Origin of the sequence: Streptomyces sp. NPDC058246, assembly GCF_042881985.1 — a bacterium.
Classification (GTDB): Bacteria; Actinomycetota; Actinomycetes; order Streptomycetales; family Streptomycetaceae; genus Streptomyces.
This window is the reverse complement of the sequence record NZ_JBHVWZ010000014.1, coordinates 1-221,958: the sequence shown is the minus strand read 5'-3', so window position 1 is coordinate 221,958 and position 221,958 is coordinate 1. Positions and strand designations below refer to the sequence as shown.

Sequence of the window (221,958 nt, the reverse complement as noted above, 5' to 3'; positions counted from 1 at the left end):
CACCCGCTCCCCCGGCCGCTCCCCCCCCCGCACCTGATGCGGGGGTGGGTCGGACACAGTCAGCCCCTCCGGCGCCGGGGACGGAGTTGCTCAGCTCCCCTCGTAGAACGCCCGCACGTGGGCGTGGACCTGCTCGGGGGCCCGTACGTGGTCCAGGCCCAGGAGGGCGGCGCCCAGGACGGGGGGTGCGGTGACCACCTGGGGGACTGCCTTCGGGGCGCGGACCGTGAGGAGTTCGCGGATACGGTCGTCGAGTTGGGGATGGCGCGCGGCGAGAATGCTGCCGCCGAGGAGGACCGGGGTCTCCTCGGTGAGGAGGTCGAGGCGGGTCAGTGCGACGGTGGCCATGGCGACCACCTCGTCCGCGAGCCGGTCGACGAGGGCGCGCGCCACCGGGTCGCCGTCCACCGCCGTGGCGAAGAGGACGGGCGTCAGCTCGTGGCGCCGGGCGTTGCCGATGTGTTCGAGGTGCAACGCCTCGATCAGCGCGTACATGGAGTCCAGGCCGAAGTGGGCGGGCAGGGTCCGGGCCAAGGCCGTGGGGCCGCCCCGGCCGTCCTCGGCCCGCGCCGCGTGCCACAGCGCCTCCTCCGCCATGCCCCAACCACCGCCCCAGTCCCCGGAGATACGCCCTATCGCCGGGAAACGGGCGGTCCGGCCGTCGGGCCGCATACCGACGCAGTTGATGCCGGCGCCGCAGACGACGGCGACCCCGCGCGGCTCGGCGATCCCGGCCCGCAGGATCGCGAAGGTGTCGTTGCGCACCTCCACACTCGCGCCCCACGCGCGCGCGTGCAGCGCGGCCGCCAACTGTTCCTCCTCGACCGGGAGATCGGCGTTGGCCAGGCACGCCGAGACATGCGCGACGGACGTCGTGCCCGCCTCGGCGAAGGCCCGCCCCACCGCGTCGGCGACCGCGTCCACGGCGGTCTCCACCCCCACGGCCGGCGGCCGGAAGCCGCCGCCGCGCGCGGTACCCACGACCCCGCCGTCGGCGGCGATCACCGCGACGTCGGTCTTGCTGTTCCCCGCGTCGACGGCGAGCACCAGGCCCGCGGGGCCGGACCCGGCGGCCGTCCCGGCGCCGGATCCCGATGACGTCATGCCCACGCGAGGTGCTCCCGGTTGTGCGCGATCAGCTGGTCGGTGAGGGCGTCGGCGTACGCGTGCTGGCCTACCAAGGGGTGCGCGAGCAACGCACGGAAGACACGGTCCCGGCCGCCGCGCAGGGCGGCTTCCAGGGCCAGGTCCTCGTACGCGGTCACGTTCGCCATCAGGCCCGCGTACAGCGGGTCCACGGGCGGCACCGGAAGAGGGGCCGGTCCCTTGGAGCCGATCGCCGCCTGTACCTCGATCACCGCGTCGTCCGGCAGGAAGGGCAGCGTCCCCTTGTTGTAGGTGTTGACCACCTGGTACGGGCTGCCGCCTCCGCCCAGTAGCGAGGCCGCGAGGTCGACCGCCGCCTCCGAGTAGTACGCGCCGCCCCGCTTGGCGAGCAGCTCCGGCTTCTCGTCGAGTGCCGGATCGGCGTAGAGCGCCAGCAACTGCCTTTCCATGTGCGCCACTTCGGCGGCCCGGGACGGCTTCGTATGCAGCTCTCGTACGACCTCGTCGTGCGCGTAGTAGTAGCGCAGGTAGTAGGAGGGGACGACGCCGAGGCGGTCGACGATGCTGCGCGGCAGGTGCAGGTCGTCGGCGATGGCCTCGCCGTGCTCGGCGAGGAGCTTGGGGAGGACGTTCTCGCCCTCGGGACCGCCGAGGCGCACACCTGTTTCCCAGGTGAGGTGGTTGAGGCCCACATGGTCGAGGTGCACATCGGCGGCTGAGACACCGAGCAGGCCGGCGAACTTGCGCTGGAAGCCGATCGCCACGTTGCACAGGCCGACCGTCCTGTGGCCCGCCTGGAGCAGGGCGCGTGTCACGATCCCGACCGGGTTGGTGAAGTCGATGATCCAGGCGTCCGGGTTCGTGCGGCGCACGCGCTCCGCGATGTCCAGGACGACCGGCACGGTGCGCAGCGCCTTGGCGAGCCCGCCCGCGCCCGTCGTCTCCTGTCCGATGCAGCCGCACTCCAGCGGCCAGGTCTCGTCCTGTTGGCGGGCCGCCTGGCCGCCGACGCGGAGCTGGAGCAGGACGGCGTCGGCGCCTTCGACTCCCGCGTCCAGGTCGGAGGTGGTGACGATCCGGCCGGGGTGGCCCTGCCGGGCGAAGATGCGCCGGGCGAGCCCGCCCACCAGCTCCAGCCGGTCGGCCGCCGGGTCGAGAAGGACCAGTTCCTCGATGGGCAGGGTGTCCCTGAGCCGCGCGAATCCGTCGATGAGTTCGGGGGTGTAGGTCGACCCTCCGCCGACCACGGTGAGTTTCATCTGTGTCAACCCTTCACTCCGGTGAGCGTGACACCCTCGACGAACGCCTTCTGCGCGAAGAAGAACACGAGGATCACGGGGGCCATGACCAGCACGGTCGCGGCCATGGTGAGATTCCAGTCGGTGTGGTGCGCGCCCTTGAACGACTCCAGGCCGTAGGACAGCGTCCAGGCGCCGGGGTTCTCCGACGCGTAGATCTGGGGCCCAAAATAGTCGTTCCAGGCGTAAAAGAACTGGAACAGCGCGACTGCGGCGATACCGGGCCTGGCCATCGGCAGGACGACCTTCAGCAGGGTCCTCAGGTCCCCGCAGCCGTCCACCTTCGCCGCGTCGAGGTACTCGTTCGGGATGGTCATCAGGAACTGGCGCAGGAGGAAGATGGAGAACGCGTCTCCGAACGCCATCGGGACGATCAGCGGCCAGAGGGTTCCCGACAGGTCCAGCTGCTTCGCCCAGAACAGGTACATCGGGATGATCACGACCTGCGGCGGCAGCATCATCATCGAGATGACCAGCATCAGCGACAGGTTCCGGCCCCGGAAGCGGAACTTGGCGAGCGCGTAGGCGACCGGGATCGACGACACGACGGTGAGGACGGTGCCGGCACCTGCGTACAGCAGCGTGTTCTTCCACCAGGTCAGGAACCCCGGGGTGTCGAAGACCTTCCGGTAGTTGCCCCACTCCCAGGTGTGCGGGATCAGATCGCGGCTGAGCGCCTGGGTGTCGCTCATCAGCGAGGTCAGGAACACGAACACGAAGGGCAGGACGAAGAAGAGGGCCGCCGCGACACCGAGCGCGTGGATCGCCACCCACTCCAGGAGCGCCTTGCGCCGGGCGGTGCGCTCGGCGGGCGAGACGGGCGCCGTCAACTCCACGGGCTTGTCCAGTACTTGAGTCATACGTCAGTCACCTGCCTGGATGAGACCGCCCCGGCGCCGCATCAGGAACGCGGTGAACACCATGGACAGGGCGAACAGCACGAGCGCGACCACACAGGCGGAGCCGTAGTCGAAGCGCTGGAAGCCGAGGTTGTAGACGAGCTGCGGCAGGGTGAGCGTCGACTTGTCCGGGTAGCCGGGCTCGAACTGCGTACCGGCGCCCTGGATGACGCCCGAGGCGACCTTCCCGGCGATCAGTGGCTGCGTGTAGTACTGCATGGTCTGGATCACGCCGGTGACCACGGCGAACATCACGATCGGCGAGATGTTCGGCAGCGTCACGTACCGGAACCGCTGCCACGCCGAGGCGCCGTCCAGCTCAGCGGCCTCGTACTGCTCGGTCGGTACGTCGAGCAGCGCGGCCATGAAGATGACCATCAGGTCGCCGATGCCCCACAGGGCGAGCAGGGTCAGGGCCGGCTTCGACCAGGTGGGGTCGTTGAACCAGCCCGGAGCCGGGATGCCGACCTTCTCCAGGATCGAGTTGACCGGGCCCGTACCCGGGTTGAGGAGGAAGGCGAAGGCCATCGTGGCCGCGACCGGCGGGGCGAGGTAGGGGAGGTAGAAGAGGGTGCGGAAGACGCCCGTGCCCGTCTTGATCTTCGTGATCAGCAGTCCGACGCCGAGTCCGAACACCACCCGCAGACCGACCATGACGACGACGAGCCACAGGGTGTTCCGCAGCGCGGGCCAGAACAGCGGGTAGTTCTCGAAGACGTACGTCCAGTTCTTCGTGCCGCTCCACGTCGGCGGTTTGAAGCCGTCGTAGTGCATGAAGGAGAAATAGACGGTCGAGATCAGCGGGTACGCGAAGAAGACCGCGAATCCGATCAGCCAGGGCGACATGAAGGCGGCGGTTCTCAGCGTCGCCCGTCGGCGCTTGGCGCGCAGTGTGTACGTGGTGCTCATGGCCGTACTACTTCGCCTGCGCGATGTCCGTGTCGATCTGCTTGGCGGTGCTTTCCAGACCCGCCTTCAGATCCTTGGCCTTGCCGCTCTCGTAGTCGTATCCGAACTGCTGGATCGTCACGAGGTAGGTGCCGCCGTTGATGGACGCGGGCGTCGTCGTCGAGTTCGGGTTCGACGCGATGTCCAGGAACGTCTTGAACCGCGGGTCGTACTTCAGCTTCGGCGACTTGAGCGCGGCGAGCGTGGACGGCACGTTGTGGATGGCGTTGGCGAAACCGACCACCGCGTCCGTGTTCGTGGTCATGTATTTGACCAGTTCCCAGGCCGCGTTCTGCTTCTTGCTGGTGGCGGCGACACCCGCGATGGTGCCGGTGATGTAGCCCTTGCCGTACTGGTCCGCCTGGTCGTCGGGGACGGGCAGCGGGGCGACGCCGATCTCGAAGTCCGGCTTGGCGTCCTCGGCCATGCCCAGCCGCCATTCGCCGTCCAGCTGCATCGCGACCTGACCGGTGTGGAAGGGGTGCTTGGGTCCCCATTCGTCACCGAGCTTGGAGCGGTACTTCTCCAGTTTCTGGTAGCCGCCGAGTTCGTCGACCAGCTTCTTCTGGAGGGTGAAACCGGCTGTGAAAGCGGGGTCCTTGGCGATGTTCGACTTGCCGTTGCTGTCGAAGTAGGTCGGCGAGAACTGGCCGAAGTAGTGCTCGGTGGTGGACTCCCAGCCGTGGTAGTTGGGCATGAAGCCGAGCTGCGAGTAGGAGTCGCCCTTGGCGATGGTGAGCTTCTTGGCGTCCGTCTCGAATTCGGACCAGGTCTTCGGGGGGCTCTTGATGCCCGCCTTCGCGAAGGCGGTCTTGTTGTAGTAGAGCCCGTACGCGTCACCGAGCAGCGGAACCGTGCAGCGGTTGCCGTCGAACTGGGTGTACTCGTTCATCGCCTTCGGGAACGTCGTCTCCGGGTCGATGCCCGCCTTCTTGAAGAACGGGTTGAGATCGACGAAGGCACCGGACGAGCAGAACTTGCCCACATTGTTCGTGGTGAAGGAGGAGACGACGTCGGGTGCCTTGTCGCCGCCCGCGCGCAGCGCCTGGTTGATCTTGTCGTCCGTCATGTTGCCGACGATGTTCACGTGGATGTTGGGGTGCGCCTTCTCGAAGCCCGCGACCAGGGCCTTCACGCCCTTGACCTCGCCGGGCGCGCTCCAGGCGTGCCAGAAGTTGATCGTCTGTTCCTTGGACGCGTCGTCGCTCGGGCCGGAGGAGGACTGGCCGGTACAGGCGGTGGCGAGGAGGGCTATCGAGGCGGAGGCGGCGAGCGCGGCGACCGCTTTCCGGGACATTCCGGGCATGGCGAGGTCTCCCTAGGGCAGGGCGGGGTTGATGGTGTTAGCGGAACGGACTAGCGGGAGGTGTCGAAGACCTCGTCGCGGGTGGCCGCCAGGGCGCTTTCCAACGCGCCGCGCAGCACGGGGTGTTCGTGGACGTCGCCGACGACGAGGCGCGGCCGGGACGCGGCCAGCTCCTCCAGCTCGGCCTGGACCAGGGCGCGCAGCGGTTCGCCGCCCGCGGTGAGCGACGCGCCGCTGAGCACGACGAGTTCGGGGTCGAGCACGGAGACCAGTGAGGCGAGACCGGTGGCGAGCCCGGTCGCGTACGTCTCCAGGAGCCGCCGGTACGGCCCTTCGTCGAGGGCGGCGGCCCGCTCGACGAGGGTGGCGGCGGCCTCGGTGTACGGACCGGTGGGGACGTCCTTGATGCCGAGCTCGCGGGCCAGCTCGGGGAGGGCCTGTGAACCGGCCAGCTCCTGGTAGCCGCCGCTGTTGGCCTTGGTCACCTGTCGCACCAGGGGTGCGCCCGGCACCGGCAGGAAGCCGACCTCACCCGCGCCGCCGGTCCAGCCGCGGTGCAGCCGTCCGCCGAGGACCAGCGCGGCGCCGAGACCGCCCTCGTTCCACAGGAGGACGAAGTCCTCGTGGCCCTGGGCGGCACCGAGCCGTTGCTCGGCGATGGCGACCAGGTTGACGTCGTTCTCGTACTCGACGGGCATCGGCAGCGCGGCGGCGAGTTCGTCGAGGAGGCTGGGGGAGTGCCAGCCGGGCAGGTGCGAGGCGTAGCGCAGCCGCCCGGTGTTCGGGTCGAAGGCGCCGGGTGTGCCGATGACGAGGCGGCGGACGTCGTCCCGGGCGAGCCCGGCCGCCTTCACCGCGCCGTCGAGGGCGTCGGTGACCTGGCGTACGACGGGCCGGCCGGAGCGCCGGCCGGGAGTGGGCAGCTCGTACTCGCCCACGGTCCGGCCCGTGATGTCCGCGACGGCGGCGAGGATGCGCTCGGGGGTGACGTCCAGGCCGGCCGCGTACCCGGCGCCCGGATTGACGACGTACAACTGGGCGTTGGGGCCGGGGCGGCCCTCGCTGGTGCCGGTGGCGAGCACCAGGCCCGCCGCCTCCAGACGGGCGAGCAGCTGCGAGGCGGTGGGCTTGGACAGCCCGGTGAGCTTCCCGATCCGGGTGCGTGACAGCGGTCCGTGCGCGAGCAGCAGGTCGAGGGCGGCGCGGTCGTTCATGGCGCGCAGGACGCGCGGAGTGCCCGGCGTACCGGCGGATCCTGCCATGTGTGTCGACACCTGCCTTTCCACTGCCCACCTTCCCAGTGACCTGGGAGGGAAGTCCATCCGGTGATCACTGTTAGGAAAGTTTCCTATTGGGTGGAAGGAACGTAAGCCCGGGGCGAAGGAGGCGTCAAGAGAAACCGCCCCCGGGGCAACAGACTCGTTACCCGCGGGGGCCGGTGCGGGGGCGGTGCGGGGATGGTGTGGTGTGGCGCGGGTGGAGGTGATGTGAGGGGGATTGATTCCGGCCAGGGGTGAGCGAAGCGTTCGAGCCGGGCCGACGCGCTTCCGTGGCCGTTACAACTTGATCACGATCCCTTATGTGTGCAGGTGGGCGCGTGAGGAGTGCGGATTCGCGGCCATCTGTCCGATGTGGCGGGAAAGCGTCGATGGCGTGCGCACAGTCGCGGCACAGCCGGGCAGCGGCCGAGTTCCCTCTCCCCGGGTCCGTCAAGGGTGTTGACGTGGTCCGAGGTCACCGTGTGGTGACGGTGGCCCGGCTGCGCGGCCCCTTCCACAGGTGCCGGTTTTCTTGATGACGTACGGTGCCCGGCCAGGGCCTCGGCCCGAACGTCCCCAACTCGGGCGGAACCCTCCGGAAGTGACTGTATGAAGGCGAGCTCATGAGGCTGTTGATGGCGTGCTGGGGCACGGCCGCGGGCAGGTGCGTTCCGCTGGCGGGTGCTCAGTTGGCCATCGCTCTCTGGCAGGACGGCTTCACCTGGGGAGCTCTGCGCGAGCAGACGGCCTCCGCCCTTCTGGCGTGGGGCGCCGTTGCCCTCGCCGTGGCCGTCATAGGGTCTCTGTCGCTGCGGAAGCGGGCCCGCCGGGCCGGTGTCCCGCTCTCCGTCGAGGCGCTGGACGAGCGCCAGACCCATCTCCTGCGCGCGGCACCCGTGGCGGACGGCTGGCAGCAGCGCGTCCGCGACGAACTGACGGCGTCGGAGAGGGTCTTCCTCGTCGCCGAGAAGGGCCGCGAGGAGCTCCATTTCCGGTGGCGCCCCGGGCGCGGGGGCCAGTCCGTCTGGGGGACGATGGCCTTCGACGCGACCTCGGGGGACGTGTGCCTCGACGTCCGCGACGAGGAGGGCCTCCTGGGCGTGGCGGGCCTGGGGAAGGGAGCGTCCTTCGCCGCGGTGTGCCAGATCGCGCGGGCCACGGGACTGTCCCCGGCGCCGGGAGGCGGTCTTACGGGGCCTTAGGGGCGGCTGGTGCGGCAGGTCCGGTGGTCCGCATGGTCCGGTGATCCGGCTGGTCCGCCTGGTCCGGTGGTCCGGCTGGGCAGGATGTCGGCGTCCATCGGGGTGGTTCCCGTGCGGTCGGCGGGCTCGGTGGCCTCGGTGGCGCCGTGGGGTCTCGGTCGCCGGAGTGGCGTACGAGGGGCGTGCACCTGGATACGTACATACGAGGGGTAGATACGTACGTACGAGGGGGCGTGCCCGGATCGCCCGGCCACCGCCCCCTCGTACGCGATGCCGCCGCTACTTCCGTACGCGATGCCGCCGCTACTTCGGCGTGGTCGGCGCCACGATCGGCGAGGCCGCCGCGGCCTGCGGGGAGGCCGGGTTCGCGAGGGCGGACGGGGCGGCCACGTTCGCCGACGGGTCGGGCGCGGGCTCCTCCTCCGGTTCCGCCGTCGAGCCGCCCACGATGTGGATGTCCGCCGCGTCGAAGGCGCGCTTGATGCGCCAGCGCAGCTCGCGTTCCACCGAGAGGGCCTTGCCGGGCATCGTCTTGGCGGAGACGCGGACGACCATGGAGTCGAGCAGGACGCTGTCGAGGCCGAGGACCTCGATGGGACCCCACAGGCGCTCGTTCCAGGGCTCCTCCTTGCTCATGGCCTCGGCGACCTCGTTCAGGACGGACTGGACGCGGTCCAGGTCCTCCGAGGCGCGGACGGTGACGTCGACGCCGGCCGTGGCCCAGCCCTGGGAGAGGTTGCCGATGCGCTTGACCTCGCCGTTGCGGACGTACCAGATCTCGCCGTTGTCGCCGCGCAGCTTGGTCACGCGCAGGCCGACCTCGATGACCTCGCCGGAGGCGACGCCCGCGTCGATCGTGTCGCCGACGCCGTACTGGTCCTCGAGGATCATGAAGACGCCGGAGAGGAAGTCGGTGACCAGGTTGCGTGCGCCGAAACCGATCGCCACACCGGCCACACCCGCGGAGGCGAGCAGCGGGGCAAGGTTGATCTCGAATGTGGCGAGGATCATCAGGGCGGCCGTGCCCATGATCAGGAACGAGGCGACCGAGCGGAGCACCGAGCCGATGGCGTGTGAGCGCTGGCGGCGGCGCTCGACGTTCACCAGGAGGCCGCCGAGGGCCGTGCCGTCGACCGCCTGGGCCGTGCGGTTCATGCGTTCTATGAGCTTGGTGATGGCCCGCCGGACCATCACCCTCAGCACCGCCGCGATCACCAGGATCAGCAGCACCCGTAGACCGATGGCGAGCCATGTGGACCAGTTCTGCTCGATCCAGCTCGCGGCGTTGGTCGCGCTCTGCTGGGCGTCCTGGAGCGTGGCGGTCGTCGGATCCGTCGACGTCGAGGGGGACGGCGACGGCGTCGTACCGGCGGCCAGTAGGACGGGCAGGGACACGGCAGGTACCTCCAGGCGTAGCGGTCTGCCCGCGGCTGGGGACATGTGGGACACCGCTCGGGCAGAACCACCACACTAACGGGGCATCGTGTGTGGATCGTTGCCATCTTCGGGGGAGAGACTGTGCTCACCTGGGGATGAAGAGGGTGTGGTCGAGGTGTGGTCGAAAACACTCCCAGCCCGTTACCGGGACATGGTGGCGCTTCCACCAGGCATGAGGGGAGACTGACTACAGATCGTCCCGGCGCGAGCCACGCGCCGCCGGCGTACAAGGAGGCATCCGTGCCGCATGTCCTGGTCCTGAACGCGTCGTACGAGCCGCTCGGCGTCGTACCGCTCCGCCGCGCGCTCGTCCTCGTCCTTGAGAACAAGGCCGTCTGCCTCGAGGAATCCGGCGCCTTTATGCATAGCGCAACCGTTACTGTCCCCGCACCCAGCGTGGTCCGGCTGAAGAGGTTCGTGCGGGTCCCTTACCGGGGGCCCGTTCCGCTGACCAGGCGGGCGCTGTTCGCCCGCGACGGCGGCCGGTGCATGTACTGCGGTGGCGTCGCAACCAGCGTCGACCACGTCATCCCGCGCTCCCGCGGAGGTCAGCACGCCTGGGACAACGTGGTGGCGTCCTGCCGCCGCTGCAACCACGTCAAGGCCGACCGTCACCTGGTCGAGATCGGCTGGCGCCTGCGCCATAAACCCGCCCCGCCGACGGGGCTCGCGTGGCGCATCATCGGAACAGGGCATAGGGACCCGCGCTGGCTGCCCTACCTGCAGCCGTACGGCGCGGATGACGCGATGGCCCGGATCGACGGCATTTCCGCCTGACGATCCGGGCCTTTGTGTTCCCCGGCGGCGTCGGCCGCCGCCTCGTTCCGGCTCCCCAGGAGGACCCCCGCGCCTCCCGGGGAGCCGGCCGTGCCTGTACGTCGCGTGTCGTGCCGTGCGTCGCGTGCCGCAGGTCCGGTGTCCGCAGGCTGTCCGCCGTACGTCGCGTTCCCGCAGGTCAGACGTAGCGCAGCTCCGCCGGATTGACCGAGCGGCGCAGCAGCGGCAGGGACGTGGCGGCGGCCAGCAGACACGCGGCGTAGACGATCACGGGGACGATCGCAGGCAGCAGCGGAATCGATCCGCCGGCCGCGAGCTGCCCGTACCAGGCGCCGATCCCCATGCCGCCGACGCCGGCCAGCGCGACCGCGGGAGCGAGCGGCAGGGCGGTCTCCAGGAGCAGCGCCCGGCCGAGGACGGCCTGCGGCACCCCGGCGGCGACCTGCGCGGCCAGTCCGCGGCGGCGGGTGGCCAGCGACTCGGCGGTGCCCACGGCGAGGCTGGAGAGGGTGATGGCCAGGGCGACCAGGATCGCGGCGCCGGTCAGATCGATGCCGGTGGTGTAGAAGGACATGTTCTCGGCGAACATGTCGTGATCGCGTCCGTTCAGGTCGTCGAGCAGGACCTGCCGGATCCCCATGAAGCCGGTGCCCACGACGGTCACCAACAGCACGGCCGCGTGGGTGCGGGCCGCGGCCCACGGGTCGTCGCGCAGCCGCTCCGCCGCGATCAGGGTCGCCGGGTTTCCGGTGCGCGCCGCGAGGTACCGGCCCGTGAACCGGGCGCCGGCGCCGGACAGCCATACCGCCCCCACGCCCGTGAGAATCACCACGGTGAAAACGAGCAGCGGGGCCGTGGCGAACCCGCCGAAGCTGCGCGGTGCCAGCGCTACCCCCGTGATCAGGATCACCAGCGTGGCCAGCAGGAAGGCGAGGCCCGGTCCCCGTACGCCGGTCGGGCGCACCCGCCGCACCCAGCCCAGCGGCGAGGCGATCACGCGGCGCAGCGCGAGCGCGCTCACCAGCGCACCCAGCACGGGCACGGCCACCGCGATCAGCGCGAACCCCACCCACACGGCGGCCGGTGGCCGCCGCCAGGCGTCCAGCAGGAACAGCGCGCAGAAGACGGTGACGACCGCCGATCCCACGAGGCACGCGAGCCCCGTCTCCAGCGCGGCGATCCGCCGCACCTGGGCCGGGGAGGCACCCGCCAGCCGCAGCCCGGCCAGCCGCCGGTCGCGGTGCACGGCGCCGATACGGGCGCTCTGCCCCAGGAAGCCCAGCACCGGGACCAGCAGGAGCAGGAGTGCGAGGACCACTCCCGAGCGCTCGCCGGGCTGATCGAGCAGACCGTTGGCGAAGGACAGGTCGTACTGGCCGTCGAGGGAGGCCACCGCGACGGCCGCGAGCCCGAATCCCGTGGCCAGCCCCGCGCCCACCACCGTCAGAGTGACCCGCCACCACTCCCGCCGGTCGGAACCACGGGTCAGCAGCAGCGCGAGCCGCAGGTCCGTCCTCACTTCGACACCTCCGGCGAGATCGACGACGACGAGGCAGAGGAAGGAGAAGAGGGCGACGCGGCGGTCGAGGAAGAGGAAGCGGCGGTCGAGGATGAGGAAGGGGAAGGGGACGACGAAGGGGAAGAGGGCGAGGCGGCGGACGAGGTCCAGGCCGAGGCGGCGGGTACGGAGTCGGGGTCGACGACCGCTCCGTCCCGCAGGGACACCTCCCGGTCCGCGTACGCCGCCACCTGGGCGTCGTGGGTGATCAGCAGGACCGTCGTACCGGACTCGCGTGCCGTGTGGATCAAGGCGGTCATCACCTGTTCCCCGGCAAGGGAGTCGAGCGCACCGGTCGGTTCGTCCGCGAAGACGATCTTCGGGCCGGTCACCAGCGCCCGCGCGAGCGAGACCCGCTGGGCCTGGCCGCCGCTCATCTCACCGGGCCGCAGTCCCTCCTGCCCCCGTACGCCGAACCGCTCCAGCCACTCACCGGCTCGCTCCTGGGCCTGACGACGCGACGTCCCGGCGAGCAGCAGCGGCAGCGCCACGTTGTCGACGGCGGTGAGCTCCGGGATCAACTGCCCGAACTGGAACACCACCCCGAAGTCGGTGCGCCGCAGCTCGCCGAGCCGCTTCTCGGGAAGCGTGTCGAGGCGCTCACCGGCGTACTCCACCGTGCCGGTGTCGGGCCGGACGATGCCCGCCAGGCAGTGCAGCAGCGTGGACTTGCCGCTGCCGCTGGCCCCGGTGACGGCCAGGATCTCGCCCGCGCGCAGGTCCACCGAGGCGCCGCGCAGCGCCGGGGTGGAACCGTGCGCCTTGGCCAGGCCCCTGGCAGCCAGAAGTGGTGGGTTGCTCATGCTGCGTCGACCTCCGCGGTCAGGGTGGTGAGCCGGGCCGCTGTGGTGTTCATCCAGCGGAGGTCGGCGTCGAGGTGGTTGAGGGCGTAGTCGGCCGAGAGCACGGTCGCGAGATCGGCGCCGGGCGCCGTCTTCACCGCCGTCAGCTCACGCATCCGCGCCATGTGCGCGGCGCGCTGCGCCCGCAGATAGCCGGCCGGGTCCGCCGAGGCGAGGATCGAGACGACGACCTTGGCGAAGATCTCGTTCGTCACGAAGGGGGCGGCCGGGGCGATTTCGGCGGTCCATTTGGCCAGGTCACGCGCGCCGTCGTCGGTGGAGCGGTACAGCGTCCGCTCCGGGCCGCCGTCGGAGTCGGTGCCGTCGACCTCGGCGAGACCGTCGCGGACCAGCCGTTGCAAGGTCGTGTACACCTGCCCGTAGGCCAACGGGCGGGCCTGCGGGAAGCGTTCGTCGTGCCGTCGCTTGAGGTCGTACCCATGACTGGGTCCTCCGGCGAGCAGCCCCAACAGGATGTGACGGGTGCTCATGGCGACCATTATGCACTCGATATATGTATCGAGTGAATAGTGATCGCCGAAAGGTCTCGGTGGACACGGAATCCGAGGCAGACAAGCCGCGGACGGGGCGCGGGTCGGCCGGTGATGGGTGGCGGGATGGGGCGCGGGTCGGCCAGGGATGGGGCGCGGGTGGGTCAGGGATGGGGCGCGGGTTGCCCGGTGATCGGTCAGCGAGCCACCGCGTACGCCTCCACCGACCACAGCGAATAGCCGTACCGCGTCGCCCGCTTGATCCCCTGGAGCCGCACGTAGCGGACGTCGCGTTCGTCGAAGCGGACGGATTCACGGCCGCCGCGGCCGGCCGTGACGGTCGTCGCGGTGCGCCAGGTGCGGCCGTCGGCGGAGACCTGGACGCGGTACGCGGAGGGGTACGCGTCCTGCCAGCGCAGGACCAGCCGGCCGAGGTGGACCGGTTCGGCGAGCCGCACCTGCCACCAGGCGCCGTTCTGGACGGGGGAGGACCAACGGGTGTCCGGGGCACCGTCGTTGGCCGCGGCCGCCGGGAAGTCGGGGGTCTCGTCGCCCGACGAGGACGCGACGCCGGCGCGGGCCAGGTCGGGGCCCGTCGTGCGCGGGAAGGCGCGGACCGTCAGGGTGCGGGTCTCCGGGCCGAAGGCGACGGCGACTTCGTACGTTCCCGAGGGCGTCCCGGGCGGGACGGCGACCTCGACGGGGAGGTCGACGGCGGTTCCACGGGGGAGGGTCGAGGCACTGCCGGGGACCCTGACCTCGATGCCCTTCGGCGCCCGCGCCGTCAGTGCGCCGCGGACGTCCGCGGGGCGCAGCGGCGTCAGGCGGGCCGTCACCCGCTCCGTGCCGCCGATCTCCACGTCGGTCACGGTGCGGCCCAACTCCAGTGCGGCGGCGGGGGAGTCGGCGAACCACGGCACGAGATGGCGTACGCGTGAGGGTGCGGGACCGGTGACGCGGAGCGCGTCGGCCCGCACGCCCGCCGCCGTGACCTCCGTCGCACCCCCGGTGGCGAGCGAGCCGAGGGGCCGCCAGCCCTCGCCCGGGACGTGGGCCTCGACGGAACCGCTGGTGCCGGGTTCGGCTAGGACGCTCACGGAGGTGATCACGCGGGCGCGCGGGAGGCGGACGGTGCGGCCGTCCGCCGTCGCGCCGCGGTCCGTCGTCGCGCCGCGGTCCGCGGCCGGCTCGTGGGCGAGACCCGCCCAGCTCTCGTACGCCGTCCGGGCCTTCGCGAGAAACGGGTCCAGCACGCCCTTGCCGACCGTGACCCGGCTCGCCGCGAGCTCGCCACGCAGCCGGTCGAGTGTGCGGTACGCCGTCCAGGCCGCCGTGGCGTCGCCGCTCGTCTGCGCGCGCAGCATGGCGACCGCCGTCTCACCGGCCTCGCCGTAGCGCGCCAACTGCTGGGTCCAGGGCGCCACTTCAGCCGCGAGCGAGCCGCCGGCCAGTCGCTTCGGGGTCTCGCGCATGACAGTGAACGCGGCGCGCAGCCGCTCGGCCGCGGCCTCGTTCGCGGTTCGGTCGGTGGTCGTACGGGCCTGCCAGAACGCCTTGATGAGCGGGCGCAGGTACGCCGACTCCTCGCCGCCGAGGACGGAGGAGGCGTCGTTGCCGGCCAGGGCGCGCAGCGCGTCCTCGCGGCCCGGGTCGCCGCCCGCGAGGTCGGCGACTGCCGCCCTCCAGGACTCCTGGGGGCGGTAGGCGCGCGGGTTCCATGCGTAGTCGGCGACCGTGAAGAGGGGGATGCGGGAGGCCTCTGCCTGTGGCATCGCGTTCGCCAGCAGGGCCGCCGAGCCGGTCGCGACAGCCGGTTCGCGGCCTTGGTAGGGGCCCAGGAAGACCCGGTCCTGCGCGTAGTCGTTGACCGGGTAGTTGTCCATGGTGACGAGCCGGTGACCGCCGAACACGGCCCGGGTGCGGGCCAGTTCGCGCCCCGTGATCGTCCTCGGTACGACGCCGACGCCCGTCCACGCGACCTCGACGCCCTCGTCCAGGGCGTTCGCCAGTTCCTCGCGGTAGGTCGTCGAGCCGTCCTCGTAGTACTCCGTCGGCATCAGGGAGAAGGCGGGGGCGCTCGGGTGGCGGTCGGCGAGGCGCCGGGCCACCGCGTTGGCCACCCGAGCCTGCGCCCGCGCGGCCGCCTCGGGGCCGGAGCCGAAGGTGTCGGCGTCCGCGCCGCAGTGCCACTCGCTGTAACTGACGTCCTGGAACTGGAGCTGGAAGGCCCGGAACCCGAGCGCCCACATGGCGTCCAGCTTGCGTGCCAGCGCCTTCACGTCGGCGTCCGAGGAGAAGCACATCGCCTGGCCCGGGGCCACCGTCCAGGCCAGGGTGACGTGGTTGCGGCGCGCGCGGTCCGCCAGCTCCCGGAATTCCGCGCGCTGGTCGGCGGGGTACGGCTCACGCCAACGCGCCTGGCGGTAGAGGTCGTCCCCAGGAGCGTACGCGTAGCGGTTCTGCTTGGTGCGGCCCATGAAGTCCAGCTGGGCGAGGCGCTGTTCGCGGGTCCAGGGCGTGCCGTAGAAGCCCTCGGTGGTGCCACGGACGGCGGTGCCGGGCCAGTCGCGGACCGTGGCACCCGCGATCCGTCCGTCGGCGCCGATCAGCTGCCGCAGTGTCTGCACCGCGTGGAAGAGGCCGTCTTCGCCGATTCCGGCCAGGGCGACGGTGTCTTGGCCGTCGGTGCGGCCGACGGCCAGGCGGTAGCCGCCGGTGGGGAGGTCGGCGCGGGGCGTGGCGCCGAGCGCCGTGAGCGCCCGCTCCAAGGCGCTCGTGGTGGCTCGCGGGCCGAGCGCGTGCGCCCCCTCGCCGGCCGCGCTCCCGGCGTGCCCGCCGAAGGCGTAGGGGGAGTACTGGGAGTGCGCGGGCTGAGGGGAGTGCGGGGGCTGAGGGGAGTGCGAGGGCTGAGGGGAGTGCGAGGGCTGAGGGGAGCGCGAGGGCTGAGGGGAGCGCGAGGAGCGCGGGGACTGCGGGGAGTACGAGGAGTGCGCGGAGGGCGCGCCGTTCGCGCCCCCTTGGTTCCCGGGCGCCGTCTCCCCGCCGGGGCCCACTGTCTCCTGGCCCGCGCGCACAATCAGCGCGTGCGCCGGCGTGGCGGAGCACCGCACGGAGCGCGTCGAGCGCGTACGGATCGGTCGGCGTGTCGGTGACCAGGACGACCTCGCGCGTGACCGCGACCGGAGCGCCGCCCGCGCGCAGGGACTGCGGGCGGGGCCAGACCGCGGGAGGGTCGAGAGCGACGGGCTCACGGTCGCCCGCGGAGGCGGTCGGCGCGGGTGGGGAGGCGACGGCGGCGGGAGCCGTACTCAGTGCGCCGGCGACGACGGCGGACGCGAGGGCGACCGCCCCTTTTCCACGCCGGAGCCGCACGGTCCCCCTCCTCTTCGCCCGAGTCCCCGACGGCCGTGTCGGGGAGGCGTCGAGCCCACCATCCGCGCGGTGAGGGTGTCAACGAGAGTGGCCGAAGTGCCTGGATTGCCCCAACCTGGAGTTGCCGCGGAGGCACGTAAAGTGACCACCTACTGTGACCAGGAGCACGTTGTTCGTCCGGGAACGTCTGCCGTCGCGCCCGCTGGGTAGGGCTGCTGTAACCCAGGTGGACCAGGTGCCGACCAGGTACCCCTGGGTCGCCGTACTCGACGTACACGACAAGGAGGCCCCCGTGGCCGCATCGGCACACCTGCTCCTCTCGGCCCTCTCCAAACGCGAGGCGGAGTCGTCCGTCCAGCCCGAAGGCGCCCTTCTGTTCGAGCGCGCCCATCTGTGCCTGCTCGGCGCGGAAGGCGCCTGCGCGGAGGTGCCGCTGACCAGCGAGCCCCCGCTGCCCGACGCCGAACCGCTCACCAGCGAGCCGCCGCTGGCCGACGCCGCGCACCTGACCAGCGAGCCCACCTCCACCGGCGCCGCATCGGGGGTCTAGATGGCACCTCCTCGGCCCGCCGACCCCCCGGACGCGACGCCCCCTGACGCGACCCCGCTGCCGGCGGCGTCTTCGCCCGCGGCATCTTCGCCTGAGACATCGTTGCCCGCGGCGCCTCCGCCCGCGGAGCCCGCGCAGGCGACGGCCACGCAGGCCACCCGAGCGACGTCCTCGGAGGCCACCCAAGCGGCGTCCTCGGAGGCCATCCGAGCGGCGTCCTCGCAGGCCACCCAGGCGACGTCCTCGCAGCCGACGCCCCTGTGCCGGCTCGCCGAGGCTCACGGCGTCGCCACCTCCTACAGCCCCAACCCGGACCGTACGGTCGCGGCCTCGGACACCGCGCTCGTCGCGGCCCTGGCGGCACTCGGCGTCGACGCGAGCACCCCCGGCGCCGTGAGCGCCGCCCTCGCGGCACGGGAGGCCGAGACGCGGGAGAGGCTGCTGCCGCCGACGGTGGTGTGCTGGGGCGATCGCGCCCCCGCCGCGCTGGCCGGCCTGCCGAACGGCACCCGGCTGCGTATCGCGACCGAACAGGGCGAGACCCGCGCCTCGGCCGAACAACTCCCGCCCGGCGTCCACGCGTTGCACGCCACCGCGCCCGACGGCCGCACCGCCGAGGCGCACGTCGTCGTCGCGCCCGCCCGGCTGCCCACGCCGCCCGGACGCGCGTACGGCCTCCTCGTCCAGCTGTACTCGCTGCTGTCCCACCGTTCCTGGGGCATGGGCGACCTGGGTGATCTGGCCGAGCTGACCGCTTGGGCGGGCCGGGCGCTCGGCGCCGGATTCGTGCAGGTCAACCCGTTGCACGCGGCCGTACCCGGCGACCCCACCGACCCCTCCCCGTACCGGCCCTCCTCCCGCCGCTTCCCCGACCCGGTGCATCTGCGTGTCGAGGACGTCCCCGAGTTCGCATACGTCGACGACCGTGACCGCGGCCGCGTCCGTACGCTGCTGGAGCGTGCCGAACGGCTGCGCGCATCCGTGCTGCACAAGGGCGCCTTGATCGACCGCGACGCCGTGTGGGAGCTCAAGCGCGAGGCGCTAGAACTCGTCCGCGCGGTGCCGCTCGGCCCCGGCAGGCGGGCCGCGTACGCCGACTTCCTCGCCGAGGAGGGCGAGGCGCTGGAGGACCACGCCACCTGGTGCGCGCTCGCCGAGGTGCACGGCTCGGACTGGCGGCGCTGGCCCGTCGGCCTGCGCGACCCCCGTTCCTCCGAAACTGCCCGCGCCCGCGCCGAGTTGATGGACCGGGTCGACTTCCACACCCGCCTCGCCTGGCTCACCGACGCCCAACTCGCCACCGCCCAGCGGTCCGCGCGCGATGCGGGGATGGCGGTCGGACTGGTGCACGACCTCGCCGTCGGGGTGCATCCGGACGGCGCCGACGCCTGGGCCCAGCAGGAGTACTTCGCGGCCGGCATGTCCGTCGGCGCACCCCCGGACGCCTTCAACGCGCGCGGCCAGGACTGGGGCCTGCCCCCTTGGCGACCTGACCGGCTCGCCGCGTCGGGCTACGCCCCGTACCGCCGTCTCCTGCGCGCCCTCTTCCGGCACGCCGGCGCCCTGCGCATCGACCACGTCATGGGCCTGTTCCGGCTCTGGTGGATCCCGCAGGGCCGGCCGCCCACGGAAGGCACGTACGTCCGTTACGACGCCGAGGCGATGCTCGCGGTCCTGGTCCTCGAGGCGTCGCGCGCCGGGGCGCTGGTCATCGGCGAGGACCTCGGCACCGTCGAGCCGGGCGTGCGCGAGACCCTCCAGGGGCGCGGGGTGCTCGGCACCTCGGTGCTGTGGTTCGAGCGGGACTGGGACGGCGACGGGCTGCCCCTGCCCCCCGAGCGCTGGCGCGCCGACTGTCTGGCCACCGCCACCACCCACGACCTGCCGCCCACCGCGTCCCGGCTCACCGGCGACCACGTCGAACTCCGCGAACGGCTCGGCCTGTTGACCGGTTCCCTGGCGGCGGAGCGGGCCGCGGCCGCCGCGGACATCGGGGAGTGGCTGACGCTGCTCACCCGGCTGGGGCTGCTGCGCGGCGCGAGCGGTGCGGGCGGAGCGGTCTCGGAGAAGGCCGAGATCCAGGCGGTGCACCGGTTCCTGTTGCGCACCCCGGCCCGCCTGGTCGGCGTCTGGCTCCCGGATGCGGTCGGCGACCGCCGCCCGCAGAACCTGCCCGGCACCTGGGACCAGTACCCCAACTGGCGCCTGCCCATCGCCGACGCCGAGGGCCGCCCGGTGACACTGGAGGACCTGGCCGCCTCGCCACGGCTGCACGCGCTGATGGACGTGGTGCGGGTGGGGCCGGGGGCCGGTGCGGGGCGTGTGGACGGCAGGGGGCGCGCAGGTGGTCACGCGGAGCGGTGAGGGATCCGTACCGGGCTCCTTACGGCACCCCGGACGCGCGGCTCATTCAGGTGTTCGCTACGTTTGCATGGTGGACAAGAAGAACGCCCTGCGCGCCGGCGCCCTGGCCGCCGGTACGACGCTGATGATGCTGCTCATGTCGTCCCCCGCGCTCGCTGTGAACCCCGACGACGGTGACGACCCTGGCAAGGGCCTGAGCGTGATCGACACGCTGGGTCTCTACGTCGTGGCGCCCATCGTGCTGTTCCTGGTCATCGCCGGCCTCGTGATGGCCCTGGACAAGTCCCACAAGCAGCAGAAGCAGAGCTGAACCCCTGCCGGTTCCCACCGGCTCACAGCAGCTCTCACCGGCTCTTTCCGTCGAGGGAGTCCACGCATCGTCGGGTCGCACCGTCGGGTGCGCGGACTCCCTCGACGCGTTTTCGGCGCGCGGTAGCGGGTGCCCGGGCTCTCCAGGGGCGCCGTGCCGTCCAGGGAAGCGGTGCCGCCCAGGGACGTCGTGCCGTCTAGGGAAGTGGTGCCGCCTACGGATGGGGTGCGGTCAGGTACCGCTGCACCGTGGGGCCCAGCCAGGCCACGATCTCCTCGCGGTGCAGCGCGACGGCCGGCTCGAACCGCAGGATGTAACGGGCGAGCGCGAACCCGAGCAGCTGCGAGGCGCAGAGGGCGGCCCGTGCCGGGGCCTGCTCGGGATCGGGGCAGGCCCGCTGGGCGACCGGGGCGAGCTGATCCTTGAAAATGCGCTGCATCCGCTCGGCGCCCGCTTCATTGGTGACGCCGACCCGGAGTATCGCGGTGAGCACCTCGTTCTCCTCCCACAGATGGAGGAAGTGGCTCACCAGGGTGCGGCCCACGTCGTTCGGGTCGAGGCCCGACGGATCGGGTAGCCGCAGATCGACGTTGAGCACGGCGGCGAACAGCCCCTCCTTCGAGCCGTAGTAACGCATCACCATCGACGGATCGATCCGCGCGTCCTTGGCGATGGCGCGGATGGTGGCCCGCTCGTAGCCGTCGGCCGCGAAGCGCTCGCGCGCGGCGGTGAGGATCGCGGTGCGGGTGGCGTCGGAGCGGCGGGGCGCGGGAGCGTCCGCCGAGGCCGCTGTGGACGCGTCCGCCGAGGCCGCCGCGGACAGGGACGCGAGCTGTTCCTTGACTGACATGCCAACAACCGTAGGCCAACATGTGTTGACAGTCCAGTGCTGCCCACCTATGTTGGCAAACAAGCGTTGGCAAACGAACGTTGGCAAGCAGGCGTTGACCAACAAGCGTTGACCAACAAGCGTTGACCCGCGAGCGTTGGCATCAGGAGGCCGCCATGAACGGCAACATGCGGAACGAGCGCACCAGCACGACAACCCCCACCCCCACCCCCACCTCCCACGACGTCATCGTCGTAGGCTCCGGTCCCACCGGGCTGCTGCTGGCCGGCGACCTCGCCACCGCCGGTATCCCGGTCACCCTCGTCGAGAAGCGCCCGCACAAGATCAGCAACCTCTCCCGCGCCTTCGTCCTGCACGCCCGCACGCTGGAGCAGCTCGACGCCCGCGGCCTCGCCGACGAAGTGGAGGCCAAGGGGCAAGCCCTCGACCGCCTGCGTCTCTTCGGCGGCCTCAGCCTCGCGCTCGACACGCTTCCCTCCCGCTTCAACCACGTCCTCGTGATCCCGCAGTACGAGGTGGAGAAGGCGCTGCTGCGGCGGGCGGAGGAGGCCGGGGTGCGGTTCGCGTACGAGACCGAGGTGACCGGGCTCAGCCAGGACGCGGACGGCGTGACGCTCGAAGTCCGGGGTCCGGACGGGGAGTCGGGGCGGCTGACGGCCGCGTACGTCGTCGGGGCGGACGGGATGCGCAGTGTGGTGCGGGAGGCGATCGGGCTGCCGTTCCCGGGCAGGTCGGTCATCCGCTCCGTCGTCCTCGCGGACGTCCTGCTCGACGAGGAGCCGGAGTCGGTGCTGAGCGCCAACGCCGTCGGCGACGCCTTCGCCTTCCTCGCACCCTTCGGCGACGGCTACTACCGGGTGATCGGCTGGCACCGCGGCCGTGACGTCCGCGACGACGAGCCGCTCGGACTCGACGAGGTCAAGGAGATCGCCCGGCTCGCCCTCGGCCGCGACTACGGCATGCGCGACGCCCGTTGGATGTCCCGCTTCCACAGTGACGAGCGCCAGGCGCCCGCCTACCGCGTGGGCCGCGTCTTCCTCGCGGGGGACGCCGCGCACGTGCACACACCGGCCGGCGGCCAGGGCATGAACACCGGCCTCCAGGACGCGGCGAACCTCAGCTGGAAGCTGGCGGCCGTCCTCGACGGGCATGCGGACACCGCCCTGTTGGACACCTACCAGGCCGAGCGGCACCCCGTCGGCAAGTCCGTGCTGCGCAGCAGCGGCGGCATCGTGCGGCTCGCGATGGCCAAGCGCCCCTGGACGCTGGCCCTGCGTGCCGGACTCGCCGCGTTCCTCGACCACGTCGGCCCCGCCCGCCGCAAGGCAGTCGGCCGGATCACGGGCATCGGGTACGCGTACGCGGCGCCGCGCGGCGCCCACCCGCTGGTCGGCACGCGCGCCCCGGACGTCGCCCTGAAGAGCGGACGCCTCTACGAGGCTCTGCGCGGCGGCAGGTTCGTCCTGGTCACCCCGCGACCCGTCGAGGCCGGGGCCCGCGCGGACCGCCTCGCCGTGGAGAGGTGGTCGAGTGACCGGCGTACGACCGTGCTCGTACGGCCCGACGGATACGTGGCCTGGGCAGCTGAGTCCCCGGACCCGGCGGCGGTGGAGGCGGCGCTCGCCGCGCACCTGGGCGCCGCGGGTCAGGGCGGCCTAGGCGGTGGTGCCCGCCAGCAACTGACGGAGCAGTTCGGCGAGTTGACCGGCCCGATTGTCGTCGAGGACTGAGAGGGCCTCCGTCTGGACGGCGAGCCCAGCCCCGACGGCCTCGTCGATCAGCCGCAGTCCCTCGTCCGTCAGCGTGACCTGGAGCCCGCGCCGGTCGTGCGGATCGGGGGAGCGGCGCAGCAGTCCGGCGCGCTCCAGCTTGTCCAGGCGTCCGGTCATCCCGCCGGTGGTGAGCATGAGCGTGGCCGAGAGCTGCCGGGGCGAGAGGGTGTACGGGGCGTCCGAGCGGCGCAGCGTCGCCAGCACGTCGAACTCCCCGCGCGCGATGCCGTAGCGCGCGTACGCCTTCTCCATCCGGTCGCCCATCGCGCGCGAGAGCCGGAAGATCCGCCCGAAGACCTCCATCGCGGCCGTGTCGAGGTCCGGCCGGACGCCCGCCCACTGCTCGATGATCGCGTCGACCGGGTCCTTGGGGGTGCTCATGGGGCCGAGTATCCGCCGAAGGTCGGTTGCCCGCAAGAAAGTGGATCAGTGAAAAGCTGCTTGACGAAAAGTATCTTAGGACTAAGCTACTTCCTGCTGACCTACCTACCTTTCGCCGACCGCTTTCGTCGACCTACCTCTCGTCGACCTACCTCTCGTCGACCTACCTCTCGTCGACCCGCCTTTCGCCGACCTGTTTCGCTGATCTGCCTTTCCCCGACCTCCTTCCACGGACCTGCTCCGGAAACGGGTGCCCCATGGCCGCCAACCGCCCCGCCCTCATAGCCCTCACCGCGCTCGCCCCCATCTCCTGGGGTAGCACCTACGCCGTCACCACCGAGTTCCTGCCGGCCGACCGCCCCCTGTTCACCGCCATGACGCGTGCCCTGCCTGCGGGCTTACTGCTGCTCGCGCTGGCCCGGGTGCTGCCGCGTGGCGTCTGGTGGGGGAAGGCGTTGGTGCTGGGCGCGCTGAACATCGGAGCCTTCTTCCCGCTGCTGTTCCTCTCCGCGTACCGGCTGCCGGGCGGGATGGCGGCGGTCGTCGGCTCGATCGGACCGCTGTTCGTCGCGGGCCTGTCGGTGCTGCTGCTCGGCGACCGGCCGACACTCCGTACGCTCCTCACCGGCGTCGCGGCGGCCCTCGGTGTCAGCCTCGTCGTCCTGAAGGCGGCGGGCGCCCTCGACCTCGTGGGTGTTCTCGCGGCGCTCGCGTCGACCGCGTCGATGTCCACCGGGACCGTGCTCACCAAGCGGTGGGGGCGCCCGGACGGAGTCGGCCCACTGGCGCTCACCGCCTGGCAGCTGACGGCCGGCGGGCTGCTGATCGCGCCGGTCGCCCTGCTCGTCGAGGGGGCGCCGCCCGCGCTGGACGCACGCGCGGTGGGCGGTTACCTGTACCTGGCACTGGCGAACACGGCGGTCGCGTACTGGCTCTGGTTCCGCGGTATCGGCCGTCTGACCGCCACGCAGGTCACCTTCCTCGGCCCGCTCTCGCCGCTGACCGCCGCCGTCATCGGATGGGCGGCCCTGGGGCAGGCGCTCACCCCGGTGCAACTGGCGGGCATGACGCTGGCGTTCGGGGCGACGGTCTTCGGTCAGCTGAAGTCGCGTACGACCAAGGGCGCCGCACCCTCCGCCGGATCTTTCAGTTCAACTGAAAGGAATGCTCGAAAAGATTCGATAGACGTGACAGTTCCTGTCTTGCGACGGTAGTCGGAAAGCTCCCCCGACCACCGAGAGGCAAGGGATATCCGTGGCAGTCCTGGACCGGACGACACCTCCGCACGGCGCAACCAGCGCGGCGGCGAGGGCGAGTACGAGGGCGAGTACGAGTACGAGGGCGAGGTCCCGGACGAGGAGGGGGACCACGCGTCTCAGCGGGGCCACCGGTCTTGGCCTCGCCCTCGCCGCCGTCGCCACGGTCGTCTGGTCCGGCAGCTTCGTCGCCGCGCGCGCCCTGCACGACAGCGTGCCGCCCGTCCAACAGGCCTTCTGGCGTTGGGTCGTCGCGCTCCTGGCGGTCGCCCCGTTCGCGGCGCGCGAGGCATGGCGGCAGCGGGCGCTGGTACGCCGTCACCTGGGCCACGTCCTCCTCGCCGCCCTCCTCGGCGTCACCGTCTACAACACGCTGGTCAACCAGGCGGGCGTCTCCACCTCCGCGGGCAACATGGGCATGATCATGGCCGCGTCGCCGGTCCTGATGGCGGTCTACGAGCGGCTCGGTGGGGTACGCCTCGGGGCGCGCCGGGTCACCGGGATGCTGATCGCCTGCGCCGGCGTGGTGCTCCTGGTGGGCAAGGGCTCACTGGCGTCGACGGACTTCACCGCGGGCGACCTCTGGATGATCGCGGCGGCGACCTGTTTCGCGTCGTACAGCGCGCTCCTGCGCAGACGGCCCGCCGAACTCACCGGCCGCACCTTCCTGTTCACCACCTTCGCCCTCGGTACGGCGATGCTGCTTCCGGCGTTCGCCCTGAGTGTGATGGCCGAGGGGCCCTTCACCCCCACCACCGCGACCGTCGGCCCGCTCCTCTACGTCGGGACCGCCTCCTCCGCGGTCGCCTTCTTCGCCTGGAACAAGGCCATCTCCCTCATCGGAGCGGCCCGCGCCGGAACCGTCTACTACCTCCAGCCGGTCTGTGTGGCCGCCCTGTCCTACGCGCTCCTGGGCGAGCGGACGACGTGGACCCAACTCCTGTGCATGGCCCTGATCCTGGGCGGAGTCGTCCTCGGCGCGGCAGCCAAGGGCCGCTGAGCCGCCGCTGAGCCGTCGCTGACCCGCCGCTGAGCCGTCGTCGCGCCCTCGCCGCGCCGTCGCCAACGTTCGTGCGGCTCGGACCGTTGGTGCCGGAGCTGGATCTGGTGCTGGATCTGGTGCTGGATCTGGTGCTGGATCAGTGCCGCGACCGGCGGGATAGGTTGCCGCCATGGCTGAGTACGACAAGTGGGACATCCGGAAGCTGGAGATTCTGCGGACGTTGCGCGAGCGCGGGACCGTCACCGCGACCGCCCAGGCGCTGCTGATGACCCCCTCGGCCGTGTCGCAGCAGCTGACCAATCTCGCGAAGCAGCTCGGGGTGACCCTGCTGGAGGCGCAGGGGCGGCGGGTGCGGCTCACCGACGCGGCGGAGCTCGTGCTGCGGCACGCCGAGGCCGTCTTCGAGCAACTGGAAAGGGCCGACGCCGAGTTGGCCGCGTACGCGCACGGGGAGGTGGGTGAGGTGCGGGTCGGGGCCTTCTCCACCGCCGTGCCCGCCCTCGTCGTACCCGCCGTGCGGGCGCTGCGGGCGACGCGGCCCGGCATCTCCGTACAGGTGCGGGAGGCCGAGGCGGCGGAGGCGTACGAGTTGCTCGGCGCCGGAGTGGTGGACCTCGCGCTGTCGCTGGCCGCGCAGGCGCCGTCCGCCGCCGATCCCCGCTTCACCCGGGTGCCGCTGCTCGCCGATCCGCTCGACCTCGCGCTCCCTCGCGGTCACGCGCTCGCCGACGCGCCGGTCGTACGGCTCGCCGACTTCGCCGCCGAGTCGTGGATCTTCGGGGGGAGCGGGCCCTGGTCGGACATCACGCGCGGGGCGTGCGAGGCGGCCGGGTTCAGTCCGCACCAGGGGCACTCGGCTGCCGGGTGGACCGCGATTCTGGCCATGGTGGAGGCGGGGATGGGGGTGGCGCTGGTGCCGCGCATGGCCGCGGTGCGGCGGGAGGTGAGTGTGACGGGGGAAGGGGTGGTGATGCGGGAGCTAGCGGGAGAGCGTCCGCATCGGCATGTCGTGGCCGCGGTGCGGAGAGGGGCCGAGGAGGGGGCCGCGGTGGGGTTTGTGCTGGGGGCGCTGCGGAAGGTGGCCGAAGGGCTGGGGCGGTAGCGGTTCTCGCCTCCTCCGCCCCTGACCTCGCCCAAACTCTCGGCGCCGCTCGGGCACGGCTCCCATCGTCCCTGGAGGCTGCCGCCCCAGACCCCGCCTCGGCCTGAACGGCCATGTCCGCGGACCCGCACTCCGCCCTGAAGGGGCATGTCCGCGGACCCGCACTCCGCCCTGCACGGGCATGTCCGCGGACCCGCACTCCGCCCTGAACGGCCATGCCCGCGAAACGCCGGACGGGCTGACAGAACACCGGCGATATCGCGGGCGCGTTCGTCGACGTCACACGTCACACGTCACCGGCGGGATGTTCCCCGGCTGACCTCACTGACCTTGCGCGCGCGTCGGTTGCGCCACCAGGTGCGGGCCCAGAGCAGGTGGATGCCGCCCAGCGCGACGACGACGGCAGCGGAGTCGAGGCGCTGTGCCGCCGAGTGGCCGGGGCCCAGCCGCGTCACCGCGCGGGCGAAGAGCGTGACGTCCGCGGGCAGCGTGACGGTGGCGAGGAACGCGAGACACAGCGTGGTGCCCACGACGAGCACCACGCTGTACGCCCGCACGGCGCGCCGCTCATGGGCGGGGAGTTCGCGGCTCGGGTCCACGGCCCGGGCGCGGTGTCGGCCCGGGAGACGCCGGACCGCGTACTTCGCGTACGCCACCCCGTCCCCGTACAAGTCGCGGCAGCGCGTCACGTCCTGGAGCACGAAGTACAGGTCCGTGCGCATGAAGACCATGAGCTGGAAGGGGAGAGGGAGGAGAGCGAGGAGGGCGACGGCGGCGAGGATCCGCCGGGGCGTGCCGTGCGTGGCGCCCGCGCTCAGGGCGGCCACGGACGCGACCGTCAGGTTGGTCGCGATACCGGCGAGGTAGGCGGTCAGGCGGTGGCGGCGCGGGGCGAGTTCGATGCCGCTGATGTCCGTCTGCATGACCAGAAACTGGAGTCGTGTGCCCAGGCGCATCCGGCCGGGGACGCCGGTGGCGCGGGCGGCCAGCAGATGCGCGCACTCGTGGAGCAGCAGCAGCGTCCAGCCCACTCCCGCGCCGAGCGCGATCACCGCGCTGCCGTGCGGGCTCCAGAGGAGGGTGTGGTAACTGAGCGGTACGGGTGGGCGGGTGAGCAGGGCCACCGCGATCAGCAGGCCGATGAGGAACGGGACGGCGGGGCTGAGCACCCACCGCACATGCCGGGGCCGTATCCGGGCGAGTGTCGGCCTCGGCGGGGCGGGTGCCGGAACCTCCCGGCCGTCCACCTCCGCGACGAACCCGAGCCCTACCAGGGCCTCCACGAAATCCGGTACGTCGATGTCGTCGCCGGTCGCCTCCCGCAACCGTTCTTCGACCTCGGCCGCGCTCAGCCCCTGCGCCAGCAGATCCAGCGCCTGCTTGCCGACCTCGGGCAGCGCGACGAACCGGCCCGTCGCCATCCGCCCGACGATCCATTCGCCCCCGTCGGGGCGGGAGTCGAGGGCGTGCAGGCGTACCCGGGTCACGGGTGCACCTGGCTCGCCCGTTCGCCGCCCGTCCGTTCGCCGCCCGCTAGTTTGCCGCTCGCCCGCTCGCCGCCCGCTCGTTTGCCGCCTGCCCCTTCGCCGCCTGCCCGTTCGCCGCAGGCCGGGCAGTCCGGATGCCGCGGGGTCCTCTGGAGGATCGGATCGCCGGGCAGCATCAGGTTGATGCCGAAGCGGAAGCCCGGGTCCAGCGCGGGGACTCCGGTCAGCAGGGCGAGGGCCGCGTGGGCGAGCAGGCCACCGGAGAGCCCGGCGGTGACGGAGGTCGCAGGGTTCCACGGCATACGCGGGGAGGCGACCTCCGGGTCCTGGCCGGGCCCTAGGCGCAGATCGCGGCGGGCGGCCTCGCCGGCCCGCAGGCACTCCCAGCAGGCGCCCCGGCCGGGCACGTACACGCCCGCCGTCACCAGGGGCCCGCGGTAGCCGGCGTCGGCCCACGGAAGGCCCGCGGCCAGGCAGACCCGGTTCGCCCAGCGGCGGATGTCGTCGGGCCGGTCGGCGGCGAGGACGAGCAGATCGTAGGCGGGGGTGAGGCGGTCGTGGCCGGGGGCGAGGCGATCGTGGCCGGGCGTACGCGACGACGCCCCCTCGGGGGCTGCTCCCTTGGACCCCGGTCCCTTGGACGCCGCCCCTTCGGCCCCCGCCCCTTCGGCCCCCGCCCCCTCCGAAGCCACCCCCTCGGAGGCAGTCCCCTCGGCCCCCACCCCCTCGGCGGCCGCCCCCTCGAAGCCCGCCCCCACGGCCGTCGCCCCCGCCGCCCCGCCCACCAGCTCCGCCAAGTCCTCCGGCCCCCGTACCTCGCGTCGCTCCCCGGTGACCGTCACGTCCGAGTTCAGGGCCCGCAGGGTGGCCACCGCCGCGTCCACCTTGGGGCGGCCGAGGTCGGACTCGCGGTACAGGGGCTGGCGGTTGAGGTTCGACAGCTCCACGACGTCCGGGTCCACACAGTGCACGTGCCCGACGCCCGAGGCGACCAGGCTCTGCGCGGCGAAGCCTCCCGTGCCGCCGACTCCGATCAGCAGGACCCGGGCCCGGCGCAGCCGGAGCTGGGCCTCCCACGGGCTGCTACGGGGGCCGAGGTCCATCCAGCGCAGCAGCGGCACCCCGCGGCTGTAGCGCACCCGCTCCCGCTCGGGCACCGGCACGGGCGCCCCCGCGTCGTCCACGAACCCGGCGGCGAGCAGGTCCGCCATCGCCTGGCGGGCGTCCGCGCCGGGGAGGTCCGGGTGCGCCCGCACCACCTCCTCGACCACCGCGGACGGCTCCCGAGTCCCGTCCATCGCCTCGACCAGCGTCCACACCCAGCCCTGCGGATCGGCGATCTCCGCGCCGATGCCGTGGATGACGCTGCCGATACGGACATTGCCGTCGACCGTGCGGTACGCCCGGTGCTCGGGCTTGATCCGGGGCCGGCTGAACGCTTCGACGGTCACCGCCACCAGGACCCCCTCCCTATTGCAGGACCATGCCTTGACACTCTGGTCCCACGAGTCGAGCCTTGACAAGAGCGGTCGACGATCGCTCTGAAATGGTCAACATCCGTAAATATGTGAGGAGTTGGCGTGCCCACCAAGATTGTGATCCGCCCGTTGGACAAGAAGGAGACCACGGGCGACAGCAGCGGCGGCAACGGCGGCTGACCACGCTCGACCAGCGCGAGATACGGAAGATCCGCGAGAGAGGGGAGTCGGCATGGCCACCAAGATCGTGATCCGCCCGCTGGACAAGAAAGAGACCACCGGCGACAGCAACGCGAACGGCACCTGACCGGAAGCCGGCATGCGGGGAACCCTGTATCCCACCCTCGACGAGCTGGTGCGGCATGCTCGCGCGATGGTGGCGGCGCGGCCCGGCCTCCTGCGGCTGCGCGACATCGGGACCTCGCGTGCCGGCCGGCCGCTCTGGCTCCTGTCGGCCGGACACGGCTCCCGGCATCTGCTCACCGTCGCCGGAGCGCACGCCAACGAGCCCATCGGCGGGGCCACTTCGCTCCGGCTGGCCGAGGAGTTCGCCCGCGATCCGCGCGTCCTCGGCGCGGGCGTCCTGGACTGCACCTGGCACTTCCTGCTCTGCCTCGACCCGGACGGGGCGACGCTCGGGCAACGGTGGCTGAGCGGGCAGCCGTGGCCGGGCGGCGAGCGGCGCCACGGCCCCACCGTCGAGCGGTACTACCGCGACTTCTACCGCCCCGCCTTCGCGGCTCAGCCGGAATTCCCGCCCGTCGTGAGCGACCCGCGCGCCCCGATGCCGGAGTCCGGGGCCCTGCTGCGGCTCATCGACGAACTCCGCCCGGTCGCCCACTTCTCGCTGCACGGCGTCGAAGTCGGCGGATCGTTCCTGCAGTTGACCCGCACCGTGCCCGGCGCGGCGACCGGCTACCGCGAGATCGTGGCCGGCCTCGGGATCCCCCTGGAGCACCGGCCGTTCGACGGCATGGGATGGCTCCTGGACAGCCCCGGTGTGCTCGTCCTGCCGGACGGAAGCCCGACCGAGGAACGCGACCCGTCGGGCTACACCTCGCAGGCGACCTGGCTGTACGCGATGCGGCACGGGACCGTGTCGGCCGTCATCGAGGCGCCCTTCTGGAGCGTGGCGGGCGTCGGCGACGGACGGCCCGTGGCCGACCCGCCGCGCGAAGTCGCGAAGGCGAGTGAGATCCTGCTCGGCCGTTCCAAGGAACTGGAGTCGGTCATCGGCGAGTCGGGCCACCGGCCACCGAAGGAGCGGGAGCGGCTCGCCCACTTCACCGCGGCCCGGGAACTGATGGACATCGGCCCCGGGGTCGTGGACACCTGGACCACGGACGAACTCGCCGGCACCGTGGGCAACGCGGTCTCGCTCGGCATCGCCGCCCGCCGCATCCCGCTGCGCGCGGCGGCGATGATGCGCCAGGCCCTCGGGGACGAAGTCCCCGCACTGGACGGCCTCGTCCGCGCCTGGTCCCGCGACACGGCGCACACCTTCGACGCCCGCTGGGTGCCCGTCGACGCCCAGACCCGCCTGCAGACCCGCACCATGCTCGCGCTCGCCCACGCGCTGATGCGATGCGCCCCCTGATGTGAAAGGGGCGCCCGGCACATCGCCGGGCGCCCCCTGTCACGTGGACAGGACCGCTATGCGGCCGCGTCCGCCGTCTGCGCCTTCAGCGCGCGCTCGACCCCGGAGCGGGACTCCGAGATCAGGCGCCGCAGGGCCGCGTTGGGCTCGGCGGAGGCCAGCCACGTGTCCGTCTTGGCGAGGGTCTCCTCGGAGACCTGGAGGGACGGGTAGAGGCCGACGGCGATCTGCTGGGCCATCTCGTGCGAGCGGGCGTGCCAGACGTCCTTGACCACGGCGAAGAACCTGTCCGCGTACGGGGCGAGCAGCTCGCGCTGGTCGGTCTGGACGAAGCCCGCGATCACCGCCTCCTGCACGGCGTTCGGCAGCTTGTCGGACTCGACGACCGACGCCCAGGCCTCCGCCTTCGCCTCCTCGGTGGGCCGGGCGGCCCGGGCGGTGGCCGCGTGCCGCTCGCCGGCCGCCGTCTTGTCGCGCTCGTACTCGGCGGTGATCTCCGCCTCGTCGAAGCGGCCGACCGCCGCGAGCCGCTCCACGAACGCCCAGCGCAGCTCGGTGTCGACGGCCAGGCCCTCGATGGTCTCCCGGCCTTCGAGCAGCGCCTCCAGGAGGTCCAGCTGCTCCGGCGTACGGGCGGTCGCCGCGAAGGCGCGCGCCCAGGCCAGCTGGTGGTCGCTGCCGGGCGCGGCCGCGCGCAGGTGGGCGAGGGTCGCCTCCGTCCAGCGGGTCAGCAGGGCCTCGCGGGTGGCCGGGTCGGCGTACAGCTCGATCGCCAGCTTCACCTGGCGGTGCAGGGACTGCACCACGCCGATGTCGGACTCCTTGCCGATGCCGGACAGGACGAGCGACAGGTAGTCGCGGGTCGCGAGCTCCGCGTCGCGGGTCATGTCCCAGGCCGAGGCCCAGCACAGCGCACGCGGCAGGGACGACTCGAAGTCGCCCAGGTGCTCGGTGACGAAGGCCAGCGAGGCCTCGTCCAGACGGACCTTCGCGTACGACAGGTCGTCGTCGTTGAGCAGGACGACCGCCGGGCGGCGCTTGCCGACCAGCTGCGGTACGGCGGTCAGCTCGCCGTCGACGTCCAGCTCGATGCGCTCGGCGCGCACCAGCTTGCCGCTCGCGTCGTCCAGCTCGTACAGGCCGATGGCGATGCGGTGCGGACGCAGCGTCGGCTCGCCCTTGGCGCCGGCGGGCAGCGCCGGGGCCTCCTGGCGGATGGCGAAGGACGTGAAGACGCCGTCCGCGTCCGTCTCGACCTCCGGGCGCAGGATGTTGATGCCGGCGGTCTGCAGCCACTTCTGCGACCAGGTCTTCAGGTCCCGGCCGGAGGTCTCCTCCAGGGCGCCCAGCAGATCGCTGAGCCGCGTGTTGCCGTACGCGTGCGCCTTGAAGTACGCCTGCACGCCCCGGAAGAACTCGTCCATGCCGACGTACGCGACGAGCTGCTTGAGGACCGAGGCGCCCTTGGCGTACGTGATGCCGTCGAAGTTGACGAGGACGTCGTCCAGGTCGCGGATCTCGGCCATGATCGGGTGGGTGGAGGGCAGCTGGTCCTGCCGGTAGGCCCACGTCTTCATGGAGTTGGCGAACGTGGTCCACGAGTGCGGCCATCTGCTGTCCGGCGCGTACGCCTGGCAGGCGATGGACGTGTACGTGGCGAACGACTCGTTCAGCCAGAGGTCGTTCCACCACTCCATGGTCACGAGGTCGCCGAACCACATGTGCGCGAGCTCGTGCAGGATCGTCTCGGCACGCACCTCGTACGCGGCGTCCGTCACCTTGGACCGGAAGACGTACTGGTCGCGGATCGTCACCGCCCCCGCGTTCTCCATCGCGCCCGCGTTGAACTCCGGTACGAACAGCTGGTCGTACTTCTTGAACGGGTACGCGTAGTCGAACTTCTCCTGGAACCAGTCGAAGCCCTGCCGGGTGACCTCGAAGATCGCGTCCGAGTCGAGGAACTCCGCGAGCGAGGGCCGACAGTAGATGCCGAGCGGGACGGACTGTCCGTCCTTCTCGTAGACACTGTGCACGGAGTGGTACGGGCCCACGATCAGCGCGGTGATGTACGTCGAGATCCGCGGCGTCGGCTCGAAGACCCAGACGTCGTCCTTGGGCTCCGGCGTCGGCGAGTTGGAGATGACGGTCCAGCCCGAGGGCGCCTTCACGGTGAACTGGAAGGTGGCCTTCAGGTCGGGCTGCTCGAAGGACGCGAAGACGCGGCGGGCGTCCGGGACCTCGAACTGGGTGTACAGGTAGGCCTGCTGGTCGACCGGGTCGACGAACCGGTGCAGACCCTCGCCGGTGTTGGTGTACGCGCAGTCCGCGACGACGCGGAGCACGTTGCGGCCCGCCAGCAGCCCAGGGAGGGCGATGCGTGAATCCTGGAAGACGGCCGCGGGGTCGAGCGCGTCTCCGTTCAGGGTGACCTCGTGGAGGGTCGGAGCGACCAGGTCGATGAAGGACTCCGCGCCGTTCTCGTCGACATCGAAGCGCACCGTGGTCACGGACCGGTAGGTGCCGCCCTCCTGCGCGCCGGAGAGGTCGAGATCGATCTCGTACGAGTCAACGGTGAGCAGCTTCGCCCGCTGCTGCGCCTCTTCGCGGGTCAGGTTTGTGCCAGGCACGCGGTCATCTCCTCGTTATGGGTGGGTTGCGCCATCCTTCCACGGGAGCCGCAGGGAATGCGATGTCCGTTTCCCGCCGGTGAGCGGCCCGCGCGGGCGGGAGCCTGGACCCATGACGACGTACACCGCACGCCCCATCGAACCGGCCGTCCTGAAGGAACTCCGCGACACCGACGACGCGGGCCGCCCCCGCGTTCCGCTGACCGACGAGGAGGGCGGCGCTCCGCTCCGCTGCTGCCTGCGCCGCAGCGAGCCCGGCGAGCGCATCGCCCTCGTCTCCTACGCCCCGCTGCGCCGCTGGGCGGCGGAAACGGGCGCCGAGCCGGGCGCGTACGACGAGCAGGGCCCCGTCTTCATCCACGCTGAGGAGTGCCCGGGGCCCGAGGGGGAGGGGTACGCGTTCGCGGGGGCGCGTCGCACGGTGCGCCGGTACTCGGCCGACGGGCACATCCTCGGCGGGCGGCTGGTGGAGGATCCCGCGGGTCCCGAGGGATTCGACGCGGCTTTCGAGGAGGCCTTCGACGACCCGGCCGTGGCGCTGGTGCACGTCCGGGCCGTCGAGTACGGGTGCTTTCTGTACGAGGTGCGAAGGCCCCGCTAGAGCTGCCTCGGCAGTGGCCGCGGTGGAGGGCCGCGTCCTAGAAGGGATACGCGGCCTGGGTCGAGCGGGCCGTGATCCAGCGGGTCTCCGTGAACGCCTCGATGTTGGCGGCGCCGCCGAAGCGGGCTCCCGTGCCGGAGGCGGCGACACCGCCGAAGGGGGCGACGGCCTCGTCGTTGACCGTCTGGTCGTTGATGTGGACCAGGCCGGTGGGGATGCGCTCGGCGAGGTCGAGGCCGCGCAGCACGTCGCCGGTGAGGATGCCGAGCGACAGCCCGTACGGCGTGGCCGTGGCCAGGGCCACCGCCTCGTCCAGGTCCGAGAAGGCCCGGACCGGCGCGACCGGGCCGAAGACCTCCTCGGCGTACGCGGGTGAGGCGTCGGTCAGGCCGGTGAGAACGGTCGGCCGGTAGAAGAGGTCCTGGTAGGTGCCGCCGGCCAGCACCCGGGCGCCGCCGTCGACGCTGGAGCGGACCAGCTGATGGATCTTGTCGCGCTGGCCCGCGTCGATGATCGGGCCGAGCGCCACCTCCTCCTTCGCCGGGTTGCCGACCGGCAGGTGATCGGCCTTCTCCGCGAGCCGTTCGACGTACTCGTCGGCGATCGACGCGTGGACCAGGTGACGTCCGGTGGACATGCAGACCTGACCCTGGTGGAAGAAGGAGCCCCAGGCGGCGGTGGACACCGCGCGGTCCAGATCCGCGTCGGGCAGCACGATCAGCGCGGAGTTGCCGCCCAGTTCGAGATGGGCGCGCTTGAGGTGCTCGGCCGCGGTGGCGCCGACCCTGCGGCCCGCCGCGGTGGACCCGGTGAAGGAGATCACCCGCACTTGCGGGGCTGACACCAGCGCGGCCCCGGTGTCGGCGCCGCCCGGCAGCAGATGCAGCACGTCCGCGGGCAGCCCGGCCTCCTCGAACACCCGCATGAGCGCCACGCCGCCGGACACGGCGGTGCGCAGATCGGGCTTGAGCAGGACCGCGTTGCCGAGGGCGAGGGCCGGGGCCACCGAGCGGATCGCCAGCACGAGCGGCACGTTGAACGGGGCGATGACCCCGACGACCCCGGCGGGCACCCGGCGGGCCAGGCTGAGCCGGGGCTCGGCGGAGGGCAGCACCTCGCCGAGGGGGCGTGAGACGAGCGCGGCGGCCTCGTAGCACTCCTGGGCGGCGGTCCCCGTCTCGAAGGCCGCCTTGCCGGGGATGCTCCCGGCCTCCCGGACCAGCCACTGCTGGATCTCCTCGGCGTGCCGGGTGAACAGGTCGCCGGCCCGGCGCAGCACGGCGGCGCGCTCGGTGTACGGGGTGCGCGCCCAGGCGGTCTGGGCCCGTGCGGCGCGTTCGGCCGCGGCCGAGACGTCCTCCGCGGTGGCGACGCCTATGACGTCCAGGACTTCACCGGTGGCGGGTTCGACCACGGGGGCAGTACCGCCTGCCATGGCCGTCCAGCCGCCGATGTGGGCCTTGCCGGACCAGAGGGTGGGATCGAGCAGGGGCATCACGGCCTCCTGAGGTGCGGGTCGGGGAGGAGAAGGGAAGGGGAGGTGGGGCGGGTGGGGGGAGGTCAGGGGCGGAAGTCGTCGCCGACGGCGACGGAGACCTCGAGGACGAGGGGTTCGGTGCGGTCGGGCAGACCGGGGACGAGCGTGTCGAGCGCCTCGCACAGGTCGCCGTACTCGGTGATCCGGCGCACGGGGCAGCCGAGGGACTCCGCGAGTCCGGCCACGCTCACCTCGTCGAAGGCGGGCCACGGCGGCTTGCCGCCCTGCTGCTCGGCGAGCTTGTCCATGACGGCGTAGCGGCCGTTGGCGAGGACGACGAAGACGGCGCCGACGCCGTAGTGGACGGCGGTCCACAGGGACTGGATCTGGTACAGGGAGGAGCCGTCACCGACGACGGCGACCACCGGGCGGCGCGGCTGTCCCATGCGGACCCCGATCGCGGCGGGCAGGGCGAAGCCGAGGCCGCCCATGGCGGCGCTGAGGAAGCCGAGCGGTGCCCGGGCGGGCAGCAGGGCATGCAGGTCGGGGCGGGACGACGGGGTCTCCTCCACGACCACGGTGTCCGCCGGGAGCCGTCGCGCGAGGGCCGCGAGGACGTGCGCGGGGCTCAACCGCTCTCCGGGAGCCGGGGGTTCGGCGTGCGCCACGCGCCGTACCGGCTCGGCCGCGGCCGGCCGGGGCGGGGTGCGGCGGGCGAGCCGGTCGCAGAAGTCGGGCAGCGCGGTGACGACGGCCAGTTCGGCCGGGGCGCGCTGGGCCTCGGCCGGGTCGTCGGTGACCACGACGACCCGCGCGTCCGTCAACCGGCCGGGTGCGTAAGGGTATTGGCGCAGGAAGGGGGCGCCGACGCAGAGCACCAGGTCGTACGGCGCGAGCGTGGTCCGCAGCCGGGGCCGGTCGGCGGGCAGATGGCCGGCGAACAGCCGGTGGTCCTGCGGGAACCCGGCCCGCGCGCCGAAGGGTTCCTGCCACACCGGGCAGTTCAGCCGCTCGGCGAGTGCGGTGAGCGCGCTCCAGGTGCCGGCGCTGTCCGCGCCCGCGCCCACCACGAGGGCCGGCGCCGTCGCCTCGGCCAGCAGGTCCGCGACCTCGGCGACCGCTGCCGGGTCGGCGGCGGCGGACCGGCGCAGCAGCGTGGGCGCGGGGACGGGCAGCTCCTCGGCCGGCTCCGCCCAGTCGTTCATCGGGACCAGGACCAGGGCCGGACCGCGTCCCTCGCGGGCGGCGTGCACGGCCCGTCCGAGCGCTCCGGGCACGTCCTGGGCGCGGGCCGGGGTCTCCACCCGGACCGGGTAGTCCCCGGCCAGCCCCGCCAACCGCCCGGCGAGGAACGGTTCCTGGGCGAGGTGGCGGCGGTCCTGCTGGCCCACCAGGACCACGAGTGGCGCCCGGTTGACGCGGGCGGTGGCCAGTGCGCCCACGGCGTTGCCGAGCCCGGCCGTGGTGTGCAGCAGGACCAGCGCGGGCTGCTCGCGGGCCAGCGCCCAGCCGGTCGCCGCGCCCACGACGGACCCCTCGTGCAGGGCCAGTACGAACTCCAGGTCCTCGGGCAGATCGGTCAGCAGGGACACCTCCGTCGAGCCCGGGTTGGCGAAGAGGGTGGTCAGACCGTGCAGCCGGAGCACGTCGAAGGCGGCGTCGCGGACGGTTCGGGGAGCGTGGGGCGGGTGGGGAGCGCGGGGGGTGCGGAGGGTGGTGGCGGTACGCACGTCGGTGGTGTCGGTGGTGTCGGTGGTGTCAGCGCTGGCGCTGGTGCCGGTACCTGCTGTGGCAGTACCGGCAGTACCGGCAGTACCGGCAGTACCGGCAGTACCGGTGGTACCGGCAGTACCGGTGGTACCGGCAGTACCGGCCCTGGGGGTGGGAGGGGCGTTGCCGTCGGCGGTGGGGGGCCGCGTCATGACAGGGTGCTCCAGCGGTTCGGGACCTGGCCGCCCAGGCCCACGTTCGCCCGCAGCCAGGCGCCGAGGGCCTCGGTGAGCCCGGCGTCGGAGGCGGCGGGGGCGTCGCCGGCCTTGCGGACGGAGACGACTCGCTTGACGGCCTCCTGGTGGTAGGCGAGGACCACCGAGGCCGCGTGCGCCGCGTCGCGGGAGGCGACCGCGTCCACGATCCGCATGCGCCCCGGCTGAAGGGTGTCGGCGACCCGGCCCCAGTCGCCGTCCTCGCCGCCGGACAGCTTGACCGCGAGGCCGATCTGGACCTCGGAGATGAACCGGCACAGCGCGGCGAGCAGCGGGTTGTGGGAGATCTCGGAGAGGGTGACGAAGAACTGGTGCAGCGCCGTGGCGGACGCCTCGACGCCCTCGGCTTCGGGGATCCGCTCGGCCGCCCCGCGCAGCCCCGCGATCTCCTCGTCCAAGGCGTGCTCGGCGGCGAGTTCGGCGGCGTAGGCGTTGAGGACGCCGAGCAGTCCGAACACCTCCTTGGCGCCGACCTTCTCGACCTGCACGACGGACGCGATGGACATGGCGAGCAGGGTGTCGGCCTGCGCGTTGACCGTCGTACGGCTGCCGTTGCGGGCGGTGACCAGGCCCATCGCGGTCAGCACACGGATCGCCTCGCGGATGGTGGGGGCGCTGACCTCGTAGGAGGCGGCCAGCTCCCGTTCGGACGGCAGGCGCGCACCGTCGGGCAGCTCGCCGCTGAGGATCTGTGCGCGGAGGTCCTCGACGATCTGGTCGGCCACCCGGCCGCGGTAGATCTTCGCGGGGGTGTGAGGCACGGACATGTCACTCCCAAGGTGTTCCTGGACCGCCACGGGCCCATGGGACCTGGATGGTCCATCGTCTAGGAACGTAACCTACTTGGTAGGTTGATTCAACCCTCTTGCCGCCTCGGTCGGTGGCCCGTCTCCTTCGGGGGCGTCGTCTTCGGGTCTTCGAGGGCGCTCCGGGTCTCCGAGGGCATTGGGTTTCCTGAGAACCTCGCTACCTACCTTGACATAAACCTACTAGGAAGGTTTGGTGGTTGCACGGAGCGACGACCGGACGTCATCCAGAGCGAGCCTCGGCGCGAGCCGCCGGGACGCGGGACCCGGTCGATCGCCCTCAGTCATCAGGCCCGTTCGTGCGACGCCCCCGCGGGACGCACCGATCGCACACGGGCGAGCACCCGGACACCGGAGGACAGCGGTGAAGATCGCACCGTTCGACGAGAACGCGTTCAAGATGGACCACCCCAGGGGGACGGTCTCGTTCAACTACCTGCTCATGGGCGACCGGAGCAAGCCCCTGGAGAACTACCGCTACATCCTGGGTCGCCAGGAGGCCGACTTCCTCATGCCCCGGCACGCCCACACCTTCGAGCAGATCCGTCTGCCGCTGGTGGGCGACATGAACCTGGGCGAGCAGGGGATCCTGCATGAGGGCGAGGTCGGCTACTTCCCCGAGGGCCAGACCTACGGCCCGCAGGACGACCCCCTGGGCGACCCGAAGCAGCTTCAGCTCGTGCTGCAGTTCGGCGGCGCCTCGGCGCTCGGCATGGGCGCCGGCCGCGGCCGCGGCCCGGACAACAAGGAGGCGCAGGCCGAGCGCCGCGCACGCCGGGAGATCAAGTTCCCCCGGCCGCGCTACAACGGCGTCGTCATCAGCAACCCGACGCACTTCAACTACCTGCCCGTGCCCGGCTGGCCCGGCGTCGAGCGCAAGCACATCGGCACCTACACCGAGCGGCGGTTCTGGATCGAGTACATCCGGATCGCGGCCGGCGCCGAGTGGATCGCCGGCAGTGACGACGCGCGCCGGCTGACGGTGGTGCTGTCGGGCGCCGGCACGGTCGAGGACACCGCGATCGGCAGGCTCGCCGCGGTCGAGGTCGACCCCGGCGAGAAGGCACGGTACGTCGCCACCGACGAGCTGGTGCTGTTCAATGTCGGGCTGCCCCCGATCCAGGAACCCGCCGTGCCCTCGGACCAGTTCGACGTCATCACGACCGACGGCGGCATCCGCTTCGAGAACCCCAAGGAAGCCGACAACGGCTGAGCCCCGCCCGCCCCGACCGGCGCGGACCCGGGCCGGCGTGCCCTTCCCGGGCCGGCGCCGGCCCCTGACCACCCGCACCCGCACGGAAGCACTCACCGACCCTGGCAGCACTCACCGACCCTGGCAGCACTCACCGACCCTGGCAGCGCTCACCGGCCCAGGCGGCGGTCACCTGCCCGCACAACACCCCATAGCTGCACGGCGGCCCCCGCAAGCCGCACGCGGCTTCCCGCACTTGCATGCGCAGCTCCCCGCTCTCGCATGCGCAGAGCTCGGCCGCACTCGCATGCGCGGCCTCCCCGCACTCACCTGCGGGCGCGAACTCACCCGCAAGCGCGGCCCCTTCATCCGCCCTCACGGAAAGCTCAGTACCCCGTGAAAATCGCCTCTCGGCGGACCCCCTTCGGCGACCGGCTCTGCTTCGCCGAAGTCGTTCCGCACCATCTCCTCGACATCCAGGCCGCCTTCGTACGACGGCTGGAGACCCAAGGCGTCCACCGGGACGACGCCCTCGCCCGCTCCCGGCTCGACATCCCCGGGGACCTGCCCGCGCTGCTCCAGGCCGACCCGCAACTCACCGCCGTACGGTGGGTGTTCGACTGGGCCGTCGAGCAGGCGGACTCCGGTGACCTGCGGGACTGCCTGTGGTCCGACGACCCGGAGCGGCTCGGCCCGCCGGTCGGCCGCCCGCAGACCATCTGGTGCATGCTGGCGAACTATCCCCGGCGGCCGTCCGACCCCGACCAGCGGCAACAGCCCCAGCCGCAACGCGGACTCCAGGGCTGCCTCAAGCCGCCCGGCTCGCTCGCCGGCCCGCACGACGCGCTCCGCCACCCGGTGATCAGCGAGCGGGTGGATCCGGAGATGGAGCTGGCGGTGGTCATCGGCCACCGTTCCCGCTTCCTCACCCCCGATACCGCGCTGCGGGCGGTCGCCGGTTATGTCGGCTTCTGCGACGTCGGCTCGCGGGACGTGTCCGAGCGGGACAACAACCGCATGGACCGCGGCAAGGGCTTCGACACCTACGGGATCACCGGCCCCTGGTTCGTCACGGCCGACGAGATACCCGACCCGCACCGGCTGCGCATCCGCGGCTGGGTCAACGGCGAGCTGCGCCAGGACGGCAGCACCGCCCAGATGTTCCACTCCGTTCCCGAGCAGCTGGCCTGGCTCACCGAGGCGCTCACCCTGGCGCCCGGCGACGTGCTGTCGACCGGAACCCCGCCCGGCCACGGCGTCGTGCGGCCCGGCGACGTGGTCCGCGGCGAGATCGAGGGGCTCGGGGTCATCGAGAACAAAGTCGTCCTCGACGACTGAGCGACCGGAGGTCAGCCATGTCCGCATCCGCACCCAAGCTGCACATCATCGTCGGCAGCACCCGCCCCGGCCGGCGCGGCCCCGCCGTCGCCGCCTGGTTCCACGGCCTGGCGCTCAAGCACGCCGGCTTCGACGCCGGCCTCGTCGACCTCGCCGAGGTCGGCCTGCCACTGCTGGACGAACCGCGCCCGCCGCAGCGCGGCCGGTACGACCATGAGCACACCCGCCGGTGGAGCGAGATCGTGCGCACCGCCGACGCGTATGTCTTCGTGGTCCCCGAGTACAACCACAGCTACAACGCGGCCACCAAGAACGCCCTGGACTTCCTCGCGAAGGAGTGGGCCGGCAAGCCCGTCGCCTTCGTCGGGTACGGCGGGGTCGCCGCCGGGGCCAGAGCCGTCCACGCGCTGCTGCCCGTCGTGACCGCGCTCGGCATGGTGCCGCTCGCCGGGTCCGTGCACATCCCCTTCATCCGGCAGTCGATCACCTCCGACGGACGGTTCGAACCCGCCCCCGGCCTCGACGAGAACGCGACCGGCGTGATCGACGGACTGCACCGGCTGGCCGTCGGACTCCCGACGGTCCGGCCGGGCGCCCGGGTCGGGTGAGCGGCGACCCGGTCGCGGTGTCCGCCGGTGACGTGCCGGACGGGCGGCGCGGTCCACGGATCGTCATCAGCCAGCAGGTGGCCGTCTGCGTCGTCTATGTGTCCGGGCTGTTCCTGAGCACGCTGGACATGACCATCGTCAACGTCGCCCTGCCGACCATCGGCCACGCCTTCGACGTGCCGCCCACGTCCGTCGACACCGTCTCGATCTTCTATCTGGTGAGCCTGGCGGTCTCCGTGCCCGCCTCCGGCTGGCTCGGCGACCGGTTCGGCGGCAAGCGCACCCTGCTCACCGCCGTCGCGGTCTTCACGATCGGCTCGGCACTGTGCGGGACGGCGACGAGCCTTGGCGAACTGGTCGCGTTCCGGGTGCTGCAAGGCGCGGGCGGCGGCATGCTGGCCTCGGTCGGCATGGCGATGCTCCTGCGCGCCTTCGCCCCCTCGGAGCGGGTGCGGGCCTCGGCCGTCCTCAGCATCGCCAACGGCCTCGCCCCCACCCTCGGCCCCGTCCTCGGCGGCCTGCTGGTCACCCACGTCTCCTGGCGGGCGATCTTCTATGTGAACGTGCCGGTCGGCGTCTTCGCGACCGTCTTCGGGCTGCTGTGCCTGCGCGACGACCCCGCGCGGCCCACGGAACGGTTCGACCTGGCCGGCTTCGCGCTCGCCGCGTCCGGGTTCGGCCTGGTGATGTACGGCATCTCCGAGGGGCCTGAGCGGGGCTGGACCACGCCCTCCGTGGCCGCGGGCCTGGCCTGCGGCGCCGTGCTGGTGGCCGCGCTGGTCGTGGTCGAACTGCGCGGGCGGTCCCCGATGATCGACGTACGGCTGCTGACGGACCGGCTGTTCGCCTCCGGCTCCGCGGTCATGACCGTGCAGTCGGCGACCTTCCTCGGCACCCTGTTCACCCTCACGCTCTACTTCCAGGACGAGCGGGGCATGAGCCCGCAGGCCGCGGGACTGAGCACCTTCCCCGAGGCGCTGGGCGTGGTCGTCGGCTCGCAGCTCGCCAGCCGGCTGCTCTATCGAAGGCTTCGCCCCCGCCGGCATCTGATGCTCGGCGCGGGCGGGACCAGTGTGACCGTCGCCCTGATGGGCCTGCTGCGCGAGGACACCGCCCTGTGGGTGGTCGTACTGCTGCTCTTCTGCATGGGGCTCTGCGTCGGCCAGGTGTTCGTGGGCACCCAGTCCGCTTCGTTCGCCACCGTCTCGGCGTCCTCCTCCGGGCGGGCCTCGACCCTGTTCAACGTCGGCCGCAGGCTCGGCGGCGCCGTCGGGGTCGCGGTGGCCACCAGCGTCCTCGTCTCCGCCGGCCCGTCCGGCCAGGCCGCCTCCGGCGGTACCCCCGGCATCTCCGGTTACCGGGCTGCCTTCCTGACCGTCGCCGCCCTCAACCTGCTGGGCCTGTACGCGGCCACCCGGGTCAGCGACACCGAGGCGGCGAGCACCATCCCCCAACCCGCCGGGCGATCCGTGCCCGGGACACCCGAGAAATCACCCCGGCGACCCGAGAAGGCACCCGGGAAACCCCAGAAAGAAAAAGAAGAGGAGCCACAGCCATGAGTGGACTGACCCTGGACCAGGCGTCGGAGATCGTGGACGCCGCGCTGAGCCACGCGCGCGAACGGGGGCTGCGTCCCCTGACCGTCACGGTGCTCGACCCGGGCGGCCACCCGGTGGTCGTCAAGCGGGAGGACGGCGCGGGCATTCTGCGCCCGCAGATCGCCCACGCCAAGGCCTGGGGCTGCCTGGGCACCGGCGCGGGCGGCGCGGCCGGAGCCCGGCACGCGACCCGCGACCCCGCGTTCTTCGCCGCCCTCGCCGCCATCTCCGAGGGCCGCATCGCCTCCTCCCGGGGCGGCGTGCTGATCCGGGACGAGAGCGGAGAACTGCTCGGCTCGGTGGGCGTCAGCGGAGACCGCCCCGAGAACGACGAGGCCGTCGCCGTCTTCGGCGTGGAGAAGGCCGGCCTCGTCGCCGACGCGGGCTGACCGCGGCCCCGACAGACGGCCGGGACCAACGGGACGGTCCCGGCCGGCACCGGAAACGGATGTAGCTCCACCGTTCGGCCCCGCCGAGCCCGGTGAACCCGCCGAGCCAGGCGGCCCTGCCGAGCCCGGCGACTCCGCCGAGCCCGGCGGCCCTGCTGAGTCCGGCGATTCTGCCGAGCCCGACGGCCCTGCCGAGCCCGGCGGCCCTGCCGCGCCCGGCGAATCCCCCGAGCCGGCGAACCCGAACGAGCCGCATTCCCCAGCGGGGGCGCGCCCGCGCCGCCCCCACGGCATCGAACACCCCGTACAGATAGCCGATGGGAACCAGAGGATCACCATGGCAAAGACGCCTGAAGACCTCGCAACACCTGACACCCCCGACACACCTGACACCCCGGACACACCCGCAGCCTCCGACCCCTCCGAACCCTCCTCCCTCTCGGAACCCTCCTCCCTCTCCGAACGCCAACGCCGACGAGCCCTGGTCATCTGCATCGCCGCCGCGTTCCTGACCCTCCTCGACGTCAGCATCGTCACCTTCGCGCTGCCGTCGATGGAGGAACATCTGCGCATGTCGCCCGCCGACGTCTCGCTGGCGATCGCCGGATACACCCTGACCTTCGGTCTGACCCTCGTCCCGGCCGGCCGCCTCGGGGACGAGTTCGGCCGCCGACGGATCTTCCTCCTGGGACTGTTGCTGTTCACCGTCACCGGCGTGCTCTGCGGAGCCGCCCCCAGCGCCGGCTGGCTGGACTTCGCCCGGCTGGCCCGGGGGATCACGGCCGGCCTGATCGCCCCCCAGGTCGTCGGACTGATGCAGCAGATGTATCCGAACCGGGAACGCGGCCGGGTCTTCGGCTACTACGGCGCCACGGTCGCCCTCTCCACGGCCATCGGCCCGCTCCTGGGCGGCGTGATCCTCCAGATCTTCGGCACGGCCGACGGCTGGCGCTACACCTTCTACCTGTTCGTCCCGTTCGCCGCGCTCGCCTTCGCCCTCGCCCTGCGGGCGTTGCCGCAGGACCGGCGGACCGGGGTGAGGCACAGCCTCGACCTGATCGGCGCCCTGGCGCTCGGACTCGCCGTCTCGGCCGTCATGCTGCCGCTGCTCCAGACCGGACAGAACGTGAACCGCCACTGGTGGCTGATGGGGGCCGGGGCCGTCCTGCTGGTCGTCTTCGTGGTGCGGGAGCGTGGTCTGGCACGGCGCGGCCGGCAGCCGCTCGTCGACCTGAACCTGTTCCGGGTCCGCGCCTACTGGATCGGTGTCCTGGTCGCGGCAGCCCTGTACGGCGGGTTCACGGGCATCTTCCTCGTCCTCGCCCAGTACCTCCAGCGGGGGCTGCACTACACGCCGTTGCAGTCGGCCCTGGCCACGGTGGCCTTCACCGCCGGTTCCGTGGCCTGCGGGATCGTCGCCGGCCGCCAGGTGCAGCGCTTCGGCCGCCTGCTGGTGATCGGCGGGACCGCCGTGACCACGCTCGGGCTGGCCTCCGCCGCCCTGGTGATCCGCTTCTCGTCCGCCGCGCACATGGGTCTGGTGCTGGCCCTGCCGCTGCTGGTGGCCGGCTGCGGCGCCGGCTGTGTCATCTCGGCCAACCAGACGCTCGCCCTGCAGCGCGTACCGCGCAGGGAGGGCAGCACGTCGGCCGGCGTCTACCAGACCGGCATGAAGATCGGCACCTCACTCGGGGTCACCCTGGCCACCTCCCTGTTCTTCCAGGAGATGACCGCCACCCGGGGCGACTACGCCGCCGCCGCGGCCCTCGGCCTCACCGGCTGTGCCGCCATGGCCGGCGCCGCCTTCCTCGTGGCGCTGCCGGGCCTCACGCTCCGCGTGCGCGGGCAGAGTCCGGCGGCCGTCGTGGCGGCGGACGAGGTGGGCAGCCTGGCGAGGTGACGCACGAGGGGGTGCCCACCGGTCGCGGTGGGCACCCCCTCGACGTATCCGTTCAGGCGCTGAGCTCGGCCGCCACCAGCTCCGCGATCTGCACCGCGTTCAGCGCGGCGCCCTTGCGGAGGTTGTCGTTGGAGACGAAGAGGGCGAGCCCGTGCTCGGCGGTCTCGTCGGCGCGGATGCGGCCGACGAACGAGGCGTCCTGACCGGCGGCCTGGAGCGGGGTCGGGATGTCGGAGAGGACGACGCCCGGGGCGCCGGCCAGCAGCTCCGTGGCCCGCTCGACCGTGATCGGACGCGCGAAACGGGCGTTCACCTGGAGCGAGTGACCCGAGAAGACGGGAACGCGGACACAGGTGCCGGAGACCTTGAGCGCCGGGATCTCCAGGATCTTGCGGGACTCGTTGCGGAGCTTCTGCTCCTCGTCCGTCTCGTGCAGGCCGTCGTCGACGATGGAACCGGCGAGCGGGAGCACGTTGAAGGCGATGGGCCGCTTGTAGACCTGCGGCTCGGGGAAGTCGACCGCCGCACCGTCGTGGGTGAGCTTGTCGGCGTCGGCGACGACCTTCAGCGCCTGCCCGTGCAGCTCGGCCACACCGGCGACACCGGAGCCGGAGACCGCCTGGTAGGTGGCGACGACCAGCGCCTCCAGGCCCGCCTCCTCGTGCAGCGGCTTCAGGACCGGCATCGCGGCCATCGTCGTGCAGTTCGGGTTGGCGATGATGCCCTTGGGCCGGTCGGCGATCGCGTGCGGGTTCACCTCGGAGACCACCAGGGGGACCTCGGGGTCCTTGCGCCACGCCGACGAGTTGTCGATCACGACCGCGCCCTGCGAGGCGACCTTCTCGGCCAGCGCCTTCGAGGTGGCGCCGCCCGCCGAGAACAGGACGATGTCGAGGCCGGAGTAGTCGGCCGTCGCGGCGTCCTCCACGGTCACGCCGTCGAGCACCGTCCCGGCCGAACGGGCCGAGGCGAACAGGCGCAGCTCGGTGACCGGGAAGTCCCGCTCGACCAGGATCCTGCGCATGACTGTGCCGACCTGACCGGTGGCTCCGACGATTCCGACCCTCACGGCGACTCCCTTTGCGTGCGTTTTACGTGGTCCAGCGCTTCCATCATGCGTCTCACCCCGGCCCGCGTGTCCAATCCTTTCCCCGACGAGCCCACCCAGTGGGACGGATCACGGTGTGCCCGGCGAGGCCGCAGGTCCGGGAAACTCCTCCGGCGTGCGGCGAACGTTTTCGCGCGCACCGGCGTCGTAGAGGAAACGCGGGAGGGGAGGGGTGGCTGTGCTGCGCAGAAAGGCCCGCCGCGTCCAGGGGGCGGACGACCCCCTCGACGCGGCCCAGGAACGCCGGGTGCGGGCGGTGCTCGCGCTCGGCGGCGTGCCGCAGGCGGACCTGCCGGACGGGGTGCAGCAGGTCCGCCTGCGGTTGCTGGAGCGCGCGGCGAAGGGGGACGAGGCGCCGCGTGACGTGTCGGCGTGGGCGGCGGTCGTCGCCTCGAACCTGGCGATGGACTGGCACCGGGCCAAGCGCCGCCAGGAGCGGCTCGGGGAGCGCCTCGCCTCGCTGCGGCAGCTGGAGCACCCCTCGGACGAGGACTCCAACGTGCTCTCGCTGGCCGTGGCGCAGGGCCTGGACGAGCTGCCCGACGCCCAGCGTCAGGTCCTCGTCCTGCGCTTCTACGCCGATCTTTCCGTGCGCGGGATCGCCGAGGAGCTCGGTATCCCGGAGGGCACGGTCAAGAGCAGGCTGCACACGGCGGTCCGCGCGCTGCGCGGCCGCCTGCACGAGGACGAGGTGGTGTGACGTGGCCGAGTACGCAGGCAATGCAGCCGCCGACGCGCTGCTGGCCGCGATCACGGACGAACCGCTGCCCGAAGGGGCCCACGAGGACGCCGCGTTCATGGCCGAGCACCGGTCGGCGATGGCGGACGTCGCGCTGCTGCGCCGGCAGCTGACAGCCATCGGGAACACGCTCGCGGACGGCGAGGTCCGTCAGGACATCACGGACCGTCAGGACACCAGGGACCGTCAGGACGCCAGAGACCGTGACGACACCAGGGACCGTCAGCACGACGGCGAGCGTCAGCAGGACAGTGAGCGTCACGACGGCAGCGAGCACCAGGGGAGCAGGAAGCCCGCAGCGGTGGCGAAGCCGCAGCTGGAGCCGCAGCTGGAGCCGAAGCCGAAGCTGGAGCCGAAGCCGCCGCGGCCACCGTCCCGGCGAAGGCGCCGTCCCTTCGCGATCGCCCTGGGCGGCCTCGCGGCCACCGCGGCCCTCTCCACGGTCGTCGGTCTGGGCTGGCTCGTGTCGCACAACGGGGGAGGGGCGGACAGCGCGTCCAAGAGTTCCGGCGGGAGTGCCGCCGACAGCGCGACCGGAGCGGGAGGCGCACCCTCCGACCCGGCGGGCGAGTTGGCCTGCTCCCGCCTCGTGGTCGAGGGCACGGTCGCCCGGGTGCGGGTGGACAAGGCGACCGCGCCCCGGTTCACCGTCGTGCTGACCGTCACGCGGTACTTCGTCCCGGACCACGGCCCGTCCCAGGTCACGTTCCTGCTGAGCGGCGGGGCCGAACCGAGTCCGCACCCGGGCGACCACGTGCTGATCCGCATTCCGCGGGGCGCGGACGGGCCGACGCTGTGGGCCGTGGGCGACCCCCTCGTCGCCACGAACCGCGCGTGGATCACGAAGGCACTGCCGCAGGCGCGCACCACCCAGTGCGAGCAGCAGTGAGCATCACGCGGTGCGAGCGGCAATGAGCATCACGCGGTGCGAGCAGCAGTGAGCCCCACCCGGTGCCGGCAGCTATGAGAAGGGGCGGGCGCCCGTCGTGACAACGGACGCCCGCCCCGGATCCACCTCAGCCGAGTGCTACGGCGTGACCTTCTCGATCTTCACGCTGCCGAGGCCCGCGACCGTGCCGCGCGCGTTCACCAGCTGGACCTGACCGAAGAACTCGCGCCCCGCGGGCGCCGCGGCCGCGGCGGTGACCGTGCCGGACACCGTCGCCGAGTCGCCCGTGCCGAGCTTCACCGGCGTGGACCCGTCGACCGCGACCGTGCCGAGCGCGGACGAGAAGAACACGTCCTGGTAGTCGTACGCGGTCGAGCCCGACGGGACCGAGTAGCCCGCGACCTCGATGGTGTACGTCCCGGCGGCGGGCGAGGCGATGGAGACGGCCTCCTCGGAGTCGCCGTCCGCGGACGACCCGACGACGGTCCCGGCGGCGTTCTTCACCGTCAGGTCGAGGTCGGCGGCCGTGTCGGAGACGTTGCCGATGGAGACGTTGAGGGCCGTGGCGCCCGCGGGCACCTCGACCGTGGTCGTCTGCGTCGCGCCGTCCGCGATGGTCGGCCGCGCGTTCAGCGAGGAGCCGAGCGGGCCGCCCTTCAGGGTGCCCTCCAGCGCGGCGTAGTTGTTCGTGACCTTCCAGGAGGCGGTGGCCGGGGTGCCGACCTTGGCCTCGGGGACGGTCACGACGGCCGGGTCGAAGGCCGCGCCGAGCACGGAGACGTCCAGCTTGTACGGGTTGTCGAGCAGCGGAGACGTACGGCGCGACTCGACCTCGATCTCCCAGACGCCGGCCTGCGGGTCCGCGTACGAGCGCACGTCGGGCTTGCAGCCGTTGCCGTCGAGGTAGTTCGGGTAGCAGTACGGCGTGCCGGTGTTGTCGACCGGAACGCCGTACGGGTGGATCGCGATGAAGCGGGTCTGGCTCTTGTCCTTCAGCCCGCCGATCGCGACCTCCAGGGACTTGGCGCCCTCGGGGACCGTGACGAAGTACGAGGTGCTGCTGTTGCGCTGCACCGAACCCGACGCGGAGTAGGTGTACTTGACCGGGGCCGAGACGACCACCGTCGACAGGATCTGCTTGTCGACGCCCTCGGTCTTCGGGTCGTCGACCTCGAGGATCGCGCTCTTGAGACCGGCGGACTTCGGGGCGGCCTGGACCTTGACGGTCACCGGCTGGTTCAGCGGGAGCTTGACCTCGTCCGAGCCGACGATCTCGAAGGTGCCGGCCGCGTTGTTCTCGAAGTAAAGCTCGTGGCGGATCGCCCGGTCGGCGCCGGACGTACGCGTGATCGTGATGTCGTACGTCTTCTTGCCGCCGGCCTTGAGGCCGCCCTCGCGGTCGTACAGGCCCGTGCCGAAGCCCGGCGTCTTCAGGGCGTAGTCGATCGCGGTGTCCACCGGAGCCTTGACGGTGTAGTCGTGGGCGGTGGCGCCGTCCTTGATGGAGTCCCAGGCGTCCACGATGTTGATGAGGCCCGCGCCCTCCTCGTACGCCTGCACACCCTTGATGTGGTCGGCGGTCGAGGTCAGTGCCGTGCGCAGGGTCGCCGGGGTGAGGTCGATGCCCTTCTGCTTGGCGGCGGACAGGAGCAGCGCGGAGGCGCCCGCGGCCTGCGGGGACGCCATCGACGTGCCCTGGAGCATCGAGTAACCGGCGGGCAGCGAGTAGCCCGCCTCGGCGACCGGGGAGCCCGGCAGCCAGGTCTGCGTGGAGTTGATGGAGGCGCCGGGCGCGGTCAGCGTCGGCGTGAAGCCGCCGTCCTCACGCGGGCCGCGCGAGGAGAAGGGCAGCAGCGCGTACTTCTTCTCCACCTGCGAGCCGTAGTTGGCGGCCCAGGTCTCCTTGGAGATGGACGCGCCGACCGAGATGACCTTGTCGGCAAGACCGGGGTCGCCGATGGTGTTGGCGCCGGGACCGGAGTTGCCCGCGGAGATCACCAACTGGACACCGTAGGTGTCGATGAGACGCGTGTAGAGCTCGGAGCGCGCGTTGTTGCCGTCGTTGAGCGCGGGCAGACCGCCGATGGACATGTTGACGATGTCGACGCCACGGTTGGCGACGAGGTCGATCATGCCCTCGGTGAGCGCGACGTTGGTGCAGCCGCCGGTCCAGGTGCAGGCGCGGGACGAGACGATCTTCGCGCCGGGGGCCGCGCCGTTCATCTTGCCGCCGAACAGGCCGTTCGCCGAGGTGATGCCCGCGACGTGGGTGCCGTGCTCGGACTCGATGACGCCGATGTTGACGAAGTCGGCCTTCTTGCCGACCCAGGACCCGCCGTAGGGGTCCATCGGGACGTCCTTGCGGATCTCCACGACGAACGGCTGCCGCTCGACGACGTCGGTCGAGGGGTTGTCGGTACCGAAGTAGCCGATCTGGTAGCCGTCCTTGTACGGCTTCATCGGCGTGTCGTCGGTGAAGTCGTTGTTGTTGTTCAGGTCGACCGTGACCGTGCCCGCCGCGGCGTCGTAGAGCACGCCCCACGCGTCGGTGGTGTCACCGTCCCGGTTCGCGTCGCCCTTGGCGTCGCCGCCCGTGGTCGCGGACTCCCGGAAGGTGCTGATCTCGTAAGAGCCCGCCTTCGCCGTCCACGTCTTGCCGCTGTAGGTGAAGGTGGGGCCGGACACCGGGGTGATCATCGGGCGCCAGGTGGCGTCGCCGTCCACGATCGGGTCGGTGGACGTGACCCAGTCGACGATCTTGCGCTCGCCGGTGGTGGTCTTCTGCAGCGCGGGGTGGCCCAGGTCGACACCGGAGTCGAGGATGCCGATGGTGACGCCCCGGCCGTCCGCCTTCGGGTGGTCCTTCACGAAGTCGACGGCGCCCGTCTCGAAGGACGGGTTGTACGGGTTCTCGGCGGGGGTGCTCTTGGACGGGGCGGAGTACGTGGCCGTCGAAGTGGCCTGCTCCTTGGCGCCCTTGGCGGTGTCGGCGCTCGGCGTCGGGTCGTCGAGCGCGATCTCCTGGCGCAGGTCGATCCCGTGCACCGAGGACAGCTTCGCGGCGGCGGCGATGGCCGAGTCGGCCCGGCCGGTGGGGACGGTGGCCCGGACGTAACCGAGCTTGTCGTAGGTGCGGCCCACGGAGCCGCCCTTGACCGCGTCCAGCTCCTTGGCGACCTGCTCGGTCTGGCCCGGAGCGGTGGCGATCATCATCGTGACGTTCTTGTCGCCGTTGGCCTTGGCCTCGGCGAGAAGGTCGGCGTCGGACGAGCCGAGCTTGGCGGCGGCGGACTTGGTGCCGGGGTCGGCCGCCGGGGCGTCCGTGCCGGCGTTCGCGGAGAAGGCCATGGGTATCGGCCCGGCCGCGGAGAGCGCGGCCACCAGGCCCGCGGCCACGGCTATGCGGGCCACGCGTCTCGCGCCCGATATCGGGGCGCGCTGAGGGTCGGAGGTCATCTGCATCCCTTGTAGGTAAAGGAACGAGCGCGGAGCGACCGGGCCCCGACGGTCGTACGGGGTCTGGTCGCATCAGTCCGGTATGTGAACCCGGATGACCGCTCAGCTTTACCTAAGGGGCAGTTGTTTGGGGAGAGTTGACCGAGGCGGGATGGAGTCATGGCGTACTTCCGCCATGCGTCACGCCGGTGATAGCGCGCTATGGAGGGAGATGTCAGACGGTAGGGGTATCCCTTTTTGTCGACTTAACTCTCTTTCGTGCGCGCGTAGTGGCGGGACGCCTTCGCCCGGTTACCGCATGCCGCCATCGAGCACCAGCGGCGGGTGCCGTTCCGCGAGGTGTCGAAGAAGTGCAGGATGCAGGAGCCGTGGGCGCAGCGGCGGATGCGGTCCGGAGCGGTGTCCAGCAGCTGCAGGAAGTCGCGCGCGGCAAGCCAGGCCGGCCCCCAGCTCGGGTCGTCGAACTCGACGCTCTCACCGGGTCCTTGGGCGGTGAGCGTCATGCGGACCCGCCCGTGCGCGAGGACGGCGTCGACGCGGCCCGCCCCCTCCTCCAGAGACCCGTCGACGACGGCGCGCAGTGCGTCACGGGCCTGCAGCGCGTGCCGCAGGGTCGCGTCGTCGGCCGGAAGGCCGAGTCCGTTCGCGGCAAGCCACACCGCCAGCCCCTCGGTGTCCGTGAGGAGGTCCTGCACCACTCCCTCGCGGTTCCAGCGGGTGTTGAGCAGGTCGAGCGAGACCGGCTCACCGGTGAGCGGACGCGGGTCGAGGGCGGTGGGCATGGTGGGGCTCCCTTCACGACTAACCGCTCAAGATTACGTGACCGGTTGCACTCGTCCACTCTAACCTTTAATGTCGGCTACAAGGGTTAGCCCTCCTGGGGCGCCACCGACAGAGGGGACTGCCATGCCACCGCGTACCGGCCACATCGGTCTGAACGTCACGGACCTCGACCGCTCGCTCGCCTTCTATCGAGACGCCCTCGGCTTCGGGGTCATCGGCGAGGGCAAGGAGGAGGAGCGCCGGTACGCGTTCCTGGGGGAGGGCGGCACCCCGGTGCTCACGCTCTGGCAGCAGGCGCGGGGGGCGTACGACAGCGGCCGTGCCGGCCTGCACCACCTCGCCCTGGAAGTGGACTCGATCGACCGGGTCAGGGAGTACGAGAGGGCCCTGCGCGCCTACGGTGTCGACTTCGCGTACGAGGGTGTGGTCGCCCACCGCGAGGGCTCGGCGTCCGGCGGCATCTTCTTCCACGACCCGGACGGCACGCGCCTGGAGATCTACACGCGGAGCGGCGCCGAGGACGCGCCGGTGCCGTCCGCCTCGGCGCCGACCTGCGGCTTCTTCTAGGGAGCGGTCATGACGTATCACTCGGGTTCGCGCGCCGTGCAGGACCGGGTCGGCGTCCGCGACCTCGCCGATCACGTGGGGCAGGCCATCGGACAGGGCATCCGACCGGTGGCCGCCGCCTTCCTCGAACTTCAGCCGATGCTGGTCGTCGGCGCCGCCGACCCGGACAGCGGCGCGGTCTGGGCCTCGCTGCTCACCGGGAAACCCGGCTTCGTACGGGCCACGGGGCCGCGCCAGATCTCGGTCACGGGCGGGGCCGCGCCCGGCGACCCCCTCGTGCCCGCGCTCGCCGCCGCCGGTACCCCCGTCGGCACCCTCGCGCTCGACCCGCGCACCCGCCGCCGTATGCGCCTCAACGGGCGGGCCCGCCCCACACCCCGCGGATTCGCGGTCGACGCCGACCAGGTCTTCTCCAACTGTCCGAAGTACCTGCAGAAGAGGGAGTCGTACGAGACGGCCGAGCGCACGCCGGGCACCGCGCGGCGCGGCGTCGAACTCTCCGGAGCGCAAGGGAAATTCATCGAGTCGGCCGACACGTTCTTCCTCGCCACCGTGCACGCGCACGGGGCCGACGCGAGTCATCGGGGCGGCAACCCCGGCTTCGTACGCGTCGATTCGCCGCGCGAGCTGAGCTGGCGGGACTATCCGGGCAACTCCATGTTCCTGACCCTCGGCAACCTGGCGGCCGACCCACGGACCGGGCTGCTCTTCCCGGACTGGGAATCCGGTGCGGTGCTCCAGCTCACGGGCACGGCTCGCACGGAGTTCACCGAGGACGGGGAGCGGACCGTCCGCTTCGCCCTCACGGAGGTCATCGAGACGCCCGCGGCCAGTCCGCTGCGCTGGTCGGCGCCCGAGTACTCGCCGGCCAACCCGTCACCGGACGCCGGGGAACAGGTTCACTACCCCGGAAAATGAACAGGGAGTGACCGCCTCCCGGCCGTTCGGGGAGGGGCCGGGGACGCGCAGGGTGGTCCAAGATCGACGTACGGTGATCGGCGCTGCCCGTTGCTGCTCAGTTAACGCGCAGGTCATTCCCGGTGCCAACGATCCAGTGTGAGCGGGGAGTTCGCGACGCGAGCGCCCCGTGACCACTGCCGACGCGTTCGCACTCGGGGAGACCGCGCCATGTCGCGCATACGCTCTGTCGCCACTGCCGCTGCCATGAACCGCCGTACGCTGCTCGCCGCCACCGGGGCGGTGTCCCTCTCCGCGGGGATCGGTCTGGCCCTGCGGCCCGGTACGGCCGCACACGCCGCGGCCGGTCACGCCGGCCAGGCGCCGGTCGCCGATTCCCTCGCGCACGCCAAGGCCCAGTCGGGCGCGCCGGCCCCCGCCAGGCCGGCTCCGTACACCCGTGGCACCACTCTGAGCGGCGTCGCCACCCCGCGCTCCGGCTCCACCGGGTACCGGCGGCTCGGCGACGGCCCCGGCTGGAAGCGGGTCGTCCGCAGCGAGCTGGCCTCGGCCAAGTCCGGCCGGGCGGAGCGGCGTACCGCGCTCGCCGCCTTCGTGCAGCTCACCGACCTGCACCTGATCGACGCCCAGCACCCGCTGCGGCTGGAGTTCCTGCGCGCCCAGAACAAGAGCGCCTGGCGTCCGCAGGAGACCCTGACCGTCGCGGGCGCCGTCTCGCTCGTCGAGCGGGTCAACTCACTGCGGGGAGCCCCCGTCACCGGCTCCCCGCTGCACTTCGTCATGACCACCGGGGACAACACGGACAACAACTCCAAGACGGAGCTGGACTGGTTCCTGAAGGTCATGAGCGGCGGCCGGATCAGCCCCAACAGCGGGGACCCGCGCCACTACGAGGGCGTGCAGGCGAGCGGCCTCAAGGCGTACTGGCAGCCCGACGCGGCCCTGCGCGACGCCGACAAACAGCTTGGCTTCCCGCGGATCGAGGGCTTCCTCGCGGCGGCGATCCGCGAGCTGCGCAGCCCCGGCCTGAACCTGCCCTGGTACTCCACGGTCGGCAACCACGACGCGCTGCCGCTCGGCTGCTACGGCTCGCGCGGCGACTCCTACCTCACCGACTTCGCGGTCGGCGGCAAGAAGCTGATGTCCCTGCCGTCGGCGGAGTGCACCGCCCTGGCCAAGAGCATCAAGGACGGCAGCAGCCCGAAGGGCACGGAGTTCCGCGACCTGCTCAAGGCGCACGCCCGCCAGATGCGCTCGGTCACGCCCGACGAGAACCGCGCCCCCTTCACCCCCGCCGACTACCTCCGCGCGCATCTCGACCCGGCGCACACGGGACCGGGTCCCATCGGCCACGGTTACTCCTCCGCGAACCTCGCCGCGGGCACCCAGTACTACACGTTCCGGATCGCCGAGGACGTCATCGGTGTCAGCCTCGACACCACCGATCCCGGCGGTCACTACGAGGGCTCCATCGGCACGGCCCAGCTGCGCTGGCTGGAGAAGACGGTGCGCGAGAACAAGGACTCGTACATCGTCGTCTTCAGCCATCACACCAGCAAGACGATGCGCAACACCCACGCCGACCCGGGCCACCCCTCCGAGAAGCGGCACGGCGGGGGCGAGGTCGTCGCCCTCCTCGCGAGCTTCAGCAACGTGCTGGCCTGGGTGAACGGCCACACCCACAAGAACGAGATCATCCCGCACGCCGCCCCCGGCAACCGCTCCTTCTGGGAGATCTGCACCGCCTCGCACGTCGACTTCCCCCAGCTGGCCCGCGTGATCGAGCTGGTGGACAACAAGGACGGCACGCTCTCCCTCTTCACCACCCTCATCGAGTCCTCGGCCCCGCACGCGACGGACTTCTCCGACCTCACCCAGACCGGCCTCGCGGCCCTCTACCGCGAACTCTCCTTCAACGCCCCCGGCGCCCGCACGGACCTCTCGGGCGCGACCCGGGACCGCAACACGGAGCTCCTCCTCAAGAAGGGCTGAAACCCGCTCAACCGGCACCTGGGCAGGCAACCTTCCCGTGCGCCCGCCGAGTCCCTCCACCCGACCAGGTTGGTTCGGTGAAGGGGGAAGACATGTCAGTGCGTACGGGACGGGTGGGTCGTACGGGACTGGTGGCGGCGACCGCGGTGGCGGTGACCGCGGCTCTGGCGGGTCCCGCGATGGCGGCGCCCGCCAGGGGCGACCACAGCGGGACCCGGGCGGCGATGGACGCCGCCGTGCGGGACGGCGTGCCGGGCGTGACGGCCACGGCGAAGGACGGGCACGGCACCTGGTCCGCCACGTCGGGAGTGGGCGATCTGCGGACGAAGGCGCCCCGCTCCACGGCGGACCGCTACCGCGTCGGCAGCACCACCAAGACCTTCGTCTCCACGGTGCTGCTCCAACTGGAGGCGGAGGGACGGCTCTCCCTGGACGACACGGTGGACGAGTGGCTCCCGGGCGTGGTCCGGGGCCACGGCAACGACGGCCGCCGGATCACCGTCCGCCAACTCCTCAACCACACCAGCGGTATCTACAACTACACGGCGGACGAGGACTTCGGCCGTACGTACTTCCTGAAGGACGGCTTCCTCCAGCACCGCTACGACACGAAGACCCCGGAGCAGCTGGTCCAGATCGCCATGTCCCACACACCGGACTTCGCCCCGGGCACCTCGTGGAACTACTCGAACACGAACTACGTCCTCGCCGGCATGGTGATCGCCAAGGTCACGGGCCACTCGTACGCGGCGGAGATCCGTGATCGCATCATCGAGCCCCTGGGCCTGCGCGGCACGTCGGTCCCCGGTACGAAGGTCACCGTCCCGCAGCCCAGCAGCCGCGCGTACTCGAAGCTGGCCGAGACGGCGACCGGTCCGTCGTACGACGTCACGAAACTCAACCCGTCCCTGGCGTCCTCGGCGGGCGAGATGATCTCCGACTCCCGTGACCTGAACCGCTTCTACACGGCGCTGCTGACCGGCGAGCTGCTCCCGCGCAAGCAGCTCAAGGAGATGAAGACCACCGTCAAGGTCGACGTCGCCCCGAACATCGGCTACGGCCTCGGCCTGATCGACAGCAAGCTGAGCTGCGGGGTCCACGTCTGGGGCCACGACGGCGGCATTCACGGCTCCACGTCGTCCGCCGTCACCACGGCCGACGGCCGCCACTCCCTCGCCTTCAACTTCAACGCTGACTGGTCGGGGGCCGGCGACGCGGTGATCGAGGCGGAGTTCTGCGGCAAGTAGGCCCGGACTCCAGGCGGCAGCCTCCGACGGGCCAGCCCCCGACGGGTCAGTCCCCGACGGGTCAGTCCGTGTCGGCCGTCGCGAACGTGACGTCCTCCGTGTCGACGGTGCCCCCGCGGCGCCCGGGGGCGCTCTGCCACTTCCAGTAGAGGTTGGTGTGGGCGATCACCTGGGCCGGAGTCGGGGCGCCGTACGCGGTGAGGTCCTCCGTGGTGTGGGCGTCGCCGACCAGGGTCACGTCATAGCCCCGGGTGAGGGCCCCGTGGAGGGTGGAGCGGATGCACGCGTCGGTCTGGGCGCCGGTGACGACGAGCCGGCCCACGCCGCGCTCGGCGAGCAGCGTCTCCAGCTCGGTGTCCTCGAACGAGTCGCCGTAGAGCTTGTGGACGAGGGGCTCGGTGTCACGGCGGACCAGCTCCGGCACGTACTGCCAGCTGTGGCTGCCCCGCTTCAGGCCGTCGTCGGAGTGCTGCACCCAGATCACGGGCACGTCTTCGGCGCGGGCCTTGTCGGCGAGGGTGTTGATGTTCGCGATCACGCCGTCGCGGTTGTGGGAGCCGTCCACCACCCCGTTCTGCACGTCGATGACGAGCAGCGCGGTGTTCGGCCGGTCGGGCAGGGTCGTCATGGGCCCCTCCTGTCGTCGAGGATCTCCGGGAATTCCGTCTCGGGCCCACAGTAGAGCGGGGCACTGACAACGCTCCTTCGAAGCGGCCCGGCGCATGGGAAGGGGCCCGCGCGGCGTGCTCGCGGACCCCTTCCCTCCCCTCCTGATACCGACCCGGTCCGTCACTACCGGGGCAGCACCACGACATACGCCGCCGGATCGCGGTCGTTCGAGGCCATCAGCGCGGTGCGGACCACCGTGGCCTGCTGCCCCATCGCCTCGCGGAGCTTCTTCGGGGTGATGTGGACGACGGTGATGCCCAGGCGTTCCAGGTGTTCGCGCTTGCGGGCGTACTCCGACCAGAGGGCGTCCTCGTCCTGGCGGGGAGCCCGGGTGTCCAGCTCGACCGCCACTGCCTGCTCCGGCCAGTACGCGTCCAGGCCGCCCAGGTGGGGGCCGCCCGGCAGGCGCAGGTCCACGTTCCAGACCGGGTCGGGCAGGCCGTGTTCGCGGACCATCCGGTAGAGGCGGTCCTCGGCGATGGCCCGGCCCTCGGCGAGCAGCGAGTCCACCGCGTCCACCACATGGGGTCGGCTCAGCAGCCGTGCCTGCGTCAACTCCCTGACGACCGCGGCCGGTTCGCAGTGGCCGCCCCGTACCGCCTCCGTCAGCAGCCGGCGTACGGCGCCCGCGTCGGCCAGCTCCGCGACCGCGTCGGCGAGGGCGCGGGGGACGGGGGCGACCGGGACACCGGTGACGTACGCGGGGTCCGGCAGGGACGACGTGCGGACGATGCGGGCACAGCCGGTCGAGCGGAGGCGGCGCAGGCGCGGTACCAAGACGTCGATCTTGTCCAGGGAGAGCAGGGGCGGCGCCGAGGAGAAGCCGTGCAGGGTCAGCGCCGCCAGGCCGGTGAGCAGGGCGTCCGCGTACGGCTGGGGAGCGTGCGGTTCCTCGGCGCCCGGCTGGGTCGGGATGGCGGTCGCCGGGCCGGCCACGGGGGAGCGGGCGGCGTACAGCAGGACCGCGTGCAGGCGTTCCTCGGAGGTGGGCGGGCCGGGGTGCAGCAGGAAGACGCCCGGGAGGATCTGCTGCCAGGGGCCGCCCGGCCGGCACTGCTCGTTCGTGTCGGCGGCGGTCACGCCGTGGGCGCGCAGCTGGGCGGTGGTCAGAACGCGCCGCTGCACGTCGGACAGGTGGCGGAGGGGGCGGGGGGAGAGCGGGGTGTTGTGGTTCATGAACCGGGGTTTCCCGCGCCCGGTCCGCCCTCTAACCGCTGTTACACGCCCGTCGACAAATCCGGACAAGCCCGTCCTAAAGTACGGGCGTTCGACTGCCGAAAGGCCCTGGTCCGGACGGGGAGTAATAGGGGTTACGGCTCTGAATACCTGTATTTCGTAACCACCCCGTGCATCGGATTACCCGTCACACCGAAGAGGGCGCCGGTTCGTCGCACCGACGGGGGCGCCGGTTCGTCGCACCGAAGAGGGCGCTGGTTCGGCACGGCGAAGGGGGCGCCGCTTCCGGCCGGCGCCCCCTTGGTCACTTGGTCACTTGGTCACGTGGTCACGTGGTCACGATCAGGCCGTGCGCTCAGCCCGCCGCCACGTCGCAGGCCTGCCCCCGCAGCGCCCGGGCCAGGTCGTCGCGCGCCTCCAGCACCAGGCGGCGCAGCGCCGGGGCCGCGTCCTCGTGCGCCGTCAGCCACTCGTCCGTCGCGTCCAGGGTCTCCTGCGAGTCCTGGAGAGACGGGAACAGCCCCTTCACCACGTCCATGCCGATCTGGATGGACCGCTCCGCCCAGATCCGCTCGATCGCGGCGAAGTACTTCGCGGCGTACGGCGTGAGCAGCTCGCGCTGGGACGGCTGCGTGAACCCGGCGATCGTCGCCTCGACCAGCGCGTTGGACAGCGCGTCGGACTCGACCACGGACGCCCAGGCCTGCGCCTTGACCGCCGCCGAGGGGCGGGCGGCGAGGCAGCGGACCTGGTGGCGCTTGCCGGACGCCGTGTCGTCGCGGGCGAGTTCGGCCGCGAGCGTGGACTCGTCGGCGACGCCGTGCGCGGCGAGCGGCTCCAGGAACGCCCAGCGCAGTTCCTGGTCGACCTCCAGGCCGTCGATCTTCGCCGTACCCTCCAACAGGCCCTGCAACAGCTGGAGATCGGCCTCGCTCGACGCGACGGCGGCGAGGAAGCGGGCCCAGGTGAGCTGGTGCTGGCTGCCCGGCTCGGCGAGCCGCAGCTCCCGCAGCGCGCCCTCGGCGAGCAGCCGGCCGCCCTCCGCGCGCCAGTCGGGCGCCGCGTAGTGCGTGAGCGCCGAGGTGGCCCAGGCGTGCAGCATCTGGAGCACACCGATGTCGGACTCGCGCCCGGCGAAACGCAGCACCAGGCCGATGAAGTCACGGGCCGGCATGAGCGCGTCCCGCGTGAGGTTCCACAGCGCGGACCAGCACAGGGCGCGCGCCAGCGGGTCGGTGATCTCGCCGAGTCGCTCCCGCAGCGTGGCCAGCGAGCCCTCGTCGAAACGGATCTTGCAGTACGTCAGATCGTCGTCGTTGACGAGGACGAGCTCGGGGGCGTCCGCGCCGACCAGCTCGGCGACGATCGTACGGGGGCCGTCGACGTCGACCTCGGCGCGCGCGTACCGCTCCACGGTGCCTTCGGGCGAGCGTCGGTACAGACCCACCGCCACCCGGTGCGGGCGCAGTTCGGGGTGCGACTCCGGGGCATCCTGGAGGATCGCCAGCTCGGTGACGCGCCCCTCGGGGCTGAGAATCACCTGCGGGGTGAGGGAGTTGACCCCGGCGGTCTGCAGCCAGGACCGCGCCCAGGCGGCCATGTCCCGCCCGCTGGTCTCCTCGAGGACCGACAGGAGATCCCCGAGGCGCGTGTTCCCGTAGGCGTTCCGCTTGAAGTAGCGGCGGGCGCCCTCCAGGAACGCGTCCTGCCCGACGTACGCCACCAGCTGCTTCAGTACGGAAGCGCCCTTGGCGTAGGTGATGCCGTCGAAGTTGAGCTTGGCGTCCTGGAGGTCACGGATGTCGGCCGTGACCGGATGGGTGGAGGGCAGCTGGTCCGCGCGGTACGCCCACGCCTTGCGGCGGTTGGCGAAGGTGATCCAGCCGTCCTCGAAGCGGGTCGCGCCGACCAGCGAGAACGCGCCCATGAAGTCGGCGAACGACTCCTTGAGCCACAGGTCGTCCCACCACTCCATGGTGACCAGGTCGCCGAACCACATGTGCGCCATCTCGTGCAGGACGACGTTCGCCCGGCCCTCGTACGACGCCTGGGTCACCTTGCCGCGGAAGATGAACTCCTCGCGGAAGGTGACGAGTCCCGGGTTCTCCATCGCGCCGAGGTTGTACTCGGGCACGAACGCCTGGTCGTACTTGCCGAACGGGTACGGGTAGTCGAAGTGGTCGTGGAAGAAGTCCAGCCCCTGCTTGGTCACCAGGAACACGTCGTCGGAGTCGAAGTGGGGTGCCAGGCCCTTGCGGCACATCGCGCCGAGGGGGATCTCCAGCGTCGTACCGTCGTCGAAGGTGCGGGAGTAGGAGTCGGTCACGTAGTGGTACGGGCCCGCCGCGACCGCCGTGATGTACGTCGAGATCGGCTTCGTCTCGGCGAACCGCCACACCCCGTCGCTGAGCTCACCGGCGCCGTTGCTCCAGACGGTCCAGCCCTCCGGCGCGCGCACCTCGAAGCGGAAAGGTGCCTTGAGATCCGGCTGCTCGAAGTTGGCGAAGACGCGCCGGGAGTCCGCGGGCTCGTACTGCGTGTACAGGTACACCTCGCCGTCCTCGGGGTCGACGAAGCGGTGCATGCCCTCGCCGGTACGGGAGTAGGCGCACTGGGCGTCGACCACGAGCTCGTTCTCGGCGGCCAGGTCCTCGAGGCGGATCCGGGATCCGTCGAACACCTCGCCCGGGTCGAGGTCCTTTCCGTTCAGCGAGACGGCGGTCACGCTCGGCGCGATCAGGTCGGCGAAGCTGGTGGCGCCGGGCTCGGCGCAGCGGAAGCGGAGGGTGGTGACCGAGCGGAAGGTGCGCGGCGCGTCGACGGACCCCTCGGGCTCCGTGTCCCCGACGGCGGAGCGCAGGTCGAGGGAGACCTCGTAGCTGTCGACGGAGAGCAGGGCGGCCCGCTCCCGGGCCTCGTCGCGGGACAGATTCTCACCGGGCACGGACGGCACTCCCTCTGCTGGTGTTCGGCATGCGGACAGGGCCGATCCTGCCATGTGCCCCTGACACCGGGCACCCGGGAATGGGGTGCGGGGCGGTCGGTGTTGCCTGAGGAAACGGCCGTATTCCTAGGAGAGCCATGTCCGAGACCGCGACCCCCTCCGCCAAGACCCCCGTCGACTTCTGGTTCGACCCGCTGTGCCCCTGGGCCTGGATGACCTCGCGCTGGGTCCTTGAGGTGGAGAAGGTCCGGGACATCGAGGTCCGCTGGCACATCATGAGCCTCGCCGTGCTGAACGAGCCGAAGCTGGACGAGCTGCCCGAGGAGTACCGGGAGCTGCTGTCCACCAAGGCCTGGGCCCCGGTCCGCGTGGTCACCGCCGCCTGGCAGAAGCACGGCGACGACGTCCTCGGCCCCCTCTACACCGCGCTCGGCACCCGCGTGCACAACCAGGGCGAGGGCCCGACCCGCGAGGCGATCGTCGGCGCGCTCGCCGACGTCGGCCTCCCCGCCGACCTGATCGACTACGCCGACCAGGAGGACTTCGAGTTCGACGCCGAACTGCGCGCCTCCCACAAGGAGGGCATCGAGAAGGTCGGCCAGGACGTCGGCACCCCGGTCATCGCCGTCCCCGGCGCCGACGGCGAGCAGATCGCCTTCTTCGGCCCGGTCGTCACCCCGGCCCCCAAGGGCGAGGAGGCCGCCAGGCTCTGGGACGGCACGCTGCTCGTCGCGTCGGTACCGGGCTTCTACGAGATCAAGCGGTCGCGGACGGCGGGGCCGGACTTCAGCAACCTGTAGGTCTCACTTCTCGGCGGCCTCCTCATCGCGGAATTTCTCGGGGAGGCGGTCGCTGTCGCTCTTGTTGAGGTGGCGGTAGTAGGAGAGGCAGCCTTTGGCGGTGCAGCGCCAGAGGTTGTCCACCTGGTGGCGGTCCCCCTTCTCGGAACGGATCGCCGCCTTCTCCTCGTCGGTGAGAAGCCGGAAGACCTGCATGGTGCCGCAGGTCGGGCAGTCCAGAGTGCGCGTCCTCATCAGTACCTCCTCGCGAGCGCCGCCAGGTCCGGGAAGTCGGTCACCACCGCGTCGACCCCCAGCCTGTAGTACAGCGCGTACTCCGCGAACGCGTCCCCGAAATCATTGGCTCCGCTACCGCGCCGGAAGTCCGCGGGCAGGAACTGGTTCTCCGCGCGGAAGGTGTACGGGCCGATGCGCAGGCCGGCCCGGTGGGCGTCCCGCACGAGCGTGGTCGGGGTGCCCAGGCGGCCGTCCGTGCCGACCGGCACGACCGACGTCTTGTCGGGGCCGATCCAGTCGGCGTACTCCGCGATCTTCGCCAGCCCCGTCGGCGTCATCATGTCCTGGTACGTCGTCGGGTCCCCGGCCGAGACCAGGTCGTACGGGCCGCCCGTCGTACCCAGCGCCTGCCACAGCGGGACGCCGAGTTCCTCCGAGGCGACGCGCCGCAGGCTCGTCGGCTCGAAGGACTGGACGACGCACTCGCGGGGGCCGAGGTGGTTGCGACGGATGGCGGCGGCCAGCTTCGGCTCCAGTTCCAGGCCGATCGAGCGGAAGTACGTCGGGTGCTTGGTCTCCGGGAAGACGGCGATCGTCCGGCCGTGCTCCCTGGACAGGCGGCGGGCGAGGTCCACCACCTCCTGGAAGGCGAGCACCTCGTGGCGGCCGTCGAAGACGGTGTTGCGGTTGCGGACCAGGGGGAGGCGCTCCACCGCCCGTAACGTCTTCAGTTCGGCGAGCGTGAAGTCCTCCGTGAACCAGCCCGTCACGCTGCGGCCGTCCACCGTCTTCGTCGTACGGCGGTCGGCGAACTCCGGGTGCGCGGCCACGTCCGTCGTCTGGGAGATCTCGTTCTCGTGCCGGACGACCAGGACGTGGTCCTTGGTCGGGACCAGGTCGGGCTCGATCCAGTCGGCGCCGGTCTGGACGCCGTAGGTGTACGCCGCCGCGGTGTGCTCCGGCCTCCAGCCGGCGGCGCCGCGGTGGCCGACGACCAGGGGGCCGCCTCCCTGGGGGCGGGGTGGCTCGGCTGCCGCCGGGGTGGGCGTGACGGTGACCGCGGCGCAGGCCGCGCCCGCGAGGAGAACGGAGCGGCGTCCGGGGTACGGGGTCATGCAACTTCCCTTCTGCGGTGGGTGGTTGCCGTGGTTCCTTCGCGGAGGTGCTGCTCGTCGGCCCGTCCGGCGTTCGAGGACGAGGCCGTCCAGACCGAAGCGGGGGGCTGGGGGCGGCAACCCCCGGATACGGGACGGGTAGGGGCGAAGGGGGCGGCAACCCCCGGACACGGGACGGGTAGGGGCGGAGGGGGCGAACAACTCAGTGGCGCGCTCGGCGTCGGGCCTCCGCCAGGTGGGCCAAGTGGTCCTCGTACGCCTTGGCGTAGTAGGCCGCCCGGGCCGGATCGGGGGTCACGATCGCCGTCGGCTGCGTCCACGCGGCCGTGTCGAGCGCGACCCCGTGCCGCGCGGCGGCGGCGAGAACGGCGCCCCGCGCCCCCACCTCCCCCTCCACCACCCGCAACGGCCGCCCCAGCACATCCGCCAGCAGCCGCATCCACGCGGGACTGCGCGTGCCGCCCCCGCAGACGGCCAGCGACCCCGTCAGCCCCGCGGCCTCCAGACAGTGGCGGGCCGCGTAGCCGATGCCCTCGCAGGTGGCGCGGACGAGGTCGGCGCGGGTCGACTCCAGGCAGACGCCGGTGAGTTCCGCGCGCAGGCGGGGCTCGACGAAGGGGGCACGCTCGCCGGAGGGGGCGAAGTAGGGGAGTACGCGGACACCGTTCGCGCCGGGCGGAGTCGCGGCCAGCAGCGCGTCCACCTCGTCGTGGTGGACGCCGGTCGTCGACAGGACCCAGTCGAGCGCCGCCGTGCCGACCATCGCGGGCATGGCGCGCAGCCAGTACCCGGCCCGGTCGGTCGAGATATGGAGACCTGCCGGTTCGCCGGTCAGGTCGAGGTCCGTCGTCCCCACCAGGCTGGCCAGGCAGGTGCCGACGATCAGCAGGCCGTCCCCCGGGGCCGTGACGCCCGCGCCGAGCGCGCAGGAGGGGAGGTCGTACGGGCCGTTGGCGATCGGCGTACCGGCAGGCAGCCCTTCGCCGCGCGCCCGCCCCGTCGCCGACGGGTCGCTCACCGGTGCCAGCAGCCCGCGCCGGTGGGCCAGACCGAGCAGCTCGACGACCCGGTTGTCATAGGTGCGGGTGCGCGGGTCGAGGAACGGCATCGACGCGTCCGACACATCCGTCGCCCGCACCCCTGTCAGCCGCTGGAAGACCATGTCCTTGCAGTACAGGGCGGTCGTCGCCGAGTCCAGCGCAGCGGGCTCGTAGCGGTCGAGCCAGGCCAGCAGCGGGCCCGGGCAGCCCGGGAACATGGCGCTTCCGGTACGTCGGAACACCGCCTCGAAGGTGCCGTCCGCCAGCCACTGGTCGACCAGTTCGTGTGCCCGGCCGTCCATCCAGGACGCGGCGGCCCGCACCGGCCGGCCCTCGCCGTCGACGAGCCACACCCCGTCGCCCTGCCCGGTGAGCCCGGCCAGCTGCACGGGGCCCGGCACGGCGGCCGTGAGCGCGGAGAGTACGGCGACCACCGCGCCGTACACCTCCTCCATGTCCTGCTCGACGAAGCCGCCGCGCAGGGTGAGGTCCACCGGCCTTGCCTGCACGGCCAGTTCGCGGCCCGTGTCGTCGAAGGCGGCGGCCTTCACCATGGACGTGCCCACATCGATACCGACGTACATGCCCCTCGGCCTCCTTCGGATCGGTCGTCTCACACCGGTGGGCCTCAGTCGAGGCAGTGTGCGGGCGGTTCCCCGCGGGTCCAGCGGCCCACCTCCGCCGCCGCGATCCGGGCGGCCTTCTCGGCCACCGCGCGGCTGGCGCCGCCCAGATGCGGTGTCATCAGCAGCCGTTCGGCCGCGGCGAGGTCGAAGAGGGGGGAGTCCGGCGGCACCGGTTCCCGCTCGTAGGTGTCGAGGGCCGCCGTCGACAGCTGCCCGCTCTTCAACGCGTCGCACAGCGCGCCCTCGTCGACCAGCGGACCGCGCGCCACGTTCACCAGGACCGCGCCGGGCGGCAGCAGCGCCAGCTCGCGGAAGCCGATCAGCCCGCGCGTCTCGGGGGTGAGCCGGGCGTGCAGGCTGATCACCCGGGAACGGCCGAGGAGTTCGTCCAGCGAGCCGACCCGCAGGCCGTGCACCTCGCCGCGTACATAGGGGTCGTACACCATGACCCGGGCCCCGAACGCGCCGAGTATCCGCGCGACCCGGCTGCCGACGGCCCCGTAGCCGACGAGTCCGACGGGAAGGTCCTCCAGTTCCAGACCGCTCCGCTCATACGTGTAGTAGGTCGCACCGCCGCCCCAACTGCCCTGCCGGGCCAGGAGATCGTGCGCCTGCGGGATACGGCGCAGCGCGGCGAGGAGCAGGCCGACGGTGAACTCGGCGGTGGCGGCGGCGTTGCGGCCCGGCGCGAAGCAGACCCGTACGCCGTGGGCGCGGGCCGCCTCCCGGTTCACGTTCACCGGGCCGCCCCGGCAGACGACCACGAGACGCAGCCGGGGCGAGGCGGCCAGCACCCGTTCGGTCACCGGTCCCATTTGGGTGACCAGGACGTCCGCGTCGGCGAGCGCCTCGATCAGCTCGTCCTCGGCGTCACTCGCCTCCTCGACCTCGGCGACGGCGCCGAAGGGTTCGAGCGGCCAGCCGAGTGTCAGTTCCCGTACGGACAGAGGATGTTCGCCGAGCTCGGCGCGGACCGCCGCCGTGATCAGCGACGGCAGGACGAAGTGGTCGCCGGCGGCCACCACACATACAGGCGCTGTCATCGCAGGGAGTCTCCCGTCTCGGCGTCGAAGACATGGGTGAGCGCGGGATCGGCGGCCACCCGGACCCGCTCGTCCCGCGCGAGCCGCACCTCGGGGTCGGTGACGACGACCAGCGGTCGTACGACCCCTTCGAGCGAGAGGGTGGCGATGCCCGACTCCAGGAGCGGCTCATGGGCGCTCACCCGGGCCGGAACCCCGCCCTCGCCCGGCATCCGGTTGCCCGGGACCCGGCCCTCGCCCGGCACTCCGTTGCCCGGGACCCCGCCCTCACCGGGCGCCCGTACCCCGCCCTCGCCAGGCCCCCCGCTCCCACCGGACAGGCGCAGGTCCTCCGGGCGGATGCCGATCACCACCTCGCGGCCCGCCGCCACCTCGACCGGAAGCGCGAAGCTCACCGTCTCCGAGAGCCGTGCGTGGCCGTCCCCCGTAGCGATCCCCGGCAGCAGATTGATCGCGGGCTCCCCGACGAAGTCGGCGACGAAGACATTGGCCGGGCTGTCGTAGATCTCGTAGGGCGTGCCGAGCTGCTGGATGACGCCGTCCTTCATCACGGCGATCCGGTCGGCGAGCGAGAGGGCCTCCTCCTGGTCGTGCGTGACCAGGATCGTGGTGTGCCCCAAGTCCCGCTGGATGCGCTTGAGTTCACGGCGGGTCGTGTCGCGTTGGGCCGCGTCCAGGTGGGACAGCGGCTCGTCGAGCAGCAGGACGTCGGGCTCGCGGATCAGCGCGCGGGCGAGGGCGACGCGCTGCTTCTGGCCGCTGGACAGTCCGGCGGGCCGGGCCTCCAGCAGATCGGTGAGCGCGACCCGTTCCGCGATCTCGGCGACCTTGCGGGCGATCTCCGCACGTGAGCCGCGCGCTCCGCGCCCGCGGGCCCTGAGCCCGAACGCCAGGTTCTCGGCGACGCTCAGCGGCGGATACAGCGCGTAGTTCTCGAAGGCCACCCCGATGTTGCGCGCCTGCGCGGGCCGCCCCACCACCGAGGCCCCGCCCACCAGGATGTCGCCGCCCGTCACCGTCTCCAGGCCCGCGATCATCCGCAGGGTGGTGGACTTACCGCACCCCGACGGGCCGAGCAGCCCGAGGAGTTCGCCGGAGCGCAGCTCCAGGTCGATGCCGCGCACCGCGTCCACCGCCGGGCGGCCCCTGGACCGGAATGTCTTGCGCAGCCCGCGCAGCACCAATGCGGCCATCCGCCAACCTCTCTGATGGAACGTCAGCCACCGGCTCCGGTGGCGCACACTTCGTACGGGACCTTGTGCTCGTCGAGATCGCGCAGCGCCTCCGCCGACGCCCCGTCGTCCACGAGGACCAGGTCGAAACGGGACAGCGGGACGACCCGGTGCAGCGCGACCCGGCCGAGCTTGGTGTGGTCGAGCAGCAGGACGGAGCGGGCGGCCGAGTCGAGCATGGCCCGCTTCACGGAGACGATGTGCTGCTCCTGGTGGTAGGCGTAGCCGCCGAAGACCGCCGACGTCGACGCGAAACAGAGATCGACGCGCAGCGACTGCACCGCCTCCACGCAGGACACCCCGAGGAACGAGGAGTGCAGCGGGTCGTAGTCGCCGCCCAGCGCCATCAGATGGATGCCGCGCCGGGCCGAGAGCAGATTGATCGCCTCCAGGAAGTTGGTGACGACCGTCAGCGGCGTGATCTCGCCCAGCCTGCGCGCTATCTCCAGCGCGGACGTCGAGTCGTCGAGCAGCACCGCCATGCCGGGCTCGATCATCTCCAGCGCGCGCTCGGCCACGGCCGCCTTCTGCGGGCGCATCGTCTTCAGCCGGTACTGCACGTTGGACTCGAAGACCCCGGACGGCTGCGCGGTCACACCACCCCTGAACTTCCGTACTATTCCCTGCCGTTCGAGCTCGTCGAGGTCCCTGTGTATGGTCATCAGGCTCACCCCGAAGCGCTCGGCCAGCTCGGCCGCCGTCGCCGACCCGTCCGCCAGCACCTGCTCGGCCATGGCCGCCTGCCGGACCGCGGGCCCTTGCTGTGCCCCACTGGTGTTACCGCTGCTGCTCATCGCGTGCTCGTCTCGATCCTTCGTCCCGGACGCTCCGGCCGGTCGGCCTCGAACAGCAGCAGGTTCTCAGGCCGTACGGTCAGCCGTACCGGATCGTCGGGACGCAGGTGTGTCGCGTCGCCGCGCGCCGCGACGAGCGAGACATGCTGCCCGCCCAGCCGCACGGTGACCTCGACGGCCCGGCCGAGCACCTCGGTGACGTAGACGGTGCCGGTGAGCTCGTGGCCGTCGCCATGAAGCGCGAGATCCCGGGGCCGGACCCCGACCAGCACCTCGGTGCCGGCGGACGCCCGCGCGCCGACCGGCAGCTCGACGGCCCCGTCCGCCGACCGGAAGCCACCCCCCTCGGTGATCGTCCCCGGCAGCAGATTGATCCGCGGCCGGCCGAACGCCTGGGCCACCTCCGTGTCGTGGGGCCGGTACCAGATCTCCTCCCGCGTCCCGGTCTGCACGATCCGGCCGTCCCGGATCACGCCGATCCGGTCGCCGAGGGCGAGTGCCTCGACGGAGTCATGGGTGACGTAGAGCGTGGTGGTGTGCCGCACGGCGCCGATCGCCTTGAGTTCGGCGCGCATCGACTGGCGGAGTTTGGCGTCGAGGTGGGACAGCGGTTCGTCGAGCAGGAAGGCGCGGGCCGGGCGTACGAGGACCCGGCCGAGCGCGATCCGCTGCCGCTGCCCGTTCGACAGCGCGCCCACCGGGCGGTCCAACAGCCCGCTGATGCCGAGGAGTTCGGCGATCGCACCGATGCGCTCGCGGGCCTCGGCGGCGGGCACCTTGTGCCGGGGCGAGCGCAGCGGGGAGGCGAGGTTGTCGTACGCGGAGCGGTGCGGGTAGAGGGCGTAGCTCTCGAAGCACATGGCCACGCCCCGGTCGTACGGCTCCACGCCGGTCATGTCGGCGCCGTCGAGCTCGACCGTGCCGGAGTCGGGTTCCTCGAGCCCCGCCACCGTCTTCAGGGTCGTCGTCTTGCCCGCGCCGGACGGTCCGAGCAGACAGAAGAACTCCCCTTCCGCCACCTCCAGTTCGAGCCCGTCGAGGGCCGGCCGCTTCCCGTACGCCTTGTGGATCCCGCGCAGAGCGATCGCCGGGGTGCTCATGACTTCACCGCCCCGAACGACAGCCCGCGCACCAGATACCGCTGGATCGTCAGCGCGAGCAGCAGCGGCGGTACGACGGACACCAGCGCCGCCGCGGCCGTCAGGTTGTACTTGGGCCGGTCGCCGCCGAGGAAGGACAGCGCGCCCACGGTCACGGTCTGGGCCTGCGAGGAGGTGAGGATGAGGGGGAAGACGAAGTTGTTCCAGGCGAAGATGAAGGCCAGCAGCGACACGGCCGCGATCCCGGGCCTGACCAGCGGCAGCGCGACCTTGAAGAAGGCCTGCTTACGGGTGTAGCCGTCGAGGAGCGCCGCCTGCTCCAGCTCCGGGGTCAGATCGGCGAAGTACGACCGCATGATCCACACGATCAGCGGCAGGGTGACGAGTTGCAGCACCCACACCATGCCGACGTAACTGTCGAAGAGGCCCAGCTTCTGGTAGAGCACGAACAGCGGGATGATCACGGTGAGTTCGGGCGCGAAGCGGAACGACAGCAGCGTGAACATCAGGTTCTCGGAGCCCTTGAAACGCCAGCGCGCGGACGCGTACGCCGCCGGGAGGCCGACCACGAGCGAGAGCGCCACCGCACCCACGGACACGACCAGGCTGTTGACGAAGAAGCGCACGAAGGGGATGCCCTCGCTGTCGCCGAGGACCGTCCGGTACGCGCCGAGGGTGGGCGTGAAGGAGAAGTAGGTGCTGAAGAGCTGGTTCGCGGGTTTCAGGGACAGGATCACCATCCAGGCGATCGGGAAGAGCGCGAAGACGAAGTAGAGGATGAGAGCGGCATCGGCCGACCAGCCCAGCAGGCGTTTCTTCAGGCCGGCTCGGGCACTTCGCCCGGGGCGCGCCCGGGTACCTCGCAGGGGGTTCACCTGGGTACCTCCGCGGCCCGGTTCTGGAGCTTGCCCAGATAGCGCACCAGCACCATCGCGGCCAGATAGACCACGGCCCAGAGCACGATCGTGTAGCTGATCCCGAACGAGTAGCGCTGGAAACGGATCGCCTCCAGATAGGCGCGGATCTGGAGCACCACCGTGGAGTCACCGGGCCCGCCCTCGGTGAGGGCGTAGATGATGTCGAACACCTTCAGCGAGTCCATGAACCGGAAGATCACCGCGACCAGGACGTACGGCCACAGCATCGGCAGCGTGAGCCGCCGGAAGGTGTACCACCAGCCGGCCCCGTCCACCGCCGCCGCCTCGAACGGGGAGGTGGGCAGCGAGCGCAGCCCGGCCAGGGCCAGGATCGCCACGAACGGCGTGTACACCCACACGTCCACCGCGATCGAGGACAGCAGCGCACCGGTCGGGGTGTCCGTCCACTGGACTCCGCCCAGACCGAAGGGTTTCAGCAGATGGTTGATCACGCCCACGGACGGCTGGAGCATCAGCTTCCAGATGATCGCGGCGATCACCGGCGCGATCATCAGCGGCAGGATGAGGATCTTCTCCAGCACCCGGCCGACGGCCGACGACCGGTGCAGCAGCAGGGCCACCGCCACCCCGAGCACGGTCTCGACGGCGGCGGCGCCGACCGCGTACAACACGGTCACCCAGGCGGAGTCCCAGAAGGCGCGCTGGGTGAAGACGGCCCGGTAGTTGTCGATGCCGATCATGTCGGGCTGCGGCTTGCTCGCCGAGAAGTCGAACAGCGTGTAGTAGAGACCGAGCCCGAAGGGATACAGGATTCCGCCGGTGAGCAGCAGGGCGGGCACGATCAGCAGGTACGGGCGCAGTCCGCGCCGCCAGCGCGGAACGGCCCGTACCTGCCGTGCCCCCTCCTCGCGAGAGGCCGCCCCGTGGTCGGTCTCCGTCAACGAGGTCATGGGGCTCAACCCACCTTGGCGGCGAGGTCGCTCGCGAGGCCGTTGAGCACCGACTTGGCGTTCTTTCCGCCGTAGATCTCCTGGAGCGAGGCCGCCCAGCTCGTCGTCGCGTCGAAGAACTGCTCCTGTGGAGTGAACTGGATCTTCGTCTGGTCGACGACCGTCTCGAAGGTGTCGATGAACCCTTCGAGGTGCCGCATCTTGTCCTTGTAGGCGCCGTCCTGGCTGATCGACTTCCGGACCGGGTCGATGTGGTTGTGGGTGATCGCGCCCTTGCGCAGATGCTCCTTGCCGGTCGCCCACTGGAGGAACAGCCAGGCGGCGCTCTTCTTCTTGCTCTTGGCGTTCATGCCGAGCGACCAGATCCACATGTTGGTGGCGAGCGACCCGTCGGGCCCCTTCGGCCCCGGATGGAAGGCGATCTTCCCGGACGCCGGACTGGCCCCCCGCACCGCCTGGAAGTAGGCGGCCGTGTCCGCGTCGAAGAGCATCCCGGCCTTCTTCGCGCCGAGGTCGCTGGAGCACTGGTACCAGGTGTACGACGTCCACGACGGCGGGCCGCCCTGCTTGACCATGCCCGCCCAGTCCTGGGTGAAGGCGATGGCCTCCGGGGTGTTCATGGCGGGCTTGAGCCTGCCGCCGGTCACCGTGAAGTCCTTGAGCCCGTTGCGGGCGTACATCGTCATGAAGCCGGGGTGGATGGTCGCCCAGCTCCGCGAGCCGCGCACCGCGATCCCGTACATCCCGTCGAATCCGGCGCCGGGCGCCTTCCTCTTGATGACGGAGGCCAGTTCCCGTAACTCGTCGAAGCTCTCGGCCGGTTGGAGGCCGAGCTTCTTGAAGACCTCCGTGTTGTACGCGACGACGTTCGTCTCCCAGCCCCACGGCAGCGCGTACTGCCCGCCCTGGCCGAGCGGCGCGCCCGCCTTCAGGGACCACTGGTCGGCCTGCAGGAGGTTCGGGAAGAAGTCGGCCTGGTCCCATTCGTCGCCGGTGGCCGAGGAGTTGTGCATCCAGGGGCCGAGGTCCTCCAGCCAGCCCGGCGGCCCGTACTGCCACACCATGTAGGCGCCGAGCATGAAGACGTCGTACGACGCGCGCCCGCTGGACAGGTCCACGGTGAGCTTGTCGAAGTAGTTGTCCTCGGGGAAGACGTCGTACTCGACCTTGATGCCGGTCTTCGCCGTGAACGCCTTGAGGTCGGCGATCAGCGCGTCCGTGTACGGGTGCTTGTTGAGCAGCGCCTTGACGGTCTTGCCCTTCTCCCGCTTCCAGTCGAAGGAGCCGGTGACGTCGGCGGCGGCCGACCCGTCGTTCTTCTTGTCGTCCCCGCCGAACCCGGCGCCGCAGGCGGTCAGCAGCGGGGCCGAGGCGGCCGCGGCGGTCAGCGCGAGGAAGCGCCGGCGGTCGTGCGCGTGCATGTCCATCCGTGACCTCCACGTCGGTTCGGTCCGGTCCGGTTAACACGTCGAGTCGACTCGTTAACAGAGGGTGTAACGGGAGGGGTTGACCGTCAATCCCTCGTGCAGCGGAAAATATCGGGGCAGAGTGAGAACTTCACATTCTGGGTCGCGACGTGGGAGGTCCGGATGGCGTACGACGCGTACGAGGGCGACGCGTGGCTGGGGGTCGACCTGGGCACGCAGAGCGTCCGCGTCCTGCTCGTCACGGCCGAGGGCAGGGTCCTCGGCGCCGGTGCGGCAGCGCTCACCGGGCGGCGCGACGGCCTCCGGCACGAGCAGGATCCGGGGGAGTGGTGGGACGCGGTGGGTACGGCGTCCCGCGCCGCCCTCGCCTCCCGCCCGCCCGGCGTGCGGATCGGCGGCCTCGCGGTGTGCGGCACGTCCGGCACCGTGCTCCTCACCGACGCCGAGGGGCGGGCGCTCACACCCGCGCTGATGTACGACGACGGCCGCGCGGCCGAGGACGCGGCGCGGGCCCGGCAGGCGGGGCTCCTGGTGCAGAACGGATGGGGGCTGCCGAAGGCGTTGTGGCTGCTGCGGGAGCACGAAAGCGCCCGCCCGACCCCCCGCCCGGACGCTCCGCCGACCCACGGGGCGGTTGCTTCCCTGGCTCAGGGGGTGGACGTTGGCCCGGCTCATCGGGCGGATGCTTCCCTGGGCCACGGGGCGGACGTTGGGCCGGCTCATCGGGCGGATGCTTCCCCGGGCCACGGGGCGGATGCCGGCCCGGCTCATCGGGCGGATGCCAGCCCGGCCCACGGGGCGGATGCTTCCATGGCCCACGGGGCGGACATTGGCCCGGCCCACAGGGCGGACGTTCCCCCGGCCCACCGGGCGGACGCTTCCCCGGCCCACGGGGCGGACATTGGCCCGGCCCACAGGGCGGACGTTCCCCCGGCCCAGCGGGCGGATGTTCCCCCGGCTCATCGGGCGGATGCTCCCCTGGCCCATCGGGCGGACGCCGGCCCGGCCCACCGGGCGGACGTTCCCCCGGCCCAGCGGGCGGATGTTCGCCTGGCGCACCAGGCCGATGTCATCACCGCACGCCTCACCGGCCACCCGACCCCCAGCGACTCCAGCCACGCCCTCAAGACCGCCTATGACCTGGAGGCCGACAGCTGGCCGCACGTGGTCTTCGCTGAACTCGGTCTGCCTGAGCAGCTGTTGCCCCCGGTCGTACGGCCCGGCAGCCGCCTCGGCGAGGTGTGCGCGGCCGCCGCCGAGCGCACCGGCATTCCGGCCGGCACCCCCGTGATCGCCGGGATGACCGACGGCTGCGCGGCCCAGATCGCCTCGGGTGCCCTGCGCGAGGGCTCCTGGAACGCGGTGCTCGGGACGACGCTCGTGCTCAAGGGGGTGTCGTCGGTCCCGGTGCGGGACGGCACCGGGGTGGTCTACAACCACCGGGCCCCCGACGGGAGCTGGTGGCCGGGAGGTGCCTCGAGCGTCGGTGCGGGCGCGTTGACGGCACGCTTCCCGGACGCCTCACCCGCCGCCATGGACAGGGCCGCCTCCGCCCACGAGCCCGCGTCCGTCCTCGCCTATCCCCTCACCTCACCCGGCGAACGTTTCCCCTTCCTCGCCCCGGACGCCACCCCCTTCGTCCTCGGCTCCCCCGGTTCCGACACCGACCTGTGGGCCGCGCTCCTCCAGGGCGTCGCCCTCACCGAGCGGCTCTGTCTGGACTATCTGCACCACCTGGGCGCCCCGCTGGACGGCCCGCTCACCTTCACGGGGGGCGCCGCCCGCAGCCCGTACTGGAACCAGCTGCGCGCCGACATCCTCGGCCGCCCCGCCCGCGTCCCCGAACAGACCGAACCCGCCCTGGGCATGGCCGCGCTGGCGGCCTACGGCACGGGCGCCGCCCCGACCCTCGCCGACGCCGCCGACCGCATGGTCCGCATCCGCGGGGTCCTGGAACCCCGCCCCGCCCGCACGGCACTCTTCGCGGACCCGTACGCGCGCTGGGTGGCTGAGCTGGAGCGGCGCGGCTGGCTGCCCGCTCCCGTCGCGGCGCACGCGCGAGCGCGCCTGAACCTGGATACTGCCGGGTCATGAGTACCACGAGCACCCGCGGTGCGACCCTGCTGCTGGCCCGGCACGGGCAGACCGTCTGGCATGCCGAGAACCGCTACGCCGGTGTGAGCGACGTCGCCCTCACCGACGAGGGACGCGCCCAGGCGGAGGCCCTCGGCCGCTGGGCCGCCGCGCACCCGGTCGACGCGATCTGGACGTCGACCCTCTCCCGGGCCGTCGCCACGGCCGACCCCGCCTGCCGCGCTCTCGGCCTCACCCCGCACCGTGAACCGGCCCTGCGTGAATGCGACTTCGGGGTGGTGGAGGGCCGTACGCTCGCCGAGTTCGAGGCGGAGAACCCGGCCCGCGCGAAGGCGTTCCGGGCCGACCCGGTGTCGTACCCCTTCCCGGAGGCGGAGGACCCGCGCACCGCCGCGGCCCGGGGCGCGGGCGCCCTGCGCCGCATCGCCGCGGCCCACCCCGGCGACCGTGTCCTGGTCGTCGCCCACAACACCCTCCTCCGGCTGGTCCTCTGCTCCCTCCTGTCCATCCCGCTGAGCGAGTACCGCCGCGTCTTCCCGCGGCTGGGCAACGCGGCGGTCAGCGAGATCCGCGTGACGGAGGGAGCGGCGGCCCTGCTGTCGCTCAATGTGCCCTGCGGGTGAGGAGGCCTCACCGATCGGTGGACCCCGGGAAGGGGGAGAGCCCCCGCGAGTCACGTCCTCGCGGGGGCTCTCCTTCCATCCGCCTGCCACGTGAAGGGTGAGAAGACGATCACGAGCAGGACGCTTTCCGCAGGGCTCAGGGGGTCAGCAGCAGCACGTCCGCTCGGGACGTGGCCGCCTCGTAACGCCGGGCCACGTCCTGCCAGTTGACGACCTGCCACATGGCCTCGATGAAGTCGACCTTCTGGTTCTTGTACTGGAGGTAGAAGGCGTGCTCCCAGGCGTCGAAGACGAGGATCGGCACCGAGCCCTGGCCCACATTGCCCTGGTGGTCATAGATCTGTTCGACGACGAGGCGTCCGCTCAGCGGCTCGTACGCGAGGACGCCCCACCCGGAGCCCTGCGTGGTCGCGGACGCCTTGGTCAACTGGGCCTTGAAGGCGCCGAACGAGCCGAAGGACTCCGTGATCGCGTCCGCGAGGCCGCCGACGCCGTCCGCGGCCAGCGGCTCGCCGCCGCCCTCGCCGGTCATGTTGTGCCAGTAGATCGAGTGCAGGATGTGGCCGGAGAGATGAAAGGCCAGGTTCTTCTCCAGGCCGTTGATCGAGCCCCACGACTCCTTGTCGCGCGCCTCCGCGAGCTGCTCGAGCGTGTCGTTGGCGCCCTTCACATAGGCCGCGTGGTGCTTGTCGTGGTGCAGCTCGATGATCTCGGGGCTGATCACGGGCGCGAGCGCGGAGTAGTCGTACGGCAGTTCAGGAAGTGTGTAGACGGGCATGGCGGGGTCCCCTCCGACCTCTTATTGCAAAGTACTTGCAAGTGCACGCTAGCAGCAAGAGAGTGGGGGTGTGCGCGGGGGCGCGCGAAGGGGCCGGCGGTGCCGGGGCGCTGAGGCCCCGCCGGCGCCGGGGGAACCGCACCCGGGCGCACGCAAAAAGGGGCCCTCGCACGAAACCTCCTCCGTGCGAGGGCCCCTCCACCATCCGGATCAGGCGTGAGCGCGTGCTCGTTGCCAGGCGTAGCCGACGGCCGCCAGGAACAGCGTCATGCCGCCCGTCGAGTAGAGCTGCACGCGTGTGTCCGGCTCCCGGGCCATCAGGACGAAGATTGCTGCCATGCCCGCCAGGGCGACCCACGTCAGCACCGGGAACGCCCACATCCGTACGACCAGTTTCTCCGGCGCCTCCCGCTCCACCCGGCGCCGCAGCCGCAGCTGGGAGACCGCGATGAAGATCCAGACGACCAGGATGACCGCGCCGATCATGTTCAGCAGCCAGGGGAAGACGTCGTCGGGACGCCAGTAGCTGAGCACGACGCACACGAAGCCGAAGACCGACGACGCGAGGACGGCCACGCGCGGGACGCCGGACGAGACCCGGCCCAGCCTCGTCGGGCCCTGACCGCGCTCCACCAGCGAGTACGCGATGCGCGAGGCCCCGTAGATGTTCGCGTTCATCGCCGAGAGCAGCGCCACCAGCACGACCACGTTCATCAGCTGCGCGGCGCCCGGGATGCCCAGGTGGTCCAGGGCGGCGACGTACGGGCCCTTCGCGACGACCTCCTCGGAGTCCCACGGGACGAGGGTGACGATGACCGCCATCGAGCCGACGTAGAAGAGCGCGATACGCCACATGGCGGTGCGGACGGCGCGCGCGACGCCCTGGACCGGGTTCTCCGACTCGGCCGCCGCGATCGTCACCGTCTCCAGACCGCCGTACGCGAAGACGGACGCGAGCAGGCCGATGACGAGCCCCTCGCCGCCGTTCGGCAGGAAGCCGCCTTCACCGGTGAGGTTCGAGGCGCCGGGGGAGTCCGTGCCCGGCAGCAAGCCCGCGACGGCCAGCACGCCGAGCACCAGGAACAGGCTGATCGCGCCGACCTTCAGCGCCGCGAACCAGAACTCGAACTCGCCGAAGTTCTTCACGGCGGCGAGGTTCGCGGTGCAGAAGACCAGCATGAACAGGGCCACCCACGCCCACTCGGGCGTGCCCGGCAGCCAGCCGGTGACGATCTTCGCGGCCGCGATGCCCTCCAGGCCCACGGCCGTGCACAGCAGCACCCAGAACGACCAGCCCGAGGTGAACCCCGCCCACGGCCCGATCGCCCGCTCCGCGTGCGCGGAGAAGGAACCGGACGAGGGATACGCGGCCGACATCTCGCCGAGCATCCGCATCACCAGCATGACGAGCAGTCCGGAGACGGCGTACGCGATGACGATCGAGGGACCGGCGGCGGCGATGCCCGCGCCGGAGCCGACGAACAGGCCCGCGCCGATCACACCGCCGAGGGCGATCATCGAGAGGTGGCGCTGCTTGAGGCCGTGGGAGAGCGGGACGTCCCCATCCGGTGTGCCGGGCGGGGCGTCGAGGGTGGTGCGGGACATGAGAGCGGGTGGTCCCTTACGTGCGAGTGGGCAAAACCCCCACAGTCTGGGCAGCCTCTCCGGTCAGGAGGAGAGGCTGCCCACTATGCGGACGCACACGATGCGGTGAGTGATGCCCGTGTCACCTGTCGACCGATGTGCACGGTGCGTTTCCGCGTCAGGTGTCGACCGACGTGCACCGCGCGGTCTCGCGGTCTCGCGTTCTCGCGTTCTCGCGTTCTCGCGTTACGCGGCGACCGGCGTGTAGTGCGCGGCGTCGCCGGCGATCGAGTAGCTCTCCTTGCCCTCGACGCCGACCGGCACGTCACCGGCGACGGTCACGCGGTGCAGCCGGCGCGGCAGACCGTCGTAGTTGTCGATGGCGTAGTGCTGGGTGATGCGGTTGTCGAACAGGACCAGCTGGTTCGGGGACCAGCGCCAGCGCAGGATGTTCTCCGGCCGGGTGACGTACGCCTGGAGCAGATCGAGGATCTTGCGGGACTCGCCCACCGACAGGCCGACGATCCGCTGCGCGAACCCGCCGATGAACAGCCCGCGCTCCCCGGTCAGCGGGTGGACGCGGACGACCGGGTGTGCGGTGCGGTACTTGATGGAGGTGAACTGGGCGCGCTGCGCGGCCTGTTCCTCGTCGATCTGCTCGTCCGGCACCGCGTAGTCGTAGTCGTTGGTGTGCTCGGCCCACAGGGTGTCGGCGAGCGCGCGGAGGGGTTCGGGCAGATCGCGGTAGGCGGCGGCCGAGTTGGCGATGAGCGTCTCGCCGCCGTACGGCGGGATCGTGATGGAGCGCAGGGTGCTGGCCTGCGGCGGGTTGAGGACGAAGGTGACGTCGGTGTGCCAGTGGTTGGCACGGCCGCGCTCGCTGTCGACGGGCAGCACGTTCGGGGCGCCCTCGACGGCGGGCACGGTCGGGTGGGCGGTGGTGAGGTCGCCGAAGTGGCGGGCGAAGGCCTGCTGGCCCTCGTCGTCCAGGTCGACCTCGTCGAAGACCAGCGCCTTGTGCGCGTTGAGGGCGGCGCGCAGGGCGGCGACGGTCTCGTCGTCGAGGGGCTTGGCGATGTCGACGCCGGATATCCGGGCGCCGATGTTTCCGGTGACCTTGTGGATCTCGATCTCAGCCATGTGCGGCGGTTCCTTTCGGATCAGACGAGGGTGCTGGCGTACTGATTGGCGGGGCGCGGGAGGCCGTACCTCTCCCGCAGGGTCCGGCGGGGCCCGTACTCGGTCCGGAGCAGGCCCCGGGCGCGCAGGATCGGCACGACGTGGTCGACGAAGAGGTCGAGGCCGGACGGCAGCACGGCGGGCATGATGTTGAAGCCGTCGGCCGCGCCCAGCCGGAACCACTCCTCGATCGCGTCGGCGACCTGCTCCGGTGTGCCGGCGAAGGTCAGGTGGCCGCGTCCGCCGCCGAGGCGGCCGATCAGCTCACGGACGGTGAGCCGCTCGCGCCGGGCGAGCTCCACGACGAGGGTGTAGCGGCTCTTGGCGCCCTCGATGGCGGTCTCCGGCGGCAGGTCGGCGGGGAGCTCCGCGTCCAGGTCGAGGGTGCCCGGCTCCACGTGCAGCAGGCGTTCGAGCCGGTACAGCCCGTGCTCGTAGACGATGTGGTCCTCCAGGACCTGCTCGTGCCGCCGCGCCTCGGCCTCGGTCGAGCCGATGACCGGGACGATGCCGGGCAGGATCTTGATGTGGTCGGGGTCCCGGCCGGCCGCGCTGGTACGGGACTTGAGGTCGGCGTAGAAGTCCTGGGCGTCCTTGAGCGTCTGCTGGGCGGTGAAGACCGCCTCCGCGTACCGGGCCGCGAACCGCTTGCCGTCCTCCGAGGAACCCGCCTGCACGAGGAGCGGGTAACCCTGGGGCGTGCGAGGCACGTTGAGGGCGCCCTCGACGCTGAAGTACGTCCCCTTGTGACGTGGCGGATGGATCTTGCGGTCGTCGCCCCAGACGCCCGCCGCCTTGTCCGCGACGACCAGGTCGTCCTCCCAGCTGTCCCAGAGCTTGAGCGCCACGTCCAGGAACTCGGCGGCGCGCTCGTAGCGGGTGGCGTGCGCGGGCTCGTCGTCGAGACCGAAGTTGCGGGCGGCCTCCGCGCCGGCCGTGGTGACGATGTTCCAGCCCGCGCGGCCGCCGCTGATGTGGTCCAGCGAGGCGAATCTGCGGGCCAGGTTGTAGGGGGAGTTGTACGAGGTGGACGCGGTGGCGATCAGGCCGATGTGCTCGGTGGCGGTGGCCAGCGCCGTGAGCAGGGTGATGGGTTCGAGGGCGCCGGACGGGCGCTGCCCGACGCTGTTGAACAGGACCGGCCCGTCGGCGAGGAAGAGCGAGTCGAAGGTGCCGCGTTCGGCGATGCGGGCGAGATGGACGTAGTGGGCCAGCTCGACATGGACGTGCGGGTCGCTCTCCGGCAGGCGCCAGGAGGCCTCGTGGTGGCCGGTGTTCATGAGGAAGGCGTTGAGGTGGAGCCGGCGCGGGGTGGTCACTGGTGTGCCTCCTGGTGTCCTGTCACGTCCTCGGTCACGCCGAGGGCGGTGAGCAGGCGCTCGCGGTACTCGCCGAGCAGCGGATCGCGGTACGAGCGCGGATGCGGGCGGTCGATGGTCAGGTCGAGGCCGATACGGCCCTGGTCGAGCACGAGGACCCGGTCGGCGAGCACGATCGCCTCGTCCACGTCGTGCGTGACGAGCAGCACGGAGGGCCGGTGCCGCTCCCACAGCTCGCGCAGCAGGACGTGCATCCGGATCCGGGTGAGCGCGTCCAGTGCGCCGAACGGCTCGTCGGCGAGGAGCAGTTCGGGCTCCCGTACGAGCGAACGGGCCAGGGCGGCGCGCTGGGCCTCCCCGCCGGACAGCTCGTTGGGCCAGGCCCGTTCACGGCCCGCGAGGCCCACCTCGGCGAGCGCGGAGCGGCCCTTGTGCTCCGCTTCCTTGCCGTCCGTGCCGAGCAGGACGTTGTCGAGGACGCGACGCCAGGGGAGCAGCCGGGAGTCCTGGAAGACCACGGACACCCGTTGCGGGGCGGTGAGCCGGCCGCTTCCGGTGACGTTGTGGTCGAGCCCGGCGATGGCGCGCAGCAGGGTGCTCTTGCCGGAGCCGCTGTGTCCGAGCAGGGCCGTGAACTGCCCGGCGGGGAGGTCGAGATCGATGTCGTCGAGGACCGTACGGCCGTCGAAGGAGCGGGTCAGGCCGCGGAGCTGGACCGTCGGCCTGGTCAGTTGCTCAGTGTGCGTCGCCACGACAGCACCTTCCGTTCGATGAGACGAACCGCGCTGTCGGAGACGAGCCCGAAGATCCCGTAGATCAGCAGGCCGACGAGGATGATGTCCGTACGGCCGTAGTTCTGGGCCTGGAACATCATGTAGCCGAGGCCGCTGGTGGCGTTGATCTGCTCAAGGACGACCAGGGAGAGCCAGGATCCGGTCACCCCGAGCCGCAGGCCGACGAAGAAGCCGGGCAGTGCGCCGGGGATCACGATCTCCCGGACGAACCGGAGCCTCGACAGCCCCTGGACCTCGGCGAGTTCGACATAGCGGTGGTCGATGCCGGACAGCGCGGAGTGCAGGTTCAGATAGATGGGGATGTAGACGACGATGGCGATGATCGCGATCTTGAAGGTCTCGCCGATGCCGAGCCACAGGATGAACAACGGGATCAGGCCGAGGGTCGGGATCGCCCGGTTGAGCTGCACCGTTCCGTCGATCAGCGCTTCGCCGACCCGGCTGAGTCCGGCGGCCAGGGCGAGGAGCACCCCGGCGGTCAGACCGAGGGCGAACCCGTACCCGGCGCGTTCCAGGGAGGTCAGCACATCGGTGGGGAGCGTCCCGTCGGTCCACAGGTGTCCCGCGGTCCGCAGGACCGTCCAGGGCGCCGGAATCGCGCCCGGGTCCAGCTGACCTGCCGCGGAGGCGGCGGCCCAGAGGGCGAGGAAGAGCACCGGACCGATGAGCCGGGAGGCGGGCAGGCGCTTGCCGGGGGCGAGACCGCGGTGCCGCGTACGACGGGGGCGAGAGCCGTCCTGGGCGGTGTCCTCGGTGACCTCGGTGACCTCGGTGACCGCGGCGGCCGCGGCGGCCGTGGCGGTGCCGGCGGTGGTGGCGGTGCCGGTGGTACCGGCGGTGGTGGGTCCGGTGGCGGTGTCGGTGGCTGTTTCGGTGGTGGTCATGGCCGTCAACTCCGATACTCGGCGGGCACGGCCTTCGCGGCGATGCCCTCGAAACGGCGGTCGAAGAGCGAGCCGACCTTGACCGACTTCACGAAGCCGCCCTCCGCCAGCAGATCGGCGGTCTCCTGCTCCCACTTCACGGCCTCGTCCCAACTCGGCGGGAAGAGCGGCTTGTTGGCCAGCTTGGTGATCGACTGAGCCTGCGCGAGAGTGAGGTTCTGCGTCTTGACGTAGAACTCCTGGTTCCAGGCGTCGGGGTGCTCGTACACCCACACCTGGCCCTTCGCCCAGCGCGGGATGTACGCGGCGACGGCCGCCGCCTTCGCGGCGTCGGCCAGCACGGAGGTGGGCGCCCACAGCAGGTTGAGGAGGTCGACCACGTCGGTGGTGATGGAGTGGGCGCCCTTGGGCCCGTACTGCTTGAGGTAGGCAGGCGCCTGCTGGTTGGCGAGCGGGGCGATGTCCACCTGGCCCGCCTGGAGCGCGGTGAGGAACTGGTTGCTGGTCAGCGGCACCAGGTCGACGTCGTCGTACTTGATCCCGGCCTTCTTCAGGGCGCGCAGCAGGACGACCCCCTGGGCCTGCCCCTGCGAGAAGGCCAGCTTCTTGCCCCTGAAGCCCTGGACGTCCTGGATGTCGCTGCCGGGCTTGGTGGCGAAGAGGTAGTTGGGCTTGCGGGTGATGTTGATCGCGACGATCTTCGCGTCGAACCCCTGGTAGTGCGCCTGGATCGGCGGGATACCAGCGTTGTTGCCGACATCCAGGGACTTGGCGCGGAAGGCGTTGATGACATCGGGCCCCGCGCCGATGTTCACCCAGCTGGACACGGTGAACGGCAGCTCGCTCAGGCCCGCCAGCTTGAGCTGGAGCTCCTGGGACCCTTGGTACGAGGCGATCTTGAGCTTGGTGCCCGCCGGAACCTTGGCCGCCAGCGGGGCGGACGCGGCTCCCTTGGACCGGGTGTCGGCGGCGCTGGCGCCCGCGCAGCCGCTCAGCCCGGCAGCGGCGGCCACGCCGAGCAGGGACGACAGGAAGAGCCGCCGGTCGACACCGGGCGCGGAGGGGGACAGAGGTGGCATGGAGGACTCCGGGGTTCCAAGGGGCAGGCAAGTGGCAGACAAGTGGCAGGAAGGCGCGCGCCGTTCCGGGCAGGGCGAAGCAGGCGGAAGCCGGGAAGAAGGAGAAGGGCACGCGTGAGGAGGCGCACGCCGAGGGCGTGGCAGCGAGAACGCGGGTGATCGTCGGCGCGCCGGCAGGGCGACGACGCCTCAGTGGCTGAGCGTCAGCGACTGACCTCGGTCACTGAGGGGGCGTCAGCAACAACGCGTGCGGGCGACCCGCATCAGGTCGACGACACGGCATTTGGTGAGCGGAACCTGCCGCGACGGTGACAGCGACGACGGCGAGGGCGAAGGCGACAGCGGCCTCGACGGCGACGGTGATGCCGACAGTGGCCGCGAGGGCGACGGCGACGGTGATGCCGACAGGGGCCGGGACGGCGACGGCGACGGTGATGCCGACAGGGGCCGGGACGGCGACAGCGACAGGGAGGTCGACAGTGGCCGGGACGGCGACAGCGCGGCGCCGGCCGTCCGGTCGCGGTACTGCCGCGACCGGACCACCGGCGAAGAGTTCTGCGCGCTGCTCATGCAGAGGATGCTCCTGGCCGGATACGACCCCTGTCAATATTCCGACTTTCTGAATTAATTCGACCCCGGTCGGACGCCCAGCGGATCCCGGTACAGCACGTCGAGAGCCACCGATCCGCCCGCCACGGCGAGCACGGAATCCGGGAAACTGGTCGGCAGAACGGACGCCGCCCGCTGCGGACCCACCTCCTCGCGCAGCGCGCCGAGGCAGTCCTCCCGGTGTATCGCACCGACCTCGGTGACCACGACGGTGTCCGGATTGAGCACGTCGAGCAGCAGCCCGGCCGCCCGCCCCACCATCCGGGCCCGTTCCATCAGCAGCCGTACGGCGACGGGGTCACCGCCGGCCGCCGCGGCGACCACGTGCATCGGGTTCACGCCCCCGATGACCCCCTCCTCCCGTGCCCGGCGGCACAGCGTCCGTTCGCTCAACTCGGCCTGGAGGCACCCGGTCCGGCCGCAGCCGCACCGCTCCGTCCCGCCCGCCAGCGGCAGATGGGCGATCGCGCCGGCCTGCGAGCGGGGGCCGTAGTGCACCTCGTCGTGGGTGGCGAAGGCGGCGTCCACCACGTTGCCGACGAAGAGGTGCAGCACGCTGCGGCTGCCGCGCGCCCGCCCGAACAGCCGCTCCCCGTTGACCAACGCCCTGGCGTGCCCGTCCACGTGGACCGGCAGACCGGTGCGCGCGCCGATCACCTCCCGCACGGCCACGTCCCGCCAGCCGAGGAGCGCGTGCTCCACGATGGTCCCGGAGTCCCGGTCGACCCAGCCTCCGGTGGCGAGCCCCACGCTCAGGGGCGTACGGCCCGGGACGTCGGCCAGCAGCGCGCCGAGCCCGTCGGCGGCGTTGGCCAGGACGCGGGCGGCGGGCTCGGTGCCGTGATGCTTGAGGCGCTTCTCGGCCACCACCCGGCCGCGCAGGTCGAGCACTGCGACCGTGGTGTACGGCACCGCGATGTGCACCCCGCCGACCACGAACCGGGAGCCGTCGAGATCGACCGGCACGTGCGGCCGTCCGACCCCGTTCGACCGCCGGGGCACGGAGGCCTCCCGGATCAGGCCGAGTTCGGCGAACCGGCCGCAGTAGTCGGTCACCGACGCCGGGGAGAGCCCGGTCAGCCGGGCGATGGTGCTGCGGGCGACCGGTCCGTGCTCCAGCACGGACCGGAGGATGACGCTGGCGCTGGTCCGACGGCGGTCGCTGTCGGCGGCGCGGTAGGCGTCCACGGGTGGGGAAGGGGCGGGGGCCAAAGAGGGGGAAGGGGAGCGGGGCACGGGGTACTTCCTCGGGAGCTCGTCCGACACTGCACCGTCACGTCTCGGCGAGCCGGATCCGCTCCGGCCGCCTCAGCTGCGGCGACAGGTGGCCGTGCCCTGGCGTCGCAGGTCGACGTATCGACGCGACGCGAAGTTCTCGGCCTGAGCAACCATGGGGTGAAGGGTAGGGCTTACCCGGAGGATTCGGCCAGGGTGGGTTCTTCGCCCCCTCGAAGGCCGGAGGGGCTGGTGGTCAGCCTGTCCGGCGTTCGAGGACGCGGCTGTTGAGGCCGAAGGGGGGTCCGGGGGCGACAGCCCCCAGGTTCGGGATGGGTAAGGGTGGAGGGGGCGAAACAAGCCTTTGGCGGGAACCTACAGTCCCCGCCCGCTCCGCCCCCGTGGACACAATGACCCCTACCTCAGTGATCAGCATCACGCCGCCACGGGTGTACCCGACACTCTTTGTCGAGAGGCCACCAAGGTCCGGTTCCCCCCTTTGTCGAGCGCTGACGGTGATCGGCCGTGTACCCCTGAGATAGCGTCACCGTGTCCCAAGCTGCCTGCACCCGCCGGAGTCCCCATGAGCACCGCTGTCGCCACGCCCCACACAGGCATCCGCCCCGGCGAAGTCCTCGCCGACCTGCTCCCCGCCTCCCGTGTCAGGGACACCGCGCTCGTGCTCGGCGGCGCCGCCCTCACCGGCCTCGCGGCCCAGATCTCCCTGCCCGTCCCGGGCTCCCCGGTCCCGGTGACCGGCCAGACCTTCGCGGCGCTCCTCGTCGGCACGGCGCTCGGCGCCGGCCGGGGCCTGTTCTCCCTCGCCCTGTACGCGCTGCTCGGCCTGGCCGGCGTTCCGTGGTTCGCCGGCGGCGGCTCCGGTGCCGGCGTGTCCTTCGGCTACATCCTCGGCATGCTCCTCGCCTCCACCGTCGTGGGCGCCCTCGCCCGCCGCGGCGCCGACCGCTCCGTGCCGCGCATGGCGGCCACGATGCTGCTCGGCGAGGCGATCATCTACGCGATCGGCGTCCCGTACCTCGCCCTGGCCGCCGACATGTCGGCGAGCGCGGCCATCGCGGCGGGCCTCACCCCGTTCGTGATCGGCGACGCCCTCAAGGCCGCCCTGGCGATGGGCGTGCTGCCCACGGCCTGGAAGTTCATCAACAAGTGAGCCTCGACCGATGATGCTCGACCGGTGACGTGCAGCCGGCGATGCCCAACCGGTGACGTGCAGCCGGCGAAGTGCAATCGGCGACGCGCAACCGGAGATGTTCAGCCGGTGACGTTGTAGTTCCTGCGGAAGAGGTTCGCCGGGTCGTACTCCGACTTCAGCCCGGCGAGCCTCTTCCGCGTTCCGGTGTCGTACAGCCCCTCCGTACGATCGCCCGCCCCGAACGCGAAGGTGAGCGCCCGCCCGATCGTCCACGGCGCGAGCCCCTCGAACGCGGGGTCCAGCACCGCGCGCGCCGCCCCGCGCTCGGCCATGGCCAACAGCCGTACGAGAAAACGCCCTTCGCGATGCGGGACGGAGTTCGGCGCCTCCCGCGTCAGCGCCCCGCCCAGGTGGTTGATCTGCACGACGCACATCGCGGGCGCGGCCGGACCGGTGCGGGCGAGGAGTTCGGTCGCCGCGGCCACGTCCAGGTCCCTCAGCACCGCACTGTCGCCGTAGTACGTGTGCGGGAAGTCCGGGTCGCTGTGGATGGTGTGGCTCTCGGCGTACGGCATCTCGCGCAGCGAGTCCGTGAGCACCGGCCCGATCTCCCGCAGCGGGGCCACTAGTCGCTCCCCTTCGGCGGCCGTGCCCGTGTAAGCGACCCGTACGGAGATCACATACCGCCCGCGCAGATGCGGCGGCGTCCCCGGCACGTCCGGGTACGGCACGGCCGCGAACGACGAGGTCAGCCCGTCCGGCACGGTCCGCGTCCAGCGCTCGTACGCCCGCAGCACCGCCCCGGGACCGACCTCGCCCCCGTCGAAGGCGAGCGAGCCGCCGTACAGCCGTGCCACCGGTACGAGGTCGATCTCCAGCTCGGTGACGACGCCGAAGTTGTGGCCGGCGCCGAGGAGCGCCCAGTACAGGCCGGGGTCCGACTCCCGTGTCACATGGCGCAGCCGTCCGTCCGCCGTGACCACGTCGAGCGAGCGCACATGGTCGGCCGCGTACCCGAACTCCCGGGCCAGGATGCCGAGTCCACCGCTCAGGGTGTACGAGACGGCGCCCACGCCCGGCGCCGATCCGTTCAGCGGGGCCAGCCCGTAGGGCCCGGCCGCCGCGACGACCTGGCTCCAGCGGACCCCCGCCCGCACGCGGACGGTGCGCGCCTGCGGATCGACGCTCACCTGATCCATCCGCCGCGTCGTGATCAGGACGCCGCCATCCACCGCGCCCGGCATCCCGTGCCCGGTGGCCTGCACGCCGACCGGCAGGCCGGCGGCGGCCGCGTAGCGCACCGCGGCGACGACGTCATCGGCTGAGGAGGCGGCGAAGACCACGGCGGGCCGCTGCGCGAATCCGGTCTGGAACCCGGCGAGTTCCTCGTCGTACCCGGCGTCCCCGGGTCGGAGGACGAGCGGGTCTCGGCCGTGGCCATGGCCTTGGTTTTGGCTTTGGTCCCGGTCCCGGTCCTGTCCTTGACCTTGGCCTTGGTCTGCGGTGGTGGTGTCGACGGTGTTCATGAGGCTCATCCTGGCCGCATTACCTGACAGTCTCCGTCAGGTTTTCCCGGCATCCCCATCACGAGGTGGGCCGGAACGCGCAGCGCCGCGTCCCGGCCCGTTCCAGTGGGTTGTCGACCGCTGTTCAGAACTGCTGCTGCCGCCGCGGGCGCCGATGGGCCCACCACAGGCCCGCCGCCCCCGCCGAGATCAGCGCCGCGCCCGCCGCGCCGAGCGGCAGGACGTCGCTCCCCGCGCCGGTCTTCGGCAGCTGGTCACCGCCGGGTGCCACCGGCTTGTTGTCGGTACCGAGCAGCAGCGGAGTGGCCGGGGCGTTCGGTGACGGGTTCGTCGTACCGAACGGCACCGGGCCCTGCTGCCAGTACGTCTTCTTCCCGTCGCTCGTCTGCACCGGCAGACAGATCTTCCCGGTCTTGCTCAGATCGAACGTCGCGTCGACGGTGTACGACTTCGACTTGCCGGCCGCGAGATTGCCGACCGAGCAGACGAAACCACTGTTCGAACCCTTGGGCAGATCCTTGTCGGCCAGTGCGTCGCAGCCCTTGACCCCCTTGACCGTGAGGCCGTCGAAACCGACCACCAAAAGCCTGATGTCGCCGCTGTCTTTGGTCCCTTCGTTCTTTACCGTGGCGGTAATCGCCGTCTTCTGAGTGCTGTTGTCGACCGAGATCTTCGCCGGCAGCAGCGTGGTCGGCTTTACACCCGCCGGTGCCTCGTCAATTACCTTTCCCCCCTTGCCACTCCCCGGTCCCTGGTCGTCCGCGACGGCGGTGAAGGAAAGGATCATCACGGCCGAGAAAGATGCCGTGAGCAGCGATCCCGCGATGGTCGTCGTGTGACGAGAACTCATGTTCGTCCCCCTTGGCTGCGCCTGAATTCGCAGTACTTGAAGAGGTACCACAAGATTTCTCCGCACTATGCTGGTACGGCATGAAGTGTGACCATTGTGTTTCTGTTGTGACGGGCGAATGTGGCGGGTGTTGAGGGGGGTGCGGGGATTGTCGGGGAATGTGCAGGACGGTGTTCCGGGACTATTGGTGACGAGGCGTTATCGACTGGTCGAGAGTATTGGCCAGGGGGGAATGGGGCGGGTGTGGCGAGCCGCCGACGAAATGCTCGACCGGCAGGTCGCCGTCAAGGAAATGCGTATCGACGGACTCGACCCCGAGGACACGCGGACGCGCCGCGAACGCACCCTGCGCGAAGCCAGGGCCACGGCCCGGATCGACCACCCCAACGTCGTCCGCATCTATGACGTCGTGGACGAGGGCGAGCGGCTGTGGATCGTCATGGAGCTCGTCGCCGGGCGCTCCCTCGAACAGATCGTCGTGGAGGACGGACCGCTCGACCCGCGCGAGGCGGCCCGGATCGGGCTCGAACTCGTGGCGGCGCTGCGCCAGGTGCACGCCGGGGGAGTGCTGCACCGCGACATCAAGCCGGGCAACGTGCTGGTCGAGCGGCACGGCCGGCGCGTCGTCCTCACCGACTTCGGCATCGCCGCGTTGCAGGACGCGGAGGCCCTCACCATGGTCGGGATGCTGGTCGGCTCCCCCGACTACATGGCACCCGAACGGATCTCCGGCCGCCCGCAGGGCCCGCCCTCCGACGTCTGGTCCCTGGGCGCGACGCTCTGCGCGGCCCTCGGCGGACGCTCACCCTTCTCCCGCTCCACCACCCTCGCGACCCTGCACGCCGTCCTCTACGAGGAGCCCGAACTCCCCGCCTCCGCAGGCGACTTGCGCGACATCCTGGCCGCCCTCCTGGAGAAGGACCCGTCGACACGCCCCGGCCTGGAGGAACTTGAGGCGGAGCTGGGTGCGAGGGTGTACGGGCCGGTGCCGGAGGCACCTCCGACCCCGGACACGCAACTCGTACCGGAACCAGCACCGGAACCCGTACGGGAACGAGAAACGGCACCACTACGAGAACGAGAAACGGCCCCAGAGCCGACGCGGGCGGAGTCACCCACACCGGCGCTCCTGGACGCGGAACTCATACGGGCGGCACGGGAATCCGAACCTGACCCCGAACCTGCCCGCGAACCCGGACCCGGACAGGGGCCCGCACGGGGACTCGGCCCCGGACCCGGACAGGGGCCCGCGCCGGGACCCGCACCCGGCGCCGTACAGGAGTCGGCACCCGAACCCGTACACGAGCCCGGCCTCGTACATGAACCAGCGCCCGGGCCCGCTCCCGTACGCGCACCCGCCCCCCTACGCGAGCCCGAGCCCGAACCCGCAGCCGCCGAACCGGAGCCCGTGCACGACGCCATCCCGATCCAGCGCACCTCCACGCGAAAGAGCCCCCCGGACACCCCGGACTTCGAGAAGCGCCCAGCGCATCCACCGCGCCCAGCACGGCAACCGTCCGCGTCCGCCTCAGCCTCCGCCTCCGAAGCCGTGGCTCCACTCCCCGAAGCCCCCCAGGTCGCCAACGCCTCCACCGAAGTCCCCTCCACACTGCGCGCGGAGGTCGGTTCACCGATCCCCTCCACCGGAGCGCCCGAGGGGTCGGCGCAGGCGGTGAGGGAGGCGACCCGGGAGCGGGTGACGGAGGCGCGGCTGCCGACGGTGCCCGCGCCTGTGGGGACGCCTCCGGGCGAACTCCCCGGTCCCGCCGTGGCGCCCGGCCCGCGAGGGAGCAGGCGTCGCATGGGCCTCGCGGCCGCCGGGGCGATGGCCGTGGCGGGGGCTGTAGCCGGGATCGTGATCGCCACGTCCGGCGGCTCACCCGACGCCAGGACCGGCGCTTCGTCCGGCTCGCCCGCGCCGACCGCCTCTTCGGGCAGCACGACCTCGGATGGTACGACCTCGGGCAGCACGACCTCGGGCAGTACGAGCCCGGCCAGTACGTCGCCCACCGTCGAGGGCACCTCCCGCCCGCCCAGCCTGCCCCCGGGAGCGCACCAGGAGGCCGGCGGATACGCGTGGGTGACACCCAAGGGCTGGCGCCGTGACGTGAAGACGGGCTCCGAGGTGCACTACACCTCGCCCGACGCCAAACAGGAGCTCGCGGCCAAGTCCGCCCTCGCCAAGGGGGACTTGATGCAGACCTGGCAGACCTCGGAACAGAACGCCCGCCAGGGACGGGACTACCGGAAGATCCGCCTGGACCGGACGACGTTCCAGGGCCGGCCCGCGGTCGTCTGGGAGTACACCTTCACCCTCAAGGGCGAGCAGTGGCACGCCCTGCTGCTCGGGTTCGACGCCGACGGCACGTCGTACCAGATCAACACCTGGTACCGGCCGGACATCGAGAACGAGGCGCTCCAGGTCTACCAACAGGTCAAGAACAGCTTCACCGTGCTGTGAGCGAGGGACTCGGACATACGGAAAGGCTCGGCGGCCACGGCGTACTTCACCGGGGAGGCGCCTGCCCCGACCTTCTGACGGATGACGGCGACGACCAGGACCACGGCCGCGACCAGCAGCGACAGCAGCACGGTCTCGCGGCCGTCGTGTTCGGTGTCGGTCAGCATGTAGCCGAGGACGAAGACGATCAGCGCGGCCGTCGCCCAGGTCAGGTACGGGTACAGCCACATCCGCACGACCAGCTTCTCCGGCGCCTCGCGCTCGATGATCTTCCGCATCCGCAGCTGCGAGAAGCAGATGACGAGCCAGACGAACAGGGCGACCGCACCGGAGGAGTTGACCAGGAAGAGGAAGACCGAGTCCGGGAACTTGTAGTTGAAGAAGACGGCGACGAAGCCGAAGACGACCGAGACGATGATCGCGGCCATCGGCACACCGCGCGAGGTGGTCTTCGCGAAGGCCTTCGGCGCGTCCCCGCGCTGACCGAGCGAGAAGGCCATCCGGGAGGCGGTGTAGAGCCCGGAGTTGAGGCAGGACAGCACCGAGGTCAGCACGATGAAGTTCATGATCTGACCGGCGTGCGCGATGCCGAGGGAGTCGAGGGCGGCGACGTACGAGCCCTTGTCCTTGATCGACGGGTCGTTCCACGGCAGCAGCGCCATGATGACGAGGATCGAGCCGAGGTAGAAGACCGCGATCCGCCAGATGATGCTGTTGGTGGACTTGGTCACGGCCCGCTGCGGGTCCTCGGACTCGCCGGCCGCGAGGGTCGCGATCTCGCTGCCCATGAAGGAGAAGACGACCAGGAGCACACCGGTGAGAATCGCGCCGGGCCCGTGCGGCAGGAAGCCGCCGTGGTCGGTCAGATTGCCCAGCCCGGCCTTGTCGCTGTGGGCGCCCGGCAGCACACCGAAGATGGCGAGCCCGCCGACGATGATGAACGCGCCGATCGCGACGACCTTGATCCCGGCGAACCAGAACTCGAACTCGCCGTACGACCCCACGGACACCAGGTTGGTGGCGGTGAGGACCACCATCACGATGAGCGCCCAGCCCCACTGGGGCACGCCGGGCATCCATCCTTCGAGGATCTTGGCCCCGGCGGTGGCCTCCACGGCGAGGACGACCACCCAGAAGAACCAGTACAGCCAGCCGATCGAGAACCCGGCCCAGCGGCCGAGCGCCCGGTCGGCGTGGGCCGAGAACGAACCCGACGTCGGGTTGGCGGCGGACATCTCGCCGAGCATCCGCATCACGAGCACGACGAGCGTGCCGACGAGGGCGTAGGAGAGAAGGATGCCGGGGCCCGCGGTGGCGATACCGGAGCTGGAGCCGACGAACAGCCCCGCTCCGATCACACCGCCGATGGCGATCATGGACAGATGACGGTTCTTCAGTCCGGCCTGGAGGCCGCCACCGGGCTCTCCGGGTTCTCCGGGGCCGCTTGCGGCCTTGGTGGGGGTCGGCTGCGAGGTCATGAGGGGGATTCCTTTGCGCCGGGTGAGCGGATTCCGTACATCGCACGCATCGCGCACTTTCCGTACGCGGGTGGTGTACGGATCCGTACGAGCTCTCGTACGAGCGGTGTACGAGCCGGACCAGTGAATCGGAGGCTAAGGGATTCGTGAACCTTTGAATCCAGATCGTTACTTGAGGTTTGCTTGAGGTTCTGTAGTGTTGCTCACACTTTTCGCCCGCGGCACCCGGCGAGGCCGATTCGAAACGGCCGTGTCACACTCGGACCATGCGCGTGTATCTCGGCTCCGATCATGCCGGTTTCGAACTCAAGAACCACCTCGTCGAGTGGCTCAAGGCCGCCGGCCACGAGCCCGTCGACTGCGGGCCCCACATCTACGACGCCCAGGACGACTATCCGCCGTTCTGCCTCCGCGCCGCGGAGCGCACGGCGGCCGATCCCGAGTCCCTCGGCATCGTGATCGGCGGCTCGGGCAACGGGGAGCAGATCGCCGCGAACAAGGTGGCCGGCGTGCGGGCCGCGCTCGCCTGGAGCGAGGAGACGGCGTCGCTGGGCCGTCAGCACAACAACGCCAACGTCGTCGCGGTCGGCTCTCGGATGCACTCGCAGGACGAGGCGACGAAGTTCGTCGAGACCTTCCTCGACACCCCCTTCTCCGGTGACGAGCGCCACATCCGCCGCATCGACATGCTGTCGGCCTACGAGACCACCCGCGAACTCCCCCCGATCCCGTCCCATCACCCACAGCACCCGTAACCCGTACCAGCCCGTCCGGCGTTTGAGGACGAGGCCGTCCAGGCCGAAAGTGGGGGTCCGGGGGCGGAGCCCCCGGATACGGGACGGGCAGGGGCGGAGGGGGCGAACACCGCTCGGCCGTCGGACGACAGGCACGACAGGCACGACAGGCAACAGGCACGACAGGCAACAGGCACGACAGACAGCGGGAGGACCCGTGCCCGAAGGGCACACGATCCACCGGCTCGCCGAGGACTACGAGGCGAGCTTCGGGGGCGGAAAGACCCGCGTCAGCAGCCCGCAGGGCAAGTTCACCGACGCCGCCGCCCTCCTGGACGGCACGGAACTCCGCACCGCCGAAGCCCACGGCAAACACCTCTTCCTCGGCTTCCGCGCAGCGGACTGGGTCCACATCCACCTCGGCCTCTTCGGCAAGGTCACCTTCGGCGACGCCCCCGCCCCACCCCCCACGGACACCGTCCGCCTCCGCCTCGCGAACGCCACGTCGTACGTGGATCTCCGCGGCCCCACCACCTGCACCCTGATCACGGACACGGAAAAGCGGGCGATACACGACCGCCTGGGCCCGGACCCGCTCCGCCCGGACGCCGACCCGTCGACGGCGTACCACCGCATCTCCCGCAGCCGTACGACGATCGCCGCCCTCCTCATGGACCAGAAGGTCATCGCGGGCGTGGGCAACGTCTACCGCGCGGAGGTGCTCTTCCGGCACGGCATCGACCCGTACCGCACCGGCAAGGACCTCGGGCCCGCCGAGTGGGACGCGATCTGGTCCGACCTCGTGGACCTGATGCGCGAGGGCGTCCGCAACAATCGCATCGACACGGTCCGCCCGGAACACACCCCCGAGGCGATGGGCCGCCCGCCGCGCGTGGACGACCACGGCGGCGAGGTCTACGTGTACCGCAGGGCCGGCCTGCCCTGCCACATCTGTGGCGGCGAGATCCGCACCGCCGATCTCGCCGCCCGCAACCTCTTCTGGTGCCCGACCTGCCAAAAGGCCTAGCCGGTCGAAGGGTCCGGCCGGTCGAAAGGCCCAGCCGGTCGAAGGGCCCAGCCGGTCAAGAGACCCCGCCGGTCGAAGGGCCCAGCCGGTCGAGAGCCCTAGCCGGACAAAACCCCTGCACCGGTCAAACCCCCCGCACCGGTCAAAACCCCCGCACGGGCAGCGCAGCCGTCAGAACCCGTGCGGCAGCCAGGGCGCGATCACTGACGAGAAGGCCACCGACGCCTCCGCCAGCGCCCCCTGCCGCAGCTCCCGCACCCGCCCGGCCGTCGCGAGCGAGGCCAGCGACAACCCGCCGAGATAGGCCGCCCCCAACTCCCGTACGGACAGGGCGAGATCGGCCGAGTCCCCGGTGCGCACGCAGCAGGCGCCCTTCGCGTCGCCGGTGAGCCGCCACCGCCCCTCGTTCCAGGGGCAGAACGCGTCCTCGACCTCGAACACCACGTCCACCGGCGCCTGATACGTGCGCGCCTCCAGCGCGGCCCCCACGTCGACGAGCCGTACGTGCAGCGAGTCCTTCAACCGCAGCTTGCAGCGCCGGATGTCGGAGACCAGATGCAGCAGGTCCTCGTCGACGGGCCGGGCGTGAGAGCGCAGCGTTGACGTCAGGTCGATGTCGAAGAGGAACCGCCACAGCGCGGCCCGTGCCGCCGGGTCGAGCCCCTCCAGGGCGCTGAGGGCCACCGAGCCGTCGTGCCCGGCCGCGCCCCACTCCGGCTTGACCCGGAAGCGCGTGTAGCCGACGACCTCGCCGTCCCGCTCGGCGACCACGCACTGCAACGGCGAAGCACCGTCCCGGTGGTCCTCCGGGTCGAGCAACCCCACCCGCTCCCAGCCGGGCCGCCGCGCCAGCATCCCGGGCCGGCCGGGCACGAGTCGGGCGTACACCGCCTCGCACGCGTCGAGCACCTCGGCCGGCGCCGCGTACCGCAGACGTACGTCGTCGGTACCGGGCGGCACGGACAGGCGTACGCGGCTGGTGTCGATCTCGGCGTTGAGCTGCAGCGTCCCGATGCCGTAGCCGAACCGGCCGTAGATCGCCGGTTCCGACGCGGTCAGGACGGCGAGCGGCTCGCCCCAGGCGTAGATGTCGTCCAGCTGGCGACGCATCATCGAGGTCAGCACCCCGCGGCGGCGGTGCGTGGCGGCGACGCTGACCATGGTGACGCCCGCGGCCGGTACGCAGGCGCCGCCCGGGACGGTGAGCAGGAAGGTGAACGCGCCGGCCGTGCCGACGACCTGGTCGCCGTCCCACACGCCCAGAGAACGGTCGTACTCTGTCAGCGCGTTGTACAGCTCCCGCTCCTCGGCCGGCTCCGGGACGCCACCGAACGCGCGAATCAGGTTGTCATACCAGACATTCCACTCAGTCTGCCGCAGCGCCCGCACGTCAGTCGTCATAGCCCATGCCTACCAGGGCAATGCGGTACGAGCGAGGGAATTTCCCCCGCCGCCGATGCCGCCCGGTGTGAAGTTCTCTGTGAAGTTGAGCGCTCGGACGGGGGACAAGTGGGACCTCCCGTGCCAAGCACCTGGTCCGATGGATAGGGTCCCGAACTAATGGCAGCAGGACGAGAGCGGCGCGCGGAAGCCGAGACGTTCACGGCCCGGTTGAAGAAGCAGTGGCACCGGGCCCGCACAGGGCTGCGCAGATCCGCCGTCGACTACTTCCGCGGGGACGGTTCGGACTGGATCGCGCTGGCCGGTCTGCTGCTGACGATTCCGGTCATCGCGGCCACGACGCTGGTGAACTCGGTGTGGTGCTCCCCGGCGGCCCTGGTCCTCCCGATCGTGGCCGGCGGCCTCCTGCTCCGCCCCGCGAGCCTGCTCGGTCTCTATGCGGCCGCCGCCACCGCGCTGATAGTGGAGTCCGTGAAGCTGGGTCCGTACACCGAGGGCCCGTCCCGGGTCACCCCGGGTGTGGTGCTGGTGGTCGCTGCCTGCGGTTTCTTCGGACTCCTGATCGCGCAGTTCCGCAGCCGGGTCGGCGTGCCCTGGCGCCGGGGCGGCACCATGCTCTTCGACCTGCGTGAACGTATCCGGGTGCAGAGCAAGCTGCCGCAACTGCCGCTGGGCTGGCACCGCGAGATGGCGCTGCGGCCGGCGGGCGGGCAGTCGTTCTCGGGGGACTTCGTCGTGGCCGCCCGTACGAACGGCGGTCGGACCCTCGAAGTGGTCCTCACGGACGTCTCCGGCAAGGGCATGGACGCGGGGTCGCGTGCGCTGCTCCTGTCCGGAGCTTTCGGAGGCCTCCTCGGCTCCCTCCCGCCGCACGCCTTCCTCCCTGCCGCCAACGGCTATCTCCTCCGGCAGGACTGGGACGAGGGCTTCGCGACCTCCATCCACCTAGTCCTCGACATGGACTCCGGGGACTACGAGCTCTTCTCCGCCGGCCACCCGCCGGGCCTGCAGCTCAGCGCGGGCAGCGGGCGCTGGGAGGAGAAGGCGGCCGAGGGTCCGCTGCTGGGTGTGTACGACGGCGCCCAGTTCGACCCCGTGAAGGGCTCGCTCCGGCCCGGTGACGTGTTGATGCTGTTCACAGACGGTCTGGTGGAGACCTCCGACCGCGACATCGTCGAAGGCATCGACCGCCTCACGGGTGAGGCCGACCGCTACGTCGCAGGCGGCTTCCACGGAGCCGCCTGGCACCTCATCGAAGCAGTGGCCAGGGACGTCAACGACGACCGAGCCCTCCTCCTGATCTGCCGCGAGGCCCCGACCCCGGCCCGCTGAGGGGCGCGGGGAACTGCGCAATCAACTCCCGCACCAACGCCCGCAGGCTGGCCTCCGCGATCACCCCGATCGTCCTCGCGATGGCCTTCTCCTCGGTGCTCGTCTTCCTGCACACCAACGAGGAGCGGGTCACCGAGCAACAGCAGCGGGACGGCATCGTGGCCGACCACATCGTCACCTCCGACACGGGTCTCGCCCCGGACGCGGTGGACCGGGCGGCCCGCGCGCCCGGCGTCACCGCCGGCCGTGGGCCTGTTGAAGACGGCCGTGCTGATCCCGGTGGGCGGTTCGCTTGAGTCGGCCTCCGCGCAGGGCGTGACGGGTACGCCCAAGGATCTGGCACGCGTCCAGGACCTGGACGTCCGGCACGGCACCCTCTCCCTGCGGCCCGGCGAGGTGGCGCTCGACGCGTCGCTCGCCGACAGCGCCCACGCCAAGGTCGGCGACCGCGTCGCGCTCCGGCGGCCCGACGGCATCAAGGTGTCCCCGACGGTCGTGGCGACGTACGGCCGCGGTCTGGGCCTGTCCCAAGTCACCCTCAACCGTGCCGACTTGGCGACCCACGTCACCAACTCCTTCGACACGGAGATCTGGGCCAGGGGAGGCAGGGCCGTCGACCTCGCGGGGCTCGGCAGCGTCCTGGACCGGCGCGACTACACCACCGCACAGTCCCTCGACCGGAAGCTCAACGCCTGGGCGAACGCCGTGATGGCGGCGGTGCTCGGCGGGTTCGCCGCCGTCGCGGCCGTCAACACCCTGGTGATGACCGTCCTCGACCGGCGCCGCGAGCTCGGCACGCTCCGTCTGATCGGCTCCACCCGTCGGCAGGTGCTGCGCATGATCCGCTGGGAGGCCCTGCTGGTCGTCCTCGCCGGCATCGCGCTCGGCACCGCCATCGCGCTCGCCACGCTCGTGCCGATGATGAAGGGGCTGACCGGGCAGGGCCCGTACATTCCACCGCTGCTGTACGGCGCGTTCGCCGGGGCGATCGTCCTGCTCGGTGTGACGGCTGCGACGGTCCCGGCCCGCGCGGCGCTGCGCGGGGAGACACTGGAGGGGTGACGCAGACTCTTCTGACCCTGGCCGAAGTCGAAGCCCTCGCCCGTGAGGCGCACGCCGCCCAGACCGACAAGGCGGGGCGGCCGTACGCCGAGCACCTCCAGGCCGTGGCGGAGGGCGTCCGCGAGCGCGGGGGCGACGACGAACAGATCGCGGCGGCCTGGCTGCACGACGCGGTCGAGGACGACGCGCTCTCCGCGGACTGGCTGCGCGAGGCCGCGCTGACCCGGCGTACCAAGGACATCGTGCTGGCGCTCACCAAGCGGGAGGGGGAGCCGCCGGAGTCGTACGCGCGACGCATCCGTACGACCTCGGGTGCCCTCCTGGTGAAGGCGTCCGATCTCGCGCACAACGCCGACCCCGCCCGGCTCGCGGTCCTCGACGAGCACACCCGGGCCCGGCTGACGAAGAAGTACGCGACGATGCGCGCGCTGTTGGGGCTGCCCCCGTCCTGAGCTCGCCCCTACACCAACACGCTCGCCGCGGTACGACCACGCGCTCGCCGTGGCATGACCGCGTGCTCGCCGTGCCACGACCGTGCGCTCGCCGTGCCACGATCACGTGCCAGCCGTCGCACGACCGCACGCCGGCCGTGCCACGGCAACGCGCTCGCCGTCGCACGACAAGGCGGGCCCGGGAAAACCCGGGCCCGCCTTTGTCACGATCAAACGGGCGGCCGGCTAGGCCTTGGCCCTCGCCCGTTCTCGCTCCCGGGCCAGTTCGGTCGCGTCCCGCTTGAAGGCCCACTCCATGCGGGGCTCCATCGCGAAGCGGAAGATCCGCTGGACGGGCACCGTGCACAGCGCGGTGACGAGCGCGGCCGCGACGAGCGTCACGAAGATCTCGCCGAGCGGCTTGTGCAGCCACGGGTGGTCGAACCAGCCCCAGTACTCGGAGGCCTTGACCACGAAGCCATGCAGCAGGTAGCCGTACAGCGTGCCCGCGCCGAGCGCCGTGAACCAGAACGCGCGCCGCGGCACCCAGGCGAAGAAGCACGCGGTGAGCACGAGCGAGCAGCCGTAGAGCGCGAGCGTCATGACGACACCCGCCCACCAGGGCGCGCCCAGCTCCTGCGCGCTGTCCCGGTGGTAGAACCAGGCGGTGTTCATCCGCGGCACCGCCCAGTAGCCGAGGACCAGCGCGGCGGCGATGATCGGCACGGACAGGATCCGCACCTCACGGCGCCGCACCAGCTGGAAGTGCTCGGGCTTCATGAGCAGGCCCATGACGAAGAACGGCAGGAACTGGAGCACCCGCTGGAGGTCCAGATCGTCGCCGATCTCCGGTGAGACGGCCGCGAGCAGGGCGCACGCGAGCGCCAGCGGAAGAGGCCAGCGCACCAGCTTCCACAGCGGTGTCGTCAGCCGCCAGACGAAGAGCGCCACCAGGAACCAGGTGAGATACCAGGGGTCGAGGAGGCTGATCGCCTGGCTCGGATCGCCGCCGGCCCAGCGGTCGAAGAGGGAGTACGCCGTCTCGAAGAGGATGTACGGCACGGCGACGCCGGTCACCAGCCGCTTCAGACGGTCGGGGCGCATGTCGAAACTGCGCGAGAAGTAGCCGGAGATGATGATGAAGGCCGGCATGTGGAAGGTGTACACGACCGTGTACAGCGCTTCGAGGAAGCGACTCTCGCCCTTCAGCGGCTCCCACGCGTGGCCCATGGCCACGAGCACGATCGCCAGGTACTTGGCGTTGTCGAAGAAGGCGTCGCGTTGCTTGGCGGGCTTGGCCGCCTGACCGGACTGGCCGGACGGACCGGACTGACCGGACTGGCCGGGTCGGCCGGGTTTGGCGCCCGGTGCGGCGGTATCCGAGTCCGCCGCGGGGTTGTGGGGGGAGCGTGGAGCGGGCACTCCGTCCGCCGACTGATGTGCCGGGGGGAGTGGCGCTCTCTGCGGGCCATGGGGTCGGAGCGAGTTGGTCACAGGCCCTCCCACCAAGAACTCGGGGAGACGATCCTGGACCTCGCTGCGCATGGGGGGGACGTGGCGGCGTGGAACATCTGAGGCACCCTAGCGTTGTCTATGCGCCCGCGTAAAACCCCGGACGTCATTCCTGCTTAATCACCTGCGTGTACCCCGGATTTGAAGATGTGTGCCTACCGGTTCGCAAGTCGTTTCGCATACCGATTTGCTTACCGCGAGGGGCAGTTCTGTCCCCATTCATCCCGACTAAATGGTGCATAAGGGTCGCGGGCGACTCTGGTGATATGTCCGGTTCATTGTCCTTTAGTAACCCTTCTTGAGGGTCCGCGATGTGCCTGTGACGACAATTCGAATTGCCTGCGAACACGATGTGTGGACATGGCAACGATCCCTCTGAATTTCCCGTGCGGGTGCCTGCTCGAATTGCTGTGCCCGGCCCCGCCGTTCATCCGTCTCGTGGGGGTGCGGGGGTACGGTCCTCGCGGGTCCGTGGCCGACGATGCGTCACGCGCCGCATACCGACGCCGGGTTGGTGGCACGATGGTTCTGGCGGGGGTGCGAGGGGTTGCACCTCCGGGCCGGGAGAGCGGACCGACCGTAGGGTGTGATCAGTTGTGGCCATTTCGCTGTCAGTGGTGCTGCTGTTGGCGATCATCCTTGTGGTGTTGATCCGGGGAGGATCGATCAAGGCGGGACCCGCCATTGTGGCGGTGCTCTTCGGCTTCTTCCTCGCATCGACCGGGATGGCTCCGTCCATCAACCGGTTCCTCAACTCGATAGCGGAGACGATCAACTCGATCAGCTTCTGAGCGGTCCGGACACGTCTGCGTACGGCGGCGCATGTCGTCGTGCGTCGTCGTAGGTCTCCGTCGGGGTATTCGGAACGGGGCAGCGAACGGGGCAGCGAACGGGGCAGCGAACGGGGACGACGCTGCGCGACACGGACCCGCCGGAGGCGGGCGGTCACCGGCCGCCGTCTCGCGATCAAGGTCGCCCACGGGCAGTACGCCGACGGCGACGAGTTCTGTACCGCTTCCGCGCCGCGTCAGCCGCGAGGTGGCCGCCGCCCGCCGGAGGAGCGGCGCCTTCACCGCCCCCGCCGCCCCGCCGGGCGATTCCGGCGCCCCCTGCTCCTGACCGGCGACGCCCTCTACATCCCGTACGGAGACCCGTTCTACGCCCTGTCCGGAGACCCGTAAGCATCCGCTCCGCCCATTCGGTCGACGTACGCCACCTGCAGCCCCCCGGCAGGGCCCTTCACCGTATGAAAAAGCCCCCGGCCCGGTTCCGAGGAACCGGGCCGGGGGCCCCAAGAGCGGGCGACGGGAATCGAACCCGCGTAGCTAGTTTGGAAGATCGCGTACGAGCGTCCTGGCTGAGCTGGCGAGACGCTGACGTGCTGGTTCTTACACTGCTCGCCGACGTTCCCCGTGGCTCCCCGGGGGCGCCGCCCGATCGGGCACGGAGCGGGCACGGCGGTCTGCGGCCCTCGCGCTGTGTTCGACGTCTCAGGCTACTCGGGGACGCACATCATGCGGTGGGCCGGCACGACGGGCTCACCCGGGAGCGGATCGACTCCACGGACCCGTACGGCGACGATGTCCGTGACGATGGGGGATCGGGCCGGGAGCTTCGTCAAACGCCACCGGAAGGGCTCTGGGACGTCCTTGGCGGGCAACTCCACCGTAGCGAGGCTGACCCACCGGTCGTAGTTCGTGGGACGTACCTGAACCAATGCGCCACATGTGGGGCAAGTGGGTGGCTCGATCCATGACACGTCGTCCGGGTCGGGATCGGGTCGCGGGGCGGCCGTGGCCCCGTCGACTTCGGCCATCTCGTTGGCGATGGTGTTCCAGCAGGCATCGCAGAGCTTGGCCATGAGGTCGATGCGCCCTCGCTCGTGCACGGTGGAGCCAGCGGCGCCACAACGATCACATGCGAACTGGGATTGATCGGATAAACCCCCCATGTGTTCAAGTGTGGTTGGTTCCAACCGGATCTAAGTAGGTCCTGATTCGGACTCGTTCGAGGGCTGCACCAGGCGCTCTCGGCACAGCGTGCGCGCCCGTTGCGGACTGGAACGGTGGTCAAGTGGGGAGGAATCGATGACCATCCACGGGGTCGCATGGGGGCGGGCGTATGGGCGCAGACACGGTCACCGCAGTTGCAGCCACGGTCATAGCGCTCGGCTCACTTTGGGTCAGCTACACGCAGACCAGGGACAGTCGGCGGCACAGTCGACAGTCGGTAAGGCCCGCGCTCCAGATGCGTCGCGTCAAGCACTACAAGGGCACTGAAGCCGGGCTCAACGTTGTCAATGGCGGTCTCGGTCCGGCCGTCATAACGTCATCGGTGGTCTCGTTGGATGGGGCGGTCATCGGGGAGTGGAACTACCGCACGCAGCAACTCTTAGCGGACTCGCTTCCAACGGAACCTAAGGCGCACTCCATGCGCTCGGGGGCCCTAATGCTGCCAGGGCAATCCACCTGGCTGCTGAGGCTGGATGAGTTCAGCAGCGACCAGCATGACTGGTTCTGGGATCTCATCACGAGACGCCTTGTGATCGAGATCCACTACGAATCCCTCTACGGGGGTGAGGACTTTAGTGTGACAGCGCCGGTGCTTTGAGGGGTCCGCCTGCCTGCCCTCAGACGCGCTCAGTAGCCGAAGAAGTGAAGGGCTGGGTCTCTGACCTGCGGATGAGTGAACGATCAACGCTGCGACCTGCGACTTAGCTGTCAGTGGTTGTCAGCATTGGTCGTCGTTGAGCACCCTTCGACGGCCCCGAGACGGCCCCGACTCCAAAGCGGCGGCTGGGAGGCGGCCGCTTGGGGAATGCTCCCGTACAGCATCAGCAAGGGGGGCACATGGTCCAGATGATTAAGGAATCGCGAGTCTTCTACCTGACGTCACTCGTCGGCAACTATGCCGTGGCGCTTGGGATCGTGGTTGCAGGCGTTGTCCTCGTCGCGTCTGGCGATAGGGGCGACACTATGTTCAAGCTGTTCGGCCAGAGCGTCGAGACCGGCAGCGTCGGCATCGCCGCCATCGCCGTGGGCGGTCTGGTTCTGGTCATGCTGATCAGGGCCACTATGCGGTCGTTCGATCACACCGTTGCAACGGAGGGTGTGGAAACCCATAATCCGCGCCGCGATCATCAGTAGGTCGGCGGAGTCTCAATGACCCGGTCAAGCGCTGCTGCCCGGGTCTGGGAGCACCAGTTCGGAAGATCGCGTATGCGGATGCGCGCTGATCTGGCGAGACGCTGACCTGTGCGTTTCTGGGTTGGTCGCTGCGACTCCCCGCTGTTCCCCGTGCTGCACTCCCGCGTCGGGCACGCAGGGGGCACGTACGCCCTTCTGCCGCGCTCTCGATGTTGAGTGTCGTGCGCCGTGCGGTAGGCCTCGTGAACCGCTCACGCGGGCTGTGAGGGCATCGATACCGCCCGCGCCGGAGTGCGCTCTCGAGATGCCGTGCATGCACCTCCGCCATACAGTCACAGCACACATCACACGCTGCAACGACCAGTTGCATTCGGTGACTGGCTCGGAGGGACAGCACATGCCGCAGATCGCGAGCGGGAAGACACCGCAGGCGCACAACGCCCCGGAAGGCGAGCCCTCCACGGGCGACGTCACCGTCACGGCCCCCAGTCGGCGCCGCGTCCTGTTCTCGGGACTGGCGGTGGCGGCCGCTGCGCCTCTGGCAGGATGCACCTCGGTCACCGCGGAGGACGAGGCCAGCGGTCAGGCCAGCGGGGCGGCATTGCGTGCGTCCAACGACCGGCTCGCGACCAGCTCGGCCCAGGCCCTCTACACCCTCCCGCAGGACCACAAGTGGCACGGCGGCCCGTTCTACGACACCGGCGAGCTGGAGGAGTGGCACTACTGGACCGGATACGTCACCGACAAGGACACCGGCGAAGAGTTCGGACTCTTCTACAACCTCTTCCACGAGGGCGTCTCGCCCGGCAAGTACCAGTACCGCCCGTACTTCTCGCTGGGCAACCTCAAAACGCACGACTTCGTCTGGTCGGCCAATACCCTGACCTCGCCGCTGACGGCCACCGCACCGCCGCAGTCCACCTCGCCCGACGACTTCCAGTACAGCACCTCACAGAACGGCACGACCTTCACGACCGTCTACCGCGCCTCCCCCGACACCTGGAACCTGCACTTCAAGAGCCAGGCCAAGAACGTCAACCAGCCCATCACCATGGACCTGGAGACCAAGACGCAGAGTTCCTACGGCTACACACCCATGACGCCGTTCGGCGTGGAGAACGAGAACGCGCCCTGGCAGGGCAAGGCCGATCCGCAGACGATGAGATCGCTGTCCTACTACTACGGCGCTCCCAAGCAGAACGTCACCGGAACCGTCACCATCGGCAACCAGACACGGCACCTCACCGGATCGCTGTGGATGGAGCACCAGTGGGGCAACTTCCTGGTCTCCAAGCAGCCGTGGGGCACGGCCTACGTGTGGTCGGCGATCCAGTTCAACGACGGCTCGATCTTCACGTTCCGCCAGTGGTACGACCAGCAGAACAAACCGCTGTTGAACATCGGCCGCTACATGCACGCAACCCCGAACGCCAACCCCGAGTACGGGTTCGGAGAGGCGGTCCAATGGGTCCCGCTGCAGACCTGGAAGTCGACGGCCTCCGGGCGTAACTACCCGGTATACGCGCGTCTGTCCACTCCCTACGGGACGTGGTACTACACCCCGATCTTCGAGTCCTACGAGATGCCGACCGGCTACAAGCCCTACGGCACCAACGGCATCACCCTCTACGAGGGCGCCTCCTGGATCCGCAAGGACTCCCTCAACGGCCCCATCATCGGCAAGGCCTTCCTCGAACTGCCCAACAGCCTCACCAAGAACTTCCCCGAATTGTCATCCCAGCAGCCAACACCAAGTGGCAGCTCCTAGCTCTTGGGACAACTGCTGGCCCGCGCTGGCAGACCCGCCGCGACCTATCGGACTGGCCTCAAGCCACCACCTAGCACCCCGCGCACGCCCCTACGGACCCGCAGTCGCCGACGGCGCCCCTTCCATCCCGGTGCCGGCCGATCCCCCGCCGGAGGCGCAGAGGGGTCCGGCCCAAGGGGCCAGCCCGCGCTTGCGCGGGCCCTCGACGCCGGGGCGGTCCGCGTTCGCCGTGCCGTCGCCGAACTCTTCAACGGGCAGCGCGAGATCAAGGCGCCCAAGAGCGCGGCCGGCAAGCGCACGGTGGCCATCCCGAGCGTGATCGTCGCCGACGTCCGTGATCACCTGGAGCGCTACGCGGAGCACGGGGCCGACGGCCGTGTCTTCGTCGGGGCCAAGGGGGCGACCCCGCGCCGGAACCACTTCAACCGGCTGTGGCGCCGGGCGTGCGAGGACGCAGGGATCAAGGGGCTGCACTTCCATGATCTTCGGCACACAGGCAACACCCTCGCCGCGTCGACCGGGGCCAGCACGCGTGAGCTGATGTCCCGCATGGGCCACAGCACCGCCCGCGCGGCCTTGATTTACCAGCACGCGAGCGCCGACCGTGACCGGCTGATCACCGATGCGGTGAGCGGTCTGGTGGAGAAGGGACGCAAGGGCGTGAAGACGTCGCAGAAGAAAGATCGAAAGCACAAGGGGCACGCGGGGGACACGGGGGACTGAACGCAGCCCCGGGATGCGACAAGGGCCAGGCGGAGGAAAAATCCTCTGACCTGGCCCTACGTCATGTGGAGCGGGCGACGGGAATCGAACCCGCGTAGCTAGTTTGGAAGACTAGGGCTCTACCATTGAGCTACGCCCGCGAGCAGGTCGCGCCGCAGGTCAGTGACCGCGGCACAGGAGGCATCGTAGCGGGTCGTGCCCCTTCGACGCACACCCTGTTTCGACGCCGCACGGGTGCCCGGGAAATGCGGCGGCCGCACTGCCTGCGGGCATGTACCCTACGTGTCGCACCGACGGGGTGTGGCGCAGCTTGGTAGCGCGTCCGCTTTGGGAGCGGAAGGCCGTGGGTTCAAATCCCGCCACCCCGACCACCAGCCGGAACCCGCCATGGCTCCGCGCATCGCAAGATCACCTTTTGGGGCGTGTACCGCCTGCGGTTACTATGCAAGCTGCGCGCCCGTGTGTCTGCACTGTTACGTCTCTCAAGGGCCGCGAATCCGCTTAAGGCTCTGCCCGACCGGCAGACGCACGCAGCAGAACCCCCAAGAAGTCAGCCCCCAAGGAGACCGAACCGTGAAGAGCGCCGTGGAGACCCTGAACCCGACCCGGGTTCGGCTCAGCATCGAGGTGCCCTTCGAGGAGCTCAAGGACAGCCTCGACGCGGCGTACAAGAAGATCAACCAGCAGGTCACGGTGAAGGGGTTCCGGAAGGGCAAGATCCCGGCGCGCGTCATCGACCAGCGGTTCGGTCGCGGCGCCGTGCTCGAAGAGGCCGTCAACGACGCGCTCCCGAAGTTCTACACCGAAGCGGTCAACGAGGCTGAGCTGAACGTCCTCGGCCAGCCCGAGGTCGACATCACCGAGCTGAAGGACGGCGAGACGCTGAACTTCACCGCCGAGGTCGACGTCCGTCCGGCCATCGAGATCCCGGACTACTCCGGCATCGAGGTCGAGGTCGACGCTATCGAGGTCAGTGACGAGGACGTCGAGAAGGCCGTCTCCGACCTGCGCGAGCGCTTCGCGTCGACCTCCCCGGTCGAGCGCGCCGCCCAGGACGGCGACGTCGTCACCATCGACCTGGAGGCCAAGGTCGACGACGAGGTGCTGGAGGACGGCATCGCGAGCGACGTCTCCTACACCATCGGTTCCGGCGAGCTGCTCGACGGCATCGACGAGGCCGTGAAGGGCCTGGAGGCCGGTGGCGAGGCCACCTTCGCCTCCGAGCTCAAGGGCGGCTCCGCGGCCGGCAAGGAGGCCGAGGTCACCGTCAAGGTCACCCAGGTCGCCGCGCGTGAACTCCCCGAGCTGGACGACGACTTCGCGCAGCTCGCCTCCGAGTTCGACACCCTGGAGGAGCTGAAGGCGGACAGCCGTAAGCGCCTCGAGAACATGAAGCAGTACGACCAGGCCACGCAGGCCCAGGAGCGCGTCCTGGAGAAGCTGCTCGAGCTGGTCGAGGTGCCCGTCCCCGAGAAGCTGCTCGAGGACGAGATCAACACCCGCAAGCACAACCTGGAGCACCACCAGCTCGGCCAGATGGGCCTCGACCTCGCGAAGTACCTGGAGATCCAGGGCAAGACCGAGGAAGAGTTCGACGCCGAGACCAAGGAAGCGGCGATCAAGGGCATCAAGACGCAGTTCGTCCTGGACGAGCTCGTCAACAAGGAGAAGCTGAACGTCAACCAGGAGGAGCTCACCGAGCACCTCATGCGGCGCGCCGCCTCCTCCGGCATGTCCCCCGACCAGTTCGCCCAGGCCGTCGTCGAGGGCGGCCAGGTCCCGATGCTGGTCGGCGAGGTCGCCCGCGGCAAGGCCCTCGCGGTCGTCGTCGAGGCCGCCACGGTCAAGGACACCAACGGTGAGGTCGTCGACCTCGACGACGAGGACGAGACGGCGGAGACCGTCGAGGCCACCACCGAGGCCGCCGAGGCCGCCGAGTCCTCCGAGGACGCGGCCGACGAGAAGCCCGAGGCCTGACCGCCCCGCTCGTACGTCGACGGGCCCCCGGGTGACATCCACGTCCCCGGGGGCCCGTCGGCCTTTGAGGACCTGTCGGCCTTTGAGGGCCCGTCGGCCTTCGGGGGGTGCGGTCGGCCTTCGCGGCGCGGGGAACTGCGTGAACAACCCCCGCAGAGCCGCACCCGCAGAGCCGCACCCGCGGACCGACCGCACGAGGCAGCCGCGCCCGCGGTTCCCGGGGTGGAGGGCACCCCCTCCGCCTGCGGTTCCCGGGGTGGAGGCAGCCCCTTCCGCCCCCGGTTCCCGGGATGGAGGCAGCCCCCTCCGCCCCCCGTTCCCGGGATGGAGCGCCCCCGGTTCCCGGGATGAAGGGCCGCCCCCGACCGGGGGCGCGACCTGCGCTCACAGCGAACAGTTGACTCTGCGGGATTCCCCGAAGGGACCCGCGCGTTAGGGTCCATGAATACGAGGGCAGGGGAGTCCCCGAAGCCGCCCAGAGGCGGTATGCACCCGGGGTCCCACGCCCCAGCAGAAGACGTGAGACGGCCCGGCGCCGTCGTAAGACGAGCAGGTGGATACGTGACGAATCTGATGCCCTCCGCCGCCGGCGACCCCTCCATCGGTGGTGGCCTTGGTGACCAGGTCTACAACCGGCTGCTCGGCGAGCGAATCATCTTCCTCGGCCAGGCGGTCGACGACGACATCGCCAACAAGATCACGGCGCAGCTGCTGCTCCTTGCCTCCGACCCGGACAAGGACATTTACCTCTACATCAACAGCCCCGGCGGATCGATCACGGCCGGCATGGCGATCTACGACACCATGCAGTACATCAAGAACGACGTGGTGACGATCGCCATGGGCATGGCGGCCTCGATGGGCCAGTTCCTGCTCAGCGCCGGTACCCCCGGCAAGCGCTTCGCCCTGCCGAACGCCGAGATCCTGATCCACCAGCCCTCCGCGGGCCTCGCGGGCTCCGCGTCGGACATCAAGATCCACGCCGAGCGGCTGCTGCACACCAAGAAGCGGATGGCGGAGCTGACCTCCTTCCACACCGGTCAGACCGTCGAGCAGATCACTCGTGACTCGGACCGCGACCGCTGGTTCGACCCGATCGAGGCCAAGGAGTACGGCCTCATCGACGACATCATGCCCACCGCTGCCGGTATGCCGGGCGGCGGCGGCACCGGGGCGGCGTAACCGGCGCAAGCCGGTGCAGGCGGCTGCCAGCCGGCCTGTGCAGCCCCTCCAGCGCCCCCAGCCGACCGCCTCAGCCCTTTTCAGGCTCTTCAGGAGACACAGTGAACGACTACCCCGGCAGCGGCCTCCACGCCCGCACGCAGGCCGAGTACACCGGTCCTCGCGCGGAGTCCCGCTACGTCATCCCGCGCTTCGTCGAGCGCACCTCGCAGGGCGTGCGTGAGTACGACCCGTATGCCAAGCTCTTCGAGGAGCGCGTGATCTTCCTCGGCGTGCAGATCGACGACGCTTCCGCCAACGACGTCATGGCGCAGCTGCTGTGCCTGGAGTCGATGGACCCCGACCGTGACATCTCGGTCTACATCAACAGCCCCGGTGGCTCGTTTACGGCCCTCACGGCCATTTACGACACGATGCAGTTCGTGAAGCCGGACATCCAGACGGTCTGCATGGGCCAGGCCGCCTCGGCCGCCGCGATCCTGCTGGCCGCCGGTACGCCGGGCAAGCGCATGGCACTTCCGAACGCCCGTGTGCTGATCCACCAGCCCTACAGCGAGACCGGCCGCGGCCAGGTCTCGGACCTCGAAATCGCGGCGAACGAGATCCTCCGGATGCGCTCGCAGCTGGAAGACATGCTGGCCAAGCACTCGACCACGCCGATCGAGAAGATCCGCGAGGACATCGAGCGCGACAAGATCCTCACCGCTGAGGACGCGCTCGCGTACGGCCTGATCGACCAGATCATCTCCACCCGGAAGATGAACAACTCGGCGGTTGTCTGACGTACCGCTGTATCGTCTGCCGCTCCTTGGCGTGGTTCACGACAAAGTGAACCGCGCCAAGGGGGGCCCGAACGGGGGGCTCGGCAAGGTACCGTCGGACATAAGGCAGCACCAGGAGCCGCTGGACCTAGGCGTCTCCCAGGCGAAGGGGAAGCACACCGTGGCACGCATCGGTGACGGCGGCGATCTGCTCAAGTGCTCGTTCTGTGGCAAGAGCCAGAAGCAGGTCAAGAAGCTCATCGCAGGCCCCGGTGTGTACATCTGCGACGAGTGCATCGATCTCTGCAACGAGATCATCGAGGAAGAACTCGCGGAAACGAGCGAGGTCCGCTGGGAGGAGCTCCCGAAACCCCGGGAGATCTACGAGTTCCTCGAGGGGTACGTGGTCGGCCAGGAGTCGGCCAAGAAGGCCCTCTCGGTCGCGGTGTACAACCACTACAAGCGGGTCCAGGCCGGCGAGAACAGCACGGGCCAGAACCGCGACGACGCCATCGAGTTGGCGAAGTCCAACATCCTGCTGCTGGGCCCCACGGGCTCCGGCAAGACACTGCTCGCCCAGACGCTGGCGCGCATGCTGAACGTCCCGTTCGCCATCGCCGACGCGACGGCGCTCACCGAGGCGGGCTACGTCGGCGAGGACGTCGAGAACATCCTCCTGAAGCTCATCCAGGCGGCCGACTACGACGTCAAGAAGGCCGAGACCGGGATCATCTACATCGACGAGATCGACAAGGTGGCTCGTAAGAGCGAAAACCCGTCGATCACCCGAGATGTCAGCGGCGAGGGCGTGCAGCAGGCCCTGCTCAAGATCCTGGAAGGCACGACGGCCTCGGTCCCGCCCCAGGGCGGGCGCAAGCACCCCCACCAGGAGTTCATCCAGATCGACACGACGAACGTCCTGTTCATCGTGGGCGGTGCCTTCGCGGGCCTGGAGAAGCTCATCGAGTCCCGTGCCGGCGCGAAGGGCATCGGCTTCGGCGCGACGATCCGCTCGAAGCGTGAACTCGAGTCCAAGGACCAGTTCGAGGACGTCATGCCGGAGGACCTGGTCAAGTTCGGCATGATCCCGGAGTTCATCGGCCGCCTGCCGGTGATCACGTCGGTCCACAACCTGGACCGCGAGGCGCTCCTCCAGATCCTGGTGGAGCCCCGCAACGCTCTGGTGAAGCAGTACCAGCGCCTGTTCGAACTCGACGGCGTGGAGCTGGACTTCGAGCGCGAGGCCCTCGAAGCCATCGCCGACCAGGCCATCCTCCGCCAGACCGGCGCGCGCGGCCTGCGCGCCATCATGGAGGAAGTCCTGATGTCCGTGATGTACGAGGTCCCGTCCCGCAAGGACGTGGCCCGCGTCGTCATCACCGCAGACGTCGTCCACTCGAACGTGAACCCGACCCTGATCCCCCGCGACGCCCGCCGCGGGGGTCCGGGGGAGCAGAAGACGGCGTAGCCGTCGGTAGCTGTACGTCGAAGGGGCTCCAGCGGAATCCGCTGGAGCCCCTTCGACGTACAAGCGCGTACCAAGCCAACTTCCGGTCAACGCCGGCCTCTTACTTGGCTCGGGTACAACGTCGGGCCCAAGGTGACTGCGGCATGCGAACACCACCACATAACGACTCCGACCCATGGGAGGGTGGCGAATCCTTACTGCTACACCGGGTTGGTGAATGTCGGCCTCAGCCATGACGAGGCCGACAGTGCCTGTCGCCGTGCCTGAGAAGGGTCGGGGCAGGGCGGCGAACTAAAGGCCGCGTACTCGGCACGGACATGAGGAGGGGCCCCGGTCGACTGAGCGGGGCCCCTCCTTCATGACCGCGCAGGTCAGAGCTTGACGCGCACTTCCTTGCGGAACTTGGCGGTCAGCTCGGCCGCGCTTGCGAGGTCGGGGCTCTTGCCGGTCATCGCCTCGGCCATCTCAAGGTTGATGACCACGCCCAGCGTGCTGTGGTCACCCCAGATGCACACCGGCATGCTGATCTCGCTCGGCTCGGACGAGGACCCGCTGGATGCCGTGGAGTTCTTGTACTTGGTCACCTGGCACTTGAGGACCGCACCGTCGAGGCCGCTGGGCTTGTACACCTGCGGGCTGCCGACGACCTCGCCTTCCTTGTCGGTGCTGGCGCTCTTCTTCATCTCCGAGAACATCCCGTCGACGACCGCCTCGGGATCGTCGATGGTGCCGTACACGCCCATGAAGTTGATCATCTTCATGCTCAGCGGGTTGGTCTGCTCGTCCCCGGACTGGTACCCGGCGTGCACATCCTTGGCGTTCTTCACACCGTGCTTCTCGGCGTCCTTGACGTCGTTCTCATCGAAGCCGCCGCTGTCGGCGTCGTTGGACTTCTTGTACTCGGTGAGCACCGTCGCCGGAGTCGTCAGCTTGTGCGGGCCGTCGTCCGCGACGTTCGAGCCGCCGCCACCCCCACCGATGACGAAGTACGCCCCCACCGCGATCGCGGCCACGACCGCCACCGCGCCGATGATGAGGCCCGTCTTCTTCTTGCCCCCGTCCGGTGCGGGGGGCTGCGGGACGGCGCCGTAGGGAGGCTGCTGGCCGTACGCGGGCTGCTGGCCGTAGGGGGGAGTCTGCGGGGGGACACCCTGGGGTGCCTGCTGGGGGTAGCCGTAGCCGGGCTGCGCGGGGGGAGCCTGCTGCGGGTAGCCATAGCCGGGCTGGGGGGCCTGCGGCGCCTGGGGCGGCTGACCGTAGGGGCCCGGCTGACCGTACGGTCCGGGCTGCTGGGGCTGCCCGCCGTACGGGCCCGGCTGGTTGTAGCTCATTACTGGGTTCCCCTCCAGATGCTTATGTGTTCCTGACATCCTGGCCCAGGCACAGGGAGCGCACCGCATCGGGGGGCGCACCGTTACAGAACAAACGCGTTTCGGGACTGCCCGGTGACACCCCTAAACTGGGCCCGTGACCGAGAACGCTCAGCAGCAGCCACCAGCGCCCGACTCCGAACTGCCGACCCAGTACGCGCCGGCCGACGTAGAGGGGCCGCTGTACGAGCGCTGGGTAGAGCGGGGTTACTTCGAGGCGGACGCGAAGAGCGACAAGCCTCCGTTCACCGTCGTCATTCCGCCGCCGAACGTCACCGGCAGCCTGCACCTCGGGCACGCCTTCGAGCACACCCTCATCGACGCCCTCACCCGCCGCAAGCGCATGCAGGGCTACGAGACGCTGTGGCAGCCCGGCATGGACCACGCCGGCATCGCCACCCAGAACGTCGTCGAGAGGGAGCTGGGGAAGGAAGGGAAGTCCCGGCACGACCTGGGCCGGGAAGCCTTCGTCGAGCGGGTCTGGCAGTGGAAGTCCGAGTCCGGCGGCCAGATCAGCGGCCAGATGCGTCGCCTGGGAGACGCCGTCGCGTGGTCGCGTGAGCGTTTCACCATGGACGAAGGGCTCTCGCAGGCCGTCCAGACCATCTTCAAGCGGCTCTACGACGACGAACTCATCTACCGCGCCGAGCGCATCATCAACTGGTGCCCGCGCTGCCTCACCGCCATCTCGGACATCGAGGTCGAGTACCAGGACGACGACGGTGAGCTCGTCTCCATGAAGTACGGCGAGGGGGACGACACGATCGTCGTCGCCACCACCCGCGCCGAGACCATGCTCGGTGACACGGCCGTCGCCGTTCACCCCGAGGACGAGCGGTACAAGCACCTCGTCGGCAAGCTCATCAGGCTGCCGCTCACCGACCGTTCCATCCCGGTGGTCGCCGACGAGCACGTCGACCCCGAGTTCGGCACGGGCGCCGTCAAGGTGACCCCGGCCCACGACCCGAACGACTTCGAGATCGGGCAGCGGCACAACCTGCCGTCCCTCACCATCATGGACGAGCACGCGGTCATCACCGCCCACGGCCCCTTCCAGGGCCTGGACCGGCTGGAGGCCCGTTCCGCGATCGTCGCCGCGCTGCGCGCCGAGGGCCGGATCGTCGCCGAGAAGCGGCCGTACGTCCACTCGGTCGGCCACTGCTCGCGCTGCAAGACCACCATCGAGCCGCGGCTGTCGATGCAGTGGTGGGTCAAGGTCGGCCCGCTGGCGAAGGCGGCCGGCGACGCGGTCCGCGAGGGCAAGGTCAAGATCCATCCCCAGGAGATGGAGAAGCGGTACTTCGACTGGGTCGACAACCTCCACGACTGGTGCATCTCACGGCAGTTGTGGTGGGGCCACCGCATTCCCGTCTGGTACGGGCCGAACGGTGAGGTCGTCTGCGTCGGTCCCGACGAGGAGGCACCCACCGGCGAGGGCTGGCACCAGGACACCGACGTCCTCGACACCTGGTTCTCCTCCGGCCTCTGGCCCTTCTCGACCCTCGGCTGGCCCGAACAGACCGAGTCGCTCGCGAAGTTCTACCCGAACTCGGTCCTGGTCACCGGTTACGACATCCTCTTCTTCTGGGTCGCCCGGATGATGATGTTCGGCCTGTACGCGATGGACGGTACCCCGCCGTTCCACACCATCGCCCTGCACGGCATGGTCCGCGACCAGTTCGGCAAGAAGATGTCGAAGTCCTTCGGCAACGCGGTCAACCCGCTGGACTGGATGGACAAGTACGGCAGCGACGCGCTCAGGTTCACCCTGGCCCGCGGCGCCAACCCCGGCGTCGACGTCCCGATCGGCGAGGACTGGGTCCAGGGCTCCCGCAACTTCGCCAACAAGCTCTGGAACGCGACCCGTTTCGCCCTGATGAACGGCGCGACGGTCGAGGGCCCGCTGCCGGAGGCGTCGCAGATGTCGGCGACCGACCGCTGGATCCTGTCCCGCCTGGGCTCCACCGTCGCCGAAGTCGACGCGCTCTACGAGGACTTCCAGTTCGCGAAGCTCTCCGACGCGCTGTTCCACTTCGCGTGGGACGAGGTCTTCGACTGGTACGTCGAGCTGTCCAAGACGACGTTCCAGGCGGGCGGTGCGGCCGCCGAGGTCTCCAAGCGTGTCCTGGGCGAGGTTCTCGACGTCACGCTGAAGCTGCTGCACCCGGTCGTCCCGTTCGTCACGGAGACCCTCTGGACCACCCTCACCGGTGGCGAGTCGGTCGTCATCGCCGACTGGCCGGCGGACAGCGGCTTCCGCGACGCCGACGCCGAGCGCGAGATCCAGACGCTCCAGCAGGTCATCACGGAGGTCCGCCGCTTCCGTGCCGACCAGGGTCTCCAGCCCGGCCAGCGCGTCCCGGCCCGACTGACCCTCGACGGGACCGCCCTGGCCCCGCACGAGGCCGCCATCCGTCAGCTGCTCCGCCTCCAGCCGGAGGGTGACGCCTTCGCGGCCACGGCGACGCTGCCGGTCGCGGGGGCCACGGTCGCGCTCGACCTGTCCGGCACGATCGACGTCGCGGCGGAGCGCAAGCGCCTCGCCAAGGACCTCGCCGCGGCCGAGAAGGAGAAGGCCCAGGCGCACGCCAAGCTCGGCAACGAGGCGTTCCTCGCGAAGGCCCCGGACAACGTCGTGGAGAAGATCCGCACCCGGCTCGCCAAGGCGGACGAGGACATCGCCCGGATCAAGGCCCAGCTGGAGCGCTTGCCCGAGGCGTAGCGGGTAGTTGTCGTACGCGGGTGAAGGCCCCCGAACCTCGATGGTTCCGGGGGCCTTCGCCGTCTTCCGGGGTCTGTCACCCCCGCGCGGCCTGGGGCGCGGGAAACTGCGCGAACGGGGTGCCGGGCGGAGCCCCAGGAGGGTGGGACGGGTAGGGGCGGAGGGGGCGAAACCCCACACGGCGCAACACACCGGCGGCTCCGTAGACTGGCCCCGTGAGTGAGCTCCCCCCGCACGACAGCAGCGAGTCAGACGAGTCGGCCCCCGGCGACCCGCTCGGTCTCTTCGAGGAGATCGTCGCGGCCGAGACCGAGCGCGACCCCGACCTCGCGGTGATCGAGGCCGGCAGCCGCACCCTGCGCACCCAGGGCGCGGGCGACCGGCAGGACGACGTCCCCGGCCGGCCCACCGACCCCGAGGTCGACAAGGCACTGCGCGAGGTGGAGGCGGAGCTCGCGACCCGCTGGGGCGAGACCAAACTGGAGCCGTCCGTCAGCCGCATCGCCGCGCTCGTGGACGTGCTCGGCGCGCCGCAGCGCTCGTACCCCTCGATCCACATCACGGGGACGAACGGCAAGACGTCGACCGCCCGCATGATCGAGGCCCTGCTCGGCGCCTTCGACCTGCGCACCGGGCGGTACACCAGCCCCCACGTGCAGTCGATCACCGAGCGCATCAGCCTGGACGGCGCGCCGATCTCCGCCGAGCGGTTCATCGAGACGTACCACGACATCAAGCCGTACGTGGAGATGGTCGACGCCCAGCAGGAGTACCGGCTGTCGTTCTTCGAGGTGCTGACCGGCATGGCGTACGCCGCCTTCGCGGACGCGCCCGTCGATGTCGCCGTGGTCGAGGTCGGCATGGGCGGCAGCTGGGACGCCACCAACGTCATCGACGGGGACGTGGCCGTCGTCACGCCCATCGATCTCGACCACACCGACCGGCTCGGCGAGACGCACGCCGAGATCGCCACCGAGAAGGCCGGCATCGTCAAGCAGGACGCCACGGTCATCCTGGCGCAGCAGCCGGTGGACGCGGCCCAGGTGCTGCTGAAGAAGGCCGTGGAAGTGAATGCCACGGTCGCCCGTGAGGGGCTGGAGTTCGGTGTCGTCGCGCGGCAGGTCGCCGTGGGCGGGCAGCTGTTGACGCTGCGCGGGCTCGGCGGCGAGTACGAGGAGATCTTCCTGCCGCTGCACGGCGCCTACCAGGCGCACAACGCCGCCGTGGCGCTCGCCGCGGTCGAGGCGTTCTTCGGCGTCGGTGCCGCGCGCGCCGAGCGGCTCGACATCGACAGCGTGCGCAAGGCCTTCGCCTCGGTGACCTCGCCGGGGCGGCTGGAGGTGGTACGCCGCTCGCCGACCGTCGTGCTGGACGCGGCGCACAATCCGGCGGGCGCACGGGCCACGGCCGAGGCCGTCAGCGAGGTCTTCGACTTCAGCCGGCTGATCGGGGTCGTCGGCGCGAGCGGCGACAAGAACGTACGGGGGCTGCTCGAAGCCTTCGAGCCGATCTTCGCCGAGGTCGTCGTCACGCAGAACTCCAGTCATCGCGCGATGGACGCGGACGAGCTGGCCGGGATCGCGGTCGAGATCTTCGGCGACGACCGGGTGCAGGTCGAGCCGCGGCTCGACGACGCGCTGGAGGCCGCGATCACGCTGGCCGAGGAGGAGGGCGAGTACGCGGGCGGGGGCGTGCTGGTCACCGGTTCCGTCATCACCGTCGGCGAGGCCCGGCTGCTTCTGGGGAGGGGCTGATCGCTGTGCGGACGCTCTGTGCTTCGACTCTGATCGGCGAGTTCTTCGTCATCGGCTTCGCCGGGCTCGTCGCCATGAAGGATCCCGACCTCTCGACGGCCACGGTGTGGACGGTGAGCGGGGTCGTCATGGCGCTGAGCGTGCTGCTGTGCGGCATGATCACGCGACCGGGGGGTGTCCAGCTGGGCTGGGCGCTGCAGATCGCGCTGATCGCCAGTGGGTTCGTGGTGCCGTCCATGTTCATCCTCGGGGCGATCTTCGCCGCCCTGTGGTGGGCGTCGGTCCACTACGGGCGGAAGATCGACGAGGCGAAGGCGCGGTTCGCTGCGCAGGCGCAGGCGCAGGCGCAGGCGCAGGCGGCGCCGACCGAGGCCGGGGGTAACCCCGCGTAGGGGTGGCCGTCGGGGTTTTCCGCCGCCCCCTCCGCCCCTGCCCGTCCCAGGTCTGGGGGCTACCGCCCCCAGACCTCCCGCTTTGCCTGGACGGTCTCGTCCTCGAACGCGGGACGGGCTGAATGGGCACTCAGCTACGCCCTGTAGCCTCGGTCACCCGCACACTTGTGACCTGAAGGAGCCACCCCGTGAGCCAGCGCACCCTCGTCCTCCTCAAGCCCGACGCCGTCCGTCGCGGCCTGACCGGCGAGATCATCAGCCGTATCGAGCGCAAGGCCGGCTGGGAGATCACCGCGCTGGAGCTGCGGACGCTGGACCAGGACACGCTGGAGCAGCACTACGGCGAGCACAAAGGCAAGCCGTTCTACGAGCCGCTGGTGGAGTTCATGGCGTCCGGCCCGGTTGTCGCGCTCGTCGTCGAGGGCGAGCGGGTCATCGAGGGCGTGCGGGCGCTGGCCGGGCCCACCGACCCCATCGCCGCCGCGCCCGGCTCCATCCGCGGCGACTACGGCGTGATCGTCCGCGAGAACCTGATTCACGCCTCCGACTCCGAGGAGTCCGCCGAGCGCGAGCTGAAGATCTTCTTCCCCGGCCGCGCGTGACCTTCGGGCTCAGCGTGACCTTCGGGTGTGCCTGACTGGCAGGCCGTGCGTGACCGTCAGGCCGCGCGTGCTCCTCTTGGGCCGTGCGTGCCCCTCTCGGGCCGTGCTTGGGCTTCCCGGGGGCCCCCGGCGAGCCCGCGGGCGGCACATTTCCGATAATTTTTCTGAGGGGTCGTCACACTCACTTGGATGTCTGACCTGGGACGGCCGTGGAAATTCCGGCCGTCCCGTGGCATATGCGTGCCGATCGGGGGAACGCATGCCCCCGATGGCCCGTCTCCACAAGCGGGTCGGCGCATCATCTGCTGACAATGGCGAAGACCCTCGCGCAGTGTTCGTGCAGGCGCGTCTACGATGGAAGCCTTCACGTCACTGCACCCACCTCGCCGTTCCTAAAAAGCCGTCAAAGCTCCACTTGGGAAGGCCAGACGAATCCTGATGGGGAACTCAATGTCGTTCATCGGCCGTGACATGGCTGTCGACCTCGGGACCGCCAACACGCTGGTGTACGTCAGGGGTCGCGGGATCGTACTCAACGAGCCGTCCGTCGTCGCGATCAACACCAACACCGGTGGGATCCTCGCGGTCGGCGCGGAAGCGAAGAAGATGATCGGGCGGACCCCGGGCAACATCGTTGCCGTACGTCCGCTGAAGGACGGTGTCATCGCCGACTTCGAGATCACCGAGCGCATGCTCCGCTACTTCATCCTGAAGATCCACAAGCGGCGCTACCTCGCCCGTCCCCGCGTCGTCGTCTGTGTGCCGTCCGGCATCACCGGCGTCGAGCGCCGTGCCGTCATCGAGGCGTCGTCCCAGGCCGGCGCCCGCCAGGTGCACATCATCGAGGAGCCCATGGCCGCGGCCATCGGTGCAGGCCTGCCGGTCCACGAGGCCACGGGCAACATGGTGGTGGACATCGGCGGCGGCACCACGGAGGTCGCGGTCATCTCGCTCGGCGGCATCGTCACCGCCCAGTCCATCCGCGTCGCGGGCGACGAGCTGGACAACGCGATCATCCAGCACATCAAGAAGGAGTACTCGCTCCTCCTCGGTGAGCGGACGGCCGAACAGATCAAGATCACGATCGGTTCGGCGTACGACCTCGACACTGACGAGCACACCGAAATCCGCGGCCGGGATCTCGTCTCCGGGCTGCCCAAGACCGTCGTCATCTCGGCCGCCGAAGTGCGCAAGGCGATCGAGGAGCCCGTCAACGCGATCGTCGACGCGGTGAAGACGACCCTCGACAAGTGTCCGCCGGAGCTGTCCGGTGACGTGATGGACCGCGGAATCGTTCTGACCGGCGGCGGCGCCCTGTTGCGCGGCCTGGACGAGCGACTGCGCCGCGAGACCGGTATGCCGATCCACATCGCCGAGGACCCGCTGGACAGCGTGGCGCTCGGTTCCGGCAAGTGCGTCGAGGAGTTCGAGGCGCTCCAGCAGGTTCTGGACGCCCAGCCGCGCAGATGAAGTAACACTTCGATTCCGCCGTACGAGATGATCCCTTCTCGTACGGCGGATCGTTGGTATGGAGGCATAAACTCCTCCGACATAGAGTCATAAGCCCGCCCATAACAGCCCCCACAACTGCCCCATAACGGCCCCCCGCACCAGCTCCGTACAACACCCCCCATAACAGCCTCATCACGCCCGTGGGCATTTTCCGCTCAGGGTGCGCCCCTGTTGAACATTCCGACGAGGAAGGCACGGCCGCCGCACGTGAGGGACACACGAGAGAGCCGGCTGCTCCTGGTGCTGCTGATCGCCATCGCGTTCGCACTGATCACGGTGGACATCCGCGGCGGGCAGGACTCACCGGTCGACGGTGCCCGCCAGGCCGCCGCGACGGTCTTCGGCCCGATCGAGAACGGGGTGTCGTCCGCGGTCGACCCCGTCGGCAACGCGATCTCGGCGGTTCGCGACTCGGGCAGCCGGCACGACCGCATCGCCCAACTGGAGCACGACAACGCGGCGTTGAAGGCGAAGCTCGGCAGCGACGACCGCAACCGCAGCCGCCTCAAGCAGCTGAACAAGATGATCAACGTGGCGGCGGAGGGCCAGTACGGCATCAAGGGCGCCGAGGTCATCGCCATAGGAGCGGCCCAGGGCTTCTCCTGGACCGTCACCATCGACGTCGGCGCCAACGACGGCATCAAGCGCGACATGACCGTCCTGAACGGCGACGGACTGGTCGGGCGGGTCACCACCGTCGGCCCGGACACCGCCACCGTCCTGCTCGCCAACGACCCCGACTTCACCGTCGGTACGCGAATGGAGACGAGCGACGAACTCGGCTTCGCCTCCGGGCAGGGCGACCGCCCGCTCCGGGTCGAACTGCTCAACGGCAAGGCCAAGATCAACAAGGGGGACCGGCTGGTCACCTTCGGCTCCCAGGCCGACAGGCCGTTCGTGCCCGGCGTCCCGGTCGGTGTCGTCTCCCGCGTGGACCCCTCCGGAGGCGACCTGACGCGCACGGTCTACGTCAAGCCGTTCGTCTCGTTCACCAAGCTCGACATCGTCGGTGTCGTCGTCGAAGCCCCGAACAAGGACCCGCGTGACACGGTGCTGCCACCGAAACCGAAGCCGACACCCACGCCGACGGTGACCGTCACGGTCACCCCCTCGGCGTCCGCGTCCGACAACGGCCAGCAGCAGTAGGAGGAGCGAATCCCATGCGTTTCAACCGGATGCTGCTCTCCGCCACCCTGGTGGTCGTCGCCCTGGTGATCCAGGTGAGCGTCCTCGCCCGACTCCACCTCCCGGGCGCCGTCCCGGACCTGCTGCTCCTGACCGTGCTGGCCCTCGCCATGGTCTACGGCCATGTCAGCGGCGCCCTCATCGGCTTCGGCGCCGGCCTGCTCGCCGACCTCGCCCCACCCGCCGACCACGCCGCCGGCCGCTATGCCCTCGTACTGTGCGTCATCGGCTACTTCGCGGGCCTCGCGAAGCCGGACAACGGCCGGCTCAAGTCCGCGACGGCACCGATGGCCGTGGTCGTCGCCGCCGCGATCGGCTCCACCCTGCTGTACGCCGGTGTCGGCGCCCTCGTCGGCGACACCGCCGCCCGCCATGTGGGCCTCGTCAGCCTGCTGTTCACCGCCGCCCTGTACGACTTGCTCTTGGCACCGTTCGTCGTCCCGGGGCTGATGGGACTGGCCCGGCGCGCCGAGAACAACCCGCTCGCCGAGACCGGCACGTCCGCCAAGGCGGCCGACGTCTCCTCGGGCTGGCTGTCCTCCGGCACCGGGCTGCGCATCGGCGGCCAGCGCGGCGGACTGCGGGTGAAGGCCGCCAAGGCGCGCGTCGCCCGCGCGGGACGCATCAAGGGGGTCAAGCGGCTGTGAGGAGAGGGGTGAGGACGGCGGGGAGCAGACCTCAAGCGCCGCTCGCGTCACGGAAGTTGGCCGACCACGGCGTCGCCGCGCACAGGTTCGCCGTGTACTCGTATGTCTTGTACACACACTGAGAGGGGGAGGCAGCAGCAGTGACCAACATCCCCGAGACCGGTCGGACCCCACGGGTCCAGATTCGGCTCATCGTCATCCAGATTCTCGTACTCTCCCTCCTCGGCACCCTCGGCGGACGCCTCTGGTACCTCCAGATCCGCAACGGCGACGAGTACGCCAAGGAAGCCTCCGGCAACCACGTCCAGCAGGTCGTGCAGCCCGCCGTGCGCGGCTCGATCCTGGACGCGCGCGGAGTGCCGATCGCCGACAACGAGACCCGGCTCGTGGTCTCCGCCTCCCGTACCGACCTGATGAAGATGAAGGACGACGGCAAGGCGGTCCTCACCAAGCTCGCCGGGGTCCTGGGCATGACGCCGCAGGACGTCATGGGCAAGGTCCGCCTCTGCGACGCCAAGACGCCGCAGCCCTGCTGGAACGGCTCGCCCTACCAGCCGATCCCCATCACCGACGAGGCCACCACCCAGCAGGCCCTGCAGATCCGCGAGCGCTCCGAGGACTTCCCCGGCATCACCGCCGAGCCCGAGGCCGTCCGCCGCTACGCCGGCCCCGGCAAGGCCAACACCGCGCAGGTCCTCGGCTACCTCTCGCCCGTCACCGACGACGAGATCACCAAGGCCAAGGACACCAACTCGCCTTACCTCCGCTCCGACCAGGTCGGCCGCAGCGGCCTTGAACGCCAGTACGACAAGGAGCTGCGCGGCAAGGCCGGCGTCACCCGCTACGAGGTCGACAACCTCGGCCGCGTCATCGGCACGGGCAAGAGCGACGCCGCCCAGTCCGGCTCCAACCTGGTCACCAGCATCGACTCCCGGGTCCAGCGGGTCGCCGAGTACGAGCTGGACACGGCGATGAAGGCCGCCCGCCAGCAGTACGACAAGATCACCGGCGAGAACTACAAGGCCGACTCCGGCGCCGTCGTCGTGATGGAGGCCAAGACCGGCCGTATCGTCGCCATGTCGTCCGCTCCGACGTACGACCCGAACGTCTGGGTCGGCGGCATCTCCGCCAAGGACTACAAGAACCTCACCGGGAAGAACTCCGACTACCCGCTGCTCAACAGGGCCATACAGGGTCAGTCCGCGCCCGGTTCGACCTTCAAGGTGGTCTCCACGGCCGCCGCCGTCGAAGCCGGCTACGCCTGGGACGGCGGCTACCCGTGCACCAGCTCGTACTCGGTGGGCGGCCAGGTCTTCAAGAACTTCGAGGGGGAGAACTTCGGTCCGATCTCGCTCGGCCGGGCGCTGGAGGTCTCCTGCGACACCGTCTTCTACGGCCTCGCCGACCGGGAGTGGAAGAAGGACGGCGGCATCAACCCGAAGAAGGGCGAGCCCAAGGACTACTTCTTCAAGGCCGCCCACCAGTTCGGCCTCGGCAAGACCACCGGCATCGACCTGCCCAACGAGGTCACCGGCCGCGTCCCGGACCGCCAGTGGAAGGAGAGCTACTGGAAGGCCAACAAGGACGCCTGGTGCAAGAGCGGCAAGAAGAACGGCACGTACGTCGAGAAGATCGCGTACGAGAACTGCCTCGAAGGCAACAAGATGCGCGAGGGTGATGAGATCAACTACTCCATCGGCCAGGGCGACACCCTCGTGACGCCGGTCCAGGAGGCCATGATCTACGGCGCGCTCGCCAACGGCGGCACCATGTACCAGCCGACCATCGGCAAGGCGATCGTCAGCTCCGACGGCAAGACGGTCCAGGAGATCAAGCCGACGGTCAAGGGCAAGCTGCCGGTCAGCAAGACGGCGCTCAAGGGCATGGACCAGGCCCTCGCGGGCGTGGTCACCCGGGGTACCGCCGCCTGGAAGTTCGGCGGCTGGCCGCAGGACAAGATCGCGCTGCACGCCAAGACCGGTACCGCCGAGGTCTACGGCAAGCAGACCACGTCATGGTTCGCCACGTACACCAAGGACTACACGGTCGTCATGACGATCGCCCAGGCCGGTACAGGCTCCGGCGCCTCCGGTGAGGCCGTGCGCAACATCTACAACGCGCTGTACGGCGTCCAGTCCGACGGCTCGATCGACGACAAGAAGGCCCTGCTGCCCACCCCGGAGAAGAGCCTGCCGAAGATCCAGTCCGACGGTTCGATCGACGCTCCGCCGGTCTCCAAGGACCCGGTCAAGGACCTCCAGGCCAGCCAGAAGGACAACTCCGGCTCCACCGACCAGAACCAGCCCGCGGGCACCACGCCCTCGCCCAACGCGAGCAACCGCAACACCCGAAGGCGCACGTCCCGCACGAAGAAGCGGCGGGGGACGAGGATCCTGACATGACCGGAGCGAACAACTTCTCCGTCTCCGGGTACGGACCCGAGCGCGCGGGCTGGACGCGGCTGTTCGCCCGCGACTCGCTGGCCCGCCGCCTCGACTGGCCGATACTCCTGTCGGCCATCGCCCTCTCGCTGATCGGCTCGGCCCTCGTCTACTCGGCGACCCGCAACCGCACGGAGATCAACCAGGGCGACCCGTACTACTTCCTCATCCGCCATCTCATGAACACCGGCATCGGCATCGGTCTCATGATCGGCACGATCTGGCTCGGCCACCGCACCCTGCGCACGGCCGTGCCGATCCTGTACGGCCTCTCGGTCTTCCTGATCCTGATGGTCCTGACCCCGCTGGGCGCCACCGTCAACGGCGCCCACGCCTGGATCGTCCTGGGCGGCGGCTTCTCCCTCCAGCCCTCCGAGTTCGTGAAGATCACGATCATCCTGGGCATGGCGATGATGCTGGCGGCGCGGGTCGACGCGGGCGACAAGCAGTATCCGGATCACCGCACCGTGTTGCAGTCCCTCTGCCTCGCCGCGGTCCCGATCATGATCGTGCTGCTCATGCCCGACCTCGGCTCGGTCATGGTCATGGTGATCATCATCCTCGGTGTGCTGCTCGCCTCCGGTGCCTCCAACCGCTGGGTGTTCGGGCTGATCGGCACGGGCGCCCTGGGCGCGATCGCCGTCTGGCAGCTGCACATCCTCGACGAGTACCAGATCAACCGCTTCGCGGCCTTCGCCAACCCCAACCTCGACCCGGCAGGCGTCGGCTACAACACCAACCAGGCCCGTATCGCCATCGGTTCGGGCGGCCTGTTCGGCACCGGCCTCGGCCACGGCTCCCAGACGACAGGCCAGTTCGTCCCCGAACAGCAGACGGACTTCGTCTTCACGGTCGCGGGCGAGGAGCTGGGCTTCGCGGGCGCGGGCCTGATCCTGCTCCTGCTCGGCGTCGTCCTGTGGCGCGCCTGCCGCATCGCCCGCGAGACCACCGAGCTCTACGGCACCATCGTCGCCGCCGGCATCATCGCCTGGTTCGCCTTCCAGGCCTTCGAGAACATCGGCATGACCCTCGGCATCATGCCGGTCGCGGGCCTTCCCCTGCCCTTCGTGTCGTACGGCGGCTCATCGATGTTCGCGGTGTGGGTGGCGGTGGGGCTGCTGCAGTCGATCAGGGTGCAGCGCCCGCTGTCGGCGTAGCGGCGGGAAGTCGGTCCGCCCGCCGTTCGAGGACGAGAGCGGCGGGAAGTCGGCCCGCCGCCCGGCGTTCGAGGACGAGAGCGGCGGGAAGTCGGCCCGCCCGGCGCTCGAGGACGAGGCCGTTCGGGCCGATGCGCGGGGGTTGAGGGCGGCAGCCTCCAGGGACGCTGGGGGGCACCCCTGTTCGGGCGAAGCCGAGAGCTCGGGGGAGGGCAAGGGCGGAGGGGGCGAAAACGAGCCGCTCCCCGCGCCTCCGGTGCGCCCGGCCACTGCCATCCCGGCCCCACCCGCACTAGATTCAGGTCATGGCGGACACAAAGCGGGAAATCGAGCGGAAGTACGAGGGCTCCTCGGTCGGCGAAGACACAGGCCTGCCGGACCTGACCGGTGTCTCCGGAGTCTCCGGCGTCACCGACAAGGGCGTGGCCGAGCTGGACGCCACCTACTACGACACGCCCGACCAGCGGCTCGCCGCAGCCTCCCTCACCCTCCGCCGCCGCACCGGCGGCGCGGACGCGGGCTGGCACCTCAAACTCCCCGTCTCCGAAGGCGTACGCGACGAGATCCACGCCCCGCTCTCCGACGACGTGCCCCGGTCGCTGAAGGGCCTCGTCCGCTCCCGCGTACGCGACGCCGAACTCGTCCCCCTCGTACGCCTGCGGTCGACCCGCGACGTCCGCCACCTCGTGGACGCCGACGGAGCCCTGCTCGCCGAGGTCAGCCTCGACCGGGTACGCGCCGAGCGGCTCAGCGGCGGCAAGGGCACGGCCAAGTGGACCGAGCTCGAGGTGGAACTGGCCGACGACGGCGATCCGGACTTTCTCGACGAGGTCGAGCGGAAACTCCGCGAGGCCGGGCTGAACCGGTCCACGTCGCCGTCCAAGCTGGCCAGGGCACTGGCGGAGACCGGCGGCAAGAAGCAGCACAAGACGATCGTCGAGCAGCCTCCGGTCACCGCCGGGGACCACGTCCTCGCCTACGTCCGCGCCCAGCGCGACGCGATCGTCGAGCTCGACCCCGAGGTCCGCCGCGAGGTGGAGGACTCCGTGCACCGGATGCGCGTCGCCACCCGCCGGATGCGCAGCACCTTCCGCTCGTACGGCAAGGTCCTGGACCGTGCCGTCACCGATCCGATCGCCGACGAGCTGAAGTGGCTGGCCGGAGAGCTGGGCATCGACCGGGACCAGGAGGTGCTCACCGAGCGGCTCACGGCGGCCGTCGGCGAGCTGCCGCACCGCCTGGTCGCCGGCCCGGTCCACGACCGCCTGGGCACCTGGACCAGCGCCCGCCGCGGGGGTTCCAGGGACCGCTTGCTCGCCGTACTGGAGGGCAAGCGCTACCTGGACCTGCTCTCCGGGCTGGACACGCTGCTCGCGGAACCGCCGCTGCGCAAGGCGGCCACGGACGATCCCGGGAAGGTGCTCGCGAAAGCCGTGCGCAAGGATCTGGCGAAGGTCTCCGCGCTGGTCGAGCAGGCTCTCGACCTGCCGCCCGGCACCGACCGGGATCACGCCATGCACGAGGCCCGCAAGAAGGCCAAGCGCACCCGGTACGCGGCGGAGTCGGCCGCCCCCGCGCTGGGCAAACCCGCCGAGACCCTGGTCAAGTCGATGAAGTCGCTGCAGAGCCTGCTCGGCGAGCACCAGGACAGCGTGATGGCCCGTGACGCCCTGGGCGAGCTCGCGGAGCAGGCGCACGCGGCGGGGGAGAGTTCGTTCACCTACGGGGTGCTGTACGGGCGCGAGGAGCAGCGGGCGGCGGCCGTCGAGGCCCAGCTGCCGGACGAGTGGGAGGCGGTGGAGAGCAGGGCGGCGGTCTGACGGGGCGGCGGGCCTGTCCGGCCGCACGGTCCGACGGTGCGGCGGGTCCCTCCGGCCGCGTTAGGCTGGATGGTCACCCCTGCCAGCTCACGAAGGTTCGCGACATGCCTGCCGAATCCGCTGTGTCGGTCTTCCCGCAGCTCGAAGCTCTGCTCCCGCATGTGCAGAAGCCGATCCAGTACGTCGGCGGAGAGCTCAACTCCACGGTCAAGCCCTGGGACTCCTGCGATGTCCGCTGGGCGCTGATGTACCCCGACGCGTACGAGGTCGGGCTGCCCAACCAGGGCGTCATGATCCTCTACGAGGTACTGAACGAGCGCGAGGGCGTCCTCGCCGAGCGCACCTACAGCGTCTGGCCGGACCTGGAGGAGCTGATGCGTGAGCACCAGGTCCCGCAGTTCACGGTGGACAGCCACCGCCCGGTGAGGGCCTTCGACGTGTTCGGCCTGTCCTTCTCCACGGAGCTGGGCTACACGAACATGCTGGCGGCGCTGGACCTGGCCGGCATCCCGCTGGAGTCCAAGGACCGCACGCTCGACGACCCGATCGTGCTGGCCGGCGGTCACGCGGCCTTCAACCCGGAGCCGATCGCCGACTTCATCGACGCGGCGATCATCGGCGACGGCGAGCAGGCCGTGCTCGACATGACCGAGATCATCCGCGCCTGGAAGGCGGAGGGCCGTCCCGGCGGCCGCGAGGAGGTCCTCTTCCGCCTCGCGAAGACGGGCAACGTCTACATCCCGGCGTTCTACGACGTGGAGTACCTCGCCGACGGTCGTATCGCCCGCGTGGTCCCCAAGAAGTCGGGCGTCCCGTGGCGCGTGTCCAAGCACACGGTCATGGACCTCGACGAGTGGCCGTACCCCAAGCAGCCCCTGGTCCCGCTCGCGGAGACGGTCCACGAGCGCATGTCGGTGGAGATCTTCCGCGGCTGCACCCGCGGCTGCCGCTTCTGCCAGGCGGGCATGATCACCCGCCCGGTGCGCGAGCGCTCGATCACGGGCATCGGCGACATGGTGGAGAAGGGCCTGAAGGCGACGGGCTTCGAGGAGGTGGGCCTCCTCTCGCTCTCCTCGGCCGACCACTCGGAGATCGGCGAGATCGCCAAGGGCCTGGCGGACCGGTACGAGGAAGACAAGATCGGCCTCTCGCTCCCGTCGACCCGCGTGGACGCCTTCAACGTCGACCTGGCGAACGAGCTGACGAGGAACGGCCGCAGGTCCGGCCTGACCTTCGCCCCCGAGGGCGGCTCGGAGCGCCTGCGCAAGGTCATCAACAAGATGGTCTCCGAAGAGGACCTGATCCGGACGGTCTCGACGGCGTACGGCAACGGCTGGCGCCAGGTGAAGCTGTACTTCATGTGCGGCCTGCCGACGGAGACGGACGAGGACGTCCTGCAGATCGCCGACATGGCGATGAAGGTGATCGCCGAGGGCCGCAAGGTCTCCGGCCAGAACGACATCCGCTGCACGGTGTCGATCGGCGGCTTCGTCCCCAAGCCCCACACCCCCTTCCAGTGGGCGCCCCAGCTCTCCGCCGAGGAGACGGACGCCCGCCTCGAAAAGCTCCGCGACAAGATCCGCGGCGACAAGAAGTACGGCCGCTCGATCGGCTTCCGCTACCACGACGGCAAGCCGGGCATCGTCGAGGGCCTGCTCTCCCGCGGCGACCGCCGGATCGGCTCGGTCATCCGCGCGGTCTACGAGGACGGCGGCCGCTTCGACGGCTGGCGCGAGCACTTCTCGTACGACCGCTGGATGGCCTGCGCGGAGAAGACGCTGCCGGCGTACGGCGTCGACGTCGACTGGTACACGACGCGCGAGAAGACGTACGAGGAGGTCCTCCCCTGGGACCACCTCGACTCCGGCCTCGACAAGGACTGGCTCTGGGAGGACTGGCAGGACGCCCTCGACGAGACCGAGGTCGAGGACTGCCGCTGGACCCCGTGCTTCGACTGCGGCGTCTGCCCGCAGATGGACACGACCATACAAATCGGGCCGACCGGGAAGAAGCTGTTGCCTCTTACGGTCAGGAACGCGGGTCCGACGCAGGCGTCGAGCGGTCACTCTCACTGACGTGAGCGGGGCACTCGATCGGGTGATTGAGGCGCTGGCGGGGGCGAGCGAGGACGAGGTGACGGCTGTGCTGGCTGCGGCCGGCGTCTCGGTCCCTCGGCCGTCGGCGTCGCCAGTGCCCCTCCGGACGCCGTTGCCGGGCCCTGAGGCTTCGCTGCACATCGTCTCCGAGGTGGATTGGGTCTGAGACCCATGCTGGCTTGTGTGTGACTGTGTGGCTCCGCTAGCCCCCTTCCTGAACAGGGAAGGGGGCTAGTTGGCGTTCGCGGACCATCCGGTGTGCCGGATGCCTACAAGGCCGTGATCAATTGCCCAGCGGTCTCGATGCCGTTCCACCTGCCGGTTGTTCTGCGCGGCTAGTTCCCGATGGCGATGTCGACGATGAGGAGGCGTCCAACATCTTGACGGCATGCTGGTTCGGCCCTTATTTGAAGAGGGACGTGTGATGTATGCCGTCTGCTCGGATTCGATCACAGATCAACCCTTGGTTATTGGTTGACACCCTGTGGTTGCGTCTCGGTCTAACGTGCAGGATCTAATCCGAGTCGGTTAGGAGTGGCATGGTTGCGGCGGGGCGGGCATGGTTTTCGACCTCTAAGGTATACGCGATTGGCGTCCTTCTTCTGTTTATTTTAGGAATAGCAGGGGAAGTATCTGCGGCGCATCATGTGTCGTTCTGGGGTGTATCGGAAGAGCTTGTATCCGGACTAGGTGAAGCCTTCCTGGTGAGCGGAATTTTGGCGGTCCTGGTTGACCCGTTGATGAAGCGCCGAATGCAGGACGATTCTGCCTGGGGGGCGATATTTGGCTACCTCAATCCAGCCGCTCCCGAAGGACTCCGGAAGGCTGTCCGCGAAATAGTGAAGCCGCGAAGCTATGTAAAACAATGCCGCTGGGAGGCGAAATTTGAATGGCATGAGTCAAAGAAGGTATTGGCTATCGAGCTCGGCATTTCTGCTGCGTTGGTGAATCTGGATCCGAAGAAGAGATATAAAATAACAGGTCCACGGTGGGTACTTGGATCTATACCGGGACATGAAACCAAGTATCTAGAATTCACAATGACGTGCCCTGCCGGAGATTTCGGGCAGCTGAGTAAGCGTGGCGACGAACTCGACTCATACGTAGAAAAGCGGGATGACGGCACCCTACTCCTCGACGTCGGAGAATTGGCGAAAGGGTGTACAATCCCGCCCTCGGCGTCCTGGAGCGACACGCGGAAGGCGGTGATGTATCGAAGCTCCTCCGGATATGTTCCGCTGCATACTCGGTCGTACGCGGAGGATCTGACGGTTACCGTTTCAGGTACCGCCCTTCGCGATCTACGGGTTTACGTTACAGCCCCTAGTCGTGAGCCCTATGGGCCCTTGAAGCTGAGGGAGAACGGCAAAACGCAGTCGTTCGAAGTCCGACTGCAGGAGAATGTGCCAGGTCAACTCATATTGTTGTCGTGGAGCCTTCGGGGCGACGAATCGTCGGATGAAGATAGTGGAGATAGTTCTTCTGATTGAGCGGGTTGACGGCGATTCGTGAAGAGTGTCGATTCATGTCAGGCAAAGTTACGATCTTTGAGTCATGAACCGCGGATTCTTGGGTGATCGGCAGCTTCTGACCACGTCTACGACTCTAGAATTTCTCCGCGAAGTCGTCCTCTTTGAGAATCAGGCGGTCCCGTACGTCCTTCGGGATCATCAGTTTCATGTGGACGTGAGGTGCGCGAACACCCCGCACCTTGGCCCGTTTGATCCGGCACCGTACTCCGACACGGAACAGGTCTGCCGACATGGCCTCCATGCCCCCTTCCTGCCACCGGGTGCGGAACGATTTTCCGTTGTGCACGGCAACCCATCGGTCTTGGGTGGAATCGGGGTCCAGGTCGTTCAGCTGCCGGATGAGACCGTCCAACGTCTTCTCGGCCTGCTCCTTGGTGAAGCGAGTTTTCGTGAAGCGGCCTTCTGGTTCAAGACCGGACATGTAGTAGCTGACAGCCTGCTCCAGGCGCTTCTGTTCCTTCCGGGCCTCGGCGCCTTGCCGGTACTCGCGCGTCATGACGGGCTCGTCCCCGAGGACCTTTAGGACGTCGTCAACGAGCTTGCTGTAGATCCCGTCGGGGTTCGGTGCGCCGTGGCCGCCGGCCTTGCATTTGCTGCATCGCAGGTAGGCGTACGGTCGGCCCTTCGTCGTGGTCTTCTGCACCGTCATGTTGGTGTCGCAGTCGTCGCAGATGAGGACACCGAGGAACTGTGTCGCGCCGCCGAGCTGGCGGGCGGGCTGGTCCTTGCCTCGCCGGTTCAGAACGTCTTGAAGGCTCTCGAACTCCTCAGCCGTGAAGATCGGCTCGGCTACGCGGATCGGCTTGGCGTCATTGGCGAGGACGATCTTCGAGCGGCGCACCCCACCGTTCTTGTCCTCTTCTACGCGGTACCCCATGAGAGCTGGGTTCCTGAGGCGACGGAGCAGCGTCGAAGCCGTGAGGCCTGGTCCGCACAGTCCGGAGCGTACGAGGACCTTGACCATGCCGCGGGCAGAGACGGGGGTGGACCTCATCGCGGCGTCGCGGCACCAGTGAAGCGCCCTGCGCGCATCCTGATCGACGGCGAGTACGACCTTGCCGTTCTCGTCTTCGGTGGTCTCGTAACCGTAAGCGGGCTTGCCCACCAGCCACTCGCTCTGGGTCTTGGTGTAGTCCCACAGACTCGCGACGCGCGTGCTGGTATTGGCGGCTTCGATCTCGGCGATACCGCCGATGATCGTGACCATGATCTTCCCGGCGGTCGTTGTCAGGTCTATGGAGTCGTTCTTGGAGATCAGGTTCTTCCCGTACTTCAGACACCAATCGATCATGGTACTGAGGTCGGAGAGACGCCGTACGAACCGGTCGAGCTTCCAGAAGAGCAGTACGTCGAACTCGGGCGCGCGGTTGTTGAGCCAGCTTCCGAGCTCCTTGCGCTTCCAAGGCGGGACCTTCGTGGCAGACACGTTCAGATCGCTGGCGACTCCGACTACGCGGCATCCGCGCTCCCTGGCGAGCAGCCGCAGATCGAGTTCCTGGCGGACCGGAGACGTCGTGTCGTCGGTGAGCACGGACAGTCGTACGGACAGCAACGCTCGCGGGGCATCGTTCGGCAACAGGGCTTCTGCCGCCTTCAGTTGCTCCAAGAGTGCTAAGTCCGCCTCCGTCCACTCGGCCTCAACTGAGTATTGACGGCCGTCAGTTGGCGTTCGCTTCCTCGTCCTTGTCCCCATGCCTACGACGGTAGTGGATGCAGCTGTGTTGGTGTATGCCTGCAGATGGACACGCACATCCAGATCGGCCCGACGGGCAAGAAGCTGTTGCCTCTCACGGTCAAGAATGCTGCGACGGCGCCCGGCGGTCACTCTCACTGAGGGGCAGGCGGTTGTGTGATCGGTAGAGGCCCCTTCCGGATCGGGAGGGGTCTCTACCGGTATGGAGTCCGTGAGTCCGGCGCTGGGGGTCCCGTGATCGCGGATGAGGCATCAACCAACCGCAACGGACCCTCAGCCGCCGCCGGAGCCCGAGCCATAGAGCGCGGCGATGTCCTTGGACGTCGCCCAGCGGCTGTAGGTGGGCGACTGAGGCCAGCCCTCGGGCGAGTCCTGCCATTCCTCCTGTCGTCCGTACGGTAGGAGGTCGATCAGCGCGAAGGTGTGACTGAGCTGTTCGGTACCCCGGCCGTTGGTGTGCCAGGTGCGATAGACGGTGTCGCCGTCGCGCAGGAACACGTTGACCGCGAATCCTCCGTCGGGCGGCGCGCCGACGTCGGCACCGAACGAGCTGTCGCCGGTCGAGTACCACGTCATCTGGTTGCCGACCCGCTGCTTGTAGGCGAGTGCCTCTTTGATCGGGCCCTGGGTGACGATGACGAATCGCGCGTCGTAGTTGTCCAGGAACTCCAGGCGGGTGTACTGCGAGGTGAACCCCGTGCAGCCCGGGCACTGCCATTCCTTGCCGGCGAACCACATGTGGTTGTAGACGATCAGTTGCCTCTTGCCTTCGAAGACGTCCGCCAGCCGAACGAGGCCGTCCTCGCCCTCGAGGGTGTAATCGGGCATCTCGACCATGGGCAGGCGACGACGCTCGGCGGCGATGGCGTCAAGCTCCCGCGTCGCGGCCTTCTCCCGGGCGCGCAGTGCCTTGAGCCGGTGCTCCCAGGTCGCGGCGTCGACGACGGGGGGTAGTGCGTCGGTGGTCATGGTCCCCTCACAGTGCTCGTGCGCGTGCTCTCGCTTGTGCGGGGGTAGACCCCACCGGGCTCCGGAACTCATCGGTCGTCGAGGCCTCGTCGAAGTCCTCGCCGAAGTCTTCGCCGAAGCCGCCCGGAACGTCCTGCCGATGTTGAAATCGGGTTGTCGTCATGGTCCTTCTCGACACCGCGCGTGCGTGTTGAGAATTTAATCGACCCTGCACTGTCATCCCATAAGCAAGATAATTACTTGACGCGCATTCCCCTAAATGCCCGAAACCCTGCACCCTGTGACGATCGTTAGCTGGTCGTGACTCTCCAGGCAAGGCATGTAGATGAGGCTCATCCGCCACTCTCGGGCAAGGGAAGCTCCGATGAACCGGAACAGCGGATTTTCTTCTCAACCAATCGGTCTCCTACCGGAAGCGGCAGCGTCTGGCCTGAGATGGACGATGAGGAACTGCCCCTCACGCACTGCTCGGACCTGCTTGAGGACTTCCTTGAGGTAATCAGTCGGCTGGAACGTGAATACCTGCGTGCCGCGCTGGAGGAACATGAGGTCGCGAGCGCAATCGCTGCGCGGTCCAGGACGTGTGCTCTGGGTGGAACGCTCTGAGACAGGGTGCGGAGGAGCCAGATATGGACAGGATTCGAGATGAATCAACGCTCCATGACATTCGGTTCGATCTCAGAACCGGCTATGACCCGGTAGATCGACATCTCGATGACATCGATCGGCTTGGGGAGGGTCACCTCTGGCGCGTTCCCGATCCGGCGGTCTCGCCGGACGCATGGGATCCGGCCGAGGAGCTGGCCGAGATGCTGTACACGACGTCCAGCGCGGCTTCCATCCCGTCCCCTCGGGACGGCCACAGGCGGCCCCGCCGCCCGGCCGATCGGCGGCGCCATCGGCCCGGCCCTCGTTTCATGGCCGGAAAACGAAAGATCATCACCGTGGCGATCCTGGTCGCGATGATCACGGTGTGTGCGGTGATGATGCTGGGCTGGTCGATCTCGTATTCGTACAATCAACTGCGGGTCATTTCGTTGCTCGTGGTGTCCGCGAGGTTGGCGAAGTGGTGGCCGCTGACGGTGTACGGGCCGTGGCTCGTGGCAGGTCTGTCCATCTTGCGGGCGGCCGTCCAGCAGCGAACTGCTCGGCGGTCCTGGGCGGTGCTGCTGCTCGCCTCCGGTACGGCGGTGGCTCTGTGCGTCGGTCATTCACCGCGTTCTGTGCTCGCGATGGTGGTCGTCGGAATTCCGCCGATCACCGCCCTGGTCTGTTTCCGCGAACTTGTCGGCCAGATCTTGCCGGAGAATGGCCCTCGGCATTCATCTCGTGCCGTAAATCGATCCAAGCGGACAACGCCATAGGTCGCTACGACATGATTGCGCCTGCCGGTGAGGGGGCCCATCCATGGGCACGTGCAGACGGTCAGGTGAGCGGGGCGCTGCCGCACGTCGTGGACGCCCTCGCCGACAGCGGCGAGGGCGTCTCGACTGCCGGATGTCCGGCCCGCGTCGACCGTGTCCCGCGGAAGCGGAAACCAGGGCGAGGTCCTGGGATTCCAGGGGCCTGACGACCTTGGGCGCTCTCTTCTCACAGGTCCAGGACGACACCCTCGGTGCCGGGTACCGGCGTTGAGCAGCAGATCAGGGCGTTGCCCTCGGCCGGGGGCTCGACCGGATCCGGGGAGTAGGCCACAGTGCCGGACAGCAGGGGCAGCTCGCAGGTGTGGCACACGCCCGTACGGCAGGACCACCGCACCGGCACGTCGCAGGCCTCGGCCAGCTCCAGCAGGCTCGCACGGCCCGTGTGCCAGGGCACGGTCAGACCACTACGGGCGAAGGTCACCTCGGGGCCGGTGCCCGGCTCCCCGGCAGGCTGGTGCGGAGCCCGGGTGGTCGCCGGGGCACCGATGCCCGGAGTGATGGCCGCAGCTGCCCCGAACAGCTCGCTGCGCACCCGGGCGGGATCCAAGCCCGCATCGAGGAGTGCGGCGGTGGTGGTGTCCATGAAGTCACGCGGCCCGCACAGATACGCGTCCGCGTCCGAAGGCAGGCCCAGGCCGCTGATGCGCGCGGGGGTGAGCCGGCCCTCGTCGGTGTAGTCGACGCCTTTACGGTCCCCCTCTGCCGGTCGGCTGTAGAAGACCCGGAACCTGGCATGGGGCAGCGCCGCCAGCAGCTCCCGGCTCTCCGCGGCGAAGGGGTGCTCGGCGCGGTTGCGGGCGCCGTGCAGCCACCACACCTCCCGTTGCGAGCCGGACCGGGCCAGGGTGTGGAGCATGGCCAGCACGGGCGTGGCCCCCACGCCCACGGAGATCAGCACCACCGGACCGTCGCCCTCCACCAGGAAGAAGGTGCCGCGGGGGGCCGCGACCTCCAGCTCGGCGCCCACGACGGCATGCTCGTGGAGATACGCGCTGGCCATTCCGTGGGGCTCCCGCTTGACGCTGATCCGGTAGCTGTCGGCGCCGGGCGTGCCGGACAGGGAGTAGCTGCGTACCAGCGGCCCCCCGCCCTGGTGCGTTCTGATCTTCGCCGTGACGAACTGCCCGGGCAGCGCGGCGGGCAGCCGGGTCCCGTCGGGGGCGGTCAACGTCAGGGACAGCACACTGCCGCTCTCGGCCCGGATCCCCGTGATCGTGAGCGGCCGGAACCCTCGCCATGCGGGCGGGGGAGCGGCGGCTCCGGTCAGACCCGCGTTCCCGGCCGCGCCGGCGGACCCCTCCTCCGTCCGTTCGAGCAGGGCACGCATCGACGCCTGCCAGCCCGGACTGAGCGCGGGGATCCGCAGCGCCCGTGCGATCCGTCCCCGGTCGTGCCCCGGCAGGTACAGCAGCCCATCGATCTCCTGGACGGACATCCCCTCCGGGCCGGCGGTGACCTTGACGATCTCCTGCCCGGCCTCCACCTCGCCTTCCTCGATCACCCGCAGGTAGAAGCCGGGGCGCCGGTGCGCCACGAGCAGCGCCGCCATCCGAGGTTCCCCCAGCCGCAGGCCGACGCGGTAACAGGTCACGCGCGGCTGGGTGACCTCGAACAGGGCGCCGCCGATCCGGTAGCGGTCGCCGACGCAGACCTCGTCGTCCGCGAGTCCGTCCACCGTGAAGTTCTCGCCGAAGTGGCCCGGCCGCAGGTCGTCACGGCCCAGCTCGCGCGCCCAGTGGCGGTACGAGTCGAGCTGGTACACCAGCACCGCGCGCATTTCCCCGCCGTGGCCCGCGAGGTCGCCCTGGCCGTCTCCGTCGATGTTCAGCCGCCGCACCATCCGGGCCCCGGTGACGGGGTACTTCCAGACCCCCGTATGGACGGTGCGGCCCTGCCACGGCACGTCCTTCGGCAGCCCCACGTTCACCGATGCCAGCGTGGCCATGGTCCACCTCGCCCGTCATCCGCCGCCGAGTCGAACCACCAGCATTTCGCCGGTGCGCGAGATCCGCCATCGCAGCCCGAGACGCCCAGTACCGAGCCGCCGACGGGTCCCGGAAGGTGGGCGAGGCGGGCGGGGGGCTCGAGGACGAGCGGGCCGGGAGGTTGCGGTATTCGGTCCCCTTTGACCGCATCCATCGCGGCGGCTGACGCGTCTAGGCAGGTATGGAACTGGAAAAGCCGCCTGCTGAGCGGCCCGTCACGCAGGCCGAAGGGTGCCTCGCCGTCGCGATCCGCATCCCGGTGCGGATCGTGGTGCTCGTGCTGGTCGTGCCGGTGCGGATGGTGTGGGACGCGCTGGTCGTGGGCGGTCGGTTCCTGCGCGACACCGTGCTGCGGCCGGTGGGCCGGGCGCTGGAGTGGCTGGCGTGGGCGGTGTTCGTCTGGCCGTGGGTGACGCTGTGGCGCTACGTGATCGTGCCGGTCGGCAGAGCACTGGCCTGGCTCGGGCACGTCCTGCTGGTCGTCCCCGCGGTGTGGTTGTACCGCACCCTGCTGACCCCCCTGGGGCACGCCCTCGCGTGGGTGGCCCGGAGCGTCTGGGCCGGCATCACGTGGGTGGCCCGGGGGGTCGGGGCCGGGCTCGCCTGGGCGGCGCGGGGCATCTGGGCCGGCGTCACCTGGGTGGCGCGGGGGATCGGTGCCGGGCTCGCCTGGGCGGTCGCCGGTGTCGCGGCCGGGCTCGCCTTGGTCTACGCACGGCTGCTCACGCCCGTCGGGCACGCCATCGCCTGGCTGTTCAAGGGGATCGGGCTGGTGCTCGCGGCCGTCGGGGCCGGGGTGTACAGCGTCGTCGCCTGGCTGGTCCTGTATCTGATCGTCGTACCGGCCCGGTGGCTGTACGAGTGGGTCCTCGCGCCCGTCGGCAGGGGGATCGCCTGGCTGGCGCGGGGTCTCGGCCGGCTCATACAGATGATCTTCATCGGCATCGGTGCGGCGATCTACTGGACGCTGCGCGTCCTGCTGGTACTGCCCGCGCTCGCCGTGTGGCGCTGGGTGCTCGTGCCCGTCGGACGCGCGCTCGCCGTCATCGGCCGGGAGATCGGCGAGGCCATCGGGCACGCCTGGCGCGTCGCCGGACATATCTCCCTAGCCGTCGGGCGGTTCCTCGGACGACTCTTCCGGTGGATCTTCGTGGAGCCGGTGCGCTGGGTGTACCGCAGCGTGCTGACACCCGCCGGGCACGTCGTACGTGACCTGGTGCTGCGGCCCGCCGCCGAGGCCGCGCGCGGCGTCGGACGGGTCACACGGCAGGCGCTGGCCGCCGCCCGCGACTCCGCCCGGCAGGCCCGCGCCGACTTCCGGCGGATGCTCTTCGGCACGCCGAAGGAGCCCGAGCCGGTCCCGGTCGGCGCGCCCCGGCGGGAACCGGGAGCCGGTGAGACACGTACTCTAGATAGCAGTAAGACCGCTCTCACGAAGGACTGAACGACACTGGGCAAGCGACAGCCCGAAGGCCCGCCGCCCGCACCCGCGGTGCAGCGCATCCGACTGCGCTACACCAAGCGCGGCCGCCTCCGGTTCACCAGCCACCGTGACTTCCAGCGCGCCTTCGAGCGTGCGCTGCGCCGCGCCGAGGTGCCGATGGCGTACTCGGCGGGGTTCACGCCGCATCCGAAGGTGTCGTACGCCAATGCCGCACCCACCGGCACGGGCAGTGAGGCGGAATATCTGGAGATCGCGCTCACCGAGCCGCGTGACCCGGACATGCTGCGCGAACTCCTCGACGAGTCGCTGCCCTCGGGGCTCGACATCATCGACGCGGTCGAGGCCCGCACCTCGGGTCTCGCCGACCGGCTCACCGCTTCCGTGTGGGAACTGCGCCTCGACGGCGTGGACCCGGCTCAGGCCGCGCGCGCGGTCGAGGCCTTCAAGGCGGCCGACACCGTCGAGGTGCAGCGCAGGACCAAGAACGGCATGCGGACCTTCGACGCCCGCAGCGCCGTGGCAAGCCTCGAAGCGAGCCCGGAGACGCACAATCCCCAGGCTGATAGGCCGACGGACCAGCCCTGTGCGATACTGCGGCTGGTTGTTCGGCACGTGACGCCTGCCGTTCGACCCGACGACGTCCTGTCCGGTCTTCGCGCCGTGGCCGACCTGGCGCCGCCGGTCGCCGCAGCGGTGACCAGGCTGGCGCAGGGGCTGTTCGATGAAGAGACCGGCACGGTGACCGACCCGCTCGCGCCCGACCGCGAGGCAGTCACGGCCGCCCCAGCCGATCGCTCCGGGGTCGCCGAAGCTGCCGCCGCGAAGGCGCCGGCGTAAGGAAGGTCCCGCGTAAGGACGGATGTCGTAGCGCCGCCCTCGTATCCGGGAGCCACCTGGGTCGGGCAGCGCACCGACCAGAAGACTTTCGCCAGGCCGTACGCACACATGGCGTGCGGAACCGGCGAGACAGGACACAGAGAGCTCCCGTGCGGCGCCCGCGCCCCGGACGGCGGCACCGCGCATCGCGCGAGCCGCGGACGTCACCGGCACTGCCGGACCAGGCGCGGCGCCCGGGAGCCTGACGGGAGATCCACCCGCATGCTCGAGCCGACCGAACCCACTGAGGGTTCCGACAACAACAACACCCCCAGCGACACCCTGCCGCCGCGGCGCCGCCGCCGTGCGGCATCGCGTCCCGCGGGGCCGCCGACCGCCGCCTCCGAGGCCGCGGCCGAGACCACCGCGCCGGCCATACCGGCCGTGGCGTCCGCCGATGACCTCGCGACCTCCGTGAACACCGAGGCGGTCGAGAGCGACGAGGCCGAAGAAGCGGAAGAGACGGAAGAGACCGTAGCGGTCGCCGAGGCCGTCGAGTCCCCCGAAGCGGTGGCCGAGGACGCTGCCCCGCGTCGTACGCGCCGCCGTGCCACACGTCGTGCGTCCGCGCCCGCCGGTGCACCCGTGCCGGCCGAGGCGGCGGAGACGGTGGTGGCCGACGCTGCGGCCGAGGCTGAAGAGCCCCCCGCCGCCGAGGTCGAAGAGACCACCCCCGCTGAGGCGCCCGCCCCCGCCGTCGCCGAGCAGGCCCCGGCCGCCGGCCGTCCGCGTCGTCGGGCGACCCGTCGCGCCTCCGCGCCGACCGGCGCGCCCCAGACGGCCGAGCCCGGCGAGGCAGCGCAGGCAGCCGAGGCCGCTGAGGCCACCGCGCCGGTCGCGGAGCCGGTGAGCACCGAGGCGTCCGCCGAGGCCGAGGCGCCCGCCGCCGTCGAGGAAGCCGCGCCCCGCCGTACCACCCGACGTCGCGCCACTCGGCGCGTCTCCGCACCCGCCGGTGCGCCTGAGGGCGACGCCGCCGACGAGCGTGTGGAGGCGCCCGTGACGAACGAGACCCAGCCCACCGAGAGCAAGGCCACCGAGGTTCCGGAGAGCGCCGAGGGCGAGAGCGCCGAGGAAGGCGCCCCGCGTCGTACGCGCCGCCGTGCCACCCGTAAGGCCGCGGCCGGTTTCTCCGCGCCCGCGCCGAAGGAAGCCGATTCCTCGCGCCGTCCCGCGCGTCCGGCCGTCGCCGTGTTCCAGGCGCCGGTGTTCACCGAGCCGATGTTCCAGACGCCCGAGCGGGCAGCTGCCGCCGCTGCCGCGGAAGCGGCCGAGGAGGCCGCGGAAGAGGCCACGGAGGCCGCCGAGACCGTCGAGGCCCCCGCGGTCGTCGAGGAGGAGACCGGACCGCGCCGCCGTCGTCGCCGCCGGGCCGCCGAGGCCCCGGAGGAGGAGCCCGCGCCCGTCGTGACGGCGGAGGCCGCCGACGAGGTCGAGGAGGCGGAGGAGTCCGCCGAGGAGTCCGCCGAGGAAGACGAGGGCGAGGAGGAGTCCGCGGGCTCCCGCCGCCGTCGTCGTCGTGGTGGCCGTCGCCGTCGCCGCGGCGAGTCCGCCGAGTCGGACAGCGAGTCCGGTGACGACGAGTACGCCGCCGAGCAGGCCGCGCAGGACGCCGAGGACACCGCCGAGCAGGCCGAGGAAGACGCCGAGGAGGCGGACGAGCGCGAGGAGTCGGGCGGTTCCGGCTCCAGCAGCAGCCGTCGCCGGCGTCGCCGCCGTCGTCGGGCCGGTGACTCCGGCCCGGACGTCGAGCCCGGCGAGAGCGACCCCGAGCGCACGGTCGTGAAGGTCCGCGAGCCGCGCAGCAAGAAGGACGAGCACCCGAGCGACGAGGTGCAGTCCATCAAGGGCTCCACGCGCCTCGAAGCCAAGAAGCAGCGCCGTCGCGAAGGCCGTGAGCAGGGCCGTCGCCGCGTCCCGATCATCACCGAGGCCGAGTTCCTGGCCCGCCGCGAGGCCGTCGAGCGCGTGATGGTCGTCCGCCAGAGCGGGGAGCGCACCCAGATCGGCGTCCTGGAAGACAACGTGCTCGTCGAGCACTACGTCAACAAGGAGCAGTCGACCTCGTACGTCGGCAACGTCTACCTCGGCAAGGTGCAGAACGTCCTGCCCTCGATGGAGGCCGCCTTCATCGACATCGGCAAGGGACGCAATGCCGTTCTCTATGCCGGTGAAGTGAACTTCGAAGCGCTGGGCATGGCCAACGGGCCGCGGCGCATCGAGTCCGCCCTCAAGTCCGGTCAGTCCGTGCTCGTCCAGGTGACGAAGGACCCGATCGGGCACAAGGGCGCGCGTCTGACCAGCCAGGTCTCCCTGCCGGGCCGCTACCTCGTGTACGTCCCCGAGGGCTCGATGACCGGCATCAGCCGCAAGCTGCCCGACACCGAGCGCGCGCGCCTGAAGACCATCCTCAAGAAGATCGTCCCCGAGGACGCGGGCGTCATCGTGCGCACCGCCGCCGAGGGCGCGAGCGAGGACGAGCTGCGCCGTGACGTCGAGCGACTGCAGGCGCAGTGGGAGGACATCCAGAAGAAGGCGAAGAGCGGCAACGCTCCGACCCTGCTCTACGGCGAGCCGGACATGACCGTCCGGGTCGTCCGCGACATCTTCAACGAGGACTTCACCAAGGTCATCGTCAGCGGTGACGAGGCGTGGGAGACCATCCACGGGTATGTCGCGCACGTCGCGCCCGACCTGGCCGACCGGCTGTCGAAGTGGACCTCCGAGGTCGACGTCTTCGCGACGTACCGGATCGACGAGCAGCTGATGAAGGCGCTGGACCGCAAGGTCTGGCTGCCCAGCGGCGGCTCGCTGGTGATCGACAAGACCGAGGCGATGGTCGTGGTCGACGTCAACACCGGCAAGTTCACCGGTCAGGGCGGCAACCTCGAAGAGACCGTCACCAGGAACAACCTGGAGGCGGCCGAGGAGATCGTGCGCCAGCTGCGGCTGCGCGACCTGGGCGGCATCGTCGTCATCGACTTCATCGACATGGTCCTGGAGTCCAACCGGGACCTGGTGCTGCGGCGCCTCCTGGAGTGCCTGGGACGCGACCGTACGAAGCACCAGGTGGCCGAGGTGACCTCGCTGGGTCTGGTGCAGATGACCAGGAAGCGGGTGGGCCAGGGTCTCCTCGAGTCCTTCTCCGAGACCTGCGTCCACTGCAACGGCCGCGGTGTCATCGTGCACATGGAGCAGCCCACCACCACCGGTGGTGGCGGCAAGCGCAAGAAGCGCGGCCGCGGCGGTGCCGAGCAGATCCACGAGCACGACCACGAGCACGAGCTCACGCACGAGGCCGCGGAGGAGCTCGAGACGGTCGAGAGCGAGGCCGAGGTGGCCGCCGCGACGGTCGGGCCGGCCGAGCCCGCCGTGGCGGAGCCGCTCACGGATACTTTCCAGCCCGACGAGGAGCTGTACAGCAGCGCCGCCGAGGCGGAGGCCGCGGCCTCCCGTGGCGGTCGTTCGCGGCGCCGGGCGACCCGGCGCGCGTCGGCTCCGGCGGGTGCGCCGAAGACCGAGGAGCGCGCTCCCCGCAGCAGGCGCGAGGAGCGGGCCGAGCGTGCGGAGCGGGCCGAGCGTGCCGAGCGGGCTCCCAAGTCCCGCGAGGCCGCCGAGTTCGAGCCGGTCGCGGTCGAGGACCCCGTCGTCGAGGCGCCGGTCACCGAGGCCCCGGTGGCCGAGGCGCCGGTCGTCGAGGCGCCCCCGGCCCCCGTATCGGAAGAGGCCGCTCCCCAGGGCCGTACGCGCCGTCGTGCGACCCGCAAGGCGACGGCCCCGGCCGGTTCGCCGAAGGCGGCGGAAGAGGCCGCGGTGACCGTCACGGAGCCGGTCGCGGCGCCCGCGGCCGTCGAGCCGGCGCCCGAGCCGGTCGTGGAGCCCGTCGCCGAGCAGGCCGCCGAGGCACCTGCGGAGAGTGCCGCGCCGGCGCGTCCGCGCCGCCGTGCCGTCCGCAAGGCCACCGCGCCGACCGCGTCCGAGGAGGCGGCCGTCGTGGTCGTCCCGTCGGCCGCGGTCGCGGAGACGGCGCCCGTCGCGGAGACCGTGGAGTCGGCCGACGCGGTCGAGTCCGAGGCTCCGGCCGCCGCCAAGAAGACGGCCCGCAAGACGGCCAAGAAGGCGACGGCGAAGAAGGCCGCCACCACCGCCACCAAGAAGACCGCCGCCAAGAAGACGGCCGCCAAGAAGGCCACGGCCAAGAAGGCGACCACGAAGAAGGCGGCCACCAAGGCGACGGCGAAGAAGACGGTGGCGGCGGAGCAGACGCTGTCCTCCGTCACGGCTTCGACCGCATCGGCCGCTTCGACGGCTTCGGCCGACGAGGTCTGAGTCGCGTCCCGACGCCCTGCGGCCCCGATCCCGGGGGCGCGGGGCGTCGGCGTGACCGGTGGCACATCCGCGGGGCCCGGCCTGGTTTGACCCTTTCAGCCGTGGGCCCGTAACCTAGACCGTCGGCGTGTCCCCTGACGCGCCGCATCCCCGTAAACCTCTTCCTCCCGGCGAGATGCGTGCCCCGCACGCCAACCGCTTCGGGAGAGGCCGCACGCGCAGCGCGTGGCTGGACTGCGGGGTTCCGTTCCGAGCGAGAGAGAGATCCGCGTGTACGCCATCGTGCGCAGCGGTGGTCGCCAGCACAAGGTTGCTGTCGGCGACATCGTTGAGGTTGACAAGATTTCCACTGCCAAGGTTGGCGACACGGTCGAGCTCTCGACCCTGCTCGTTGTCGACGGCGACGCCGTGACGAGTGACCCCTGGGTCCTTGCCGGCATCAAGGTCCAGGCCGAGGTCGTGGACCACCACAAGGGCGCGAAGATCGACATCCTTCGCTACAAGAACAAGACCGGCTACCGCCGTCGTCAGGGCCACCGCCAGCAGTACACGGCGATCAAGGTCACTGAGATCCCCGCGGCTGCGAAGTAAGGGACTGAGGAGACATGGCACACAAGAAGGGCGCATCGTCCACTCGGAACGGTCGCGACTCCAATGCTCAGCGGCTCGGCGTGAAGCGCTTCGGCGGTCAGGTCGTCAACGCCGGTGAGATCCTGGTCCGCCAGCGCGGCACCCACTTCCACCCGGGCAACGGCGTCGGCCGTGGCAAGGACGACACGCTGTTCGCCCTTGACGCCGGTGCGGTGGAGTTCGGTACCCACCGTGGCCGCAAGGTCGTGAACATCGTTCCGGTCGCCTGAACCAGTCCCTTCAGGACTCAGGCTCCGTAGAACAGAGTTCTTCGCGAGGCGGACCTCACTTCCCGGTCGGGAAGGCGGGTCCGCCTTTCGCGTGTTACCCAAGAGACATTCCGTACGTATCGAAGTAACCGAAGTGCTGGAGGCACCCCACCATGACCACCTTCGTGGACCGCGTCGAGCTGCATGTCGCCGCGGGTAGCGGAGGCCACGGCTGTGCCTCCGTACACCGGGAGAAGTTCAAGCCGCTCGGCGGCCCGGACGGCGGCAACGGCGGCCGTGGCGGTGACGTGATCCTGGTCGTCGACCAGTCCGTCACCACGCTGCTCGACTACCACCACTCCCCGCACCGCAAGGCCACCAACGGCAAGCCCGGCGAGGGCGGCAACCGCTCCGGCAAGGACGGCCAGGACCTGATCCTGCCGGTGCCGGACGGCACGGTCGTGCTCGACAGGGCGGGCAACGTGCTCGCGGACCTCGTCGGCCACGGCACGTCGTACGTCGCCGCACAGGGCGGGCGTGGCGGCCTCGGCAACGCGGCGCTGGCCTCGGCCCGCCGCAAGGCGCCCGGCTTCGCGCTGCTCGGTGTGCCCGGCGACCTCCAGGACATCGTCCTGGAGCTGAAGACGGTCGCGGACGTGGCCCTGGTGGGTTACCCGAGCGCCGGCAAGTCGTCGCTCATCTCGGTCCTGTCGGCCGCCAAGCCGAAGATCGCGGACTACCCCTTCACGACCCTCGTCCCCAACCTCGGTGTGGTGACGGCGGGCGAGACGGTCTACACGATCGCGGACGTGCCCGGTCTCATCCCCGGCGCCAGCCAGGGCAAGGGCCTCGGCCTCGAGTTCCTGCGCCACGTCGAGCGGTGCAGCGTCCTGGTCCACGTCCTGGACACGGCCACCCTCGAATCGGAGCGTGACCCGATCTCCGACCTCGACATCATCGAGGAGGAGCTGAAGCAGTACGGCGGCCTCGACAACCGCCCGCGCATGGTCGTCCTCAACAAGATCGACGTACCGGACGGCAAGGACCTGGCCGAGATGGTCCGCCCCGACCTGGAGGCGCGCGGCTATCGCGTCTTCGAGGTCTCGGCGGTGGCCCACATGGGCCTCAAGGAGCTCTCCTTCGCCCTCGCCGACCTGGTCGGGCAGGCCCGCGCGGCCAAGCCCAAGGAGGAGGCGACCCGTATCGTCATCCGCCCGAAGGCGGTCGACGACAGCGGCTTCACCGTGGTCCAGGAGGAGGACGGCCTCTTCCGCGTCCGTGGCGAGAAGCCCGAACGCTGGGTCCGCCAGACCGACTTCAACAACGACGAGGCCGTCGGCTACCTCGCCGACCGCCTAAACCGTCTCGGTGTCGAGGACGCGTTGATGAAGGCCGGGGCCCGCACGGGCGACGGCGTCGCCATCGGCCCCGAGGAGAACGCGGTCGTCTTCGACTGGGAGCCGACCGTCATGGCCGGTGCGGAGATGCTCGGCCGGCGCGGCGAGGACCACCGCCTCGAGGCGCCGCGACCCGCCGCCCAGCGCCGCCGTGACAAGCAGGCGGAGCGGGACGAGGCGGAGAAGGAGTACGACGACTTCGAGCCGTTCTAGGGTGCGGTGGGGCTGGTCGGGGGTTTCTCGCCCCCGCCCAGCCCCTGCCGTCCCTTGGGGCTGCCCACCCCGGACCCCGCCGGGGGTCGGGTGTCGGCTGCGGTGGGTGGGGGTGCTCGCGCCGTTCCCCGCGCCTCTGACGGTGCGGGGAAGTGAACGCCCGGGAAAGTCGTGGCGTCGGCAGGGCAACCAACACGGTGGGCCGGAAGTCGTAGTGGGCGCGGATGAGGATCTTCCTCTCCGCGCCCAACTGCTTTCCGAAAGCCCGGAGTCGACGTGTCCGAGTCCATTCTGCCCAGAACCCGAGGAGCGGTGGCCGTAGCGATCGCCGTGCTCGCGGCGACCAGCACCGCCCTGCCGGTCGCCCACGCCCGGCCCGCCACGACGACGGTGCGACAGGACTTCGACGGCGACGGATACGAGGATCTCGCCGTGGCCGCGCCATCGGCGACGGTGAGCGGCAGGACGCGGGCCGGCTATGTCGCCGTGCTCTACGGGTCGGCCGCCGGACTCCGTACCGGCGCCAAGAAGGTGTACACGCAGGCGTCCCCCGGCATCCCCGGCACGGTGGAGAAGGACGACCGCTTCGGCACCCGGCTCGCCACGGCCGACCTGGACGGTGACGGATTCACCGACCTGCTGGTCGAGTCCGGCGGCGAACACTGGCAGCAGGGCGGCATCGACCGGCAGGGCAGCAGGACCGTGCTGTGGGGCGGCCGCGGCGGTTTCGGCTCGGGGAAGGTCCTGCCCGCCGCGAGCACCAGCCCGTACCAGGGCGACCTCACGGTCACCGGCGACTTCAACAGCGACGGGCATGAGGACCTGCTCCAGCGCGGCCGTCTGCAGTTCGGGCCCTTCGGCCGGGACGGCCTTCCCGCCTCGACCCGGACCGACGCGGAGATCGTCGACGGTGACATGGCCGTGGTCGACGCGGTGGCCGGCGATGTGGACGGCGACGGCATCACCGACCTCGTCACGCTGGCCCGCAGCTACGACTCCGACGACTCGGGCGACTACGCCTACCAGCTGAACTACGCGCACGGCAGCCGCGACGGCCTGCGGACGCCAGCCGTCCTCAAGGACGCGCAGGGCCGCTGGATCGATCCGGCGACCTCCTCCCTGGCGGTCGGTGACGTCAACGGCGACCACCGCGCGGACATCGTCCTGGGGGACGCCAGGATCCAGGTCGTCTACGCCACGCAGCACGGCCCCGCTGCGGCCACCCCCCAGGTGATCACCCAGGACACCCCCGGGGTTCCTGGCGTCCAGGAACGGGACGACAGTTTCGGCAGCGCGGTCTCGATCGGGGACGTCGACGGGGACGGGTACGGGGACATCCTGGTGGGCAACCGGGACGAGACCTTCGGCGGGCTGAAGCAGGCGGGCACCTTCGCCGTCGTACCGGGCGGGCCGCACGGGCCGACCGGCGCCGGCTCCCAGGTGTTCAGCCAGAACAGCGCCGACGTGCCGGGCACGGCCGAGAGCGGCGACCACTTCGGCGACCACGCCTTCCTCCTCGACGCCGACGGCGACGGCAGGGCGGAACCGGTCGTCGCCGCGACGCGGGAGGACTCCGGCGCCGGCGCCGTCTGGGTGTTCCGCTCCACCTCCGCCGGGGCCACGGCCAAAGGCTCCTTCTCCTTCGGTGCCCGCGTCCTCGGCACGGTCGCGGGCGGTGCCGAGCTCGGCGTCGCGTTCCCGAACTGACTCGTCAACTCTCCCTTGTCACTACTGACTTACAGGATCCCCATGTCCCACCGCCGTACCTTCCTCTCCCGTCGCGGGCCGTTCGTCATCGGTGCCGGTATCGCCCTGGCCGCGGGCGCGCTGACGGTGCCCGTCGTCAACGCCGCCACCGTGTCGGGGACGGCTGCCGCCACGCCCAGCGCCAAGCGGCTGCACGACGACTTCAATGGTGACGGCTATCCGGATCTGGCGATCGGCGCGCCGTACAGCAAGGTCGGCGGCCTGCCGACGGCCGGCGCGGTCAGCGTGGTGTACGGCTCCTCAAGCGGCCTTTCGACCTCGCGCAAGCAGGTGCTGACCTGGCCGGGGCGCGACACGTCCGACACCCCGGCGACCGGGTACGGCTCTGGTCTGCAGAGCGCCGACCTCGACGGCGACGGATACGCGGATCTGCTCTCGTCCGTCGGCGTAGCGATGATGGACGTCGACGACGGTTGTGCCGTGGTCGTCAACTGGGGCGGCCCCAAGGGCCTTTCGGCCATACCGACGACGCTCGCCTGGAGCCCGTCGAGCGAGTGGCACGGGCAGTTCGCCGTCGGGGACGTCGACGGCGACAAGCACCCCGACCTGGTGACTCCGGGCGCCGACCAGTGGCTCTCCGACCACCCCGACGAGCCGAAGGAGGAGGACACGACGGTCCGGCACGGCCCGTTCACCCGTACCGGCGGGAGCCCGAAGAAGGACTACTTCACCCTCGACCCCCGGGACGCCCTGCAGAACGCCGTCTTCACGGCGGGCGACGTGACCGGCGACGGCATCGCCGACCTCGTCGTGAGCACCAGCGACCCCGATGAACCCGACTCGCGCGGTACCGCCCTGTTCACGGGCGGCAAGGAGGGCTTCACCCCGAGGGGCTGGCTGAAGGACGCCAAGGGGCGCCTGATCGGCGGCGAGGACGTCGAGATCGGGGACCTCGACAAGGACGGCTACGGCGACATCGTCGTCGGCCACAGCGTCGACTCCTACGACAGTGACGTCGAACTCCCCACCAAGGGCGGTGCGTTGGGTGTCGTCTACGGCGGGCCTGGCGGCGTCTCCACCATCCGCAAGCCGGTGTGGATCAACCAGGACACCGCGGGTGTGCCGGGCGTCGGGGAACACGGTGACGGCATGGGCTCCGGGCTGTCGGTCGGCGACACCAACGGCGACGGCTACCTCGACGTGGCGACCGGGCTGCCCGGCGAGGACTTCGACGGCATCACCGACGCGGGCAGTGTGCTCGTGCTGCGCGGCAGCGCCTCGGGCCTGACCGGCACGGGCGCCAAGTCGTTCAGTCAGAACACCCGTGGGGTGCCCGGAACCGCGGAGAAGCAGGACCGCTTCGGCGCCGAGACCGCCCTCCTCGACGCCAACGCCGACAAGAAGGACGGCCTGATCGTCGGTGACCCTGCCGAGAACGCCGGCAACGGCTCCCTCTGGGTCTTCTCCGCCGGCTCCGGTGGCATCGGCGCGAGCGGGTCCTTCTCGTTCGGCGCGGCCACACTGGGCGCGCCGTCCGCCGGGGCCCGCTTCGGGGCGGCGGTGGGCGACTGACGCGGCCGACGCCGTCGTGACCGCCGTCGGGCAGCGGGAGCATTCCCGCTGATCCCGCTGATCCCGCTGATCCCGCTGTTCCCGCTGTTCCCGCTGTTCCGCTGTTCCCGCAGATCCCGCTGTTCCCGCAGTTCCCGCAGATCCCGCAGATCCCGCTGTTCCCGCGTCACGGCGAGTCGTTCGTTGCTCGTGCATTTGTCATGCCTAGGATGCATTCTGTTCAACGAGCGGGCTGCTGCGCCGTGTGAGCTTCCCGGTGTTCAAGGGGCCACCGACGCAAGGGAGTTCGCCGATGTCCGGAGCAATCTCACGCGATCGACGCCGCTTTCTCACCGCGGGGGCCGCCGTGCTCGGCGCCGCCGCCTCCGCCCAGCTGTGGCTGCCCACCGCCGCGCGCGCGGCCGAAACGCCGCTGCCCGACGGGGTGTTCACGCTCGGCATCGCCTCCGGCGACCCGCTGCCGGACGGCATCGTGCTGTGGACCAGACTCGCCCCCGACCCGCTGAACGGCGGCGGTATGCCCGACCGCACGGTCTCGGTGGACTGGGAGATCGCCGAGGACAGCCGCTTCCGCAAGACGGCCCGCCGCGGCACCGCCCAGGCGCGGCCCGAGTACGGCCACAGCGTGCACGTCGACGTCCGCGGGCTGAGCCCCGACCGCGTGTACTGGTACCGCTTCCGCGCCGAGGGGCAGCTCTCCCCGACCGGCCGCACCCGCACCGCCCCGCACCCGTACAGCTCGGGCGGCTCGCTGCGCGTCGCCCTCGCCTCCTGCCAGAACTGGCAGAACGGCTACTTCACGCCGTACGCCGACATGCTCGACCAGGACCCCGACATCGTCCTCTTCGTCGGCGACTACATCTACGAGTCCAAGCCGTCGGCGACCGCCGTACGCCGTCACGAGGGCAACGACGAGCCGTACACCCTCGTCCAGTACCGCAACCGGTACGCGCAGTACCGCACCGATCCGCACCTCGCGGCGATGCACGCGAGCGCCCCCTGGGTGGTCACCTTCGACGACCACGAGGTCGACAACGACTTCGCCGGCGAGATCCCGCAGGACCCCGACAAGCAGTCGCACGACGCCTTCGTGGCCCGGCTGACCGCCGCCTACCAGGCGTACTACGAGCACATGCCGGTCCGGGCCACCGCCGTCCCGAACGGCCCGCACATCCAGATGTACCGGCGCCTGGACTTCGGACGTCTGGCCCGCCTCAACGTCCTGGACACCCGGCAGTTCCGCAGTGACCAGGCGACCAGCCAGGAAGGTGCCGAGGACCCCTCGCTCACCATGCTCGGCGCCGAGCAGAAGGAGTGGCTGCTCGGTGGCCTGCACCACTCGCCGACCCGCTGGAACCTGATCGCCTCGCAGATCATGATGGCCGAGACCGACCTCCAGGTCGGCGAGGGCAAGCTCTGGTACTACGACGCCTGGGACGGCTACCAGGCCGAACGCAACGCGCTCATGGAGGAGTTCGCGAGCATCCGCAACCCGGTCGTGATGACCGGCGACCGGCACCTGACGATGATCAGCGACCTCAAGGAGGACTTCGCCGACCCGGACTCCGACGTCGTCGGCGCCGAGTTCGTCGGCACCTCCATCTCCAGCGGCGGCGACCAGGACCAGGCGGCCTTTCACAAGGAGTGGGATCCGCGGATGGCGGACAACCCGCACTGGAAGCTCATCGACGCCCACCGCGGCTACCACCTCTTCGACATCCGCCGCGACGGCATCGACGCCCAGGTGCGCGTCCCGGAGACGGTGCTGAAGCCGGACGCCGCCTCCAGCACGCTGGCCCGGCTGCGGGTCGAGGCGGGGGAGCCGGGCGTACAGCTCGTGTGAACCGCCGCCGAACCGTGCGTGACGCCCTGGGACTCACTGGAGTCCCAGGGCATTCTCAGCCTGCGCTCAGGAACCCTCCTTAACGTCCTCTTACCATGGAGACCGACTGTTCGACAGGCCACACGACAGCCGCGGAGACGGCTGCCGCGGAGGCGGCAGCTGCGGAGGGGACGACCGCGGAGGCGGCGGTCGCGGAGATGGCAGCCCCAGAGGTGGCGGCCCCGGAGACGGCGGCCCCGGAGACGGCGGCCCCGGAGACGGCGACAGCCGGGACGGCGGCTGCGGAGACGGTGACCGCGGAGGCGGCAGCTGCGGAGGGGCCGGCCCCGGAGATGGCGGTCGCGGAGACGGTAGCCGCGGAGATGACAGCCCCAGAGGCAGCGGCCGCCGAGATGGCGGCCGCCGAGACGGCCGCCCCCTCGCCGGTGACCTCCGGTACTCGGCAGCGGCCGCGGCCGCTGCCCGCAGGCACCCGGCTGCTGCACATAGGCCCGCACAAGACCGGGACCACCTCCATCCAGGGCGCGCTGTTCGCCGCGAAGGACGCGATGGCCGGGCACGGCGTGGCCTTCCCCGCGCACAGCAGGCACCCCATGGAAGCCGCCCTCGCGATCTGCGCCCGGCCCGGCATGATGGGCGACGCCCGCCCCACCGAGGGTCATTGGGCGCGGCTCCTGGACGCGGTGCGCGCGACCGGGAAACAGACCTCGGTGATCAGCAGCGAGTTCTTCGCGGACGCGCCCGACGACGAGACCATCGCGCGGATCGTCGACGACCTGGGCCGCGACCGCGTGCACATCCTGGTCACGCTGCGCCCGCTGGCGAAGATCATGCCCTCGCAGTGGCAGCAGTACGTGCAGAACGGTCTGCGCATGGGGTACGAGGACTGGCTCGACCACATGCTGCGCAAGGCCCCGTACGAGAAGCCCAACCCCAGCTTCTGGCGCCGGCACCGCCATGACCGGCTCGTCGAGCGCTGGGCGCGGGTCGCCGGCGCCGAGAACATCACCGTCGTCGTGGTCGACGACCGGGACCGCGGCGGCCTGATGCGCACCTTCGAGTCCCTTCTCGGCCTGCCCGACGGTCTCCTGGTCGAGGTGCCGGACACGGCGAATCGCTCCCTCACACTCGCCGAGACCGAAATGCTGCGGAAACTCAACATGGAATTCCGCGGCAATGGTCTGCCCGACGAGCTCTATTCCAAACTGGTGCGGGGCGGCGCGGTCATGCATATGAAGAACACCTGCCGCCCCGCGCCGGACGACGCCCGGATCGTCACCCCGGCGTGGGCCCTGGAGGCGGCGACCGGGATCGGCGCGGAGATGGCCGAGCGGATCGGCACCATGGGCGTACGGGTACTCGGCGACCCGGCGCTGCTGTCCGCCGTACCGTCGGCCGCGCAGGACGGTCCCGCACCGGCGGCTGCGCGGATCGATCCGGAGGTGGCCGCCCACGCGCTGTACGGCGCGCTGGCCGTCGCCGCCGAGGCGCCGCCGGAACATCCCGCGGCGCGCACGGTGCACCAGACCTCCTCCAAGGAGCTCGTCAGGGTCCTCGGCCACCGGGTACTCAGGCGCCTGAAGCGGACCTGAGGAGAAACCGCACTAAAAACGTGTGCAGTTACTCACAGCAAATCCGGACAATCCGGTCCGGGTTCTCGGAAGTCGCCTGCAAGCAAGGTGAATAAACGGTTGCGCGCACATATGCAGTAGACGGCGCTCACCTTGCATGGCAGTAACCGTAGGTGGGACCATTCCCGGGTTCCCTGTCGCCCCAAGGTAGGTCACCTGTGTCTGAGCACTTTGCCAAGCCCCGTACCACCGCAGTGATCCTGGCTGGTGGCACCGGTCAGCGCGTGGGTCTGTCGATTCCGAAGCAGCTGCTGAAGATCGCCGGCAAGGCGGTCATCGAGCACACGCTGACCACCTTCGAGCACGCCGACGCGATCGACGACATCATCGTGCTGATGGCCCCTGGCTATGTGCCGGATGTCGAGAAGCTCGTCGCGAAGGCGGGCTTCACCAAGGTGACCCGGATCATCGAGGGCGGCACGACGCGGAACGAGACCACCGAGCGCGCGATCTCCGCCCTGGGCGAGGGGCTGGCCGAGGGCGAGGACCGCAACGTCCTGTTCCACGACGCCGTGCGCCCGCTGCTCTCCGAGCGCGTCATAGCCGACTGCGTGACCGCGCTGGAGCGTTACCAGGCCGTCGACGTCGCCATCCCGTCCGCGGACACGATCATCGTGACCCGCACGCACGGCGAGGACGGCGAGTTCATCACCGAGATCCCGGACCGCTCCCGGCTGCGCCGCGGCCAGACGCCCCAGGCGTTCAAGCTGTCCACGATCCGCCGGGCCTACGAGGTCGCGGCCGGTGACCCCAACTTCCAGGCCACCGACGACTGCTCCGTCGTCCTCAAGTACCTGCCGGACGTGCCGATCCACGTCGTCGCGGGTGACGAGTACAACATGAAGGTCACCCAGCCCGTCGACGTCTTCATCGCCGACAAGCTCTTCCAGCTGGCCTCCACCGCCGCGCCCGAGCAGGCCGACGAAGCCGCCTACCGCGCGCTGCTCACCGGCAAGACCGTGGTGGTCTTCGGCGGTTCCTACGGCATCGGCAAGGACATCGCCGAACTCGCCGAGGGCTACGGCGCCAAGACGTACGCGCTCGGCCGCTCGACCACCGGCACACACGTCGAGAACCCGGAGGAGGTCGACGACGCGCTGTCCACGGCGTACGCCGAGACCGGGCGCATCGACTACGTCATCAACACCGCGGGCGTGCTGCGCATCGGCAAGCTCGCCGAGACGGACAACGCGACCATCGAGGAAGCGCTGAAGGTCAACTATCTCGCTCCGGTGCAGATCGCCCGCTCCTCGTACAAGTACCTGGCCGAGACAAAGGGCCAACTGCTGCTCTACACCTCCAGCAGCTACACGCGCGGCCGCGCCGAGTACAGCCTCTACTCCTCGACCAAGGCCGCCATGGTGAACCTCACCCAGGCGCTGTCCGACGAGTGGGCCGGCGACGGCATCCGCGTCAACTGCATCAACCCCGAGCGCACCGCGACCCCCATGCGCACCAAGGCGTTCGGCCAGGAGCCCTCGGGTTCGCTGCTGTCCTCCGAGGCCGTGGCGCGCACCTCGCTCGACGTGCTGGTCTCCGAACTGACCGGCCATGTCATCGACGTCCGCCAGCAGGACCCGACGGCGGGAGCGGGCCAGGCCTCCGGCTTCGAGGCGGCCCTGGCCAGTGTCCTGGACCGCCAGGACGGCGTGGCATAATCAAAATCGAATAGTCTTCTTACGTAATTCAGGCCTCTGTTTCTGCACGTTTACTGTGCATTCACAGAGGCCTGAATCCGTAAATTTCTCTTTTAGCTCACATTCAGTACCAAACCGGCACTCACCCCTCAAGAGCAGGTTTCTCCGTGATTTCCACCGCTATTCGCGTTGCCCGGGTGGGCAGCGCGGCCGAGCTGGCCGCGGCGGCCCTCATGATGCTGGGCTTCCCCTGCCTGATGCTGGCCGCGCTCCTGCCGAGCGTCGCCGCCTTCGCGGCCGCGGCCGCCGTGACGTACCTGGCGGACCACTATCTGCACCGGCGTGGCTCCTATCTGGTCAACCGCCTGAGCAAGGTGCGGGCCGGTCTGTCCATCAGGTTCCTGATCCGCCAACTGCTGCTCGTGCTGCTGCTGGCGCGCCTCGACCTGTCCGACAGCATGGTCTTCTACGCGGCCATCGCGTGCTTCCTGGCCTTCTACGGCTTCCAGGCCCCGCACGGCGCGCTGATCACGCTGATCCGGCTGCGCCGCAAGATGCCGGTCGCCACCCGCAACGTCGACCTGGGCTCGCGCATCCGCATCCCGGACGCGCCGCCGCGCCGCCTGCTCTCCCGGTCCGCCGAGAAGATGCTCCACCTCGACCTGGTCGCGGTCGTCGGCGTCCTCATTACCGCGGCGACCGACAACAACGTCTACGGCTTCGCGGGCATCGCCCTCACGCTGGTGCTGGCCTTCGGATACGTCGCCGCGCTCGTCCCGTTCGTCCGTGGCCGGAAGACCCCGCCGAACGCCGAGAAGGTCCTGGCGGCGGTCGACGACTGGCTGCGCGAGTACCGCCCGGAGACGGTGCTCTACTTCTCCGGCTCCAAGGACTCCGCGTACCAGGTCAACATGTGGCTGGAGACGATGGAGCAGCTGGACACCAAGCCGCTGATCATCCTCCGCGAGCGGGCCATCCTGGAGCGCATGGCGCCCACCACCGTGCCGGTCATCTGCGTGCCCGGAGGGGTGCACCTGATGAACATGGACCTGTCCACGGTGCGCGTCGCGCTCTACGCGGCGAACGTCGGCAAGAACATCCACATGCTGCGCGTGCCCACCATCAAGCACGTCTTCATCGGCCACGGCGACAGCGACAAGCTCGCCAGCGTCAACCCGTTCAGCAAGGTGTACGACGAGGTGTGGACCGCCGGCCGCGCGGGCCGCGACCGCTACGCCATCGCCGACGTGGGCGTCCGCGACGACGACATCGTGGAGGTCGGCCGCCCGCAGCTCGCCCCGATCCAGTCCTGGCAGGGCGTGCCCGAGGGCCGCATACCCACCGTGCTGTACGCCCCCACCTGGGAGGGCTGGGACGACAACCCCGGCAACACCTCGATCCTGCTCGCGGGCGAGAACATCGTGAAGCGGCTGCTCGCCGCCGACCGGCCGGTCCGCGTCCTCTACAAGCCACACCCCTTCACCGGCACCCGCAGCGCGCAGGCCAAGGCCGCGCACGAGCGGATCACCGCGCTGGTCGAGAAGGCCGCCGCCGAGCACGCCGCCGACCCGCGGTTCGCCGCCGACGCCGCGGCGCAGAGCGCGGCCAAGGCCGAGCTGGCCCGCATCGAGGCCCGCATCGCCGAGCTGACCGGCGCCGCCGAGAAGGGCGACGAGGCCGAGGCGACCCGCGACGGCATGGTCGACCCGGCCAAGCACGCCGAGGTCGCCCGGCTGCGCGCCGACTGGAACGACGCGTACTGGCGCTCGTTCGGGGCCGGTGAGCACCGGGTCATCACGGGCGCCGAGCCGCGTCTGTACGACTGCTTCAACGTCTCCGACGCGATGGTCTCCGACATCTCCAGCGTGGTCTCCGACTTCATCGCGAGCGGCAAGCCGTACGCGGTCACGGACTCCGCCGAGCTGGGCGTCGAGGAGTTCAAGCGGCAGAACACCGCGGTGCGTGCCGCCGTGATCCTGTCCAACTCGGCAGCCGAACTGGGTGAGTTGCTCGCCGCGGTGACCGATACGGCCGCCGACGCGCAGGCCGCCGACCGTCAGGAACTGAAGCGGTATCTGCTCGGCCCCGACGAGCCGGCCTCGATCGACCAGTTCAACTCCGCGGTGCGGCAGCTGGCGCAGAAGGCCGAGGTACGCAATCTCGGTCAGGAGACCGGTACTTCGTCGGCCGGCGGGGATCTGTCGAGCGACAGCGAGCTGGTGGCCGACAGTGGCCTGGCGAACGCGCTGCCCGGCCAGCGCGTGACCGGAGACACGGACGGCGCGACGGTCACGGGCTGACCCGCCTGCCCCCCTGCTGAGGGCATGGCCCCGAGGAACTCCTCGGGGCCATGTCCTTTTCTTACGTTTTCTCTTACGTGTTCCTGCAACCCTTGCTGTGCCGCTACCGCTCGTTTCCTGGCCGTTTCCTGTGAGCTGGCTCACGAAGTGAGTCGCTTCGGGCAACCGATACGTACTTCCGGTCGTCTCTCCAGGTAGCGATTGAGGTGATTAAGGGGAAATGTTCTAGTGATATTTCCCGTAACAAGGGGGAAACGTGCCGCAACCTGATGTGAGCGTGATCATCGGGGCGTACGAAGCGATGCCGTACCTGGTCAAGTGCCTGGAGTCGGTGGAGAACCAGACGCTCGACCCGGCACGGATCGAGGTCATCGCCGTCGACGACGGGTCGACGGACGGCACGGGGGAGTACCTGGAGGAGTTCGCCGAGCGGGCGGCCATGTCCGTCACCGTGTTCAGGCAGCCGAACTCGGGCGGCCCCAGCGGACCGCGCAACGTCGGACTCGACAAGGCCCGCGGACGCTACGTCTTCTTCCTCGACGCCGACGACTACTTCGGCCCCGAGGCCCTGGAGCGGATGGTCGCCATGGCCGACGAGCAGGGCACGGACGTGGTGCTCGGCAAGGTCGTCGGCGTCAACAGGACCGCCCCGAAGTCGATGTGGGGCAAGGACCAGCCCCGTACCGACGTCTTCTCCTCGAACATCAAGTTCACGCTCAGCGCGCAGAAGCTGTTCCGTCGCGAGCTGCTCACGCGGCACGACATGCACTTCGACGAGTCGCTGAAGACCGGCGAGGACGCGCTGTTCACCATGGAGGCCTATCTCCGCGCCGACGGCGTCTCCGTGATCGCCGACTACGAGTGCTACTTCCTGGTCGGCCGCGACGACGGCAAGCACGTGACCAAGAGCGGCAGTTACACGCTGCGCTTCGACTCCGCCCGCGCCCTGATGGGCCTGATCGCGGAGCACGTACCGGCCGGGCCGCGACGCGACGCCCTGATGATGCGTCCGTTCCTCATCACCCTCCTCCCGCAGTTCGGCCCCGGGTTCCTCAAGCAGAGCGAGAAGATCCGGCGCAACAAGCTCGACCTGGCCAAGCCGCTGATGGACGCGTACTGGCACGAGGGCATCGCCGCACGCCTCAAGGTCCACGAGCGGCTGCGCCTCCACCTGGTGGCCCAGGGCCGGGGCGACCTCCTCGTCGACGTACTGGAGTTCATCAAGGCGAAGAAGGCTCCCGAGGTCCACCTGGAGTCCCGCGGCCGCAAGGCCTACCTCGGCTACCCGCACTTCCGCGACCCAGCCGCCGGCATCCCGGACAGCTGCTACGTACCGACCACCCGCGAAACGGTCACCATCGAGGGCTTCAGGCCCCGCACCAGGCGCTTCCCGCGCCTGCGCCGGGTGGCACGACGGGTGTTGGGGGCACGCCGCGCGGCGTGAGCCGCACGCCCACGGTGGTCGACGCGCGGCGTGAGCCGTACGACCGCCGTGGTCGACGCGCGGCGTGAGCCGTACGACCGCCGTGGTCGACGCGCGGCGTGAGCCGTACGACCGCCGTGGTCGACGCGCGGTGCGAGCCATATGTCCATGGCGGCCTACGCGCGGTGCGAGCCGTACGACCAGCGTGGTCGACGCGCCGCTTGAGCCGTACGGCCACCGGACCGCCGAGGTCGGCGGGAGCCGTCCGGGGACTGGACCGGCGGGCGGCGGCCGGTCCTCTTCGCGTAGATTGCCAGGCGGGGCACCCGGATCGACGCGAGGGGACACACAGCAGGTGGCAGGGGCAAGGCAGACCGTCACGCAGGCCCGGACGAACGCTGTGGCGCAGGCTCACACGGACGTCGTGCCACAGGCCGACAGAGGTGCCGTGGCGCAGGCCCACAGGATCGTGGTCAAGGTGGGCTCCTCCTCGCTGACCACCGCTGCCGGCGGTCTCGACGCGGACCGGGTCGACGCCCTCGTCGACGTCCTCGCGAAGGTGCGCAGCGGCGGCGAGAAGGAGATCGTCCTCGTCTCGTCCGGCGCCATCGCCGCGGGCCTCGCGCCGCTGGGGCTGCGCCGCCGCCCCAAGGACCTCGCCCGGCAGCAGGCCGCCGCCAGCGTCGGCCAGGGCCTCCTGGTCGCCCGCTACACCGCCTCCTGCGCCCGCTACGGCATCCGCGTCGGACAGGTGCTCCTCACCTCCGACGACACCAGGCGCCGCGCCCACCACCGCAACGCCTCCCGCACCCTCGACAAACTCCTCGCCATGGGCGCGCTGCCGGTCGTCAACGAGAACGACACCGTCGCCACGGACGAGATCCGCTTCGGCGACAACGACCGCCTCGCCGCCCTCGTCGGCCATCTCGTACGGGCCGATCTGCTCGTCCTGCTCTCCGACGTGGACGGCGTCTACGACGGCGATCCCAGCAAGCCCGGTACCTCGCGGATAGCGGAAGTACGCGAGCCGTCCGATCTCGACGGCATCGACATCGGCAGCGCGGGCAAGGCGGGCGTGGGCACCGGCGGCATGGTCACCAAGGTCGAGGCGGCCCGGATCGCCGCGGCGGCCGGTATCCCCGTGGTGCTGACCAGCGCGATCCGCGCCGCCGACGCCCTCATGGGCCGGGACACCGGCACGTACTTCCACCCCACGGGCAAGCGGTCCGCCGACCGGCTGCTGTGGCTCCAGCACGCCTCCACCCCGCAGGGCGCGCTCACCCTGGACGACGGGGCCGTGCGCGCGGTCGTCGAGCGGCGCAAGTCGCTGCTGCCGGCGGGCATCGCGGCCGTCGAGGGCGAGTTCACCGCGGGCGACCCGGTCGAGCTGCGCGACAGCGCCGGCCGGGCGGTCGCGCGCGGCCTGGTGAACTTCGACGCCAAGGAGATCCCGCAGCTCATCGGCCGTTCGACCAGGGAACTGGCGCGCGAGCTGGGCCCCGCGTACGAGCGTGAGGTCGTACACAGGGACGACCTCGTCCTGCTGCATCCGTAAGCCGGGACCTGTCCACTACGCCCGTAAACGGCCGATTCTCGCGGCTCCAGTGGGGCACGTTCCGTAAAACCGCCACGCGGAGGCTCCCCACCTGCTCAACTTTGTGGCAGGGAGACCCCGGTATTCGGTACGACCATTGCGTAAAGGAGGCCGTCGTGAGACGAGTGCGCCCTGGGGCGGCGGCGTCCCGCGGTGGTACCTCCCCCACTATCGGCTCCGCTCGAGCGGGGGGACCCCCGTCCCGTGCGGCGGCATCCCGCGCGGCGGGCGAGGAACGCGCCCTGACGAGCGTCGCGGCCGGTGACACCTACGACGGCGAGGAGCCGGCCGACCTGCCCCGGCTGTGGCACGTCACGCTGAGCGTCTCGGGCGGTGAGGCCCCGCTGACAGAGGTCAGGCGCGGCCTCGAGCAGCTCGCCCACGACCACCCCTTTCTGCTGACCAGCCGGTACGCCAACGACCACGCGGAGATCCGCTACTGGGAAGAGGCCCGAGACCTGCACGACGCGGCGGCCGTCGCGCTGCGCCTGTGGGGCGAGCACCGGCAGACCGCCAAGCTCCCGCCCTGGGAGATCGTCGGTCTGGAGGTCATCGACCGCGAGACGTACCACCAGCGGATCGCGGAGGGGTACGGACCGCTGCCGGCGACGCCGGTCGGCGTCCACCCCTTTTGAGCCGGCATCGGCGGCCACCCGCCGTGAGCCCGAGTCGGGGTTCGCCCGCTGTGAGCCCGCGCAGGGGTTCGCCCCTTTTGGGCCCGTCTCGCGGTGTGGGATAGCCGGTGGACCGGTCGGCGCGGCGCACTACGCTTCCCTCATGACCACGCTCTCGCCGTACGACTCGATGTCCCCGGTCACCCAGGCCGCCTACCGTGCGAAGGCCGCCGCCGCCGACCTGGCGCCCCTCCCGCGGGCGGAGAAGGACGACGCGCTGCTCGCGATCGCGGACGCCCTGGAGGTCCGTACGAGCGAGATCGTCGCCGCCAATGCCAAGGACATCGCGCGCGCCCGCGAGGCCGGGACCGGCGAGACCGTCATCGACCGGCTCACGCTCACGCCTGAGCGCGTGCGCGCGATCGCCTCCGACGTCCGCGACGTCGTCGCGCTGCCCGACCCGGTCGGCGAGGTCGTCCGCGGCTCGACCCTCCCGAACGGCATCGACCTGCGCCAGGTCCGCGTCCCCCTCGGTGTCGTCGGGATCATCTACGAGGCCCGCCCGAACGTGACGGTCGACGCCGCCGCACTCTGTCTGAAGTCCGGAAACGCGGTGCTGCTGCGCGGCTCGTCGTCCGCGTACGAGTCGAACACGGCCCTCGTACGGGTCCTGCGCGACGCCGTGGGCGGCGCGGGACTGCCCGCCGACGCCATCCAGCTCGTGCCCGGAGACAGCCGCGAGTCCGTCCGCGAGCTGATGCGCGCCCGCGGCCTGGTCGACGTGCTCATCCCGCGCGGCGGCGCCTCGCTGATCCGCACGGTCGTCCAGGAGTCCACCGTCCCGGTCATCGAGACCGGCACCGGCAACTGCCACGTCTACGTCGACGCGAACGTCGACCTCGACATGGCGATCGACATCCTGATCAACTCCAAGGCCCAGCGCCCCAGCGTCTGCAATGCCGCCGAGACGCTCCTGGTCCACCAGGACATCGCGCCCGAGTTCGTGCCACGCGCCCTGGACGCCCTCGCGGACGCCGGGGTCACCGTGCACGCCGACGAGCGTGTCCTCGCCTACGCCAAGGACTCCAAGGCCACCGTCGTCGAGGCCACCCCCGAGGACTGGGAGGCGGAGTACCTCTCGTACGACATCGCCGCCGCCGTCGTCGACTCGCTCGACCGGGCGGTCGAGCACATCCGGCTGTGGACCTCGGGCCACACGGAGGCCATCGTCACCACCTCGCAGCAGGCGGCCCGCCGCTTCACCCAGCTGGTCGACTCCACGACGGTCGCCGTCAACGCCTCGACCCGCTTCACCGACGGCGGCCAGTTCGGCTTCGGCGCCGAGATCGGCATCTCCACGCAGAAGCTGCACGCGCGGGGCCCGATGGGGCTGCCGGAGCTGACGAGCACGAAGTACATCGTCACGGGGGACGGGCACATCCGGCGCTGACCCCGCCCCCGGCGGAATCGTCTCGTCAGGTGGATGAATTTCCATACCGTCTGCCCAAATTGACCCCCCAGGTCTACTCTGGATCCGTGCCGGAGGACGTGGGGGGCACGCCGTTCCCTGACGGCTGGGAGCCCGACGACGACCGCGACCGCGGGGGTGCGGACGAAGAGTTCGCCTCCGTGGTCTTCGACGAGGACTTCGTACGGGCGGCGGTGATTCACGAGCCGACCGCCGTGGAGAGACTCCTGGCGGCCGCACAGGCCCGCGCGGAGGCCTCCGAGGCCGAGGCGCGCCGGGCGCACGCCCGGGGCGCACGCGGCGACGACGAGCGCTACGAGGACGGGTTCGGCCCCGATGACCGTGGTGATTTCGGCCATGATCCCGACCTGGACGATCTGGACGACTCCGACGTCCTGGAAGGCCGCTACGGCGCACCCGGGGCCTATGGCAGCTACGGAAAGCAGACCCGCTGGCACCGCCCCGTCGCCTGGATCCTCGCCCTGGTGATGGGCATCGGCATGGTCGCCCTCGCCTTCACGGCGGTCTACCGAGGGGCCTCCTCGGGCCGCCAGGAGCAGGTCCCGCCGCCCGCTTCGACAGGCCTGGAGCAGGGCCAGGACAAGGTCACCGGCACCAGCCCCTCCGCTTCGGCCGACTATTCCCAGCCGGCGGTGTCGGCGGTCCCCCGCACACCGTGACGACGGCCGCTCCTCCGACGCTGACGGCGGTCTCCTGAAGCGGCGCGACAGGCATCCCTCGAACACGCTGGCGACTGCCGAGGGTGCCCCTCGCACGGAGTGACCACCCGGGTGAGAACCTGTCAGAACTTGTCGTGTACCAGGGCGTTTACCTGAGCTCCGGGAGACCTACTCTGAATGTATGGGCGGGCCTGCAGACCCACCTGAGGGGACACCTGAGGGCGCTCCCGCTGGTGGCGAGGACGAATACCGATCCGTCGTGTTCGACGAGTCGTTCGTCCGTGCTGCCCGCCTCCAGGAGTTCTCCGCGCAGGAGCGCATGGCCGACCACACCCCGGCCGTACGCCGCCGCCCGGCCCTCCGGCGCGGGCTGTCCCGGCAGGCGCTGCTCCTCGTCCTGCTGATCGCCGTGGCCTTCGGCACCGCGATCTACATGGGCGTACGCCACCCGTACCAGACGCCGGCCGCCCAGCCCCCCGAGCCGCTGCGGATGACGGTCATACCGCTCGCCCCGCAGACCGCCGTGCCCGGCTCCGCCAGCGCCGAGGGGCTGTACGCGCACAGCCCCGCCGCACAGTTCCGCGTCGGCGCCGAGGGCATCACGCTGCCGCCCTCCCGGCGCACCGCGCACTTCTCCGACAGCCAGGTCGTCACCGCCCTGACCACCGCCAAGGACTACCTCGTCGAGTCCTCCCTCGACCCGGACGTGCTCACCGGCGGCGCCACCCGGCCCGTACGGATACTGCTCGACCCGCAGCAGCTCGACCAGTTCGACCAGAGCTTCGAGCGGCCGACCGCCGACGGGCGGCACGCGCCCACCGGCTGGCTGGTCCGCTTCGACACCACCCGCGTCCAGCTCGCCGACAGCAAGATCCGCGTACAGGGCACTCTGCAAGCCGCCGAGTTCGACTCGAACACCCTCGAGGTCATCGCCGACCACACCTTCGTGTACGCGCTGAAGCCGACGGGCTCGGACGCCACGGCGAAGGCCTCGCTGTTCACCGTCCGGCGCGAGCTGCACTTCCGCTTCGACCGCGACGACCTGCGCATGCACCAGGCCGAGCTGGTCGTCTCCTACGTCCAGGGTGGGCCGCTCGCCTGCTCCGAGGACTCCGTGAGCCAGCTGCGCCCGCTGCTCGCGGGACAGACGGCGAAGGCGGGCGGCCCGGCCGGCACCGACCCGTACGCCACCGGGAGCGCGACGGCGCTGTGCGGCTCGCTGGCGACGAGCGCGCAGCCGAAGCTGTAGCCGTTGCCCGGAGGCGTCCGCGGTGGTCCGCGGTGGTCCGCGGTGGTGCTGCCGGGGCCCGGTCAGTAGGTGCCGTGGGCCGGCATTCCTTCCGGTCAGCCGTCGCCATGGGGGCTCTCGTCTCAGCCGTCGCCGTCGGGGCTTCGTCTCAGGCGTTGCCGTCGGGGCTCCGTCTCAGCCGTTGCCCTCGGGGCTCTCGTCGCCGGGGGTGCCGTCGGTGTTCCGCGGGGGCGCGTCCTTGGGCGTACCGGATTCATCCTTGGGTGAGCCCGAGGCGGCCCCGGGGGCGCCGCTCGCGAAGCCGCCGAAGCCGCGCCGCACCCTGCCGCCGAGGTCTCCCGCACCACCCGCGATGTCGCTGACCAGCTTCATCAGCGGGTCCTTGGAGTTCTTCACGTCGCTGGCGTAGCTGGCTGCCGACTGCCGGAAGGAGTCCGAGACCGAGGTGTCCTTGTCCTCGGTGCGGCGCGGGTAGTGACCGTCCATGATCCGCTGGTAGTCGCGGGACTCGGCCCACTTCTTCAGCTCGCCGGCGCGGACGGTGGTGAAGGGGTGGGTGCGGGGGAGCACGTTGAGGATCTTGAGGACGGAGTCGCGCAGGTCGCCCCCGGCCTCGTACTCCTCGGCCTGCGCGAGGAACGCGTCCACGTTCATCTCGTGCAGATGGTTGCCACCCGCGATCTTCATCAGACCGCGCATCGAGGCCTTCAGATCCTGCCCGACAAGGAGCCCCGCCCGGTCGGCCGACAGCTCCGACTTGCGGAACCACTCGCGCAGCGCCGTCACGATCGCCATGATCGCGAGGTTCCCGAGCGGGATCCAGGCGACCCGGAGCGCCAGGTTGGTGAGGAACAGCAGGATCGTGCGGTAGACGGCGTGACCGGACAGCGCGTGGCCGACCTCGTGCCCGACGACCGCCCGCATCTCCTCCTCGTCCAGGAGCTCGACGAGTCCCGTCGTCACGACGATGATCGGCTCGTCCAGGCCGATGCACATCGCGTTCGGCTGCGGGTCCTGGGTGACGTACATCGGCGGGACCTTCTCCAGGTCCAGGATGTAACAGGCGTCCCGCAGCATGTCGTTGAGGTGGGCGAACTGGGCGTCGGAGACGCGCACCGAGTCCGACAGGAACAGCAGCCGCAGGCTGCGTTCGGGCAGCAGGCCGCTGAGTGCCTTGAAGACGGTGTCGAAGCCGCTGAGCTTGCGCAGGGCCACCAGGGCCGAGCGGTCCGCCGGATGTTCGTACGCCCGCGAGGAGATCCCCTCGAAGCGCCTGCGCTGCCTGCTCGGCACGTTCTCGTGCCCGTTCTGCTCGTGGCCGCCGTCGGACATGTGTTCCCCCATGTGCGTCTGAGTGCCCTATGTGCCCCCAAGGCAGAGCCCAGCCTAGGCGGAGATACCGTGGACGGGCAGTACAGAGAAGGAGTCGTCCGCCATGGAGCACATCCCCGCAGCCACCTGGCTCACCGAAGCCGCGAGCGCGGCAGACAGGCAGGGCCCGGGCAATCTGCTCCGCGTCGTGCTGATCGTGATGATCGTCGGGGTGGCCCTGACCGCCTGGTTCCTGCTGCGCGGGTACAAGCGGGACGACTGAGGTTTCCGCCGGAAGCGCCGTACCCGTGCGGGGCAGGCGGCAACCGGCGTCCCCAACGGCGGAGTCGGCGTGATCGTGGCCGAGTCCCCCGCATACGATGGGCCGACGTCTTTATCCCGCCCACACCGGATAGGTCCTGCCGAGATGAGCTTCCACAGCACCGCTGCACAGTTGGTCACCGTTGCCGCCGAGGGCGAGCACGGCGGCAACCACGAGAGCCTCAGCCCGTACCTGACCGGCGGCGGCGCCTTCTTCGTCCTGGTTCTGCTGCTGTGGATCACCACGCGCTTCAACCGGGACCGCTGAGCCCCGAGGGCCCGCTCAGGGCCCCTGTCGGCCGGAGCCCGTGGGCCGGGCCGGTAGGGTCTGCACGCATGGGAGAGCAGGACATGCCTACCGGTCCGGCGAGTGACACGGAGCGCGGCGCCGCCGGCGCCGCCACGGGTGGCGCGAGCGGCGCGGCCGGAGGCGGCGAGGACGGCGCGAGCGGCGTGGCTGGAGGCGCCGCGTCGAAGCGTCTGATCATCGGCCCCGGAAACGGCCCCTCGACTCCGGGCAAGCGCCGCCTCGGCGTCATGGGCGGCACGTTCGACCCGATTCACCACGGGCACCTCGTGGCGGCCAGCGAGGTCGCCGCGCAGTTCCACCTCGACGAGGTGGTGTTCGTGCCGACCGGGCAACCGTGGCAGAAGACCGACCGCAAGGTCACCCCGGCCGAGGACCGCTATCTGATGACGGTCATCGCGACCGCCGAGAACCCCCAGTTCTCGGTGAGCCGCATCGACATCGACCGCGGCGGCCCGACCTACACCACGGACACCCTGCGCGACCTCCGCTCGCTCAACCCCGAGGCGGACCTCTTCTTCATCACCGGCGCGGACGCGCTCGGCCAGATCCTCACCTGGCGGTACACGGAGGAGCTGTTCTCCCTCGCGCACTTCATCGGAGTCACCCGGCCCGGCCACACCCTGACCGACCCGGGACTTCCGGAGGGCGGTGTCTCGCTGGTCGAGGTTCCCGCGCTCGCCATCTCGTCCACAGACTGCCGTGCGAGGGTCGCCAAGGGCGATCCCGTCTGGTATCTGGTGCCGGACGGTGTGGTGCGCTACATCGACAAGCGCGAGCTGTACCGCGGCGAGTGAGCCGAGAGGGGCACCGGTGAACGACCGATACGACGGATACGCGGGCGGCGACCAGTACGAACTCGTCGGCTACGACGAGTTCGGGCAGCCTGTGTACCGACAGGTGCCGCAGCAGCAGCCTCCCCAGGGGTACGACCCCTACGGCGCCGCTCAGCCTCAGGGCTACGGCTATGACCCGTACGCGACCGGCCGGCAGCAGCCCGTCCAGCCCTACGACACAGGCCAGCAGCCGCCGGTATCGCCGTATGACACCGGTCAGCAGCCGCCGGTGTCGTCCTATGACACCGGTCAGCAGCCGCCGGTCCACTCCTACGACCCGTACGGCACCGGTGCGTCCGCGTCCGGCGGCACCACCTCGGCCGCGTACGACCCGTACGGGCAGGCCGCGAACACGGCCGGCGCGAGCACCGGTCAGCAGCCCCGGGTCGCCGAGCAGACCGCCTACATCCCGCACCAGGCCGGACCCGCCGAGGACGGCGAACCCCGTGCCGGGCGGGCCGACCGGGACTACCGCACCGAACAGTTCGCCTTCGTCGAGGAGCAGGAAGCCGACTCCGAAGACGTCATCGACTGGCTGAAGTTCACCGAGAACCGCACCGAACGCCGCGAGGAGGCCAGGCGCCGCGCCCGCAGCCGGGTCGTCGCCCTGGTCGTGGTGCTCGCCCTGGTCGCGGTCGGCGGCGTCGGCTACCTCTGGTACGCGGGCAAGCTTCCCGGCACGTCCTCGGGCGGCAAGACCGGCACGGCGACCCCGGTGGGCGCCCAGAACCGCGACGTGCTCGTCGTCCACCTGCACAACACGAAGGGCGGCGGCACCTCCACGGCGCTGCTCGTCGACAACACCACCACCAAGCAGGGCACCACCGTCCTGCTGCCCAACTCCCTTGCCCTGACGGACGACAGCGGCTCGACGACGACGCTCGCGAAGTCGGTCGACGACGACGGCTCCTCCGGGACCCAGGACGCCCTCGACACGGTGCTCGGGACCAACATCCAGGGCACCTGGCGCCTGGACACCCCTTACCTCAGCAACCTCGTCGAACTCGTCGGCAACATCGACATCACCACCAACTCCGATGTGCCGGACCCGGATTCCAAGAAGAAGGGCGAGCCGCCCCTCGTGAAGAAGGGCGCGGACCAGACCCTCAGCGGCAAGATGGCCGTCGCCTACGCCACCTACCGCGCCTCCGGCGAGGCCCAGAACGCACAGCTGGAGCGGTTCGGACAGGTCATGCAAGGGGTGCTGCGCAAGCTGTCCTCCGACAAGCAGGCCGCGACCACCACCGTGCAGACCCTGGCCCAGATCCTCGACCCGCCGCTGACCGACCAGGACCTCGGCGCCTTCCTCGCCAAGCTCGCCGACCTCGCCAAGGGCGGCGACTACAAGACCGCGCTGCTGCCCGTGCAGCAGGACGGCACCCTGAGCGAGAGCGCCAGCAGCAGCGTGATCAAGGACGTACTCGGCGGTACCGCGAAGAGCCCCGACGCCGGGGCCGCCGTCCGTGTCGGGATCAAGAACGCCACCGGCAGCAAGTCCGCAACCGAGCAGGCCCGCGTCGTCGTGGTCAACGGCGGCTACACCTTCCTCGACTCCGGCACGGCCACCGCCGCCCAGAGCGTGTCCGAGATCACTTACACCGACGCCGCCAAGAAGAACGACGCCGTCGAGGTCGCCAAGACCCTGGGGCTCCCCACGAGCAGCGTGAAGAAGGGCAAGGTCACGTCCAACGCGGACGTCTCCGTGGTACTCGGCCAGGACTACAAGGTGAGCAGCGGCTCCACGGGGTGACCGACGCCGCCTCCCGGGGCGATCGGCGGCCCGCCCGGGCGGCTGGTCGCCCCGGGGCGGCGGCCCGCCCGTCCCCGGTGATCGGCGCCCCGTCCCGCGGGCGCCCGGGACGGGGCCGCAGAAACGCGTGGGGTGTCGTCGGCGGTCCGTGAGACCCTTGAGTCATTACTGACCGCCGACGGAAAGCCGCGTAGTGACCGCCACGGACCGCTCCATCGAGCTCATCAACACCGCCGCGCAGGCGGCCGCAGACAAGCTCGCGCACGACATCATCGCCTACGACGTCAGCGACGTGCTCTCCATCACCGACGCCTTCCTGCTGGCGTCCGCCCCGAACGACCGCCAGGTCAAGTCGATCGTCGACGAGATCGAGGAGCGGCTGAACAAGGAGCTCGGCGTCAAGCCGGTGCGCCGCGAGGGCGACCGCGAGGCCCGCTGGGTGCTGCTCGACTACGTCGACATCGTGGTGCACGTGCAGCACAGCGAGGAGCGCGTCTTCTACGCTCTGGAGCGCCTGTGGAAGGACTGCCCGGAGCTGGACCTGCCCGCCGACGCCAAGGCGACCCGCGGCAAGGCCGCCGAGCACGCCAAGCTCCAGGCCGAGGAGGACTCCGCCGAACTGGGAGAGCTGCGGTGAGCGCGGGGGCCGGCAAGAAGCCGGGCCGCGGCCGCCGCGTCATCCTCTGGCGGCACGGCCAGACCTCCTGGAACGTGGAGAGCCGCTTCCAGGGCTCCACGGATGTCGAGCTCACCGAGACGGGTGTCGGACAGGCCCGCCGCGCCGCCCGGCTGCTCGCCTCGCTGAAGCCCGACGCGATCGTCGCCTCGGACCTCAAGCGTGCCGCGAACACGGCCGCCGAGCTGTCCGCGCTCACCGGCCTCGACGTCACCCACGACGAGGCCCTGCGGGAGACCTACGCGGGCGTCTGGCAGGGGCTGACGCACGAGGAGATCCTCGCCCGGTACGGCGACGAGTACACCGCGTGGAAGCGCGGCGAGCCGGTGCGCCGCGGCGGGGGTGAGTTGGAGAGCGAGGTCGCCGACCGCGCTGCCCCCGTGGTGCTGCGGCACGCCGAAAAGCTGCCCGACGGCGGCACCCTCGTGGTCGTCAGCCACGGCGGCACCATCCGCACCACCATCGGCCGTCTCCTCGGCCTGGAGTCCCCGCACTGGGAGAGCCTCGGCGGCCTCTCCAACTGCTGCTGGTCCGTCCTCGGAGAGGGCGCCCGCGGCTGGCGGCTCCTGGAGCACAACGCCGGCACGCTGCCGGAGCCGGTGCTCGGCGACGACGACTGAGCGACCCCCTGTCCGGTCCCGTGGGCCCGTCGGGACCGGATTTCACTTTCCGGCTGGTCGCAGGCTAAAGTTCTTCTTGTTCGCCCCGCAGGGGAGAAGAACACAAGGGGCTATAGCTCAGTTGGTAGAGCGCCTGCATGGCATGCAGGAGGTCAGGAGTTCAATTCTCCTTAGCTCCACAGATCGACTCTCTTTTGAGTTGTCAAAGATCGGTGGTAAAGGTCCCGTTCCCGTCAGGGAGCGGGATTTTTCGTTGTCGCCCTTCCGAACTCCACGCGTCCGGCGCCGCCTTGCGGCTGGTCCGGGGCGCCGGATCGGCCGTCCTCGCCACAGCTCGGTCGGCTGATCGCAGTCGCGGCCTTCGGCACACTGTTCTTGAACCGGCTTGAGTCACTCCGGGGCCCTGGGGCGTATACCTCTGGGGACGCGCTCCTCGCGCGCGCATACGCGCCGGCCGCGACAGCCGCGCTGGGTGCCGTGTCCGGACTGGTACGAAGGCGTCGCTGACCGTATTGCTCCGGCCGTGGCAGAATCAAACGGCCGGAAGGGGGCGCGGCCCGACGGGAGGGAGAAGCGATGCCTGCGAGCATCTTCGAGGAGGTCGACGACCTCCTCGAAGTGGCACTGACACGGAGAAAAGCCACTCGTCTCGACTGCCCTTCCTGCGGATCGGTCCACGTCGCCCAGGTCCTCGGTGACAACGGCGGGATCTCCTACGTGTGCACGGCCTGCGGCCACAGCTGGAGCTGATCGATGGGTGCACACAGGCGGAAGTGCGATTGGTGCGGCAGTGGTACGCCCATCGTCCGCGACATGGAGCCGGTCAACCACGACTACCAGTACTGGTGCGAGGAGTGCGCGCGGGCGCTGATCATAAAAGGCGACCCGATCGAGACGTACCGCGAGCTGGAGGGCGAGCCGATCTACGGCCGGCTCCTCGACGAGCACTGCACACTCAAACGGTTCTACTCGTTCGCCACAGCCTGAACCCGATGAGGGCCAGGAACACGAAACCGATTCCCACGTAGAGGGCCGACATCGTCAACTCGGCTCCGGACTGCCGCAGTTCGAGCCTGCCCGGGCCGTGCGGCACCCACCACAGCGCGTACGTGCAGAACACCACCGCCGTACAGACGGCGGCCGTCCGGTTCGTGGCCGCGAGGACCAGCACCATCGGTACGCACCACACCCAGTGGTGCGACCACGACACCGGGCTCACCAGCAGCGCCGTCACCGCACAGGAGACCGTCGCCCAGGCGCGTCGCCCGCGCAGTTCGGCGGCCACCGCGACCGCGAGCCCCGCACCGCCCCCCAGGGCCGCCGCCGCGCCCCACCAGAGGCCGGGCTCGGTGGTGTGCAGCAGCCGGGCGAGGACGCCGCGCAGCGACTGGTTGGCGGTGTCCTCGACGAGCCCGACCCGGCCCGCCTCGAAGACCATGCGGCTCCAAAAGCGCCACGAGTCGTACGGCAGGGCGGCCGCCGCGAGCAGCGTCGCTCCGGCGAACGCGACGGCGGCCCCGCGCGCGTGCCGCAGCCACGGCCCCCCGGAGCCCCCCCTCATGTGTTCCACGACGCCGGTGACCAGCAGGAGCACCGCGAAGAGTGCGGGCGTCAGCTTGATCGCCGCCGCGATCCCGATGCCCACCCCGGCCCAGCGACGGCCGGGGCGCCGTGACAGGTCCCACAGCACCAGCACGGCCAGCAGCAGATTGACCTGCCCGTACCGCAGCGTCGTCCAGACCGGCTCGCACCACACGGCGGCCGCCGCGACCCACCAGACGCGCTCCACGCGCGCGTGGCCGACGAGCCGTAGCGAGAGGGCCACGAAGGCCACGAGGAGAGCCAGGTTTCCGGCCGTCGCCAGGGTGCGCATGCTCGCCGTGCCCAGCAGCGTCAGCGGGGTGAACAGCAGCGCCGCGAACGGTGGGTAGGTGGTGGGCAGATGGGCCTCGGTCGTGCGCAGCGCGTAGAGATCGCCGCCCGCGCGGACCGTCTCGCCCTCCGCGCGGTACACCATCAGGTCGATCATCGAGACATGCGCGGCCCGTTGCGCGCACCAGAAGGCGGCGAACGACAGCAGGCACACGCCCAGGGCGACGGGCGCACGGCGGCGGACACGAGGGAGCGCGATCACAGTCACGAAGGCCGACACTAGCCCCCGAATCCGTACAGAAGGGAAACGATTTGGTGGTGCACCCGGGGGACCGTGTAATGTTGGCGTCGCCGCCGGGGAAACCGGGCGACACGGTCGATATGCGGCTTCGCCGCATGGCCACGAGGGGCTATAGCTCAGTTGGTAGAGCGCCTGCATGGCATGCAGGAGGTCAGGAGTTCAATTCTCCTTAGCTCCACAGACGTTGAAGGCGGGCCACCCGATCAGGGTGGCCCGCTTCTTCGTGTTCAGCGGCCGCTGCCGAGCGCGCGGCGGCCGCGCCCCTGGGACAGCACCGGCAGGTTGTTGCGCGCCGGCGCGGAGGAGCGCGTGTCCTCCTCGATGCGCAGCGCGAGCGCCGGGCAGCGACGCACGGCACGCAGGGCCTTGGCCTCCGCGTACCGGGGCACCTGGGCCTGCGCGACGGTGGGGAAGCCGTCGGCGCCCAGTTCGAAGACCTCCGGAAGGATGTCCGCGCACAGACCGTGTCCGCGGCACAGGGTCCAGTCGACGTAGATCTTCTGGCGGCTGGGACCGGCCTCCAGCTGACCCTGGCCGCCCGGGATGCCCGTAGGAGCCTGGCCGCCCTCGAAGAGCGGCAGGACGCCCTCCACGGGCCTTCCGCAGCCGTTGCCGAGGACGTGCGCGGCCAGGTCGTCGGTGAACGCCTTGATCGTCGACTCGATGAACATCGCCGAGCCGTCCGGGTGCGAGCAGGCGCCGCGCCGCTTCACGGCCTTGGCGACCTGCTTCACGGCCTCCAGGGCGGCCGGTCCGCCGCCGTTGAGGATGTCCTCCAGGCCGCGCGCCGCGGCGGGCAGACCGAGGTAGCAGGGACCGCACTGTCCCGCGCTCTCCTCGGCCAGCCACTGAGCCACTCGCAGTGACTCGCCGAGCGGGCACGTCTGCTGGCTGATCGGCAGGATCGCGCCGGCGCCAAGCGCGCCGCCCACCGCGTCCAGGGAGTTGCGCGAGACGATCGCCTCGTTGACCGTCGCCGCGTCCAGCCACTTGCCGTGGTAGCCGCCGGTCAGTACGCCCTGCGGCATGGGCGGGGCGCCGGCCAGCTGGAGGACGTACCGCAGCGGCACGCCGGTCGGTACCTCGATCACCATGGGGCGGGCGACCGCGCCGGAGACGGTGAGCATGACGGTGCCCGGCTCGTCGTAGAGCCCGGTGTTGCGGTAGCGGTCGGGGCCGATGCGCGCGGCGATGGCCAGCTGGGCGAACGTCTCGGCGTTGGACAGCAGCGTGGGCGCGCCGCCGACGCCGCTCTGCGAGGCGCTGATCTTGCGGCCGGGCGGGATCGCCGGGCCGCCGTCGATGGAGCGGATCAGGGAGGCGGCGGCCCCGGTCACCATGCGTACCGGATTGCGCTGCACCCGCGCGCGGAGCGGCGATCCGCGCCGGTTGCTCAGCCCGCGCTCGGCCAGCGCGGCTTCCATCGAGGCCTGCGTGGACGCACGGGTCACTCCGATGACCAGGGTGCGCGCGCCCATGGCCTCGGCGGCCAGCAGCGCGCCGTCCAGAATGAGGTGCGGGGCACGGTTGATGAGCACCGTGTCCTTGCGGCAGGCGGGTTCGTCCTCACTTCCGTTGACGACCACCACCGGGCGGATGCCCTTCTTGATGGCCGATTCCGCGACCGAGCGCAGCTTCTTGGCGAAGGGGAAGCCCGCGCCGCCGCGGCCCTTCAGGGAGATCGCTTCGGCGAGACCCGCGAGCTGTTCGCCACCCATCGGTTCGAGCGGCCCGTGCACCTTGAGGTGCATGGGGAGATCAAGTCGTTCAACCAGGTCGAAGCCCGACGTGAGCTGCGGAAGTCCGACTACGCGGACTTCCGGGACGTCGGGCAGGGCCTCGTTCACTTAAAGCCTCCGGAAGGGGCGTTCCATGATTCACCGGAGCCAGGAGCGTCGAAGGCGCCCGGCAGTACGTCAGTCGTGGGACCGCTGTCGTACGTGTCGTTGGTGTTGTACGTGCCGTAGGTGGGGTTCGTCTCACCGGTGTCGTACATGTCACTTGTGCCGTACGTGCTCGCGGCCGGATTGTCATAGACGGGGATGTTGTATCCCGTGTCGTTGAGGGGGTCGTACGCCGACTGAGGCGCTTCGCCGACGGGGGGCGGCGACGGGATGGGCCAGTTCCCCGAAGGGCTGCTGCCGTCGGCGCGCGGGAAGGTCTCCGTGGGCTGCATGTCCAGCGGCATCTGGAAGCGCTCGGTCGGGGTGGAGCCGCCGAAGGTGTCCCCGCCGGGCGCCCCGCCCGACACGGCCCGGTAGGCGGCCGCGAAGCCCGGCATGCTGCCGGTGGTCGCGGGGTCGGGTGCGGCCTCGTACAGCGGCGAGGGGGACGGGGTGCGCTGTGGGGGCACGAACGTGTCCCCCAGGGGCGGCCGGGCCTGGGCGGAGCGCGCCGCGAAGCCCGGCAGCGGGGACTCCGCGGCGGCGGCACGGGATGCGTCCAGCTCTTCGCGGGCCCGGGCGCCGGGGCCGTTGTTCTCGCCGATGATCGCCAGGATCCGGTCGGCGACCTTGCGCTTGAAGGGGCCGGAGGCCGAGCGCAGTGCCAGGGCGGCCATCACGGCGATCAGGCAGAGGCTGTAGAGCACGGTGACGTACGTCTTGGCGGGGCGCCCCGCGTACAGGCCGTGCACCAGGGCCGAGCACCAGGCCGGATACGCCAGCATGTGCACGGCCCGCCAGCGTGCCGCGATCGGCGCGGGGGACGCGAAGGCGCTGCGCAGCGCACCGGTGATGGCCGTGAAGATCATGAGCAGTCCGGCCAGGGAGCCGAAGCCGATGAGCCCGTTGGTGCCCGTGATACCGAGCCCGAAGGGGACCAGGGCGGCGACCAGGGTGGTGTGGTCGAGGGCCAGCTTGACCGTGATGTGCAGCAGGAGGAAGGCGACCGAGGAGACGGCGGTCGTCCTGTGCACGGCCTGGGCGACCAGGCGTTGACGCGTGTTGAGGAACAGCCGGTCGGTGGCGACCAGTCCCCACACCACGGAGCAGGTGAGGGCGACCAGCGACAGCACGCCGGCGCCGAAGTTGAGGAAGTCGCGCAGGCCGTCGCCTCCGACCAGCACGACCATGGGTATGAGCAACAGGGCGGCAGCCGTCAGTGCCCCGTAGGCCGAGCGGCCCGATCGGGGTATCGAGCTGTTGTTGCGACGAGGGTTCATGGGGGGTGACTCCCAACGGTTCGGGGAAGCGGTCCCGAAGCCGCACTCTAAGTCGAGCCATACCGAGGGGTACGAGGTTTGAGTTATTGCGTTGTTATCAAAGGGCAACGAGGTCTTTGTGTTGTCCCGTAGCGTCCGTTACGCGAAGTAATATTTGAACGTTGTTCAGCTTTTTTGTGACGAAGTCGTGGGGACCCGGAGCGCCGCGCGGTCCCCGGGAAGCTCGTCGCGGCGCCCGCGGGGGCTGCGGTACCCTGACGCCATGCGTGCCGTACGCCTTCTGCTTAGCGAGCCGCGCTGATCAGTCCCGACCACTGACGATTCGTGGTCGGAATCGGCGCGGCGTCCCCTCCTGTGCGAGGGGATTTTTCATTTCCAAGCCGCCGGCAGATGACGATCGATGGAGCTTTGAGGATCATGAGCGAGACGAACCCCGCTGCCGCCGCCGAGGTGGCAGCGCCGCACCGCTACACGGCCGCCCTGGCTGCTGAGATCGAGGCACGCTGGCAGGACTTCTGGGACGCCGAGGGCACGTACGAGGCGCCCAACCCGAGCGGTGACCTGGCCGGGGACCCCGAGCTGGTCGCCAAGCCCAAGAAGTTCATCATGGACATGTTCCCGTACCCCTCCGGTGCGGGCCTGCACGTCGGTCACCCCCTGGGCTACATCGCCACGGATGTGTTCGCCCGGTTCCAGCGCATGACCGGCCACAACGTCCTGCACACCCTGGGCTTCGACGCCTTCGGCCTGCCCGCCGAGCAGTACGCGGTGCAGACGGGCACCCACCCGCGCGTGTCCACCGAGGCCAACATCGAGAACATGAAGGTCCAGCTGCGCGCGCTGGGCCTGGGCCACGACAAGCGCCGGTCGTTCGCCACGATCGACCCGGAGTACTACAAGTGGACCCAGTGGATCTTCCTGCAGATCTTCAACTCCTGGTACGACGACGAGGCGCAGAAGGCCCGCCCGATCTCCGAGCTGGTCGCCCAGTTCGAGAGCGGTGAGCGGGCCGTTCCGGCCATCGAGGGCACCACGCGCGCGTGGAACGAGCTGAGCGCGGCCGAGCGCGCCGATGTCCTGAGCGAGTACCGCCTGGCGTATGCCTCCGACGCGCCCGTCAACTGGTGCCCCGGACTGGGCACCGTACTGGCCAACGAGGAGGTCACCGCCGAGGGCCGTTCCGAGCGCGGCAACTTCCCCGTCTTCAAGGCCAAGCTGCGCCAGTGGAACATGCGCATCACCGCGTACGCCGACCGGCTGCTGGACGACCTGGACGCGCTGGACTGGCCCGACGCCATCAAGCTGCAGCAGCGCAACTGGATCGGCCGCTCCGAGGGCGCCCGCGTCGACTTCCCGATCGACGGCGAAGCGATCACCGTCTTCACCACCCGCCAGGACACCCTGTTCGGCGCCACCTACATGGTGCTGGCGCCCGAGCACCCGCTGGTCGAGAAGTTCACCCCGGCCGCCTGGCCCGAGGGCACCCACCAGGTGTGGACGGGCGGGCACGCGACCCCGGCCGAGGCCGTCGCCGCCTACCGCGCGCAGGCCGCCTCGAAGTCCGACGTCGAGCGCCAGGCCGAGGCCAAGGACAAGACCGGTGTCTTCACCGGCGCCTTCGCGACCAACCCGGTCACCGGCGAGCGGATCCCGGTCTTCATCGCCGACTACGTGCTGATGGGCTACGGCACCGGCGCGATCATGGCCGTCCCGGCGCACGACAGCCGAGACTTCGCGTTCGCGCGCGCCTTCGAACTGCCCATGCGCTGCGTCGTCGAGCCCTCGGACGACCGCGGCACGGACGCGTCGACCTGGGACGACGCCTTCGCCTCGTACGACGCGAAGATCGTCAACTCCGCCGGCGACGAGATCTCCCTGGACGGCCTGGGCGTCGTCGACGCCAAGGCGCGCATCACCGAGTGGCTGGCACGCAAGGGCGTCGGCGAGGGCACGGTCAACTTCCGGCTGCGCGACTGGCTGTTCAGCCGTCAGCGCTACTGGGGCGAGCCCTTCCCGATCGTCTACGACGAGGACGGCGTCGCCCACCCGCTGCCCGAGTCGATGCTGCCGCTGGAACTGCCGGAGGTCGAGGACTACTCGCCGCGCACCTTCGACCCGGACGACGCCGACACGTCCCCGGAGACCCCGCTGTCGCGCAACGAGGACTGGGTCGACGTCACCCTGGACCTGGGCGACGGCCGCGGTCCGCAGAAGTACCGCCGCGAGACCAACACCATGCCCAACTGGGCCGGTTCGTGCTGGTACGAGCTGCGCTACCTGGACCCGCACAACGACCAGAAGCTGGTCGACCCGGCCATCGAGCAGTACTGGATGGGCCCGCGGGAGGGCCGGCCGCACGGTGGCGTCGACCTGTACGTCGGCGGCGCCGAGCACGCCGTGCTGCACCTGCTGTACGCGCGCTTCTGGTCCAAGGTGCTGTACGACCTGGGCCATGTCTCCTCGGCCGAGCCGTTCCACAAGCTGTTCAACCAGGGCATGATCCAGGCCTACGTGTACCGCGACAGCCGTGGCATCGCGGTGCCGGCCGCCGAGGTGGAGGAGCGCGACGGCGCGTACTACTACCAGGGCGAGAAGGTCTCCCGGCTGCTGGGCAAGATGGGCAAGTCCCTGAAGAACGCGGTCACTCCGGACGAGATCTGCGCCGAGTACGGGGCGGACACGCTGCGCCTGTACGAGATGGCGATGGGTCCCCTGGACGTGTCGCGGCCGTGGGACACGCGCGCGGTGGTGGGCCAGTACCGGCTGCTGCAGCGGCTGTGGCGCAACGTCGTCGACGAGGCGACCGGCGACGTCACCGTCGTCGACGCCGAGGCCGAAGAGGAGACGCTGCGGGCTCTGCACAAGGCCATCGACGGCGTACGCCAGGACCTGGAGGGCATGCGGTTCAACACCGCCATCGCCAAGGTCACCGAGCTGAACAACCACCTGACCAAGGCGGGCGGCCCGGTTCCGCGCACGGTCGCCGAGTCCCTGGTGCTGCTGATCGCGCCGCTGGCCCCGCACATCGCCGAGGAGCTGTGGCGCAAGCTGGGTCACACCGACTCGGTCGTCCACCAGGACTTCCCGGTCGCCGACCCGGCCTACGTGGTGGACGAGGCCGTGACCTGCGTCGTCCAGATCAAGGGCAAGGTCAAGGCGCGCCTGGAGGTCTCCCCGTCGATCTCCGACGAGGAACTGGAGAAGGCCGCGCTGGCCGACGAGAAGGTCGTCGCGGCGCTGGACGGCGCGGGGATCCGCAAGGTGATCGTGCGGGCGCCGAAGCTGGTGAACATCGTTACGGCGTGACCGTCTCTTGCCGTCTTGCCGTCTCGCCGTCTCGCCGTCTTGCCGGCTTGGCTCCGGTGCGGTGGGCCGGCTCGGGGTAGTCCCCTACGGGCAGGTTCGGGGTTCTTTCGGAACTCCGAACCTGCTCGTTGCGTTTACCGTTGAAGAGCGCGGCGGCCTGTCGCGGCCGGCTGGAGGAGGAGCGTGGTGGAAGCCGTGATCACAGTAATCGCCCTGCTCTTCCTGCTGTTCGTGGTGCTGGGCGCGTACGCCACGGTCAAGGTGGTCGGCGCCGCCAAGCGCGGCGTGGACCGCACGATCTCGCAGGCGCGCCGCACGGTCGAGGACACCACGCTGCGCGCCAAGACCCTCGCCCAGCCGGGCCCGCTGGGCGAGCTGGCCCAGCTCCGCCTGAAGCTGCGCACATCGATGCGTGCCACCCAGGACGCGTTGCACGCGGGCGTGGCGGAGGACGAGTCCCTGAAGGAGTCCCTGGGCCTCTTCGAGCGGCTCAGCGTGCACGGACACGAACTGGACGACGAACTCAAGCGCCTGGAGGCCGAGCCCGACCGGGGCGCGCTCGCCTCGCGGCTGCCGGGACTGCGCGAGCGAACCGAGCGGATCACACAGTCGGCCGACTCGCTGCGCTGGGCCGCGCGCGACCGGGCCCGCCGCTTCGCGGACGACGACCTCGACTCGCTGAGCGCCCAGATAGACGTCGAGGCCGGCGCGCTGCGGCACTGGACGACAGAACCGAAGCCCGCGGCCTCCTGGCCCGAGGCACCGGCATCGGACGCGGCCACGTCCGGCGGCCAGACCTGGCCGGACAGCCCCGACTCCCGTACGGCCGAGGAGCCGACGCGCTCCGCCATCACCCCGCCCGGCCGACGCCCCGCCTACCCCTGGCAGAAGAAGCCCCGTCCCGAGAGCACGACTTGATCCGGCCGCCCCAGCCGCAGGTGGGAGGGGCCGGGCTGCCGTCCGCCCGCCCCGACAGGTAACCTCCAGCTCATGTCCCGCCATGTCGCGATCGTCACCGATTCAACGGCCTACCTGCCGCCGCGGACGATGGAGCGCCACGGCATCACGGCGGTGCCCCTGACCGTGGTCCTCGGCGACCAGGCATTCGAAGAGGGCACCGAGATCTCGGCCCGCTCCCTGGCCCAGGCACTCCAGAAGCGGCGCCCCGTCACGACCTCCCGCCCCAGTCCCGAAGTCTTCGCCGCGACCTACCGCAAGGTCGCCGAGTCCGGCGCCACCGGCATCGTCTCCCTTCATCTGTCGTCCGAGTTCTCGGGCACCTATGACGCCGCGGTACTCGCGGCGCGGGAAGCCCCGGTGCCGGTACGGGTGGTGGACACCGGGATGGTCGCCATGGCCCTCGGGTTCTGCGCCCTGGCCGCCGCCGAGTCCGCGGAGGCCGGGGGCACGATCGACGAAGCGGTCACGGCCGCGGAGAAGCGAGCCGCCGGCACCTCCGCGTACTTCTACGTGGACACCCTCGACTATCTGCGCCGGGGCGGCCGGATCGGGGCCGCGCAGGCACTGTTGGGTTCCGCGCTCGCGGTGAAGCCGCTGCTTCAGTTGGACGACGGCCGCATCGAACTCCTGGAGAAGGTACGGACGGCGTCCAAGGCGATCGCCCGGCTGGAGGAGATCGTGGCCGAACGCGCGGGCAGCGCGCAGGTCGACATCGCCGTCCACCACCTGGCCGCGCCGGAGCGGGCCTCGGCTCTCGCGGACCGTCTGCGGGCAAGGGTGCCCGGCCTCGCCGATCTGCATGTCAGCGAGGTGGGTGCGGTGATCGGGGCGCATACGGGGCCTGGGCTGCTGGGGGCGGTTGTCTCGCCTCGGTGAGCGTGTGTGCCACTCGGGTGGCGGCATTGTGCTGCCACACGTGTGGCAGAACTTGTGCGGTACCCCTCGTGCGTACACGCCCCGAGCGGCGTCAAGCGTGTGGCACCGCGTGGGTGGCGTCACTCGTGTGAGTGACTGAGTTATCCACAACTGGGTGATAGTCCACCGGAATTGAGCAAGATCATCGCGAGAGTGCCGAAGTCCTCGATTCTCGTCGCATGGCACTTCGATCGCGCTCACGCACAGCTACGCTCACCAGCGGCCCGGGCCGCGGCCCCGTCTCCGACGGCCGCAGCCGCCATCGCCGCAACCACCGGCCGCGAGGCAGGGCCCACCGCCACGAAGCGTCGGCCGAGGCCCTTCGCCAGCGCGCCGAGGCGCTCTTCGCCGAACGCGTCGGGGAGCGAAGGGAGTTGGGGAACGGACCGCCGGGGGCGGTTCGGCCTGCGGGGGGACCGCCGGGGGCGGTTCGGCCTGCGGGGGAGGGTCCACAGGCGAGTACCGCGAGGGGGACGGGGGTTGTCGCTGTTCGGGGACTGGAGAACCGGGGCGGGGGCGGTCGTGGTGTCGGCTTCCGGGTAAGCGGGGTGCCGAAGCCCGGCGGCTCCCGGGCAGGCGGGGTGCCGAAGCGCGACGACTTCCGGCCACGCGGGGCGCCGAAGCGCGACGACTTCCGGGCGCGCGGGGCGCCGACGCGCGACGGCTCCCTGGCGCGCGGGGCGCCGACGCCCGACGGTTTCCAGGTAAGCGGAGCCGCGAAGCGCGAGGGAGCGGACGCCGGCACCACTGCTGACGCACTCGCGCCCTTGGACGCGCACGCCGACAGGCGGGCCAACGTCGGTTCGGACACGGCGGAGCCGGACACGGCCGAGTCGGGCGCGACCTGGCGGGATCGCGCCGGGCTTGCCGTACGGGAGCGGATGCCGCTGTGGCTCCAGTCGAGGTGCGGGCTCGAGCGCAAGAGCGCGACCGCTCTCACGGTGCTGTTGGGCGTCGCGGCGGTCTTCGCCGCGCAGCACTTCTGGGCCGGCCGGACTCAGTCGGTCCGAGCCCCCGAGGTGGTGCGAGCAGCTGCTCCCTATGGCGAACAGACCGGCCAGGGGAAGCAGTCGGACACGGCACCGGATGCCTCGCCCGGGGTACCGAGCCCGATCGGGGCGGCCGGGACCGCGATCGTCGTGGACGTCAGTGGCAAGGTCCGCCGCCCTGGGCTCCAGCGGCTGCCGACCGGTTCCCGTGTCGAGGACGCGCTGCGCGCGGCGGGGGGCGTACGTCCCGGCACGAACACGGAGGGACTGAACCGTGCGCGTCTCCTCGTGGACGGCGAACAGATCGTGGTCGGCGCACCCGCGCTCGCCTCGGGATCAGCCGCGGCCGGCACGAGCAGCACGGGTACTACGGGCGGCACGGTGGGCGCGGGCGGATCCGGCGCCGGCGCGGCACCCTCCGCTCCAGTCGCCCTGAACACGGCCACGGTCGACCAGCTCGACACCCTTCCAGGCGTCGGTCCCGTGCTGGCCCAGCACATCATCGACTACCGCACCCAGCACAGCGGCTTCCGCTCGGTCGACGAGCTCCGTGAGGTGAACGGAATCGGGGATCGCCGGTTCGCTGATCTGCGGAATCTGGTACGGCCATGAGCGGGCCGGGGAAGCCGGAGGCACCCGAGGCACCCGAGGCACCCGAGGTTCCAGAGGGGCCAGAGGGGCCAGAGGGGCCAGAGGGGCCAGAGGGGGCAGAAGGGGCAGAGGTTCCAGAGGGGCCAGAGAGGTCAGGGAGCCTGAAGGGGCTGGAGAATGCCGCGCTGAACGGCGAGAGCGTGTCCGGTTCCGGCGCGGACTCCGGCGCCGTGAGCCGACGGGCGGTGCATGCCGCCTCGGGGAAGCGGCTTGGGGCCTCGCACCCTCGGCAGGAAGGACCGACGGATCTCCGGCTCGTGCCGCCCGCTCTGGCGGCCTGGGTGACGACGGCGGTGACGGTGGATGCCCCGCCGGGGTGGGTCACGGGCGTGGTGGTGATCTGCCTGGTCGCGGGAGGTGTGCTGCTCCTGGCGGGGCGGAGAGGGACGCGCAGCGGGTGGGAGCGCCGGGGAGAGCGGTCGCGTTCGTGGCCACGGATCTCCGTCGCCGCGGTACTGCTCTGTGTCGCCGCGGCCGCGGCCTCCGCGGGGCTGCACGGGGCGGATGTGCGGCGCGGGCCCGTGCCCTCCCTGGCGCGGCAGTTCGCCAACGTGACGGCAGAGATGGAGATCACCTCCGATCCACGGCTGACCAGGCCGAGGATCAACGGGGATCACATGACTCCGACGGCGGTACTGCTCGACGCGGAGGTCCGGCGGGTGACGCGGCCCGACGGGACGGTCGTTGCGACGCGCGCGCCGGTGCTGGTGATCGTCGACGCGCGTGCGCCGACGGGGTGGCCCCGGCCCTCGGGTGGGCGTTCGCCCTGGCTGGCGCTGTTGCCGTCCACGAAGCTGCGCGTGTCGGGGAGGCTGGTGCCCGCCCTGGCGGGTGGGGACGACATCGCGGCCGTGCTGCGGGTTAGAGGGAGTGGGCCGCCGGAGGTGGTGGGAGAGCCGTCCGGGCCACAGCGGTTCGCCGGTCGGCTGCGCGAAGGCCTGCGAGGGGCGACCGAGGGGCTGGAGGCGGACGCGCGGGCGCTGTTGCCTGGGCTGGTCGTAGGGGACACCTCACGTGTCACGCCGGAGTTGGATGAGGCCTTCAAGGCGACGGATCTCACGCATCTGCTCGCCGTCAGCGGGGGCAACTTCACCATTCTGCTGGCCCTGTTCCTCGGGCCGCCGGGCCTCGCCCAGCGTGCCGAGCGGCGCGGCCTCGCACCGCGGCTCGGTGTCCCGCTCCGGGCGACGGCGCTGCTCGGTGGAGCACTCACACTCGCCTTCGTGATCGTTTGCCGCCCCGACCCGAGCGTATTGCGGGCGGCGGTCTGTGGGTCGATCGCGCTGCTCGCCATCGCGACCGGGCGCCGCAGGTCGCTGATCCCCGCGCTGGCCGCGGCCGTTCTGCTGCTGGTGCTGTACGACCCGTGGCTGGCCCGCAGTTACGGCTTCCTGCTCTCCGTCCTCGCGACGGGCGCCCTGCTCACCCTCGCCCCGCGGTGGAGTGCGGCGCTCCAGAGGCGCCGTGTGCCGCCGCGTCTGGCCGAGGCGCTGGCCGCGGCAGCCGCGGCACAGGCGCTGTGCGCACCGGTCGTCGCCGTGCTGTCGGCTCGGGTGAGTCTGGTGGCGGTGCCGTGCAATCTGCTCGCGGAGTTCGCGGTCGCGCCGGCCACGGTGCTGGGATTCGCGACACTGGCGATGGCGCCCGTGGCGATGCCCGTCGCCAAAGCCCTGGCGTGGTGTGCCAGTTGGCCCGCCCGGTGGATCGCGGACATCGCGCGTACCGGGGCGGCTCTGCCCGGCGGGGGAGTGGACTGGCCGGATTCCTGGACGGGGGCGCTGTTGCTCGCGTTCGTCACGGCGGTGGTCGTGGTCGTCGGCCGACGGCTGTTGAGACACCCGTGGTCGAGCGGTGCCTGCGTGCTGCTGTTCCTGCTGGTCGTGGTGCAACCGCCGCCTCTCACCAGAGTGATCACGGGATGGCCGCCGCCCGGCTGGAGGTTCGCGATGTGCGATGTCGGGCAGGGCGACGCGACGGTGCTCTCGGCGGGTGACGGCACCGCGGTGGTGGTGGATGCCGGTCCCGATCCGGTGCTGGTCGACCGCTGTCTGAGCGCGCTCGGTGTCACCAGGATTCCGCTCCTCGTGCTGACGCATTTCCACGCCGACCACGTGGCGGGGCTGCGGGGTGTGCTGAGCGGGCGTTCGGTGGGCGCGATCGAGACGACCGGCTTCGAAGAGCCGCCGGACCAGGCCGAGTTCGTACGAAGGGAGGCGGCGGCACGGCACATCCCCGTGACGCGGGCCGTGGCGGGGGAACGGCGGCGCACGGGAAGCCTCGACTGGCGGGTGCTGTGGCCGCCACCGAGCTCAGCCCTCACACCGGACGGCCCGAACGACGCCAGTGTCGCTCTGCTGGTGCGCTCGGCGGGGCTGCGGCTGCTGTTGCTCGGTGATCTGGAACCCCCGGCCCAGCAGGCGCTGTTGAGATCGCCCGCGGCAGCGGAGCTGGGAGCCGTGGACGTCCTCAAGGTCGCCCACCATGGATCGGCCTACCAGGATCCGGGCCTCATACGCCGGGTGGCGCCTCGGCTCGCGCTGATCTCGTGTGGTGAGGACAACCCCTATGGACATCCCGCACCGAGTACGGTCGCGGCGCTGCGGGCCGCTGGCGCGGTGGTGCTGCGCACGGACCGGGACGGGGCGCTGGCCGTCGTCGGTGTGGGCGGGAGGCTGAGCGTGGCGAGAGACTGAACTCATGAATTCAGCACAGGCCGACGCCTACCTCCGCCGGATCGGGGCCCAGCACCCCGCGTGGCCCACGTCCGATGTGCTCCGCGAGCTTCAGCTGCGCCATCTGAAGTCGGTGCCGTTCGAGAACCTGTCGATCCACCTCGGTGAGGCGATCGTGCTGGAGGAGAAGAGGCTGCTGGACAAGGTGGTGGGCGCTCGCAGAGGCGGCTTCTGCTACGAACTGAACGGGGCTTTCGGAGCGTTGCTCGGGGCACTGGGCTTCGATGTGACGCTGCTCGCGGCCCGGGTGTACGGCGAGGAGGGGCGGCTCGGGGTTCCGTACGACCATCTGGCGCTGCGGGTGCGGACGGTGGACGGAGGCGACTGGCTGACCGATGTCGGGTTCGGGGCGCACAGCCACTATCCGTTGGCCTTCGGCGAGCGGGGGGAGCAGAAGGATCCGGGTGGTGTGTTTCGGATCGTCGCGGCGGGGCCCGACGCGGCGGGGGTGCGCGGTGTCGGCGGATCGCGGGAGGGCGAGGATCTCGATGTCGAGCGGAACGGCAAGGCGCAGTACCGCCTGGAGGTGCGGCCGCGGGTGCTCGGTGACTTCGTCTCCGGCGCCTGGTGGCACAGCACCTCGCCGGTGTCGCATTTCGGGCAGTCGCTGGTCTGCTCGCGGGTCACGGAGGACGGCGGTCGCATCACCCTCAGCGGCCGGAGCTTCACGGTGACGACGGCCGACGGGACGAAGCAGGTGTCGGAACTGGCCACGGACGAGGAGGTGTTGGCCACCTATCGGGAGCGCTTCGGGATCGAGCTGGAGCGGGTCCCGGAGGTGCGGGAGAGGGGAAGGGCGGGGGAGTGAAGGGGCGAGGGTAAAAGGGGGAGGGGGAAGGGGGGAGGGGCGAAGGGGGGAGGGGCGAAAGGGGGGAGGGAGAGGCGAAAAGGGGGGAGGGAGAGGCGAAAAGGGGGAGGGGTGAAGGGGGGAAGAGTGACCGGGCGGTCACGTCGGGCATCGGGTCATGCGCGCGCGCCGGGCGCCGGGGCGCCGGGGGTGTCCCCTGTGGTGACGTCCGAGCGTCACCTGCCCCGGCGTCGGACGGGTGGTCGGGAGTATCGGAAAATGTCTTCGTGAGTGATGTGAGACATGTGTTGGTGCTGCCCGACCGCGATGCCGCGGAAGAGGCGGCGGAGGCGCTCGGCGAGCGGTTCGTGCTCGATGAGGAGCCGCAGCTCGTACGAGACGCGCTGGCCGGTGAGGACGATGCCGAGGACGCGCAGTGGCTCCTGGTCCTCGGGGACCCCGAGGAGCGGCTCGACCCCAAGGAACTGGACGCGTTCGCGGGGGAGTGGGACGGCTGGCGCGAGGAGCCGTAGGGCTCCGCTGGGGGAGCGGCGCGGAGCGCTGGGGAGCTGTTGGGGGTGGTGGGGAGCTGCGGGGGGCTGCGGGGGGCTGCACAACGCGGATGTTCGGTGGCTCGGCCGCGGGGCGGCCGTGGCTGCTCGCGCGGTTCCCCGTGCCCCTGACCGGACTCGGCAGGGAACGGCTCGGCTGTCGCCAAGGGGCGTGCCGCCGCTGCTGCGCCGGCCCGACCGGTCCGCGTTGTCAGTGGCGCATGGGATGCTTTCGGTGATGGCCAAGAAGACCGCTCAAGACGACCCTCTCGCCCCCGTCACGCTTGCCGTGGGCCAGGAGGATCTCCTGCTCGACCGTGCCGTGCAGGAGGTGGTGGCCGCCGCCAGGGCTGCCGACGCCGACACGGATGTACGGGACCTCACCCCGGACCAGTTGCACCCCGGCACGCTTGCCGAGCTGACGAGTCCGTCGCTCTTCTCCGAGCGCAAGGTCGTGGTCGTACGCAATGCGCAGGATCTTTCGGCCGACACCATCAAGGACGTGAAGGGGTATCTGGAGGCGCCGGCCGAGGAGATCACCCTGGTGCTGCTGCACGCGGGTGCCGCCAAGGGCAAGGGGCTGCTCGATGCCGCGCGCAAGGTGGGGGCGCGGGAGGTGGCGTGCCCCAAGATGACGAAGCCGGCGGATCGGCTGGCGTTCGTGCGGGGGGAGTTCCGGGCGCTGGGCAGGTCTGCCACGCCGGAGGCGTGTCAGGCGCTCGTCGATTCCATCGGGAGTGATCTGCGGGAGCTGGCGTCCGCGGTGTCTCAGCTGACCGCCGATGTCGAGGGGACGATCGACGAGGCGATCGTCGGGCGGTATTACACGGGGCGGGCGGAGGCGTCGAGTTTCACGGTTGCCGACCGGGCCGTGGAGGGGCGGGCCGCGGAGGCGTTGGAGGCGCTGCGGTGGTCGCTGTCCACCGGGGTCGCGCCTGTGCTGATCACGAGTGCGCTGGCGCAGGGGGTGCGGGCGATCGGGAAGCTGTCGTCCGCGCGGGGCGGCCGACCGGCCGACCTTGCCCGTGAGCTCGGGATGCCGCCATGGAAGATCGACCGGGTGCGGCAGCAGATGCGCGGGTGGACGCCGGACGGGGTTGCCGTTGCCCTGCGGGCCGTCGCGGAGGCCGATGCCGGCGTCAAGGGCGGTGGGGATGATCCTGAGTACGCCCTGGAGAAGGCGGTTGTGGTCATCGCTCGGGCGGCTCGGTCTCGCCGGGGATAGAGGACCCGAGGTTGGTGCCGGGGCAGTACAGGCTTCGCCTCCGCCGCTCCCGCTGCCCCTGACCTCCCGCCCCTGACCTCCCCAGGCTCGCGGCTTCGCTCGAGCAGGGATCTGAGCAGGGATCTGAGCAGGGACCCGAGCAGGGTCCCGAGTAGGGATCTGAGCAGGGACCCGAGCAGGGAGGGGTCCCCGATTCGTCTCCGGGGGCTGCGCTCCCAGACCTTCCCCTCCGGCCGGACAGCTTCGTCCTCGAACGCCGGACAGCTTCGTCCTCGAACGGCGGACGGACTGAACTGGGCAGAAAGCACCGAAGACCCCGCCCCCTCCTGGGGAAGGAGGGTGAGCAGGGCCTTCGGTTCAAGATGGTGGATCCCACGCCCGCGTGGCGAACGCAGGCCGCGCGTGGGTCCGGGGTGCCGGTCAGGAGCGGATGAGAGGGCCCGCTTGGTCCCTTCCGGCGGTCAAGTCAGGGGTTGAGCCCGAGTGGGCCCAGCCGACTCAGCCCTTGAGGGCAGCGACCTTCGAAGCAAGCGCCGACTTCTTGTTGGCGGCCTGGTTCTTGTGGATGACGCCCTTCGAGACGGCCTTGTCGAGCTTGCGCGAAGCATCGCGCGTGTACTCGGTGGCCTTCTCGACGTCACCCGCGGCAGCGGCCTCGCGGGCCTTGCGGATCGCGGTCTTCAGGGAAGACTTGACGGCCTTGTTGCGCAGCCGGGCCTTCTCGTTGGTCTTGATCCGCTTGATCTGGGACTTGATGTTCGCCACGAATGAGCCTTTACAGGTTCAGGCGCGCGAGACAGCACGTCTCGCCCACCGTTTGATTTCCTTGGGGTGTGCCTCCTGCAGAGAGGGCATGAGACACAGCCACCCAGGCTACCAGCCGCCGTGCGACCGGCCCAAACCGGTCTCCGGCCCCCTAGCTCACGCGGCCCAAACCGGTCGCAGCTCCCCACCCGTGGGACCATGGAGCCTACGTATCGATCCGACCCGAGGCGACAGGCGCCTCAAGAGACAGGACCCTGCGTGCCCGCGACCCCTAACAATGTGCCCGAGCCGAGCCGTACCGCCCCGGCTCTGATCCGCAATTTCTGCATCATCGCGCACATCGACCACGGCAAGTCCACGCTCGCCGACCGCATGCTCCAGCTGACCGGGGTGGTCGAGCAGCGGCAGATGCGCGCTCAGTACCTCGACCGCATGGACATCGAGCGCGAGCGCGGCATCACGATCAAGTCCCAGGCGGTCCGGCTGCCCTGGGCCCCGTCCGAGGATCCGGGCAACACCCACATCCTCAACATGATCGACACCCCCGGGCACGTGGACTTCACGTACGAGGTGTCCCGGTCGCTGGCCGCCTGTGAGGGGACCGTTCTCCTCGTCGACGCCGCCCAGGGCATCGAGGCCCAGACCCTCGCCAACCTCTACTTGGCGATGGAGAACGACCTCAAGATCATCCCCGTACTGAACAAGATCGACCTGCCGGCCGCCCAGCCGGAGAAGTTCTCCGAGGAGCTCGCCAACCTCATCGGCTGCGACCCCGAGGACGTACTGAAGGTCTCCGCCAAGACCGGCCTGGGCGTCGAGGCGCTGCTGGACAAGGTCGTCGCCGAGATCCCGGCACCGGTCGGTGTCGAGGACGCCCCTGCCCGCGCCATGATCTTCGACTCGGTCTACGACTCCTACCGCGGTGTCGTGACGTACGTACGAGTCATCGACGGGCAGCTCAACAAGCGTGAGCGGATTCGGATGATGTCCACGGGGGCCACGCACGAGCTCCTGGAGATCGGGACCAATTCGCCCGAGATGCTGCCCGCCGACGGGCTCGGTGTCGGTGAGGTCGGTTATCTGATCACCGGTGTGAAGGACGTCCGGCAGTCCAAGGTCGGTGACACCATCACCACCCTGCACAAGGGCGCGACCGAGGCGCTCGGCGGGTACAAGGACCCCAAGCCCATGGTCTTCTCCGGGCTGTATCCGCTGGACGGGTCGGACTACCCCGAGCTGCGCGACGCGCTCGACAAGCTGCAGCTCAACGACGCCGCGCTGGTCTATGAGCCGGAGACCTCGGCGGCGCTGGGCTTCGGCTTCCGCGTCGGCTTCCTCGGGCTGCTGCACCTCGATGTGATCCGCGAGCGGCTCGAGCGTGAGTTCGGACTCGATCTCATCGCCACCGCGCCGAACGTCGTGTACCGCGTGCTCATGGAGGACGGCACCGAGCACACGGTCACCAACCCGAGCGAGTTCCCCGAGGGGAAGATCAGTGAGGTGTACGAGCCCGTCGTGCGCGCCACGATCCTCGCGCCCTCCGAGTTCATCGGCTCGATCATGGAGCTGTGCCAGACCCGGCGCGGCACTCTGCTCGGCATGGACTATCTGTCCGAGGACCGGGTCGAGATCCGCTACACGCTGCCGCTCGCGGAGATCGTCTTCGACTTCTTCGACCAGCTGAAGTCCAAGACCCGCGGCTACGCCTCGCTCGACTACGAGCCCACCGGCGAGCAGACCTCCAGCCTGGTCAAGGTCGACATCCTGCTGCATGGCGACAAGGTCGACGCGTTCTCGGCGATCACCCACAAGGACCAGGCGTACGCCTACGGTGTGCGGCTCGTCGCCAAGCTGCGCGAGCTGATCCCGCGGCAGGCCTTCGAGGTGCCCATCCAGGCGGCCATCGGCTCCCGGGTCATCGCCCGCGAGACCATCCGCGCCATCCGCAAGGACGTCCTCGCCAAGTGCTACGGCGGTGACATCTCCCGCAAGCGGAAGCTGCTGGAGAAGCAGAAGGAAGGCAAGAAGCGGATGAAGATGGTGGGCTCTGTGGAGGTTCCGCAAGAGGCCTTCATCGCCGTTCTGTCCAGCGACGACAGCGGTGGGTCGGCCAAGGGCAAGAAGTAGCCGACGCGGCGGGGGGCGGACTCCGTTCCAGGCCGCCGCCCATCGGAGCAAAACGGGGCAGAAGAGGGGCTCGTCGCGTGACAGTGCGACGGGCCCCTACGCGTGCGTAACGTTGCGCTCTGTAGGAAGTGACAGGCCGCCGCCTCTTACGCGCCGGGCGGACGCGCTCTACTCTGATCTCTGCTCGATAGTTACTCGCGAGTTAAACAACAGCATGCGAGTGAAAACACAGCCGCAACCCAGCCAGCCGCACAGCAGTCGATCGAGCCAGTCGCACGCACTGTCGCGGGCCCCGGAGGATGTCGTGAGCGACACACAGACCCTGATCGAGAACCGTCCGCCGTCCGTGGCGGCCCTCTTCCTGGAGCGCGTGGCGGCTACGCCGGACGCCGAGGCCTACCGTTACCCCGTGCCACCGGCCTCCGGTGAGGGCCCGGACGAATGGAAGTCGCTGAGCTGGGCGCAGGCAGCCGAGCGGGTCTTCGCCATCGCGGCCGGTCTGATCGAGCTGGGGGTGCAGCCGGAGCAGCGCGTCGCGCTCGCCTCCTCCACGCGGGTCGAGTGGATACTGGCCGACCTCGGCATCATGTGCGCGGGCGCGGCCACGACGACCGTGTATCCGCAGACCAACGCCGAGGAGTCGGCGTTCATCCTCTCCGACTCCGAGAGCAAGGTGCTGATCGCGGAGGACGCGGCGCAGCTCGCCAAGGCGCGGGAGAAGCGCGCCGAGCTGCCTGAGCTCACGCATGTCGTGGTCATCGACCCCGCCGGTGTCGAGACCGGTGACTGGGTCCTCACGCTGGCCGAACTGGAGGCGCGGGGTGCCGCCTATCTGGAGAAGAACCCCGATCTGATCAAGGAGAAGGTCGGCGCGATCACCGCCGACCAGCTCGCGACCCTCATCTACACCTCCGGCACCACGGGCCGACCCAAGGGTGTCCGTCTCCCGCACGACAACTGGTCGTACATGGCGAGGGCGATCGCCGCGACCGGCCTCGTCGGCCAGGACGACGTGCAGTACCTGTGGCTGCCGCTCGCGCACGTCTTCGGCAAGGTGCTCACCTCCGGCCAGATCGAGGTCGGGCACGTCACCGCCGTCGACGGCCGCGTGGACAAGATCATCGAGAATCTGCCGGTCGTCCAGCCGACGTACATGGCCGCCGTGCCGCGCATCTTCGAGAAGGTCTACAACGGGGTCGCGGCCAAGGCGCGGGCAGGCGGTGGCGCCAAGTACAAGATCTTCCAGTGGGCCGCCGAGGTCTCCCGCGAGTACGCGAAGGTCAGCCAGGACAACTTCCGCCGCACCGGCACCGCCTCCGTCCCCTTCTCGCTCGGCGCCAAGCACAAGGTCGCCGACGCGCTCGTCTACGCCAAGATCCGCGAGGCGTTCGGCGGCAACCTGCGCGCCTGTGTCTCCGGCTCCGCGGCCCTCGCGCCCGAGATCGGCTACTTCTTCGCCGGCGCCGGCATCCACATCCTGGAGGGCTACGGCCTGACCGAGTCGTCCGCGGCCTCCTTCGTGAACCCCGGCGAGGCGTACCGCACCGGCACGGTCGGCAAGCCGCTGCCCGGCACCGAGGTGCGCATCGCCGACGACGGCGAGATCCTGCTGCGCGGCCCCGGCATCATGGAGGGCTACCACGGGCTGCCCGAGAAGACCGCCGAGGTCCTGGAGGCGGACGGCTGGTTCCACACCGGCGACATCGGCGAGCTGTCCCCCGACGGCTACCTGCGCATCACGGACCGCAAGAAGGACCTCATCAAGACCTCCGGCGGCAAGTACATCGCGCCGGCCGAGGTCGAGGGCCAGTTCAAGGCCGTCTGCCCCTACGTCTCCAACATCCTCGTGCACGGCGCCGACCGGAACTTCTGCACCGCGCTCATCGCCCTCGACGAGCCGTCCATCCTGGACTGGGCGAAGGAGAACGGCCTCGCGGGCAAGTCGTACGCCGATGTCGTCGCCGCGCCCGCCACGGTCGCCCTGATCGAGGGCTACGTCAAGGAACTCAACGACGGCCTCCAGCGCTGGCAGACCATCAAGAAGTTCCGCCTCCTCCCGCGCGACCTCGACGTCGAACACGGCGAGATCACCCCCAGCCTGAAGCTGAAGCGCCCGGTCGTGGAGCGGGAGTACAAGCACCTCATCGACGAGATGTACGCGGGGACGCGCGAGGCATAGCCGTGCGGACGGGGGCGCCCCGGGGCCTGCTGGGGGTGCGGGGGTCGTCCCCCGCGGGGATGCAGCCAAGCACCTGATCGACGAGATGTACGCGGGGACACGCGAGGCGTGATCTCGGCGGCTCGCGGGGGCACGGCGTGATCTCAACCGGTCTGCGGGGGCGGGGCGTTACCTGCCTCGTCCCCGGCGCATCTCCCGTAGCAGTTCCTCCATCTGCCGTACCTGGTGGCGTAGATCGAAGACGTCCTGGAGGCTGCTGGCCGCCATGAGGGTCTCGATCTTCCTGAGGCGGCCGGCGAGTTCGTCGAACTGTTCCTGTTCGCGGGCGAGCATGCGTTCCAGCTGCTGGTTCTTGCGGTGGAGGTCGAGGAAGACGGTGACCTTGGCGCGCAGCACCCAGGGGTCGAAGGGTTTGGTCAGATAGTCGGCGGCGCCGGTCGCGTAGCCGCGGAAGGCATAGCCCGCGTCGGCGTCCGTGCCGGTCAGGAAGATGATCGGGACGTCCTTCGTCTGGTCGAGCCGCTTGATGTTCGCGGCGGTCTCGAAGCCGTCCATGCCCGGCATCCGGATGTCGAGCAGCACGACGGCGAACCGCTGCCGCAGCAGGGCCTTCATCGCCTCCTCGCCCGAACGCGCGCGCACCAGCGGCTCGTTGAGGGACCCCAGGACGGCCTCCAGCGCGATCAGGTTGTCCTCCATGTCGTCGACCAGGAGGATGCTGGCGCGCTCGTCGGTCGTTTCCTCAGCGCTCATGGTGACTGTGCCTCACTCAGTCGTCGGCGGAACCGTGGGCTCCCCTGATGTGCTCGGTCCCGGTACCACCGCGCCGTTGGCACCGCTCCGCTCCAGGCCGTCCGTGCTCTCCGCGTCGAGGAGGGCGCAGACGACCGTGAGGAGCTGGTCGACGTCCACCGGCTTCGGTACGTAGTCGTTGGCACCCCGGGCGATGGACTTCTCGCGGTCGCCGGGCATCGCCTTCGCGGTCAGCGCGACGATGGGCAGGCCGGTCCAGCGGGGGGTGCGCCGGATGGCGGAGATCGTCTCGTACCCATCCATCTCCGGCATCATGATGTCCATCAGGACGAGTTCGACGTCGGGGTTGCGCTCCAGGGTCTCGATGCCCTCGCGGCCGTTCTCCGCGTACAGGACGGGCATGCCGACGCGGCCCAGGACATGGGTGAGCGCGAAGACGTTGCGGATGTCGTCGTCCACGATCAACACCCGTCGCCCCGGCAGTACTTGGCCCGCCCTGCCGGATTTCCAGGCCTCCAGCTTGGTGGGCGTCGGCCAGGTGTCGTCGGTGTCGTGCGCGGTGTACGGCTCGCTGGACAGCTGCTCGGGCACGGCTGCCGGACGGTCCTCGGGGGCGGGCCCCGTCGCCGCGTGCCCGGGGCTCACGACAGGGACGTACAGGGTGAAGGTGGAACCCTTGCCGGGCTTGCTCTCCGCGATGATCCGGCCGCCGAGCAGTCCGGCGATCTCCCGGCTGATGGACAGGCCGAGGCCGGTGCCGCCGTACTTGCGGTTGGTGGTGCCGTCGGCCTGCTGGAACGCCTCGAAGATGACCGGGAGTTTCTCCGCGGCGATGCCGATACCGGTGTCGCTGACCGCGAAGGCGATCACGTCGTCGCTGTTCTCGCGGGTGTAGAGGTGCTCCGGGTCCTTGATGCGGTTGACGCGCAGCTCGACCCGGCCGCTGGCGGTGAACTTGATGGCGTTCGAGAGCAGGTTGCGCAGGATCTGCTGGAGCCGCTGCTCGTCGGAGTACATCTCGCGCGGTACGTCCTCGCCGACCGCCACCTCGAAGGCGAGCCCCCGGTCGATGGTGAGCGGGCGGAAGGTGGCGTGGACGTAGTCGAGCAGCTTGATGAGCGGGAGCCGCTTCGGGCGTACGTCCATGCGGCCCGCCTCGATCTTCGACAGGTCCAGGATGTCGTTGATGAGCTGGAGGAGGTCGGAGCCCGAGCGGTGGATGGTCGTGGCGAACTGGACTTCCTGGTCGGAGAGATGGCCGTCCGGGTTGTCGGAGAGGAGGCGGGCGAGGATCAGCAGCGAATTGAGGGGCGTGCGCAGTTCGTGCGACATGTTCGCCAGGAACTCCGACTTGTACTGCGACGAGGTCGCCAAGAGGGCCGCTTTCTCCTCCAGTTCGGCGTTCGAGCGCTGCAACTCCGCCTGCTGTGACTGGAGTTCGTCCGAACGGTCCTGCAGCTGGATGGCCAGCCGCTGGGACTCGCCGAGCAGCGACTCGGTACGGGAGTTGGCGATGATGGTGTTGATGGCGACGCCGATGGTGTTCACGAACTGGTCGAAGAAGGCCAGGTGGACGTCGGAGAAGCGGGAGAAGGAAGCGAGTTCGATGACGCCGAGCAGCTTGTCCTCGAAGAGGATCGGGATGATCACGACGCTCGCCGGGGCCGCCTCGCCCAGACCGCTGTTGATCTTGATGTAGTCCGGCGGGGCCTCCTCGACGAGGATCCGCTTCTTCTCCCGCGCGGCCTGCCGCACCAGCCCGTGCACCGGCATGCCGCCCGTGTCGACGGTCGCGCCCTGCGCCGAGCCGTATCCGGCGATGAAGGCCAGCCCCTTGGCGGGGACGGCCGTGTGCAGCGAGGCCCCGTCCTCCTCCGGGTCGGCCAGGAAGAAGGCGCCGTACTGCGCGTTCACCAGCGGGGTCAGCTCGCGCAGGATCAGGTCGGCGACCTCCATCAGGTCCCGGTGGCCCTGCATCAGCGCGGCGAGACGGGCCAGGTTCGACTCCAGCCAGTCCTTCGCGCGGGTGGTCTCGCGGAGGTTGGCCACCATCAGGTTGATGTTGTCCTTCAGCTCGGCGACCTCGCCCTGGGTCTCCACGGTGATGGAGCGGGACATGTCGCCCTGGGCCACCGCGGAGGCCACCTCGGCGATCGCGCGGACCTGGGTGGTGAGGTTGGAGGCGAGCTCGTTCACGTTCGTCGTGAGGCGCTTCCAGGTGCCGTACACGCCCTCGACCCGTGCCTGGCCGCCGAGCTGGCCCTCGGAACCCACCTCGCGGGCCACCCGGGTGACCTCGGAGGAGAAGGAGGAGAGGGTGTCGACCATCGTGTTGATGGTGGTCTTCAGTTCGAGGATCTCGCCGCGCGCGTCCACGTCGATCTTCTTGGAGAGGTCGCCCTGGGCCACGGCGGTGGCCACCTGGGCGATGTTCCGCACCTGTGATGTCAGGTTGTCGGCCATGTAGTTGACGTTGTCGGTGAGGTCGCGCCACACGCCGGAGACGCCGAGCACCTGGGCGCGCCCGCCGAGCCGGCCGTCGGTGCCGACCTCGCGGGCCACCCGGGTCACCTCGTCGGCGAAGGCGCGCAGCTGCTCCACCATCGTGTTGACGGTGTCCTTCAGCTCCAGGATCTCGCCGCGCGCGTCGACGGTGATCTTCTTCGAGAGGTCGCCGTTGGCGACGGCGGTCGTCACCTGGGCGATGTTCCGTACCTGCGACGTCAGGTTCAGGGCCATGAAGTTGACGTTGTCGGTGAGGTCCTTCCAGACGCCCGACACTCCGCGCACCTGCGCCCGGCCGCCGAGGTTTCCCTCGGTGCCGACCTCGCGGGCGACGCGGGTGACTTCGTCGGCGAAGGCGGAGAGCTGGTCGACCATGGTGTTGATCGTCGACTTGAGTTCGAGGATCTCGCCCTTCGCGTCGACCGTGATCTTCTGGCTCAGGTCGCCGTTGGCGACGGCCGTGGTGACCTGGGCGATGTTGCGGACCTGGGAGGTCAGGTTCGAGGCCATGAAGTTGACGTTGTCGGTGAGGTCCTTCCAGACCCCCGACACGCCTCGCACCTGGGCCCGGCCGCCCAACTGCCCCTCCGTGCCGACCTCGCGGGCCACCCGGGTCACCTCGTCGGCGAAGGCGGACAGCTGGTCGACCATCGTGTTCACGGTGAGCTTCAGTTCCAGCAGCTCGCCGGTCGCCTCGACGGTCACCGTACGGGTCAGGTCGCCGCGCGCCACCGCCGTGGTCACCAGGGCGATGTCCCGCACCTGGGCCGTCAGCCGGGACGCCATCGTGTTGACCGCCTCGGTCACGTCCCGCCAACTCCCGGACAGACCCGTCACCTTGGCGCGGCCGCCGAGCCGTCCCTCGGTGCCGACCTCACGGGCGACCCGCGTGACCTCGCCGGTGAACAGGGAGAGCTGGTCGACCATCTTGTTGACCGCGCGGCCCAGCCGGCGCAGGTCGCCGCGGAGCTGGCGATTGCCGTCGTGCAGATCGACGCGCTGGGTGAGATCGCCGCCGGCCACCGCGTCCAGGACGCGCGTCGCGTTCGCGGCGGGGGCGACGAGCGCGTCGAGGAGCTGGTTCACGTCGTTGACGCGGGTCGTCCAGCTGCCCTGGCCCGGGCTGGCCGAAAGACGCTCGTCGAGCCGCCCGTGCCGGACCAGCTCCCGCCGGACGCGCTGCACCTCGGAGTTGAAGTGGGTGCTGCGGTCCATGATCTGGTTGAACATCGTGCTCAGATCGGCCACCAGCCCGTGCCCGGTCTCCGGCACCTTGGTGAAGTCACCGTCCCGCGCGGCGGTCATCGCGGCGAGCAGCGGACGCAGATCCGATGCTCGAATCTGTCCGTCTTCGAGCGCATGCATACCACTGTTCTCACTCATGGCGGCCCACTTCGGTAACTCGGCGCTTATGGGCGTGGCCAGTCTGTCACTCTGTCCGCATCGCCTGAGGCGTATTCGTCCGATCTGCTCAGGGAGCTGCACAGTGGGGGCCATTCCGACGCAACGGGAGTCCATGGCGCGTGCCCCCGACGCACCCGCGCACCACCGCGCCGGCCGGCGAGCCATGGCCCACACCTCGCTGCCGGGCACTCCGCTCGCTCCCGGCGCCGCCCGCCGCTTCGTGCGCGGCGTACTCGCCGAGTGGGTGGAACGCGCCCTGCCCGTCGCCGAGGTCATCGACGACCGGCTCACCGACGACGCCGTCGTCGTGGTCAGCGAACTCGTCACCAACGCCGTCGTGCACGCGGGCACCGACGTGGAACTGCTGTGTCACCTCGACAGCCCGGACGACGGCCCCCCGGGGCCGCTGGTCGTCGAGGTCTCCGACCACCATCCCGCACGCGGGGTACGCGACGACAGCGTCGAACGGCCTTACGGCACACCGGAGTACGGGCGGGGGTTACGGCTCGTGGCCGCGCTGTCCGAGGCCTGGGGGATCACGTACCGGCCGGGCGTGAAGACCGTGTGGGCGCGGCTGCCGGTGGGCGGGGGCGGGGATGCGTGCGCCGACGCTCTTGCGGACGTCGGTGGGTTCGAGAACGCCGTGGAGAAGAGGTCGGAGAAGGGGACGGAGAGGGCGGAGGAGAGGGCGGAGACAGAGGCGTACGCCGGTGGGCAGGCCCTTGGGAGCGGGCTGCGGGGCGGCGAGACGCTGACCCCCGAGATACCCGGGCCGGAGGGGCCCGCCCTTGGGGTGACGGCCCCTGAGGTGCCTGCGCTCGGGATGACCGGCCCGGAGATGCCCGCCCCTGAGAAGCCCGCCCCCGAGGCCCTCGCCTTCGAGCTGCTCGCCCCCGAAATACACGCGCCCGAGCCCGGCCGGAACCCCCGCCAAGGCCAGGACTGGCTCAATCGCGGCGCCCTCTCCTTCCTCGCCGAGGCCTCGGACCTGCTGGCCGGGCAGCTCGACGAGGACCTGGTGGCCGCGCTCGCCGGGCAGCTGATCGTGCCGCGGCTCGCCGACTGGTGCGCGGTGTGGCTGGAGGACGAGGCCACCGACCGGGCGGGCGGCCTCGGCTTCGCCCTGGGCCCCCGGCTCGCCCGCGTCTGGCACGGCAGCGAGAACCGCATCGAGGAGCTGCGCGGCGCCCTGGAGAAGGACCCGCCGCGACTGCCCGACTCCGTACGCTCGCGGGCCGTCCCCGTGCCCTGGCCCGGTGAGGCGCTGGGCGGGCGCGGGGCGAGCGGGGCGGCGCTCGCGTACCGGCTGATCGCGGGCGGCCGGCCGCTGGGCACGCTCGTCATCGGGCGGGCCGGCCTGACCGGCTTCGCCGACGAGATCACCGGGCTCGTCGAGGACCTCAGCCGCCGTATCGCCCTCGCCATCGGCGCGGCCCGGCAGTACGCGCGCCAGGCCACCATCAGCCGGGTGCTCCAGCGTGGCCTGCTGCCCGGCGCGGTCGCCGAGATCCCCGGGGTGCGCAGCGCCCTGGTGTACGAGCCGCTCGACAAGGGCGGGCCCAGCGGCGACTTCTACGACCTCTTCCCGGCGGGCGACGGACGCTGGTGCTTCGCGGTGGGCGACGTCCAGGGCAAGGGGCCCGAGGCAGCCGTCGTGATCGGCCTCGCCCGGCCCTGGCTGCGGCTGCTGGCCCGCGAGGGCTACGACGTCGCGGACGTCCTCGACCGCCTCAACCAGCTCCTGCTCGACGACGCGACCGAGGCGGCGGACGCGGCGGCCCGGGCACTGGTGGCGGCGGGCGGCCCGGGGCTCGGCGCGGACCTCGGGCCGCAGACGCGTTTCCTGTCCATGCTGTACGGCGAGCTCGTCCCCTTCGACGGCGGTGTGCGCTGCACCATCGCCTCCGCCGGACATCCGCTGCCGCTGCTGCTCGGTCCCGACGGTGCCGTACGGGAGGTGGCGCGGCCGCAGACCCTGCTCGGCGTCTTCGAGGACGCCGGGTACATCTCCGAGACGTTCGAGCTGCACCCCGGGGACACTGTGCTGTGTGTCACGGACGGGGTGACGGAGCGGCGCAACGGGCCGCGTCAGTTCGATGACGACGACGGGCTGGCGAAGGCGCTCGCGGGGTGCGCCGGGCTGAGCGCCGAGCCGATCGCGGAGCGGATCCGCAGGCTGGTGCACGAGTTCGGGGCGGGGCCTCCCGAGGACGACCTGGCGTTGCTGGTGCTCCAGGCCGAGTAGCGGACCGGGCTTCGCGCCCTCCGCCCCTTGCCGCCGCGCATCTGAGGCCTCCGCCCCTAGCCGTCCCCTCTCTGAGGCCTCCCGCCCCTACCCGTCCCGTCTCTGAGGCCTCCGCCCCCAGCCCCCTTGTAGGGCTTCGCGCGCGGCCCCGGACGCCGGACGGGCTGAGTACCGTCGTCCGTGCTGGACAATGGAGGGCATGCCTTCCGCACTCCCCGACGGTGAGCCCGTCCCCGACGACGGGGCGTTGCCCGCGCACGCCCTGGCCGGGGCGGCCGAGCGGCCCCTCGGGTTCTATCTGCACGTGCCGTACTGCGCGACCCGCTGCGGCTACTGCGACTTCAACACCTACACGGCGACCGAGCTGCGGGGCACCGGAGGCGTGCTCGCCTCCCGCGACAACTACGCGGAGACGCTGATCGACGAGGTCCGCCTCGCCCGCAAGGTCCTAGGCGACGACCCGCGCCCCGTCCGCACGGTCTTCGTCGGGGGCGGCACGCCGACGCTGCTGGCCGCCGGCGATCTCGTACGGATGCTGGGGGCGATCCGCGACGAGTTCGGGCTGGCGGAGGACGCGGAGATCACCACGGAGGCGAATCCGGAGTCGGTCGACCCGGCGTATCTGGCGACCCTGCGGGCCGGGGGCTTCAACCGGATCTCCTTCGGCATGCAGAGCGCCCGGCAGCACGTACTGAAGGTGCTCGACCGCACGCACACCCCCGGCCGCCCCGAGGCCTGCGTCGCCGAGGCACGCGCGGCGGGCTTCGAGCATGTGAACCTGGACCTGATCTACGGCACGCCCGGGGAGTCCGACGACGACTGGCGCGCGTCCCTGGAGGCCGCGCTCGGCGCCGGGCCCGACCACATCTCCGCGTACGCCCTGATCGTCGAGGAGGGCACCCAGCTCGCCCGCCGCATCCGCCGCGGCGAGGTCCCGATGACGGACGACGACGTCCACGCCGACCGCTACCTCATCGCGGACGAGGTGATGTCGGCGGCGGGCTTCGACTGGTACGAGGTCTCCAACTGGGCCACTTCGGAGGCCGGCCGCTGCCTGCACAACGAGCTGTACTGGCGCGGCGCCGACTGGTGGGGCGCGGGTCCCGGCGCCCACAGCCACGTGGGCGGGGTGCGCTGGTGGAACGTCAAGCACCCGGGCGCGTACGCGGCGGCGCTGGCCTCCGGCCGCTCCCCGGGCGCCGGCCGCGAACTCCTCTCCGAGGAGGACCGCCGCGTGGAGCGGATCCTCCTGGAACTCCGCCTCCGCGAGGGCTGCCCGCTGTCCCTGCTCCGCCCCGACGGCCTCACCGCCTCCCGCCGGGCGCTGTCGGAGGGCCTCCTCGAAGCCGCTCCGTACGAGGCCGGTCGCGCCGTCCTGACGCTGCGCGGGCGGCTGCTCGCAGATGCCGTGGTCAGGGATCTGGTGGACTGAGACCCGGAGTGTCCGTGGATCCCATGGCAGCCGACTTCGGGACACCGCCCCCCGTCACACGGCGCCGTTGGCCGTGACGAAATCGATCAACTCCTCCACCCGGCCCAGGAGTTCCGGCTCCAGGTCCTTGTAGGAGCGGACGCGGGACAGGATGTGCTGCCAGGCGGCGCCGGTGTTCTCCGGCCAGCCCAGGGCGCGGCAGACGCCCGTCTTCCAGTCCTGGCCACGGGGCACGCGCGGCCACCCCGCGATGCCCACGGACGACGGCTTCACCGCCTCCCAGATGTCGATGTACGGGTGGCCCACCACGAGCGCGTGCTCGCTCGTGACCGACTCCGCGATACGGGACTCCTTGGTGCCGGGGACGAGGTGGTCGACGAGGACGCCCAGCCGTGCGTCCGGGCCCGGGTCGAAGTCCGCGACGATCGACGGGAGGTCGTCGATGCCCTCCAGGTACTCGACGACCACGCCCTCGATGCGCAGGTCGTCGCCCCACACCCGCTCGACCAGTTCGGCGTCGTGGCGGCCCTCCACATAGATGCGGCTCGCGCGGGCCACCCGGGCGCGGGCGCCGGGGACGGCGACCGAACCGGATGCCGTGCGGGTGGGGCGTGCCGGCCCCGAAGCGGGCCGTACGAGCGTCACCACCCGGCCCTCCAGCAGGAACCCCCGCGGCTCCAGCGGGAACACCCGGTGCTTGCCGAAGCGGTCCTCCAGGGTCACCGTGCCCGCCTCGCAGCGGATCACCGCGCCGCAGAAGCCGGTGTCGGGCTCCTCGACCACCAGGCCGGGATCCGCGGGGACCTCGGGCACGGGCTGGGGCTTCTTCCACGGCGGGGTCAGGTCCGGAGAGTACTGGCGCATTCGGATGACGATAGGAGAAGTCCCCGGCCCGCTACGAGGACACGCCGAAACGTGTCGCCAACGCGTCCCGCTGCGCACGGACAAACGCCGCATTCACCACTGCCCCGTGCCCCGGCACGTACACCGCGTCCGCCCCGCCGAGGTCGAGCAGCCGGTCCAGGGCGGCCGGCCAGTGGGAGGGAACGGCGTCGGGACCCGCCTGGGGTTCGCCCGACTCCTCCACCAGGTCGCCGCAGAAGACGATCTCCGGTGACGACGCCGATCCGGAGACCAGGACCACCAGGTCGTGGCCCGTGTGACCCGGACCCACGTTCGCCAGCAGCACCTGGACCCCGCCGCCCAGGTCCAGGGTCCACTCGCCGGACACCAGGTGGCGCGGGTGCACCAGAAGGTCCGCGGCCTCCGCCGCCTCGTCCGGGTCGAGACCGTTGCGTACGGCGTCCGCGCGCAGCTCCTCGCGGTCGTGCGCGAGGACGGTGTCCAGTCCGACCGCCCCGTACACCTCCACACCCGCGAACGCCGCCGCACCGAAGACGTGGTCGAAGTGGGGGTGCGTGAGTGCGAGGTGCGTCACGCGGCGCTCCGGGCCGAGCAGCCGCCGCGCCTCGGTGCGCAGCAGCGCGCCCTCCCGCAGGCTCGACCCGGCGTCGATCATCAGCGCCGCGCCCTCGCCCACCACGAGCCCGGCCGTGCAGTCCCAGACCGGAAGCCGCCGCCGCCCGACCCGGGGTGCCACCCGTTCCCATCCCGGCTCTTCCCAAGTCACGCTCATACCCAGACGCTAGCTGTGCGATCGTCCCGCGCACGACCTGGCGGGGCCGCCCTTGCCGGGGCCGTACCCCACGGCCGTACACTGGGCCGGGGAACGCTGGCACTCGTGTGCGCTGAGTGCCAGGCCGAAGGTCACCAGGACCACGGGACGAAATTCTGGAGGTGTGCGCGATGCTCAGTGAACGCAGGCTCGAAGTGCTGCGCGCCATCGTCCAGGACTACGTGGGGACCGAGGAGCCGGTCGGTTCCAAGGCGCTCACCGAGCGGCACCGCCTCGGGGTCTCCCCGGCGACGGTCCGCAACGACATGGCCGCGCTGGAGGACGAGGGCTACATCGCCCAGCCGCACACCAGCGCCGGGCGCATCCCCACCGACAAGGGCTACCGGCTCTTCGTCGACAAGCTCGCGGGCGTGAAGCCGATGACCGCGCCGGAGCGCCGCGCCATCCAGAACTTCCTCGACGGCGCCGTCGACCTCGACGACGTGGTGGGGCGGACGGTCCGGCTGCTCGCCCAGCTCACCCGGCAGGTCGCCGTCGTGCAGTATCCCTCGCTGACGCGCTCGACGGTGCGGCACGTGGAGCTGCTGTCGCTCGCCCCCGCGCGCGTGATGCTGGTGCTGATCACGGACACCGGCCGGGTCGAGCAGCGCATGATCGACTGCCCGGTGCCGTTCGGGGAGACCTCGCTCGCGGATCTGCGGGCCCGGCTCAACAGCAGGATCGCGGGCCGCCGCTTCGCGGACGTCCCGCAGCTGGTGCAGGACCTGCCGGACGCCTTCGAGGCGGAGGACAGGGGTACGGTCGCGACGGTGCTCTCCACTCTCCTGGAGACGCTGGTCGAAGAGACCGAGGAGCGGCTGATGATCGGCGGTACCGCCAATCTCACCCGCTTCGGACATGACTTCCCTCTCACCATCCGGCCGGTGCTCGAAGCGCTGGAGGAGCAGGTCGTGCTCCTCAAGTTGCTTGGGGAGGCCGGGGATTCGGGCATGACCGTACGGATCGGTCACGAGAACGCCTATGAGGGACTCAACTCCACGTCCGTCGTCTCCGTCGGCTACGGTTCGGGCGGCGAGGCAGTAGCCAAACTCGGCGTGGTAGGGCCCACGCGCATGGATTACCCGGGAACGATGGGAGCGGTACGAGCGGTGGCACGGTACGTCGGACAGATCCTGGCGGAGTCGTAAGTGGCCACGGACTACTACGCCGTACTCGGCGTGCGCCGCGACGCGTCCCAGGACGAGATCAAGAAGGCGTTCCGGAGGCTCGCTCGCGAGCTGCATCCGGACGTCAACCCCGATCCGAAGACGCAGGAGCGGTTCAAGGAGATCAACGCCGCGTACGAGGTGTTGTCGGACCCGCAGAAGAAGCAGGTCTACGACCTCGGCGGCGACCCGCTGTCCCAGTCGGGCGGCGCGGGCGCCGGCGGCTTCGGCGCGGGCGGCTTCGGGAACTTCTCGGACATCATGGACGCCTTCTTCGGCACGGCGTCGCAGCGCGGGCCCCGCTCGCGTACGCGCCGGGGCCAGGACGCCATGATCCGGCTCGAGATCGAGCTGGACGAGGCGGCCTTCGGCACCACGAAGGACATCCAGGTCGACACGGCCGTCGTCTGCGCCACCTGTAACGGTGAGGGCGCGGCGCCGGGGACCTCGGCCCAGACGTGTGACATGTGCCGCGGTCGCGGTGAGGTGTCCCAGGTGACGCGGTCCTTCCTGGGCCAGGTCATGACGTCCCGTCCCTGCCCGCAGTGCCAGGGCTTCGGGACCGTCGTCCCGACGCCGTGCCCCGAGTGCGCGGGCGACGGCCGGGTGCGGTCGCGTCGGACCCTGACGGTCAAGATCCCCGCCGGTGTCGACAACGGCACGCGGATCCAGCTCGCCGGCGAGGGCGAGGTCGGACCCGGTGGCGGCCCCGCCGGTGACCTCTACGTCGAGATCCACGAGCTGCCGCACGCCGTCTTCCAGCGGCGCGGCGACGATCTGCACTGCACGGTCACCATCCCGATGACCGCCGCGTCACTCGGTACGAAGGTGCCGCTGGAGACCCTCGACGGGCTGGAGGAGGTCGACATCCGTCCCGGCACCCAGTCCGGGCAGTCGATCCCGCTGCACGGGCGTGGAATCACCCACCTGCGGGGCGGTGGCCGGGGTGATCTGATCGTGCACGTCGAGGTGATGACCCCGACCAAGCTCGACCCCGAGCAGGAACGCCTGCTGCGGGAGCTGTCCAAACTGCGCGGCGAGGAGCGGCCCACGGGTCAGTTCCAGCCGGGGCAGCAGGGGCTGTTCTCGCGGTTGAAGGACGCGTTCAACGGTCGGTGACAGGTGCTTTTGCGCCTGGCGTATGCCGGGCGGAAGGCCGGATTCGGACTTGTACGGAGGACGTGACAACATGCCGTCATGTCCTCCGCACTGACCGATCTCTTCCCTCACCCGATCGTGCAGGCCCCCATGGCGGGCGGCGTCGCTGTGCCGCAGCTCGCGGCCGCCGTGTCCGAGGCCGGGGGGCTCGGCTTCCTCGCCGCCGGGTACAAGACCGCCGACGGCATGTACCAGGAGATCAAGCAGCTGCGGGGGCTCACCGGCCGCCCCTTCGGGGTCAATCTGTTCATGCCGCAGCCCGAGTACGCGGACCCCGCCGCGGTCGAGGTCTACGCCAACCAGCTCGCCGGTGAGGCCGCCTGGTACGAGACCGAGCTCGGCGACCCGGACAGCGGCCGCGACGACGGCTACGACGCCAAGCTCGCCGTCCTTCTCGACAACCCGGTGCCCGTGGTCTCCTTCCACTTCGGCGTCCCCACCCGGGACGTCCTGGACTCGCTCGCCCGCGCCGGCACGCTGACGATGGTCACCGCGACGACCGCCGAGGAGGCGCTGGCCGTACAGCGGGCGGGCGCCGCCGCGGTCGTCGTCCAGGGCGTCGAGGCGGGCGGCCACCAGGGCACCCACCGCGACAACCCGGAGACGGACGGCACGGGAATCGGACTGCTCTCGCTGATCGCCCAGGTCCGCGAGACCGTGCAGATCCCGATCGTCGCGGCCGGCGGCATCATGCGCGGCAGCCAGATCGCCGCGGTGCTCGCGGCGGGCGCCGGCGCGGCCCAGCTCGGCACCGCGTTCCTCGCCACCCCCGAGTCCGGCGCCAACGCCGTGCACAAGCAGGCGCTGACCAACCCCCTCTTCGTCCGCACGGAGCTGACGCGCGCGTTCTCCGGCCGCCCGGCACGCGGCCTGGTCAACCGCTTCCTGCGCGAGCACGGCCCGTACGCGCCCGCCGCGTACCCCGAGGTCCACCACCTCACCTCCCCGCTGCGCAAGGCGGCCGCCCAGGCGGGCGACGCGCAGGGCATGGCGCTGTGGGCCGGACAGGGCCACCGCATGGCCCGCGAACTGCCCGCCGGTCAGCTCGTGGAGGTGCTGAAAGCCGAACTCGCCGACTCCAAGACAGCGTTGTCGTCTCTCCCGGAGTCCCCGGAAGGGGGTGCGGGCCGATGACCGCGCCGGTGTTCGTGGTCGATCACTTCGACGCGGGCGGCGGCGGACGCTATGTCCTCGACGGCCCCGAGGGGCGGCACGCCGTCTCCGTGAAGCGGCTGCGGCCCGGCGAGGACGTCATCCTCACCGACGGGGCCGGGCGCTGGGCGGACTGTGTGGTGCTGGACACCGAGGGCAAGGACCGGCTGATCGTCCGGATGGACTCGGTGGCCGAGGAACCGGCGGAGGAGCCCCGTGTCACCGTCGTCCAGGCCCTGCCCAAGGGTGACCGGGGCGAGCTGGCCGTGGAGACCATGACCGAGACCGGCGTGGACGCGATCGTCCCCTGGGCGGCCTCCCGCTGCATCACGCAGTGGAAGGGCGACCGGGGCCTGAAGGCGCTCGCCAAGTGGCGTGCCACGGCTCGGGAGGCCGGCAAGCAGTCGCGCCGGGTCCGCTTCCCCGAGGTCGCGGACGCGATGACGTCCAAGCAGGTTGCCGCGCTTCTCGCCAAAGCCGATCTCGCGGCGGTGCTGCACGAGGACACGGAGTTCGGCACCGAGCCGTTCGCGACCGCCGAGCTCCCCTCCACCGGGGAGATCGTGCTGGTCGTCGGCCCCGAGGGCGGGATCTCTCCCGAGGAGGTCGCGCTGTTCACCGGTGCGGGCGCGAGGACGTTCCATCTGGGGCGTACCGTGCTGCGTACATCGACCGCCGGGACCGTGGCGACGGCGCTGCTGCTGGCCCGCAGCGGCCGCTGGTCCTGACAGGCACGGGGGCTCGCCTTGGAACTCGCTCAAGTACGGCTGCTGGTCTCGGACTTCGCCGCCTGCTACCGCTTCTACGCCGAAGTGCTCGGACTCAAGCCGCAGTCGGGCGCCGCGCAGGGGCCGTACGAGAAGTTCAGTCCCGCCACCGGCTCGGCGGGGATCGCCATACAGGACCGGTCGATGATGGCGGCGGTGATAGGTGAGCTGGGGGACCTGGCGACGGGGCATCGGTCGCTCGTGGTGTTGCGGGTGGACGACCTGGACGCGTACTGCGAGCAGATCGTCTCGCGTGGGGCGACGCTGTTGCACGGGCCCGCCCCCATGACCGAGCGCATGCGCGTCGCCCATCTCAAGGACCCCGAGGGGAACCTCGTGGAACTCCAGGAGTGGCTGCTGCTGCGCGGCTGAGACGGGTTTTGCCGCCTCCTGCGACCTCCTTCGGGTGGTTCTCCCCATCGTGGCCGCATGCGGTCTACCGCCCTTCGCGGGAGAGTGGCACGCTGCCGTGCATGGGGGCTTTGAGGCGTATTAGGCGTCGGACGGGGCGTCGGCAGGTGTTGACGGCCGTCGGGCTCGGAGCGGCCGGGGTGTTCGGTGTGGCCGCGTGCGAGCCGGGGAACGGGCTGAGTTCGGCCACGGTCGCGTACACGACCGACCGGACCGCGACCAAGGAACTCGAACGGCAGCATGTGAACGTGCGCTGGCTCACCTGCACGGCCTCGTACGGCGGCGCCAACAAGGCCTACACGCCCGGGAAGTCGCCCTCGCCAACCGAGAACACGGTCGCCAGCGTCGACTGCCAGGGGCAGTCGGACGACGGGCGGGACATCACCGTCAAGGGCAAGGTCACCCGGGCCGTCGACGGCGCGTGCGTCCGCGGGGACCTGGTCGCCACGGTGGGTGGCAAGCAGTGGTTCCACGTGAGCGGGCTGGGTAACTGCGATGCCACCAACACCCCGAATCCGCCCATCTCGTACCACCCCACGAACGGGCAGCCCAACCCCACCGTCACCGTCACCGTGACGAAGACCATGTGGTGCAAGGGCGACCCCACCTGCTGGCCCTCCCAGGGCAAGTGACCTGGCCGATGACCTGCCGGGTGCCCGTCCGGGTCGCCGCCCGGCCGGACCGTCCCGGCGCGGATCAAGTGATCGAAACCCCTTTCAGGGGGCGCTGTCGCTGCATAGGGTGATCGGGTGACAGAGTCCGCAGCCTCCGCGTATCTCAGGTTTCCGCATCTGCACGGTGAGTTGGTCGTCTTCACCGCCGAGGACGACGTCTGGGCCGCCCCGCTCGACGGCGGCGGCCGCGCCTGGCGGATCAGCGCCGACAACGTACCGGTGAACCACCCGCGCATCTCCCCGGACGGAACGACCGTCGCCTGGACGTCGACGCGGGACGGGGCACCCGAGGTGCACGCCGCCTCCCTGGACGGCGGCCCCGCCAAGCGGCTGACGTACTGGGGAAGTTCGCGCACCCAGGTGCGCGGCTGGACCCCGGACGGCCAGGTGCTCGCACTCAGCACCCAGGGACAGGCGAGCCTGCGGCGCAGCTGGGCCCGGGCCGTCCCGCTCGACGGCGGCCCCGCGACGACCCTTCCGTACGGGCCGGTCGGCGATGTCGCCCACGGCGGTCCCGGCCTGGTGCTGCTGTCCGCTCCCATGGGGCGCGAGGCCGCCTGGTGGAAGCGTTATCGCGGCGGTACGGCGGGCAAGCTGTGGATCGACCGGGAGGGCGACGGGGGGTTCGTACGGCTGCATGAGGACCTCGACGGGAATCTCGAGTACCCGTCGTGGGTGGGGGACCGCGTCGTCTTCCTGTCCGATCACGAGGGCGTCGGGGCGCTCTACTCCTCCCTCGCCGACGGGTCCGGCCTGCGACGGCACACACCGCTCGACGGCTTCTACGCCCGGCACGCGGCGACCGACGGCACGCGGGTCGTGTACGCGTCGGCCGGTGAGCTGTGGCTCCTCGGCGACCTGGAGGGCGCCGAGCCGCGGCGCCTGGACATCCGGCTCGGCGGCCAGCGCGTCGACCAGCAGCCGCACCCCGTGAGCGCCTCGCGCTGGTTCTCCGCCGCCGCGCCCGACCACACCGGACGCGGCAGCGCGATCTCCGTGCGCGGCGCCGTCCACTGGGTGACCCACCGCTCGGGGCCGGCCCGCGCCCTCGCCGCCGAACAGGGCGTACGCGCCCGGCTGCCCCGCACCTTCCGGGCGGACGGCGAGGAGTACGTGGTGTGGGTGACGGACGCGGAGGGCGACGACGCCCTGGAGTTCGCTCCGGCGACGGGAGTCGCGCCGGGGGCCACCCCCCGCCGGCTCGCGGCCGGGCAGCTCGGGCGGGTGCTCGGGCTCGCGGTGGCGCCCGACGGCAGCCGCGCCGCCGTCGCCTCGCACGACGGACGGGTGCTGCTCGTCGAGCGTGAGAGCGGCGAGGTGCGCGAGGTCGACCGCAGCGAGGACGGCGAGGTCAGCGGCCTGGTCTTCTCGCCCGACTCGGCGTGGCTCGCCTGGTCGCACCCCGGCCCGGACCCGCTGCGCCAGCTCAAGCTCGCCAACACCGCCGACCTGTCGGTCACCGAGGCGACCCCGCTCCGCTTCCGGGACTACGCGCCCGCCTTCACCCTGGACGGCAAGCACCTCGCCTTCCTGTCGGCGCGCGCCTTCGACCCCGTCTACGACGAGCACGTCTTCGACCTGGCGTTCGTCGGCGGCTCGCGGCCCTACCTGATCACGCTGGCCGCGACCACGCCGTCCCCGTTCGGGCCGCAGCGGCACGGCCGCCCCTTCGAGGCGCCCGACAAGGACGAGACGCCCGACAGCGAGGGCGCCCCGACCACCCGGATCGACCTCGACGGCCTCGGCGACCGGATCGTGCCGTTCCCCGTCGAGGCCGCGCGCTACTCGACGCTGCGGGCCGCCAAGGACGGGCTGCTGTGGCTGCGCCATCCGGTCCGCGGTGTGCTCGGCGCCTCCCGCGCCACCCCGGACGACCCGGACCTGAAGACCGAGCTGGAGCGGTACGACCTCGTCCAGCAGCGCATCGAGCACCTCGCCGCCGACGCCGACCACTTCTCCGTCAGCGGCGACGGCAAGCGGGTCCTGCTGTGGACCGACGGCAAGCTCAAGGTCGTCCCCAGCGACCGGCGCGCCTCGAACGACGACGAGAGCGACACGAACATCACCGTCGACCTCTCGCGGGTACGGCAGACCGTCGACCCGGCCGCCGAGTGGCGGCAGATGTACGACGAGACGGGCCGCCTCATGCGGGACAACTTCTGGCGGCCGGACCTGGGCGGGGCCGACTGGGAGGGGATCCTCGACCGCTACCGGCCGATCCTGGAACGCGTCGCCACCCACGACGACCTCGTGGACCTGCTGTGGGAGGTGCAGGGCGAGCTCGGCACCTCGCACGCCTACGTCACCCCGCGCGGCGGTTGGGGCGGCGGCGACCGGGCGCAGGGGCTGCTCGGCGCGGACATCTCCCGTCACGCGGACGGCAGTTGGCGCATCGACCGGATCCTCCCGTCCGAGACCTCCGACCCGCACGCGCGGGCGCCGCTCGCCGCGCCCGGTGTCGCGGTGCGCGCCGGGGACGCCGTCGTCGCGGTCGCCGGGCAGCCGGTGGACCCGGTGGCCGGGCCCGGACCCCTGCTCGTCGGCACGGCGGGCAAGCCGGTCGAGCTGACCTTCTCCCCGTCCGGCGGCGGCGACGTACGGCACGCCGTGGTCGTACCGCTCGCGGACGAGGAGCCGCTGCGCTACCACGCGTGGGTCGCGGACCGGCGCGCTTACGTCCACGAGAAGTCCGGCGGGCGCCTGGGCTATCTGCACGTGCCCGACATGCAGGCGCCCGGCTGGGCCCAGATCCACCGCGACCTGCGGATCGAGGTGGCCCGCGAGGGGCTGGTCGTGGACGTCCGGGAGAACCGCGGCGGACACACCTCCCAGCTGGTCGTCGAGAAGCTCGCGCGGCGCATCGTGGGCTGGGACCTGCCGCGCGGGATGCGGCCGTACAGCTACCCGGGGGACGCGCCGCGCGGCCCGGTCGTGTCCGTCGCCAACGAGTTCTCCGGCTCCGACGGCGACATCGTCAACGCGGCGATCAAGGCGCTGGGCATCGGGCCCGTCGTCGGCACCCGCACCTGGGGCGGGGTGATCGGCATCGACAGCCGCTACCGGCTCGTCGACGGCACGCTCGTCACTCAGCCCAAGTACGCGTTCTGGCTGGAGGGTTACGAGTGGGGCGTGGAGAACCACGGCGTCGACCCGGACGTCGAGGTCGTCCAGGCCCCGCAGGACCACGCCGCCGGACGTGACCCCCAACTCGACGAGGCGATCCGCCTCGCCCTGGCGGCCCTGACGGAAAACCCGGCGAAGACCGCGCCCGCTCTGCCGCCGTTGTGACGTCGGCGGAGGGTGACCGCCCGCGGGCGGGCGCCGCGCCGTCGTGGTGCGGCCGATCAGCCGCTTCGCGGCGGATGACCCCCGCCCGCCCTTTCGGGCGGGCACGGCCGCAGGCGGCCCGCCCGTCCGGGCCGATAGCATGCGGGCGTAATGATCAGCGGGCGTGAGGAGGCACACGCATGACAGGAGAGCCGCAGGACGACTGCCTGTTCTGCAAGATCGTCGCGGGGCAGATCCCGGCGACCCTCGTCCGGGAGACCGAGACGACCGTCGCCTTCCGCGACATAAACCCCCAGGCGCCCACCCACATCCTGGTCATCCCCAGGGTGCACTATCCGAACGCGCTGTCGCTCGCGACCGCCGAACCCGGCGTCGCCGCGGACGTGCTGCGCGAGGCCGGCGAGGTCGCCGCCGAGGAGAAACTGGACAGCTACCGCGTCGTCTTCAACACCGGCAGCGGCGCCGGCCAGACCGTCTTCCACGCGCACGCCCATGTGCTGGGCGGTCGCGGCATGCAGTGGCCCCCGGGATAACCGACCTTGTCCGCACGTGAATTGGTGGTCCTCGGCACCGCCAGCCAGGTCCCCACCCGGCACCGCAACCACAACGGCTATCTGCTGCGGTGGGACGGCGAGGGACTGCTCTTCGACCCCGGCGAGGGCACGCAGCGCCAGATGCTGCGTGCCGGGGTCGCCGCGCACGACCTGCACCGGATCTGCGTCACCCACTTCCACGGCGACCACTCGCTCGGACTCGCCGGCGTGATCCAGCGCATCAACCTCGACCGCGTCCCGCACGAGGTGACCGCGCACTATCCGCGCTCCGGGCAGCACTTCTTCGACCGGCTGCGGTACGCGACCGCCTACCGCGAGACCGTCGCCCTGACGGAGGCGCCGGTCGACACGGACGGTGTGCTCGCGTCCACGCCGTCGTACACCCTTCAGGCGCGGAAGCTCTCCCACCCCGTCGAGTCCTTCGGATACCGGCTGGTCGAGCCGGACGGTCGGCGGATGCTGCCGGAGCTGCTCGCCGAGCGCGGGATCAAGGGGCCGGACGTCGGGCGCCTGCAGCGGGAGGGCTCGCTTCCCGGGGTGTCGCTCGCCGACGTCAGCGAGCTGCGCCGCGGGCAGCGATTCGCGTTCGTCATGGACACCCGGCTGTGCGAGGGGGTGTACGCGCTCGCCGAGGGGTGCGATCTGCTCGTCATCGAGTCGACGTTCCTGGACGGAGACCACCAACTCGCCGTTGACCACGGCCATTTGACGGTGGGTCAGGCGGGTCGGGTGGCGAAAGAGGCTGGCGTACGGCATCTCGTGCTCACGCACTTCAGCCAGCGGTACTCCGATCCCGGGGGCACCTCCCCGACGGAGTCCGGGGGAGAGTTCGAGCGGCAGGCACGGGCCGCGGGGTTCGAGGGGGACCTGACGGTGGCGCACGATCTGGTGAGGGTGCCGGTCCCCAGGCGCCGGTGACGCCGGGTGCCGGTCCCAAGCGCCGGTGACACCGAGTGCCGGTCCCGGGCGGGGGCGACGCCGGGTGCCGGGTGCCTGAGCGCGGGTGACACCGTTCGGGCCCGGGCGCCGATTCCGGGGCGGCCGGGAAGCGACCGTACGATGCTTCGATGTCCCTCCCCAAGGCTGAACTGCACCTCCACATCGAAGGCACCCTCGAACCCGAGCTGGCCTTCGCGCTCGCCGCGCGCAACGGCGTCACGCTGCCGTACGCGGACACCGAAGAGCTGCGCAAGGCGTATCTCTTCGACGATCTCCAGTCGTTCCTGAACCTGTACTACGAGCTCATGGCCGTACTGCGGACGGAACAGGACTTCGCCGACCTGGCCGACGCCTACCTGGCACGGGCCGCCGCGCAGGGCGTGCGGCACGCGGAGATCTTCTTCGACCCGCAGGCGCACCTCGTGCGCGGGGTGGGCATGGGGACCGTCGTGGAGGGTCTGCACCGCGCGCTGGTCCGCAGCGAGGAGACGCACGGCATCTCCACCCAGCTGATCATGTGCTTCCTGCGCGACGAGTCCGCCGAGTCGGCCATGGAGACGCTGGAGGCCGCGAAGCCGTACCTCGACCGGATCGTCGGCATCGGCCTGGACTCCGCCGAGGTCGGCCACCCGCCGGTCAAGTTCCGCGAGGTGTACGAGGCCGCCGCCGCGCTCGGTCTGCGGCGCGTCGCGCACGCCGGCGAGGAGGGCCCGCCCGCGTACATCACCGAGGCGCTGGACGTGCTCGGCGTCGAGCGCGTCGACCACGGGCTGCGCTGCATGGAGGACCCCGAGCTCGTCGAGCGGCTGGTGCGGGAGCGGATCCCGCTCACGCTGTGCCCGCTGTCGAACGTACGGCTGCGGGCCGTCGACATCCTGGAGGACCACCCGCTGCCCGCCATGATGGACGCCGGGCTGCTGTGCACCGTCAACTCCGACGACCCCGCGTACTTCGGCGGCTACGTCGGCGACACCTTCCACGCCGTGCACGAGGCGCTCGGGCTCGGCCAGGAGCGGCTGCGGGAGCTGGCCCGCAACTCCTTCGAGGCGTCCTTCCTGGAGCACGACGAGGAGCGGCGGGCCCGGTACATCGCCGAGGTCGACGCGTACGAGTTCGAGTAGCTCGCGTTCGAGCAGTAGTCAGGCGGTTCCGGGCCCCGGGGTGGCTGCCGCTGCCGCCTGCCGGGGTCCCGCCATGTCGTACGCCGTCCGCTGGGCGGGTACGGCCTCCAGCGGGATCTCGACGACCGGGTGTTCCTGCGGGACGCCGCGCCTCGGGCGGAGCGCCACCGCCGTCATCGGGACGGTGACGACGAGCAGACCGAGTGCCAGGATCGCGCCCATCGCCGGGTAACCCGTCCGCGCCGAGAGCAGACTGCCGGTGAGCGGGCCGCACGCCGTGCCGAGCGAGGAGGCGGATCCGACGAGCACCGCCCACCGGCCGCGCTGGTCCAGGGAGGCGGCGAGGCCGATCACGTACGAGAGCACCACCGGGTAGAGCGTGTTCCAGGCGATCTCGCCGGTCGCGAACGACGTCAGGTCGCTCGCCGCCGCGCTCAGCGCGATGCACCCGGCGATCAGCGCCGTGCCCGCGCCGATCGGCAGGGCCTGGCCGAGCCGCGGGCCCAGCGCGCCCGCCCCGACCACGCCCAGCAGTCCGGCGCCGAGCGCCACCGCGAAGACCGCGCCGACCGTGACCTCGGTCAGCCCCGCCTGGGTCAGACCGATGCGGCCGCTGACGCCCCAGAGGGAGTTCTGGGCGAGGGACCAGCAGAGCATGGCGGCGGCGAGGACGACTCCGGAGCGGGGGTGCGGGAGCGGGGTGGCGGCGCGGAGTGCCTGGGGCGCCGGCGCGTGGGCGGGCAGGCGCCCGGTCAGGGGCAGTACGAGCAGCGCGGTGCAGGCGATCGCGGCGAGCGGGAGGCCGTGCGCCGGACCGAGGTGGGGGATCGTCAGATACAGGGCGCCCGCGAGGCCGGATACGCCGAGCAGGCCCAGGGTGGTGGTGCGGTGCGGGTCGCGCTGGGCGGCCACGCCGGTGGCGGCGACCGTGGTGGCCGTACCGGAACCGAAGCCGCCGACCACCGCTCCCGCGATGACCAGGGGGATGGCCGAGGTGAGGGCGGCGGTGCCGTAGCCGACGGCCGCGAGGAGCAGGCCCGTTCGGGCGAGCCTGCGGGGGCCGAAGCGGTCGACCCGGGCGGCGAGCAGGAAGCCCGCCGTCGCCGAACTCAGCAGCAGCGCGCTGCCGATGGCACCGGCCTGCGTGGCCGACAGCGGGAGGCCCGCGTCCAGTCTGCCGACGGTGGTCGGCAGCAGGTACGCGGCGAGGTACCCGGCCGTGAAAAGGGCGACGAGGGGCCAGGGCGTGGTGGTGCGGGCGGACACGGGCGTTCCCAGGGCATGCGAAAGAAGCGGCTCGGTAAGGGGGTTGGGCGGCTGTCGACGGACAGGAACGCGCGGGCAATTTGTATCAAGGGGGTGGGGGTGCGAAGAAGGTGGGGCGGTGTGATCTGGGGCACGTTCTGTTTGTGACGGGTGAGTGGGGGTAGACGAGCCCGCTCTTCGCCCCCTCCACCTCTGGGATTCAGCCCCTCCCGCGTTTGACGAGCGGGGGTTTGGGGGCGGTGACCCCGGCGTGACCGTCGGCGGCTCGTGGGTGCTGTGGTGCACACTGGCCAGATCCGCACCACCTCAGGGAGCGCACCGTGATCGCGTCCGACGGAGAGCGACCGTTCTGCCAGGCCCACGTCGACCCGCTCGCCGGGCTGCGCACTCCGCAGGACCCGCCCTGGGACGTCTACCTCACCGGCACGGTCTTCCTGGACATCATCTTCACGGGCCTCGACTCCGCCCCGGTGCGTGGGACCGAGTCCTGGGCGCGCGGGATGGGCTCCAGCCCGGGCGGTGTCGCCAACATGGCGAGCGCCCTCGCGCGGCTGGGCCTGAAGACCTCCCTCGCGGCGGCCTTCGGCGACGACCACTACGGGGAGTACTGCTGGGACGCGCTGGAACAGGGCGAGGGCATCGACCTGACCCCGTCGCGCACCGTGCCCGGCTGGCACTCGCCCGTCACCGTCTCCATGGCGTACGAGGGGGAGCGCACGATGGTCAGCCACGGACACGAGCCGCCACCGGTGGAGCCCGCGCCGGAACACGCCCCCCGCGCGCGTGCCGCCGTCGCCTCGCTGACGCCCGGCACGCGCGCGCAGTGGATCGCCGAGTCCGCGCGCGCGGGCACCCGCATCTTCGCGGACGTCGGCTGGGACGACACCGGCCGCTGGGACCTGGCGGGCCTGGCCGACCTCGAACACTGCGAGGCCTTCCTGCCGAACGCCCAGGAGGCGATGCGGTACACCGGAGCCGACTCCCCGCGCTCGGCGGCGCACGCGCTGACCGAGTACGTACCGCTCGCGGTCGTCACGCTCGGCTCCGAGGGCGCCTACGCCGTGGACGGTCGTACGGGTGAGACCGCCGAGGTCCCGGCGATCGCCGTGGAGGCCCTGGACCCCACCGGCGCCGGCGACGTCTTCGTCGCCGGCTTCGTCATGGGCACCCTCGCCGACTGGCCCCTCGCCGACCGCCTCGCCTTCGCCGGGCTCACCGCCGCCCTCTCCGTCCAGGAGTTCGGGGGCTCGCTGTCGGCGCCCGGCTGGGCCGAGATCGCTGCGTGGTGGCGCCGCGTCCACTCCGTCGCCGACCAGGATCCGACGGCCCTGAACCGGTACGCCTTCCTGGAGGGCCTGCTGCCGGAGGTGACCCGCCCGTGGCCACTGCGGCGGGCGGTGCCCACGATCGGGTTCGGGCGCTGGTCGTGACGGCGAGGACGGACGTCACGTGACGCCGAGGGCTGACGTCGTGCGGTGACGCCGTGGGCGGACGTCCCGCGGCGACGCCGTGGGCTGACGTAGTGGGGTGACGTCGTGGGGTGACGCCACGAGGTGAGGAAAAGCCCTACGGCTCTGTCAGTGCAGCGACGTACCCTGGGAAACGCAAGGCTGCCCATGTGGCAAGCGTGCCGATCAAGGAGGAAAAGCAGGCCTACAGAGCCGGCCCATGACTCAGACACCCACAGCTCAGACCCCCGCACAGGGGCAGGCACGAGCGCATTTCACGGTTCCCGCGAACCACCCCATGGTCACCGTGCTGGGATCCGGCGACGCCCTCCTGCGCGTGATCGAGAAGGCCTTCCCGGCGGCCGACATCCATGTCCGGGGCAATGAGATCAGTGCGGTCGGCGACGCCGGTGAAGTCGCCCTCGTCCAGCGCCTGTTCGACGAGATGATGCTGGTGCTCCGCACGGGGCAGCCGATGACGGAGGACGCAGTGGAACGCTCGATCGCCATGCTCAGGGCGAGCGAGAACGGGGAGGGCGACGGCCAGGAGACTCCGGCCGAGGTGCTCACGCAGAACATCCTGTCCTCGCGAGGCCGCACCATCCGCCCCAAGACGCTCAACCAGAAGCGGTACGTCGACGCCATCGACAAGCACACCATCGTCTTCGGCATCGGCCCCGCCGGAACCGGCAAGACGTACCTCGCCATGGCGAAGGCCGTGCAGGCGCTGCAGTCCAAGCAGGTCAACCGGATCATCCTCACCCGCCCCGCGGTGGAGGCGGGCGAACGGCTCGGCTTCCTGCCCGGCACGCTCTACGAGAAGATCGACCCCTACCTGCGCCCGCTGTACGACGCGCTGCACGACATGCTGGACCCGGACTCGATCCCGCGGCTCATGGCGGCGGGCACCATCGAGGTCGCCCCGCTGGCCTACATGCGCGGCCGCACGCTGAACGACGCCTTCATCATCCTGGACGAGGCCCAGAACACGAGCGCCGAGCAGATGAAGATGTTCCTCACCCGCCTCGGCTTCGACTCGAAGATCGTGGTCACGGGTGACGTGACGCAGGTCGACCTCCCGAACGGGACGAAGTCGGGACTGCGCCAGGTCCAGGACATCCTGGAGGGCCTCGACGACGTGCACTTCTCGCGGCTCACGTCCCACGATGTCGTCCGGCACAAGCTGGTCGGCCGTATCGTCGACGCGTACGAGAAGTACGACAGCGAGAACGGCACCGAGAACGGCTCCCACAAGGGCCGGGGCCACAAAGGGAAGTAGACCAGCACACCCATGTCGATCGACGTCAACAACGAGTCCGGAACCGAGGTCGACGAGCAGGCGATCCTCGACATCGCCCGCTACGCGCTCGCGCGGATGCGCATCCACCCGCTCTCCGAGCTCTCGGTGATCGTCGTGGACGCCGACGCCATGGAGCAGTTGCACATCCAGTGGATGGACCTGCCGGGCCCGACGGACGTCATGTCCTTCCCCATGGATGAGCTGCGTCCGCCGTCGAAGGACGACGACGAGCCGCCGCAGGGGCTGCTCGGCGACATCGTGCTCTGCCCGGAGGTCGCCGAGCGGCAGGGCAAGGACGCTCCGACGCAGCACACCATGGACGAGGAGCTTCAGCTCCTCACCGTCCATGGCGTGCTGCACCTGCTCGGCTACGACCACGAGGAGGCCGACGAGAAGGCCGAGATGTTCGGCCTCCAGGCCGCCATCGTGGACGGCTGGCGCGGCGAGAAGGGCATGACGGGCCCCTCGCCGGCTCCGACCGTGTCATGAGTCCTCAACTCGCCCTCGGCGCCGTCCTGCTGGTCGTCGTCGCCTGGCTCGCCGCCTGCGCGGAGGCGGGCCTGGCGCGCGTCTCCAGCTTCCGCGCCGAGGAGGCCGTACGCGGCGGCCGACGCGGCAGCGCGAAGCTCGCCCAGGTCGCCGCCGACCCGACCCGCTACCTGAACGTGGCGCTGCTCGTCCGCGTCGCCTGCGAGATGGCGGCCGCCGCGCTCGTCACGTACGCCTGCCTGAAGGAGTTCGACAAGACCTGGCAGGCGCTGGCCGTCGCGATCGGCGTCATGGTCCTCGTCTCGTACGTCGCGGTGGGCGTCTCCCCGCGCACCATCGGCCGCCAGCACCCGCTGAACACGGCGACGGCGGCGGCGTACGTGCTGCTGCCCCTGGCACGGATCATGGGCCCGATCCCGCCCCTGCTCATCCTCATCGGCAACGCGCTGACGCCCGGCAAGGGCTTCCGGCGCGGCCCGTTCGCCTCCGAAGCCGAGCTCCGCGCACTGGTCGACCTCGCCGAGAAGGAGTCCCTCATCGAGGACGACGAGCGCCGCATGGTGCACTCGGTCTTCGAACTGGGCGACACCCTCGTACGCGAGGTGATGGTGCCCCGTACGGACCTGGTCGTCATCGAGCGGTACAAGACCATCCGGCAGGCGCTCACCCTCGCCCTGCGCTCCGGTTTCTCGCGCATCCCCGTCACCGGGGAGAGCGAGGACGACATCGTCGGGATCGTCTATCTGAAGGACCTCGCCCGCAAGACGCACATCAGCCGGGACGCCGAGTCCGAGCTGGTGTCGACGGCCATGCGCCCCGCCACCTTCGTGCCCGACACCAAGAACGCGGGCGATCTGCTGCGCGAGATGCAGCAGGAGCGCAACCACGTCGCCGTCGTCATCGACGAGTACGGCGGCACGGCCGGGATCGTCACCATCGAGGACATCCTGGAGGAGATCGTCGGTGAGATCACCGACGAGTACGACCGCGAGCTGCCCCCCGTCCAGGAGCTCGGCGACGACCGCTACCGGGTCACCGCCCGCCTGGACATCGGCGACCTCGGCGAGCTGTACGGCTTCGAGGCGTACGACGACGAGGACGTGGAGACGGTCGGCGGGCTGCTCGCGAAGGCGCTCGGGCGGGTTCCGATCGCCGGGGCGTCCGCGGTGGTCGAACTGCCCGACGGGCGCGAACTGCGGCTGACCGCCGAGGCCGCGGCCGGACGCCGGAACAAGATCGTCACGGTGCTCGTCGAGCCGGTCGCCCCGGCGGAGCCCGCCGAGGAGGCGAAGCCGGAGTGACCCCGCGGCAGCTGCGCGCCTTCTGTCTGTCCTTCAACGCGACGGTGGAGGACTTCCCGTTCAACCCGCAGACCTCGGTGTTCAAGGTGCTGGGCAAGCTCTTCGCGCTGACGAACCTGGAGGCGCGCCCGCTCACGGTCAACCTGAAGTGCGACCCGGAGGACGCGATCCGGCTGCGCGGGGAGCACCCGGGCCTGATCATCCCGGGCTATCACATGAACAAGCGGCACTGGAACACGGTGACGGTGGACGGCGAACTCCCGGACCGGCTGGTCCGGGAGCTCATCGAGGATTCGTACGATCTCGTCGTCGCCGGTCTACCGAAGGCCGAGCGCCTCCGCCTCGACCGGTCCTGAGCCCGCCTTCGGGCCGCGCCGGCCGAGGCCGACCGCGACCAGGACCGCCGCCGCCAGGACGATCGTCGCGTCCAGGGCGAGGACCGTGTGGACGCCGCTCAGCAGGTCGTCCGACGTCGTCGCCAGGACGCCGAGGAGCGGGATGCCGACGGTGAGCCCCACCTGCTGGGTGGAGGTCACCAGGCCGGTGGCCAGGCCCTGCTCCTCGTCGGGGACGCCCGAGGTGACGGTCAGACCGTACGAGACGATCGCGCCCAGGTGGCACATGCTGGCCAGCGAGACGGCGGCGGTGGCGAGCCAGACGGACCAGGTGTGCGCGTTCAGCAGCGTCATCGCCGCCACGAACAGGCCCTGACCGGCCAGCGAGCCGACCAGTGTACGGCGGGCGCCGAAGCGGCCGATGACCTTCGGCGCGGACACCCCGGCGACGGCCGACAGGACGCCCTGGACGCCGAAGACCAGGCCGGTCTCGAAGGCGGACAGGCCGAGGGTCTCTGGAGGTACAGGGTCAGGACGAAGACCACCGTCGACATCATCGAGAAGGTGACCAGGCCGGCCAGGTTGCCCCACGCCACCGTGCGGCGGCGCAGCATGGGCAGGCTGACGAGCGGGGCGTGGGTCCGGGACTCGACGCACACGAACGCGGCCAGCAGGAGCACGCCCAGGGCGAGGGTCGCGATGACGTCCGCGCCGCCGAAGCCGCGCTCGGCCGCCGTCGACAGGGCGTAGATCAGGGCCAGCAGACCGCCGGTGACGGTGACCGCGCCGGGGGTGTCGAGGCGCGGCCGCTCGGGGCTGGGGGCACCTCCCATGCCCTTGCGGCCATGGGGGAGGGACTCGGGCAGCAGGGCCGGCGCCAGCGCCAGCACGATCAGTGCGAAGACCGACAGCAGACCCATCGTCGAGCGCCAGCTCAGCACGTCGGTCAGGACGCCGCCCGCCACCATGCCGACCGTGAAGCCGAGGGACAGCAGCGTGCCGGAGATGCCCAGGGCACGGTCGCGCGCCGGCCCCTCCGGGAAGGTCGTCGTCAACAGAGACATGCCCGTCGGCACGATCGCCGCCGCACCCAGCCCCTGCAGCGCCCGCCCGGCCAGGAAGGACGCCGGGTCCCAGGCGAACGTCGCGAGCAGTGAGGCGGCGCCGAAGAGGGCCAGGCCCGCCAGGAACAGCCTGCGACGGCTGTACAGGTCACCGATGCGGCCGAAGAGCAGCAGGAAGCCGCCGGACGGCAGCGCGAAGGCGGTGACCGCCCACTGCAGCGCGGACTGGCTCATGCCGAGGTCCCTGCCGAGCACGGGCAGCGCCACATTCAGTACGGAGAAGTCGAGCGCGACCATGAACTGCGCCGCGCACAGCACGAAGAGGACGAGCTTGTCGCGGGTCGACAGCCGGGCGCCGGGACGGGACTGTTCGAGGGGGGAGGGGTGGGAAGCGGATGTGGTTTCGGTGGTGTCGATCGCCATGGGCAAGAGCTTGCTGCGGCCGGAATATCAGTGGGGAGCGGCAACTTATGCTGGTGGTCGCACCACCAGTCACCAAGAGGGGGATTCGAACGTGACGGAGGACGCGCTCCGGACCCGCCGACGGCGGGAACTGCGGGACTTCCTGATGAGCCGTCGGGCGCGCGTGACACCGGCGGAGGCCGGCCTGCCGGACGGCGGGGCACGCCGTCGTACGCCCGGCCTGCGCCGCGAGGAGGTCGCCGTGCTCGCCGGCGTCGGAGCCTCCTGGTACCAGTGGCTGGAGCAGGGTCGGGACATCTCCGTCTCCCCGCAGGTCCTGGACGCGGTCGCCCGCGTGCTGCGCCTCAGCAACGCCGAGCGGCGCCATCTGTACGTGCTCGCCGGGCTGAATCCGCCCGCCGCCGAGGTCGCGCCCGAGGACCGGGACATGTGCGACGGGCTGCGCAGGCTGATCGACACCTGGATGCCGTATCCGGCGCACATCATGGACCGCTACTACAACTGCGTGATGTACAACGACGCCGCCGGGATGGTCCTCGGCATGCGTCCCGAGAACTCGCAGAACTGCATCGTCGACTTCTTCACCGACCCCCTCTACCGGGGCCGGTCGCGGACCTGGGGGGTGAACGCGCGCACGGTCGTCGCCCAGTTCCGCGCGTCGTGCGCCGCCGCGCCGGACGACGAGGGCTTCCAGGAGCTGCTGGCCCAACTTCAGCAGGTCAGCGGCGAGTTCACCGAACTGTGGGAGCGGCGGGACATCGAGGACGCCGGGCAGATCCGCAAGGAACTCGACCATCCGCTGGTCGGCCTGCTCTCCGTCGAGTCCACCGCCATGAAGGTGCCGGCCCGGCCCGATCTCACGATCGTGCTGCACACGCCGCTGCCGGAGGCGAACACGGCGGCGAAGCTGGAGTGGCTCGCCTCGCCGGAGGGGCGGCGGGGGTCGATGTATCCGGTGGCCGGGTGACGCCGTTGTGCGGTGGCCGGCGGCCCCGTTCGGCGGTGGCCGGGTGACGCCGTTCGGCGGTGGCCGGGTGACCCCCTCGGCGACGGCCGAGTGACCCCCTTCGGCAGGGGTGCGTGCCGGTACTTCGTATGCTCAGGGCATGACCGACAGCAGCGCGCTTGACCCCGAGGACCGCAAGATCGTCACCCTGGCCCGTTCCGCGCGGGCCCGCAACGGTGTGCCCGAGGGGGCGGCCGTACGGGACGAGACGGGCCGTACGTATGTCGCCGGGACCGTGGCTCTGCCCTCCCTGCGGCTGAGCGCCCTGCAGACCGCTGTGGCGATGGCGGTGGCGTCCGGGGCGAAGTCCCTGGAGGCGGCGGCCGTCGTGTCCGAGGCGGAGGCGGCCTCGGAGGAGGACCGTGCGGCCGTACGGGACCTGGGTGGGCCCGAGACGCCGGTGCTGCTGGCGGGGCCGGACGGGGTTGTGCGGGTCGTCGTCAGGGCGGGCTGAGTCAACGGCGGGCTGAGCCAACGGAGGCTGAGTCAATGGAGCTGAGTCAATGGAGCTGAGTCAATGGGGGGGGCTGAGCCAGGGTTTTCGCCCCTCCGCCCCTTCCCGACCCGTATCTGGGGGGCTGCCGCCCCCCAGACC

At 70.7% G+C, this 221,958-nt stretch carries 172 protein-coding genes, 4 tRNA genes and 5 pseudogenes; 116 read left to right on the top strand and 65 right to left on the bottom strand.

Annotated features, from left to right (window positions below; translation table 11 throughout):
• Positions 1 to 90 precede the first annotated feature (90 nt).
• From ACFVXA_RS22090 to ACFVXA_RS22065, 6 genes are read right to left on the bottom strand one after another with little or no spacing between them, the layout of a single operon-like run.
• Positions 91 to 1,104, bottom strand: coding sequence for an N-acetylglucosamine kinase (locus tag ACFVXA_RS22090; protein ID WP_383742648.1), 1,014 nt, complete (start codon positions 1,102 to 1,104; stop codon positions 91 to 93).
• The gene (locus ACFVXA_RS22085) at positions 1,101 to 2,366 is read right to left on the bottom strand and encodes a 6-phospho-beta-glucosidase (protein WP_390026123.1); all 1,266 of its coding nucleotides are present in this window, start codon (positions 2,364 to 2,366) and stop codon (positions 1,101 to 1,103) included. The genes ACFVXA_RS22090 and ACFVXA_RS22085 overlap by 4 nt, the downstream gene beginning before the upstream one ends.
• 5 nt (positions 2,367 to 2,371) lie before the next feature.
• Positions 2,372 to 3,265 (bottom strand): carbohydrate ABC transporter permease, encoded by an 894-nt coding sequence (locus ACFVXA_RS22080; RefSeq protein WP_362018036.1) that lies wholly within the window; start codon positions 3,263 to 3,265, stop codon positions 2,372 to 2,374.
• Positions 3,266 to 3,268: 3 nt separating this feature from the next.
• Positions 3,269 to 4,213, bottom strand: coding sequence for a carbohydrate ABC transporter permease (locus ACFVXA_RS22075; protein ID WP_390026121.1), 945 nt, complete (start codon positions 4,211 to 4,213; stop codon positions 3,269 to 3,271).
• A gap of 7 nt (positions 4,214 to 4,220) precedes the next feature.
• Positions 4,221 to 5,558 carry an ABC transporter substrate-binding protein gene (locus ACFVXA_RS22070; protein WP_383905999.1) on the bottom strand — a complete coding sequence of 446 codons (1,338 nt, stop codon included), beginning with the start codon at positions 5,556 to 5,558 and terminating at the stop codon, positions 4,221 to 4,223.
• Positions 5,559 to 5,608: 50 nt separating this feature from the next.
• Complete coding sequence (locus ACFVXA_RS22065; RefSeq protein WP_362018042.1) at positions 5,609 to 6,820, bottom strand: ROK family transcriptional regulator; 1,212 nt, start codon at positions 6,818 to 6,820, stop codon at positions 5,609 to 5,611.
• Positions 6,821 to 7,506: 686 nt separating this feature from the next.
• Between ACFVXA_RS22065 and ACFVXA_RS22060 the strand changes: the two genes are divergently transcribed.
• On the top strand, positions 7,507 to 8,019 hold the full coding sequence (locus tag ACFVXA_RS22060; RefSeq protein ID WP_389468350.1) for a hypothetical protein: 513 nt from the start codon (positions 7,507 to 7,509) through the stop codon (positions 8,017 to 8,019).
• Positions 8,020 to 8,322: 303 nt separating this feature from the next.
• Here the strand turns inward: ACFVXA_RS22060 and ACFVXA_RS22055 are convergent, their stop codons facing one another.
• Entirely contained in the window at positions 8,323 to 9,414 is a 1,092-nt protein-coding gene (locus ACFVXA_RS22055; RefSeq protein ID WP_390026119.1) for a mechanosensitive ion channel family protein, read from the bottom strand.
• Positions 9,415 to 9,696: 282 nt separating this feature from the next.
• On the opposite strand from ACFVXA_RS22055, the gene ACFVXA_RS22050 reads away from it, so the two are divergent.
• Positions 9,697 to 10,233: an HNH endonuclease gene (locus tag ACFVXA_RS22050; protein ID WP_362018047.1), complete on the top strand. Its 537-nt coding sequence runs from the start codon at positions 9,697 to 9,699 to the stop codon at positions 10,231 to 10,233.
• Between the two features lie 178 nt (positions 10,234 to 10,411).
• Here ACFVXA_RS22050 and ACFVXA_RS22045 read toward each other — a convergent pair whose 3' ends face one another.
• The 4 genes and pseudogenes from ACFVXA_RS22045 to ACFVXA_RS22030 form a co-directional block, all read right to left on the bottom strand.
• Positions 10,412 to 11,752, bottom strand: coding sequence for an ABC transporter permease (locus ACFVXA_RS22045; RefSeq protein ID WP_384019520.1), 1,341 nt, complete (start codon positions 11,750 to 11,752; stop codon positions 10,412 to 10,414).
• A gap of 179 nt (positions 11,753 to 11,931) precedes the next feature.
• Positions 11,932 to 12,594 (bottom strand): annotated as a pseudogene (locus ACFVXA_RS22040) (ABC transporter ATP-binding protein); the annotation flags it as partial.
• Positions 12,591 to 13,124, bottom strand: a complete 534-nt coding sequence (locus ACFVXA_RS22035) for a PadR family transcriptional regulator (RefSeq protein WP_384397715.1) — start codon at positions 13,122 to 13,124, stop codon at positions 12,591 to 12,593. The gene ACFVXA_RS22035 and the pseudogene ACFVXA_RS22040, both read right to left, overlap by 4 nt.
• Before the next feature lie 197 nt (positions 13,125 to 13,321).
• The gene (locus tag ACFVXA_RS22030; protein ID WP_390026117.1) at positions 13,322 to 15,892 is read right to left on the bottom strand and encodes a beta-N-acetylglucosaminidase domain-containing protein; all 2,571 of its coding nucleotides are present in this window, start codon (positions 15,890 to 15,892) and stop codon (positions 13,322 to 13,324) included.
• A gap of 896 nt (positions 15,893 to 16,788) precedes the next feature.
• Between ACFVXA_RS22030 and ACFVXA_RS22025 the strand changes: the two genes are divergently transcribed.
• The 3 genes from ACFVXA_RS22025 to ACFVXA_RS22015 all read left to right on the top strand — a co-directional run bounded on the left by ACFVXA_RS22025 (position 16,789) and on the right by ACFVXA_RS22015 (position 19,720).
• Positions 16,789 to 17,046: a hypothetical protein gene (locus ACFVXA_RS22025; protein ID WP_383742803.1), complete on the top strand. Its 258-nt coding sequence runs from the start codon at positions 16,789 to 16,791 to the stop codon at positions 17,044 to 17,046.
• A 258-nt stretch (positions 17,047 to 17,304) separates the two neighbouring features.
• The gene (malQ, locus tag ACFVXA_RS22020) at positions 17,305 to 19,410 is read left to right on the top strand and encodes a 4-alpha-glucanotransferase (protein ID WP_390026135.1); all 2,106 of its coding nucleotides are present in this window, start codon (positions 17,305 to 17,307) and stop codon (positions 19,408 to 19,410) included.
• Positions 19,411 to 19,480: 70 nt separating this feature from the next.
• Complete coding sequence (locus ACFVXA_RS22015; protein WP_383742809.1) at positions 19,481 to 19,720, top strand: hypothetical protein; 240 nt, start codon at positions 19,481 to 19,483, stop codon at positions 19,718 to 19,720.
• A gap of 214 nt (positions 19,721 to 19,934) precedes the next feature.
• On the opposite strand, the gene ACFVXA_RS22010 is transcribed toward ACFVXA_RS22015, so the two are convergent.
• A complete protein-coding gene (locus ACFVXA_RS22010) occupies positions 19,935 to 20,570 on the bottom strand; it encodes a TetR family transcriptional regulator (RefSeq protein WP_390026114.1) in 636 nt (211 codons plus the stop codon).
• A 155-nt stretch (positions 20,571 to 20,725) separates the two neighbouring features.
• Here ACFVXA_RS22010 and ACFVXA_RS22005 point away from each other — a divergent pair, with 155 nt between their 5' ends.
• Positions 20,726 to 22,300 carry an FAD-dependent monooxygenase gene (locus ACFVXA_RS22005; protein ID WP_390026112.1) on the top strand — a complete coding sequence of 525 codons (1,575 nt, stop codon included), beginning with the start codon at positions 20,726 to 20,728 and terminating at the stop codon, positions 22,298 to 22,300.
• Here ACFVXA_RS22005 and ACFVXA_RS22000 read toward each other — a convergent pair.
• Entirely contained in the window at positions 22,226 to 22,723 is a 498-nt protein-coding gene (locus tag ACFVXA_RS22000; RefSeq protein WP_389512963.1) for a MarR family winged helix-turn-helix transcriptional regulator, read from the bottom strand. The genes ACFVXA_RS22005 and ACFVXA_RS22000 overlap by 75 nt on opposite strands.
• Positions 22,724 to 22,980: 257 nt before the next feature.
• Between ACFVXA_RS22000 and ACFVXA_RS21995 the strand changes: the two genes are divergently transcribed.
• The 3 genes from ACFVXA_RS21995 to ACFVXA_RS21985 all read left to right on the top strand — a co-directional run bounded on the left by ACFVXA_RS21995 (position 22,981) and on the right by ACFVXA_RS21985 (position 26,084).
• Positions 22,981 to 23,937, top strand: a complete 957-nt coding sequence (locus ACFVXA_RS21995) for an EamA family transporter (RefSeq protein ID WP_390026110.1) — start codon at positions 22,981 to 22,983, stop codon at positions 23,935 to 23,937.
• Positions 23,938 to 23,977: 40 nt separating this feature from the next.
• On the top strand, positions 23,978 to 24,979 hold the full coding sequence (locus tag ACFVXA_RS21990) for a DMT family transporter (protein ID WP_390026108.1): 1,002 nt from the start codon (positions 23,978 to 23,980) through the stop codon (positions 24,977 to 24,979).
• A 172-nt stretch (positions 24,980 to 25,151) separates the two neighbouring features.
• Positions 25,152 to 26,084 (top strand): LysR substrate-binding domain-containing protein, encoded by a 933-nt coding sequence (locus ACFVXA_RS21985; RefSeq protein ID WP_384019504.1) that lies wholly within the window; start codon positions 25,152 to 25,154, stop codon positions 26,082 to 26,084.
• A gap of 293 nt (positions 26,085 to 26,377) precedes the next feature.
• Here the strand turns inward: ACFVXA_RS21985 and ACFVXA_RS21980 are convergent, their stop codons facing one another.
• A complete protein-coding gene (locus ACFVXA_RS21980) occupies positions 26,378 to 27,571 on the bottom strand; it encodes a hypothetical protein (RefSeq protein ID WP_390026106.1) in 1,194 nt (397 codons plus the stop codon).
• On the bottom strand, positions 27,568 to 28,992 hold the full coding sequence (locus ACFVXA_RS21975; RefSeq protein ID WP_390026132.1) for a HesA/MoeB/ThiF family protein: 1,425 nt from the start codon (positions 28,990 to 28,992) through the stop codon (positions 27,568 to 27,570). The genes ACFVXA_RS21980 and ACFVXA_RS21975 overlap by 4 nt, the downstream gene beginning before the upstream one ends.
• A gap of 376 nt (positions 28,993 to 29,368) precedes the next feature.
• Between ACFVXA_RS21975 and ACFVXA_RS21970 the strand changes: the two genes are divergently transcribed.
• Positions 29,369 to 30,646, top strand: coding sequence for a M14 family zinc carboxypeptidase (locus ACFVXA_RS21970; protein ID WP_390026104.1), 1,278 nt, complete (start codon positions 29,369 to 29,371; stop codon positions 30,644 to 30,646).
• Positions 30,647 to 30,702: 56 nt separating this feature from the next.
• Here the strand turns inward: ACFVXA_RS21970 and pepN (ACFVXA_RS21965) are convergent, their stop codons facing one another.
• The gene (pepN, locus tag ACFVXA_RS21965) at positions 30,703 to 33,273 is read right to left on the bottom strand and encodes an aminopeptidase N (RefSeq protein ID WP_390026102.1); all 2,571 of its coding nucleotides are present in this window, start codon (positions 33,271 to 33,273) and stop codon (positions 30,703 to 30,705) included.
• A 112-nt stretch (positions 33,274 to 33,385) separates the two neighbouring features.
• Between pepN (ACFVXA_RS21965) and ACFVXA_RS21960 the strand changes: the two genes are divergently transcribed.
• On the top strand, positions 33,386 to 33,874 hold the full coding sequence (locus ACFVXA_RS21960) for a DUF1203 domain-containing protein (RefSeq protein ID WP_383742693.1): 489 nt from the start codon (positions 33,386 to 33,388) through the stop codon (positions 33,872 to 33,874).
• Between the two features lie 37 nt (positions 33,875 to 33,911).
• Here ACFVXA_RS21960 and ACFVXA_RS21955 read toward each other — a convergent pair whose 3' ends face one another.
• From ACFVXA_RS21955 to ACFVXA_RS21945, 3 genes are all read right to left on the bottom strand, one after another.
• Positions 33,912 to 35,369: a benzaldehyde dehydrogenase gene (locus tag ACFVXA_RS21955; protein WP_390026100.1), complete on the bottom strand. Its 1,458-nt coding sequence runs from the start codon at positions 35,367 to 35,369 to the stop codon at positions 33,912 to 33,914.
• A gap of 65 nt (positions 35,370 to 35,434) precedes the next feature.
• Positions 35,435 to 37,081 (bottom strand): thiamine pyrophosphate-dependent enzyme, encoded by a 1,647-nt coding sequence (locus ACFVXA_RS21950; RefSeq protein WP_390026098.1) that lies wholly within the window; start codon positions 37,079 to 37,081, stop codon positions 35,435 to 35,437.
• Between the two features lie 188 nt (positions 37,082 to 37,269).
• A complete protein-coding gene (locus ACFVXA_RS21945) occupies positions 37,270 to 38,103 on the bottom strand; it encodes a GntR family transcriptional regulator (RefSeq protein ID WP_390026096.1) in 834 nt (277 codons plus the stop codon).
• A gap of 403 nt (positions 38,104 to 38,506) precedes the next feature.
• Between ACFVXA_RS21945 and ACFVXA_RS21940 the strand changes: the two genes are divergently transcribed.
• The 6 genes from ACFVXA_RS21940 (at position 38,507) to ACFVXA_RS21915 (ending at position 45,167) form a co-directional block, all read left to right on the top strand.
• Entirely contained in the window at positions 38,507 to 39,355 is an 849-nt protein-coding gene (locus ACFVXA_RS21940) for a hypothetical protein (protein ID WP_362018078.1), read from the top strand.
• A gap of 375 nt (positions 39,356 to 39,730) precedes the next feature.
• Complete coding sequence (locus tag ACFVXA_RS21935; protein ID WP_384397729.1) at positions 39,731 to 40,672, top strand: fumarylacetoacetate hydrolase family protein; 942 nt, start codon at positions 39,731 to 39,733, stop codon at positions 40,670 to 40,672.
• A gap of 17 nt (positions 40,673 to 40,689) precedes the next feature.
• Positions 40,690 to 41,280: an NAD(P)H-dependent oxidoreductase gene (locus ACFVXA_RS21930; RefSeq protein WP_362018082.1), complete on the top strand. Its 591-nt coding sequence runs from the start codon at positions 40,690 to 40,692 to the stop codon at positions 41,278 to 41,280.
• On the top strand, positions 41,277 to 42,839 hold the full coding sequence (locus ACFVXA_RS21925) for an MDR family MFS transporter (RefSeq protein WP_390026094.1): 1,563 nt from the start codon (positions 41,277 to 41,279) through the stop codon (positions 42,837 to 42,839). The genes ACFVXA_RS21930 and ACFVXA_RS21925 overlap by 4 nt, the downstream gene beginning before the upstream one ends.
• Positions 42,836 to 43,267 carry a heme-binding protein gene (locus tag ACFVXA_RS21920; protein WP_383742710.1) on the top strand — a complete coding sequence of 144 codons (432 nt, stop codon included), beginning with the start codon at positions 42,836 to 42,838 and terminating at the stop codon, positions 43,265 to 43,267. Before ACFVXA_RS21925 ends, ACFVXA_RS21920 begins: the two co-directional genes overlap by 4 nt.
• A 337-nt stretch (positions 43,268 to 43,604) precedes the next feature.
• Positions 43,605 to 45,167: an MFS transporter gene (locus ACFVXA_RS21915; protein ID WP_390026092.1), complete on the top strand. Its 1,563-nt coding sequence runs from the start codon at positions 43,605 to 43,607 to the stop codon at positions 45,165 to 45,167.
• Positions 45,168 to 45,219: 52 nt separating this feature from the next.
• Here ACFVXA_RS21915 and ACFVXA_RS21910 read toward each other — a convergent pair whose 3' ends face one another.
• Positions 45,220 to 46,236 carry an aspartate-semialdehyde dehydrogenase gene (locus ACFVXA_RS21910; RefSeq protein ID WP_362018090.1) on the bottom strand — a complete coding sequence of 339 codons (1,017 nt, stop codon included), beginning with the start codon at positions 46,234 to 46,236 and terminating at the stop codon, positions 45,220 to 45,222.
• A gap of 211 nt (positions 46,237 to 46,447) precedes the next feature.
• On the opposite strand from ACFVXA_RS21910, the gene ACFVXA_RS21905 reads away from it, so the two are divergent.
• Together ACFVXA_RS21905 and ACFVXA_RS21900 are read left to right on the top strand one after the other, a co-directional pair.
• Positions 46,448 to 46,975 carry a sigma-70 family RNA polymerase sigma factor gene (locus tag ACFVXA_RS21905; RefSeq protein ID WP_362018092.1) on the top strand — a complete coding sequence of 176 codons (528 nt, stop codon included), beginning with the start codon at positions 46,448 to 46,450 and terminating at the stop codon, positions 46,973 to 46,975.
• Position 46,976: 1 nt separating this feature from the next.
• Positions 46,977 to 47,903, top strand: coding sequence for a hypothetical protein (locus tag ACFVXA_RS21900; RefSeq protein ID WP_383906050.1), 927 nt, complete (start codon positions 46,977 to 46,979; stop codon positions 47,901 to 47,903).
• A 138-nt stretch (positions 47,904 to 48,041) separates the two neighbouring features.
• Here the strand turns inward: ACFVXA_RS21900 and ACFVXA_RS21895 are convergent, their stop codons facing one another.
• The gene (locus tag ACFVXA_RS21895; RefSeq protein WP_390026089.1) at positions 48,042 to 51,359 is read right to left on the bottom strand and encodes a S8 family serine peptidase; all 3,318 of its coding nucleotides are present in this window, start codon (positions 51,357 to 51,359) and stop codon (positions 48,042 to 48,044) included.
• A gap of 245 nt (positions 51,360 to 51,604) precedes the next feature.
• Positions 51,605 to 52,141, bottom strand: a complete 537-nt coding sequence (locus ACFVXA_RS21890; protein ID WP_362018096.1) for a CGNR zinc finger domain-containing protein — start codon at positions 52,139 to 52,141, stop codon at positions 51,605 to 51,607.
• 124 nt (positions 52,142 to 52,265) lie between these two features.
• On the opposite strand from ACFVXA_RS21890, the gene ACFVXA_RS21885 reads away from it, so the two are divergent.
• The 4 genes from ACFVXA_RS21885 to ACFVXA_RS21870 all read left to right on the top strand — a co-directional run bounded on the left by ACFVXA_RS21885 (position 52,266) and on the right by ACFVXA_RS21870 (position 56,866).
• Positions 52,266 to 52,709 carry a VOC family protein gene (locus ACFVXA_RS21885; RefSeq protein WP_390026087.1) on the top strand — a complete coding sequence of 148 codons (444 nt, stop codon included), beginning with the start codon at positions 52,266 to 52,268 and terminating at the stop codon, positions 52,707 to 52,709.
• A gap of 9 nt (positions 52,710 to 52,718) precedes the next feature.
• A complete protein-coding gene (locus ACFVXA_RS21880) occupies positions 52,719 to 53,627 on the top strand; it encodes a pyridoxamine 5'-phosphate oxidase family protein (protein ID WP_389512908.1) in 909 nt (302 codons plus the stop codon).
• Between the two features lie 210 nt (positions 53,628 to 53,837).
• Positions 53,838 to 55,619, top strand: a complete 1,782-nt coding sequence (locus ACFVXA_RS21875) for a TIGR03767 family metallophosphoesterase (RefSeq protein ID WP_390026084.1) — start codon at positions 53,838 to 53,840, stop codon at positions 55,617 to 55,619.
• A gap of 92 nt (positions 55,620 to 55,711) precedes the next feature.
• Entirely contained in the window at positions 55,712 to 56,866 is a 1,155-nt protein-coding gene (locus ACFVXA_RS21870) for a serine hydrolase domain-containing protein (RefSeq protein WP_390026082.1), read from the top strand.
• A 61-nt stretch (positions 56,867 to 56,927) separates the two neighbouring features.
• On the opposite strand, the gene ACFVXA_RS21865 is transcribed toward ACFVXA_RS21870, so the two are convergent.
• The 3 genes from ACFVXA_RS21865 to pepN (ACFVXA_RS21855) all read right to left on the bottom strand — a co-directional run bounded on the left by ACFVXA_RS21865 (position 56,928) and on the right by pepN (ACFVXA_RS21855) (position 61,655).
• Complete coding sequence (locus ACFVXA_RS21865) at positions 56,928 to 57,494, bottom strand: cysteine hydrolase family protein (protein WP_390026080.1); 567 nt, start codon at positions 57,492 to 57,494, stop codon at positions 56,928 to 56,930.
• A gap of 164 nt (positions 57,495 to 57,658) precedes the next feature.
• Entirely contained in the window at positions 57,659 to 58,711 is a 1,053-nt protein-coding gene (locus tag ACFVXA_RS21860) for a hypothetical protein (protein ID WP_390026077.1), read from the bottom strand.
• A gap of 355 nt (positions 58,712 to 59,066) precedes the next feature.
• Complete coding sequence (pepN, locus tag ACFVXA_RS21855) at positions 59,067 to 61,655, bottom strand: aminopeptidase N (RefSeq protein WP_390026075.1); 2,589 nt, start codon at positions 61,653 to 61,655, stop codon at positions 59,067 to 59,069.
• A gap of 137 nt (positions 61,656 to 61,792) precedes the next feature.
• Between pepN (ACFVXA_RS21855) and ACFVXA_RS21850 the strand changes: the two genes are divergently transcribed.
• Positions 61,793 to 62,455, top strand: coding sequence for a DsbA family protein (locus tag ACFVXA_RS21850; RefSeq protein ID WP_362018111.1), 663 nt, complete (start codon positions 61,793 to 61,795; stop codon positions 62,453 to 62,455).
• A gap of 3 nt (positions 62,456 to 62,458) precedes the next feature.
• Here ACFVXA_RS21850 and ACFVXA_RS21845 read toward each other — a convergent pair whose 3' ends face one another.
• The 10 genes from ACFVXA_RS21845 to ACFVXA_RS21800 all read right to left on the bottom strand — a co-directional run bounded on the left by ACFVXA_RS21845 (position 62,459) and on the right by ACFVXA_RS21800 (position 72,876).
• Positions 62,459 to 62,689 carry a hypothetical protein gene (locus ACFVXA_RS21845; RefSeq protein ID WP_383906071.1) on the bottom strand — a complete coding sequence of 77 codons (231 nt, stop codon included), beginning with the start codon at positions 62,687 to 62,689 and terminating at the stop codon, positions 62,459 to 62,461.
• Complete coding sequence (locus tag ACFVXA_RS21840) at positions 62,689 to 63,786, bottom strand: glycerophosphodiester phosphodiesterase (RefSeq protein WP_390026073.1); 1,098 nt, start codon at positions 63,784 to 63,786, stop codon at positions 62,689 to 62,691. Before ACFVXA_RS21840 ends, ACFVXA_RS21845 begins: the two co-directional genes overlap by 1 nt.
• Before the next feature lie 202 nt (positions 63,787 to 63,988).
• On the bottom strand, positions 63,989 to 65,410 hold the full coding sequence (locus ACFVXA_RS21835; RefSeq protein WP_390026071.1) for an FGGY family carbohydrate kinase: 1,422 nt from the start codon (positions 65,408 to 65,410) through the stop codon (positions 63,989 to 63,991).
• A 44-nt stretch (positions 65,411 to 65,454) separates the two neighbouring features.
• Complete coding sequence (locus ACFVXA_RS21830) at positions 65,455 to 66,495, bottom strand: 2-hydroxyacid dehydrogenase (RefSeq protein ID WP_362018119.1); 1,041 nt, start codon at positions 66,493 to 66,495, stop codon at positions 65,455 to 65,457.
• Positions 66,492 to 67,688: an ABC transporter ATP-binding protein gene (locus ACFVXA_RS21825; RefSeq protein WP_362018121.1), complete on the bottom strand. Its 1,197-nt coding sequence runs from the start codon at positions 67,686 to 67,688 to the stop codon at positions 66,492 to 66,494. Before ACFVXA_RS21825 ends, ACFVXA_RS21830 begins: the two co-directional genes overlap by 4 nt.
• 23 nt (positions 67,689 to 67,711) lie before the next feature.
• Positions 67,712 to 68,521, bottom strand: a complete 810-nt coding sequence (locus ACFVXA_RS21820) for a DeoR/GlpR family DNA-binding transcription regulator (protein ID WP_362018123.1) — start codon at positions 68,519 to 68,521, stop codon at positions 67,712 to 67,714.
• Complete coding sequence (locus ACFVXA_RS21815; RefSeq protein ID WP_390026068.1) at positions 68,518 to 69,621, bottom strand: ABC transporter ATP-binding protein; 1,104 nt, start codon at positions 69,619 to 69,621, stop codon at positions 68,518 to 68,520. The genes ACFVXA_RS21820 and ACFVXA_RS21815 overlap by 4 nt, the downstream gene beginning before the upstream one ends.
• Positions 69,618 to 70,496, bottom strand: coding sequence for a carbohydrate ABC transporter permease (locus ACFVXA_RS21810; protein WP_362018126.1), 879 nt, complete (start codon positions 70,494 to 70,496; stop codon positions 69,618 to 69,620). Before ACFVXA_RS21810 ends, ACFVXA_RS21815 begins: the two co-directional genes overlap by 4 nt.
• Complete coding sequence (locus tag ACFVXA_RS21805; protein ID WP_390026066.1) at positions 70,493 to 71,449, bottom strand: carbohydrate ABC transporter permease; 957 nt, start codon at positions 71,447 to 71,449, stop codon at positions 70,493 to 70,495. Before ACFVXA_RS21805 ends, ACFVXA_RS21810 begins: the two co-directional genes overlap by 4 nt.
• A gap of 5 nt (positions 71,450 to 71,454) precedes the next feature.
• Complete coding sequence (locus tag ACFVXA_RS21800) at positions 71,455 to 72,876, bottom strand: ABC transporter substrate-binding protein (protein WP_389468432.1); 1,422 nt, start codon at positions 72,874 to 72,876, stop codon at positions 71,455 to 71,457.
• Between the two features lie 162 nt (positions 72,877 to 73,038).
• On the opposite strand from ACFVXA_RS21800, the pseudogene ACFVXA_RS21795 reads away from it, so the two are divergent.
• The 3 genes and pseudogenes from ACFVXA_RS21795 to ACFVXA_RS21785 form a co-directional block, all read left to right on the top strand.
• Positions 73,039 to 73,401, top strand: a pseudogene (locus tag ACFVXA_RS21795) (FGGY family carbohydrate kinase); the annotation flags it as partial.
• Between the two features lie 6 nt (positions 73,402 to 73,407).
• Positions 73,408 to 74,970, top strand: coding sequence for an FGGY-family carbohydrate kinase (locus ACFVXA_RS21790; RefSeq protein WP_390026130.1), 1,563 nt, complete (start codon positions 73,408 to 73,410; stop codon positions 74,968 to 74,970).
• The gene (locus ACFVXA_RS21785) at positions 74,967 to 75,593 is read left to right on the top strand and encodes a histidine phosphatase family protein (RefSeq protein WP_383906090.1); all 627 of its coding nucleotides are present in this window, start codon (positions 74,967 to 74,969) and stop codon (positions 75,591 to 75,593) included. The genes ACFVXA_RS21790 and ACFVXA_RS21785 overlap by 4 nt, the downstream gene beginning before the upstream one ends.
• Positions 75,594 to 75,729: 136 nt before the next feature.
• Here ACFVXA_RS21785 and ACFVXA_RS21780 read toward each other — a convergent pair whose 3' ends face one another.
• From ACFVXA_RS21780 to ACFVXA_RS21750, 7 genes are all read right to left on the bottom strand, one after another.
• Positions 75,730 to 76,371: a superoxide dismutase gene (locus ACFVXA_RS21780; protein WP_384397759.1), complete on the bottom strand. Its 642-nt coding sequence runs from the start codon at positions 76,369 to 76,371 to the stop codon at positions 75,730 to 75,732.
• Between the two features lie 210 nt (positions 76,372 to 76,581).
• Positions 76,582 to 77,976, bottom strand: a complete 1,395-nt coding sequence (locus ACFVXA_RS21775; RefSeq protein ID WP_362018138.1) for an amino acid permease — start codon at positions 77,974 to 77,976, stop codon at positions 76,582 to 76,584.
• Between the two features lie 225 nt (positions 77,977 to 78,201).
• Positions 78,202 to 79,095 (bottom strand): TauD/TfdA family dioxygenase, encoded by an 894-nt coding sequence (locus ACFVXA_RS21770; RefSeq protein ID WP_362018140.1) that lies wholly within the window; start codon positions 79,093 to 79,095, stop codon positions 78,202 to 78,204.
• A gap of 20 nt (positions 79,096 to 79,115) precedes the next feature.
• A complete protein-coding gene (locus ACFVXA_RS21765) occupies positions 79,116 to 80,453 on the bottom strand; it encodes an LLM class flavin-dependent oxidoreductase (RefSeq protein WP_362018142.1) in 1,338 nt (445 codons plus the stop codon).
• A complete protein-coding gene (locus ACFVXA_RS21760; protein WP_383742770.1) occupies positions 80,450 to 81,205 on the bottom strand; it encodes an ABC transporter ATP-binding protein in 756 nt (251 codons plus the stop codon). The genes ACFVXA_RS21765 and ACFVXA_RS21760 overlap by 4 nt, the downstream gene beginning before the upstream one ends.
• A complete protein-coding gene (locus tag ACFVXA_RS21755; protein ID WP_390026064.1) occupies positions 81,181 to 82,131 on the bottom strand; it encodes an ABC transporter permease in 951 nt (316 codons plus the stop codon). Before ACFVXA_RS21755 ends, ACFVXA_RS21760 begins: the two co-directional genes overlap by 25 nt.
• Before the next feature lie 5 nt (positions 82,132 to 82,136).
• Positions 82,137 to 83,210, bottom strand: a complete 1,074-nt coding sequence (locus tag ACFVXA_RS21750; protein WP_390026062.1) for an ABC transporter substrate-binding protein — start codon at positions 83,208 to 83,210, stop codon at positions 82,137 to 82,139.
• Between the two features lie 286 nt (positions 83,211 to 83,496).
• Here ACFVXA_RS21750 and ACFVXA_RS21745 point away from each other — a divergent pair, with 286 nt between their 5' ends.
• A complete protein-coding gene (locus tag ACFVXA_RS21745) occupies positions 83,497 to 83,838 on the top strand; it encodes a hypothetical protein (RefSeq protein ID WP_390026060.1) in 342 nt (113 codons plus the stop codon).
• Here the strand turns inward: ACFVXA_RS21745 and ACFVXA_RS21740 are convergent.
• The gene (locus ACFVXA_RS21740; RefSeq protein WP_362018152.1) at positions 83,835 to 85,055 is read right to left on the bottom strand and encodes an ROK family protein; all 1,221 of its coding nucleotides are present in this window, start codon (positions 85,053 to 85,055) and stop codon (positions 83,835 to 83,837) included. The genes ACFVXA_RS21745 and ACFVXA_RS21740 overlap by 4 nt on opposite strands.
• Positions 85,056 to 85,617: 562 nt before the next feature.
• Between ACFVXA_RS21740 and ACFVXA_RS21735 the strand changes: the two genes are divergently transcribed.
• The gene (locus ACFVXA_RS21735) at positions 85,618 to 86,205 is read left to right on the top strand and encodes a biotin transporter BioY (protein WP_390026058.1); all 588 of its coding nucleotides are present in this window, start codon (positions 85,618 to 85,620) and stop codon (positions 86,203 to 86,205) included.
• Positions 86,206 to 86,306: 101 nt separating this feature from the next.
• On the opposite strand, the gene ACFVXA_RS21730 is transcribed toward ACFVXA_RS21735, so the two are convergent.
• Positions 86,307 to 87,713, bottom strand: a complete 1,407-nt coding sequence (locus tag ACFVXA_RS21730) for an FAD-binding oxidoreductase (RefSeq protein ID WP_390026056.1) — start codon at positions 87,711 to 87,713, stop codon at positions 86,307 to 86,309.
• 124 nt (positions 87,714 to 87,837) lie between these two features.
• On the bottom strand, positions 87,838 to 88,563 hold the full coding sequence (locus ACFVXA_RS21725; protein ID WP_362018158.1) for an LPXTG cell wall anchor domain-containing protein: 726 nt from the start codon (positions 88,561 to 88,563) through the stop codon (positions 87,838 to 87,840).
• Between the two features lie 232 nt (positions 88,564 to 88,795).
• Between ACFVXA_RS21725 and ACFVXA_RS21720 the strand changes: the two genes are divergently transcribed.
• Complete coding sequence (locus ACFVXA_RS21720) at positions 88,796 to 91,024, top strand: protein kinase (protein ID WP_390026053.1); 2,229 nt, start codon at positions 88,796 to 88,798, stop codon at positions 91,022 to 91,024.
• On the opposite strand, the gene ACFVXA_RS21715 is transcribed toward ACFVXA_RS21720, so the two are convergent.
• Positions 90,988 to 92,502, bottom strand: coding sequence for an amino acid permease (locus tag ACFVXA_RS21715; RefSeq protein ID WP_390026051.1), 1,515 nt, complete (start codon positions 92,500 to 92,502; stop codon positions 90,988 to 90,990). The two genes, ACFVXA_RS21720 and ACFVXA_RS21715, sit on opposite strands and share 37 nt — an antisense overlap.
• 266 nt (positions 92,503 to 92,768) lie before the next feature.
• On the opposite strand from ACFVXA_RS21715, the gene ACFVXA_RS21710 reads away from it, so the two are divergent.
• Both ACFVXA_RS21710 and ACFVXA_RS21705 read left to right on the top strand, forming a co-directional pair.
• A complete protein-coding gene (locus tag ACFVXA_RS21710) occupies positions 92,769 to 93,257 on the top strand; it encodes a ribose-5-phosphate isomerase (protein WP_390026049.1) in 489 nt (162 codons plus the stop codon).
• 196 nt (positions 93,258 to 93,453) lie between these two features.
• On the top strand, positions 93,454 to 94,263 hold the full coding sequence (locus ACFVXA_RS21705) for an Fpg/Nei family DNA glycosylase (RefSeq protein ID WP_383912106.1): 810 nt from the start codon (positions 93,454 to 93,456) through the stop codon (positions 94,261 to 94,263).
• Between the two features lie 171 nt (positions 94,264 to 94,434).
• On the opposite strand, the gene ACFVXA_RS21700 is transcribed toward ACFVXA_RS21705, so the two are convergent.
• Positions 94,435 to 95,664, bottom strand: a complete 1,230-nt coding sequence (locus ACFVXA_RS21700) for a GNAT family N-acetyltransferase (RefSeq protein WP_390026046.1) — start codon at positions 95,662 to 95,664, stop codon at positions 94,435 to 94,437.
• 159 nt (positions 95,665 to 95,823) lie between these two features.
• Between ACFVXA_RS21700 and ACFVXA_RS21695 the strand changes: the two genes are divergently transcribed.
• The 3 genes and pseudogenes from ACFVXA_RS21695 (at position 95,824) to ACFVXA_RS21685 (ending at position 98,510) form a co-directional block, all read left to right on the top strand.
• Positions 95,824 to 96,996 carry a PP2C family protein-serine/threonine phosphatase gene (locus ACFVXA_RS21695; RefSeq protein WP_362018170.1) on the top strand — a complete coding sequence of 391 codons (1,173 nt, stop codon included), beginning with the start codon at positions 95,824 to 95,826 and terminating at the stop codon, positions 96,994 to 96,996.
• A pseudogene (locus ACFVXA_RS21690) lies at positions 96,990 to 98,058 on the top strand (ABC transporter permease); the annotation flags it as partial. The gene ACFVXA_RS21695 and the pseudogene ACFVXA_RS21690, both read left to right, overlap by 7 nt.
• The gene (locus ACFVXA_RS21685; RefSeq protein WP_389756217.1) at positions 98,055 to 98,510 is read left to right on the top strand and encodes an HD domain-containing protein; all 456 of its coding nucleotides are present in this window, start codon (positions 98,055 to 98,057) and stop codon (positions 98,508 to 98,510) included. The pseudogene ACFVXA_RS21690 and the gene ACFVXA_RS21685, both read left to right, overlap by 4 nt.
• A gap of 225 nt (positions 98,511 to 98,735) precedes the next feature.
• Here the strand turns inward: ACFVXA_RS21685 and ACFVXA_RS21680 are convergent, their stop codons facing one another.
• Complete coding sequence (locus ACFVXA_RS21680; RefSeq protein ID WP_390026044.1) at positions 98,736 to 99,983, bottom strand: acyltransferase family protein; 1,248 nt, start codon at positions 99,981 to 99,983, stop codon at positions 98,736 to 98,738.
• 614 nt (positions 99,984 to 100,597) lie between these two features.
• Between ACFVXA_RS21680 and ACFVXA_RS21675 the strand changes: the two genes are divergently transcribed.
• Positions 100,598 to 100,792 carry a hypothetical protein gene (locus ACFVXA_RS21675; protein WP_016435177.1) on the top strand — a complete coding sequence of 65 codons (195 nt, stop codon included), beginning with the start codon at positions 100,598 to 100,600 and terminating at the stop codon, positions 100,790 to 100,792.
• A 704-nt stretch (positions 100,793 to 101,496) separates the two neighbouring features.
• Here the strand turns inward: ACFVXA_RS21675 and ACFVXA_RS21670 are convergent.
• The gene (locus tag ACFVXA_RS21670; RefSeq protein ID WP_383905139.1) at positions 101,497 to 101,862 is read right to left on the bottom strand and encodes a DUF6083 domain-containing protein; all 366 of its coding nucleotides are present in this window, start codon (positions 101,860 to 101,862) and stop codon (positions 101,497 to 101,499) included.
• A gap of 260 nt (positions 101,863 to 102,122) precedes the next feature.
• Here ACFVXA_RS21670 and ACFVXA_RS21665 point away from each other — a divergent pair, with 260 nt between their 5' ends.
• The 4 genes from ACFVXA_RS21665 (at position 102,123) to ACFVXA_RS21650 (ending at position 105,638) form a co-directional block, all read left to right on the top strand.
• Positions 102,123 to 102,611: a hypothetical protein gene (locus ACFVXA_RS21665; RefSeq protein WP_383905136.1), complete on the top strand. Its 489-nt coding sequence runs from the start codon at positions 102,123 to 102,125 to the stop codon at positions 102,609 to 102,611.
• Positions 102,612 to 102,850: 239 nt separating this feature from the next.
• Positions 102,851 to 103,147: a hypothetical protein gene (locus tag ACFVXA_RS21660; protein ID WP_383905133.1), complete on the top strand. Its 297-nt coding sequence runs from the start codon at positions 102,851 to 102,853 to the stop codon at positions 103,145 to 103,147.
• A 397-nt stretch (positions 103,148 to 103,544) separates the two neighbouring features.
• Positions 103,545 to 104,915 carry a lipocalin-like domain-containing protein gene (locus tag ACFVXA_RS21655; RefSeq protein WP_390026042.1) on the top strand — a complete coding sequence of 457 codons (1,371 nt, stop codon included), beginning with the start codon at positions 103,545 to 103,547 and terminating at the stop codon, positions 104,913 to 104,915.
• Between the two features lie 300 nt (positions 104,916 to 105,215).
• Positions 105,216 to 105,638, top strand: a complete 423-nt coding sequence (locus ACFVXA_RS21650) for a tyrosine-type recombinase/integrase (protein ID WP_390026040.1) — start codon at positions 105,216 to 105,218, stop codon at positions 105,636 to 105,638.
• Between the two features lie 66 nt (positions 105,639 to 105,704).
• Here the strand turns inward: ACFVXA_RS21650 and ACFVXA_RS21645 are convergent.
• Positions 105,705 to 105,778, bottom strand: a tRNA-Gly gene (locus tag ACFVXA_RS21645).
• A gap of 154 nt (positions 105,779 to 105,932) precedes the next feature.
• On the opposite strand from ACFVXA_RS21645, the gene ACFVXA_RS21640 reads away from it, so the two are divergent.
• The 5 genes from ACFVXA_RS21640 (at position 105,933) to clpX (ending at position 111,026) form a co-directional block, all read left to right on the top strand.
• Positions 105,933 to 106,009 (top strand) — tRNA-Pro (locus ACFVXA_RS21640).
• Between the two features lie 202 nt (positions 106,010 to 106,211).
• On the top strand, positions 106,212 to 107,615 hold the full coding sequence (gene tig, locus ACFVXA_RS21635) for a trigger factor (protein WP_383742797.1): 1,404 nt from the start codon (positions 106,212 to 106,214) through the stop codon (positions 107,613 to 107,615).
• Between the two features lie 573 nt (positions 107,616 to 108,188).
• Entirely contained in the window at positions 108,189 to 108,797 is a 609-nt protein-coding gene (locus ACFVXA_RS21630; protein WP_362018419.1) for an ATP-dependent Clp protease proteolytic subunit, read from the top strand.
• A gap of 101 nt (positions 108,798 to 108,898) precedes the next feature.
• Positions 108,899 to 109,579 (top strand): ATP-dependent Clp protease proteolytic subunit, encoded by a 681-nt coding sequence (locus ACFVXA_RS21625; protein ID WP_362018178.1) that lies wholly within the window; start codon positions 108,899 to 108,901, stop codon positions 109,577 to 109,579.
• Between the two features lie 160 nt (positions 109,580 to 109,739).
• Entirely contained in the window at positions 109,740 to 111,026 is a 1,287-nt protein-coding gene (gene clpX, locus ACFVXA_RS21620) for an ATP-dependent Clp protease ATP-binding subunit ClpX (RefSeq protein WP_362018180.1), read from the top strand.
• Positions 111,027 to 111,397: 371 nt separating this feature from the next.
• Here the strand turns inward: clpX and ACFVXA_RS21615 are convergent, their stop codons facing one another.
• Complete coding sequence (locus tag ACFVXA_RS21615; protein ID WP_383905121.1) at positions 111,398 to 112,357, bottom strand: hypothetical protein; 960 nt, start codon at positions 112,355 to 112,357, stop codon at positions 111,398 to 111,400.
• A gap of 136 nt (positions 112,358 to 112,493) precedes the next feature.
• Here ACFVXA_RS21615 and ACFVXA_RS21610 point away from each other — a divergent pair, with 136 nt between their 5' ends.
• From ACFVXA_RS21610 to ACFVXA_RS21555, 12 genes are all read left to right on the top strand, one after another.
• Positions 112,494 to 115,118 carry a valine--tRNA ligase gene (locus ACFVXA_RS21610; RefSeq protein WP_383747676.1) on the top strand — a complete coding sequence of 875 codons (2,625 nt, stop codon included), beginning with the start codon at positions 112,494 to 112,496 and terminating at the stop codon, positions 115,116 to 115,118.
• A gap of 215 nt (positions 115,119 to 115,333) precedes the next feature.
• Positions 115,334 to 116,872 (top strand): folylpolyglutamate synthase/dihydrofolate synthase family protein, encoded by a 1,539-nt coding sequence (locus ACFVXA_RS21605; RefSeq protein ID WP_362018185.1) that lies wholly within the window; start codon positions 115,334 to 115,336, stop codon positions 116,870 to 116,872.
• Positions 116,873 to 116,877: 5 nt separating this feature from the next.
• Positions 116,878 to 117,264 carry a DUF4233 domain-containing protein gene (locus ACFVXA_RS21600; RefSeq protein ID WP_389748647.1) on the top strand — a complete coding sequence of 129 codons (387 nt, stop codon included), beginning with the start codon at positions 116,878 to 116,880 and terminating at the stop codon, positions 117,262 to 117,264.
• Between the two features lie 188 nt (positions 117,265 to 117,452).
• Positions 117,453 to 117,866, top strand: a complete 414-nt coding sequence (gene ndk / locus ACFVXA_RS21595) for a nucleoside-diphosphate kinase (RefSeq protein WP_362018189.1) — start codon at positions 117,453 to 117,455, stop codon at positions 117,864 to 117,866.
• 450 nt (positions 117,867 to 118,316) lie between these two features.
• On the top strand, positions 118,317 to 119,336 hold the full coding sequence (locus ACFVXA_RS21590) for a rod shape-determining protein (RefSeq protein ID WP_103551380.1): 1,020 nt from the start codon (positions 118,317 to 118,319) through the stop codon (positions 119,334 to 119,336).
• Between the two features lie 249 nt (positions 119,337 to 119,585).
• Positions 119,586 to 120,524, top strand: coding sequence for a rod shape-determining protein MreC (mreC, locus tag ACFVXA_RS21585; RefSeq protein WP_362018191.1), 939 nt, complete (start codon positions 119,586 to 119,588; stop codon positions 120,522 to 120,524).
• Positions 120,525 to 120,538: 14 nt separating this feature from the next.
• Positions 120,539 to 121,210 (top strand): rod shape-determining protein MreD, encoded by a 672-nt coding sequence (gene mreD / locus ACFVXA_RS21580; RefSeq protein WP_390026038.1) that lies wholly within the window; start codon positions 120,539 to 120,541, stop codon positions 121,208 to 121,210.
• Positions 121,211 to 121,350: 140 nt separating this feature from the next.
• Positions 121,351 to 123,612 carry a penicillin-binding protein 2 gene (mrdA, locus tag ACFVXA_RS21575; protein ID WP_362018195.1) on the top strand — a complete coding sequence of 754 codons (2,262 nt, stop codon included), beginning with the start codon at positions 121,351 to 121,353 and terminating at the stop codon, positions 123,610 to 123,612.
• Entirely contained in the window at positions 123,609 to 124,808 is a 1,200-nt protein-coding gene (gene rodA, locus ACFVXA_RS21570) for a rod shape-determining protein RodA (RefSeq protein WP_362018197.1), read from the top strand. Before mrdA ends, rodA begins: the two co-directional genes overlap by 4 nt.
• Before the next feature lie 305 nt (positions 124,809 to 125,113).
• Entirely contained in the window at positions 125,114 to 126,628 is a 1,515-nt protein-coding gene (locus tag ACFVXA_RS21565) for a CYTH and CHAD domain-containing protein (protein WP_362018199.1), read from the top strand.
• Between the two features lie 104 nt (positions 126,629 to 126,732).
• Entirely contained in the window at positions 126,733 to 128,703 is a 1,971-nt protein-coding gene (locus ACFVXA_RS21560) for a TIGR03960 family B12-binding radical SAM protein (RefSeq protein ID WP_389512630.1), read from the top strand.
• A 560-nt stretch (positions 128,704 to 129,263) separates the two neighbouring features.
• Entirely contained in the window at positions 129,264 to 130,214 is a 951-nt protein-coding gene (locus ACFVXA_RS21555) for a hypothetical protein (RefSeq protein ID WP_389512632.1), read from the top strand.
• A 115-nt stretch (positions 130,215 to 130,329) separates the two neighbouring features.
• Here ACFVXA_RS21555 and ACFVXA_RS21550 read toward each other — a convergent pair whose 3' ends face one another.
• Together ACFVXA_RS21550 and ACFVXA_RS21545 are read right to left on the bottom strand one after the other, a co-directional pair.
• The gene (locus ACFVXA_RS21550) at positions 130,330 to 131,949 is read right to left on the bottom strand and encodes a recombinase family protein (protein WP_389512634.1); all 1,620 of its coding nucleotides are present in this window, start codon (positions 131,947 to 131,949) and stop codon (positions 130,330 to 130,332) included.
• A 273-nt stretch (positions 131,950 to 132,222) separates the two neighbouring features.
• A complete protein-coding gene (locus tag ACFVXA_RS21545) occupies positions 132,223 to 132,918 on the bottom strand; it encodes a DUF899 domain-containing protein (RefSeq protein WP_390026036.1) in 696 nt (231 codons plus the stop codon).
• A gap of 629 nt (positions 132,919 to 133,547) precedes the next feature.
• On the opposite strand from ACFVXA_RS21545, the gene ACFVXA_RS21540 reads away from it, so the two are divergent.
• Complete coding sequence (locus tag ACFVXA_RS21540; protein WP_383747661.1) at positions 133,548 to 134,282, top strand: DUF2637 domain-containing protein; 735 nt, start codon at positions 133,548 to 133,550, stop codon at positions 134,280 to 134,282.
• Positions 134,283 to 134,508: 226 nt separating this feature from the next.
• On the opposite strand, the gene ACFVXA_RS21535 is transcribed toward ACFVXA_RS21540, so the two are convergent.
• Positions 134,509 to 136,287, bottom strand: coding sequence for an MOSC domain-containing protein (locus tag ACFVXA_RS21535; RefSeq protein ID WP_390026033.1), 1,779 nt, complete (start codon positions 136,285 to 136,287; stop codon positions 134,509 to 134,511).
• Between the two features lie 221 nt (positions 136,288 to 136,508).
• Here ACFVXA_RS21535 and ACFVXA_RS21530 point away from each other — a divergent pair, with 221 nt between their 5' ends.
• The 18 genes from ACFVXA_RS21530 (at position 136,509) to ACFVXA_RS21445 (ending at position 163,143) form a co-directional block, all read left to right on the top strand.
• Complete coding sequence (locus ACFVXA_RS21530; RefSeq protein WP_390026031.1) at positions 136,509 to 137,771, top strand: hypothetical protein; 1,263 nt, start codon at positions 136,509 to 136,511, stop codon at positions 137,769 to 137,771.
• Positions 137,772 to 137,819: 48 nt separating this feature from the next.
• Positions 137,820 to 138,608 carry a TIGR03936 family radical SAM-associated protein gene (locus tag ACFVXA_RS21525; protein ID WP_383747655.1) on the top strand — a complete coding sequence of 263 codons (789 nt, stop codon included), beginning with the start codon at positions 137,820 to 137,822 and terminating at the stop codon, positions 138,606 to 138,608.
• A gap of 261 nt (positions 138,609 to 138,869) precedes the next feature.
• Positions 138,870 to 142,976: an Rne/Rng family ribonuclease gene (locus ACFVXA_RS21520; RefSeq protein ID WP_390026028.1), complete on the top strand. Its 4,107-nt coding sequence runs from the start codon at positions 138,870 to 138,872 to the stop codon at positions 142,974 to 142,976.
• Between the two features lie 270 nt (positions 142,977 to 143,246).
• A complete protein-coding gene (gene rplU / locus ACFVXA_RS21515; protein ID WP_028802589.1) occupies positions 143,247 to 143,567 on the top strand; it encodes a 50S ribosomal protein L21 in 321 nt (106 codons plus the stop codon).
• A gap of 14 nt (positions 143,568 to 143,581) precedes the next feature.
• Positions 143,582 to 143,836, top strand: a complete 255-nt coding sequence (rpmA, locus tag ACFVXA_RS21510; RefSeq protein ID WP_028802588.1) for a 50S ribosomal protein L27 — start codon at positions 143,582 to 143,584, stop codon at positions 143,834 to 143,836.
• A gap of 152 nt (positions 143,837 to 143,988) precedes the next feature.
• Positions 143,989 to 145,425, top strand: a complete 1,437-nt coding sequence (obgE, locus tag ACFVXA_RS21505) for a GTPase ObgE (protein ID WP_384022257.1) — start codon at positions 143,989 to 143,991, stop codon at positions 145,423 to 145,425.
• 312 nt (positions 145,426 to 145,737) lie between these two features.
• Positions 145,738 to 147,132, top strand: a complete 1,395-nt coding sequence (locus tag ACFVXA_RS21500) for an FG-GAP repeat domain-containing protein (protein ID WP_390026026.1) — start codon at positions 145,738 to 145,740, stop codon at positions 147,130 to 147,132.
• Positions 147,133 to 147,174: 42 nt separating this feature from the next.
• Positions 147,175 to 148,704 carry an FG-GAP-like repeat-containing protein gene (locus ACFVXA_RS21495; RefSeq protein ID WP_390026024.1) on the top strand — a complete coding sequence of 510 codons (1,530 nt, stop codon included), beginning with the start codon at positions 147,175 to 147,177 and terminating at the stop codon, positions 148,702 to 148,704.
• Between the two features lie 292 nt (positions 148,705 to 148,996).
• Positions 148,997 to 150,547 (top strand): alkaline phosphatase D family protein, encoded by a 1,551-nt coding sequence (locus ACFVXA_RS21490; protein WP_383747313.1) that lies wholly within the window; start codon positions 148,997 to 148,999, stop codon positions 150,545 to 150,547.
• Positions 150,548 to 150,939: 392 nt separating this feature from the next.
• Positions 150,940 to 152,139 (top strand): hypothetical protein, encoded by a 1,200-nt coding sequence (locus ACFVXA_RS21485; RefSeq protein ID WP_383747338.1) that lies wholly within the window; start codon positions 150,940 to 150,942, stop codon positions 152,137 to 152,139.
• Between the two features lie 197 nt (positions 152,140 to 152,336).
• Positions 152,337 to 153,836, top strand: coding sequence for a bifunctional cytidylyltransferase/SDR family oxidoreductase (locus tag ACFVXA_RS21480; protein ID WP_362018225.1), 1,500 nt, complete (start codon positions 152,337 to 152,339; stop codon positions 153,834 to 153,836).
• Positions 153,837 to 154,012: 176 nt separating this feature from the next.
• Positions 154,013 to 156,115, top strand: coding sequence for a hypothetical protein (locus tag ACFVXA_RS21475; RefSeq protein WP_390026127.1), 2,103 nt, complete (start codon positions 154,013 to 154,015; stop codon positions 156,113 to 156,115).
• A gap of 301 nt (positions 156,116 to 156,416) precedes the next feature.
• Entirely contained in the window at positions 156,417 to 157,559 is a 1,143-nt protein-coding gene (locus ACFVXA_RS21470; RefSeq protein WP_362018425.1) for a glycosyltransferase family 2 protein, read from the top strand.
• Positions 157,560 to 157,986: 427 nt separating this feature from the next.
• Positions 157,987 to 159,093: a glutamate 5-kinase gene (gene proB, locus ACFVXA_RS21465; RefSeq protein ID WP_362018227.1), complete on the top strand. Its 1,107-nt coding sequence runs from the start codon at positions 157,987 to 157,989 to the stop codon at positions 159,091 to 159,093.
• 155 nt (positions 159,094 to 159,248) lie between these two features.
• Positions 159,249 to 159,767 carry a hypothetical protein gene (locus tag ACFVXA_RS21460; RefSeq protein ID WP_383747316.1) on the top strand — a complete coding sequence of 173 codons (519 nt, stop codon included), beginning with the start codon at positions 159,249 to 159,251 and terminating at the stop codon, positions 159,765 to 159,767.
• Positions 159,768 to 159,909: 142 nt separating this feature from the next.
• Complete coding sequence (locus tag ACFVXA_RS21455; RefSeq protein ID WP_390026022.1) at positions 159,910 to 161,196, top strand: glutamate-5-semialdehyde dehydrogenase; 1,287 nt, start codon at positions 159,910 to 159,912, stop codon at positions 161,194 to 161,196.
• A 59-nt stretch (positions 161,197 to 161,255) separates the two neighbouring features.
• A complete protein-coding gene (locus ACFVXA_RS21450) occupies positions 161,256 to 161,894 on the top strand; it encodes a hypothetical protein (RefSeq protein ID WP_389465527.1) in 639 nt (212 codons plus the stop codon).
• A 181-nt stretch (positions 161,895 to 162,075) separates the two neighbouring features.
• Complete coding sequence (locus ACFVXA_RS21445) at positions 162,076 to 163,143, top strand: hypothetical protein (RefSeq protein ID WP_389465524.1); 1,068 nt, start codon at positions 162,076 to 162,078, stop codon at positions 163,141 to 163,143.
• A gap of 174 nt (positions 163,144 to 163,317) precedes the next feature.
• Here the strand turns inward: ACFVXA_RS21445 and ACFVXA_RS21440 are convergent, their stop codons facing one another.
• Entirely contained in the window at positions 163,318 to 164,475 is a 1,158-nt protein-coding gene (locus tag ACFVXA_RS21440; RefSeq protein ID WP_389933695.1) for a M48 family metallopeptidase, read from the bottom strand.
• 103 nt (positions 164,476 to 164,578) lie between these two features.
• Between ACFVXA_RS21440 and ACFVXA_RS21435 the strand changes: the two genes are divergently transcribed.
• The 10 genes and pseudogenes from ACFVXA_RS21435 (at position 164,579) to ACFVXA_RS21390 (ending at position 169,951) form a co-directional block, all read left to right on the top strand.
• Entirely contained in the window at positions 164,579 to 164,737 is a 159-nt protein-coding gene (locus tag ACFVXA_RS21435; RefSeq protein WP_362018235.1) for a hypothetical protein, read from the top strand.
• A 144-nt stretch (positions 164,738 to 164,881) separates the two neighbouring features.
• Positions 164,882 to 165,043 carry a hypothetical protein gene (locus tag ACFVXA_RS21430; RefSeq protein WP_362018236.1) on the top strand — a complete coding sequence of 54 codons (162 nt, stop codon included), beginning with the start codon at positions 164,882 to 164,884 and terminating at the stop codon, positions 165,041 to 165,043.
• A 269-nt stretch (positions 165,044 to 165,312) separates the two neighbouring features.
• Complete coding sequence (gene nadD / locus ACFVXA_RS21425) at positions 165,313 to 165,879, top strand: nicotinate-nucleotide adenylyltransferase (protein WP_383747345.1); 567 nt, start codon at positions 165,313 to 165,315, stop codon at positions 165,877 to 165,879.
• Between the two features lie 16 nt (positions 165,880 to 165,895).
• Positions 165,896 to 167,668, top strand: a complete 1,773-nt coding sequence (locus ACFVXA_RS21420) for a LytR C-terminal domain-containing protein (protein WP_390026020.1) — start codon at positions 165,896 to 165,898, stop codon at positions 167,666 to 167,668.
• A gap of 193 nt (positions 167,669 to 167,861) precedes the next feature.
• Complete coding sequence (gene rsfS, locus ACFVXA_RS21415; RefSeq protein WP_362018242.1) at positions 167,862 to 168,305, top strand: ribosome silencing factor; 444 nt, start codon at positions 167,862 to 167,864, stop codon at positions 168,303 to 168,305.
• Positions 168,302 to 168,964 (top strand): histidine phosphatase family protein, encoded by a 663-nt coding sequence (locus ACFVXA_RS21410; RefSeq protein WP_362018244.1) that lies wholly within the window; start codon positions 168,302 to 168,304, stop codon positions 168,962 to 168,964. Before rsfS ends, ACFVXA_RS21410 begins: the two co-directional genes overlap by 4 nt.
• A 106-nt stretch (positions 168,965 to 169,070) precedes the next feature.
• Positions 169,071 to 169,143, top strand: a tRNA-Ala gene (locus tag ACFVXA_RS21405).
• A 151-nt stretch (positions 169,144 to 169,294) separates the two neighbouring features.
• Positions 169,295 to 169,471: pseudogene (locus ACFVXA_RS21400) on the top strand (MFS transporter); the annotation flags it as partial.
• Between the two features lie 69 nt (positions 169,472 to 169,540).
• Positions 169,541 to 169,714 (top strand): hypothetical protein, encoded by a 174-nt coding sequence (locus ACFVXA_RS21395; protein WP_390026018.1) that lies wholly within the window; start codon positions 169,541 to 169,543, stop codon positions 169,712 to 169,714.
• A gap of 3 nt (positions 169,715 to 169,717) precedes the next feature.
• Positions 169,718 to 169,951 (top strand): hypothetical protein, encoded by a 234-nt coding sequence (locus tag ACFVXA_RS21390; RefSeq protein ID WP_010986886.1) that lies wholly within the window; start codon positions 169,718 to 169,720, stop codon positions 169,949 to 169,951.
• On the opposite strand, the gene ACFVXA_RS21385 is transcribed toward ACFVXA_RS21390, so the two are convergent.
• On the bottom strand, positions 169,920 to 171,104 hold the full coding sequence (locus tag ACFVXA_RS21385) for a glycosyltransferase 87 family protein (protein ID WP_390026016.1): 1,185 nt from the start codon (positions 171,102 to 171,104) through the stop codon (positions 169,920 to 169,922). The two genes, ACFVXA_RS21390 and ACFVXA_RS21385, sit on opposite strands and share 32 nt — an antisense overlap.
• Before the next feature lie 138 nt (positions 171,105 to 171,242).
• On the opposite strand from ACFVXA_RS21385, the gene ACFVXA_RS21380 reads away from it, so the two are divergent.
• Positions 171,243 to 171,315, top strand: a tRNA-Ala gene (locus tag ACFVXA_RS21380).
• A 49-nt stretch (positions 171,316 to 171,364) separates the two neighbouring features.
• Here the strand turns inward: ACFVXA_RS21380 and ACFVXA_RS21375 are convergent.
• Positions 171,365 to 172,984, bottom strand: a complete 1,620-nt coding sequence (locus tag ACFVXA_RS21375; RefSeq protein WP_390026014.1) for an NADH-ubiquinone oxidoreductase-F iron-sulfur binding region domain-containing protein — start codon at positions 172,982 to 172,984, stop codon at positions 171,365 to 171,367.
• Entirely contained in the window at positions 172,981 to 174,300 is a 1,320-nt protein-coding gene (locus ACFVXA_RS21370) for a cytochrome b/b6 domain-containing protein (RefSeq protein WP_362018252.1), read from the bottom strand. Before ACFVXA_RS21370 ends, ACFVXA_RS21375 begins: the two co-directional genes overlap by 4 nt.
• A 417-nt stretch (positions 174,301 to 174,717) precedes the next feature.
• Between ACFVXA_RS21370 and leuS the strand changes: the two genes are divergently transcribed.
• The 8 genes from leuS (at position 174,718) to holA (ending at position 186,416) form a co-directional block, all read left to right on the top strand.
• Positions 174,718 to 177,606 (top strand): leucine--tRNA ligase, encoded by a 2,889-nt coding sequence (leuS, locus tag ACFVXA_RS21365; protein ID WP_383905083.1) that lies wholly within the window; start codon positions 174,718 to 174,720, stop codon positions 177,604 to 177,606.
• Positions 177,607 to 177,792: 186 nt separating this feature from the next.
• On the top strand, positions 177,793 to 178,524 hold the full coding sequence (locus tag ACFVXA_RS21360) for a hypothetical protein (RefSeq protein WP_389465504.1): 732 nt from the start codon (positions 177,793 to 177,795) through the stop codon (positions 178,522 to 178,524).
• Positions 178,525 to 178,596: 72 nt separating this feature from the next.
• Entirely contained in the window at positions 178,597 to 179,442 is an 846-nt protein-coding gene (locus ACFVXA_RS21355; protein ID WP_383747333.1) for a DegV family protein, read from the top strand.
• Positions 179,443 to 180,062: 620 nt separating this feature from the next.
• On the top strand, positions 180,063 to 181,082 hold the full coding sequence (locus ACFVXA_RS21350) for a helix-hairpin-helix domain-containing protein (protein ID WP_390026012.1): 1,020 nt from the start codon (positions 180,063 to 180,065) through the stop codon (positions 181,080 to 181,082).
• Between the two features lie 224 nt (positions 181,083 to 181,306).
• Positions 181,307 to 183,814 carry a ComEC/Rec2 family competence protein gene (locus ACFVXA_RS21345; RefSeq protein ID WP_390026125.1) on the top strand — a complete coding sequence of 836 codons (2,508 nt, stop codon included), beginning with the start codon at positions 181,307 to 181,309 and terminating at the stop codon, positions 183,812 to 183,814.
• Between the two features lie 4 nt (positions 183,815 to 183,818).
• Positions 183,819 to 184,661, top strand: a complete 843-nt coding sequence (locus ACFVXA_RS21340; protein WP_390026010.1) for an arylamine N-acetyltransferase — start codon at positions 183,819 to 183,821, stop codon at positions 184,659 to 184,661.
• A 266-nt stretch (positions 184,662 to 184,927) separates the two neighbouring features.
• The gene (locus ACFVXA_RS21335; RefSeq protein ID WP_362018261.1) at positions 184,928 to 185,173 is read left to right on the top strand and encodes a hypothetical protein; all 246 of its coding nucleotides are present in this window, start codon (positions 184,928 to 184,930) and stop codon (positions 185,171 to 185,173) included.
• Positions 185,174 to 185,429: 256 nt separating this feature from the next.
• The gene (holA, locus tag ACFVXA_RS21330) at positions 185,430 to 186,416 is read left to right on the top strand and encodes a DNA polymerase III subunit delta (RefSeq protein ID WP_383744214.1); all 987 of its coding nucleotides are present in this window, start codon (positions 185,430 to 185,432) and stop codon (positions 186,414 to 186,416) included.
• A 498-nt stretch (positions 186,417 to 186,914) separates the two neighbouring features.
• Here the strand turns inward: holA and rpsT are convergent, their stop codons facing one another.
• Complete coding sequence (gene rpsT, locus ACFVXA_RS21325) at positions 186,915 to 187,181, bottom strand: 30S ribosomal protein S20 (RefSeq protein WP_362018263.1); 267 nt, start codon at positions 187,179 to 187,181, stop codon at positions 186,915 to 186,917.
• A 258-nt stretch (positions 187,182 to 187,439) separates the two neighbouring features.
• Between rpsT and lepA the strand changes: the two genes are divergently transcribed.
• Positions 187,440 to 189,308, top strand: coding sequence for a translation elongation factor 4 (lepA, locus tag ACFVXA_RS21320; RefSeq protein WP_362018264.1), 1,869 nt, complete (start codon positions 187,440 to 187,442; stop codon positions 189,306 to 189,308).
• A gap of 304 nt (positions 189,309 to 189,612) precedes the next feature.
• Complete coding sequence (locus tag ACFVXA_RS21315) at positions 189,613 to 191,487, top strand: AMP-dependent synthetase/ligase (protein WP_362018266.1); 1,875 nt, start codon at positions 189,613 to 189,615, stop codon at positions 191,485 to 191,487.
• A gap of 168 nt (positions 191,488 to 191,655) precedes the next feature.
• Here ACFVXA_RS21315 and ACFVXA_RS21310 read toward each other — a convergent pair whose 3' ends face one another.
• On the bottom strand, positions 191,656 to 192,240 hold the full coding sequence (locus tag ACFVXA_RS21310; RefSeq protein WP_390026007.1) for a two-component system response regulator: 585 nt from the start codon (positions 192,238 to 192,240) through the stop codon (positions 191,656 to 191,658).
• Between the two features lie 12 nt (positions 192,241 to 192,252).
• Positions 192,253 to 196,128: a HAMP domain-containing protein gene (locus ACFVXA_RS21305; RefSeq protein WP_390026005.1), complete on the bottom strand. Its 3,876-nt coding sequence runs from the start codon at positions 196,126 to 196,128 to the stop codon at positions 192,253 to 192,255.
• 103 nt (positions 196,129 to 196,231) lie between these two features.
• Here ACFVXA_RS21305 and ACFVXA_RS21300 point away from each other — a divergent pair, with 103 nt between their 5' ends.
• Together ACFVXA_RS21300 and hemW are read left to right on the top strand one after the other, a co-directional pair.
• The gene (locus ACFVXA_RS21300) at positions 196,232 to 198,394 is read left to right on the top strand and encodes a SpoIIE family protein phosphatase (RefSeq protein WP_390026003.1); all 2,163 of its coding nucleotides are present in this window, start codon (positions 196,232 to 196,234) and stop codon (positions 198,392 to 198,394) included.
• A 199-nt stretch (positions 198,395 to 198,593) separates the two neighbouring features.
• Complete coding sequence (gene hemW / locus ACFVXA_RS21295; RefSeq protein WP_390026001.1) at positions 198,594 to 199,826, top strand: radical SAM family heme chaperone HemW; 1,233 nt, start codon at positions 198,594 to 198,596, stop codon at positions 199,824 to 199,826.
• Positions 199,827 to 199,880: 54 nt separating this feature from the next.
• Here the strand turns inward: hemW and ACFVXA_RS21290 are convergent, their stop codons facing one another.
• On the bottom strand, positions 199,881 to 200,690 hold the full coding sequence (locus tag ACFVXA_RS21290) for a DUF3097 domain-containing protein (RefSeq protein ID WP_362018276.1): 810 nt from the start codon (positions 200,688 to 200,690) through the stop codon (positions 199,881 to 199,883).
• A 31-nt stretch (positions 200,691 to 200,721) separates the two neighbouring features.
• Positions 200,722 to 201,462, bottom strand: coding sequence for an MBL fold metallo-hydrolase (locus ACFVXA_RS21285; RefSeq protein ID WP_384400385.1), 741 nt, complete (start codon positions 201,460 to 201,462; stop codon positions 200,722 to 200,724).
• A gap of 170 nt (positions 201,463 to 201,632) precedes the next feature.
• On the opposite strand from ACFVXA_RS21285, the gene hrcA reads away from it, so the two are divergent.
• From hrcA to ACFVXA_RS21235, 10 genes are all read left to right on the top strand, one after another.
• Positions 201,633 to 202,649, top strand: a complete 1,017-nt coding sequence (gene hrcA / locus ACFVXA_RS21280; RefSeq protein ID WP_362018280.1) for a heat-inducible transcriptional repressor HrcA — start codon at positions 201,633 to 201,635, stop codon at positions 202,647 to 202,649.
• A complete protein-coding gene (dnaJ, locus tag ACFVXA_RS21275; protein WP_362018281.1) occupies positions 202,650 to 203,786 on the top strand; it encodes a molecular chaperone DnaJ in 1,137 nt (378 codons plus the stop codon).
• Positions 203,787 to 203,864: 78 nt separating this feature from the next.
• Positions 203,865 to 204,959, top strand: a complete 1,095-nt coding sequence (locus ACFVXA_RS21270; RefSeq protein WP_362018283.1) for a nitronate monooxygenase — start codon at positions 203,865 to 203,867, stop codon at positions 204,957 to 204,959.
• Complete coding sequence (locus ACFVXA_RS21265) at positions 204,956 to 205,705, top strand: 16S rRNA (uracil(1498)-N(3))-methyltransferase (protein WP_390025999.1); 750 nt, start codon at positions 204,956 to 204,958, stop codon at positions 205,703 to 205,705. The genes ACFVXA_RS21270 and ACFVXA_RS21265 overlap by 4 nt, the downstream gene beginning before the upstream one ends.
• Positions 205,706 to 205,723: 18 nt before the next feature.
• Positions 205,724 to 206,116 (top strand): VOC family protein, encoded by a 393-nt coding sequence (locus ACFVXA_RS21260; protein ID WP_362018287.1) that lies wholly within the window; start codon positions 205,724 to 205,726, stop codon positions 206,114 to 206,116.
• Between the two features lie 101 nt (positions 206,117 to 206,217).
• Positions 206,218 to 206,787, top strand: a complete 570-nt coding sequence (locus ACFVXA_RS21255) for a hypothetical protein (protein WP_362018289.1) — start codon at positions 206,218 to 206,220, stop codon at positions 206,785 to 206,787.
• 117 nt (positions 206,788 to 206,904) lie between these two features.
• Positions 206,905 to 210,117, top strand: a complete 3,213-nt coding sequence (locus ACFVXA_RS21250) for a S41 family peptidase (RefSeq protein ID WP_390025996.1) — start codon at positions 206,905 to 206,907, stop codon at positions 210,115 to 210,117.
• A gap of 179 nt (positions 210,118 to 210,296) precedes the next feature.
• Positions 210,297 to 210,650, top strand: a complete 354-nt coding sequence (locus ACFVXA_RS21245; protein WP_383905063.1) for a histidine triad nucleotide-binding protein — start codon at positions 210,297 to 210,299, stop codon at positions 210,648 to 210,650.
• A 6-nt stretch (positions 210,651 to 210,656) separates the two neighbouring features.
• Positions 210,657 to 211,589, top strand: coding sequence for a ribonuclease Z (locus ACFVXA_RS21240; protein WP_390025994.1), 933 nt, complete (start codon positions 210,657 to 210,659; stop codon positions 211,587 to 211,589).
• 149 nt (positions 211,590 to 211,738) lie between these two features.
• Entirely contained in the window at positions 211,739 to 212,731 is a 993-nt protein-coding gene (locus tag ACFVXA_RS21235; protein WP_384022300.1) for an adenosine deaminase, read from the top strand.
• Positions 212,732 to 212,749: 18 nt separating this feature from the next.
• Here ACFVXA_RS21235 and ACFVXA_RS21230 read toward each other — a convergent pair whose 3' ends face one another.
• Positions 212,750 to 213,997: an MFS transporter gene (locus ACFVXA_RS21230; RefSeq protein WP_383744172.1), complete on the bottom strand. Its 1,248-nt coding sequence runs from the start codon at positions 213,995 to 213,997 to the stop codon at positions 212,750 to 212,752.
• 320 nt (positions 213,998 to 214,317) lie between these two features.
• On the opposite strand from ACFVXA_RS21230, the gene ACFVXA_RS21225 reads away from it, so the two are divergent.
• From ACFVXA_RS21225 to ACFVXA_RS21205, 5 genes are all read left to right on the top strand, one after another.
• Positions 214,318 to 215,427, top strand: coding sequence for a PfkB family carbohydrate kinase (locus tag ACFVXA_RS21225; RefSeq protein ID WP_362018300.1), 1,110 nt, complete (start codon positions 214,318 to 214,320; stop codon positions 215,425 to 215,427).
• A gap of 238 nt (positions 215,428 to 215,665) precedes the next feature.
• Positions 215,666 to 216,724, top strand: coding sequence for a PhoH family protein (locus ACFVXA_RS21220; RefSeq protein ID WP_362018302.1), 1,059 nt, complete (start codon positions 215,666 to 215,668; stop codon positions 216,722 to 216,724).
• 12 nt (positions 216,725 to 216,736) lie between these two features.
• The gene (gene ybeY / locus ACFVXA_RS21215; RefSeq protein ID WP_362018304.1) at positions 216,737 to 217,234 is read left to right on the top strand and encodes an rRNA maturation RNase YbeY; all 498 of its coding nucleotides are present in this window, start codon (positions 216,737 to 216,739) and stop codon (positions 217,232 to 217,234) included.
• On the top strand, positions 217,231 to 218,535 hold the full coding sequence (locus tag ACFVXA_RS21210) for a hemolysin family protein (RefSeq protein WP_362018306.1): 1,305 nt from the start codon (positions 217,231 to 217,233) through the stop codon (positions 218,533 to 218,535). The genes ybeY and ACFVXA_RS21210 overlap by 4 nt, the downstream gene beginning before the upstream one ends.
• A complete protein-coding gene (locus tag ACFVXA_RS21205; protein ID WP_362018308.1) occupies positions 218,532 to 218,891 on the top strand; it encodes an MmcQ/YjbR family DNA-binding protein in 360 nt (119 codons plus the stop codon). The genes ACFVXA_RS21210 and ACFVXA_RS21205 overlap by 4 nt, the downstream gene beginning before the upstream one ends.
• On the opposite strand, the pseudogene ACFVXA_RS21200 reads toward ACFVXA_RS21205, so the two are convergent.
• Positions 218,853 to 220,357 (bottom strand): annotated as a pseudogene (locus ACFVXA_RS21200) (MFS transporter). The gene ACFVXA_RS21205 and the pseudogene ACFVXA_RS21200 sit on opposite strands and share 39 nt — an antisense overlap.
• Positions 220,358 to 220,502: 145 nt before the next feature.
• On the opposite strand from ACFVXA_RS21200, the gene ACFVXA_RS21195 reads away from it, so the two are divergent.
• Complete coding sequence (locus ACFVXA_RS21195; protein WP_383905145.1) at positions 220,503 to 221,324, top strand: helix-turn-helix transcriptional regulator; 822 nt, start codon at positions 220,503 to 220,505, stop codon at positions 221,322 to 221,324.
• 139 nt (positions 221,325 to 221,463) lie between these two features.
• Positions 221,464 to 221,817, top strand: a complete 354-nt coding sequence (locus ACFVXA_RS21190; RefSeq protein ID WP_362018314.1) for a cytidine deaminase — start codon at positions 221,464 to 221,466, stop codon at positions 221,815 to 221,817.
• Positions 221,818 to 221,958 lie beyond the last annotated feature (141 nt).

Bases quoted from the DNA above. Each gene is read 5' to 3' on its own strand.
- ACFVXA_RS21285 (WP_384400385.1), bottom strand. From the start codon at position 201,462: ATGAGCGTGACTTGGGAAGAGCCGGGATGGGAACGGGTGGCACCCCGG.
- obgE (WP_384022257.1), top strand. From the start codon at position 143,989: ATGACCACCTTCGTGGACCGCGTCGAGCTGCATGTCGCCGCGGGTAGC.
- ACFVXA_RS21445 (WP_389465524.1), top strand. From the start codon at position 162,076: ATGGGCGGGCCTGCAGACCCACCTGAGGGGACACCTGAGGGCGCTCCC.
- ACFVXA_RS21590 (WP_103551380.1), top strand. From the start codon at position 118,317: ATGTCGTTCATCGGCCGTGACATGGCTGTCGACCTCGGGACCGCCAAC.
- ACFVXA_RS21885 (WP_390026087.1), top strand. From the start codon at position 52,266: ATGCCACCGCGTACCGGCCACATCGGTCTGAACGTCACGGACCTCGAC.
- ACFVXA_RS21715 (WP_390026051.1), bottom strand. From the start codon at position 92,502: ATGACCTCGCAGCCGACCCCCACCAAGGCCGCAAGCGGCCCCGGAGAA.
- ACFVXA_RS21550 (WP_389512634.1), bottom strand. From the start codon at position 131,949: ATGGGGACAAGGACGAGGAAGCGAACGCCAACTGACGGCCGTCAATAC.
- ACFVXA_RS21555 (WP_389512632.1), top strand. From the start codon at position 129,264: ATGGTTGCGGCGGGGCGGGCATGGTTTTCGACCTCTAAGGTATACGCG.
- ACFVXA_RS22070 (WP_383905999.1), bottom strand. From the start codon at position 5,558: ATGCCCGGAATGTCCCGGAAAGCGGTCGCCGCGCTCGCCGCCTCCGCC.
- nadD (WP_383747345.1), top strand. From the start codon at position 165,313: ATGGGCGGCACGTTCGACCCGATTCACCACGGGCACCTCGTGGCGGCC.
- ACFVXA_RS22000 (WP_389512963.1), bottom strand. From the start codon at position 22,723: ATGAGCACCCCCAAGGACCCGGTCGACGCGATCATCGAGCAGTGGGCG.
- ACFVXA_RS21655 (WP_390026042.1), top strand. From the start codon at position 103,545: ATGCCGCAGATCGCGAGCGGGAAGACACCGCAGGCGCACAACGCCCCG.
- ACFVXA_RS21710 (WP_390026049.1), top strand. From the start codon at position 92,769: ATGCGCGTGTATCTCGGCTCCGATCATGCCGGTTTCGAACTCAAGAAC.
- ACFVXA_RS22080 (WP_362018036.1), bottom strand. From the start codon at position 3,265: ATGACTCAAGTACTGGACAAGCCCGTGGAGTTGACGGCGCCCGTCTCG.
- ACFVXA_RS21840 (WP_390026073.1), bottom strand. From the start codon at position 63,786: ATGACCCCGTACCCCGGACGCCGCTCCGTTCTCCTCGCGGGCGCGGCC.
- hemW (WP_390026001.1), top strand. From the start codon at position 198,594: ATGCCTTCCGCACTCCCCGACGGTGAGCCCGTCCCCGACGACGGGGCG.
- ACFVXA_RS21995 (WP_390026110.1), top strand. From the start codon at position 22,981: ATGGCCGCCAACCGCCCCGCCCTCATAGCCCTCACCGCGCTCGCCCCC.
- ACFVXA_RS22090 (WP_383742648.1), bottom strand. From the start codon at position 1,104: ATGACGTCATCGGGATCCGGCGCCGGGACGGCCGCCGGGTCCGGCCCC.
- ACFVXA_RS21270 (WP_362018283.1), top strand. From the start codon at position 203,865: ATGTCCTCCGCACTGACCGATCTCTTCCCTCACCCGATCGTGCAGGCC.
- ACFVXA_RS21290 (WP_362018276.1), bottom strand. From the start codon at position 200,690: ATGCGCCAGTACTCTCCGGACCTGACCCCGCCGTGGAAGAAGCCCCAG.
- ACFVXA_RS21495 (WP_390026024.1), top strand. From the start codon at position 147,175: ATGTCCCACCGCCGTACCTTCCTCTCCCGTCGCGGGCCGTTCGTCATC.
- leuS (WP_383905083.1), top strand. From the start codon at position 174,718: ATGAGCGAGACGAACCCCGCTGCCGCCGCCGAGGTGGCAGCGCCGCAC.
- ACFVXA_RS21395 (WP_390026018.1), top strand. From the start codon at position 169,541: ATGCCTGCGAGCATCTTCGAGGAGGTCGACGACCTCCTCGAAGTGGCA.
- ACFVXA_RS21695 (WP_362018170.1), top strand. From the start codon at position 95,824: ATGGCAGCAGGACGAGAGCGGCGCGCGGAAGCCGAGACGTTCACGGCC.
- ACFVXA_RS21255 (WP_362018289.1), top strand. From the start codon at position 206,218: ATGGGGGCTTTGAGGCGTATTAGGCGTCGGACGGGGCGTCGGCAGGTG.
- ACFVXA_RS21775 (WP_362018138.1), bottom strand. From the start codon at position 77,976: ATGTCCCGCACCACCCTCGACGCCCCGCCCGGCACACCGGATGGGGAC.
- ACFVXA_RS21880 (WP_389512908.1), top strand. From the start codon at position 52,719: ATGACGTATCACTCGGGTTCGCGCGCCGTGCAGGACCGGGTCGGCGTC.
- ACFVXA_RS21355 (WP_383747333.1), top strand. From the start codon at position 178,597: ATGTCCCGCCATGTCGCGATCGTCACCGATTCAACGGCCTACCTGCCG.
- ACFVXA_RS21865 (WP_390026080.1), bottom strand. From the start codon at position 57,494: ATGACGACCCTGCCCGACCGGCCGAACACCGCGCTGCTCGTCATCGAC.
- ACFVXA_RS21235 (WP_384022300.1), top strand. From the start codon at position 211,739: ATGTCCCTCCCCAAGGCTGAACTGCACCTCCACATCGAAGGCACCCTC.
- ACFVXA_RS21720 (WP_390026053.1), top strand. From the start codon at position 88,796: ATGGGGCGGGTGTGGCGAGCCGCCGACGAAATGCTCGACCGGCAGGTC.
- ACFVXA_RS21875 (WP_390026084.1), top strand. From the start codon at position 53,838: ATGTCGCGCATACGCTCTGTCGCCACTGCCGCTGCCATGAACCGCCGT.
- ACFVXA_RS22035 (WP_384397715.1), bottom strand. From the start codon at position 13,124: ATGAGCACCCGTCACATCCTGTTGGGGCTGCTCGCCGGAGGACCCAGT.
- ACFVXA_RS21615 (WP_383905121.1), bottom strand. From the start codon at position 112,357: ATGAGCTACAACCAGCCGGGCCCGTACGGCGGGCAGCCCCAGCAGCCC.
- ACFVXA_RS21390 (WP_010986886.1), top strand. From the start codon at position 169,718: ATGGGTGCACACAGGCGGAAGTGCGATTGGTGCGGCAGTGGTACGCCC.
- ACFVXA_RS21535 (WP_390026033.1), bottom strand. From the start codon at position 136,287: ATGGCCACGCTGGCATCGGTGAACGTGGGGCTGCCGAAGGACGTGCCG.
- ACFVXA_RS21770 (WP_362018140.1), bottom strand. From the start codon at position 79,095: ATGGCTGAGATCGAGATCCACAAGGTCACCGGAAACATCGGCGCCCGG.
- ACFVXA_RS21520 (WP_390026028.1), top strand. From the start codon at position 138,870: ATGCTCGAGCCGACCGAACCCACTGAGGGTTCCGACAACAACAACACC.
- ACFVXA_RS21805 (WP_390026066.1), bottom strand. From the start codon at position 71,449: ATGACCTCGTTGACGGAGACCGACCACGGGGCGGCCTCTCGCGAGGAG.
- ACFVXA_RS21455 (WP_390026022.1), top strand. From the start codon at position 159,910: ATGACCACGCTCTCGCCGTACGACTCGATGTCCCCGGTCACCCAGGCC.
- mreD (WP_390026038.1), top strand. From the start codon at position 120,539: ATGCGTTTCAACCGGATGCTGCTCTCCGCCACCCTGGTGGTCGTCGCC.
- ACFVXA_RS21340 (WP_390026010.1), top strand. From the start codon at position 183,819: ATGAATTCAGCACAGGCCGACGCCTACCTCCGCCGGATCGGGGCCCAG.
- ACFVXA_RS21545 (WP_390026036.1), bottom strand. From the start codon at position 132,918: ATGACCACCGACGCACTACCCCCCGTCGTCGACGCCGCGACCTGGGAG.
- ACFVXA_RS21485 (WP_383747338.1), top strand. From the start codon at position 150,940: ATGGCGGCCGCCGAGACGGCCGCCCCCTCGCCGGTGACCTCCGGTACT.
- ACFVXA_RS21530 (WP_390026031.1), top strand. From the start codon at position 136,509: ATGGAACTGGAAAAGCCGCCTGCTGAGCGGCCCGTCACGCAGGCCGAA.
- ACFVXA_RS21700 (WP_390026046.1), bottom strand. From the start codon at position 95,664: ATGACGACTGACGTGCGGGCGCTGCGGCAGACTGAGTGGAATGTCTGG.
- ACFVXA_RS21755 (WP_390026064.1), bottom strand. From the start codon at position 82,131: ATGACCACCACCGAAACAGCCACCGACACCGCCACCGGACCCACCACC.
- ACFVXA_RS22005 (WP_390026112.1), top strand. From the start codon at position 20,726: ATGAACGGCAACATGCGGAACGAGCGCACCAGCACGACAACCCCCACC.
- ACFVXA_RS21970 (WP_390026104.1), top strand. From the start codon at position 29,369: ATGCGGGGAACCCTGTATCCCACCCTCGACGAGCTGGTGCGGCATGCT.
- ACFVXA_RS21830 (WP_362018119.1), bottom strand. From the start codon at position 66,495: ATGACAGCGCCTGTATGTGTGGTGGCCGCCGGCGACCACTTCGTCCTG.
- ACFVXA_RS21735 (WP_390026058.1), top strand. From the start codon at position 85,618: ATGAGCACCGCTGTCGCCACGCCCCACACAGGCATCCGCCCCGGCGAA.
- ACFVXA_RS21915 (WP_390026092.1), top strand. From the start codon at position 43,605: ATGGCAAAGACGCCTGAAGACCTCGCAACACCTGACACCCCCGACACA.
- rodA (WP_362018197.1), top strand. From the start codon at position 123,609: ATGACCGGAGCGAACAACTTCTCCGTCTCCGGGTACGGACCCGAGCGC.
- ACFVXA_RS21670 (WP_383905139.1), bottom strand. From the start codon at position 101,862: ATGGCCAAGCTCTGCGATGCCTGCTGGAACACCATCGCCAACGAGATG.
- ACFVXA_RS21560 (WP_389512630.1), top strand. From the start codon at position 126,733: ATGCCTGCCGAATCCGCTGTGTCGGTCTTCCCGCAGCTCGAAGCTCTG.
- ACFVXA_RS21945 (WP_390026096.1), bottom strand. From the start codon at position 38,103: ATGTCCGTGCCTCACACCCCCGCGAAGATCTACCGCGGCCGGGTGGCC.
- ACFVXA_RS21730 (WP_390026056.1), bottom strand. From the start codon at position 87,713: ATGAACACCGTCGACACCACCACCGCAGACCAAGGCCAAGGTCAAGGA.
- ACFVXA_RS21490 (WP_383747313.1), top strand. From the start codon at position 148,997: ATGTCCGGAGCAATCTCACGCGATCGACGCCGCTTTCTCACCGCGGGG.
- ACFVXA_RS21195 (WP_383905145.1), top strand. From the start codon at position 220,503: ATGAGCCGTCGGGCGCGCGTGACACCGGCGGAGGCCGGCCTGCCGGAC.
- rpmA (WP_028802588.1), top strand. From the start codon at position 143,582: ATGGCACACAAGAAGGGCGCATCGTCCACTCGGAACGGTCGCGACTCC.
- ACFVXA_RS21815 (WP_390026068.1), bottom strand. From the start codon at position 69,621: ATGAGCACCCCGGCGATCGCTCTGCGCGGGATCCACAAGGCGTACGGG.
- ACFVXA_RS21630 (WP_362018419.1), top strand. From the start codon at position 108,189: ATGCCCTCCGCCGCCGGCGACCCCTCCATCGGTGGTGGCCTTGGTGAC.
- ACFVXA_RS21265 (WP_390025999.1), top strand. From the start codon at position 204,956: ATGACCGCGCCGGTGTTCGTGGTCGATCACTTCGACGCGGGCGGCGGC.
- ACFVXA_RS21985 (WP_384019504.1), top strand. From the start codon at position 25,152: ATGGCTGAGTACGACAAGTGGGACATCCGGAAGCTGGAGATTCTGCGG.
- ACFVXA_RS21930 (WP_362018082.1), top strand. From the start codon at position 40,690: ATGTCCGCATCCGCACCCAAGCTGCACATCATCGTCGGCAGCACCCGC.
- ACFVXA_RS21430 (WP_362018236.1), top strand. From the start codon at position 164,882: ATGAGCTTCCACAGCACCGCTGCACAGTTGGTCACCGTTGCCGCCGAG.
- ACFVXA_RS21890 (WP_362018096.1), bottom strand. From the start codon at position 52,141: ATGCCCACCGCCCTCGACCCGCGTCCGCTCACCGGTGAGCCGGTCTCG.
- ACFVXA_RS21220 (WP_362018302.1), top strand. From the start codon at position 215,666: ATGACTCAGACACCCACAGCTCAGACCCCCGCACAGGGGCAGGCACGA.
- ACFVXA_RS22075 (WP_390026121.1), bottom strand. From the start codon at position 4,213: ATGAGCACCACGTACACACTGCGCGCCAAGCGCCGACGGGCGACGCTG.
- ACFVXA_RS21870 (WP_390026082.1), top strand. From the start codon at position 55,712: ATGTCAGTGCGTACGGGACGGGTGGGTCGTACGGGACTGGTGGCGGCG.
- ACFVXA_RS21435 (WP_362018235.1), top strand. From the start codon at position 164,579: ATGGAGCACATCCCCGCAGCCACCTGGCTCACCGAAGCCGCGAGCGCG.
- ACFVXA_RS21245 (WP_383905063.1), top strand. From the start codon at position 210,297: ATGACAGGAGAGCCGCAGGACGACTGCCTGTTCTGCAAGATCGTCGCG.
- ACFVXA_RS21800 (WP_389468432.1), bottom strand. From the start codon at position 72,876: ATGGACATGCACGCGCACGACCGCCGGCGCTTCCTCGCGCTGACCGCC.
- ACFVXA_RS21895 (WP_390026089.1), bottom strand. From the start codon at position 51,359: ATGACCTCCGACCCTCAGCGCGCCCCGATATCGGGCGCGAGACGCGTG.
- hrcA (WP_362018280.1), top strand. From the start codon at position 201,633: ATGCTCAGTGAACGCAGGCTCGAAGTGCTGCGCGCCATCGTCCAGGAC.
- ACFVXA_RS21955 (WP_390026100.1), bottom strand. From the start codon at position 35,369: ATGCCCCTGCTCGATCCCACCCTCTGGTCCGGCAAGGCCCACATCGGC.
- ACFVXA_RS21785 (WP_383906090.1), top strand. From the start codon at position 74,967: ATGAGTACCACGAGCACCCGCGGTGCGACCCTGCTGCTGGCCCGGCAC.
- ACFVXA_RS21920 (WP_383742710.1), top strand. From the start codon at position 42,836: ATGAGTGGACTGACCCTGGACCAGGCGTCGGAGATCGTGGACGCCGCG.
- ACFVXA_RS21665 (WP_383905136.1), top strand. From the start codon at position 102,123: ATGGGCGCAGACACGGTCACCGCAGTTGCAGCCACGGTCATAGCGCTC.
- ACFVXA_RS21750 (WP_390026062.1), bottom strand. From the start codon at position 83,210: ATGCCACCTCTGTCCCCCTCCGCGCCCGGTGTCGACCGGCGGCTCTTC.
- ACFVXA_RS21190 (WP_362018314.1), top strand. From the start codon at position 221,464: ATGACCGACAGCAGCGCGCTTGACCCCGAGGACCGCAAGATCGTCACC.
- ACFVXA_RS21210 (WP_362018306.1), top strand. From the start codon at position 217,231: ATGAGTCCTCAACTCGCCCTCGGCGCCGTCCTGCTGGTCGTCGTCGCC.
- ACFVXA_RS21370 (WP_362018252.1), bottom strand. From the start codon at position 174,300: ATGAACCCTCGTCGCAACAACAGCTCGATACCCCGATCGGGCCGCTCG.
- ACFVXA_RS21725 (WP_362018158.1), bottom strand. From the start codon at position 88,563: ATGAGTTCTCGTCACACGACGACCATCGCGGGATCGCTGCTCACGGCA.
- ACFVXA_RS22085 (WP_390026123.1), bottom strand. From the start codon at position 2,366: ATGAAACTCACCGTGGTCGGCGGAGGGTCGACCTACACCCCCGAACTC.
- holA (WP_383744214.1), top strand. From the start codon at position 185,430: ATGGCCAAGAAGACCGCTCAAGACGACCCTCTCGCCCCCGTCACGCTT.
- ACFVXA_RS22010 (WP_390026114.1), bottom strand. From the start codon at position 20,570: ATGTCAGTCAAGGAACAGCTCGCGTCCCTGTCCGCGGCGGCCTCGGCG.
- ACFVXA_RS21835 (WP_390026071.1), bottom strand. From the start codon at position 65,410: ATGTACGTCGGTATCGATGTGGGCACGTCCATGGTGAAGGCCGCCGCC.
- ACFVXA_RS21440 (WP_389933695.1), bottom strand. From the start codon at position 164,475: ATGTCCGACGGCGGCCACGAGCAGAACGGGCACGAGAACGTGCCGAGC.
- ACFVXA_RS21820 (WP_362018123.1), bottom strand. From the start codon at position 68,521: ATGAGCAGCAGCGGTAACACCAGTGGGGCACAGCAAGGGCCCGCGGTC.
- ACFVXA_RS21825 (WP_362018121.1), bottom strand. From the start codon at position 67,688: ATGGCCGCATTGGTGCTGCGCGGGCTGCGCAAGACATTCCGGTCCAGG.
- ACFVXA_RS21310 (WP_390026007.1), bottom strand. From the start codon at position 192,240: ATGAGCGCTGAGGAAACGACCGACGAGCGCGCCAGCATCCTCCTGGTC.
- ACFVXA_RS21780 (WP_384397759.1), bottom strand. From the start codon at position 76,371: ATGCCCGTCTACACACTTCCTGAACTGCCGTACGACTACTCCGCGCTC.
- ACFVXA_RS22065 (WP_362018042.1), bottom strand. From the start codon at position 6,820: ATGGCAGGATCCGCCGGTACGCCGGGCACTCCGCGCGTCCTGCGCGCC.
- ACFVXA_RS21540 (WP_383747661.1), top strand. From the start codon at position 133,548: ATGGACAGGATTCGAGATGAATCAACGCTCCATGACATTCGGTTCGAT.
- ACFVXA_RS21860 (WP_390026077.1), bottom strand. From the start codon at position 58,711: ATGAACCACAACACCCCGCTCTCCCCCCGCCCCCTCCGCCACCTGTCC.
- ACFVXA_RS21305 (WP_390026005.1), bottom strand. From the start codon at position 196,128: ATGAGTGAGAACAGTGGTATGCATGCGCTCGAAGACGGACAGATTCGA.
- ACFVXA_RS21660 (WP_383905133.1), top strand. From the start codon at position 102,851: ATGGTCCAGATGATTAAGGAATCGCGAGTCTTCTACCTGACGTCACTC.
- ACFVXA_RS21845 (WP_383906071.1), bottom strand. From the start codon at position 62,689: ATGAGGACGCGCACTCTGGACTGCCCGACCTGCGGCACCATGCAGGTC.
- ACFVXA_RS21565 (WP_362018199.1), top strand. From the start codon at position 125,114: ATGGCGGACACAAAGCGGGAAATCGAGCGGAAGTACGAGGGCTCCTCG.
- ACFVXA_RS21850 (WP_362018111.1), top strand. From the start codon at position 61,793: ATGTCCGAGACCGCGACCCCCTCCGCCAAGACCCCCGTCGACTTCTGG.
- ybeY (WP_362018304.1), top strand. From the start codon at position 216,737: ATGTCGATCGACGTCAACAACGAGTCCGGAACCGAGGTCGACGAGCAG.
- ACFVXA_RS21960 (WP_383742693.1), top strand. From the start codon at position 33,386: ATGACGACGTACACCGCACGCCCCATCGAACCGGCCGTCCTGAAGGAA.
- ACFVXA_RS21470 (WP_362018425.1), top strand. From the start codon at position 156,417: ATGCCGTACCTGGTCAAGTGCCTGGAGTCGGTGGAGAACCAGACGCTC.